At 64.1% G+C, this 180,435-nt stretch carries 159 protein-coding genes, 5 tRNA genes and 1 pseudogene; 84 read left to right on the top strand and 81 right to left on the bottom strand.

Annotated elements, in window-relative coordinates:
• The 3 genes from JNC62_RS06080 to JNC62_RS06090 form a co-directional block, all read left to right on the top strand.
• Positions 1 to 1,579, top strand: a 1,579-nt coding sequence (locus JNC62_RS06080) for an RNA degradosome polyphosphate kinase (protein ID WP_374836953.1), incomplete at its 5' end; no start/stop codon positions are given.
• Positions 1,580 to 1,590: 11 nt separating this feature from the next.
• Positions 1,591 to 3,114 carry an exopolyphosphatase gene (gene ppx / locus JNC62_RS06085; protein ID WP_374836956.1) on the top strand — a complete coding sequence of 508 codons (1,524 nt, stop codon included), beginning with the start codon at positions 1,591 to 1,593 and terminating at the stop codon, positions 3,112 to 3,114.
• A gap of 125 nt (positions 3,115 to 3,239) precedes the next feature.
• Entirely contained in the window at positions 3,240 to 4,175 is a 936-nt protein-coding gene (locus tag JNC62_RS06090; protein ID WP_374836958.1) for a calcium-binding protein, read from the top strand.
• 228 nt (positions 4,176 to 4,403) lie between these two features.
• Here the strand turns inward: JNC62_RS06090 and JNC62_RS06095 are convergent, their stop codons facing one another.
• The 4 genes from JNC62_RS06095 to JNC62_RS06110 form a co-directional block, all read right to left on the bottom strand.
• A complete protein-coding gene (locus tag JNC62_RS06095; RefSeq protein ID WP_374836959.1) occupies positions 4,404 to 5,762 on the bottom strand; it encodes an esterase-like activity of phytase family protein in 1,359 nt (452 codons plus the stop codon).
• A 200-nt stretch (positions 5,763 to 5,962) separates the two neighbouring features.
• Positions 5,963 to 6,463, bottom strand: a complete 501-nt coding sequence (locus JNC62_RS06100) for a phosphatase domain-containing putative toxin (RefSeq protein ID WP_374836961.1) — start codon at positions 6,461 to 6,463, stop codon at positions 5,963 to 5,965.
• Positions 6,464 to 6,520: 57 nt separating this feature from the next.
• Positions 6,521 to 7,666, bottom strand: a complete 1,146-nt coding sequence (gene rnd / locus JNC62_RS06105; RefSeq protein WP_374837433.1) for a ribonuclease D — start codon at positions 7,664 to 7,666, stop codon at positions 6,521 to 6,523.
• A 90-nt stretch (positions 7,667 to 7,756) separates the two neighbouring features.
• Complete coding sequence (locus JNC62_RS06110) at positions 7,757 to 7,885, bottom strand: multicopper oxidase domain-containing protein (protein WP_374837435.1); 129 nt, start codon at positions 7,883 to 7,885, stop codon at positions 7,757 to 7,759.
• Between the two features lie 165 nt (positions 7,886 to 8,050).
• Between JNC62_RS06110 and JNC62_RS06115 the strand changes: the two genes are divergently transcribed.
• Positions 8,051 to 8,470, top strand: a complete 420-nt coding sequence (locus JNC62_RS06115; RefSeq protein ID WP_374836963.1) for a DUF1801 domain-containing protein — start codon at positions 8,051 to 8,053, stop codon at positions 8,468 to 8,470.
• Positions 8,471 to 8,520: 50 nt separating this feature from the next.
• Here the strand turns inward: JNC62_RS06115 and JNC62_RS06120 are convergent, their stop codons facing one another.
• Positions 8,521 to 9,759, bottom strand: coding sequence for an MFS transporter (locus tag JNC62_RS06120; RefSeq protein WP_374836964.1), 1,239 nt, complete (start codon positions 9,757 to 9,759; stop codon positions 8,521 to 8,523).
• Positions 9,760 to 10,197: 438 nt separating this feature from the next.
• On the opposite strand from JNC62_RS06120, the gene JNC62_RS06125 reads away from it, so the two are divergent.
• The 4 genes from JNC62_RS06125 to JNC62_RS06140 all read left to right on the top strand — a co-directional run bounded on the left by JNC62_RS06125 (position 10,198) and on the right by JNC62_RS06140 (position 15,862).
• Complete coding sequence (locus tag JNC62_RS06125) at positions 10,198 to 11,190, top strand: magnesium transporter CorA family protein (protein WP_374836966.1); 993 nt, start codon at positions 10,198 to 10,200, stop codon at positions 11,188 to 11,190.
• A 290-nt stretch (positions 11,191 to 11,480) separates the two neighbouring features.
• The gene (gene aspS / locus JNC62_RS06130) at positions 11,481 to 13,271 is read left to right on the top strand and encodes an aspartate--tRNA ligase (RefSeq protein ID WP_374836968.1); all 1,791 of its coding nucleotides are present in this window, start codon (positions 11,481 to 11,483) and stop codon (positions 13,269 to 13,271) included.
• Positions 13,272 to 13,381: 110 nt separating this feature from the next.
• The gene (locus JNC62_RS06135; protein WP_374836969.1) at positions 13,382 to 13,669 is read left to right on the top strand and encodes a DUF1236 domain-containing protein; all 288 of its coding nucleotides are present in this window, start codon (positions 13,382 to 13,384) and stop codon (positions 13,667 to 13,669) included.
• Positions 13,670 to 13,711: 42 nt separating this feature from the next.
• The gene (locus JNC62_RS06140) at positions 13,712 to 15,862 is read left to right on the top strand and encodes a methyl-accepting chemotaxis protein (protein WP_374836971.1); all 2,151 of its coding nucleotides are present in this window, start codon (positions 13,712 to 13,714) and stop codon (positions 15,860 to 15,862) included.
• A gap of 173 nt (positions 15,863 to 16,035) precedes the next feature.
• On the opposite strand, the gene JNC62_RS06145 is transcribed toward JNC62_RS06140, so the two are convergent.
• Positions 16,036 to 17,223 carry an aq_1923 C-terminal domain gene (locus JNC62_RS06145; protein WP_374836973.1) on the bottom strand — a complete coding sequence of 396 codons (1,188 nt, stop codon included), beginning with the start codon at positions 17,221 to 17,223 and terminating at the stop codon, positions 16,036 to 16,038.
• Positions 17,224 to 17,437: 214 nt separating this feature from the next.
• On the opposite strand from JNC62_RS06145, the gene parC reads away from it, so the two are divergent.
• Positions 17,438 to 19,714, top strand: a complete 2,277-nt coding sequence (gene parC / locus JNC62_RS06150; protein WP_374836975.1) for a DNA topoisomerase IV subunit A — start codon at positions 17,438 to 17,440, stop codon at positions 19,712 to 19,714.
• A gap of 14 nt (positions 19,715 to 19,728) precedes the next feature.
• Here the strand turns inward: parC and JNC62_RS06155 are convergent, their stop codons facing one another.
• From JNC62_RS06155 to hemB, 6 genes are all read right to left on the bottom strand, one after another.
• Positions 19,729 to 20,121: a type II toxin-antitoxin system death-on-curing family toxin gene (locus JNC62_RS06155; protein ID WP_374836977.1), complete on the bottom strand. Its 393-nt coding sequence runs from the start codon at positions 20,119 to 20,121 to the stop codon at positions 19,729 to 19,731.
• Entirely contained in the window at positions 20,118 to 20,339 is a 222-nt protein-coding gene (locus JNC62_RS06160; protein WP_374836980.1) for an AbrB/MazE/SpoVT family DNA-binding domain-containing protein, read from the bottom strand. Before JNC62_RS06160 ends, JNC62_RS06155 begins: the two co-directional genes overlap by 4 nt.
• 60 nt (positions 20,340 to 20,399) lie before the next feature.
• Positions 20,400 to 21,317, bottom strand: a complete 918-nt coding sequence (locus JNC62_RS06165; RefSeq protein WP_374836982.1) for a DMT family transporter — start codon at positions 21,315 to 21,317, stop codon at positions 20,400 to 20,402.
• A 15-nt stretch (positions 21,318 to 21,332) separates the two neighbouring features.
• Positions 21,333 to 22,094, bottom strand: coding sequence for an arginyltransferase (locus JNC62_RS06170; RefSeq protein ID WP_374836983.1), 762 nt, complete (start codon positions 22,092 to 22,094; stop codon positions 21,333 to 21,335).
• A gap of 151 nt (positions 22,095 to 22,245) precedes the next feature.
• Positions 22,246 to 22,707, bottom strand: coding sequence for an RDD family protein (locus tag JNC62_RS06175; RefSeq protein WP_374836986.1), 462 nt, complete (start codon positions 22,705 to 22,707; stop codon positions 22,246 to 22,248).
• Positions 22,708 to 22,816: 109 nt separating this feature from the next.
• Positions 22,817 to 23,824, bottom strand: a complete 1,008-nt coding sequence (gene hemB / locus JNC62_RS06180; RefSeq protein WP_374836988.1) for a porphobilinogen synthase — start codon at positions 23,822 to 23,824, stop codon at positions 22,817 to 22,819.
• A 145-nt stretch (positions 23,825 to 23,969) separates the two neighbouring features.
• On the opposite strand from hemB, the gene JNC62_RS06185 reads away from it, so the two are divergent.
• From JNC62_RS06185 to JNC62_RS06220, 8 genes are all read left to right on the top strand, one after another.
• Complete coding sequence (locus JNC62_RS06185; protein WP_374836991.1) at positions 23,970 to 24,407, top strand: DUF6163 family protein; 438 nt, start codon at positions 23,970 to 23,972, stop codon at positions 24,405 to 24,407.
• Positions 24,408 to 24,529: 122 nt separating this feature from the next.
• Entirely contained in the window at positions 24,530 to 25,039 is a 510-nt protein-coding gene (gene ldtR / locus JNC62_RS06190) for a transcriptional regulator LdtR (protein WP_374836993.1), read from the top strand.
• A 331-nt stretch (positions 25,040 to 25,370) separates the two neighbouring features.
• The gene (locus tag JNC62_RS06195) at positions 25,371 to 26,687 is read left to right on the top strand and encodes a L,D-transpeptidase family protein (RefSeq protein ID WP_374836995.1); all 1,317 of its coding nucleotides are present in this window, start codon (positions 25,371 to 25,373) and stop codon (positions 26,685 to 26,687) included.
• Positions 26,688 to 26,882: 195 nt separating this feature from the next.
• The gene (glyA, locus tag JNC62_RS06200; protein ID WP_374836997.1) at positions 26,883 to 28,181 is read left to right on the top strand and encodes a serine hydroxymethyltransferase; all 1,299 of its coding nucleotides are present in this window, start codon (positions 26,883 to 26,885) and stop codon (positions 28,179 to 28,181) included.
• 9 nt (positions 28,182 to 28,190) lie between these two features.
• Positions 28,191 to 28,670: a transcriptional regulator NrdR gene (gene nrdR / locus JNC62_RS06205; RefSeq protein WP_310418603.1), complete on the top strand. Its 480-nt coding sequence runs from the start codon at positions 28,191 to 28,193 to the stop codon at positions 28,668 to 28,670.
• Between the two features lie 3 nt (positions 28,671 to 28,673).
• Entirely contained in the window at positions 28,674 to 29,801 is a 1,128-nt protein-coding gene (gene ribD / locus JNC62_RS06210) for a bifunctional diaminohydroxyphosphoribosylaminopyrimidine deaminase/5-amino-6-(5-phosphoribosylamino)uracil reductase RibD (protein WP_374837000.1), read from the top strand.
• Entirely contained in the window at positions 29,783 to 30,403 is a 621-nt protein-coding gene (locus tag JNC62_RS06215; protein ID WP_374837002.1) for a riboflavin synthase, read from the top strand. Before ribD ends, JNC62_RS06215 begins: the two co-directional genes overlap by 19 nt.
• Positions 30,404 to 30,679: 276 nt before the next feature.
• A complete protein-coding gene (locus tag JNC62_RS06220; protein ID WP_374837004.1) occupies positions 30,680 to 31,495 on the top strand; it encodes a Hint domain-containing protein in 816 nt (271 codons plus the stop codon).
• A gap of 58 nt (positions 31,496 to 31,553) precedes the next feature.
• Here JNC62_RS06220 and JNC62_RS06225 read toward each other — a convergent pair whose 3' ends face one another.
• Both JNC62_RS06225 and JNC62_RS06230 read right to left on the bottom strand, forming a co-directional pair.
• Positions 31,554 to 32,066 carry a GNAT family N-acetyltransferase gene (locus tag JNC62_RS06225; RefSeq protein WP_374837006.1) on the bottom strand — a complete coding sequence of 171 codons (513 nt, stop codon included), beginning with the start codon at positions 32,064 to 32,066 and terminating at the stop codon, positions 31,554 to 31,556.
• Positions 32,067 to 32,120: 54 nt separating this feature from the next.
• Positions 32,121 to 32,624, bottom strand: coding sequence for a cupin domain-containing protein (locus JNC62_RS06230; protein WP_374837008.1), 504 nt, complete (start codon positions 32,622 to 32,624; stop codon positions 32,121 to 32,123).
• A 217-nt stretch (positions 32,625 to 32,841) separates the two neighbouring features.
• Between JNC62_RS06230 and ribH the strand changes: the two genes are divergently transcribed.
• From ribH to JNC62_RS06250, 4 genes are all read left to right on the top strand, one after another.
• Positions 32,842 to 33,303, top strand: coding sequence for a 6,7-dimethyl-8-ribityllumazine synthase (ribH, locus tag JNC62_RS06235; protein WP_374837010.1), 462 nt, complete (start codon positions 32,842 to 32,844; stop codon positions 33,301 to 33,303).
• Entirely contained in the window at positions 33,300 to 33,779 is a 480-nt protein-coding gene (gene nusB, locus JNC62_RS06240) for a transcription antitermination factor NusB (protein WP_374837012.1), read from the top strand. Before ribH ends, nusB begins: the two co-directional genes overlap by 4 nt.
• Before the next feature lie 12 nt (positions 33,780 to 33,791).
• A complete protein-coding gene (locus JNC62_RS06245; protein ID WP_374837014.1) occupies positions 33,792 to 35,018 on the top strand; it encodes an MFS transporter in 1,227 nt (408 codons plus the stop codon).
• A gap of 187 nt (positions 35,019 to 35,205) precedes the next feature.
• The gene (locus JNC62_RS06250; RefSeq protein WP_374837016.1) at positions 35,206 to 37,341 is read left to right on the top strand and encodes a sodium-translocating pyrophosphatase; all 2,136 of its coding nucleotides are present in this window, start codon (positions 35,206 to 35,208) and stop codon (positions 37,339 to 37,341) included.
• A gap of 57 nt (positions 37,342 to 37,398) precedes the next feature.
• Here the strand turns inward: JNC62_RS06250 and JNC62_RS06255 are convergent, their stop codons facing one another.
• Positions 37,399 to 37,902 (bottom strand): outer membrane protein assembly factor BamE, encoded by a 504-nt coding sequence (locus JNC62_RS06255; RefSeq protein WP_374837018.1) that lies wholly within the window; start codon positions 37,900 to 37,902, stop codon positions 37,399 to 37,401.
• 72 nt (positions 37,903 to 37,974) lie between these two features.
• On the opposite strand from JNC62_RS06255, the gene JNC62_RS06260 reads away from it, so the two are divergent.
• The 9 genes from JNC62_RS06260 to JNC62_RS06300 all read left to right on the top strand — a co-directional run bounded on the left by JNC62_RS06260 (position 37,975) and on the right by JNC62_RS06300 (position 51,076).
• A complete protein-coding gene (locus tag JNC62_RS06260) occupies positions 37,975 to 38,571 on the top strand; it encodes a ubiquinol-cytochrome C chaperone family protein (RefSeq protein WP_374837019.1) in 597 nt (198 codons plus the stop codon).
• A 26-nt stretch (positions 38,572 to 38,597) separates the two neighbouring features.
• Positions 38,598 to 39,149, top strand: a complete 552-nt coding sequence (locus JNC62_RS06265; RefSeq protein ID WP_374837021.1) for a YceD family protein — start codon at positions 38,598 to 38,600, stop codon at positions 39,147 to 39,149.
• 101 nt (positions 39,150 to 39,250) lie between these two features.
• Positions 39,251 to 40,309 carry a phosphate acyltransferase PlsX gene (plsX, locus tag JNC62_RS06270; protein ID WP_374837023.1) on the top strand — a complete coding sequence of 353 codons (1,059 nt, stop codon included), beginning with the start codon at positions 39,251 to 39,253 and terminating at the stop codon, positions 40,307 to 40,309.
• An 8-nt stretch (positions 40,310 to 40,317) separates the two neighbouring features.
• Positions 40,318 to 41,289, top strand: coding sequence for a beta-ketoacyl-ACP synthase III (locus JNC62_RS06275; RefSeq protein WP_374837025.1), 972 nt, complete (start codon positions 40,318 to 40,320; stop codon positions 41,287 to 41,289).
• A 105-nt stretch (positions 41,290 to 41,394) separates the two neighbouring features.
• Entirely contained in the window at positions 41,395 to 41,733 is a 339-nt protein-coding gene (locus tag JNC62_RS06280) for an integration host factor subunit alpha (protein WP_374837027.1), read from the top strand.
• Between the two features lie 126 nt (positions 41,734 to 41,859).
• The gene (locus tag JNC62_RS06285) at positions 41,860 to 42,387 is read left to right on the top strand and encodes a MerR family transcriptional regulator (protein ID WP_310415759.1); all 528 of its coding nucleotides are present in this window, start codon (positions 41,860 to 41,862) and stop codon (positions 42,385 to 42,387) included.
• Positions 42,388 to 43,249: 862 nt separating this feature from the next.
• Entirely contained in the window at positions 43,250 to 46,792 is a 3,543-nt protein-coding gene (locus JNC62_RS06290) for a beta strand repeat-containing protein (RefSeq protein ID WP_374837029.1), read from the top strand.
• Between the two features lie 578 nt (positions 46,793 to 47,370).
• Complete coding sequence (gene mgtA / locus JNC62_RS06295) at positions 47,371 to 49,944, top strand: magnesium-translocating P-type ATPase (RefSeq protein WP_374837031.1); 2,574 nt, start codon at positions 47,371 to 47,373, stop codon at positions 49,942 to 49,944.
• A 157-nt stretch (positions 49,945 to 50,101) separates the two neighbouring features.
• Positions 50,102 to 51,076, top strand: coding sequence for an ABC transporter transmembrane domain-containing protein (locus JNC62_RS06300; RefSeq protein WP_374837032.1), 975 nt, complete (start codon positions 50,102 to 50,104; stop codon positions 51,074 to 51,076).
• A 141-nt stretch (positions 51,077 to 51,217) separates the two neighbouring features.
• Here JNC62_RS06300 and JNC62_RS06305 read toward each other — a convergent pair whose 3' ends face one another.
• Positions 51,218 to 51,997, bottom strand: a complete 780-nt coding sequence (locus JNC62_RS06305; RefSeq protein WP_374837034.1) for an NAD(P)H-dependent oxidoreductase — start codon at positions 51,995 to 51,997, stop codon at positions 51,218 to 51,220.
• A gap of 55 nt (positions 51,998 to 52,052) precedes the next feature.
• Positions 52,053 to 52,128, bottom strand: a tRNA-Lys gene (locus tag JNC62_RS06310).
• A 276-nt stretch (positions 52,129 to 52,404) separates the two neighbouring features.
• Between JNC62_RS06310 and JNC62_RS06315 the strand changes: the two genes are divergently transcribed.
• The gene (locus JNC62_RS06315) at positions 52,405 to 53,154 is read left to right on the top strand and encodes a cytochrome c biogenesis CcdA family protein (protein ID WP_374837036.1); all 750 of its coding nucleotides are present in this window, start codon (positions 52,405 to 52,407) and stop codon (positions 53,152 to 53,154) included.
• A gap of 101 nt (positions 53,155 to 53,255) precedes the next feature.
• Positions 53,256 to 54,218: an AEC family transporter gene (locus tag JNC62_RS06320; RefSeq protein ID WP_374837038.1), complete on the top strand. Its 963-nt coding sequence runs from the start codon at positions 53,256 to 53,258 to the stop codon at positions 54,216 to 54,218.
• Here the strand turns inward: JNC62_RS06320 and JNC62_RS06325 are convergent.
• Positions 54,186 to 55,391 (bottom strand): UbiH/UbiF family hydroxylase, encoded by a 1,206-nt coding sequence (locus JNC62_RS06325; RefSeq protein WP_374837040.1) that lies wholly within the window; start codon positions 55,389 to 55,391, stop codon positions 54,186 to 54,188. The two genes, JNC62_RS06320 and JNC62_RS06325, sit on opposite strands and share 33 nt — an antisense overlap.
• Positions 55,392 to 55,655: 264 nt before the next feature.
• Between JNC62_RS06325 and pcsA the strand changes: the two genes are divergently transcribed.
• From pcsA to JNC62_RS06360, 7 genes are all read left to right on the top strand, one after another.
• Entirely contained in the window at positions 55,656 to 56,381 is a 726-nt protein-coding gene (pcsA, locus tag JNC62_RS06330; protein ID WP_374837042.1) for a phosphatidylcholine synthase, read from the top strand.
• 18 nt (positions 56,382 to 56,399) lie between these two features.
• Positions 56,400 to 57,371, top strand: coding sequence for a quinone oxidoreductase family protein (locus JNC62_RS06335; RefSeq protein WP_374837043.1), 972 nt, complete (start codon positions 56,400 to 56,402; stop codon positions 57,369 to 57,371).
• Between the two features lie 42 nt (positions 57,372 to 57,413).
• The gene (locus JNC62_RS06340) at positions 57,414 to 58,988 is read left to right on the top strand and encodes an ABC transporter ATP-binding protein (protein ID WP_374837045.1); all 1,575 of its coding nucleotides are present in this window, start codon (positions 57,414 to 57,416) and stop codon (positions 58,986 to 58,988) included.
• Complete coding sequence (locus JNC62_RS06345) at positions 58,978 to 60,075, top strand: ABC transporter permease (protein ID WP_374837047.1); 1,098 nt, start codon at positions 58,978 to 58,980, stop codon at positions 60,073 to 60,075. Before JNC62_RS06340 ends, JNC62_RS06345 begins: the two co-directional genes overlap by 11 nt.
• Complete coding sequence (locus tag JNC62_RS06350; RefSeq protein WP_374837049.1) at positions 60,075 to 60,995, top strand: ABC transporter permease; 921 nt, start codon at positions 60,075 to 60,077, stop codon at positions 60,993 to 60,995. Before JNC62_RS06345 ends, JNC62_RS06350 begins: the two co-directional genes overlap by 1 nt.
• 52 nt (positions 60,996 to 61,047) lie before the next feature.
• On the top strand, positions 61,048 to 62,118 hold the full coding sequence (locus JNC62_RS06355) for a BMP family ABC transporter substrate-binding protein (RefSeq protein ID WP_374837051.1): 1,071 nt from the start codon (positions 61,048 to 61,050) through the stop codon (positions 62,116 to 62,118).
• 387 nt (positions 62,119 to 62,505) lie between these two features.
• On the top strand, positions 62,506 to 63,264 hold the full coding sequence (locus JNC62_RS06360) for a FadR/GntR family transcriptional regulator (RefSeq protein WP_374837052.1): 759 nt from the start codon (positions 62,506 to 62,508) through the stop codon (positions 63,262 to 63,264).
• Positions 63,265 to 63,350: 86 nt separating this feature from the next.
• On the opposite strand, the gene JNC62_RS06365 is transcribed toward JNC62_RS06360, so the two are convergent.
• The 9 genes from JNC62_RS06365 to JNC62_RS06405 form a co-directional block, all read right to left on the bottom strand.
• Complete coding sequence (locus JNC62_RS06365) at positions 63,351 to 63,695, bottom strand: hypothetical protein (protein WP_374837054.1); 345 nt, start codon at positions 63,693 to 63,695, stop codon at positions 63,351 to 63,353.
• Between the two features lie 167 nt (positions 63,696 to 63,862).
• Positions 63,863 to 63,997, bottom strand: a complete 135-nt coding sequence (locus JNC62_RS06370; RefSeq protein WP_374837055.1) for a hypothetical protein — start codon at positions 63,995 to 63,997, stop codon at positions 63,863 to 63,865.
• 283 nt (positions 63,998 to 64,280) lie between these two features.
• Complete coding sequence (locus JNC62_RS06375) at positions 64,281 to 64,445, bottom strand: hypothetical protein (RefSeq protein WP_374837057.1); 165 nt, start codon at positions 64,443 to 64,445, stop codon at positions 64,281 to 64,283.
• A gap of 197 nt (positions 64,446 to 64,642) precedes the next feature.
• Positions 64,643 to 64,719, bottom strand: a tRNA-Pro gene (locus JNC62_RS06380).
• A 236-nt stretch (positions 64,720 to 64,955) separates the two neighbouring features.
• Positions 64,956 to 66,110 carry a glycosyltransferase gene (locus JNC62_RS06385; RefSeq protein WP_374837059.1) on the bottom strand — a complete coding sequence of 385 codons (1,155 nt, stop codon included), beginning with the start codon at positions 66,108 to 66,110 and terminating at the stop codon, positions 64,956 to 64,958.
• Positions 66,097 to 67,296, bottom strand: coding sequence for an O-antigen ligase family protein (locus tag JNC62_RS06390; RefSeq protein WP_374837437.1), 1,200 nt, complete (start codon positions 67,294 to 67,296; stop codon positions 66,097 to 66,099). The genes JNC62_RS06385 and JNC62_RS06390 overlap by 14 nt, the downstream gene beginning before the upstream one ends.
• A 56-nt stretch (positions 67,297 to 67,352) precedes the next feature.
• A complete protein-coding gene (locus tag JNC62_RS06395) occupies positions 67,353 to 68,924 on the bottom strand; it encodes an undecaprenyl-phosphate glucose phosphotransferase (RefSeq protein WP_374837061.1) in 1,572 nt (523 codons plus the stop codon).
• A gap of 57 nt (positions 68,925 to 68,981) precedes the next feature.
• Entirely contained in the window at positions 68,982 to 70,163 is a 1,182-nt protein-coding gene (locus JNC62_RS06400; RefSeq protein ID WP_374837063.1) for a glycosyltransferase family 4 protein, read from the bottom strand.
• A gap of 5 nt (positions 70,164 to 70,168) precedes the next feature.
• Positions 70,169 to 70,747, bottom strand: coding sequence for a polysaccharide biosynthesis/export family protein (locus JNC62_RS06405; RefSeq protein WP_374837065.1), 579 nt, complete (start codon positions 70,745 to 70,747; stop codon positions 70,169 to 70,171).
• A gap of 202 nt (positions 70,748 to 70,949) precedes the next feature.
• Between JNC62_RS06405 and JNC62_RS06410 the strand changes: the two genes are divergently transcribed.
• Positions 70,950 to 73,169, top strand: coding sequence for a Wzz/FepE/Etk N-terminal domain-containing protein (locus JNC62_RS06410; protein WP_374837066.1), 2,220 nt, complete (start codon positions 70,950 to 70,952; stop codon positions 73,167 to 73,169).
• A 23-nt stretch (positions 73,170 to 73,192) separates the two neighbouring features.
• Here JNC62_RS06410 and JNC62_RS06415 read toward each other — a convergent pair whose 3' ends face one another.
• Both JNC62_RS06415 and JNC62_RS06420 read right to left on the bottom strand, forming a co-directional pair.
• Positions 73,193 to 74,467 (bottom strand): GNAT family N-acetyltransferase, encoded by a 1,275-nt coding sequence (locus JNC62_RS06415; RefSeq protein WP_374837068.1) that lies wholly within the window; start codon positions 74,465 to 74,467, stop codon positions 73,193 to 73,195.
• 187 nt (positions 74,468 to 74,654) lie between these two features.
• A complete protein-coding gene (locus tag JNC62_RS06420) occupies positions 74,655 to 74,870 on the bottom strand; it encodes a DUF2842 domain-containing protein (RefSeq protein WP_374837069.1) in 216 nt (71 codons plus the stop codon).
• Between JNC62_RS06420 and JNC62_RS06425 the strand changes: the two genes are divergently transcribed.
• Entirely contained in the window at positions 74,830 to 76,098 is a 1,269-nt protein-coding gene (locus JNC62_RS06425) for a COX15/CtaA family protein (protein WP_374837439.1), read from the top strand. The genes JNC62_RS06420 and JNC62_RS06425 overlap by 41 nt on opposite strands.
• 126 nt (positions 76,099 to 76,224) lie before the next feature.
• On the opposite strand, the gene argC is transcribed toward JNC62_RS06425, so the two are convergent.
• The 5 genes from argC to JNC62_RS06450 all read right to left on the bottom strand — a co-directional run bounded on the left by argC (position 76,225) and on the right by JNC62_RS06450 (position 80,031).
• Positions 76,225 to 77,157 carry an N-acetyl-gamma-glutamyl-phosphate reductase gene (argC, locus tag JNC62_RS06430; protein WP_374837070.1) on the bottom strand — a complete coding sequence of 311 codons (933 nt, stop codon included), beginning with the start codon at positions 77,155 to 77,157 and terminating at the stop codon, positions 76,225 to 76,227.
• Between the two features lie 150 nt (positions 77,158 to 77,307).
• Positions 77,308 to 78,261, bottom strand: a complete 954-nt coding sequence (speB, locus tag JNC62_RS06435; RefSeq protein WP_374837072.1) for an agmatinase — start codon at positions 78,259 to 78,261, stop codon at positions 77,308 to 77,310.
• Between the two features lie 164 nt (positions 78,262 to 78,425).
• Positions 78,426 to 78,899: a 30S ribosomal protein S9 gene (gene rpsI, locus JNC62_RS06440; protein ID WP_374837074.1), complete on the bottom strand. Its 474-nt coding sequence runs from the start codon at positions 78,897 to 78,899 to the stop codon at positions 78,426 to 78,428.
• A gap of 2 nt (positions 78,900 to 78,901) precedes the next feature.
• Positions 78,902 to 79,366: a 50S ribosomal protein L13 gene (gene rplM / locus JNC62_RS06445; RefSeq protein ID WP_374837076.1), complete on the bottom strand. Its 465-nt coding sequence runs from the start codon at positions 79,364 to 79,366 to the stop codon at positions 78,902 to 78,904.
• Positions 79,367 to 79,593: 227 nt separating this feature from the next.
• Entirely contained in the window at positions 79,594 to 80,031 is a 438-nt protein-coding gene (locus JNC62_RS06450; protein WP_374837078.1) for a PaaI family thioesterase, read from the bottom strand.
• Positions 80,032 to 80,195: 164 nt separating this feature from the next.
• On the opposite strand from JNC62_RS06450, the gene JNC62_RS06455 reads away from it, so the two are divergent.
• Complete coding sequence (locus JNC62_RS06455) at positions 80,196 to 81,017, top strand: enoyl-CoA hydratase (RefSeq protein WP_374837080.1); 822 nt, start codon at positions 80,196 to 80,198, stop codon at positions 81,015 to 81,017.
• 187 nt (positions 81,018 to 81,204) lie between these two features.
• On the opposite strand, the gene JNC62_RS06460 is transcribed toward JNC62_RS06455, so the two are convergent.
• Positions 81,205 to 81,783 carry a carboxymuconolactone decarboxylase family protein gene (locus tag JNC62_RS06460; protein WP_374837082.1) on the bottom strand — a complete coding sequence of 193 codons (579 nt, stop codon included), beginning with the start codon at positions 81,781 to 81,783 and terminating at the stop codon, positions 81,205 to 81,207.
• 156 nt (positions 81,784 to 81,939) lie between these two features.
• The gene (locus JNC62_RS06465; protein ID WP_374837084.1) at positions 81,940 to 82,776 is read right to left on the bottom strand and encodes an EamA family transporter; all 837 of its coding nucleotides are present in this window, start codon (positions 82,774 to 82,776) and stop codon (positions 81,940 to 81,942) included.
• 233 nt (positions 82,777 to 83,009) lie between these two features.
• Here JNC62_RS06465 and JNC62_RS06470 point away from each other — a divergent pair, with 233 nt between their 5' ends.
• From JNC62_RS06470 to JNC62_RS06485, 4 genes are all read left to right on the top strand, one after another.
• A complete protein-coding gene (locus JNC62_RS06470; RefSeq protein ID WP_374837086.1) occupies positions 83,010 to 83,447 on the top strand; it encodes a CoA-binding protein in 438 nt (145 codons plus the stop codon).
• Positions 83,448 to 83,523: 76 nt separating this feature from the next.
• Positions 83,524 to 83,952, top strand: coding sequence for a CoA-binding protein (locus JNC62_RS06475; protein WP_374837088.1), 429 nt, complete (start codon positions 83,524 to 83,526; stop codon positions 83,950 to 83,952).
• Between the two features lie 198 nt (positions 83,953 to 84,150).
• Positions 84,151 to 85,434 carry an O-acetylhomoserine aminocarboxypropyltransferase gene (locus JNC62_RS06480; RefSeq protein WP_374837090.1) on the top strand — a complete coding sequence of 428 codons (1,284 nt, stop codon included), beginning with the start codon at positions 84,151 to 84,153 and terminating at the stop codon, positions 85,432 to 85,434.
• An 86-nt stretch (positions 85,435 to 85,520) separates the two neighbouring features.
• Entirely contained in the window at positions 85,521 to 85,865 is a 345-nt protein-coding gene (locus tag JNC62_RS06485) for a cupin domain-containing protein (protein WP_374837092.1), read from the top strand.
• 77 nt (positions 85,866 to 85,942) lie between these two features.
• Here JNC62_RS06485 and JNC62_RS06490 read toward each other — a convergent pair whose 3' ends face one another.
• Both JNC62_RS06490 and ggt read right to left on the bottom strand, forming a co-directional pair.
• Positions 85,943 to 87,190, bottom strand: a complete 1,248-nt coding sequence (locus tag JNC62_RS06490; RefSeq protein WP_374837094.1) for a cytochrome P450 — start codon at positions 87,188 to 87,190, stop codon at positions 85,943 to 85,945.
• A 64-nt stretch (positions 87,191 to 87,254) separates the two neighbouring features.
• Entirely contained in the window at positions 87,255 to 89,012 is a 1,758-nt protein-coding gene (gene ggt, locus JNC62_RS06495; RefSeq protein ID WP_374837095.1) for a gamma-glutamyltransferase, read from the bottom strand.
• A gap of 291 nt (positions 89,013 to 89,303) precedes the next feature.
• Here ggt and JNC62_RS06500 point away from each other — a divergent pair, with 291 nt between their 5' ends.
• The 5 genes from JNC62_RS06500 to JNC62_RS06520 all read left to right on the top strand — a co-directional run bounded on the left by JNC62_RS06500 (position 89,304) and on the right by JNC62_RS06520 (position 97,169).
• Positions 89,304 to 89,936 (top strand): ATP-dependent Clp protease proteolytic subunit, encoded by a 633-nt coding sequence (locus JNC62_RS06500; protein ID WP_374837097.1) that lies wholly within the window; start codon positions 89,304 to 89,306, stop codon positions 89,934 to 89,936.
• A gap of 287 nt (positions 89,937 to 90,223) precedes the next feature.
• Positions 90,224 to 91,501 carry an ATP-dependent Clp protease ATP-binding subunit ClpX gene (gene clpX, locus JNC62_RS06505; RefSeq protein WP_374837098.1) on the top strand — a complete coding sequence of 426 codons (1,278 nt, stop codon included), beginning with the start codon at positions 90,224 to 90,226 and terminating at the stop codon, positions 91,499 to 91,501.
• Between the two features lie 321 nt (positions 91,502 to 91,822).
• Positions 91,823 to 94,249 (top strand): endopeptidase La, encoded by a 2,427-nt coding sequence (gene lon, locus JNC62_RS06510; protein ID WP_374837100.1) that lies wholly within the window; start codon positions 91,823 to 91,825, stop codon positions 94,247 to 94,249.
• 207 nt (positions 94,250 to 94,456) lie between these two features.
• Positions 94,457 to 94,732 carry a DNA-binding protein HupB gene (gene hupB, locus JNC62_RS06515; RefSeq protein ID WP_108001199.1) on the top strand — a complete coding sequence of 92 codons (276 nt, stop codon included), beginning with the start codon at positions 94,457 to 94,459 and terminating at the stop codon, positions 94,730 to 94,732.
• Positions 94,733 to 94,976: 244 nt separating this feature from the next.
• A complete protein-coding gene (locus JNC62_RS06520; protein ID WP_374837102.1) occupies positions 94,977 to 97,169 on the top strand; it encodes an esterase-like activity of phytase family protein in 2,193 nt (730 codons plus the stop codon).
• 87 nt (positions 97,170 to 97,256) lie between these two features.
• Here JNC62_RS06520 and JNC62_RS06525 read toward each other — a convergent pair whose 3' ends face one another.
• Entirely contained in the window at positions 97,257 to 97,739 is a 483-nt protein-coding gene (locus JNC62_RS06525) for a MarR family winged helix-turn-helix transcriptional regulator (protein ID WP_374837104.1), read from the bottom strand.
• A gap of 187 nt (positions 97,740 to 97,926) precedes the next feature.
• Here JNC62_RS06525 and JNC62_RS06530 point away from each other — a divergent pair, with 187 nt between their 5' ends.
• The 5 genes from JNC62_RS06530 to JNC62_RS06550 all read left to right on the top strand — a co-directional run bounded on the left by JNC62_RS06530 (position 97,927) and on the right by JNC62_RS06550 (position 107,428).
• Complete coding sequence (locus tag JNC62_RS06530) at positions 97,927 to 99,204, top strand: metallophosphoesterase (protein ID WP_374837106.1); 1,278 nt, start codon at positions 97,927 to 97,929, stop codon at positions 99,202 to 99,204.
• Positions 99,204 to 102,866, top strand: coding sequence for an AAA family ATPase (locus JNC62_RS06535; RefSeq protein ID WP_374837108.1), 3,663 nt, complete (start codon positions 99,204 to 99,206; stop codon positions 102,864 to 102,866). Before JNC62_RS06530 ends, JNC62_RS06535 begins: the two co-directional genes overlap by 1 nt.
• Positions 102,867 to 102,995: 129 nt before the next feature.
• Positions 102,996 to 103,445, top strand: a complete 450-nt coding sequence (locus JNC62_RS06540) for a hypothetical protein (protein WP_374837109.1) — start codon at positions 102,996 to 102,998, stop codon at positions 103,443 to 103,445.
• Positions 103,446 to 103,550: 105 nt separating this feature from the next.
• Complete coding sequence (gene secD, locus JNC62_RS06545; RefSeq protein ID WP_374837111.1) at positions 103,551 to 106,094, top strand: protein translocase subunit SecD; 2,544 nt, start codon at positions 103,551 to 103,553, stop codon at positions 106,092 to 106,094.
• Positions 106,095 to 106,351: 257 nt separating this feature from the next.
• Positions 106,352 to 107,428: a D-alanine--D-alanine ligase family protein gene (locus JNC62_RS06550; RefSeq protein ID WP_374837112.1), complete on the top strand. Its 1,077-nt coding sequence runs from the start codon at positions 106,352 to 106,354 to the stop codon at positions 107,426 to 107,428.
• A 35-nt stretch (positions 107,429 to 107,463) separates the two neighbouring features.
• Here the strand turns inward: JNC62_RS06550 and JNC62_RS06555 are convergent, their stop codons facing one another.
• The 8 genes from JNC62_RS06555 to hutI form a co-directional block, all read right to left on the bottom strand.
• Complete coding sequence (locus JNC62_RS06555) at positions 107,464 to 108,588, bottom strand: NAD(P)/FAD-dependent oxidoreductase (protein ID WP_374837114.1); 1,125 nt, start codon at positions 108,586 to 108,588, stop codon at positions 107,464 to 107,466.
• A gap of 152 nt (positions 108,589 to 108,740) precedes the next feature.
• Complete coding sequence (locus JNC62_RS06560) at positions 108,741 to 109,685, bottom strand: LysR family transcriptional regulator (RefSeq protein WP_374837116.1); 945 nt, start codon at positions 109,683 to 109,685, stop codon at positions 108,741 to 108,743.
• Between the two features lie 111 nt (positions 109,686 to 109,796).
• A complete protein-coding gene (locus JNC62_RS06565) occupies positions 109,797 to 110,573 on the bottom strand; it encodes an ABC transporter substrate-binding protein (RefSeq protein WP_374837118.1) in 777 nt (258 codons plus the stop codon).
• 152 nt (positions 110,574 to 110,725) lie between these two features.
• Positions 110,726 to 111,259, bottom strand: a complete 534-nt coding sequence (locus tag JNC62_RS06570) for a HutD/Ves family protein (RefSeq protein WP_374837120.1) — start codon at positions 111,257 to 111,259, stop codon at positions 110,726 to 110,728.
• 128 nt (positions 111,260 to 111,387) lie between these two features.
• Positions 111,388 to 113,061 carry a urocanate hydratase gene (gene hutU / locus JNC62_RS06575; protein ID WP_374837122.1) on the bottom strand — a complete coding sequence of 558 codons (1,674 nt, stop codon included), beginning with the start codon at positions 113,059 to 113,061 and terminating at the stop codon, positions 111,388 to 111,390.
• Positions 113,062 to 113,077: 16 nt separating this feature from the next.
• Positions 113,078 to 113,881, bottom strand: a complete 804-nt coding sequence (hutG, locus tag JNC62_RS06580; protein ID WP_374837124.1) for an N-formylglutamate deformylase — start codon at positions 113,879 to 113,881, stop codon at positions 113,078 to 113,080.
• 159 nt (positions 113,882 to 114,040) lie between these two features.
• Positions 114,041 to 115,576, bottom strand: coding sequence for a histidine ammonia-lyase (gene hutH / locus JNC62_RS06585; protein ID WP_374837126.1), 1,536 nt, complete (start codon positions 115,574 to 115,576; stop codon positions 114,041 to 114,043).
• Positions 115,577 to 115,620: 44 nt separating this feature from the next.
• A complete protein-coding gene (hutI, locus tag JNC62_RS06590) occupies positions 115,621 to 116,844 on the bottom strand; it encodes an imidazolonepropionase (protein ID WP_374837128.1) in 1,224 nt (407 codons plus the stop codon).
• 129 nt (positions 116,845 to 116,973) lie between these two features.
• On the opposite strand from hutI, the gene JNC62_RS06595 reads away from it, so the two are divergent.
• Together JNC62_RS06595 and hutC are read left to right on the top strand one after the other, a co-directional pair.
• Complete coding sequence (locus tag JNC62_RS06595; protein WP_374837441.1) at positions 116,974 to 118,317, top strand: formimidoylglutamate deiminase; 1,344 nt, start codon at positions 116,974 to 116,976, stop codon at positions 118,315 to 118,317.
• Positions 118,318 to 118,401: 84 nt separating this feature from the next.
• Positions 118,402 to 119,154 carry a histidine utilization transcriptional repressor HutC gene (hutC, locus tag JNC62_RS06600; protein ID WP_374837130.1) on the top strand — a complete coding sequence of 251 codons (753 nt, stop codon included), beginning with the start codon at positions 118,402 to 118,404 and terminating at the stop codon, positions 119,152 to 119,154.
• Between the two features lie 2 nt (positions 119,155 to 119,156).
• Here hutC and JNC62_RS06605 read toward each other — a convergent pair whose 3' ends face one another.
• From JNC62_RS06605 to JNC62_RS06620, 4 genes and pseudogenes are all read right to left on the bottom strand, one after another.
• Positions 119,157 to 120,452 carry a L,D-transpeptidase family protein gene (locus JNC62_RS06605; protein ID WP_374837132.1) on the bottom strand — a complete coding sequence of 432 codons (1,296 nt, stop codon included), beginning with the start codon at positions 120,450 to 120,452 and terminating at the stop codon, positions 119,157 to 119,159.
• 113 nt (positions 120,453 to 120,565) lie between these two features.
• Positions 120,566 to 121,837, bottom strand: a complete 1,272-nt coding sequence (locus tag JNC62_RS06610; RefSeq protein WP_374837134.1) for a DNA polymerase IV — start codon at positions 121,835 to 121,837, stop codon at positions 120,566 to 120,568.
• Between the two features lie 174 nt (positions 121,838 to 122,011).
• A pseudogene (locus JNC62_RS06615) lies at positions 122,012 to 122,671 on the bottom strand (hypothetical protein).
• A complete protein-coding gene (locus tag JNC62_RS06620) occupies positions 122,671 to 122,964 on the bottom strand; it encodes a DUF3572 domain-containing protein (RefSeq protein WP_374837135.1) in 294 nt (97 codons plus the stop codon). The pseudogene JNC62_RS06615 and the gene JNC62_RS06620 overlap by 1 nt, the downstream one beginning before the upstream one ends.
• Before the next feature lie 141 nt (positions 122,965 to 123,105).
• Between JNC62_RS06620 and JNC62_RS06625 the strand changes: the two genes are divergently transcribed.
• Both JNC62_RS06625 and JNC62_RS06630 read left to right on the top strand, forming a co-directional pair.
• Positions 123,106 to 123,477: a response regulator gene (locus JNC62_RS06625; RefSeq protein WP_108001214.1), complete on the top strand. Its 372-nt coding sequence runs from the start codon at positions 123,106 to 123,108 to the stop codon at positions 123,475 to 123,477.
• Positions 123,478 to 123,492: 15 nt separating this feature from the next.
• Positions 123,493 to 124,860, top strand: coding sequence for a PleD family two-component system response regulator (locus JNC62_RS06630; protein WP_374837137.1), 1,368 nt, complete (start codon positions 123,493 to 123,495; stop codon positions 124,858 to 124,860).
• 827 nt (positions 124,861 to 125,687) lie between these two features.
• Here JNC62_RS06630 and rpmG read toward each other — a convergent pair.
• The 6 genes from rpmG to topA form a co-directional block, all read right to left on the bottom strand.
• Entirely contained in the window at positions 125,688 to 125,855 is a 168-nt protein-coding gene (gene rpmG, locus JNC62_RS06635) for a 50S ribosomal protein L33 (RefSeq protein ID WP_258162352.1), read from the bottom strand.
• Between the two features lie 101 nt (positions 125,856 to 125,956).
• A complete protein-coding gene (locus JNC62_RS06640) occupies positions 125,957 to 127,141 on the bottom strand; it encodes an MFS transporter (protein ID WP_374837140.1) in 1,185 nt (394 codons plus the stop codon).
• Positions 127,142 to 127,153: 12 nt separating this feature from the next.
• A complete protein-coding gene (locus JNC62_RS06645) occupies positions 127,154 to 127,822 on the bottom strand; it encodes an NUDIX hydrolase (protein ID WP_374837142.1) in 669 nt (222 codons plus the stop codon).
• The gene (locus tag JNC62_RS06650) at positions 127,819 to 128,271 is read right to left on the bottom strand and encodes a DUF983 domain-containing protein (protein ID WP_374837144.1); all 453 of its coding nucleotides are present in this window, start codon (positions 128,269 to 128,271) and stop codon (positions 127,819 to 127,821) included. The genes JNC62_RS06645 and JNC62_RS06650 overlap by 4 nt, the downstream gene beginning before the upstream one ends.
• A gap of 106 nt (positions 128,272 to 128,377) precedes the next feature.
• Positions 128,378 to 130,732, bottom strand: a complete 2,355-nt coding sequence (rnr, locus tag JNC62_RS06655) for a ribonuclease R (RefSeq protein ID WP_374837145.1) — start codon at positions 130,730 to 130,732, stop codon at positions 128,378 to 128,380.
• Positions 130,729 to 133,425 carry a type I DNA topoisomerase gene (gene topA / locus JNC62_RS06660; protein WP_374837147.1) on the bottom strand — a complete coding sequence of 899 codons (2,697 nt, stop codon included), beginning with the start codon at positions 133,423 to 133,425 and terminating at the stop codon, positions 130,729 to 130,731. The genes rnr and topA overlap by 4 nt, the downstream gene beginning before the upstream one ends.
• Before the next feature lie 261 nt (positions 133,426 to 133,686).
• On the opposite strand from topA, the gene JNC62_RS06665 reads away from it, so the two are divergent.
• Positions 133,687 to 133,941 (top strand): hypothetical protein, encoded by a 255-nt coding sequence (locus tag JNC62_RS06665; protein ID WP_374837149.1) that lies wholly within the window; start codon positions 133,687 to 133,689, stop codon positions 133,939 to 133,941.
• Here the strand turns inward: JNC62_RS06665 and dprA are convergent.
• The 4 genes from dprA to JNC62_RS06685 form a co-directional block, all read right to left on the bottom strand.
• Positions 133,873 to 135,018 carry a DNA-processing protein DprA gene (gene dprA, locus JNC62_RS06670; RefSeq protein ID WP_374837151.1) on the bottom strand — a complete coding sequence of 382 codons (1,146 nt, stop codon included), beginning with the start codon at positions 135,016 to 135,018 and terminating at the stop codon, positions 133,873 to 133,875. The genes JNC62_RS06665 and dprA overlap by 69 nt on opposite strands.
• 14 nt (positions 135,019 to 135,032) lie before the next feature.
• Positions 135,033 to 135,647: a glycerol-3-phosphate 1-O-acyltransferase PlsY gene (gene plsY, locus JNC62_RS06675; protein WP_374837153.1), complete on the bottom strand. Its 615-nt coding sequence runs from the start codon at positions 135,645 to 135,647 to the stop codon at positions 135,033 to 135,035.
• Positions 135,648 to 135,721: 74 nt separating this feature from the next.
• Positions 135,722 to 137,014 carry a dihydroorotase gene (locus JNC62_RS06680; RefSeq protein ID WP_374837155.1) on the bottom strand — a complete coding sequence of 431 codons (1,293 nt, stop codon included), beginning with the start codon at positions 137,012 to 137,014 and terminating at the stop codon, positions 135,722 to 135,724.
• Positions 137,011 to 137,952: an aspartate carbamoyltransferase catalytic subunit gene (locus JNC62_RS06685; RefSeq protein WP_374837157.1), complete on the bottom strand. Its 942-nt coding sequence runs from the start codon at positions 137,950 to 137,952 to the stop codon at positions 137,011 to 137,013. Before JNC62_RS06685 ends, JNC62_RS06680 begins: the two co-directional genes overlap by 4 nt.
• 172 nt (positions 137,953 to 138,124) lie before the next feature.
• On the opposite strand from JNC62_RS06685, the gene JNC62_RS06690 reads away from it, so the two are divergent.
• Complete coding sequence (locus JNC62_RS06690) at positions 138,125 to 139,774, top strand: acyl-CoA dehydrogenase family protein (RefSeq protein WP_374837159.1); 1,650 nt, start codon at positions 138,125 to 138,127, stop codon at positions 139,772 to 139,774.
• Here JNC62_RS06690 and JNC62_RS06695 read toward each other — a convergent pair.
• Positions 139,759 to 140,691, bottom strand: coding sequence for an AEC family transporter (locus tag JNC62_RS06695; RefSeq protein WP_374837443.1), 933 nt, complete (start codon positions 140,689 to 140,691; stop codon positions 139,759 to 139,761). The genes JNC62_RS06690 and JNC62_RS06695 overlap by 16 nt on opposite strands.
• A 223-nt stretch (positions 140,692 to 140,914) precedes the next feature.
• On the opposite strand from JNC62_RS06695, the gene JNC62_RS06700 reads away from it, so the two are divergent.
• On the top strand, positions 140,915 to 141,073 hold the full coding sequence (locus JNC62_RS06700; RefSeq protein ID WP_374837161.1) for a hypothetical protein: 159 nt from the start codon (positions 140,915 to 140,917) through the stop codon (positions 141,071 to 141,073).
• Entirely contained in the window at positions 141,070 to 141,408 is a 339-nt protein-coding gene (locus tag JNC62_RS06705) for a DUF6105 family protein (RefSeq protein WP_374837163.1), read from the top strand. Before JNC62_RS06700 ends, JNC62_RS06705 begins: the two co-directional genes overlap by 4 nt.
• On the opposite strand, the gene ruvX is transcribed toward JNC62_RS06705, so the two are convergent.
• On the bottom strand, positions 141,366 to 141,839 hold the full coding sequence (gene ruvX, locus JNC62_RS06710; protein ID WP_374837165.1) for a Holliday junction resolvase RuvX: 474 nt from the start codon (positions 141,837 to 141,839) through the stop codon (positions 141,366 to 141,368). The two genes, JNC62_RS06705 and ruvX, sit on opposite strands and share 43 nt — an antisense overlap.
• 10 nt (positions 141,840 to 141,849) lie before the next feature.
• Entirely contained in the window at positions 141,850 to 142,155 is a 306-nt protein-coding gene (locus JNC62_RS06715) for an alkylphosphonate utilization protein (RefSeq protein WP_374837167.1), read from the bottom strand.
• Between the two features lie 190 nt (positions 142,156 to 142,345).
• Here JNC62_RS06715 and JNC62_RS06720 point away from each other — a divergent pair, with 190 nt between their 5' ends.
• The 5 genes from JNC62_RS06720 to JNC62_RS06740 all read left to right on the top strand — a co-directional run bounded on the left by JNC62_RS06720 (position 142,346) and on the right by JNC62_RS06740 (position 146,020).
• On the top strand, positions 142,346 to 143,050 hold the full coding sequence (locus JNC62_RS06720; RefSeq protein ID WP_374837169.1) for a metal-dependent hydrolase: 705 nt from the start codon (positions 142,346 to 142,348) through the stop codon (positions 143,048 to 143,050).
• A gap of 128 nt (positions 143,051 to 143,178) precedes the next feature.
• Positions 143,179 to 143,466, top strand: a complete 288-nt coding sequence (gatC, locus tag JNC62_RS06725; protein WP_374837171.1) for an Asp-tRNA(Asn)/Glu-tRNA(Gln) amidotransferase subunit GatC — start codon at positions 143,179 to 143,181, stop codon at positions 143,464 to 143,466.
• 4 nt (positions 143,467 to 143,470) lie between these two features.
• The gene (locus JNC62_RS06730; RefSeq protein WP_374837173.1) at positions 143,471 to 143,947 is read left to right on the top strand and encodes a GNAT family N-acetyltransferase; all 477 of its coding nucleotides are present in this window, start codon (positions 143,471 to 143,473) and stop codon (positions 143,945 to 143,947) included.
• Positions 143,948 to 143,966: 19 nt separating this feature from the next.
• Positions 143,967 to 145,448 (top strand): Asp-tRNA(Asn)/Glu-tRNA(Gln) amidotransferase subunit GatA, encoded by a 1,482-nt coding sequence (gatA, locus tag JNC62_RS06735; RefSeq protein ID WP_374837175.1) that lies wholly within the window; start codon positions 143,967 to 143,969, stop codon positions 145,446 to 145,448.
• Between the two features lie 59 nt (positions 145,449 to 145,507).
• The gene (locus JNC62_RS06740) at positions 145,508 to 146,020 is read left to right on the top strand and encodes a GNAT family N-acetyltransferase (protein ID WP_374837177.1); all 513 of its coding nucleotides are present in this window, start codon (positions 145,508 to 145,510) and stop codon (positions 146,018 to 146,020) included.
• Between the two features lie 36 nt (positions 146,021 to 146,056).
• Here JNC62_RS06740 and JNC62_RS06745 read toward each other — a convergent pair whose 3' ends face one another.
• Together JNC62_RS06745 and JNC62_RS06750 are read right to left on the bottom strand one after the other, a co-directional pair.
• Positions 146,057 to 146,314: a YjhX family toxin gene (locus JNC62_RS06745; RefSeq protein ID WP_374837179.1), complete on the bottom strand. Its 258-nt coding sequence runs from the start codon at positions 146,312 to 146,314 to the stop codon at positions 146,057 to 146,059.
• 196 nt (positions 146,315 to 146,510) lie between these two features.
• Positions 146,511 to 146,816 carry a DUF1294 domain-containing protein gene (locus tag JNC62_RS06750; RefSeq protein WP_374837445.1) on the bottom strand — a complete coding sequence of 102 codons (306 nt, stop codon included), beginning with the start codon at positions 146,814 to 146,816 and terminating at the stop codon, positions 146,511 to 146,513.
• Positions 146,817 to 146,971: 155 nt separating this feature from the next.
• Between JNC62_RS06750 and gatB the strand changes: the two genes are divergently transcribed.
• The 4 genes from gatB (at position 146,972) to JNC62_RS06770 (ending at position 150,047) form a co-directional block, all read left to right on the top strand.
• On the top strand, positions 146,972 to 148,474 hold the full coding sequence (gene gatB / locus JNC62_RS06755) for an Asp-tRNA(Asn)/Glu-tRNA(Gln) amidotransferase subunit GatB (RefSeq protein WP_374837181.1): 1,503 nt from the start codon (positions 146,972 to 146,974) through the stop codon (positions 148,472 to 148,474).
• 3 nt (positions 148,475 to 148,477) lie between these two features.
• On the top strand, positions 148,478 to 148,975 hold the full coding sequence (locus JNC62_RS06760) for a GNAT family N-acetyltransferase (RefSeq protein WP_374837183.1): 498 nt from the start codon (positions 148,478 to 148,480) through the stop codon (positions 148,973 to 148,975).
• 153 nt (positions 148,976 to 149,128) lie between these two features.
• Positions 149,129 to 149,524 (top strand): NADH:ubiquinone oxidoreductase subunit NDUFA12, encoded by a 396-nt coding sequence (locus JNC62_RS06765; protein WP_374837185.1) that lies wholly within the window; start codon positions 149,129 to 149,131, stop codon positions 149,522 to 149,524.
• Positions 149,525 to 149,603: 79 nt separating this feature from the next.
• Entirely contained in the window at positions 149,604 to 150,047 is a 444-nt protein-coding gene (locus tag JNC62_RS06770) for a DUF2155 domain-containing protein (RefSeq protein WP_374837187.1), read from the top strand.
• Between the two features lie 128 nt (positions 150,048 to 150,175).
• Here the strand turns inward: JNC62_RS06770 and aat are convergent, their stop codons facing one another.
• The 5 genes from aat to JNC62_RS06795 form a co-directional block, all read right to left on the bottom strand.
• Positions 150,176 to 150,790, bottom strand: a complete 615-nt coding sequence (gene aat, locus JNC62_RS06775; RefSeq protein WP_374837189.1) for a leucyl/phenylalanyl-tRNA--protein transferase — start codon at positions 150,788 to 150,790, stop codon at positions 150,176 to 150,178.
• Positions 150,791 to 150,799: 9 nt separating this feature from the next.
• Positions 150,800 to 152,143, bottom strand: a complete 1,344-nt coding sequence (accC, locus tag JNC62_RS06780; RefSeq protein ID WP_374837191.1) for an acetyl-CoA carboxylase biotin carboxylase subunit — start codon at positions 152,141 to 152,143, stop codon at positions 150,800 to 150,802.
• 10 nt (positions 152,144 to 152,153) lie between these two features.
• The gene (gene accB, locus JNC62_RS06785; protein WP_374837192.1) at positions 152,154 to 152,618 is read right to left on the bottom strand and encodes an acetyl-CoA carboxylase biotin carboxyl carrier protein; all 465 of its coding nucleotides are present in this window, start codon (positions 152,616 to 152,618) and stop codon (positions 152,154 to 152,156) included.
• 22 nt (positions 152,619 to 152,640) lie between these two features.
• A complete protein-coding gene (gene aroQ, locus JNC62_RS06790) occupies positions 152,641 to 153,078 on the bottom strand; it encodes a type II 3-dehydroquinate dehydratase (RefSeq protein ID WP_374837194.1) in 438 nt (145 codons plus the stop codon).
• Positions 153,079 to 153,283: 205 nt separating this feature from the next.
• A complete protein-coding gene (locus JNC62_RS06795; protein ID WP_374837195.1) occupies positions 153,284 to 154,048 on the bottom strand; it encodes a DsbA family protein in 765 nt (254 codons plus the stop codon).
• A gap of 230 nt (positions 154,049 to 154,278) precedes the next feature.
• Here JNC62_RS06795 and JNC62_RS06800 point away from each other — a divergent pair, with 230 nt between their 5' ends.
• Positions 154,279 to 155,430, top strand: coding sequence for a pyridoxal phosphate-dependent aminotransferase (locus JNC62_RS06800; RefSeq protein WP_374837197.1), 1,152 nt, complete (start codon positions 154,279 to 154,281; stop codon positions 155,428 to 155,430).
• Between the two features lie 80 nt (positions 155,431 to 155,510).
• Here JNC62_RS06800 and JNC62_RS06805 read toward each other — a convergent pair whose 3' ends face one another.
• On the bottom strand, positions 155,511 to 156,275 hold the full coding sequence (locus JNC62_RS06805; protein ID WP_374837199.1) for an SDR family oxidoreductase: 765 nt from the start codon (positions 156,273 to 156,275) through the stop codon (positions 155,511 to 155,513).
• Positions 156,276 to 156,408: 133 nt separating this feature from the next.
• Positions 156,409 to 159,327: an Rne/Rng family ribonuclease gene (locus JNC62_RS06810; RefSeq protein WP_374837201.1), complete on the bottom strand. Its 2,919-nt coding sequence runs from the start codon at positions 159,325 to 159,327 to the stop codon at positions 156,409 to 156,411.
• Positions 159,328 to 160,010: 683 nt separating this feature from the next.
• Between JNC62_RS06810 and JNC62_RS06815 the strand changes: the two genes are divergently transcribed.
• The 3 genes from JNC62_RS06815 (at position 160,011) to prfB (ending at position 165,400) form a co-directional block, all read left to right on the top strand.
• Positions 160,011 to 161,306, top strand: coding sequence for an N-acetylmuramoyl-L-alanine amidase (locus tag JNC62_RS06815; protein WP_374837447.1), 1,296 nt, complete (start codon positions 160,011 to 160,013; stop codon positions 161,304 to 161,306).
• A gap of 304 nt (positions 161,307 to 161,610) precedes the next feature.
• Positions 161,611 to 164,061: a penicillin-binding protein 1A gene (locus tag JNC62_RS06820; RefSeq protein ID WP_374837203.1), complete on the top strand. Its 2,451-nt coding sequence runs from the start codon at positions 161,611 to 161,613 to the stop codon at positions 164,059 to 164,061.
• 207 nt (positions 164,062 to 164,268) lie between these two features.
• Positions 164,269 to 165,400, top strand: a protein-coding gene (gene prfB, locus JNC62_RS06825) for a peptide chain release factor 2 (RefSeq protein WP_374837204.1) whose coding sequence is annotated in 2 segments (ribosomal slippage) — positions 164,269 to 164,337 and positions 164,339 to 165,400 — 1,131 coding nt in all. Because the reading frame shifts where the segments join, the coding sequence is not laid out codon by codon here.
• Between the two features lie 307 nt (positions 165,401 to 165,707).
• Here the strand turns inward: prfB and JNC62_RS06830 are convergent.
• On the bottom strand, positions 165,708 to 166,481 hold the full coding sequence (locus JNC62_RS06830; protein WP_374837206.1) for an NAD kinase: 774 nt from the start codon (positions 166,479 to 166,481) through the stop codon (positions 165,708 to 165,710).
• Between the two features lie 275 nt (positions 166,482 to 166,756).
• On the opposite strand from JNC62_RS06830, the gene JNC62_RS06835 reads away from it, so the two are divergent.
• From JNC62_RS06835 to JNC62_RS06850, 4 genes are all read left to right on the top strand, one after another.
• On the top strand, positions 166,757 to 167,230 hold the full coding sequence (locus JNC62_RS06835) for a hypothetical protein (RefSeq protein WP_374837208.1): 474 nt from the start codon (positions 166,757 to 166,759) through the stop codon (positions 167,228 to 167,230).
• 112 nt (positions 167,231 to 167,342) lie between these two features.
• A complete protein-coding gene (locus tag JNC62_RS06840) occupies positions 167,343 to 167,993 on the top strand; it encodes a response regulator (RefSeq protein WP_374837210.1) in 651 nt (216 codons plus the stop codon).
• Positions 167,990 to 169,324, top strand: a complete 1,335-nt coding sequence (locus JNC62_RS06845; RefSeq protein WP_374837212.1) for an ATP-binding protein — start codon at positions 167,990 to 167,992, stop codon at positions 169,322 to 169,324. Before JNC62_RS06840 ends, JNC62_RS06845 begins: the two co-directional genes overlap by 4 nt.
• Before the next feature lie 78 nt (positions 169,325 to 169,402).
• Complete coding sequence (locus tag JNC62_RS06850; protein WP_374837214.1) at positions 169,403 to 169,594, top strand: DUF6494 family protein; 192 nt, start codon at positions 169,403 to 169,405, stop codon at positions 169,592 to 169,594.
• A 114-nt stretch (positions 169,595 to 169,708) separates the two neighbouring features.
• On the opposite strand, the gene JNC62_RS06855 is transcribed toward JNC62_RS06850, so the two are convergent.
• From JNC62_RS06855 to JNC62_RS06875, 5 genes are all read right to left on the bottom strand, one after another.
• Positions 169,709 to 169,975: a DUF2277 domain-containing protein gene (locus JNC62_RS06855; protein ID WP_374837449.1), complete on the bottom strand. Its 267-nt coding sequence runs from the start codon at positions 169,973 to 169,975 to the stop codon at positions 169,709 to 169,711.
• Positions 169,976 to 170,327: 352 nt separating this feature from the next.
• Positions 170,328 to 174,140, bottom strand: coding sequence for a vitamin B12-dependent ribonucleotide reductase (locus JNC62_RS06860; RefSeq protein ID WP_374837216.1), 3,813 nt, complete (start codon positions 174,138 to 174,140; stop codon positions 170,328 to 170,330).
• A gap of 843 nt (positions 174,141 to 174,983) precedes the next feature.
• Complete coding sequence (gpt, locus tag JNC62_RS06865; RefSeq protein ID WP_374837218.1) at positions 174,984 to 175,481, bottom strand: xanthine phosphoribosyltransferase; 498 nt, start codon at positions 175,479 to 175,481, stop codon at positions 174,984 to 174,986.
• A 167-nt stretch (positions 175,482 to 175,648) separates the two neighbouring features.
• A complete protein-coding gene (locus tag JNC62_RS06870; protein ID WP_374837220.1) occupies positions 175,649 to 176,491 on the bottom strand; it encodes a universal stress protein in 843 nt (280 codons plus the stop codon).
• Positions 176,492 to 176,709: 218 nt separating this feature from the next.
• Positions 176,710 to 177,465, bottom strand: a complete 756-nt coding sequence (locus tag JNC62_RS06875) for a competence/damage-inducible protein A (protein WP_374837222.1) — start codon at positions 177,463 to 177,465, stop codon at positions 176,710 to 176,712.
• 173 nt (positions 177,466 to 177,638) lie between these two features.
• On the opposite strand from JNC62_RS06875, the gene wrbA reads away from it, so the two are divergent.
• Positions 177,639 to 178,238, top strand: coding sequence for an NAD(P)H:quinone oxidoreductase type IV (gene wrbA, locus JNC62_RS06880; protein ID WP_374837224.1), 600 nt, complete (start codon positions 177,639 to 177,641; stop codon positions 178,236 to 178,238).
• A 116-nt stretch (positions 178,239 to 178,354) separates the two neighbouring features.
• Here the strand turns inward: wrbA and JNC62_RS06885 are convergent, their stop codons facing one another.
• On the bottom strand, positions 178,355 to 179,548 hold the full coding sequence (locus JNC62_RS06885) for an amidohydrolase family protein (RefSeq protein WP_374837226.1): 1,194 nt from the start codon (positions 179,546 to 179,548) through the stop codon (positions 178,355 to 178,357).
• A 138-nt stretch (positions 179,549 to 179,686) separates the two neighbouring features.
• Positions 179,687 to 179,762, bottom strand: a tRNA-Val gene (locus JNC62_RS06890).
• Positions 179,763 to 180,227: 465 nt separating this feature from the next.
• Here JNC62_RS06890 and JNC62_RS06895 point away from each other — a divergent pair.
• Positions 180,228 to 180,304: transfer RNA gene (locus tag JNC62_RS06895), tRNA-Asp, on the top strand.
• A 54-nt stretch (positions 180,305 to 180,358) separates the two neighbouring features.
• Positions 180,359 to 180,435, top strand: a tRNA-Asp gene (locus tag JNC62_RS06900).

Raw genomic sequence — 180,435 nt, forward strand, 5'->3', positions numbered from 1 at the left:
TTTCATCCGGCTGCCCGATCAGAAAGGCGTGATCCGCTACACGACGCTCGAGGATGCCGTTAGCCTCTTCATCGACCGGCTCTTTCCGGGCTACGCGGTGCAGGGCACCGGCACGTTCCGCATCATCCGCGACAGCGATATCGAGGTCGAGGAAGAGGCAGAGGACCTGGTGCGCTTTTTCGAGACCGCTCTGAAGCGCCGCCGCCGTGGTTCGGTCATCCGCATCGAGATTGATTCCGACATGCCTGTGTCGCTGCGGCAGTTCGTCGTGAACGAACTCGGGGTGCCGGAAAACCGGGTGGCGGTCCTGCCCGGGCTGCTTGCGCTCAACACGCTGACGGAAATCGCCAAGGCGCCGCGCGACGACCTGCGGTTCGAGCCCTACAATGCCCGCTTCCCCGAGCGCGTCCGTGAGCACGCCGGCGATTGCTTCGCCGCCATCCGCGAAAAGGACATGGTCGTCCACCACCCCTACGAGTCCTTCGACGTGGTCGTGCAGTTCCTTCTCCAGGCCGCGCGCGATCCCGAGGTCGTGGCGATCAAGCAGACGCTCTACCGCACCTCCAACGACAGCCCGATCGTGCGCGCGCTGATCGACGCGGCGGAAGCCGGAAAGTCGGTGACGGCCCTGGTGGAGCTCAAGGCCCGCTTCGACGAGGAGGCGAACATCCGCTGGGCGCGCGATCTGGAGCGGGCGGGCGTGCAGGTCGTCTTCGGTTTCATCGAATTGAAGACGCACGCGAAGATGTCGCTCGTCGTCCGCCGCGAGGAGGGCAGACTGCGCAGCTACTGCCATCTCGGCACGGGCAACTACCACCCGGTCACCGCAAAGATCTACACCGACCTGTCCTTCTTCACCTGCGACCCCTCGATCGCCCACGACATGGCGAACATCTTCAACTTCATCACCGGCTATGGCCAGCCGGAGTCCGATATGAAGATCGCCGTTTCGCCGCACACGCTGCGCCCGCGCATGCTCCATCACATCGAGCAGGAGATCGTGCACGCCGGGGCCGGGCGGCCGGCGGCCATCTGGATGAAGATGAACTCGCTGGTGGATCCGGAGATCATCGACGCGCTCTACCGTGCCAGCCAGGCGGGGGTGGAGATCGATCTGGTGGTGCGCGGCATCTGCTGCCTGCGTCCCCAGGTGCCGGGCCTGTCGGACAATATCCGTGTCAAGTCGATCGTCGGCCGCTTCCTGGAGCATTCCCGCATCTTCTGTTTCGGCAACGGCCACGGGCTTCCCTCGGAGAAGGCGCTCGTCTATATAGGCTCCGCGGATTTGATGCCGCGCAACCTGGACCGGCGGGTCGAGACGCTGGTTCCCCTTACCAACCGCACTGTGCATGAACAGGTTCTATCGCAGATCATGCTGGGAAATCTGATCGACAACCAGCAGAGCTATGAGATCCTGCCGGACGGGACTTCGCGGCGCATGCAGGTGCCGGAGGGGACCGAGCCGTTCAATGCGCAGCACTATTTCATGACGAACCCGAGCCTTTCCGGCCGGGGCGGCGCCTTGAAGTCGAGCGCTCCGAAAGCGATCGCCGGCTGGAAGAGCCAGCGCAAACGGTAACATGGACTTGCATGGTTGAATCGGAAGCGCAGGGGCGCCTGCCGGGAATTGCCCCGGTATCGGTCGTGGATATCGGGTCGAACTCCATTCGTCTCGTGATCTACGAGGGGATGAACCGCGCGCCGTCGATACTCTTCAACGAGAAGGTCATGTGCGGCCTCGGCAAGGGGCTGGTAAAGACCGGCCGCATGGACGAGGCGAGCGTCGAACGCGCGCTTGCCGCCCTTCACCGTTTCAAGGCCCTGTCCCGCCAAGCCCGCGCCACGCGCATGTATGCGCTCGCGACCGCGGCCGCGCGCGAGGCGGAGAACGGACCGGAATTCATCGAACGGGCCGAGGCTATCCTCGAACACAAGGTGCGGGTGCTGTCCGGCGACGAGGAAGCCTATTTCTCCGCGCTCGGCATCATCAGCGGCTTCCACGATCCCGACGGCATCGTCGCCGACCTTGGCGGCGGATCGCTGGAACTGGTCGATGTCGCCGGAGAGGTGATCGGCAAGGGGATGACGCTGCCGCTTGGCGGCATCCGGCTGTCGGAGGCTGCGGCGGGCTCGGTGGCGCAGGCGCGGATCGTCGCGCGCCGGTTCCTCAAGACCGCCGGGCTGCTCAAGCGCGGCACGGGACGGACCTTCTACGCTGTCGGCGGCACGTGGCGATCGCTCGCCAAGCTGCACATGGAGATCAACAATTATCCCCTGCACATGATGCAGGGCTACGAGATCTCCTTCGACGAGGCGATGGACTTTCTGACCTATGTCGTCACGACCAAGGACACGAAGGACCCCGCTTACGCGGCGATCTCCAAGAGCCGCCGCACGCTTCTGCCCTTCGGTGCGGTGGCCATGCAGGAGGCCGTCGCGCTGATGCGCCCGGCAAAGGTCTCGTTCTCCGCTCAAGGGGTACGCGAAGGCTATCTCTACTCGCTGCTGCCGGAGAACGAGAAAACGCTCGATCCCTTGCTCACCGCGGCCGATCAGCTTGCGATCCTGCGCGCCCGTTCGCCCGAGCACGCCCGCGAGCTTGTCCACTGGACCGGCCGCATGATGCCCCTCTTCGGCATCGAGGAGAGCCAGGAGGAGGGGCGCTATCGCCAGGCCGCCTGCCTGCTTGCCGACATCAGCTGGCGGGCGCATCCGGATTATCGCGGCCTGCAGGCCCTCAACATCATCTCGCACGGCACCTTCACCGGCATCACTCATCCCGGCCGCGCCTATATCGCGCTTGCCAACTACTATCGCTTCGAAGGCCTCAATGACGACGGTGCGTCGGGGCCGCTCGCCGCGATCGCCACCCCGCGGATGCTGATGCTGGCGAAGCTGCTCGGCGGGCTGCTGCGTGTCGCCTACCTATTTTCCGCCTCGATGCCGGGGGTCGTGCGCCACCTCGCCATCCGGCGTTCGGAAACACCGGACCTCGACCTCGAGTTCGTCGTCCCCGCCGAATTCGCCGATTTCGCCGGCGAGCGCCTCGACGGGCGCCTGCAGCAGCTGGCCAAGCTCACCGGCAAGCGGATAGCGTTTCGGTACGAAGGCTGAAATCTTTTTAAAATTAAGACTTTGAGGCAGTTTTAAGGAGCTGGCGAGGATATTGTTAACAGCTCGCACCTAGGTTGCATGCCGACAGAAACCTTCTGTCACAGAACATTCTGAGGGCATGCATTATGGCAAAGATCACATTGGGCGTCCGGGGAAACACGGGCTTCGATTTCACCAAAATCGGCGCGACGAACTTCCTCGACTTCGACTACAACACCCCTCTGAAGACCACCGGTGTCACGGTCTATCAGAACATCAAAACCTACTATAGCGAGATCAAGGGAACCGGCCTCAAATATAAGGTGGTGAACGGTGAAGTCTTCGGCATGACGGCCGGCACCATCACCGGGTTGAAACATGTCGAAGGCGGCAAGACTTGGTTCTCCATCACCGACCTTAAGGTCTCCGCCAAGGCGCTCAGCGATACCATTGACATGCCCCAGGAAAAAGGTGTGACAGAGGCCCTCAAGCTTATCTTTTCAGGCAACGATACGGTCAGGGGTACGAACTATGCCGACAGGATCATCGGTCTTGCCGGCAACGACACGCTGATCGGTGGCGCAGGCGCGGACAGGCTGGACGGCGGCGCGGGCAGCGACACCGCCTCCTATGCCGGCGCGACAAAGGGCGTCGTCGCCAACCTCGCCAAGGCATCCGTCAACACCAACGATGCGAAGGGCGATACCTACGTTTCCATCGAGAACCTGACCGGTTCGAGCTATGGCGACAAGCTTACCGGCAACAACGGTGCCAACAGGATCAACGGTGGCAATGGGAATGACACGCTCAACGGCGGCGCTGGCAATGACACGCTGACCGGCGGCGCCGGGGCCGACGTTTTCGTCTTCGCCAAGGGTTATGGCAAGGACACGATCACGGACTTCCAGAACAATATCGATGACATCGACCTTCGGTCCTATGGTTTTTCGTCGGCCGGATCGGTTCTGAAAAAGGCCGAGCAGGTGGGAACGGACGTCCACGTCAAGCTCAGCAGCACCGACATCATCGTCCTCGACAATTTCAATCGAATGGATCTCGACGCGAGCGATTTCCTGCTCTGAGCGGTCGAAATCAAAGCGGGTGCGCAGCACAAGAGGGGCGGAGCCATCCGAGATCTCCGTCGTGCCGGACTTGATCCGGCATCCAGCGCGCTCAAATCCTTGAGCGCAAATGGCCCTTCCGCACCGCCGACGCTGTGCAACTGGGCCCCGGATCAAGTCCGGGGAGACGGAAGCGGGTACGAGCAATGTAAGGGGCGGCGCCGGCCGCCCCTTTCCGTTTCGGTCCGATCAGTTCGCCTTCAGCAGTTCACCGGCCTCGATCAGCACGAACTCGTTGTCGTCGGCCTTGTCGATGAAGCGGCCGGCGGAGAAGGGCAGGTTGTTGTCGTTGCCGACGACGATGTGCGTCTCGTCCACCCGGTCGACGTTCTCGATCGTCAGGAACGGCATGTCGTAGTAGCCGTCGCCGCCGCCCTGGCGCTTCTTGTTGTCTGGATCGGCGACCTTGAGGAGATCGATGTAGCCGATCTTGCGCACCGCCTTGCCGGCGTTCTCGTCGTTCATCTCGATCTTGTAGATGCGCTTCACCTTCGAGGCGACGGCGAAGCAGTCGGCTTTCGGGTCCTTCGGGTCGGCGCAGGCCTTGTCCACCGTGCCGACGCCGTTGTCGCGCTCGATCACCAGTGCGGTCGTGTCGTCCAGCATGTTGAAATCGCCGATCGCCTCGCCGCCCTCGGCCAGCGCATAGAGCCAGCTGCGGCCGGTCCAGGCCTTGCTGGCGACGTCGAGCTCGATGACGCGCAGAGCCGGACGGCCGTCGGCCTGTTCGACGGATTCGCTGTCGACCCAGAGCGGGCCTTCCAGCAGGCCGTAGAGCTTCGTGCCGTCCTTCGACAGTGCCAGGCCCTCGTAGCCGCCGGAGCGCTTGAGGTTGAAGGCGGGCATCTTCTTGGACGGATCGGCCGGCACGGCAAGCGTGGCATTGTCCGGCGAGGTGACCGGCTTGCCGTCGACTTCGGTGGCGATCACGTCGGTCAGCTTGCCGTCGAGGTCGAATTTCAGGATGTAGGGGCCGAACTCCTCGCCGATCCAGAAACCGTCCGCCACCGGCTGGATCGATTCCACGTCGAAGTCGCCGCCGGTCAGGTAGCGGCTCGCGGAACCTTCCATCACGATCGGGAAGGGCGCCTTCTTGTCCGGATCGGATAGGAACACCGTCTTGACCGGTTCGACCTTGCCGCTGTCCCAGTCAAACTTGACGTTGTGGATCATCAGCATCGCATCGGTCGAGTTCAGCTTGTTGCCGAAGCCGTTGTCCGACAGCGTCCAGAACGTGCCGTCGTCCATGGTCTTGATGCCGGAGAACCCCTGCATCGGCTGGCCGTCGAAGGGAAGCGACAGGCCGGTCGGGCGCACGCCGTCCTTGCCCGCAACGGTGCCAAGCTGCTCGACCCGCTTGCGGTCGGCGGTGGTGAACTTGCCCGAGGTCTTCAGGTAGTTGGCCGCATCGGCCGGTGCGGCGATGATCGTGTTGGCGGGCAGGATGGCATGCGCCTTCAGCTTTGCCGGAAACTCGGTATCGGCGGCAAGCGCGGTGCCGGAGAGGAGAAGGGCGAGGGCTGCGCCAGCCGGGAGCGATTTCATCATGGAAGTCACCTTGTTGTGAAAGGATCGAATACGCTCCCGATAGGCGTCGCACGTGACCGCTGCTTGACGGTTGGCTGAAGCTTTCGTGACGAGGCGCGCTTCCAAAGGCAGGATCGGATGGCCGAACGGGCGGGGAAATATCGGATATGCCGGCCGGCCCTTGTCGTTGCGGCGCGCAAGACCAGGCCGTCTGTTTGCTGTCAGCGAGCCGCCGAGACCGCCCAGCGGTATTGTCCCTCGGTCTGGACTGCGCCGGGCCGCACGGCCCGGATCCTGCGCAGCGCGATGCCCGGATCCTCGCCGCGCTCGACAAGCAGTCGAAGCGCCACCATGCCGGCGCGCCCGTGCCCGCCGTGGCAATGGGCGAGCACGGCGCCGCCGCGATCTAGAATCTCATGGAGTTCTGCGGAATACTGAGGCCACTTTGCTTCCGCCAAGCCGCCCGGACCAGCAAAGTCGCGGATCGGCAGGTGGAACCAGGCTATATCCCGTTCGGCAAGCCGTGCGCCGAGATCGCTGCACCCTCTTGCCTCCATCTCGACCCAGTCGGTCATCGAGATCACGGAATTGGCTTCCCAGTCGGCGATCGCCTGCAGGTCGGAGGCATATTCGCCCGTCCGTCCCGGAATGCGGCTCAGCCCAATACGGCCGCCGTTCGGCAGCCTGACGGTGGCTATCGTGAATTTCTCCGGCGTGGCCATAAAGACATTCTACGCCGTGGCAGCCGTCGCGTCAGCAAGGGTGAGGGAGGAAGGGCGTCAGAGCGCCACCGCCTCGATGCGCTTGTTGACGAAGCGGAGCCCCACCTTGCCGCCGATCAGGTCCAGCGCGACATTGCCGAAAAGGTCGCGGCGCCAGCCGTGCATGGCGGGGACGTCGGCTGCCTCGCCTTCCGCGGCGATCTTTTCCAGGTCGTCGCTGTTGGCGATGATCTTGGACGCGACGCCCTGCTTTTCCGACACGAGCTTCAGCAGCACCTTCAGCATCTCGCTGGCGGCGGCCACGCCTTCCGGCACTTGGCTCTGGCGGGGCAGGCGGGGCAGGTCGGCCTTCGGGATTGACAGCGCCTCCTGGATCACCGCGACAAGGGCAGAACCCGACTGCGAGCGCTCCCAGCCCTTCGGGATCGTGCGCAGCCGCCCCAGCGCCTCGGCATCCGCCGGCTGCTGCTGGGCGATCTCGTAGATGGTGTCGTCCTTGAGAATGCGCGAACGTGGCACGTTGCGGCTGCGCGCCTCGCGTTCACGCCAGGCGGCAACCTTTTGCAGAACAGCCAGTTCAATCGGTTTCTTCACGCGCAACTTCAGCCGCTTCCAGGCATCGTCCGGGTGGATGTCGTAGGTGCCGGGCGCCTCGAGAACGGCCATCTCCTCGGCCAGCCACAGCGAACGGCCCTCCTGCTCCAGCTTGCCCTTCAGGAACTGGTAGACGTCGCGCAGGTGCGTGACGTCGGCGAGCGCGTATTCGAGCTGCTTGTCGGTCAGAGGGCGACGGCTCCAGTCGGTGAAGCGCGACGACTTGTCGATCTGCACGCCTTTGGTCTTCTGCACCAGTTGGTCGTAGGAGACGCTGTCGCCGAATCCGCAGACCATGGCGGCGACCTGCGTGTCGAAGATCGGATGCGGGATCAACTTGCCGAGATTGTAGACGATTTCGAGGTCCTGGCGCGCGGCATGGAACACCTTGACGACGCTCGTATCGGCCATCAGCGCGAAAAACGGCGCAAGGTCGATCCCCTTCGCCATCGGGTCGACGATCGCTTCCGTCTCCGGTCCTGCCAACTGGATCAGGCACAATTCCGGCCAGAAGGTCGTCTCGCGCAGGAACTCGGTGTCGATCGTCAGGTAATCGGACTTGGCAAGCAGCGCGCAGACGTCGGCCAGGGCTGCGGTGGTATCGATGATTTGCATCAGTTTGCTCGGTGGAGGCTTCGTTTGACGGGATGGTTTACCCGCTCCACCATTCCGCCACAATCGAAAACTGCGTAGTCACCGTCAGGTTACCCGCACATAACCGGTCATTTCCGTCTTCTGGTGCTCGATGGCGTGGCAATGGAACACCCGGTCGCCGGCATTGCCGGCGACGAGCGCAAGGTCCGCCGCCGCGTCCGGCTGCAGCGGGATCGTGTCCGTCGTGCATAAGCCGGCTCACCGCGGAAGGTCGCCATGCGGTGGACGACGCGACAGGATCGTGCATGATGCACGAGCCGTCGCCGGCCGGCCGCTGTGAAGATGGCCAGTTCGCAAATGCCTGCTGCCCCGCCCGTCAATGTTGAGGCATGAGATCCAATGATCCCTTCGGAGCGCATTGACCAGTTGATCGCAGAACTCACCGACTGGCGTGGCAAGACATTCGCCAGCGTCCGCAAGGCCATTCTCGAGGCAGACCGGGAAATCGTCGAGGAATGGAAGTGGATGGGAAGCCCGGTGTGGTCGCGTGACGGAATGATAGCCGTGGCTGACGCCCACAAGGGAAAGGTGAAGCTCACCTTCGCCCACGGGGCGAGCCTGCAAGATCCCGACAAGCTCTTCAACGCCGGCCTCGAAGGCAACGCGCGGCGGGCGATCGACTTCTTCGAGGGGGATGCGGTCGACGAGGGCGCGCTCAAAAATCTCGTCCGGGCCGCCATCGAACACAATCAAACGAAGCTGAAAAAGAATGCCCCCGCGGCAGCTCGGGCGAAAGCGCGAAAGAGCGATGAGGCATGAAGCCATCGCTCCTTCAGTTTTCGCGACGTTAAGCCGGAGAGAAGCGGCGTCTAGCGCTCCTCGCCGTTGCGCCCTTCACCGGCGAGCTTGTTGAAGAAGGCGGAGGTGCGCAGCAGGCTGCGGAAGCGTCCGCGCCGCTGCTCCGCCGGAACGCCGGGGCGGGCGGTCATGCGCAGAAGCGTGTAACCCATGAAGATCACCATCACGGCGGCGGTGTAGGTAAACAGCGCATCGGGTCCGAAGATGTCGAGCAGCACCGAGGCGAAGAGCGGGCCGATGATCGCGCCGATCGACCAGAAGAACAGCATGCCGGCTGAGACCAGCGCGTGCTCGCCGTCGCCGGCGTGATCGTTGGCATGGGCCGAGCAGAGCGAGTAGAGCGGCATGGCAAAGGCGCCGAAGACGAAGATGCCGGCCATGTTCAGCCATTCGTCGCCGCCGGCGAAGATCGCGAGATAGAGGGCGGCGAGGGTTGCGCCGAGCGTCGCGATCAGGATGATCACGCGCCGGTCGAACTTGTCCGAATAGAGCCCGAGCGGATACTGCAGCACGACGCCGCCGATGATGCCGGCGCTCATGAAGCTGGCGATCCCCGTCACCGACAGGCCGATCTCCTGGCCGTAGATCGGCCCGAGCGAGCGAAAGGCGGCGTTCGTCAGGCCGACGACGATGCAGCCGATCGTGGCGAGCGGCGAGATGTTCCACAGTTTCTTGACGTCGAAGCGGATCGCCTCGGGCGCAATCGGGCTGGAGCGGTCGGCGAGCGAGATCGGCACCAGCGACAGCGTCAGCGCCATCGAGATGATCGCGAAGAGCTGGAAACCGCCGATGCCGACGCCGGGGATCAGATATTGCGCCGCCGTTACCGAGCCGAGGTCGACGAGGCGGTAGACGGAGAGCGTGCGCGCCCGGTTGGCATTGGTGACGCTCGCATTCAGCCAGCTTTCGACGGTTGCGAACAGGCTGGCGAAACAGAGCCCTGCCAACAGGCGCATGAAGAACCAGAAGGTTGGATCGATGATCAGCAGCATCGCGAGCGCGGAGGCCGAGGCGATCGCCGCCATGGCCGAGAACGTGCGGATGTGGCCGATTGCCCGTAATATGCGGGAAACGTAGATGCAGCCGATCGCAAAGCCGATGTTGTAGCCTGCGCCGACGACGCCGATCATCGAGGTCGAAAAGCCTTCCTGCGAGGCGCGCAACGAGATGAACGTTCCCTGCAGGCCGTTGCCGCCGATCAGGATGCCGGCGGTGACCAGGAGAGGGAGGAGGGGACGGATGTGGCTCATGGTGCCGCCGGGGAAGGGAATCGAAAATCACAGATATGTGAAGGCTATAGGCGGAACGCGGCCGGCGACAGGGCCAGAAACGACACATCCGGGGATTTTTGCGGGAAGTCGTGGCAGCGGCGCGTCACATCGCTGGCATGGCGATGGTCGATTGCCGGCGCTGACGGGTGACTTGCAGCGCCAGTATCTTGCCCGGAATGCGATCGCCTTGCCGCCCCGACCGAACGGTTCGCGATTGCCAGCAGGGGAGCCTGATTTCCCGCTTGACGGCGCATGCTTTTGAGCGCAACGAAAGTGGTGCAGTGCAAGACGCTGCAGTTTTTGAGGACATATAGATGGACCCCGACAGTCGAACATGGGCCGAGTTCTGCCGCCCCAACTGGTAGGGTCATAGCTTGATCCCGCTCCGGGCGGCGAAGGCCCAAGGAGCGAGTTATCATGCTGCAAATTTTCGTCCGCGAAGCAGATCGCGTCGTCCTGCGCGAGAACGACATTTCCATTCCCTTCGAGGCCGCGCCTCCCGCCTTGTGGTATGACCTGGTCCGGCCGTCGTCGGCCGAGTGCCGCCACGTGGAAGAAGCTCTGGGAGTTTCCGTTCCAACGCGCGACGAGATGGAAGAGATCGAGCCCTCCGCCCGTCTGTACCAGGAGAGCGGGGCGGAGATCATGACGCTCACCGCGCTCACCAACGTCGATGGAGACGGACCGGTCAAGACGCCCGTGACCTTCATTCTGAAGGGCAGGACCCTCGTCACTGTCCGATACGCGGACCCGAAGCCGTTCCGGATGTTCGCGCATCGCATCCTGCGGGCGAACGACTCGAGCTGTTCTGCCGGGGAAGATGTCATGCTCGGTCTTGTCGAGTCCATCATCGACCGGATGGCGGACGTGCTCGAGCGCACCGGCAACGAGATCGACGGCATTTCCCGCGAGGTGTTCGCGGGCAAGTCCAAGTCCTCGACGAAAATGACCAGCGATCTGCGATCCCTCATCGAGCAACTCGGCCAGAAGGGCGATTTTCTCGGCGGTGTTCGGGAGAGCCTCGTCAGCATCTCCCGGCTTGTTGCCTATCACGCCGCCGTGGAGCATCCGGCACACAAGCCGACCAAGGAAGTGCGCCAGATGGTGAAGCTGCTGCAACGTGATGCCAGCTCCCTGGGGGATCACGCCGCCTTCCTGTCCGGAAAGGTCAACTTCCTCCTCGATGCGACTTTGGGGCTGATCAACCTCGAGCAGAACCAGATCATCAAGATCTTTACGGTGGCCTCGGTGGTGTTCCTGCCGCCGACGCTGGTGGCCTCGATCTATGGCATGAACTTCGAAGTCATGCCCGAATTGAGATGGGGCGCGGGCTACCCCTGGGCCATCCTGCTCATGGCGCTCTCCGCAGCCCTGCCATTCTACTACTTCAAACGCAAAGGCTGGTTGTGAGGGCAATCACGGCAACCGGCTTTGGCCGAGCGTCTCGACTGGCCGAATGTGCGCGACCGATCTGGAAGGCGCGTGATTCATTGCACCCGGTCGGCAGCGGTGTTTCCAACACTGGCCACCGTCGCCGCTCAGATGTAGTCACGTTTGCGCCGTGATGTTCGCTCCGCGACAGCCGTGCCGCCCGCCCAAGTCTTGACAAATACGGCCGGTCATGCGCTTGTCCGCCCGATTTTGAAGACGTGTGGCTCCGCCTGCCGGAGCCGACCTCGAACGCATTCCAGGATAGAACAATGCACCGTTACCGCAGCCATACCTGCGCCGCCCTCCGCAAGTCCGACGTCGGCCAGACCGCCCGGCTTTCCGGCTGGGTCCACCGCGTCCGCGACCATGGCGGCGTGCTCTTCATCGACCTGCGCGACCACTATGGCATCACCCAGGTCGTCGCCGATCCGGACAGCCCGGCCTTCAAGATCGCCGAAGCCGTTCGCGGCGAGTGGGTGATCCGCATTGACGGCCTCGTCAAGGCGCGAACCGAGGACACGGTCAACAAGCACATGGCGACCGGCGAGATCGAGCTCTACGCCCACGAGATCGAGGTGCTGTCGGCGGCCAAGGAACTGCCGCTGCCGGTGTTCGGCGAGCCGGACTATCCGGAAGACGTGCGCCTGAAGTACCGCTTCCTCGACCTGCGCCGCGAGACGCTGCACAGGAACATCGTCAAGCGCACCCAGATTATCGCCGCCATGCGCCGCGAGATGAACAATATTGGCTTCACCGAGTACTCGACGCCGATCCTGACGGCGTCCTCGCCGGAAGGCGCACGCGACTTCCTGGTGCCGAGCCGCATCCACGAGGGCATGTTCTACGCGCTGCCGCAGGCACCGCAGCAGTACAAGCAGCTCCTGATGGTCGCCGGCTTCGACCGCTACTTCCAGATCGCCCCCTGCTTCCGCGACGAGGACCCGCGCGCCGACCGCCTGCCGGGCGAGTTCTACCAGCTCGACCTCGAGATGAGCTTCGTCGAGCAGGAAGACGTCTGGAACACGATGGAGCCGGTCATCCGCGGCATCTTCGAGGAGTTTGCCGACGGCAAGCCGGTCACGCAGAAATTCCGCCGCATCGCCTATGACGACGCGATCCGCACCTACGGCACCGACAAGCCCGACCTGCGCAACCCGATCGAGATGCAGGCCGTCACCGACCACTTCCGCGATTCCGGCTTCAAGGTCTTCGCCAACATGATCGCCTCGAACCCGAAGGTCGAGGTCTGGGCGATTCCCGCCAAGACCGGCGGTTCGCGCGCCTTCTGCGACCGGATGAACGCCTGGGCGCAGTCGACGGGCCAGCCCGGCCTCGGCTACATCTTCTGGCGCAAGGAGGGCGACAAGCTCGAGGGCGCCGGCCCGCTCGCCAAGAACATCGGCGAGGAGCGCACCGACGCGATCCGCACGCAACTCGGCCTCGATGAAGGCGACGCCTGCTTCTTCGTCGCCGGCGACCCGGCCAAGTTCTACAAGTTTGCCGGCGAGGCCCGCACGAAGGCCGGCGAGGAACTGAACCTCGTCGACCGCGATCGCTTCGAGCTCTGCTGGATCGTCGACTTCCCGTTCTACGAATGGAACGAGGACGAAAAGCGCGTCGACTTCGCCCACAACCCGTTCTCGATGCCGCAGGGCGGCCTTGAGGCGCTGGAAAAGCAGGATCCGCTGACGATCAAGGCTTACCAGTACGACATGGTCTGCAACGGCTTCGAGATCGCCTCGGGCTCGATCCGGAACCAGTCGCCGGAACTGATGGTCAAGGCCTTCGAGAAGGTCGGCCTGAGCCAGGCCGACGTGGAAGAGCGCTTCGGTGGCCTCTATCGCGCCTTCCAGTACGGCGCACCGCCGCATGGCGGCATGGCCGCCGGCATCGACCGCGTCGTCATGCTGCTCGTCGGCGCCAAGAACCTGCGCGAGATCTCGCTGTTCCCGATGAACCAGCAGGCGCAGGACCTCCTGATGGGCGCCCCGAGCCCGGCAACGCCGGCCCAGCTGCGCGAGCTGGCGCTGCGCGTCATGCCTACGCCGAAGAAGGACTGAAAGACCTTGCAGCGGGGCCGCTCCGATATCCGGGGCGGGTCCGCTGCGGCGCGTGTCGGAACCGTTTCCTTGTCCGTCCGTTCTACGACGGTGAAACAAGGAGATCGAACATGCGCAATCTTTTCATGGCATTGACCGTGGGGACCCTGAGCCTGTCGGCGTCGGCCTATGCCCAGAGCACCACCGTCGTGGTTCCGGGCGAGGTCCGGACCTATGTGCTGGAACAACAGGCGCCGTCCGTCGTCTACGAGGGGGACGTGGTCTTTGGCGAACCGATCCCCGACACCGTGGAACTCCACAGCATCCAGGGCCACGGCGACTATGCCTATGTCGTCCTCAATGACCGGCGCGTCCTCGTCAACCCGCAGACCCGAGCGGTCATCCAGGTTCTAGAATAATCGACTGGCCCGGCGTGCAATGCGCCGGGCCTCTGCCATTCCATGTCGTTCTCATCGAAGCTCAAAATTGCACACCGCGTGTTGTTGCTGGGCGTGCTCGCCGTGATCGGCATCACGCTCATCGCCGGCATTCTTCTGGTGCAGCGGCAGGTCGAAGCCGTCAACCGCGAGATCGGCTACCGGATCGCCGCCCGCGAGGCCGAGCTCGGCGGCCTGTCGGCAGATTTCCTCGCTGCCCGCCTCACCGAGAAGGATTTCCTGCTTGGTCGAGACCTGTCGGCGAAGTCGGTTTTCGACCAGGCCGGTGCGGCGGCGATGTCCAGGCTCGACCGTCTCAAGGCGGAGGCTGGCGCAGATCTCGCGGCGGAACTGCAGGAGGTTGGCGCCCGCTTCGAGGCCTACGGCGAGGCCTTCGACAACCTTGTCAGGATCAACGAGGAACTCGGGCTGCAACCGTCGCAGGGGCTGGAGGGGGCGATGCGCTCGGCCGTCCACAGCATCGAGGAGCAGTTGCAGGGCGTCGACGACGCCAGCATCATCGCCAGCATGCTGATGCTGCGGCGGCACGAGAAGGATTTCATTCTGCGCCGCGATCCGCAATACATCGACAGCCACGCTGCGGAGACGGAGACCTTCATCGGCCTGGTGCGCAAGGTCTACCGCCCCGGCGCCCAGCGCCAGCGGGTGATGGAGACGTTCGACGTCTATCGCAACGCCTTTCGCCTCTACGCGGAGACCAGCCTGCGGGAGGCGGCGGCGCGCGAGGCGATCGCCGCAGCACATGCGGAAATCCAGCCGGCAAGGGATCGGGCGTCTGCGCTTTTCGCTCGCGAGTGGTCGGAGCACGTCGCCGCAAACGAGGCGTCGGCCCGCCGAACGATCATGGTGGTTGCCGCTTTGGTCGGCCTCTGCATCGCGGCCCTGTTGGTCGCCGTCTGGTTGGTCGGTCGCTCGATCGTGCGGCCGATCGCATCGATCACGGCCTCCATGCGGACGCTCGCCGGCGGCCGGACCGAGATCGTCGTGCCAGGGCTCGACCGCCGCGACGAGATCGGCGCCATGGCCGCAGCGCTCGAGGTGTTCCGCCAGGCTGCGATCGACAACCGTCGGCTTGAGGAGCAGGCAGAGGCCGAGCGTCGCAGGGCGGAAACCGAGCGCGTCGTAATCCAGGCGACTGCGGAGGCCGAGGCACACGAACGGCTGATGCAGGCGACGCAAGGCCTGGCCACGGGGCTGCGCAGCCTCGCCCGGGGCGATCTCGATTTCCAGCTGACCGAACCATTCTCGCCGGAATTCGAGGGGCTGCGAAGCGACCTGAATCAGGCGTTGCGCCAACTCGGCGGCGCTCTTCTGGAGATTGCCACCGTCAGTCGAACGATCGATGGCGGCAGCCGCGAAATCAGGACCAGCGCCGACACGCTTTCGGCGCGAACCGAGCGGCAGGCCGCTTCGCTGGAGGAAACCGCGGCCGCCCTCGAAGAGATCACCGCCAACGTGACCAACGCCGCCGGACGGGCGCAGGAGGCACGCGACGTCGCCTCGCGCGCCAACGCCAATGCGGCGCGCACCGCCGAACTGGTCGGCGACACCGTCGGCGCGATGGAGCGCATCGAACAGTCGTCGCGGCGCATCTCCAGCATCATCGGCGTCATCGACGACATCGCCTTCCAGACGAACCTGCTGGCGCTCAATGCCGGCGTCGAGGCGGCGCGCGCAGGCGAGGCCGGCCGCGGCTTTGCCGTCGTCGCGCACGAGGTCCGCGAGCTGGCGCAGCGCTCCGCCGGCGCGGCAAAGGAAATCAAGGACCTGATCCGCAATTCGACCACCGAGGTCGAGGACGGCGTCGCCATCGTCCGCGACACCGGAAACGCGCTGGAGGCGATCGGCCAGGAGGTGAAGGCGATCCACGGCCTGATGGAAGCGATCGCTATCTCCGCGCGCGAGCAGTCGGTCGGCATCTCCGCGGTGAACGCTGCCGTCAACGAGATGGATCAGGAAACGCAGCAGAATGCCGCGATGGTCGAGGAAAACACGGCAGCGAGTGCCTTGCTTGCCGAGCAGGCCGGAAGGCTCCGCAGTCTCGTGGCGCAGTTCAGGCTACCTCCCGACGCTGCGGCCACGCCCTATGTCGCTACCGGCGCAAACCATGCCGCGCCAGTTCTCAAATTTGCTGCTGGGCGCGAGCGTCGCTGAACGGGCGCGAAGGAGTCCTTTTGCGCTCAGGGACTTGAGCGGGCTGGATGGCGGATCAGGTCCGGAATGACGGAGGTTTCGGATGCCGCGGAGATAGGAAGAGGCGTTGAAAGGATTTGCGCCAGTCTGATGGCCCGGGATCGCGCCCGGGCCATGTCATGCGTAGGCCATGACTATTCGTTTGCCGTGACCTTCACGCCCAGCACCTGCGGGATCGTGTTCGGAGCGCCCATGGCCGCGCCCATGATCATCGGGAAGGGGACCGGGCTTGCCGGGGCCGCGCTGATGGTGATCGACTTCGGGTCGTCCAGATAGGTGTTGACGGCCTGGGCGATCTGGTTCTGCAGCTCCGGCATGTTGAGCTGCGCGATCATCAGCGGCACCATGCCCTTCAGCGACTGCGCCATTTGCTCGCCGGAGACGCCCTGTTCGGCGCCGACCACGTCGAGCACCTTCTTCGTCAGCGAGGCGTCTGCGAAGCTGATGGCGGCGCTATTGAAGGTAAGCTGCTGCAGCAAGCCCATCATCGACAAGCCGAGCGCGGCGTTGGCCTCGTCCTTGTTCGGATTGGCCTGGCTCGCTTCCATCGCCTGGCGCATCGCGTTGAGGAACTCCATAGTGTAGCCGGAGATGGCGAAGGACAGATCGAGCCGGCCGACGTCGTTGAAGTCGAGCGCATACTCGTCGAGAGCGAGCTTGCCGCTGGCGAGTTCCCAACTGCCCTTGATGGTCATCTTGCCGTCGATCGACTGCATGCCGAGCTTTTCGATCGTTTCCTTGGACTTCGCATCCTCCACCTGGGTCAGGTCGGCCTTGATGTCTGAGAGCGTGGCATCGAAGGTGAGCCCGGCATCGCCGTCCATGCGCGCGACATTGGCCTGCATGCCCGACATGGAAAAGACTTCCGTGCCCTTGCTGGTGACGACGATCGGACCGGAGCTTGCCGTTTCGTACATGAGGATGGAATCGAGCGTGCCCGTTTCGACCTTTGCCGGTATGGTCAGGCCGCCAATCTGGAGGTTTGACGCGGAGATGGTCACGCCGTCCTCGGTCTTGTTGAAGTCTGCAAAGCGAACCGTCTCGACGGTGTAGCCGCCATCGCTGTCTTCCTCTACGCCTTCGAGCGTTACCTCGCCGATGTCGGCCGCCTCGCCACCGGTCGGTGTCACCTTCGTGCCCTCCAGCGTCACCGTGTCGCCATCGACAACGATGTTGCCGTAGGAAATGGTGACACTGCTTGCGGCATTCGCGGCGTTCAGTTTGTTGACCAAATCGGCGCCGTCAACGGCGAAGGCGGGAGTTGCAAACGCCGAAAGCGCGACGCCGGCGAGCATCCTGCGAAGGGTGCGGTTCTGGAGCATGTTGTCCTCTTGAATGGATGTGTAACGGCGAATACCGTCTCCGGCAGTTAAACGTGTCGGGCGCGGACTATATTCTGATCGGGTTAAGCGTCTATGCCGACGGAGTGTAAGATGCGAAAGTTCCGCAATTGTGACCTACCGGCGTCATAAGCTATCCACAACGCAATCGCCCGGTTTCCTTGCCGCGAATCGGCAGTTTCGGTAGTCAAGCCCCATGGGACAAGAGATTTTGCCGCCCTCTGGCGGAGACGATCATATCCAACCGGTTGACCTCAAGGCGGCGCTCGAGGAGCGCTATCTTGCCTATGCGTTGTCGACCATCATGCATCGGGCGTTGCCGGACGTGCGCGACGGGTTGAAACCCGTGCACCGCCGCATCGTCCACGCCATGCGCGTGCTCAGGCTCGATCCGGGCCAGGCTTACAAGAAGTGCGCCCGCATCGTCGGCGACGTGATGGGTAAATTCCACCCGCACGGCGACGCCTCGATCTACGACGCGCTGGTGCGCCTGTCGCAGGACTTTGCCATCCGCTATCCGCTGGTGGACGGGCAGGGCAACTTCGGCAACATCGACGGCGATAACGCCGCCGCGATGCGCTACACCGAAGCGCGGATGACCGAAGTCGCGACCCTCATCCTGGAAGGGCTGGACGAGGACGCGGTCGATTTCCGGCCGACCTACAACGAGGAAGACGAGGAACCGGTCGTCCTGCCGGGTTCGTTCCCGAACCTGCTCGCCAACGGCGCGTCGGGGATCGCGGTCGGCATGGCCACGTCCATTCCCCCGCACAACGCCCATGAACTGTGCGACGCCGCCCTCCACCTCATCAAGCACCCGGACGCGACGGTCGAGGATCTGATGTTCGATCCGGCCAACCCGCAGAAGGGCGGTATCGAGGGGCCGGACCTTCCGACCGGCGGTGTCATCGTCGAGAGCCGCGAAAGCATGATCGAGTCCTACCGCACCGGCCGCGGCGGATTTCGCGTGCGGGCGAAGTGGGAAACGGAGGATCTTGGCCGCGGCGGTTACCAGATCGTCGTCACCGAGATCCCCTATCAGGTGCAGAAGTCCCGCCTGATCGAGAAGATCGCCGAGTTGCTGCTGGCCCGCAAGCTGCCGCTGCTGGAGGACGTCCGCGATGAATCGGCCGAGGATGTGCGCATCGTGCTGGTGCCGAAGAGCCGCAGCGTCGATCCGACCATCCTGATGGAATCGCTGTTCAAGCTGTCCGAGCTCGAAAGCCGGATTCCGCTGAACATGAACGTGCTGTCGATGGGGCGCGTGCCCCGCGTGATGGCCCTGAACGAGGTGCTGTCGGAATGGCTGGCGCATCGCCGCGAGGTTCTGGTGCGCCGCTCGCGCCATCGGCTCGCGGCGATCGACCGGCGGCTGGAGATCCTCGGCGGCTATCTCGTCGCCTACCTCAACATCGACGAGGTCATCCGCATCATCCGCGAGGAGGACGAGCCGAAGCCCGCCTTGATGACGCGCTTCTCGCTGACCGACCTGCAGGCGGAATCCATCCTCAACATGCGCCTGCGCTCGCTGCGCAAGCTCGAGGAATTCGAGATCCGCACCGAGTTCGACGCGCTGACGAAGGAAAAGTCGGAGATCGAGGCGCTGCTCGACTCCGAGCCGAAGCAGTGGCAGACGGTCGCCTGGCAGATCGGCGAGGTGAAGAAGAAATTCGCCAAGGCAACCGACATCGGCCGGCGTCGCACCCAGTTTGCCAACGCGCCCGAGGCGGATGTCGAGGCGATCCAGCAGGCGATGATCGAGAAGGAGCCGGTGACGGTCGTCATCTCGGAAAAGGGCTGGATCCGCGCGCTCAAGGGCCACCTCGCCGACGTCTCCGGCCTCCAGTTCAAGGAGGGCGACGCGCTCAAGGTGGCGTTCCCGGCACAGACGACCGACAAGATCCTCATCGTCACGACCGGCGGCAAGGTCTACACGCTCGGCGCCGACAAGCTGCCGGGCGGGCGCGGCCATGGCGAGCCGCTGCGCATCATGGTCGACATGGAGAACGACCAGGACGTGCTGACGGCGTTCGTCCATGATCCGGCCGGTAAGGTCGTGATCGCCTCGCGGGCCGGAAACGGCTTCGTGGTGGCGGAGACCGACATGGTCGCCAACACCCGCAAGGGCAAGCAGGTGATGAACGTCGCGATGCCGGACGAGGCGAAGCTGGTCGTGCCGGTGCGCGGCGACCATGTGGCGGTCGTCGGTGAAAACCGCAAGCTTCTGGTCTTCCCGCTCGCGCAACTGCCGGAAATGTCGCGCGGCAAGGGCGTGCGGCTGCAGCGCTACAAGGACGGCGGCGTTTCCGATGTTCGCTGCTTTGCGATGGCGGAAGGGTTGTCGTGGGACGACAGTGCCGGGCGCAACTTCGTCCGCACCAGGGATGAACTGGCCGAGTGGATGGGCGATCGCGCCAGTGCCGGCCGAACCGTGCCGAAGGGTTTTCCGCGGAGTGGCAAGTTCAGCGGGTGAGGGGCTCCGGCCTTTCAGCCGGGGTGAGGGACAGTAAAGTCGCGCAGAAAGCGCGCCGCGCCCTCTTCGTCGATCTCACCGGCGGCGACGCCGAGGACCAACTCGATGACCTGAGCCTGTTCAGCCTCGATCAGGAAACCGTTCAGAACCAGGAAAGTGAACGCCGCGAGGAACCCCGTGCGCTTGTTCCCATCCGAGAATGGATGGTTGCGGACGATGCCGTACAAATATGCGGCCGCCAGCACAATGACATCTTCTTCCCCGTAAGCCGCCTTGTGCTGAGGCCGGGCAAGGGCAGCTTCGAGCGCATTCTCATCCTTCAGCCCCGGGAGGCTGCCATGCTCCAGCAATTGCTCGTGGTGCATGATTTCGACGGCTTCGCGCGTAAGCCATTTGATCGAGCTCACTTTGCGAGTTCCCGCAAGGCAACCCTGTATTTTTCCATGCCGAGGCGTGCCGCCTTAAGCTGTTCCGCCAGATCCGCGTTCTGCGGTTTCAACTGGATCTGGCCGTTGCCTTCATTCAGATCCAGCTGATCCCCGGCCTTCAGGCCAAGTCGGTCCAGGACTTCCTTCGGAATGATGATGCCTTCGGAGTTGCCGATCTTGCGAATAGTGACGTTCATGGCGGGATCCTCATGTTGTAACCGAGTTATAACATGAGGTCGCAATGTTGTGAATGGCGACTACCCTGCCGCCGCCTCCGCGGCGGCTGCTCCCCTTACGGAGGCAGCCTTCGCCTTGCTGCGCATCTGCCAGAGCGAATGGAACAGCAGGGCGGCGATCAGGATCGAGCCGCCGACCAGCGTCTGGTTCGAGGGGCGCTCCGTAAAGATGATCCACACCCAGATCGGTGCCAGCACCGTTTCCAGCAGGTAGAACATGCCGACCTCGGGGGCGGAAAGGAAACGCGGGCCGGTGGCAAGGCACCAGAAGGCGAGCGGCGCCATCACCAGCCCGTCGAAGAGGATGTAGCCGGGTTGCTCGAGTTGCAGGACGCCGTCCGGAAGCAGGAGGAGCGCGGCAAGGCCGGGAATGACCGCCGTCACCAGCGGCACGAAACCCATGTCGGCGCCGCTCTTGCGGCTGATGGTGATGGCGGTGGCCAGCAGGAAGGCCGAGCAGGTCGCCATGGCGTCGCCGAAGAAATTGCCGCTCTCGAGCCCGTCATGGACGATGAGCGCCACGCCGCCGAGCATCGCGGCCATCGTCACCAGCGTGGCTTTCGTCGGACGCTCGCCGAGAAAGATCCAGGAGAGCAGGGCGGCGAACATCGAGGTGAAGGCGAGGATGAAAACCACGTTGGCGGTCGTCGTGTTGAAGACCGACAGCATGAAGGTCAGCGAATTGATGCCGTAGAGCAGACCGACGACGAGCCCGGTCCGCCCGGGGATGAGGGCCATCGGCCGCTTCAACAGGAAGCGGATCAGCGACCAGGCCGCGATCGCCACCAGGAACGTCGACAGGCTGCGCACGGCGAGCACCGACCAGACGTCGCCTTGCGAGGACCGGATCAGAGGAATGTCGAAGGAGAGGGCAAGGCCACCGATCGCGGTGATGAGGAGCCCCTTGCGATGCAAGGAGGGGTCTTGGGCTTGTAACACGCGAAAATCCGATTCTCAGGCTGAACTTTTGCCATCATAGCGTTCCCATCCATGGGACAGCAGGTGCTCCTGCGGCAAAAACTTTACCTTGTAATCCATTTTTTGCGACCCCTTGACCCAGTAGCCGAGGTAGACATGGGGCAGCCCCAGCGCCTTGGCCCGCCGGATGTGGTCCAAAATCATGTAGGTCCCGAGCGAGCGGGGTGCGCGGTCGGGGTCGTAGAAGGAATAGACCATCGACAGCCCGTCGCCCATCCTGTCGGTCAGCGCGACGGCGATGAGTTCGCCGCGCAGGCGCTCGTCGATACCCGATCCTTCCTGGCGCAACCGATACTCGATGATCTTGGTGTGAACATGCGTATCCTCGACCATCATCGCATAGTCGAGCACCGACATGTCCGACATGCCGCCCTTCTGGTGGCGGTTGTCGAGATAGTGGCGAAACAAGGAATACTGCTCGCTCGACGGCTCGGCCGGATACTCGTAGGCGACAAGATCGGCATTGGCCGCAAGCACGCGCCGCATCGAGCGCGACGGGCGGAACTCGTTGACGAGAATGCGCACAGAAACACAGGCACGGCAGGTTTCGCATGCCGGCCGGTAGGCGATGTTCTGCGACCGGCGGAACCCGCCCTGGGTGAGCAAATCATTGAGTTCGGGCGCGCGCTCGCCGACGAGGTGGGTGAAGACCTTCCGCTCCATCTCGTGCGGCAGGTAAGGACATGGCGCCGGAGCCGTGAGATAGAACTGCGGTGCAGGGGCTGTTTGGGTGTTCATTTTTCGGCGCGCGACTCCAACCGGGCCTCACAGACAATATTAGCATGGCGCAACTGAGGAAAAGGTCAACTCCGGCAACCGGGAGGTTTGCGACCTGACGAAGGTGGAGGTGGATATCCGGGAGCTAGCCCGAGTGCGAACGTACGGCTGTTCAAAGCCTTGATGGCCGAACGACGACGGTGCCGAGCAACAGGTCGTGCAGCAGGCGGCTGCGATCGGTGAAGAGGCCGATCAGCAGAATGAAGGGCGTCAGGATTGCGTTGCCGATCCAGAAGAGCACGAGATAGACCACGGAGGTGAGGAAATCCATCGGCCGCCCGTCGACCCGCATGACGGCGAGATCCATGACATTCATGCCGACGCTCGCCTGGTTCGGCCCGCCGATCGTCAGCCCGAAATAGAGCATCGCGACGATGACGAACAGGGCCGGATACAGCATCCAGCCCAATCCGAGCGTGATGACGCCGAGGAAGAACACGACGACGGCCGCCGGCACCCAGAGCAAGGCGACGATCGCGTAGTCGATCAGGAAGGCGAAAACCCGCCGCGACAGCACCCCGCGGTAGGCGCGCCAGTCCGTGCTCGGCAGACGAACCTCGTCGAAGTTGCTCATGGAAATCCTCCTGTGTTCCTAAAGCACAGATATGGGAAATGCCGGCACGAATGCAATGTATGGCACTGCATCGCCCGGTGGGTGGCACACAGGAGTTTTCCGCGATGCGTCAGCCTTTTTTCGACAGGGCCCGGGCGACCTCGACGGCGAAATAGGTGACGATGCCGTCGCAGCCGGCGCGCTTGAAGGCGAGCAGCGTCTCCATCATCACGCGGTCGCCGTCGATCCAGCCGTTCATCGCGGCCGCCTTGATCTGGGAATACTCGCCGGACACCTGGTAGGCGAAGACCGGCAGGTCGAAGGCCTCCTTCATCCGCCAACAGATATCGAGGTAGGGCAGGCCGGGTTTGACCATCAGCATGTCAGCGCCTTCCTCGACATCGAGGGCGGCGTCGCGGATCGCCTCGGTGCCGTTGGCCGGGTCGATGTAGTAGGTCTTCTTGTCGCCCTTCAGCAGCCCGCCGGTGCCGATCGCCTCGCGATAGGGACCGTAGAAGGCGGAGGCGAACTTCGTCGCATACGACATGATGCCGACGTGCTGGTGGCCGGCATGGTCGAGCGCCTGGCGGATTACGCCGATACGCCCGTCCATCATCTCGGACGGGGCGATGATGTCCGAACCGGCATCGGCCTGGATCACCGCGGCTTTCGCGGCCTGCTCGACGGTTTCGTCGTTGACGATCTCGCCCTCGCGCAGGATTCCGTCGTGGCCATGGCTGGTGAACGGGTCGAGCGCCACGTCGGTGATGACGCCGATCGCGGGCACGTGTCTCTTCAAGGCACGCGTTGCTTCATTGATGAGGTTGTCGGCGGCCAGGCAGTTGGAACCCGTTTCATCCCGCAAACTTAATTCGATGTTCGGGAAGGTGGCCAGCGCGGGTATCCCGAGGTCGGCTGCTTCCTTCGCCGCCTCCACCAGGCGGTCGATGCTCATGCGGTTCACGCCCGGCATGGCGGCGACCGGTTCAACGACGTTGGTGCCCGGCACGATGAAGACGGGCCAGATGAGATCGTCGACCGTCAGCCGGTTCTCCTGGACGAGCCTGCGCGTCCAATCCGCCTTTCGGTTGCGGCGCATCCGCCGGTGGCCGGTGATCTGGTCGACGATGTTGCTCATGAATCTGCCCTTGCCATTGTTCCAGCGCTCATAGCACGCCTCGCGCGGCTTACCAAAATCGAAGACGCCGTGCGAATGCGGCACAAGGCCGCTTCCCGGAAAAACATTGCTGCTATGCCCGGCAGCGGGCTGCTATTGTCGGCCGATGGTTTCTGATTCTCCCAACATGCCCAGGCCGACCCTCACGGACACGCTGTTCATGCTGTTTCTGCGGCTGATGGCGGTGGTGTGCTTGTGGTTTGCGCTGCGGTATTGGGCCATGCTCACCGGTTTCTCGTTTGGCGGCGGCGGCCGCTTCGATCTCCTGCCGCCTGCCTGGAAGGCGGCCGCCACCGCGCTTGCCGTGATGTTTCCCGTGGCGGGCGTCGGGCTGTGGCTGCTTGCACCCTGGGGGGCGGTCGTCTGGGTGCTCGCCGCTGCCACCGAAATTGCCATGCACGAATTCTATCCGTCGATTTTCGGCATCAACCGGTTGCTCGTCCTGACCCATATCGCCGTGGCCATCGTGTACCTCCTGTTCCAGGTTGCGCTCGTCTTCCAGCGCCGCAAGCAAGCGCGACAGGTAAGGACTGATTTACCCTGAGACTCGGTCGGTGAAGGGTAAGGTGCTGTTAAGCCTGCGGTTTAAGTAGAATTTTAGACGCATTCGATAGGGTCTCACTCAAGGCGGGAAAAAGACACCGCCACCAAAACAGTGAGGCAAAAATGAACACGAAGCTGAAGCCGCAAGTCGCCACCGCCGATCCGCAGGAAGACGCGATCCGCAATCTCTACCTGGAATCCCTGCACCTCGTCGAGCGCCTGCACCGCCGCCTGCTCGACGTCATCAAGGACGAGTTCGACCGTGCCGGCCGTTCCGACGTCAACGCCGTCCAGGCGCTGCTCCTGTTCAACATCGGCAATTCCGAGCTGACCGCCGGAGAGCTGCGCTCGCGTGGCTACTACCTCGGCTCGAACGTGTCCTACAACGTCAAGAAGCTGGTCGACCTCGGTTTCATCAACCACCAGCGCTCGCGCGTCGACCGTCGCTCGGTCCGCATCAGCCTGACCGAGGCCGGCCAGGAGGTCGCCGAAACCGTTGCCAAGCTCTACGACCGCCACATCGGCTCGATCCAGAAGGTCGGCGGCATCGGCGAGAACGAGTTCAACGAGATGAACCGCCTGCTGCAGCGCCTCGACCGCTTCTGGAACGACTCGATCCTCTATCGTCTCTGATCCAGCAGGACCGACGCGTGCCGGCGCGGCACGCGCGAGCGACCACCTCCAGCGCCGATCAAAACCGGATGCGTTCCCTGCGCGTCCGGTTTTCTGCGGTTGGCTTCCCGAGCTATCGGCCGGACCGTCGCGCAGCGCCTGGACGGCGCCGTGGAACACGAATCGGCCATATTGCTGTGACAGCAAACCGGCCGTGGCATGCGCCAGCCGCATGACCGGTTTTCGTTTGTTAACCCTGTTCGTGATAGACATAGTCGGATATGGGCCTTGATGGCCACAGGGCCCGGACGGGCCTTGGCCGCATTGCGGCTGACAGAAAATGGTAGGATAGATGTCTCGCAAGACCGGAACTGATGCTTTTTCGCGCCGCGCCTTCCTGCGTTCCGCCGCAACCATCGGCGCTGCCGCCGTTGCAGGCTCCGCTACGGCGCAGACCGCGATCGACGACATCCTGAATGCACCGCGCCGCGGCAACTGGGACGACCAGTTCGACGCCAAGGCCTCGCGCACGGCAACCGCGGTCGTGTCGAACAGTCCGATCTTCGGACCCGATTCCACCGGCCACATCCAGCAGGCGATCTTCGACTACCAGAATATCGTCTCGGGCGGCGGCTGGCCGACGGTCAACGCCTCGCAACGGCTGGAGCTCGGCGTCAGCGATCCGGCCGTCCAGGCGCTGCGCCAACGCCTGATCATCTCCGGCGACCTGCCGCGCTCGGCCGGTATTTCCAACGCCTACGATTCCTATGTCGACGGCGCGGTGAAGCGGTTCCAGGCGCGCCACGGCCTGCCGGCCGACGGCGTTCTCGGCGAATACACGCTCAAGGCGATGAACGTGCCGGCGGACGTCCGTCTCGGCCAGTTGCAGACCAACCTCGTCCGCATCCAGGCCATGTCCGGCGACCTCGGCTATCGCTTTGTGATGGTCAATATCCCTGCTGCCTACATCGAGGCGGTCGAGAACAACCGCGTGGCGCTGCGCCACACCGCGATCGTCGGCAAATTCGACCGTCAGTCGCCGATCCTCAACTCCAAGATCTACGAGGTCATCCTCAACCCATACTGGACCGCGCCGCGTTCAATCGTCCAGAAGGACATCGTACCGCTGATGCGCAAGGATCCGACCTATCTGACGCGCAACAACATCCGCCTGATCGATGGCAACGGCAACGAGGTCGCTCCGGAGACGATCGACTGGTTCGCCGACAAGGCGCCGAACCTGATGTTCCGCCAGGATCCGGGCAAGATCAACGCGATGGCGTCGACGAAGATCAACTTCCACAACGAGCATGCCGTCTACATGCACGACACGCCGCAGCAGGGCCTCTTCAACAAGCTGATGCGCTTCGAGTCGTCGGGATGCGTGCGCGTGCAGAACGTGCGCGACCTCTGTACCTGGCTGCTGAAGGAGACGCCCGGCTGGTCGCGCGCCCAGATGGAGGCAACGATCAAGACGGGCGTCAACACGCCGATCAAGCTCGCCCAGGAGGTTCCGGTCTACTTCGTCTATATCACCGCGTGGTCGGCCAAGGATCGCGTCGTCCAGTTCCGCGACGACATTTACAAGCGTGACGGCGTGGCCGAGCTGGCGTTGCAGACGAGCTTCGGACAGGAAGGTTCGGTCGAGCAGGACGCGCTGCCGCAGTAACCACTGCTGTGTCTTTCCGGCGGGCCGTGCAACCCCAGTGGTGCGCGGCCCGTTTCGTTTCCGAGACTCCGGCGACAGTGCGTCGCTTTTATTTCACAAGCCTGTCCCAAATGGCGCATTCGGCACAGCGGATATTGCCCTTGCCATGCGAGGACGATAAACACCGTGCCACTTGACCTTAAGGAGCCCCCGAGGATGAGCCAGTCTTCCGTCACCGACGTTTTCTTCACGCGTTCCCTTGCCGAGACCGACCCGGATATCTACGGCGCGATCCAGAAGGAACTTGGTCGCCAGCGCCATGAGATCGAACTGATCGCGTCCGAAAACATCGTCTCGCGCGCCGTGCTCGAGGCCCAGGGCTCGATCATGACCAACAAGTACGCGGAAGGTTATCCGGGCAAGCGCTATTATGGCGGCTGCCAGTTCGTCGACATCGCCGAAGAACTCGCCATCGAGCGCGCGAAGAAGCTGTTCGGCGTCAACTTCGCCAACGTCCAGCCGAACTCTGGTTCGCAGATGAACCAGGCCGTGTTCCTGGCGCTGCTGCAGCCGGGCGATACCTTCATGGGGCTGGACCTCAATTCGGGCGGGCACCTGACGCACGGCTCGCCGGTCAACATGTCCGGCAAGTGGTTCAACGTCGTCTCCTACGGCGTGCGCGAAGACAATCACCTGCTCGACATGGACGATGTCGCGGAAAAGGCCCGCAAGCACAAGCCGAAGCTGATCATCGCCGGCGGCACCGCCTATTCCCGCATCTGGGACTGGAATCGCTTCCGCGAGATCGCCGACGAAGTCGGTGCCTACCTGATGGTCGACATGGCTCATATTGCTGGCCTCGTCGCTGGCGGCCAGCATCCCTCGCCGTTCCCGCATTGCCATGTGGCCACCACCACGACGCACAAGTCGCTGCGCGGTCCGCGCGGCGGCGTCATCCTGACCAACGACGAAGACATCGCCAAGAAGATCAACTCGGCCGTCTTCCCGGGGCTCCAGGGCGGGCCGCTGATGCACATCATCGCCGCCAAGGCCGTTGCCTTCGGCGAGGCGCTGCAGCCGGAATTCAAGGACTACGCGGCCCAGATCGTCAAGAACGCCAAGGCGCTTGCCGAGACGCTGATCGAAGGCGGCCTCGACATCGTCTCGGGCGGCACCGACAACCACTTGATGCTCGTCGACCTGCGCAAGAAGAACGCGACCGGCAAGCGCGCCGAGGCCGCGCTCGGCCGCGCCTACGTCACGTGCAACAAGAACGGCATCCCGTTCGACCCGGAAAAGCCGTTCGTCACCTCGGGCGTGCGCCTCGGCACACCGGCCGGCACGACCCGCGGCTTCAAGGAAGCCGAGTTCAGGGAAATCGGCAGCCTGATCGTCGAGGTGCTCGACGGATTGAAGGTCGCCAACTCCGACGAGGGCAATGCGGCCGTCGAAGCTGCGGTCCGGGAAAAGGTGGTCAAGCTGACCGACCGCTTCCCCATGTATCCCTACATGTAAGGAGAAAGCATGCGCTGCCCCTACTGCGCTTCCGAGGATAGCCAGGTGAAGGATTCCCGTCCTGCAGAGGACGGGACGGCCATCCGCCGTCGCCGCATCTGCCCGGACTGCGGCGGTCGCTTCACCACCTTCGAAAGGGTGCAGCTTCGCGAACTGATGGTGCTGAAGAAGACGGGCCGCAAGGCCCCCTTCGACCGCGACAAGTTGATGAAGTCCTTCGAGATTGCGCTGCGCAAACGGCCGGTCGACCGGGACCGGATCGAGCGCGCGGTCTCCGGCATCGTCCGACGCCTGGAGAGTTCCGGCGAAACGGAAATCTCGTCGGAGGAAATCGGCCTGCAGGTGCTTGAGGCGCTCAAGGCGCTCGATGACGTGGCCTTTGTCCGCTACGCATCGGTTTACCGCGACTTCTCGCATGTCGACGACTTCGAGAAGATCCTGTCCGAGGTCGCTGCCAAGATCGCCCGCGATCCGGGCGGCGAGGGCTGATCCATGGCGAGCGCGGCGGAAGATAAACGCTTCATGGCCGCCGCAATCCGGCTGAGCTTGCGCAACCTGGGGCGGACCGGGACCAATCCCTCCGTCGGCTGCCTTCTCGTCAAGGATGAAATCGTGCTGGCGGCCGGTGTCACGGATGTGGGCGGCCGGCCGCACGCCGAGCGCATCGCGCTGGCGGAGGCCGGCGAGGGCGCGCGCGGCGCCACGGCCTATGTAACGCTCGAACCCTGCTCGCATCACGGCAAGACGCCGCCTTGCGCAGACGCGCTGATCGCCGCCGGCGTTGCTCGCGTTGTCATTTCGGTCCTCGATCCCGATGAGCGCGTGGCGGGCAGGGGGATCGCCGCCCTCGAGGCTGCCGGGATCGAGGTGGAGACCGGGGTCCTCGAAGCCGACGGCCGCCGGGCTCTGGCCGCATACTTGATGCGGCAGGTGAACAAACGTGCATATGTGACTCTGAAGCTTGCCGTTTCTGCCGATGGACTGCTCGGTCGCCTCGGCGCCGGGCAGGTTGCCGTGACAGGCCCGGTCGCACGCGGCCAGGTGCACGTGCTGCGCGCCCAGAGCGATGCGATCCTCATCGGCATCGGCACCGCCAAGGCGGACGATCCGGAACTCACCTGCCGACTGCCCGGACTTGCGGACAGATCGCCGATCCGCATCGTGCTCGATCACGATTTGCGGCTGCCGCTCTACGGCAAGCTTGCCCTGACGGCGCGCGACGTTCCGGTGATCGACGTGGCACCGGAGCCGCCAGGTTTCGACGACGCGGATGATAGGTCGCTGTTGCGGCGTCGCGCGGCGCTGGACTCCACCGGCGTCGAGGTGCTCCAGTGCAATCCGAGCCAACTGGACAGCCTTCTTGCGGGCCTGGCCTCGCGCGGCATTTCCTCGCTTTTGGTGGAGGGGGGCGCCACTGTGGCGCGCAGCTTCCTGGATGCCGGCCTCGTTGACCGCATTCACCTTTACACGGGGCCGGCGTCGATTGGCGAAAGCGGGGTCGCATCCCCATGTGTGTCCGGCGCCATGCCGCCGGGCTTCTCGCTGCGGCGGACGATGCGCTTTGGCCCAGACCTTTTTGAAGAATACGAAAGAGACGAAGAATGTTCACCGGCATTGTAACGGACATCGGCACGATCGAGCGGGTGGAGCCTATGAACCAAGGCGTGCGGCTGCGGGTGCGGACGGCCTACGATCCGGCGACCATCGACATGGGCGCCTCCATCGCTCATTCCGGGACGTGCCTGACAGTGACCGCGCTTGCCGAACCGGGCTCCAGCGAGCGCTGGTTCGAGGTCGAGGCCTGGGAGGAGGCTTTGCGGCTGACGACGATCGGCGGTTGGCAAGCCGGTAGGCGGATCAATCTCGAGCGCTCGCTCAAGATCGGCGACGAACTTGGCGGCCACCTTGTTTCCGGTCATGTCGACGGCGTGGCGCAGATACTGTCCATCGAGCCGGAGGGCGACGCGACACGCTTCGTGTTGCGTGCGCCGGCCGGGCTGGAGCGTTTCGTTGCGGCGAAGGGCTCGGTCGCGCTCGACGGCACCTCGCTGACGGTCAATGCCGTCAAGGGCGACGTGTTCGACGTGCTGCTGATCCGGCACACGCTCGAAGTGACCACCTGGGGTGACCGAAAGGTGGGCGACTTGGTCAACTTCGAGGTCGACACCATGGCCCGGTATGCCGCACGGCTGTCGGAGTTCCCGGCCCCCAAGGTCGACTGAAGCACGTCGCAAGCGGTACGCGTGCCGCGCCCTTAGTCCGTCGGGATACGATGTTCCGACCCATTCGGTGAAGCGGGCTCGGCCCGGCTCACGTCAATGCGCTTTCCTGCGAAACCTGCCGCTCTACCGATGCTTTACCTCTGATTGCGTAGGTCGCCTACGCCACGGCAGCGGTCGAAGGTGCATATTCCCACACCGGCGCACTTGATGCAGGATCGCTGGGAGTATGTTCCGAAAGCGACACAGCGGATCGTCCAACGACGGCAGGAGAGAGCGATGACATCAGGCAACGAAAAGCCTTCCCAGCTGAATCGGGCCAGACGCCATTTCCTTGGCGCAGTCGGGGCGGCCGGCGCAAAAATCGCAGCGGTAGGCCTGTTGGCCTCGGCGTTGCTGCCCGCATCCAAAGCGCGGGCCTGGGGTGTCAATTGGGGAAAGCGGCCCCACGGCGGATCCCGTTGTTTTCTGCGCGGCACCGCGATCCTGACCACGAAGGGCGAGATTCGCGTCGAGGAGCTTTGCGTGGGCGATCTGGTCGAGACCGTCGGCGGCAAGGCGATGGCAATCCGATGGGTCGGTCGCCAGGTCTACACGCGCGCCGGGTTTGCCTGGACGGACGACGTCATGCCGATCCGCATTGCGCGCCACGCGCTCGGCGAAGGGGCCCCCCATACGGATCTCTACGTCTCGCCCTATCACGCGCTGTATGTGGATGGCCTGCTCATCCGGGCGAAGGATCTCGTCAATGGCGCATCGATCGCACCCGCCGTGCCGCCGGGATGTGAAACGATCGAATATTTCCACATCCTGCTCGACAGCCATGAAGTGGTCCTGGCCGAGGGTGCGGCCGCCGAGACCTTCCTGCCCGCGGCAGGCAATCATGAGGGGTTTGCGAATTTCGCCGAGTTCGAGCGTGCCGTTCCGGCGGCAGCGCGTGCGATGGCTTCCTTTGCGCCGACCGCCCACAATCGCGGGCGCGATCACGTCAAGGCGCTGCTGTTGCTCGTGACGCGGCCATTTGCACCACCGCACGACCCGATCATGGAAGCGCAGACGCGGCTGTCTGCCCGTGCCAGGGAGCTTGCCGGCTGACATCCGCTCGAGCGAATGTGCGCCATCTGACCGCCGCCGATCGCCTCGGCGGCGTCTTTTATCGCAGCAGCACGACGACATCCCCTTTGCAGAATGTGCGTGCCGTCTCGCGAAAACCGAGCTTTCCTGCAAGGCGCAGCGATGCGGCATTGTCGGGGTGGATGATGCAGGACAGCGTTTTACCGGGAAAGCGGTCATCGCTCCAGCCAATCAGGGCCTTGAGCGCCTCGGTCGCGTAGCCGCGCCCCTGGGCTTCGGGGTGCAGGACCCAGCCGGCCTCCAACGTGCCTTCAATCGAGGGTTCCATATCCCGGCGCATTTCCTGGAAGCCGGCTTCCCCGATGAAGCGGCCGGTCTGCTTTTCCTCGATGACAAGAAAGCCGAAGCCGAGAAGGTGCCACATGCCGGTCCAGCGCATCATGCGCACCCAGGTCTCCTGTCGCGTCGCCGGAGCGCCGGTTATGAACCGCATCACTTCCTCGTCCCTGCTCAATGCGACGCAATCGTCGAAATCCGCCAGGCGATGGCCGCGAAGGATCAGGCGCTCGGTTTCGAGGGTGGGAATTGGCATGCTCGGATCCTTCAAATGCCGCGTTGGTTTCCGTCCCGGACGTCGTGCTGACGCTCAGGCGCCCGGTTCGCCGTCCCAGTAGTCCACAGCGTCGTCCGCCCGTCCGACAAATCGGAATTGCGCGGGGCCGCCGGCCTCCGGGCGCGTCTTGGCCAGGAACTTGCCGGAGTCCGGGTATTGGCAGATCTCCGTCGCGGCCATCGTCGAGATCGACAGATATTTGAGCGGCACCGCGCCGGTGTTGATCAGGTGGTGCGCCGTTTCCGGGCCGCCGGCGGGCGCGCCGAGCACGTCGCCGGGGCCGACCGGAAACCGCTCCTTGCCGAACCGATAGGTGCCGGTTCCTTCGAGGATGATGAAGAGCTCCTCTTCGACGTGGTGATTGTGGAACGGGCAGCCGGACTTGCCCGGCGGCACCTCGCCATAGCCGATGCCGAGGTTCTTCAAGCCCAACAGTGTGCCGAAGGAGGCGTCGCGCGATTCGAAGAAGTCTCCCCGCGTCCAGTGGTCGAGTTGCAGCGATCTCGGATTGACGACTGGCTTTAGGTCTTCGGCCATGGCCCGCTTCCTTCGCGTGGTTGTGACTTCATGCCTGCGTCAAGTATGCAGGGAACGACGCAGATATCCAGTGCTGCGACCGCGGCGGAAAGCGGGCGACGCACCGGAATTGAGCGAAAATGTCCGAATCCCCTTGCCTTCGTCGCCCCGTCGTGGTTTGACCGCGGCCTCTGCCGCGACGATCCGCGTGCCTCCTCTCACAACGTTCGGGTGACCCATGGCAAATGCTGAAACCCCTCATCTTCTCATCGTCGAGGCGCGCTTCTATGACGACATGTCCGACGCGCTGCTCGATGGCGCCAAGACCGCGCTCGATGAAGCGGGCGCGACCTACGATGTCGTGACGGTGCCCGGTGCCCTGGAAATCCCGGCGGCGATCTCGATGGCGCTCGACGGCATGGACTATGGCGGAACCGAGTATGATGGTTTCGTTGCGCTCGGCATGGTCATCCGCGGCGAAACGTACCATTTTGACATCGTTGCCAACGAATCCTGCCGCGCTATCATGGATCTGACCGTCAGCGAGAGCATGCCGATCGGCAATGGCATCCTGACGGTGGAAAACGAGGCGCAGGCCTGGGCGCGCGCCCGCCGCTCGGAAGGCGACAAGGGCGGTTTTGCCGCACGTGCGGCGCTCACCATGATCAAGCTGAAGAAGAGGCTGGGCGGCGAATCGTGACCAAGGGAAGATCGGACCAGCCGGTAAAGCAGGCAAACCAGCGCGGTGCGGCCCGTCTCGCCGCCGTACAGGCACTGTACCAGATGGACGTCGGTGGCGCCGGCGTGCTGGAGATCGTCGCCGAGTACGAGGCGCATCGGCTTGGCCAGGAACTCGACGGCGACACCTATCTCAAGGCCGACGCATCCTGGTTCCGCTCGGTCGTCTCCGGCGTCGTGCGCGATCAGCGCAAGCTCGACCCCCTGATCGGCGCCGCGCTTCAGGACGACTGGGCGTTGTCGCGCCTGGACACCACCGTCCGCGCCATTCTGCGCGCCGGAACTTTCGAGATGCTGGAGCGCAAGGACGTTCCGGTCGCTGTCATCGTCACGGAATATGTCGAGATCGCCAAGGCCTTCTTCGAGGACGAGGAGCCGAAGCTCGTCAATGCCGTCCTGGACCGCATCGCCCGTCAGGTGCGCGGCGAAGCAAGGTGACCGGGTGACGCAATGACGGTGGTGGCAGACGGCTTGGAACGCGAACTCTCGTCCGCACGTCGCAACGTCTTTCTGCTGACCATGGCGCAGGCGATCCTTGCTTCCGCCGGGCCGATCGTCTTCTCCATCGGCGGCATCGCCGGCTACGAGCTGCTTGGCGAGGACAAGTCGCTGGCCACCGCGCCGCTGACCGGCTTCAACATCGGCGTTTCGCTTGGGGCGGTCCTGGTCGCCATACTGGCGCGCCTGCTGGGGCGCGCTTACGGCTTCGTCGCCGGCGCCGTGATTTCCGCCATGGGCGGACTGATGGCGGCGATTGCGCTGTTCCGCTCGGATTTCTGGATGATGGCGGCGGGCTTCCTGCTGATCGGCATATCCTCCGGGTTCGCCCAGAAGATTCGCTTTGCTGCCGCCGACGCCTCGCCCTCGTTCTACAAGCCACGGGCGATTTCCTGGATCCTTGCCGGCGGCGTGATTTCCGCCGTGCTTGGCCCGCAGCTCGTGATCCTGACCAAGGACCTGTTCGAGCCCGTCCTTTTTGCCGGCGCCTTCGTCGCCATGGTGCCGCTGTCGCTCACGGCGATCATCCTGTTTTTGCTGCTGCGGCTGCCGGACACGTCTTCGGCAAGAGCCGGGCAGCATGCCGAGCCCACCCGCCCGCTTGCCGAAATCGTTCTGAGCCAGCGGTTCCTGACGGGCATGATCTGCGGCATATCGAGCTATGCGCTGATGACCTTCATGATGACGGGCGCGCCGCTCGCCATGGTGATCGGCTGCGGCTTTTCGCAGGACCTCGCCACCCTCGGAATCCAGTGGCACGTGCTTGCGATGTTCGGTCCGAGTTTCTTCACCGGCATGCTGATCCAGCGCTTCGGCACGGAGAAGGTGGTCGCCGCCGGGCTGCTGGTGCTGATGGCCTGTGCCGCCATCGCCCACGCCGGGATAGAGCTTTGGAACTTCTGGGGCGCGCTCATACTGCTGGGCGTCGGCTGGAACTTCGGGTTCATCGGCTCCACGGCGATCGTCGCTTCGAGCTACCGGCCGCACGAGGCCGACAAGGTCCAGGGTTTTCATGACATCGTGCTCTTTGGCACAGTCGCCCTTGCCTCGTTCTCGTCGGGCAAGGTGTTCAACGCCTATGGTTGGCAGACGATCAACCTCGTCTTCTGGCCCGTCGCGGGACTGAGCCTCGCCCTCGTCCTGGCGTTGGCCTACCGCGAGCGAAACCGGCGGCGTTGACCCGCCTGCCGCAAAAATAAGCTCTTCCGGCCATTTGCGGCCTGTCGCGGCGTCTTGACGCAGGCGATTCGCCCTTGCACTCTCTCCACGTCGTCAACTGCCCGCATTGTGAGGAGGCAAGCGGGCCGCTGGCGTTTTTTATGGCCGCAGCGGAACGGAACGCGGCTTCACAGGAGGAAATAGCGAAATGACCATTTTATTGGGCGTTATCGCATGCGGGTTGCTCTCGGTGGCTTATGCCATCTGGGCGACACGGTCGGTGCTTGCCGCCGACCAGGGGAACGCCCGCATGCAGGAAATTGCAGGCTATATCCGGGAAGGGGCGCAGGCCTATCTGACCCGCCAGTACAAGACCATTGCAGTCGTCGGTGTGGTCGTCTTCATTGCCGCCTGGCTTCTTCTGTCCTCGACCGCCGCCATCGGGTTTCTGATCGGCGCCGTTCTCTCCGGTGCAGCCGGCTTCATCGGCATGCACGTCTCCGTTCGCGCCAACGTCCGCACGGCCCAGGCGGCCTCGGTCAGCCTGGCGTCGGGTCTGGAGATCGCCTTCAAGTCGGGCGCGATCACCGGCATGCTGGTCGCAGGCCTCGCGCTGCTCGGCGTCTCCATCTACTACCTGATCCTGACCCAGGTGCTCGGCCACGATCCCGCCTCGCGCGACGTCATCGACTCGCTCGTCGCCCTCGGCTTCGGTGCCTCCCTCATCTCGATCTTCGCCCGTCTCGGCGGTGGCATCTTCACCAAGGGTGCGGATGTCGGCGGCGACCTCGTCGGCAAGGTCGAGGCCGGCATCCCCGAGGACGATCCGCGCAACCCGGCCACGATCGCCGACAACGTCGGCGACAATGTCGGCGACTGCGCCGGCATGGCGGCCGACCTGTTCGAGACCTATGCGGTGTCGGTCGTGGCGACGATGGTGCTCGCGGCGATCTTCTTCGGCGGCACGCCGATCCTGGCGACGGCGATGATCTATCCGCTCGCCATCTGCGCGGCCTGCGTCATCACCTCGATCATCGGCACCTTCTTCGTCAAGCTGGGCACCAACAACTCGATCATGGGGGCGCTTTACAAGGGGCTGATCGTCACCGGCCTGCTGTCGGTCCTGGGTATCGGCGCAGCGACGTCGCTCACCGTCGGCTGGGGCTCGATCGGCACGGTCGCCGGCATGGATGTGACCGGTACCAACCTGTTCATCTGCGGTCTGCTGGGGCTGGTGGTGACGGCGCTCATCGTCGTCATAACCGAGTACTACACCGGCACGAACAAGCGCCCGGTCAACTCGATCGCCCAAGCCTCCGTCACCGGCCACGGCACGAACGTCATCCAGGGGCTCGCGGTTTCGCTGGAATCGACGGCGCTGCCGGCGATCGTCATCGTCGGCGGCATCATCGCCACCTACCAGTTGGCCGGCCTCTTCGGCACGGGGATCGCCGTAACCGCCATGCTCGGCCTTGCCGGCATGATCGTGGCGCTCGACGCCTTCGGTCCGGTCACCGACAATGCCGGCGGCATTGCCGAGATGTCCCACCTGCCGCCGGAGGTGCGCAAGTCCACCGATGCGCTCGACGCGGTCGGCAACACCACCAAGGCCGTGACCAAGGGCTATGCAATCGGCTCTGCGGGTCTCGGCGCGCTGGTGCTGTTCGCCGCCTACTCCAACGACCTGTCCTACTTTGCCGCCAACGGCGACAAGTATCCCTACTTCGCCGGCATCGGCGAGATCTCCTTCGATCTCTCCAACCCCTACGTCGTGGCGGGTCTGATCTTCGGCGGTCTGATTCCGTATCTTTTCGGCGGCATCGCGATGACGGCGGTCGGCCGCGCTGCCGGTTCGATCGTCGAGGAGGTGCGCAGGCAGTTCAAGGAAAAGCCAGGCATCATGGCGGGCACGGACAAGCCGAACTACGGTCGCGCCGTCGACCTTTTGACCAAGGCGGCGATCCGCGAGATGATCGTGCCGTCGCTGCTGCCGGTGCTGGCGCCGCTGGTCGTCTACTTCGGCGTGCTGCTGATCTCCGGCTCCAAGGCCTCCGCCTTTGCCGCGCTGGGTGCCTCGCTGCTCGGCGTCATCGTCAACGGGCTGTTCGTCGCGATTTCCATGACCTCCGGCGGTGGCGCCTGGGACAATGCGAAGAAGAGCTTCGAGGATGGCTTCGTCGACAAGGACGGTCAGCGTCACATGAAGGGCTCGGAGGCCCACAAGGCCTCCGTTACCGGTGATACCGTTGGCGATCCCTACAAGGACACGGCCGGACCCGCCGTCAACCCGGCGATCAAGATCACCAACATCGTGGCGCTGCTGTTGCTGGCCGCGCTGGCTTAGGCAGTCTGTGCGCAAAGAAAAAACCGCGAGGCGCGCCTCGCGGTTTTTTCGCGCCGGTTATTGTTGCTGTGCGCCGAGTGCGTTGCGGATGGCCGCATTCGGGTCACCGCCGCCCTTCAGCAGCTGGCCGAGGAAGGTGGTTTCCACGCCGCCGGTCGGCGTCGTGCGCGAGATCATGTCGAACGGCACGCCGTCCTGCAGCGCATAGTTCGCCAGCCGGTCGACGTTGCCATCTTTGTTGAAATAGACGGCGAGGATGCTCTGCTCGATGATCTTCGGTTTCATGAAGGCGACCGGACGCGCGCGCTTCTGCGAGATGTAATAGAAGACCTCGCTGTCAAAGGTGGCTGTCGTCGAAGGTGTTCCGAGCGAGAGCAGCACCTGCTCCCGGGACGAGCCGACAGGTGCAAGCGCCAGGGTCTGTTCATCGACGATGTAGCCCTGGTTGAGGACTTCACCCGTCTGGCAGCCGGCAAGGACGCTGGTGGAAAGGGCGAGGGCAATCGTGGCGTTGCGCAGAAAAATCATGTCAGTCCTGAAATAGCATCTCTTCAACGACAATCCCCTTGAGGCTAAGATGGCCGGCGAGCCATTGCAATTCGTGCATGCTTCGGTAAACCAGCTTCGGCTGTCATGCAACACGACACCGGCGGCTCGCTCTCCTTCAATCAGCCAAAACTGGGCGTTATGATGATTTTCGGCCTGTTCAGGAAAAAAAACGGCAACCAGCGGATCGTCGAACGCCAGTACGCCCACCTGACGGCCGCCGCTCGCCAGCCTTTTCTCTATGAGAGCCTTGACGTTCCCGACACGGTGATGGGGCGCTTCGAGATGCTGTCGGGCGTGTTGATCCTGTATTTCCGCCGAACGCGCGCCTCCGCGTCGGGGCAGGAAATCGCCCAGCAGATCGTCGACGCGTTCTTCCAGGACGTCGATCACTCGATCCGCGAACTGGGCATCAGCGACGTCGGCGTGCCGAAACGGATGAAGAAGCTCGCCGGCCGCTTCTACGGGCGACTGGAGTCCTATGCGGCCGCTCTCGGTGCCGGCGACCGTGACGCTCTTGCGCAGGCGTTGCGGCGCAATATTCACCCCGATGCGGGGGACGAGGCGCCTGATATGCAGGGACTCGCCCGCTATTTCTTCGCCGCCGAAGCGCACCTGGCGGCACTGGACGAACTGACTATCGAGACCGGAACCGCGCAACTGCCAGCCGCGGGCCCAGACTGACCGGTGCAGGTCACCGAGGAAGCACCATGAAGCACGACGAAGAGACACCATTTTCCTATCCCGTGAAGGTCGGACACATCTCAGCCAATCCGGTCGAGGTGAAGATTGCCGCCGATGCGAACGAGTGCCGCGCGCTCGCGCGCCAGTGGGACATTCGCGAGGTCCGGTCTTTTTCTGCCGACCTGCAAGTCCAGCGCTGGAAGAAGGACGGCGTTCGGGTGAAGGGCCGGGTAAGGGCCGACATCGTCCAATCCTGCGTGGTGACGCTGGAGCCGGTGGAATCGCAGATCGATGAGCCGATCGATGCCGTGTTCGTTCCCGAGGGCTCGAAGCTGGCCCTCCACCCCGTTGTCGAGGGCGGCGAAATGCTGCTCGATCCGGACGGGCCCGACAGCCCGGAGGTCTTTCAGGGGGACACGATCGACGTCGGTGTCGTCGCTGCCGAATTCGCGGCGCTGGCGATCGATCCCTATCCGCGCAAGGCGGGCGTCGTGTTTCCCGGTCACGTCGAACATACCGATGAAGATAGCGAAAGGCCGTCTCCGTTTGCAGTCTTGAAAGACTGGAAAAAGGACTGAATGGGCATCCACGGCCCGGATAATTCGGTTGTCACCCGGACGAAAAGCGGTATTTTGACCGCAATTCCGCCCAGGGGGCTGGAGAAAAGGACAAGACTCGCGTGGTCAGAATTTCCGTTGATGTCATGGGTGGCGATATCGGCCCGCAGGTCGTTATCCCTGGCATAGCCAAGGCACTCGAACGTCACCCCGACATTCGTTTTTGCCTGTTCGGCATCGAAGAACAATGCCGGCTGTTGCTTGAGCAATACCCCAAGGTCAAAGACGCCAGCACCTTCACCCACTGCGAGCTCGCCATCGGGATGGATGAGAAGCCGAGCCAGGCGCTGCGGCGCGGCCGCGGCAAGTCCTCCATGTGGATGGCGCTGGACGCGGTCGCGAAGGGGGAGGCCGACGTCGCCGTCTCGGCCGGCAACACCGGCGCGCTGATGGCCATGGCGAAATTCTGCCTGCGCATGATGGCCAATATCGAGCGCCCGGCTATCGCCGGCATCTGGCCGACGCTGCGGGGCGAGAGCATCGTGCTCGACATCGGGGCGACGATCGGCGCGGACGCCAACCAACTGTTCGACTTCGCGCTGATGGGCGGCGCCATGGCGCGCGCGCTGTTCGAGATCGATCGCCCGACGCTCGGCCTGCTCAATGTCGGTGTCGAGGAAATCAAGGGTCAGGAAGAGGTCAAGGCCGCCGGCCAGCTGATCCGCGAGGCCAATTTTGACACGATCGACTACTATGGCTTCGTCGAAGGCGACGATATCGGCCGTGGCACCGTCGACGTGGTCGTGACGGAAGGCTTCGCCGGCAATATCGCGCTGAAGTCGGCGGAAGGCACGGCCCGGCAGATCGCGGAATACCTGCGCGCGGCCATGACGCGCACCTGGCTGGCAAAGCTCGGCTACATTTTGGCCAAGAGTGCCTTCGACCGGCTGCGCGAGAAGATGGATCCGCGCAAGGTCAACGGCGGGGTGTTTCTCGGTCTGAACGGCATCGTCATCAAGAGCCACGGCGGGACGGATGCGGAAGGCTTTGCCGCGGCGGTTGATGTCGGCTACGACATGGCCCGCAACGGGCTGAAGGAAAAGATCGAGAACGACCTCAAGAGATATCATGCGGACCGACCCGTCGAAGGCGCGGCCAGCAGCATGAGCGACGGGATATAGGAAGACAGATGATCCGTTCAGTGGTTCGCGGGTTCGGGACGGCGCTCCCGAAGCGGGTGCTCACAAATCGTGAGCTCGAAAGCATGGTCGACACGTCCGACGAATGGATCGTGCAACGGACCGGCATCCGCCAGCGCTACATCGCCGGCGAAGGGGAAACGACGGCTTCGCTCGGCGAAGCGGCCGCGCGTGCGGCCTTGGACAACGCCGGCCTGACCGCCGACGACATCGACCTCATCATCGTCGCGACGTCGACGCCCGACAACACCTTTCCGGCGACCGCCGTCAACATCCAGAACCGGCTCGGCATGCACCACGGTTTTGCGTTCGACGTGCAGGCGGTCTGCTCCGGCTTCGTCTACGCCGTCACCACGGCGGACGCCTATATCCGCGGCGGGCTGGCGCGGCGGGTGCTGGTGATCGGCGCCGAAACCTTCTCGCGCATCCTCGACTGGACCGATCGCACGACCTGCGTGCTGTTTGGCGACGGCGCCGGCGCCATCGTGCTCGAGGGGCAGCAGGGCGAGGGGACGGTCGCCGACCGCGGCGTGCTCACGGCGCAACTGCGCTCCGACGGCGCCCACAAGGACAAGCTCTATGTCGACGGCGGTCCCTCCACCACCGGCACGGTGGGCCACCTGCGGATGGAGGGCCGCGAGGTCTTCAAGCATGCCGTCGGCATGATCACCGACGTGATCGTCGCCGCCTTTGATGCGACCGGGCTTTCGGTCGACGATCTCGACTGGATGGTGCCGCACCAGGCCAATCGCCGCATCATCGACGGGTCGGCGAGAAAACTCGGCATTCCGCTGGAGAAGGTCGTCGTCACCGTCGATCTGCACGGCAACACCTCGGCGGCGTCGATCCCGCTCGCTTTGGCCGCGGCTGCAAGCGATGGTCGCATCAAGCGGGGCGACCTGGTGCTGCTGGAGGCGATGGGCGGCGGGTTCACCTGGGGGGCGGTGCTGTTGCGCTGGTAGCCGAAATCGACCGCCACCGGGTTCCAACGGCGCTTGACCGGCGCGGGCAAGAGAAATAGTCTTGCCTGATAAGCAAACGCTTTCAATAAGAAACGGTGGGAGAAGATGAGCGGCAAAACCGTGACACGCGCAGATTTGGCCGAGTCAGTTTTTCGTAAGGTCGGCCTTTCCAGAACCGAATCGGCGGAACTGGTCGAAACCGTCATCGACGAGATTTGCAACGCTATCGTGCGTGGCGAAAGCGTGAAGCTGTCCTCCTTTGCGACCTTCCAGGTGCGCAACAAGAACGAGCGCATCGGCCGCAACCCCAAGACCGGGGAGGAGGTTCCGATCTCGCCCCGGCGCGTCATGACCTTCAAGGCGTCGAACGTGCTCAAGCAGCGGGTTCTCAAGGCCCACACGGCGCGCAAGGCCAAGCAGAAGCAGCAATCCTCGGCGCCATGATCGTCGCGGCCTTGGATGCCGCAAATTCTTCGCTTGAAAAAGCAGGCGCAACCCGCTGAAATGCAACGATTCGTTTGCTGGAGTTCCGGCGTGCGAGTCGACCCCGTCATTCGGTGAGGTGTACCGATGGAAAAGAGCCCCGACGCCTTCCGCACCATCAGCGAAGTGGCCGACGACCTTGACCTGCCCCAGCATGTGCTGCGGTTCTGGGAGACGCGGTTTTCGCAGATCAAGCCGATGAAGCGCGGCGGCGGACGGCGCTATTATCGCCCCGACGACGTCGAGTTGCTCAAGGGCATCCGCCATCTGCTCTATGATCACGGCTACACGATCAAGGGCGTCCAGAAACTTCTGAAAAACAACGGCAACAAGTTCGTCGCGGCGATCGCCAGCGGCGATCTGGCGACCGTCGAGGCGCTGGCCGCCGCAAGCCAGGATGAGCCGGCCGCGCCGAAAACCGCCGACGACGACCAGATCGTCGGCCGCGCCAAGGCGCCCGCCAGCCGCCGCTTCTTCTCCTTCGTCGGCGGCAGCGACGATGCGCCGGAGGTCTCGATCGGCAAGAGCAGCGTCGGCAAGGAAGACCGGGCGCTGCTGCAGGAAGCGCTCTACGACCTCTTGGAGTGCAAGCGCCTGCTCGACCAGGTGCGTTGACGCCGAAAAGGCGGCCGACGGCGACTACAGCCGCCCGAAGGGGAAGCGGGGTCGGAGCAACAATCGGCGAACGCCGCTCACGGCCGTCGGCCTGATGCGCGGGTGGCGGATCGGGCGAGCCGCGCCCCGCCAGCGCATTTCCGATGCGAGCCCCCGTGCGTCCCAGCCGCCGCACGGCCACCGCATACGGCACCCCAGCGCAATAACAGTCCTTCCGCCTGGCGCATTCCTTCCGGAAGACGCGACGCCTCTGGCCGGACGGTTCGGCCGCGCGCCGCCCGATTGGCCGGCCCGTGCCGGCCGCCCAGGCGCCCTGGGGGTGAAGGGCGGCCGCGCCGGTCCGTTCCTCGGCATCACCCGGCGGTGCACCGCGTGCACCGTCCCCTCGACGTCGGCGCGAAACCGGTCCGGCTTATCGCGTCCGCCTGCGGGTCCGCCCCCGCGGCGGCGCGGCGGCAGCTCAAGGTTAACGAATACCCCGCGCATCCCTCGAAAGCGGTGCAGTCCACAAAATTTATTTACCAACCTCACCCAAATGGGTGAGGCGGACCCGTCTTTTTGCCTGTTACCACTCTCCCTGAGCGCCGCCGGATGGCCGGCGGAGAGGACTTCGCAGCGACACGAGCGGGTGCCCGGCCGGCAGGATCGGCCCGGGCACCGCGACCGGCGATCGTCTGCACGGAGGCGGGGAGCAGGGGCAAACCAGTGACCAACGAAAAGCGGACCGCGCGGGCCAACCCCGCGCCGGACAGCGCAGATTAATCAAAACACATGAACGCGCCTCTGGACGGCGGCGGCGAGCCGGCGCGGCTCGCCCGCGTCCTGACGGCGGCAATCAACAGATATGGACGGGAGATTTGAAATGACCATTATTGGAACGCTAGGCGACGACACCCTCACCGGCACGGACGGCAACGACACGATCGACGGACGGGCCGGCGACGACATCATTCACGGTCTGGCCGGTTTCGACACGCTCCACGGCGGCGACGGCAACGACACCGTCAGCGGCGGCGCCGGTGAAGACTACATTATTGGCGGCGCTGGAAATGACTCGCTCTACGGCGAGGACGACAACGACGAGCTGTTCGGCGAGGAAGGCGACGATGCCATCGACGGCGGCGATGGGCAAGACACAGCGGGTTATGAAGGAAATTGGGCTGACTACAGCATCACCGAGATCCGCCCCGGCGTCTACAGGATAAAGGACAATCGTTCGGGCTCGCCGGAAGGTACCGACGAAGTCACCGACGTCGAGCACCTGAATTTCGGCTATGGAACCGATATCCTTGACATCGCGGATGCGGTCAACAACACGTCGCCGTCGGGCACGCCGGACGCGGAACTTGAGGGCGGCGTTGAGGACACCGATTACGAAGTCAGCACGGCGGACCTGCTGTCTGGGCTCAGCGATGTGGACGGCGACGAGCTGTCGATCACGGCGATCGCCGCCAACAACGGCGCGGAGGTCACCCTCAACGAGGCCGGCGACGGCTACACGGTGACGCCGGCCGCAAACTTCAACGGCGTCGTGACGCTGACCTACACCGTCAGCGACGGCAACGGCGGCGCGCATGAGGTGACGCAGACGATCGAGTTTGCCGCGGTCAACGACGATCCGTCGGGCACGCCGGACGCGGAACTTGAGGGCGGCGTTGAGGACACCGACTACGCCGTCAGCACGGCGGACCTGCTGTCGGGGCTCAGCGATGTGGACGGCGACGAGCTGTCGATCACGGCGATCGCCGCCAACAACGGCGCGGAGGTCACCCTCAACGAGGCCGGCGACGGCTACACGGTGACGCCGGCCGCAAACTTCAACGGCGTCGTGACGCTGACCTACACCGTCAGCGACGGCAACGGCGGCGCGCATGAGGTGACGCAGACGATCGAGTTTGCCGCGGTCAACGACGATCCGTCGGGCACGCCGGATGCGGAACTTGAAGGCGGCGTTGAGGACACCGACTACGCCGTCAGCACGGCGGACCTGCTGTCGGGGCTCAGCGATGTGGACGGCGACGAGCTGTCGATCACGGCGATCGCCGCCAATAACGGCGCGACGGTCACCCTCAACGAGGACGGCGATGGCTACACGGTGACGCCGGTTGCAAACTTCAACGGCGTCGTGACGCTGACCTACACCGTCAGCGACGGCAACGGCGGCGCGCATGAGGTGACGCAGACGATCGAGTTTGCCGCCGACAACGACGATCCGGTCGGCGGCGTGACGATCAGCGGCGAGGCGAAGGAAGACGGCGTGCTGACGGCGGACATCAGCGCGCTGGCGGACGAGGACGGCCTCGATAATGCTGAGTTCACCTACCAGTGGATGCGCGACGGGAATCCGATCGCTGACGCGACCGACGCGAGCTACACGCTTGGCCAGGCCGACGTCGGCGCGAAGATCACCGTGGTCGTCAGCTACACCGACGGTCTGGGCACGCAGGAGAGCGTCACCAGTGCGCCGACGCCGGCCATCGCCAACGTCAACGACCTGCCTTCGGGCGGCGTGACGATCAGCGGCGACGCGGCAGAAGACGGCGTGCTGACGGCGGACATCAGCGCGCTGACGGACGAGGACGGCCTTGACCCTGCCGGCGTCACCTACCAGTGGCAGCGCGACGGGGAGGACATCGACGGGGCGACCGACGAGACCTACCGGCTGACACAGGCCGACGTCGGTGCGGTGATCTCCGTGATCGTCAAATACACGGACGGGCAAGGCACCGAGGAGGAGGTCATCAGCGATGCCACCGATCCCGTCACCGACGTTCTGCATGTTCCCGTCGCGGTGAACGACGCGGACGCGGTCGTCGAATACGCGGAAGTTTCCGGCAACGTGACCGCCAACGACACCGACGCCGACGGTGATGTGCTCAAGGTCACCAGTGTCTCTGGCGCTTCCGGCACCGTTGCCGCCGGGATCGCCATCGCCGGCCGCTATGGCACGCTGACTTTGGACGCCGATGGCAACTACACCTACGTTGCCGACAACGCCGAAACGCTGGCCGCCGGCCAGAGCGGCGTCGACGTCTTTACCTACCTGGTCGACGACAATGCGGGCGGCACCACCACGGCCACGCTCACGATCACCGTCAACGGCACGAATGACGGCACCGATGGCGACGATCTGCTGCGCGGCACCAATGCCAACGAGACCTTCTCGGGCGGCAAGGGCGACGACATCATCGACGCCAGGGGCGGGAACGATGTTCTCGACGGCGGCGAGGGCGACGACATCCTCAAGGGTGGCACCGGCAACGACATCCTCAGGGGCGGGGCTGGTCTCGACGTCCTCGTGGGCGGTGACGGCGACGACACCTACGAGCTGGAGGCGGGCGACGACGTCGTCGTCGACACGACGGGGGTCGACACGATCACCTCGACCATCAGCCGGAGCCTCGCCGCCTACGCCGGAATCGAGAACCTGACCCTCTTGGGCTCGGACGCGATCAACGCCACCGGCAACAGCGGGGCCAACGTGCTGACCGGCAACGACGCTGCCAACGTGCTCAACGGCGGCGGTGGGGCGGATCGGCTCGTCGGCCTCGGCGGCAACGATACCTACATCACCGACGGCGGCGACACGATCGTCGAGGCGGCCAATGGGGGGATCGACACCGTCCAGTCCAGCGTCTCGCTGACGCTCGGCGCGAACCTCGAAAACCTCGTCCTGACCGGCAGTGCGCTGAACGGGACCGGCAACGGGCTCGCCAACGTCATCACCGGCAACGGCGGCGCGAACACGCTGAACGGCGGCGGCGGTGCGGATCGGCTCGTCGGCGGCGCCGGCAACGATACCTACATCACCGACGGCGGCGACACGATCGTCGAGGCGGCGAACGGGGGGATCGACACCGTCCAGTCCAGCGTCTCGCTGACGCTGGGCGCGAACCTCGAAAACCTGGTCCTCACCGGCAGCGGGACGTTGAAGGGGACCGGCAACGCACTCGCCAACATCATCACCGGCAACAGCGGCGCAAACGTGCTGGACGGCGGTGCGGGCGACGACAGGCTCAACGGCGGTCTTGGCAACGACACGCTCAATGGCGGCCTTGGCAAGGACACGCTCACCGGCGGCGCCGGCAAGGACGTGTTCCTGTTCAACTCGAAGCCGGCTTCGAGCAACATCGACACCATCACCGACTTCTCGGTGACGGATGACACGATCCACTTGGAGAATGGTGTGTTCACCGCGCTGACCAAGGTGGGCAAGCTTTCGGCGGCTGCGTTCACCAAGAACACCAGCGGGCTTGCGACCGACAAGGACGACCGCATCATCTACGAGACGGACACCGGCAAGCTGTTCTACGATGCGGACGGCAACGGCAAGGGGGCGGCGGTCCATTTCGCCACCCTGACGAAGAACCTCGGCCTTACGGCGGACGATTTCTTCATCATCTAAGCGACAATTGCCCCCGGCGCCAAACGGCGCGCCGGGGGCAACCTTTCGAAGGCCTTGGGGTCACCAAGGGCGTGCGCGCCCTGTCGGGCCGCGCGCATTTTGCCACCGTCGCATCGGGGCAAGCGCAAAATCAAAAAAATGACGCATGACGCCGCGGAGAGCGCCGAGCACCGGCAGGCTCGATTGCCAGCCAGTGATGAGGTCGGTCTCGCCGTTGTGACATCCGCAAGTCCTGATAACGGTTCCGGCGAAGGCCTTCCGCCTCAGGCGGCGACGGAAAATCCTGTCCAGGCGCTTGGTCGCCAACCCGCATCGCTCATGGCGTGAGCGGCCGAGGCAATGCCATTCCTCCTTGGGTTTCCCCTGGAGCATCGTGCTTCCCCTGCAGCTTCGGACCAGTTGAAACCGTTTTTTTTAGTTCCTGTCCGTCAAGGAACCGCGGTTCCGGGCTGGAATCCGGCTTGCCTGCGCATCTCGGTGTAGACATCGCCTGGACACACTTCCATGGCGGTCGCCCCGATTGATGATATGCTGCCTCAGTTGCAGGAGGTCGCGGGGACGCAAACGGAGGCGGGTTCATGGACGCCGCAGACCGCAAGGAGGGACGAGATGTCGACTCCCACATGTGGCGCCGGCCGTTGGACCAGGTCTATGCCGACCTGCGGACCCGACCCGATGGGCTCAACACGGCGGAAGCCGCGACTCGGCTTGCGGCGCAGGGGCCGAACCTCCTCGAAGAACCGGCCCGCCAGCGTCTCGTTGTCGGCCTGCTGAAGCGCTTCACCAACCCGCTTGTGCTGATCCTGCTGTTCGCCGCATCGATCGCCGCGCTTACGCACGAGCAGGCGAGCGTGTTCATTATCGGGGCGATCGTCATCCTGTCGGTGCTCATCGACTACGTGCAGGAACAACGCGCAGAGACGGCCGCCGAGGCGCTGCGCCAGCGCGTGGCGCTGAGCGTGGCGGTCCTGCGCGAGGGGCGCCCCCAGGATTTGCCTGCGGCCGCGCTGGTGCCCGGTGATGTGGTGCTGCTATCCGCCGGCAACCTCATTCCGGCGGACTGCCGGCTTCTCCGATCGGAGGATTTGTTCGTCAACGAGGCGTTGCTGACGGGGGAGCCATATCCGGTCGAGAAGGACGCCAGCGACGCACCGGCGGCGGAGGACACATCGACCCCGGCCAACGGGGTGTTCATGGGGTGCTCCGTGGTCAGCGGGACGGCGCGGGCGCTGGTCGTGGCGACCGGGCGCGCCACGCGGATCGGCGATATCGCTGGCGCGCTGCGCAAGGAGCCGCCCGCGACGGCGTTCACGCTCGGCATCCGCAGCTTCGGCATGCTGATCGTCCGGCTTACGGTGCTTCTTGTCCTGTTCGTCCTGCTGGTCAACCTGCTTCTCGACCGGCCGCTGCTCGAATCCTTCCTGTTTGCCATGGCCCTTGCCGTCGGTCTGACGCCCGAGCTCCTGCCGATGGTCATTTCGGTGACCCTTGCGCGCGGTGCCGTTCGCATGTCGCGCGAGCAAGTGATCGTGAAGCGCCTTTCCGCCATTCATGATCTCGGCAGCATGGACATCCTGTGCAGCGACAAGACCGGCACGCTCACCGAAGCCCGCATCAAGCTTGTGCGCGAGGTCGACCTCGACGGCGGCGAGAGCAAAGACGTGTTTCAGTGGGCCTATGTCAACGCCGCCTTCGAGACCGGGCTGAAGAGCCCCCTCGACGAGGCCATCATCGCGGCGGCACCGATCGACATCACCACCTGGCGGAAGATCGACGAGGTGCCGTTCGACTTCGAGCGGCGGCGCGTCTCGATCCTTGCCGAGCGCGATGGTCGCCGATTCCTGATCGTCAAGGGTGCGCCCGAAGACGTGCTCGCGCATGCGTCGAGCTACCGGCTGGCCGAAAGCGAGGCCGTCCGGCCCCTCGACGACGGCGCCCGTGCCAGGGCTCTGGCCACCCTCGATCGCCTTGGGGACGAAGGTTTCCGCCTCCTTGGCGTTGCCTGGCGCGAGGTCGAGCCGCAGCGGGACCATGCCGGCGCCACGGACGAACGCGAGCTGACCTTTGCCGGCTTCGCGGCCTTCCTCGATCCGCCGAAGGACAGCGCACGCGCGGCGCTGACGGCACTGGCCGATCTCGGCGTGTCGGTGAAGATCATCACCGGTGACAACGAACGGGTGACGCGGCATGTGTGCTCGGTGCTAGGCATTGCGATCGAAGGCATCCTCAACGGGCCGGAACTCGCGAACCTGAGCGACGAGGCGCTCTTCGCCCGCCTTCCTGCAACGACCCTCTTCTGCCGCGTTACGCCGCCCCAGAAGGCGCGGATCATCCGTGCCCTGCGCCGCCGTGGGCACGTCGTCGGCTATCTCGGCGACGGCATCAACGACGCGCCGTCGCTCCAGGCGGCCGACGTCGGCCTGTCGGTCGATGGAGCGGTCGACGTTGCCAAGGACGCGGCCGCGCTGATCCTCCTGAAGCATGATCTCAAAGTGCTGGTGGAGGGGGTGCGCGAGGGACGGCGGACGTTCGCCAACATCATGAAATACGTGATGATGGGTACGAGCTCGAATTTCGGCAACATGTTCTCCATGGCGGGCGCGGTCGTGATCCTGCCCTTCCTGCCGATGTCGCCGGTGCAGATCCTGCTCAACAACCTGCTCTACGACACCTCGGAAATCGCCATCCCGTTCGACCGCGTCGACGAGACGATGATCGCCCGCCCGCGCCACTGGGACATGGATTTCGTTCGCGATTTCATGCTGGTGCTCGGGCCGGTCAGTTCCCTGTTCGATTTCTTCACCTTCGGTCTGCTGCTGTGGGTCTTCCAGGCGGGCGAAGCATTGTTCCATGCGAGCTGGTTCGTCGAGTCGATGATGACGCAGGTGCTGGTGATCTTCGTGATCCGGACACGGGCGCGACCTTGGCGGAGCCGGCCGCATCCGCTGCTGGCCGCCTGCTCGCTCGGAATCGTGGCCCTGGCGGTCTCCCTGCCGTATACACCGCTTGCCGCCTGGTTCGGCTTCGTTCCCCTTCCACTCGACGTCCTGCTCACGCTCGCGGCGGTGACGGCGTTGTACCTGTTGCTGGCCGAGCAGGCGAAGCATTGGTTTCTTTCGCGACATAGAAAGGCATGGCGCAACGCGTCGTGAGTTTCGGAACCGTGCACAACGCAGAGCGCGCAATTTGTGCAAGACCAGGCCGCTACCATCCGGCATGTCTCGTTCCAGACAAGGCGTTCGAGACAAGCGGGGCAGATAGATCTTTGAAGAGCGGTCGCGCCGGCGAGGGGATCGGAAGGGGCCTTCGATGAACGTTCTCAAGACGGTGGCAAGCCGCATCGAGCCGATGAAATCCTGGGAGCCAATCCGCCCGCGCAGCACGCTTCGAAATTTCGTCTGGAGCGCCAGCGGTTTCCATCAGTTCTACGTCGGTGCGGTTGCCCTCGGTGTTTCCCTTTTGAACTTCGTCCCGATTGAATTGCAGCGGCGCATTATTGACGATGCGGTTGGCCACAAGGACATCAGAAAGCTGGCCGTCCTGGGCAGTTTCTACCTGGCGGTCCTGGTCACCTATTCGAGCCTGAAATTCGTGTTGATGATCTATCAGGGCTGGGTCGGAGAAAGCGCGACCAAGACGGCGCGCGATCAACTGGCCGAAGTGGCATCCCACAGACGCGGGCGACCCAGCGAGGCCGGTGGACAGACAGCCAACGTGATCGGCAACGAGATCGATTCGGTCGGCGGGTTCGTGGGCACCAGTATCTCGGAATTTGTCGTCAATGTCAGCATGACGATCGTCGTCTTCACATACATAGCCTACATGGAGCCGGTGATTGCCCTATTCAGCGCCGGCGCTCTGGTCCCTCAGTTCGTTGTCGCCAGATACTTGCAGAAGAGCCTGAACAAACTGGTCGAACGGCAGATCATGCTGGTGCGCAAGCTTGGCGATCAGGCCGTCGATCATTCTTCAAGCCAGATCGACATGCTCCATGCGGCGTTGCGGACGACAAGGACGATCTTCAGGAACCGGATCGAACTTTATCTTCTGAAGTTTGGCTTGAAGGCGCTGCTCAATATCGCCAACTCGTTCGGCTCTCTGTCGGTTCTGATCGTCGGCGGCTACCTGGTGATCAAGGGCGAGACGACGATCGGAACGGTGGTGGCCTTCATCTCCGGATTTCAACGCCTGTCAGACCCCATCGGCGACCTGCTCGATTTCTACCGAAGCTATTCGCAAACAAAGGTGCAGTATCAAATGATCGTGGCATGGATCGGCGAATGAGCACCCCAAGGCGACCCGGCGATCCGCAGGTTGACATCAGCCCGGGCGACGACGGCTTCACCATGATCGCCGCTGGCTGATGGGGTAGGGCGTCGGTGCGACGTGAAGGATTGAAAGGTTCTGCGTCCTCATGGCGCAGATCTACCTCGCCATTTCGCCATATCGCCTCACTTTTGCGATCCATTGCTTCCGCTTTGCGTCGCTCACCCCTTCCACCCCGCCGAAAAGGGATTGGCGCACAGGCCGGATACCCGCCATGTGCAGGATTCCGCGTCGAAGCGTTGCAATGCCATGGTTGAGAAACCAGAGGCGATACAGGATCGCCGGCATGCCCATCGTGACGATGATACGGGCGGAACGCCCCTTCAACAGCGCCTTCAGGCCGGTGCCGGCGTCCGCATACTCGAAAGCCACGCCCGGCCGCATCACCTGCTCGAGAAAGGCCTTCAGCAAGGCGGGCATGGTTCCCAGCCAAAGCGGAAAGATGAACACCAGGTGTTGTGACCATTGGATATCGTTGATGGCGATGCCAAGCTCTTCCGGGTATTGCCGGTTTTCGAACTGCTTTTGCGATTGCAGCATGGGAAAGTTGAATACCGCGAGATCGATGCGGCGTACCAGATGTCCGCCCCGGATCGCGCCCTCGACATAGGCATCGGCGATGGCGCCGCAAAGGTGCCGCTCACTCCTGTCGGGATGCCCATCGATTACAAGGATCCGCATTCCTAGGCCGTCCATCCATCTCTTTTGAAAATATAGGCGGATTAAAGGGAGCTCGCATTGATTCTCCGCAAAACCAGCATGCTTGAAGAACGGATCCCGCCCTGGGTCGCATTGTGTTTCTCGCCGGGATCCGCAAAAATTGCGGCGGACATTTGAGGGCCATCGATCGCTTCCGACCGGATGGAGCACAACTGGCATCAGCCTTCGGGTCCAGCCTGACGTTTCGATTCAACGCATTGAATTCGTTTGGCTTTGGTGAGCGCGCAGGGATTCGAACCCTGGACCTACTGATTAAAAGTCAGTTGCTCTACCGGCTGAGCTACGCGCTCCCAGGCGGGGGGTGCGCGCGCCCCGCGGAAGTGCGCGGACATATAGCAGGCGGCTCTTTTCGGTCAACCCGTAAAATCGCTTCGCCCGCGGCTTTTGCTGCATTTCGCCGCGGTCGCCAAAAGGTGATTGGCTCACAAGCACTTGGCCGGTTATGGAAGCAGCGTCTGTCCGGCCGTGGATCGGGATGTCCGACCTTATATCGGAGGCGTCCGGCGGGTGGGATAATCGCGGAGTGCCTGACGGCGTGCGGGCCGTGTCGTTTGCGGGGTGACTGCTTGTCTATTGCTGAAATATCGCTCCTGAGCGCGCTTCTGGCCGGAACGCTGTCCTTCCTCTCGCCCTGCGTGCTGCCGCTGGTTCCACCCTATCTCTGCTACATGGCCGGCATTTCGGTCGAGCAGTTCCGCGGCGGCACCGTCGCCTCCGACGACGGCCGGGCGCGCAAGGCAATCCTTCTGTCGGCGCTGTTCTTTACGCTCGGCTTTGCGACGGTGTTCGTCGCGCTTGGCGCCGGCGCCTCGACGATCGGCATGGTCCTGCGGCGGCACCTGGACGTGCTCGCCCAGGTCGGTGGCCTCATCATTGTCCTGATGGGGCTTCACTTCCTCGGAATTCTGCGGATCGGTTTCTTTGCCCGGGAGGCCCGCTTCCAGGGCGGCGGCAAGCCGGCCACGCTTTCGGGGGCCTATGTCATGGGCCTTGCGTTCGCCTTCGGCTGGACGCCGTGCATCGGGCCGGTCCTCGGGGCAATTCTTGGGGTGGCGGCCGCGCGCGACACCGTGGGCGAGGGGGCCATCCTGCTCGCCGTCTATTCTCTGGGCCTTGCCGTCCCGTTCTGGATCGCCGCCGGATTTTCCGGCTCGTTCATGCGCTTCCTGATGCGCTTTCGAAAGCACTTGGGCACGGTGGAGCGTGTCATGGGCGTGCTGCTCGTGTTGACCGGACTTGCGTTCATGTTCGGCTACATCAGCTCGGTCGCCATCTGGTTCCAGCAGACCTTCCCCATTCTTTCGCAAATCGGCTGACCACCGATCCCGCGATTTCCGATCGCGCCGGTTTCGCGCCGGGCGAAGTTGCGATAGAGCCGGCGCTGAACGAAGAATAGCGTCGGGGATTCGCGGGTCGCATGGCGGAAATAACGGGACTGGTGCTGCCGTTCTTCGGCATGATCCTGCTGGGCTACCTGGCCGCGAAAATCACCCGACAACCTGCCGAGGCGCTCGGCTGGCTCAACACGTTCATCATCTACATCGCGCTGCCGGCTTTGTTCTACAGGCTCGTCTCGAAGACACCGATCGAGCAGTTGACGCGCGTTGATTTCATCCTTGCCAATGTCAGCGCCACCTACCTGGTGTTTGGGCTAATCTTCGTCATCGGCTTTTATCTCCGGCGCGCCACCGTTGCCGAGGCCACGGTCCAGGGGCTTGCCGCAGCCTATGGCAACATCGGCTACATGGGGCCGGGGCTGGCGCTACTGGCATTCGGCGAGCCGGCGGCGGTGCCGGTGGCGCTGGTCTTCTGCTTCGAGAACATGCTGCATTTCACGGTGGCGCCGGCGCTCATGTCGTTCTCCGGCGGCGACAGGCGCTCGGCCGTCGCGGTCGCCTCTGACGTCGTCCGGCGAATCGTGACCCATCCGTTCATCCTCGCAACAGCGGCGGGTTTTGTCGCGGCCTTCCTCTCCTTCGAGGCGCCCGCACCGCTGCAGCGGTTGATCGATTACCTGGCGCAGGCGGCCGCACCCTGCGCGCTGTTTGCCATGGGCGTGACGCTGGCGCTGCGGCCGTTGAAGCGCGTACCGGCGGAGATCGCCTACATCGTGCCGGCAAAGCTCCTGCTCCTGCCGCTGGCGATGTATCTGGTGCTCGGCGCTTCCGGCAACTTCGATCCGGTCTGGGTTTATACTGCCGTCCTGCTTGCCGCGCTTCCGACCGCGACCAACGTCTTCGTCATCGGCCAGCAATACGGCGTCTGGCAGGAGCGCGCCTCGGCGACGATCCTGATCACGACCGTTCTGTCGGTCGCAACCGTCACGCTTCTGCTTTACCTGATCAAGTCAGGCCTGCTTCCGGCTGACCCGTTCCCTTAAGGAATCGCGGAAGGCCTTGAGCGAGCCGCCGGGTTCGACGCCCTCGCGCATCACCACGCTGCGCAGCGGCCCGAGCGCGGACAGCATGTGCAGGCCGGCCGTGCGCAGGATCTGCACGGGCAGGAAAGCCGAAAGCAGCGAGCGATTGAGCAGGTCGACGCTGGCGGTCCGGCTCTGGATATCGGCGCGCCGACGACGGTCGAACGCATCGCCGATCGTTGTGATCGGCTGGCCGGGATCGTTGAGGAGGTCGCGTAGCGCCATCACGTCGCGCAGGCTGAGGTTCAGTCCCTGGGCGCCGATCGGCGGAAAGGCGTGGGCGGCCTCGCCGAGCAGGACCACCTGGCCCTTGCCGAAGCGGTCTGCCTGCATGCCGGAGAGCGGGAAGGTTTGCGGCGAGCCTTCGACGGAGACGGCGCCGAGGATCGATTGCATGCGCTCTTCGACGGCGCGGCTGAGTTGATCAAGCGGGAGCGCGCGCTTTGCCTCCGCGTCCGCCGGCGACAGCACCCAGACGAGGCTGGAGCGGCGGCCGGGCAATGGCACCTGCGTGAAAGGGCCGCTTTCGGTGTGGAACTCGGTCGAGATGTTTGCGTGTGGCAATTCATGCGTGAAGTTGAGCACAAGCGCCGTCTGCGGATAGGTCCAGGTGTGTGCGGCTATGCCGCTCTGGCGCCGGACCTCCGATTGGCGGCCATCCGCACCGACAACAAGGTTCGCCAGGATCGCGGTCCCGTCGGTGAGGTGCAACTCAACCGCGTTGCCGGAAGAACCAAGGCGCTGGAGCGTCGTTGCGAAGCGGGTGATCGTTTCGCGCTCGGCAATGCGGCGTTCGAGATTGTTCAGGAACGGCGCGTTGGGGATGTTGTAGCCGAAGGCTGGCAGACCCACCTCGCTGGAGCGGAAGCTGACCGGCGGGGCGCGGAAGAGCCGCGACGTGCCGTCGAGGATGCGCATCGTCTCGAGGGGCGCTGCGACGTTTTCGATTTCGTCCCACAGCCCGAGTTCCTGGACGAACTCGATCGAATGGGCCATTAGCGCCGTCGTGCGGCCGTCGTGCGGGCGTGCGGCAGGGGCCACCAGCGCCACGCTTCGACCCGAATCGGCGAGGGCCAATGCCGCCAGATTGCCAGCCAGGCCGGCGCCGACGACGGCGATATCAAAGGCTTTCATGCGGTGTACTTCTTTCGACACATGCTTACCCACAGAATTGCCCGCAGGTCATTTCTGGCAAACTAAGCCTGAAATCTGGCAAAATCCATGGGTAGAAACGGCGCAGGTGCGCCGCGCGTCTGCGACGCGCCAGCCGGTTGCCCGATTTTCGCTGGAAGCCGCAGCCAATCAGTGCATATTACGGACGAAAAGCGTGCGCTGTCAGCAGGTAAGGCCGCACAATTCAGAAGGCGGGGCGCCCGGCGGGGGCAAACAAGGCAGGCGATGAAGTTTTTCAATTACCGACGCGTTCCCTATGCCGAGATCCGGGCCTTTTCCGTGCACATCCTGACGGCATCGGGCTCCTTCCTGGCCTTTCTCGGTGTCGTCGCTGCCGCCGAGCATCGCTTCGTCGACATGTTCTGGTGGTTGGGGCTGGCGCTGCTGGTCGACGGCATCGATGGGCCGATTGCCCGAAAGGTGCGGGTGAAGGAGGTCCTGCCAAACTGGTCGGGGGATACGCTCGACAACGTCATCGACTACGTGACCTACGTGCTGTTGCCCGCCTTCGCCCTCTACCAGAGCGGCATGATCGGTGAACCCTGGTCGTTCGTTGCCGCGGGCGCGATCGTCGTGTCCAGTGCCATCTACTATGCCGACATGGGCATGAAAACGGACGAGAATTTCTTCTCAGGTTTCCCAGTCGTTTGGAACATGATCGTCTTCACGCTGTTCGTCATCAAGGCGAGCGAGGTGACGGCATCGATCGTCGTCTTCGTGTCCGTCTTTCTGACATTCATGCCGATCAACTTCCTGCACCCGGTCCGGGTGCAGCGCCTGCGGCCGCTCAACCTCATCGTCTTCTTCGCTTGGGCGGCCTTTGGCGGCTACGCGCTTCTGCTGCATTTCGAGACGCCGCAATGGGTGGTCCTCGGTGTTGTTGGAACCGGGATCTATCTTTACATTATCGGCGCGGTGCTGCAGTTGTTCCCACGTCTCGGAAAACACTGATCCCTGGGGAGAAGTCAGATGACACAGGCAATCGTCATCCGGTCGCTCGGCGGTCCCGAGGTGCTGAAGGTCGAGGAGATCGAGTTGTCGCCGCCCGGGCCGGGTGAGGTCCGTATCCGCCAAGCCGCGATCGGGCTGAACTTTATCGACGTCTATTTCCGGACCGGCCTCTACAAGACCGATCTGCCGTTCATTCCCGGCAAGGAGGGGGCGGGGACCGTGACCGCCCTTGGCGAGGGGGTAACGGAGTTCGCCCTCGGAGATCGCGTCGCCTACGCCTCGGCCGATGGCGCCTATGCGGCCGAACGCAACGTTGCGATCAGCCACCTGGTCAAGGTACCGGATGAGATCTCGCTGGAGACCGCGGCGGCGATGATGCTGAAGGGCATGACGGCGCAGTACCTGCTGCTTCAGACCTTTCCGATCAAGCCGGGCCATGTGGTCCTGTTCCATGCGGCGGCCGGCGGCGTCGGCCTGATCGCCGGCCAGTGGGCGAAGGCGCTCGGAGCGACCGTCATCGGTACAGCCGGATCGAAGGCGAAGATCGACCTGGCGCTGGCGCACGGCTACGACCATGTCATCGACTACACCAAGGAAGATTTTGCCGAGCGCGTGCTGGAACTGACCGGCGGCAAGAAATGCGACGTGGTCTATGATTCCGTCGGAAAGGACACGTTCCCCAAGTCGCTGGACTGCTTGAAGCCGCGCGGAATGTGGGTGAGTTTCGGCAACTCCTCCGGCCCGGTGGACGCCTTCAGCATCGGGTTGCTGGCGCAGAAGGGCTCACTGTTTGCCACCCGCCCCACGCTCTTCCACTATGTCGCGACACGCGCCGAGCTAGACGCATGTGCAAATTCCCTCTTTGATGTTGTGCGCAGTAACAAAGTGCGTATCAATATAAATCAGACTTATCCGTTGGCGGAAGCGGGGCGCGCCCACGCGGATCTGGAAACAAGAAAAACAAGTGGAACGACGCTGCTTGTTCCCTGACGCGGTAGCGGACGGGACGAGTTGCGAGGAAAGAGGGGCATAGTGTCAGTCGCTGGAGCGTCCGCGGGCAGGCCATTGCTGGCCGTGCGCAACCTGACCAAGTTTTTCGGCACGTTTGCCGCCTGCAACGGGATCGATCTGGACATCCAGCCGGGCGAGATCCATGCGCTTCTCGGTGAGAACGGTGCCGGCAAGTCGACGCTGGTGAAGATGTTGTTCGGCGTGCTCGAGCCGACGGACGGGCAGATCCTCTGGAAGGGTCAGGCGGTTTCGATCGGGAGTCCGAGTGCTGCGCGCAGCCTTGGCATCGGCATGGTGTTTCAGCATTTTTCGCTGTTCGAGGCGCTGACGGTCGCCGAGAACATCGCGCTGTCGCTGCCCCCCAAGATCTCGCTCGCCAAGGTCGCGGAGGAGGCGGCGCGCCTGTCTCGCGTCTATGGCCTGCCGCTCGACCCGAACGCGCACGTCGCCGACCTGTCCGTCGGCGAGCGCCAGCGCATCGAGATCGTCCGCGCGCTGCTGCAGAACCCGCAACTGATCATCCTCGACGAACCGACCTCGGTGCTGACGCCGCAGGAGGCCGACCGGCTGTTCGAGACGCTCGCCAAGCTGAAGGCTGAGGGACGTTCGGTTCTCTACATCAGCCACCGGCTGGAGGAGGTGCAGCGCATCTGCGACCGCGCCACCGTGCTGCGCCATGGCAAGGTGACCGGCGATTGCGATCCGCGGAAGGAGACGCCGGCCTCGCTCGCCCGCATGATGGTCGGAAGCGACGTGGCAACGGTCACGGCGGAAGGCACGCACACCAAGGGCGACGTGCTGCTCGAGGTTGCCCATCTCAGCGTCGCGGCCCGCACGCCCTTCGCTGTCGCACTGAAAGACATCTCGCTCAAGGTGCATGGCGGCGAGGTGCTCGCGATTGCCGGCGTTGCCGGCAACGGCCAGGGCGAACTGTTCGATGCGCTGTCGGGCGAGTTTCCCGTTCGCGATGCCAACGCCGTGCGGATCCGCCAGCAGCCGGTCGGCAGGCATGGCATCACCGCCCGGCGCCTGATGGGCGCGAGCTTCGTCCCGGAAGAGCGTCACGGACATGCCGCCGTCACCGGCCTGTCACTGTCCGACAACCTCGTGCTCGCCCGCAACCAGTCCGACCGCGAAGCGTTCCTGGGGGGCGGTGTGCTTGGCATCATCAAGTCCATGGCGGTCCGGATGACATCCCGGCGGATTTCGGAGGCGATGGACGTGCGCAAGAGCGGCGACGACCCGCTCGCCGGCTCTCTTTCCGGCGGCAATCTGCAAAAATACATCGTCGGCCGCGAGCTCGACCGACAGCCCGCCGTCCTGGTCGTCAACCAGCCGACCTGGGGCGTCGATGCCGGTGCCGCAAGCCGCATCCGCCAGGCGCTCGTCGACCTCGCCAAGGCCGGGTCGGCCGTGCTCGTCATCAGCCAGGATCTCGACGAGATCTTCGAGGTGGCGACGGAGATTGCCGTCATCAGCGAGGGGCGGCTGTCGGCTTCCTATCCGGCCCGCGACATGACGCGCGAAAAGATCGGTCTTCTCATGGGCGGGATGCACGACAAGACAGAAGGCGGGGAGGCCGTCCATGCGCATTGAGCTCGAGAGGCGGCCCACGCCGTCGGTCCTCTACGCCGTTCTTTCCCCGTTTGTCGCGCTGGTGCTGACGGTGATCGCCGGCGGGATCATGTTTGCCCTGCTTGGCAAGGATCCGGTGAGCGCGCTCTACAGCTTCTTCGTCGAACCGCTGCTCGACGTCTGGTCGCTGCATGAGATCGCCATCAAGGCCGCTCCGCTGATCCTGATCGGCGTCGGTCTTTCGGTCTGCTATCGCTCCAACAACTGGAACATCGGCGCTGAAGGGCAGTTCATCATGGGCGCGATCGCCGGTGCGATCGTCCCCGTGGTCTTCCACGAATGGCATTCACCGCTGGTGCTGCCGCTGATGCTGATCTTCGGCATGGTCGGCGGCGCGCTCTATGCCGCGATCCCGGCCTTCCTCAAGGCGAACCTGAATACCAACGAGATCCTGTCGAGCCTGATGCTGGTCTATATCGCCCAGCTCTTCCTCGACTGGATCGTGCGCGGTCCATGGCGCAGCCCGGAAGCCTACAACTTCCCGATCACGCGCGACTTCGCGCCGGAAGCGGTTCTGCCGGAGATCCTGGCCTCCGGCCGCACCAACCTCGGCTTCGTCTTCGCCATCGTTGCGGCCCTGCTTGTGTGGTTCATGATGCGCTACACGCTGAAGGGCTTCGAAATCACGGTGCTCGGCCAGTCGGAGCGGGCCGGGCGCTTCGCCGGCTTCTCGTCGCGCCGGATGATCTGGTTCTCGATGCTGCTGTCGGGGGCGCTTGCGGGGCTCGCCGGCATTTCCGAGGTCAGCGGCAATATCAACAAGCTGCAGCCGATCATTTCGCCCGGCTATGGCTTCACCGCGATCATCGTCGCCTTCCTCGGCCGCCTCAACCCTCTCGGCGTCATCGTCGCCGGACTGGTTTTGGCGCTGACCTATGTGGGCGGCGAGGCGGTGCAGCTGACCCTCAGCGTCTCCGACAAGGTGACGCGCGTGTTCCAGGGGCTGTTGCTGTTCTTCGTGCTCTCGTGCGACACGCTCATTCGATACAAGATCCGGCTCGTCTTCTCCGGCAGGACGGCGGCGGCGGCACAAGGCGGGGCCGAATAATGGGAATTGTCGAAGCGATTCTGCTGACCGTCATCACCGCGGCGACGCCGCTGGTGCTGGCAGCGCTCGGCGAACTGGTGACTGAGCGTGCCGGCGTCCTCAATCTCGGCGTCGAAGGCATGATGATCATGGGCGCCGTGCTCGCCTTCGCAGCGACTAACGCCACGGGCTCTCCCTATATCGGGATTCTTGCCGGGATTGCCGGCGGGGCAGTGTTCTCGCTTCTCTTCGGTTTTCTGACGCTGACGCTGGGGGCCAACCAGGTGGCGACCGGCCTCGCGCTGACCATTCTCGGTCTTGGCGTATCCGGCCAGATCGGTGAGGCCTATGTCGGCATGTCCGGCACGAAGCTGCCGCAGATCACAGTTCCGCTGCTGTCCGACATCCCGTTCTTCGGGCCATTGCTGTTCAAGCAGGACCTGATCTTCTACATCTCGATTGCGCTCGTCGTCGGCGTGAACTGGTACCTGTTCAAGAGCCGTTCGGGGCTGAAGATCCGGGCGATCGGCGACAACCACGCCTCGGCGCACGCGCTTGGTATCGGCGTCATTCGGACCCGCTATCTCGCTGTTCTGTTCGGCGGTGCCTGCGCCGGTCTCGCCGGTGCGCAGCTGTCGCTCGTCTATACGCCGCAATGGGTGGAGAACATGACGGCGGGCCGCGGCTGGATCGCGCTTGCGCTCGTCGTATTCGCCTCCTGGCGGCCGTGGCGCGTGCTGGCCGGCGGCTATCTGTTCGGGGCTGTCTCCATCAGCCAGTTGCACGCCCAGGCGCTCGGGCTCGGGATCCCCTCGCAGTTCCTGTCGGCACTGCCCTATGCGGCCACGGTCGTCGTGCTCGTTCTGATATCGCACAATCGGCGCATGACGCTGATCAACACGCCCGCATCGCTCGGAAAGCCGTTCGTGCCTGATCGATGAACAAGAAAAAGAAACAACGGGAATACCAAATCTCAAACCTATAGGGGTCGAAATGAAAAAACTTCTGCTCGCACTTGCAACCTCGGCCGCGGTTCTCGGTTTTGCCGCTTCCGCAAGCGCCCAGGACAAGACCAAGATCTGCTTCATCTACGTCGGCTCCAAGACGGATGGCGGCTGGACACAGGCGCACGATATCGGCCGCCAGGCGCTGCAGGCCGAGTTCGGCGACAAGATCGAGACGCCGTTCCTCGAAAACGTTCCGGAAGGCCCGGATGCCGAGCGCGCCATCGAGCGCATGGCCCGTTCCGGCTGCGCGCTGGTCTTCACCACCTCGTTCGGCTTCATGGACGCGACGATCAAGGTCGCCGAGAAGTTCCCGGACGTGAAGTTCGAGCACGCGACCGGCTTCAAGTCGGCGCCGAACGTTGCCACCTACAATTCGCGCTTCTATGAAGGCCGCTATATCCAGGGCCAGATCGCCGCGAAGATGTCGCAGAAGGGCGTCGCCGGCTACATCGCGTCCTTCCCGATCCCGGAAGTGGTCATGGGCATCAACGCCTTCGTTCACGGCGCGCAGTCGGTCAACCCCGACTTCAAGGTCAAGGTCATCTGGGCCAACACCTGGTTCGACCCGGGCAAGGAAGCCGACGCTGCGAAGGCCCTGATCGACCAGGGCGTCGACATCCTGACGCAGCACACCGACACCACCGCGCCGATGCAGGTCGCCGCCGAGCGCGGCATCAAGGCCTTCGGCCAGGCCTCCGACATGATCAAGGCGGGCCCGGAGACCCAGCTGACCGCGATCGTCGACACCTGGGGCGCCTACTACATCAAGCGCACCAAGCAGCTGATGGACGGCACCTGGAAGTCGGAACAGATCTGGGACGGCCTGAAGGACGGCATCCTGACGATGGCGCCCTATACCAACATGCCGGATGATGTGAAGAAGATGGCCGAGGAGACCGAAGCCAAGATCAAGTCCGGCGAACTGCATCCCTACACCGGCCCGATCAAGAAGCAGGACGGCTCGGAGTGGCTGAAGGAAGGCGAGAAGGCCGACGACCAGACGCTGCTCGGCATGAACTTCTACATCGCCGGCGTGGACGACAAGCTGCCGCAGTAAGGTCGGTCGATAGCGGCCAACCCGGCCGCGTCAATTGACAGGAGAGACGACAGTGGCCCCTGAAGCGCGATCGCTTCGGGGGCCATTGGCTTGAGGGGACGTCTGCACTCCGCCAAAATTTGTCCGCGATTTTAGGGTGAAAAAGCAATACGGTATGGTTTTTTCCTGAGGCTGACCGGGAGTGAAGAGCGCAAGAGCGCATGCCAGCCCGGCTTTCGGGAATCGCCTTCTCGTTTTATACCTTGGCTAGTCCCCGCTGCGGTCGGGTTGGAACTGGACGTAATCACGGTGGTGGTTGGGTGTCGAGGAGTTGCCTTACCGATTTGATTGAAGCATTGCAGCACGTGCATCGAGGGATGGGCGGCGGCAGGGAGAGGATAGGATCGATTGCGCAAGGGGCTGCTCGAAACCGTCATCACAGGGGCAAACGCGCGGACCAGTCACGCGCAGGTCGTCAACGAACTGGGACGCTCCATCGTCGCTGGCGAGTTTCCGGTCGGATCGACCCTGCCGGGAGACGCTGAACTCGCCGCTCGCTTCAGGGTATCGCGGACGGTGTTGCGCGAGGCGATGAAGACGCTGGCTGCCAAGGGGCTGATCGTGCCCCGGGCGCGGGTCGGCACCCGTGTCACGCCGCGGGCGCAATGGAACCTGTTCGACAGCGACATCCTGACCTGGCAGCTTGCGAAAGGCGTCGACGAGGCTTTCCTGCTGGATCTCAGCGAGGTCCGGCTGGCTTTCGAGCCGCATGCCGCCGCTCTTGCTGCGCGGTTTGCCACGGATGCCGATATCAGCCACATGATGCGCCTCGCCATGGCGATGGGAGATCCTGAGCATACGGCGGAAACGCTGGCCATGGCCGATCTGAAATTTCACCTGAGCGTGCTCGAGGCGTCCCGCAACCCCTTCTTTCGCACGATCGGAAGCCTGATCGAGGCGGCGCTGGTCGGCGTTTTCCGGCTCAGTTCGCCGGCCCGGGATCGCAGCAAGATCGACGATGTCGCCGTCTCTCACATCCGCATTGTCGAGGAAATCCGCCGCCGCGACGAAACGGGCGCCCGTCGCGCAATGGAGAATGTCATTCGCGTGGGCCGCGAACGCGTCGTCGATGCACTGAACGATCGCAGTCAGCCGCGGGTTCCCTGACATCGGCTTCGGTCGGACGAAAACCAATCTGACGGTTCTGCTGGAACGTTCAGAACGCCGGCCGAGTGGATCTGCGCTCGCGCCGCTCAGTCGTCATTGCTGGCATTCAGGTCCTCGGGCCGCAGGCCGTCCTCGGCGTGGTGCTCGACCTGTGCCGCTCCCATCGACTGATAGAGGTTGAACAGCGCCTCGCTGGCGCGCGAGGCATAGCGGAACAACTCGGCATTTCCGGCGATGGCGGGATGGTGCAGGAGGTGCTGGTCCAGAAGGTCGAGCACGATCGAAGCCGTGTGGGTAGCCTCATGGAAGCCGGTGGTGCCCGGTGAATTGCGGGCGAGAAGCTCGGCAGTGGTGCTCTGCTTCACGCGTGCCAGTTCCTTCACCAGCTTCAGGCGTTCGTCTTCGAGTTCGGCATCGCTGCTTTCGATCATGGCTGACAGTCTTGCACAGCCTCGCCAGCCTGTCGAGCGCATGTCTGCGCAAGCGGGCCCTGCGCAGACCAAGCCCCCCCGAACTTCAGATTTGGGTCCGGCTGACGCCGATCACGATCGACAGGAACTTGTCGCGAACCCGGTGCCGACGTTCGGAGAGCCATGCTCTAGAAGCGCGGCGAGGCTTCGTCATGGTGCTGTGGACGTTGCTGCTGGCGCTGCCGCCGCATGCCGTAGGCGAGCGCGAGACCCAGCACGGCGGAACCGAGAACGATGGCCAACAATGCAAGAAAATTTTCCATGACATGCTCCTCCCTTGACAAGGATAGCATGCGTGGCCGGTGGGCGGGAAGCCGCGGGCAAGGCGCGCCTTCGGGACGAGCCGGGTTGGCCACGTCGGGATGGACGATTGCGGGCTCGCGCGCCTTGATGGGTGACCTCGGCCAAGGTTCGGGCGCACGCGAATACGAGATGCCGCGCTGCCAAAGCATGTCGCGCAAAAGTGTGCAGCGGTTTTGTGAAAACGACATGCGTAAAACAAGGACTTAAAGCGCGGGAAGCGAATCCGAAGGATCGCGACCCGCTTTAGTAGCCCCCGCTGCCTCCGCCCATGCCTCCGCCGCCGTCCGCGGATTTGCCTTCATGGCCTTGGGCCGGGGTGGTGCTGAAGGTATTGGCCCGTTCGCTTGCACAACCGGCAAGCGACAGCAGGACCAGTGCAACGGCGGCACTCAGAACGCGGTGGGTCATCTAAGCCTCCAGTGCCGCGGCAAGCGGCGAGGCGATTGTCCTCCCTTGGTGCATCGGAGACAATCCCTCGCGGGATCCGCACCGTGCGTTCTGGATCGCCCCGGCCTTGGGCCAGCGCCCACCAGAATGGCCGGCATGAGCGCATGCAGCTGACAGTCAAAAAGGATGACACCCGCGCGGGCGGGACAATTAGAAAATGGTCGGAGCGGCGGGATTCGAACCCACGACCCCTTGACCCCCAGTCAAGTGCGCTACCGGGCTGCGCTACGCTCCGAACCGTCGCAACCCCTATAGGCTCGATGCCGGGGATGCAAGGGGCAATTTCACCTATGCCAACAAATTGCGAGGATGATCCCGCTACGGGCGCGACGGACGCTGTGAGGATGGCGCTCGGCCACGGCGAGACCAAAGCGTGTCTGCCGGATAGCCGCCACTCCGCGATGAAAAGATACACGAATTCAAGAGTTCTGAAGCGTAGAAGCCGAGATGGTCACAAGTTGCGGCGGTGCCTTACGTGACAAGGCTGCGGTAGATCGCCTCGGTCTCCGTGATCATGCGGTGCAGATCGTAGTCGTTCATGCGCAAGCGCGCGGCCATGGCGTAGCGCTGCAGGCGTGAAGGCTCTGCGAGCCCGACCATCGCGCTTGCCAGCGGGTGAGGGGTGTCATCGTTGGCAACCAGAATGCCGTTGCAGCCGTGCTCAAGCACGGTCGATGCGCCGCCGACATCGGTGAGAATCAGTGGTTTTGCTGCGGCGGCCGCCTCCAGCATGACGTAGGACATCGCTTCGTAGCGGCTCGGCATGACGATCGCATCGACCGCATCGATTGCCTCCGGGCCGGTGTAACGATGTGTCAGATGAATCCGTGCGCCGGCCGGGCTTTGGTCGATCCGACTGCGCACCAGGTCCTCCAGCTCTCCGGTGCCGACCATAAGAAGATGCGCCTCCGGCAGTTTCGCTGCGGCTATCGTGAAGGCGTCAACCAGGCGTTCGGGCGCCTTCTGCGGCGACAGGCGGCCGACAAAGCCGAAGACGAAGGATTCGGCGGGAATGGCGAGCGCCTGCCGGATCGTGCCGCGCAGCCCGCCCGGCGGGGTATCCACGCCATTGACGACGATCGACAGCTTCCTGCGTGGTATGCCGATCGCGCGGGCATGGGCGTATTCGTCGGCAGAGACGCAGATCACGCGGTCGGTGAAAAATCGTCCGAGGCATGTCTCGATCGTGCCGTAGACGATCCTGCCGCCCTTGCCCAAGGTAGGATCCATCGTCCGAAACGCATGCGGGGTATAGACCCGCGGTGGATGACGGCCCGGCAGCCGGATCCGCGCGAGCGCGCCGGCTTTCGAGCTGTGGCCGTGGATGGCGTCGAACGGGCCGTGCTTCCGCATCAGGCGGCGCAGATTGGCAAAGGCGCCGAAGTCGCACAAGCCCGGCGAGCGGGCCATGTCGAGCAGGTGGATGCCGTCGAGGCCAAGCGAGGCGAGTTCGCCGACGAAGCGCTCCTCGGCGCGTCGCGGCGAATAGACCGCGTGAATCGTGTGGCCGCGCTGCTTGAGCCCGCGACATAGGTCGATGAAATGGCGCCCGGAGCCGCCGCCGCTTGGTTCGAGCACCTGCATCAGGCGCAGGGGCCGCGTCGCCCTGTCGCTATGCCGGTCCATGATCGTTTCGCTGGTTCGGCCTGAAGCGCTTGCGGTTGCGGTGCTCGAGGGCGAAACAGCCCCAGAGAATGCCGACGATGAGATAGAAGTGACGCCAGTGATCGGTGTCGATGACGAAGCCGATCGCCGTGTGACCGACAAAGGCGATGTAGGCGATCATCAGATAGGGCTGCCAGGGACGGTTCAGAAGCAGGTTGCGGAAGCCGGCCCAGAGCGTCCAGCTCACCAGCGTCAGGTAGCAGAGAAAACCCAGCCAGCCGTAGCTGGTCAGCGACTTCAGCCAGATGTTGTGCTCGTCCTCGGGGAAGATCGTGCTGAACACCATGGGGCCGATGCCGAGCGGATGTTCCATCGACATCAGGAAGCCGAGGCGGTGCCGGGCGAAGCGGCCGAGATGGCCGCCGTCGTACTCCTGTACCAGCTGGGTGCGGCTGGAAAACAGCTCGGCGATCTGCGGAACCTGCAAGGCAATGACGAGGCCGATCACCATGAGCCCGACAGCCGAAACGCTGAGCACAAGTATTTTCAGCCGGAAGGCCCCGGTGCGCTCCTTGAGCAGCATCACGAAGACCAGCGCGACCGCCGAAAACAGAAACAACGCCCAGGCCGCGCGCGAGAACGAGAGGAACAATGCGAGCGCGATGATGAGAAGCCCGACAATGTTCAGCGGTGCCCGTGTCAGCCGATTGGCGAGCAGGCCATGCATCAGATAGAGGGCGGGGGCGACGAGAAAGGGACCGAAGACGTTCGGATCCTGAAACGCGCCCTTTGCACGATCATAGAGCGTGAAGGCTTCGCTGCCGGGAAAGGCGTTGAAATAGCCGAGGATGCCGAGCGTGGCCGTGATCAGCGCGCTTGCGACCCATGCGCGAAACATCAGCTGCAGCCGCTGCGGCTTCGCCTCGATGATCGCGGCGAAGAAGACGGACGACAGTGCGAGGAACAGCGAGACGGCGACATACATCGGGCCGTCGGCCATGTCGGTCATGACCGTCAGCGACAGCATGCCGCCGATGTTGAAGGTCAAGAGCAGCGCCAGAAGCGGTGCGACGCTGCGCGAGATCCGCAGCCCGAGGATCGCCCAGACGCCGATCAGCCCCGCCATGAAGAGCTCGTAGGGCGCCGGTTCGGATATGACGAAACCGGACAGGAACACGCCGATGGTCACGAGCGCAGAGGCGATCATGCCGATGGCGGCAAGCCGCGGCCGCAGCGGCGGGGACAAGGGCAGGACCGCGGCGCTCAATACGCGTTTTCCGTATTGAGCAGCCGGATCGGCGTCAGGAGCAGGATCTTCAGGTCGAACAGCAGCGACCAGTTCTCGATGTAGTAGAGGTCGAACTCGGTGCGGTAGCGGATCTTGTCGTCATGGTCGATCTCGCCGCGCCATCCGTTGATCTGGGCCCAGCCGGTGACGCCCGGTTTCACCCGGTGTCGGGCAAAGTAGCCTTCGACGATGTCGACGTACTTGCGGTCGTGCGACTGCGCCTGGATGGCGTGCGGGCGCGGACCGACAAGCGACAGTTCGCCCTTGAGCACGTTGAAGAGCTGCGGCAGTTCGTCAATCGAGGACTTGCGCAGGAAGCGTCCGACCGGGGTCACCCGTGGGTCTCCCTTGGTGACGGCGGCCCTTGCGGTCGGATCGGACATGTTGGCGTACATCGAGCGGAATTTGTAGACCTCGATGATCTCGTTGTTGAAGCCGTGTCGCTTCTGCTTGAAGATGATCGGTCCGGGCGAGGTCAGCTTGACGGCGAGGGCTGCGCCGATGAAGACCGGCCACAGCAGCAGAAGCGCCAGCAGGCTGAAGCCGATGTCGAAGATGCGCTTTGCCACCGAATCCCAGTCGGCGATCGGCCTGTCGAAGATGTCAAGGAGCGGGACGTTGCCAACTTGCGAATAGCTGCGGGGACGGAAGCGAAGGCCATTGGAATGCGCCGCCAGGCGGATGTCGACAGGCAGCACCCAGAGCTTGCGCAACAGCGACAGGATGCGCGTCTCTGCCGAGAGCGGCAGCGAGATGATGAGCATGTCGATCCGGGCCAGCCGCGCAAATTCGACCAGCTCCGCTATCGTTCCGAGCTTCGGATAGCCGGCCACGATCGAGGGGGATCGGCGCTCGTCTCGGTCGTCGAAGATACCGCAGATGCGGATGTCGTTGTCCGGCTGGCGCTCCAGCGCGCGGATCAGCTCCTTGGCCGGTTCACCGCCGCCGGCAATCACGGCACGGCGCTCCATCGTGCCGTTCCGGGCCCAGCGGCGGATCGAGTAGGCGATCAGCTGCCGCTCCGCCACGAGATAGATAGCGCCGAACACGAACCAGAGCATGAACCAGACACGGGAGGTGTTTTCGGCGACCTTGAAAAAGAAAAGCGCGAGCGCCATCGTCGCGAACGCAATTGCCCAGGCGCCGAGCAACCGGGGCGTCATCCTCCAGGCCGCTCTTAGCGACGGGATCTGGTAGGTATCGGCCAGATGTAGCAGCAGGACGCCCAACGCCGAGCCGGCCGCGACCACGCCGATGTAGAACAGCATCATGTCCAGCGACGGGGCGACGTAGAAGCTCGTGATGCCATAGCCGATGGCAAACAGCGCCGTGAACTCCAACAGCCGCAGCAGCCCCGTGATCATGTTCGGCGAGTAATTTTCCGCGCGAAACTGCAGGGCGATTTGCTGGGCGAGCGGGTTCAGTTCGACCGTCTTGCCGCCATCCTGCTCCTCGGCCGCGACACCCGGTTCGATGGTGCGCACTTCGGAAACCTTGCGCCGGATCCGTTCCGGGTCGAAGGTGTCTGGCTTGTCAATACGGGTCATGGCATGCATCCGGCTCGATCATGCGCACCGGATAGCAGAAAGCCCCTAAGAAACCGCTTACGCGAGGTTGGGCGAGACCGTACAACCTGCCTTGCAGCCAGGGCGTGGCAGAAGTTCGCGGTAGAGCCTCATCATCGACGAAGCCATGACCGAGGCGGAAAACTTCCCCTTGAAGCAAATCGGCTCCGGCATCACCTGGGCCCGCCACTTCGGGTCGGTCACTGAGCGGGCCATCGTCGCTGCGAGCGCGTCGGCATCGGCGGGTTCGGCCAATGCGATGTTGCCGTGGCCGAGCGCTTCCGGGATACCCCCGACGCGGCTCGCGATCACCGGCACATTGGCGGCGAGCGCCTCGAGCACGATATAGGGCATGGATTCCGCCCGCGACGGGACGACGACCGCGCGCGTCATCGCAAACGCCGCGCGTGCCTTCATGGCCGGCATCATTGCGATCCGCCGCCCAAGACCGAGACGCAGCATCGTCTGTTCGTATTTCTCTTTGTCCGGCCCGTCGCCGATCATCAATGCCGAAAGCGGCCGACCAACCCGCCGCTCCGTCCTGGCGAAGGCATCGATGAAGACGTCCGGCCCCTTCAGGTCGCGGAGCATGCCGATATAGAGGAAATCGGCCGCGCCCTCCTGCGGATAAATGGTGTCGAAATCGCGGTCGCTGATGCCGTTATAGATGCGCTCGCTTCGGCAGCGGGGCTTGCCGACCTTGGCAACGTAGGTTTGGCGCTCGAAATCACAGACGAACACGAGGGCGTCGGTGAAGGATTCGAGCAGCCGCTCGGTAAGCAGCACGGCATTTCCCGTCATCGTGGCGCGGGAGTAATGCAGGCTGCCGCCATGCGGCGAATAGAGGCGGGCTACGCGATACCTGTTCACCCGCAACGCCGAGCCGATGAGCCGGGCAATGGCGCCGCCCTTGGCGCCGTGCCCGTGGAGCACATCCGGCTGCAAACTTCTTATTTCACGATAGCTGCCCCACAGCGCCCGCAGGTCGCCAGGACTGACCGAGCGGCGGATCGGCAACCGGAAGATCCCCAGCGACAGAAACGGCCGGATCTGGTCGAATAACGCCTCCTCATAGGCGCCGCCGGTGCTGCTGTCGCAGACTATACCGACTTCGTGGCCCTGCCGGGCATGGTATTCCGCGAGGTCGCGCACGTGCCGGAAAATCCCGCCGACCGGGGAGCGGAAGCAGTGGATGATGCGCAGTGGAGGCTCGCTCGCCATGGACGTCAGAACAGCCGTTCGCGGACATAGATCGTGTCGCCGGCCATGATCGGATCGGAGATCGAGACGCGGCCGGTGATGATCTTGCCGTTGATCTTGCGCGTAACGTCGACATTGGCCTGGTTCGCTCGCGGCGAGAAGCCGCCGGCGACGGCGATTGCGTTCTGCACCGTCATGCCTGCGACGTAGCTGTATTGGCCTGCTTGGCCGACTTCACCCATGATGTAGATGGCGCGATAGTTGGCCACTTCGATGGAAACGTCCGGATCGCGCAGATATCCCTGCCGCAGCTTGCCGGCGATGATGCTCTCCATCTCCTGGATGGTGTTGCCGCGCGCAGGCACGGACCCGATCAGCGGAAACGCGATGTAGCCGGCCTGGTCCACCAGGTAGGTGTTGGTGAGGTTCGCCTGATCGAACACGGTGACGCGCAACCGGTCGCCGCTGTCGAGCCGATAGGGCTGGATCGTCGCCTCCTGGAAGGCTTTCGGGGCGGGGCGATAGCCGCTGCAGCCGGCGACGATGGCCGGTGCGAGCGCTGCCGCTGCTATGATCGCGACTCTGATTGTCCTTGCGAAAGCCATTTCGCCCTTGCCTGCCGGAAGTGCCTCGTTTCGCTCATCGTTATCGATCCGTTAGGGTTAATGGCCGGTAAATTCCGCCGCGGGCGGATGGCGATTTCTCTGATAGCGGATCTGGCCGGTTGTGATTGGTGCCTGACATTAACGCTTGGGTTACCATGATTGTTTACCGTGCGCGTGAAGTTGCGTGTTCATGGAGTAGTGGATGTCTGGCGGTTACGGAGCGCAGGACGATGTCGATATCGACCTCGGCGGCCTGGTGCGGGCGATCTGGCGCCGCCGTCGGCAGGTGTTGCTGGCCACTGTCGCCGCCGCCGGCCTCGCGTTCGGTGTCGCCAGCCTGATCGCGCCGACCTATCGCAGCGAAACCCGCCTGCTGATCGAGGGGCGCGAGCCCGAGTTCACGACAAGCGCGGACCGCAGTGCCGGGCGTGAGCCGGCGGTCGACGAACTGGGCGTGGCCAGCCAGGTGCAGTTGCTGAAGTCCGCAGACCTCATCAAACAGGTCGCCCGCGACATGAAGCTCTATGAGCTGCCGGAATTCGATCCGACCGCCAACCCCTCCGCCCTGTCCGACATCCTGGTGGCATTCGGCTTGAAGAAGAATCCGCTCGACTTGCCGCCGGAAGAGCGCGTGCTGAAGGAATTCCAGGAAAAGCTGGTCGTTTACCAGGCGGAAAAATCGCGGGTCGTCGCGATCGAGTTTACCTCCCGGGATCCGATGCTCGCCGCCGCAATCCCCAACGAGATGGCTAAAGTCTACCTCTCGCTGCAGAGCGGTGCGAAGCTCGACAGCAACACGGAGGCGACGCGCTGGCTGGAGCCGGAGATCGCCAACCTGCGGGAGAAGGTGCGCGAGGCGGAGGAGAAGGTGGCGAAGTACCGCTCCAGTTCCGACCTGCTGCCCACCGGCGAGAATACCACCTTCGCCGTGAAGCAGCTGAACGACATTTCCACCGAGCTGGCGCGGGTGCGCACGGAAAAGGCGACGGCCGAGGCGAGGGCCGAAAGCGTGCGCGCGGTGCTGAAGACCGGCGGCGAGCCGGACACGCTGAGCGATGTTGTCGGTTCCCAGATGATCCAGCGGCTGAAGGAGACCGAGGCGCAACTGCAAGGCCAGATCTCCGACCTTTCGACGTCGCTGCTCGATCAGCACCCGCGTCTGAAGGGACTGCGCTCGCAACTCGCCGGGATTCGCGGCCAGATCAAGACCGAGACGACCAAGATCCTGGCGAGCCTTGAGAACGAGGCCAAGGTCGCCCGCCTGCGCGAGCAGCAGCTGGTGCAGCAACTCAACACGCTGAAGGCCGATTCGGCGCGCGCGGGCGAGGACGAGGTGGGGTTGAAGGCGCTGGAACGCGAAGCGACGGCGCAGCGGCAGCTGCTGGAGACCTATCTGGCGCGCTACCGCGAAGCGGCCTCGCGCACCGGCGCCAACGCGACGCCCGCGGATGCCCGGATCATCTCGGCGGCCGTGCCGCCGACCGAGCGGCAGTTCCCGAAGGTGCTGCCGGTCACGATCGTCGGCGGCATGGCGGGGTTCCTCCTGTCTGTCGTTGCCATCATGCTCGGAGAACTGTTCAGCGGGCGTGCGCTCAAGCCCGTTTCGCCGACCCATCAGGAACCCGAGACCAACTTCTGGGACGAACCGTTGCAAGAGGCGCGCGAAGCCCCGCGTGCCGACGTGGCGGCGGCACGGCGCGCATTGTCGGAAACGGATCTTGCTGCGCAAGCCGACGCTTCGGTCGGGCCGTCTCTGCTGGCCGCATTCGACGCAGACGTGCCCGAGGAATTGCATGGCCAGGACACGCAGCCTTCTGGCGGTGATGAAGGCGACGAGGATTTCACGGTCGCAGCGGTGGCGCGCCATCTGATCGAGACCGCTGTGCCAATAGCAATCGTCGTCTCGCCGTCCGGCGATCCCGGCTCGTCTGCCACCGTGGCGCTGGCGCGGACCATCTCGGATAGCGGGCGAAAGACCGTGCTGGTCGACCTGACCGGTTCGGCATGCCCGACCCGGCTGATGGCGGCGACGACGTGGCTACCGGGGATCACCGATCTGCTCGTCGGTGATGCGGCGTTCTCGGACATCATTCACGGCGACGAAGGGTCGAAGGCACACATCGTTGCGCGCGGCAACGCAAACATCAAACGGGCGATGCGCGGCATCGACCGGCTGTCGATGATCATCGACGCGCTGGCGGATGCCTACGACACGGTGCTCGTCGAATGTGGGGCGGCGGAGGTGGAGGGCGTCCGCCGGCTGACCCGGTCCGGCAAGGCGGAGATCATACTTTCGATCCCCGGTGCCGACGAGGACCGGCTTGTCGAGCTTATCGAAACCTTTGGCGATGCCGGATACAGCGAGATCGTGCTGATGACCGGCAGTGTGCACCCGCCCTATCCGGGGCGTCAGGCGGCCTGAGCGGTCGACTTACCCGCCTGGCCTCAGTTCAAGTCCCGGTCGCCGGGGCTCTCGCTGAGATCTGGGGTGCCCGCGCGAAGGCGTTGTACGAAGCCGTACAGTCGGGGACTCTGCTTGATGGCACGCTTGGCGCTCGCCTTGGCGCGGTGCAGCACCGCCACCGCTCTGCCTGCGGCCGTTGTCGGCCAGAGCAGGTCGTGCTGAAACGTCTCGGTGTTGCACCAGGAACGCTTGTACGCCTGATCGCCGATGCCGAAATCGAACAAGGCGACGCCCTCGCCACAGAGCTTTCTGATCATCAGGTGGAACAGGAATTCACCGGGACTGGTTTCGGGCGCCAACGTCTCATCGATCGAGCCGAACTGGCAGATGACGTGGTCGCCTTTGCGCGAAAGACCAGCGATGGCAATGATCTTGCCCTGGTCGTCACCGCTTCTGATCCGCAGCGCGTGCAGTTGCAGGGCATAGGCGTCTTTCGTTGCCGGAATGCGGGCCAGGGCGCGGAAGAAGGCCTGCGTTTCCTCGTCCCGAAACACGTTGGGCAATCCCAGGGCCTCGAAGCGCGCCGCCTTCTGCTGGAAGAACCGGTCAAGCGTGGCGCCGGCGTCGCCCGGTGTTTCGGCAATGAAGTGCTGATACCCGCCGAGTGCCTCCAGCCGGCGCTCGGATTGGCGGAACTTCTTGCGCCGTCGCTTGGCGTTCACCTGTGCAAGCGTCTGATCGAAGTCCGCAAGAAGCGGCAACTGGTAGGCCGCATTCTGATTCAACACGGCGGGAAGGCGCGAGAACGGATGCTCATGCCCGCGCCAGCGAAGCGGCATGTTCTCCAGCATGAACAGGTCGAAATGGCGGGAGAACTGCCAGCGTGCCTGGTCGAGCGCCCGGCGCAGCATCGCCGGAGTTACCAGCGACCGGAAGCTTTCCGTGTAGAGGCCGGTATTGATGTTGCTGAAACGCGAGCCGAGGAAGCGCGCCGTGCGCACCGGGCCCCGGCGCACGATTTCCAGCGGCATGATGAGCTCCGTCCGGCCCGCATGAACGCCTTCGACGATCAGCAGGCGGCTGTCGTGCGTCTGAGCCCAGGCGCGGCACCAGTCATAGCTCTGGTGCAGCGAAAGGTCGCCGCCCGTCTCCAGCCGCCGCCACGTCGCCTCGAGCGGCTCCATCCGGTTGTGCAACTGGATCGTAAACGGAATGACGGACGCACGCCGGCCGGCACCGGGGGCATAGCGCGCTAGCCTGCCGAGAACCTCCCCGTCCGCAGGCATGACCTGGAAATCAAGCTGCATTGCACGCATGTCCAGCCCCATTGCATCCCCTCACGGCTACGCTGCCGCTGCCGACCTTACGCGGGCATGATCGGTAAGTGGTTTACGTCCGCGAGCGTGGCGTGATCTGTCCGGCAAAAATCGCCGCCAGGGTTAGCGGGAGGCTAACGGTTTCACTTCGCCCGGGATCTACAGGGCCGGAGCGCTCAGCCGCTCGTCAGTCTCGCGGCTTGGACGGCTTCTCCATCCACTTGATGATCAGCATGGCTGGAAGGATCCAGAGCAGCCCGGTGAAGAAGAAGTAGAGCATGTGGACCCACCAGGGCGAGGTCGCAAGCGTCAGCGATGCCACGGTCGTCGCCACCAGTGCGTAGACGATGACGAGTATGATAATCAGGATCGTGCCGATCAGTTTGCGCAGGCGAGGGGGCATCGAAAGTTCTCATTTGTTGCGCGGGCAGCCCGGCCAAGTCGCCGCGACCGGATGCCGCAAAGGTTTCAGGCTTGTTTTGCATGGCCCGGTGATGCAAATCAACGACGATAAGACAGGAGCCGCCATGACCATCACCGCCGCCGCGACAGAACAGCAGTTGTTGAGTGACATCGATCGCAACGACCGTAATCGCCGGCTGGTGCGTCGCTGGCTTGCCGTCGTGTTGCTGACGCTGTTTGCACTCGTGCTCGTGGGCGGGGCCACGCGCCTGTCCGGTTCGGGCCTTTCGATCACGGAATGGAAACCGATCCATGGCGTCATCCCGCCGATGACCGCGGCCGAATGGCAGGAGGAGTTCGAGCTCTACAAGCGCATTCCGCAGTACTCCGAGCTCAACAGCGACATGACCGTGGAGAGCTTCAAGACGATCTTCTGGTGGGAATGGTGGCACCGGATCCTCGCCCGCTCCATCGGCCTGGTTTTTGCGCTGCCGCTGGTCTTCTTCTGGGTGACGGGACGGATCGAGCGCCGCTTGCGCTGGCCGCTGGTGGGCTTGCTGGCGCTTGGCGGATTCCAGGGCTTTATCGGCTGGTGGATGGTTTCGTCCGGGCTGACGGAACGGGTCTCGGTGAGCCAATACCGGCTGGCCACGCACCTTACGATCGCCTGCCTGATCTTCGCTGCCTGCACCTGGATCATGCGCGGGCTGTCGCCGCATAGTGACGATCGGGCGCCGACGGCGCGCTCGCGGGGGATGGCGGCGGCGATCGCCTGCATGGCCCTGATCCAGATCTACCTGGGAGCCCTCGTCGCGGGGCTTCATGCGGGACTGACCTACAACACCTGGCCGCTGATGGACGGGGCGATCGTGCCGGGCGACCTGTTCGTCCAGCAGCCGTGGTGGATCAACCTGTTCGAAAACCCCAAGACGGTTCAGTTCGTCCATCGTTGCGGCGCCTATGTGCTCTGGGCGCTGGCGCTCGTGCACATGATCGCCTCGCTGCGGGCCGCCCCCGAAACCACGCACGCCCGCCGGACCGTCCTGCTTTTCGGCCTCATCAGCCTGCAGGCGCTGATCGGCATTCTGACGCTGATCTGGCAGGTGCCGTTTGCCTGGGCGCTCGCGCACCAGGGCTGTGCCCTCATCGTCCTCGGTTTTGCCGTCGCCCACTGGCGCGGTTTCGTCGGCGCGTATCCGAAAGAGGCGCGGATCGAGGTCGGGGCGTGACAGGCTGGACGCCGCGGCGCCCGCCGCGCGGACCTGTCGCAATGCAATGAAGGAAGGGCGCCGGTCCAATCGGAACCGGCGCCCTTCTGGCTATCTGTCAAATGCCGACCGATCGCAGCCGGCCGCTCAGTTCCCGAGCATCAGATCCATATTCTGCACCGCCGCGCCCGAGGCCCCCTTGCCGAGATTGTCGAGCAGCGCCACCAGGTTGACATGCGCAGCGCCGGCGGTGCCGAAGACGTAGAGCTTCATTCGGTCGGTATTCGCCAGTTCCACCGCGTTGACCCGCGCGAGGCTCGCGCTTTCCTTCAGGTCAACGACCTCGACGATGTCCTGCCCGGCATAGTGATCGGCAAGCACCGCGTGAATGGTGCCGAGCGAGGCGCCGTCGTTGAGGTCCGCCAGATACAGCGGCACCTGCACGATCATCCCTTGCGGAAACTTGCCGACGGAGGGCGAGAAGAGGGGCGGGCGCGACAGAAGCCCGTGCACCTGCATCTCCGGCACGTGCTTGTGCTTCAGGGGCAGGCCGTAGAGGAAGTGCGGCGCATCGATGTGATCCGCGTGGTTGGCGTCTTCCATCTGCGCGATCAGCTGCTTGCCGCCGCCGGTATAGCCGGAGACCGCGTTGACGGTGATGGGGTAGTCCCCCGGCAGCACGCCGGCCTGGCGCAGCGGGCGGATCAGGCCGATCGCGCCGGTCGGATAGCAGCCGGGATTGGCGACGTAGAGGGCTCCGGCGATCCGGTCGGCTTGGCGCTTATCCATTTCGGCAAAGCCGTAGGCCCAGTCCGGATGGACGCGGTGGGCCGTGGATGTATCGATGATACGCACCCTGTTGTTGCCCGCCACCATGGCGACGGCCTCCTTGGCCGCGTCGTCCGGCAGGCAGAGGATGGCGATGTCGGCGCTGTTGAGCAGGTCCTCGCGCATCGCGGTGTTGCGGCGCTCGGCTTCCGGGATCGACAGAAGTTCGACATCGGTGCGGTCGGCCATGCGCGTGCGGATCTGCAGGCCCGTCGTGCCGTGTTCGCCATCGATGAAGATCTTCGGTTTCATGGGGGTGCCTTTCAGTCTGCCGCTGCGCGTAAGGAACTCGAGACTGCCGCCGCTATTCAGGCGTAGGCTCAAAGGCGCAGTCCGATCGCCATGGTGAGGCTATAACGCCTCCCCATGGCGCTTTCAATGCGCGAGTACTGCCGGGCGGGTCTATCGCCGTTCGGCCAGCCAGCCCGCCCGCAGGCCGAGCATGTACATCGCGATCGTCGACCCGGCGATGGCGGTAATGTCGGCGTGGTCATAGGCCGGCGCGACCTCGACGACGTCGGCACCCTTGATGTGCAGCGCACCGAGCTTTCGCAGCACCGAGAGGATCTTGGCGCTGGAGGGGCCGCCGGAAACGGGCGTGCCCGTGCCGGGGGCGTAGGCCGGATCGAGGCAGTCAATGTCGAACGTCAGGTAACAGGGGCGATCGCCGACATGGCGCACGATCGTGTCGGCGATGGCGTCGGCGGTCATCTCCTCGACCTCGTAGCCGTACATGATGCGGATGCCGCAGTCTTCCGGCGCATGGGTGCGGATGCCGATCTGGATCGAACTGTCGGGATCGATGACGCCGTCCCTGACGGCGCGGCCGACGAAGGAACCGTGGTCGATGCGACCCTTCTCGTCGCCCCATGTGTCCTGGTGGGCATCAAACTGTACCAGCGACAGCGGCCCGTGGATGGCGGCGTGGGCCTTGAGCACCGGCCAGGTGACGAAGTGGTCGCCGCCGAGCGTCAACAGATAGGCACCCGATTTGAGGATCTTCGTGGCCTCGCGCTCGATCGTGGCCGGCGTCTTCTGGTGGTTGCCGTAGTCGAGCAGGCAGTCGCCATAGTCGATCACGGCCATGTTTTCGAACAGGTCTTGCTGGAACGGGTACTGCGGGTCGTTGTCCATGATCGCCGATGCCCGGCGGATGGCCTGCGGCCCGAAGCGTGCGCCAGGGCGATTGGATGTGGCGGCATCGAAGGGAATGCCCCAGACGACGGCATCGACGTCCTTCAGGTTCTTCGTGTAGCGGCGGCGCATGAAGGAGAGGATGCCGGCATACGTCGGATCGGAAGCGGCACTCTTGAGCGTTTTCGCCGTTACCGCGTGGTCGATGGTCTTGTTGGCCAATTTGTCCTCCTGAAAAGCGCCGGGAACGTGGACAATCGGCGGACGGTTGGCAAGGGGGGCTTGCGGATTTCGTGCGCTGCAATCACCGCACGCCGACTCCACAGCCGCAAAAGAAAAAGGCGGAGCCGAAGCTCCGCCTTCCAAAAGCGTGATCCGCGAGGCGCTTAGCGCTTCGAGAACTGGAACGAACGGCGGGCCTTGGCCTTGCCGTACTTCTTGCGCTCGACGACGCGGCTGTCGCGGGTCAGGAAGCCGCCCTTCTTCAGAACCGCGCGCAGGCCCGGTTCGAAGTAGGTGAGGGCCTTGGACAGGCCGTGACGAACCGCACCGGCCTGGCCGGAAAGGCCGCCGCCAGCAACGGTGGCGTCGATGTCGAACTGGCCTTCGCGGGCCGCAGCGACGATCGGTTGCTGCAGGATCATCTGCAGGACCGGACGGGCGAAGTAGGCTTCGAACGACTTGCCGTTGACGGTGATCTTGCCGGAACCCGGCTTGACCCAGACGCGGGCGACGGCGTCCTTGCGCTTGCCGGTCGCATAGGAGCGACCCTGGGCGTCAACTTTCTTGACGTGAACCGGGGCGGACGCCGGAGCGGCTGCGACCGTGCCGAGATCCTTCAGGGAAGACAGGTCAGCCATTATCAGGCGCTCCTTACGTTCTTGCTGTTCAGCTTGGCGACGTCGAGGACGGTCGGCTGCTGTGCTTCATGCGGATGATTCGGGCCTGCGTAGACGCGAAGGTTCTTCATCTGGCGACGGCCGAGCGGGCCGCGCGGAACCATGCGCTCGACGGCCTTCTCCAGAACGCGCTCCGGGAAGCGGCCTTCGATGATCTGGCGAGCGGTGCGCTCCTTGATGCCGCCCGGATGGCCGGTGTGCCAGTAGTACGTCTTGTCAGAGTACTTCTTGCCGGTCAGCGCGACCTTCTCGGCGTTGATGACGATGACGTTGTCGCCGTCGTCGACGTGGGGCGTGTAGGTGGCCTTATGCTTGCCGCGCAGGTGGTTTGCGATGATGGAAGCGAGACGACCGACAACGAGGCCTTCGGCATCGATGAGGATCCACTTCTTTTCCACCTCGGCGGGCTTCTGTACGAAGGTTGCCATGGTAAAGCTCTTTTCATCTGGACCCAAGGCCGCAAGGCCCGGGCGTTTTTTGTTGCTTGGTTTGGCAGGCTATGAACGTGCCAAAAACGAAAGCGGCCCGAGGGACCGCGATCTGCGCCGGCTTATAGGGGATGTGCGGTTGAGCGTCAAGCGCCGCGGTTTCTGGGCATTTCAAAAAATGCCAATAAAATAAGAGCCTTAAGTTGGTGGTGTTATGGTACCACAAATTATCGCGGCGGAATTGAGTAGGTTGCGGTCGCATGGGCGACGAGATCGCCGTCAGGTCCTGCTGAAATTGCGGCCTCGATCACGGCGAGTCGCTTGCCGAGTTTCAGCAGCCGGCTGGTGCAGGTGAGGGCGCCTGGCTCCGGTTTTCTCAGGAAATTGATGTTGAGATTGGTGGTGACGGCAAGGGCGACAGGTCCGATGTGGGCCAGCACCGCGCAATAGGCCGTGACATCGGCGAGTGCGAACATCGTCGGGCCGGAAACGGTGCCGCCCGGGCGCAGATGTTTCTCCGACGGTGCCAGCCGCATCGTCACGCTGCCCGGTCCGACCGCCGTCACCTCGAAGAGCTTGCCGTCAGTGTGGATCTCGGGAAAGTCGGTCTCGAGAAAACGGTTGAGTTCGGCGACCGTCATGACCGGGGTGAGGTTGGCTTCCATGCTGGTCTCCGTTTCTTTCGATTCAGCCTTTCTTAGAGGCGCGGGGCGACCGGCTGCAATTGCCGAAAAGTCTTACTGGTGAGGAACGTGGCCAGCCGCTCTTGAAAGGCCGTTCCCCTCCGCGTACCAGGGGCCTAAAGAGGAAGCCGACACGGGAGATGGTCATGGCCGATGTGGTGCACTTGCGCAAAGAGGATGCCGGCGGACTGGTGCTGAAGGAGCAGGCAGGTGCGGTCCTTCGGCTGACCCTCAACAACCCGCCGGCCAATGTGCTGTCGATCGCGCTGATGGATGCGCTCTCCGCCGCTCTCGACGCGGCAGCGGCCGACGATACGGTGCGCGTTGTCGTTCTCGCCTCGACCGGCAGCCTTTTTTCCGCCGGCCACGATCTGAAGGAGATGACGGCGCACCGTACCGATGCCGATGGTGGCCGGGGCTTCTTCGAGAAGACCGTGCGGATGTGTGCCGACCTGATGCTGAAGATCGCCGGCCTGCCGCAGCCGGTGATCGCCGAGATCGACGGGCTTGCGACGGCAGCCGGATGCCAGATCGTCGCCACCGCCGATCTGGCAATCTGCACCGACACCTCGACCTTCTGTACCCCGGGCGTCAACATTGGCCTGTTCTGTTCCACGCCGATGGTGGCGGTGACGCGCGCGGCTCACCCCAAGCAGGCGATGGAGATGCTGCTCACCGGCGAGACGATCGACGCCTCGACCGCCAAGGACTTTGGCCTCGTCAACCGCATCGTGCCGAAGCAGTACTTGCGCCAGGTCGTCGACAAGTATTCCGCTGTGATCGCGTCGAAGTCGCCGGAAGCACTCAGAATCGGCAAGGCCGCCTATCGCGCCCAGGCCGGGCTGCCGCTGCCCGAAGCCTATGACAAGGCTGTCTCGGTCATGGTCGACAACATGCTGCGCGACGATGCGAAGGAGGGGATCGGCGCCTTCCTCGGCAAGCGGATGCCAGAGTGGAAGGGCGATTAGGTCTCTCCTAATGGTCAGGCCGTCTGGGTTGAGTGCCTCGTCGACTGGCATCACGGTCCGTCCGCGCGCGAATTGGCGGGAGGCGGTGATGCTCCGCCGGGTCTTTTACGCATGAACCGGGCAGACCTTCGTCCGCAACGAGCCGGGCTTGGGCAACGACACTTGTGGTCGTTAGGCGGAAAGAGGCCTACTTGCGACCCACTGCCATCTCTTCCCTCACGGCTGGATCACTGTCGAGAAACTCCGGCTCGACCGTTGCACCCACGGCGTCGAAGTAGCGGCTCATGAAGCTACGGAAAGATGCGGCCAGAGCGATATCGGCAATGTTGACGTCGGTGAAGCCCGCGTGTCGTAATCGCTCAATGTCCGACACGGTTATCTGCGATGCGTTGCGGCCGATCTTTTCCGCGTAGGCAAGCATCTCGACCTGTTGATCATCCAGCCCCGCGTTTCGGTAGTTCCTTCGAACTGCCAGTGCCTGCTCGCGGCCAAGCATCTCGGAAAGGCTGCGGAAGTAAACATGGCAGCAATAGCTGGAAGGAACATGCTGGGCGGTGACAAAAGTGATGAGTCGAAAGTTCAGCAAGCCGAGCGAAAAACCGTCGCGGATCTGATGTAGCAGCTTTTCGACGGGAACGATGACGTCGGGGCGCGCGGACCAGCATTGCGTGGCCTCCATCACGCGTCCCGTCGCCTTCTTCTCGGCATCGTAAAGCGCTGCTATTTCTCCCGTTGCCTCTTCAGGCTCGATGGTCTTGATGAACATAGCGGTCTCCCCTGCGGCGAGGCCCCACCATAGTAGAAACCAGAATGAAGCCTCAAGAGCGGCCAGCGTGACACGGTCCGGCGGCTAGGGGAGCGGAGAGCGACGCCGCCCTGTCGTCGTTTGGATCCTGGAGGCGAGATCCGTTGGTCCAACTTTCTACCCGAGCCGCAGCACCAGCACGCCGGCGGCGATCATCGTGCCGGCGATGTAACGCCAGATGCTGGCCTTTTCCTTGAGGATGACCACGGAGATCAGCAGGGCGAACAGGATGGCGGTCTCGCGGAGCGCGGCGACCGTTGCGACGGGAGCCTTGGTCATCGCCCAGAGGGCCAGGCCGTAGGACGCGATCGAGCCGCCGCCGCCGATCAATCCGCGTTGCCAGTTGCGGCGGACGTGGTTCACCACGACATCGGTGCCGCGCTGGTAGATGGCCCAGCTGAACAGCAGGACCGGCGGCAACAACGCCATCCACAGCGTGTAGGAAATGGCGTTGCCGGAGATGCGCGCGCCGGCGCCGTCGACGAAGGTGTAGGAGGCGATGACGCAGGCGTTGGCGAGCGCCAGCAGGAAGGCATGCCGGCCGCCATGCCGGGCTTCGAAGGCGAGCGTCAGCACGCCTGCGGAAATGATCAGGATGCCGGCGAGCGCCCCGGCCGACAGATGCTCGCCGAGCACCAGCCCGCTGGTCGATGCGACGATGAGCGGCGCCGCGCCGCGCATCAGCGGATAGACAAGGCCGATGTCGCCGGCGCGATAGGCGGCGGCGACGAGCTGGAAATAGGCAAACTGGAAAATCGCCGAGACGGCGATGAAGGGCCAGGCCTCCGGCTTCGGCAGCGGCACGAAGGGCAGGAAGGCAAGGCCGAACGCGCCGGCCCCGAGCGCGATCATCGCCGCATCCAGCGACTTGTCGCTGCCCGCCTTGACCATCGCGTTCCATACGGCATGCAGGGCAGCGCCGAGCAGGACAAGCGCAATGACGTCAATCGGCACGGAAAACCTCGGTCTGTTCGGCTGGGGATTAAGTGGCAGGCGGTCGCGGAAATCTACAGTTGCTGAAGCGGTATGCAAGGCGCTTTCGGGGTGAAATGGCTCAGTTTTGCGCGAGGCGATCGAAACGGCCTCCGCGGCAGGCGATTTCACGTTTGGGGGTGAGATGACGTATAATAAATGTTCGTAATGGATCGGGAGTGCGGCTGCGCGTCCAGCCGCAGCAGGAGGCTTCGATGAACCACGATTGCTATCCCGGCGCCTACATCTGCGACATCCTTCGATCGGTTCGCACGATTGCCGTGGTTGGCGCCTCGCCGAATCAGTCTCGGCCAAGCCATGGCGTGATGAATTTTTTGCTCGGCAAGGGGTATCACGTCATTCCGGTCAACCCCGGCCATGCCGGAAAGACGATCCTGGGCCAGACCGTCGTTGGCCACCTGGCCGACATCGACGAGCCGATCGACATGGTCGATGTGTTTCGGGCCTCGCCGCAGTTCTCAGCTGTCGTGGACGAAGTTCTGGCGCTCGATCCCAGGCCCGCGGTGATCTGGGGCGAGTATGGGGTGCGCGATGACACCGCGGCCGAGAGGGCCGAGGCCGTCGGGGTGCATGTCGTGATGGACCGCTCCCCGGTGACGGAATATCCGATGCTCGCCCGGAGCCGAGCCTGAGATTGTCCTGACGTAACGTCAATTGCGTATTGACACGCGCCGCCGGCTCCTGCTGTTTGTCAATTCAGGAGGCGGCATGAATCACGACGACTATGCGGACTACTACCTCGCGGACATCCTGCGGACGACCAGGGTCATCGCGCTCGTCGGTGCGTCTCCCAATCCGGAACGGCCGAGCAACCGCGTCATGGCCTTTCTGCTGCGCAAGGGCTATCGCGTGATCCCGGTCAATCCCGGCCAGGCGGGCAGGGAAATCCATGGCCAGAAAGTGGTCGCCCGTCTTGCCGACATTCCGGAGCCGATCGACATGGTCGACGTCTTTCGCGCGGCACCGGCTCTGTCCGGTGTCGTGGACGAGGTGCTTGCGGTAACTCCGTTGCCGAAGGTGATCTGGGGACAGTTGTCCGTGCGCGACGACGCTGCTGCCGGACCCGCGGAAGCCGCCGGCATAAGGGTCGTCATGGATCGCTGCCCCGCCATTGAGTATCCGCGGTTGATCGGCTAACGATTTCTCCGCTTGGCGTCACGGCCGATCGAACTTGCCATCACATTGCTGTTCAACGGAAAATCTTTCTTTGACCGGGCTCGGCCGGTCTGGAATAGTGCCGGGCACCGGGCCGGCCGTGCTGGTGCTCAACATTTTGAATGTGCGTATGTTTCCCGCTTTTCTGAGCGGGCGGCATGCCAAAGGGAGGTTTTCCATATGACGAAGAACAAGCCGGGTTTTGCAACGCTCGCCATCCATGCCGGTGCGGCTCCGGATCCGACGACCGGCGCGCGCGCGACCCCGATCTATCAGACGACCAGCTTCGTCTTCAACGACACCGACCATGCCGCCTCGCTCTTCGGCCTGCAGGCCTTCGGCAACATCTACACCCGCATCATGAACCCGACCCAGGCGGTGCTGGAGGAGCGGGTGGCCGCGCTCGAGGGCGGCACGGCCGCGCTGGCGGTGGCTTCGGGTCACGCCGCGCAGTTGCTCGTCTTCCATACGTTGATGCGCCCGGGCGACAACTTCGTCGCTGCCCGCCGGCTCTATGGCGGCTCGATCAACCAGTTCGGACACTCATTCGCAAACTTCGACTGGCATGTCCGTTGGGCCGACACCGACAAGCTTGAGAGCTTCGAAAGCCAGATCGACGACAAGACCAAGGCGATCTTCATCGAGAGCCTCGCCAATCCCGGCGGCACCTTCGTCGACATCGCCGCGATCGCCGCGATCGCGCACAGGCACGGCCTGCCGCTGATCGTCGACAATACGATGGCGACGCCCTATCTCGTTCGGCCGTTCGAGCACGGCGCCGACATCGTCGTCCATTCGCTGACGAAGTTTTTGGGCGGCCACGGCAATTCCATGGGCGGCATCATCGTCGACGGCGGCACCTTCGATTGGTCGGCGTCCGGCAAGTATCCGACGCTCTCCGAGCCGCGGCCGGAATATGCCGGTGTGGTTCTGCATCAGACCTTCGGCAACTTCGCGTTCGCCATCGCCTGCCGGGTGCTGGGCCTGCGCGATCTCGGCCCGGCAATCTCGCCCTTCAACGCCTTCCAGATCCTGACCGGCATCGAGACGCTGCCGCTGCGCATGCAGCGCCACTGCGACAACGCGCTCGTCGTGGCCAAGTGGCTGAAGGCGCACGACAAGGTGTCCTGGGTCAATTATTCCGGCCTGGAGAGCGATCCCAACCACGCGTTGCAGACGCGCTATTCGCCGAAGGGCGCCGGCGCCGTCTTCACTTTCGGCCTGAAGGGTGGCTACGAGTCGGGCAAGCGTTTCGTCGAGGGTCTGGAGATGCTCTCCCATCTCGCCAACATCGGCGACACGCGCTCGCTGGTGATCCATCCGGCCTCGACGACGCACCGTCAGCTCTCGCCCGAGCAGCAGACTGCGGCCGGCGCCGGCCCCGATGTGGTTCGCCTGTCGATCGGCATCGAGGACGTCGCCGACATCATCGCCGACCTCGAACAGGCGCTCGCGAAAGCATAAGGGCCGGTTTCGCCGTTGTGTACCTCTCCGAGACGATCGGTTCTCGGAGAGGACGAGCCGGCGACCTTCAATGATCGGAATCCATCATGAGCAAGACAATCGGCTTCGATATCTCGTCCATCCAACCGGAAATCGGCCGACCGGCCGAAGGCCGGCTCATTTCCGGCAATCCGGAGTTCCGTACCTGGAACCTCGAGGAGGCCGATGGCGGGATCTACTGCGGGGTTTGGGAATCGACGCCCGGCAAGTGGCGCATCCAGTACGACGAGTGGGAATATTTCAACATCCTCTCCGGCCATTCGATCGTCACGTCCGACGCCGGTGAGGTCATCGATCTGAAGGCGGGCGATCGCCTCATCCTCAGGCCCGGCTTCAAGGGAACCTGGGAAGTCGTTGAAACAACGCGAAAAGACTACGTGATCCTGCTCTAAGGCGGACGCGGTTACGTCGATCAGATCTGTCTATTCGGGAGCGCCGCACGCCGGCAAGGCGCGCGGCTTCGGGCCTTTCACCACACCAGATCGAGCCGTTCCAGCCCGTGGAAGTGATAGACGTCCTTGACCACCGGCGTTTCGGCCAGGCGCATGCCGCGCAGCCGCTGGAACAGGATCGGCAGGACGATGTTGAGCTCGAGGCGTGCCAGCGGCGCGCCGATGCAGAAGTGGATCCCGGCGCCGAAGGAGAGATTCGGGCCCTCGTCACGGTCCGGCCGGAAGGTGAGGGGATCGCTGAACTTCCTCGGGTCGAGGTTCGCCGCAGCCAGGATCAGCGCAATCTTGTCGCCGCGCCTGAAGGGGATGCCCTCGACCTCGACGTCCTCGAGCGCGTAGCGCTCGAAGATGTGCACCGGCGCGCAGATGCGCAGGGCTTCCTCCACCGTGCGCTCCGTCGCTTTTTCGTCGGCGAACATGGCTTCCGGGGAAAGCCCGCTGTCGAGGATGCTGCGCACGGCGTTGCCGATCTGGTGCACCGTCGCCTCATGGCCGGCATTCAGCAGCACGATCGTCGTCGAGATCAGTTCATCCTCGGTGAGCAACTGACCCTTGTGCTCGGTGTGGATCATGTGGCTGAGAAGATCGTCGCGCGGATTGGCGCGGCGCTCGGCAATCACCGACCGGACGTAGTCGGCAAATTCCGCCGCCGCTTTGTCGGCGGCGTGCTCGTCCGCTTCCGTGCGGCCGAACATGTACATGCGCACATAGGCATGCGACCAGTCCAGGAGCTGGGGACCCATCTCGTCGGGAATGCCGATCATGCGCGCGATCATCGTCACCGGTACGATGTCGGCGAAGGCGGACAGAAGTTCCACCTTGCCGTCCTTCTCGAAGCCGTCGATCAGTCGGTTTGTTAGCGCCGTGATCTCCGGCCGCAGCCGGTCGATCTGGCGGGAGACGAAGGCGCGGTTGACAAGGGTGCGCAGCCGCGTGTGCTCGGGCGGCTCGAGCTCCAGCAGCGACCAGGCCTCGGCGGCGTCGAAATGCTTCAGGTGCGGTAGCGGCGCGGGCATGCCGAGCTCCTCGCGGCTCGCCACGTGCAGGATCTGTCGGCCGAAACGTCGGTCGCGCAGAAGCACATTCACCTGGTCGTAGCCGGTGAAGTACCACTGTTTCTGCTCCTCCCACCAGAAGGTCGGAGAATGCGCGTGAAGCGCCGCGTAGACCGGGTTCGGATCGCGATAGAAGGCGGGATCGCGGGCGTTAAGGGAAACCCGGCGGGCGGCGGCATCGATGGAAAGGAAGGGAAACGGCTTGGTCATAAGCGAGACCTAGCCGAATTCGCGCCGACGCGGAAGGCCCCCGAAAGCAGCTCGATAACGTGTGCTACTTCCCGATCGCCACGCCCTCGCGGCGCGGGTCGGCGCTGCCCTTCAGGCCATCGGCGGTGATCTCGATCGCATGCAGCCCGGAATTCATCTCGCCGACCTTCACTTCGTATCCGAGATCCTGCAGCGGCTTCGCCAGCTTCTCCGCGTCCGTGCCCGCCTCGATCTCGAAGGTGCCGAACCGATTGAGGAGATGCGGCATCGAGACGATCTGGCCGACGTCCATGCCCCAGTCGATATAGCCGATCAGCGCCTGGGTGACATAGCCGATGATCTGGCTGCCGCCGGGTGAGCCGATCGCAAGTAGCGGCTTGCCGCCCTTCATGACGATCGTCGGCGCCATCGAGGAGCGCGGCCGCTTGCCCGGTTCGACGCGATTGGCGATCGGCACCCCGTTGTCGTGCGTCTCGAAGGAAAAGTCGGTCAGTTCGTTGTTCAGCAGGAAGCCGTTCGTCATCAGCCGCGAACCGAAGCCGTTCTCGATCGTGGTCGTCATGGAAACGACGTTGCCTTGCTTGTCGACGATAACGAAGTGACTCGTCGACGGGAGCTCGAGCGAAGTGTCCGACCCGAACAGCTGCGCGTGGTCCCACTCCGGTTCACCTGGCTTGACGGCGTCGTCGGCGAGCGCACGGTCGCCATCGAGCAGGGCGGCGCGCTTGCCGAGATATTCCTTTTCGAGAAGCCCCTTGATCGGCGTTGGCACGTAGTCCGTGTCCGCGAGATAGCGGCCGCGATCGGCAAAGGCGAGGCGCTGGGCGTCGCCGATGATCCGCCAGCCCCGCGGGCTGTTGCTGCCGAGCCCCTTGATGTCAAAGTTTTCGATCATGCCGAGCGTCTGGCCGACCGTGACGGCGCCGGAGGAGGGCGGCCCCATGCCGCAAACCTCCAGGGCACGGTAGGCAATGCAGACGGGTGACCGCACGTTGACGCGATAGGTGGAAAGGTCGTCCAGCGTCAGGACGCCCGGATTCTTCGCTGCCATCCGCACCGTGTCGACGATCGCCTCGGCGATCGGACCGGTGTAAAAGGCGTCCGCTCCGTTCCTGGCGATCGCCCGGAGCGTTGCGGCATAGTCGGGGTTCTTCAGGATCGTTCCGGCCTTGAGCGGTGCGCCGGCGGCATCGAAGAAGTAGTTCTTCGTCTTCTCGAAGGTCTTGAGCTTGTCGCCCTCCGCGGCAATCAGCGCCGCCAGGCGCGGCGAAACGGCGAACCCGGCGTCGGCGAGGGCGGCGGCGGGTTCGAGCAGCACCTTCCAGTCGAGCGCGCCATAGCGGTTGTGCGCTTCCTGCAAGAGCCTGACGGTGCCCGGCGTTCCGACCGACCGGCCGCCGACAACTGCGTCGAAGAACTTCAGCGGCTGCCCCTTGTCGTCGAGGAAGAGCTTCGGGTTTGCCTTTTGCGGCGCTGTCTCGCGTCCGTCGAGCGTCGTCAGGCGCTTCTTTCCGGCATCGTAATAGACGAGGAAGGCGCCGCCGCCGAGACCGGAGGATTGCGGCTCGACCAGCCCCAAGATCGTCTGCACCACCACCGCAGCATCGATGGCGCTGCCGCCGCGAGCGAGAATTTCCGCGCCGGATGCGGCCGCGACCGGATTGGCGGCGGCTACCATGTACGATTTGGCCGTGACGATCTTCGCCGTCGCGGTCTGTGTCGCCCGTTCCGGTGCCGTGCTATCCGAGGCCTGCTGCGACCGGGCGGGGACGCAAAAGAGCAGAACGGTGGCGATTGCGCATGCGAAAATCTTCACCGGCATAAGCTGCCTCCCTCGAAATGGCCGCATTACTATGAACGGTGGGTTCCGGGGTGGCAATCGTCAAACGCAGGGCGCCGGGATGCGGGTTCATGCTTCCTTTACGCTCATGACCCATTGCGCTGTGGAAATCGGCCACAAGGCTTCGCCGGTTAACCGCAATCTGGCATTGAGCACGGCCAAAGTTGCTGCGTGTCTTGAAGTGGGGCACCCGGAAGCTTTATGTAGGGAATATGAAAACTGTTGATTCCCGGCGCTTCGCAAGGGTTTCAGGCCACACTGAAAAGGGTTGATATGAGAAATCCCGTTGATACTGCCCTGGGCCTCGTGCCGATGGTTGTCGAGCAGACCAATCGCGGCGAGCGCTCCTACGACATCTTTTCCCGCCTCTTGAAGGAGCGCATCATCTTCCTGACCGGACCGGTCGAGGATTCCATGGCGACGCTCGTCTGCGCGCAGCTCCTGTTTCTGGAGGCGGAAAACCCGAAAAAGGAAATCGCGCTCTATATCAACTCTCCGGGCGGTGTCGTCACCTCCGGGATGGCGATCTACGACACGATGCAGTTCATCAAGCCGGCCGTGTCGACGCTCTGCATCGGCCAGGCCGCGTCGATGGGGTCGCTGCTGCTCGCCGCCGGCCACAAGGACATGCGCTTCGCCACGCCGAATTCCCGCATCATGGTTCACCAGCCGTCCGGCGGTTTCCAGGGGCAGGCGTCGGATATCGAACGCCACGCCAAGGACATCATCAAGATGAAGCGGCGCCTGAACGAAGTTTACGTCAAGCACTGCGGGCGGACCTATGAGGAAGTCGAGCAGACGCTGGACCGCGACCACTTCATGAGCGCGAACGAGGCGTTGGACTGGGGTCTGATCGACAAGGTCATCACGACGCGCGAGGCGGTCGAAGGCTCGCAAGACGGTTGATTTTCAAGGGTTTTGCGTGCGGGTGAAGGCAGTTGACGCATTTGTAATGGTCCATGGGCTTTATCCGCGCGCCAAAGACGTTAATAATGGCCGTTAATGCTATGTTGGTTTGACGTCATCTAGCATGCGGTTTGGTGGGGGATTCGTTGCTACCGGTCGGGATGTCCAGGCCGGCCAGTGCCCCAAAGAGCCTTGATGGGCCGGCGGTGCAGGTCGGACCCTCCGGGTGGGTTGAGTGGTTCGCGCAGCCTGGAACGGTTTGTGCGGCATGCCGGAAGGAAAGTGATATGAGCAAGGTCAGCGGCAGCAACGGCGGCGACTCCAAGAACACTCTCTATTGTTCATTCTGCGGCAAGAGCCAGCATGAGGTTCGCAAGCTGATTGCGGGACCGACCGTGTTCATCTGCGATGAATGCGTCGAACTGTGCATGGACATCATCCGCGAGGAGAACAAGACGTCGATGGTGAAGTCCCGCGACGGCGTGCCCACGCCGCAGGACATCATCAAGGTTCTCGACGAATACGTCATCGGCCAGCAGCAGGCTAAGCGCATCCTGTCGGTGGCGGTGCACAACCACTACAAGCGCCTGGCGCACGCCGCCAAGGGCTCGGATGTCGAGTTGGCCAAGTCGAACATCATGCTTGTCGGCCCGACCGGCTGCGGCAAGACCTACCTTGCCCAGACGCTGGCCCGCATCATCGACGTGCCCTTCACGATGGCCGACGCGACTACGCTGACCGAGGCCGGCTACGTCGGCGAGGACGTGGAAAACATCATCCTGAAGCTGCTGCAGGCGGCCGACTACAATGTCGAGCGCGCGCAGCGCGGCATCGTCTACATCGACGAAGTCGACAAGATTTCGCGCAAGTCGGACAACCCGTCGATCACCCGCGACGTGTCGGGCGAGGGCGTGCAGCAGGCGCTTCTGAAGATCATGGAAGGCACGGTCGCTTCCGTGCCGCCGCAGGGCGGCCGCAAGCACCCGCAGCAGGAATTCCTTCAGGTCGACACGACCAACATTCTGTTCATCTGCGGCGGTGCCTTTGCCGGCCTCGACAAGATCATCTCCGCCCGCGGCGAAAAGACCTCGATCGGCTTCGGTGCGCAGGTTCGCTCGCCCGAGGACCGGCGCGTCGGCGAGGTGCTGCGCGATCTCGAGCCGGAAGATCTCGTCAAGTTCGGCCTGATCCCGGAGTTCATCGGCCGTCTGCCGGTTCTGGCGACGCTGGAAGACCTCGACGAGGATGCGCTGATCCAGATCCTGTCCGAGCCGAAGAACGCGCTCGTAAAGCAGTATCAGCGGCTGTTCGAGATGGAGGACGTGGAACTGACCTTCCACGAGGACGCGCTGCGCGAGATCGCCAAGAAGGCGATCGTGCGCAAGACCGGCGCCCGCGGCCTGCGCTCGATCATGGAGAAGATCCTGCTCGACACGATGTTCGAGCTGCCGACGCTGGAGGGTGTGCGCGAGGTCGTCATTTCGGACGAGGTCGTCAAGGGTTCGGCCCGCCCGCTCTACATCTACTCGGAGCGCTCGGAGGAAAAGGCGAACGTATCCGCCTGATTTGTCGCCGCTACGGATGCGAGGCCCGCGCAACTGGGCCTTCGCATGTCATCGGCCGCATACAGGGCTGCGGGTGAGGAGCCTGCAGTTCGGCGCATCGCAGCGTGGGGGCGGCCCGTATCCTTGTGGTCGGTGCATGCAAGCCTCGCGACCGGTCCTGACCCTATCCTGGTTCACTTGAGCACGTGTCCGATGCAGCTTATCTGACGGACTTGAAAAGTAGTTAACAGTACTCCACTTGTGGGTGGAAATGGGCCGGACCAAGCGCAACAGGGCGCCCGGCATCAGCTCCCGGCAACGGGAAGTTGGAAAGGACATGACATGACGAAGAAAACGTCTGGCGCGCAAAAAACCATGGCATACCCGGTTCTGCCGCTGCGCGATATTGTGGTGTTCCCGCACATGATCGTGCCGCTGTTTGTCGGCCGCGAGAAGTCCATTCGCGCGCTGGAGGAGGTGATGGGCACGGACAAGCAGATCATGCTTGCCACCCAGATCAACGCCGGCGACGATGATCCGGAGCCCGACGCGATCTACAAGGTCGGCACGGTTGCCAACGTCTTGCAGCTTCTCAAGCTCCCCGACGGCACCGTCAAGGTGCTGGTGGAAGGCCGCGCGCGCGCCGAGATCGAAAGCTACACCGACCGCGACGAATTCTACGAGGCGATGGCGCAGCTTCTGCCCGAGCCCGAGGAGGATCCCGTCGAGATCGAGGCGCTGTCGCGCTCGGTCGTTTCCGAGTTCGAGAACTACGTAAAGCTCAACAAGAAGATTTCGCCGGAAGTCGTCGGCGCCGCCAGCCAGATCGAGGATTACTCGAAGCTTGCCGACACGGTTGCCTCGCACCTCTCCATCAAGATCGTCGAGAAGCAGGAGATGCTGGAGACGACCAGCGTCAAGCTGCGCCTTGAGAAGGCGCTCGGCTTCATGGAAGGCGAGATCTCGGTTCTTCAGGTCGAAAAGCGCATCCGTTCGCGCGTCAAGCGCCAGATGGAGAAGACCCAGCGCGAGTATTATCTGAACGAGCAGATGAAGGCGATCCAGAAGGAGCTCGGCGACGGCGAGGACGGCCGCGACGAAATGGCCGAACTGGAAGAGAAGATCGCCAAGGCCAAGCTGTCCAAGGAAGCCCGCGAGAAGGCCGATGCCGAGCTGAAGAAGCTCAGGCAGATGAGCCCGATGTCGGCGGAAGCCACCGTCGTGCGCAACTATCTCGACTGGCTGACCGGCATTCCGTGGAACAAGAAGTCGAAGATCAAGACCGACCTGAACAACGCCGAAAAGATTCTCGACGAGGATCATTTCGGCCTCGACAAGGTCAAGGAGCGCATCGTCGAGTATCTCGCCGTGCAGGCGCGTTCGGCCAAGATCAAGGGCCCGATCCTCTGCCTCGTCGGTCCTCCTGGCGTCGGCAAGACCTCGCTGGCGAAGTCGATCGCCAAGGCCACGGGGCGCGAATACGTCCGCATGGCGCTCGGTGGCGTGCGCGACGAGGCCGAGATCCGCGGCCACCGCCGCACCTACATCGGCTCGATGCCCGGCAAGGTCATCCAGTCGATGAAGAAGGCGAAGAAGTCCAACCCGCTCTTCCTGCTCGACGAGATCGACAAGATGGGCATGGACTTCCGCGGCGATCCGTCTTCGGCGCTCCTCGAGGTGCTCGACCCGGAACAGAACTCGACCTTCATGGACCATTACCTCGAGGTCGAATACGACCTGTCGAGCGTGATGTTCGTGACGACCGCGAACACGCTGAACATCCCGGCGCCGTTGATGGACCGCATGGAGGTGATCCGCATCGCCGGCTACACGGAGGAGGAAAAGCTGGAAATCGCCAAGCGGCACCTGCTGCCGAAGGCGGTCCGCGACCATGCCCTGCAGGAGAAGGAATTCTCCGTTACCGACGGGGCCCTGATGGCGGTGATCCAGCAGTACACCCGCGAGGCCGGTGTCCGTAACTTCGAGCGCGAACTGATGAAGCTCGCCCGTAAGGCGGTGACCGAGATCATCAAGGGCAAGGCCACCAAGATCGAGGTGACGGCGGACAACATCCACGACTTCCTCGGCGTGCCGCGCTTCCGCCACGGCGAAGCCGAACGCGAGGATCAGGTCGGCGTTGTCACGGGTCTCGCCTGGACCGAGGTCGGCGGCGAACTGCTGACGATTGAAGGCGTGAGCCTGCCGGGTGGCAAGGGCCGCATGACGGTGACCGGCAACCTGAAGGACGTCATGAAGGAATCGATTTCGGCGGCGGCATCCTATGTCCGCTCGCGCGCCATCGATTTCGGCATCGAGCCGCCGCGCTTCGACAAGACCGACATCCACGTGCACGTGCCGGAAGGCGCGACGCCGAAGGACGGGCCGTCGGCCGGCATCGCCATGGCGACCGCCATCGTCTCCATCATGACCGGCATCCCGGTCTCGAAGGATATCGCGATGACGGGCGAAGTGACGCTGCGTGGTCGCGTCCTTCCGATCGGCGGCCTGAAGGAGAAGCTGCTTGCGGCCCTTCGCGGCGGCATCAAGAAGGTGCTGATCCCGGAAGAGAACGCCAAGGACCTGGCGGAAATTCCGGACAACGTGAAGAACAACATGGAGATCATTCCGGTCTCGCGCATGGGCGAGGTGATCGAACATGCGCTGGTCCGCAAGCCGGAGCCGATCGAATGGGATCCGTCGATGGTTGAATCGAAGCCGGTTGCAACCGTCGAATCGACCGACGAGACCGGTGCCGCGATCGCCCATTGAGGGTAAACGACCTCTTAAAATCGGCTCGTTTGAGGGCCGAAATGCTAAAGGCCGGCCACAGTGCCGGCCTTTTCCGTTGAAAAAGCCTGTGAGAAGCCCGGATTTTCAACGTTTGTCCTTGAAACCCCGTTGCGGCGGCAAGGTCGATGCGTATTCTGCCCCCGACTTAGTATGAGTCGTTTCGAACCGTATGAAAGGGGTGGAAACATGAACAAGAACGAACTCGTCTCCGCAGTTGCTGAGAAGTCCGGCCTGTCGAAGACGGATGCGGCGTCGGCCGTCGATGCCGTATTCGAGACGATCCAGGGCGAACTGAAGAACGGCGGCGACGTCCGCCTCGTTGGTTTTGGCAATTTCTCCGTATCGCGTCGCGAAGCCTCGAAGGGCCGTAACCTTTCGACCGGCGCGGAGATCGACATTCCTGCGCGCAACGTGCCGAAGTTCTCGGCCGGCAAGGGCTTGAAGGACGCCGTAAACGGCTGATCGGATTTGCCAGACGGCAATCACGAAGACGGCCGTCCAGGCTGGTCGAGGGGTTCGGTTCAAGCCGGACCCTTTCGCATTTTCGGGATAGTCGCATCCCTATGTGGTTGTTCGACGGATCGTTCGAGATCGCTGCCGGAGGCGATAGCAGTTTAGCAGTCTAGATGGCGGCCGCTGTCATGCGGCTGTCATCCCCATCGCGCAGAACCTCATGCATCGCGTGTTCGACACATGGGGAAATTATATGACCAACCGATCACTGAGTGCGGTATTTACCGCCGTGCTTCTCGCATCTGCAGCTTTTCCGGCCGCCGCGGAACCCGTCTTCAACCGGATTGCCTCGTTCGCCGTGGCCGACAATATGCCCGACGGTGTGGATCCCAAGGCGCCGACCTCCTCGGAAATCATCACGGCAACGGCGGATGGCAACACGCTCGTCTATTCCGACAGCCCGATGCGGGCGGTCGGCTTCATCGACATCACAGACGCCAAGGCGCCGAAGGCCGCCGGCACGGTGGTCTTTGAAGGCGAGCCGACCTCGGTTGCGGTCGTCGGCGGCAAGGCGCTGGTCGCCGTCAACACCCGCGAGAGCTTCGTGAAGCCATCCGGCCTGCTGGCGACCGTCGACATCGCAACGCGCAAAACCGGGGCGACCTGTGACCTCGGCGGCCAGCCGGACTCGATCGCAATCAACAGGGACGGCACGCTTGCTGCAATCGCGATCGAGAACGAGCGCGATGAGGACCTGAATGACGGCGCGCTGCCGCAATTGCCGGCTGGCGATCTGGTCATTCTGTCGCTGAAGGACGGCGTGCCGGATTGCGCAACGGTCAAGCGCGTCGCACTGACGGGGCTTGCCGAAATCGGCGGCGATGATCCGGAGCCGGAATTCGTCTCCTTCAACGGCCAGGACGAAATCGCCCTGACCCTGCAAGAGAACAACCACATCGTCATTATCGACGCCAAGAGCGGGACGGTGAAGGGCCACTTCTCGGCCGGCGCCGTCGACCTCAAGAACATCGATACGAAGAAGGACGGCGCTATTTCCTTCACCGGAAAGAAGGACGGACAGAAGCGCGAGCCGGATGCGGTGAATTGGCTCGACGACAACCGGTTGGTCGTTGCCAACGAAGGCGACTACGAAGGCGGCAGCCGCGGCTTCACGATCTTCGACAAGACCGGCAAGGTGCTTTACGAGAGCGGCCCCTCCTTCGAGCACGCGATCGCCGCGATCGGCCACTATCCGGACAAGCGCAACTCCAAGGGTGTCGAGCCGGAGGGCCTTGAAGCGGCGACGTTCGGTGACGACAACCTTTTCTTCGTGCTCGCTGAGCGCGCCTCGATCGTCGGGGTCTACAAGGACACCGGCGCGGAGCCCGAACTGCTGCAGTTGCTGCCTTCGGGCATCGGTCCTGAGGGCGCGGTCGCCATTCCCGCACGCAACCTGTTCGTGACCGCCAACGAGACCGATCTCGTCGAGGACGGCGGCGCCCGGTCGCATGTGATGATCTACGAGCGCGCGGAAGGCGTGGCGGCCTATCCACAGATCAGGTCGGCGGACAAGGACGGTCTGCCGGTCGGTTTTGGCGCGCTGTCCGGCTTGGCTGCCGACAAGGACGAGCCCGGGAAGCTTTTTGCCGTCAGCGATTCCGTCTATTCGTCCGACCCGGCGATCTTCACCATCGACGCAACGCAGTCGCCGGCGCTGATCACCGACAAGCTCACCATCACCCGCGACGGCGCCCCGGCCCAGAAGCTCGACATCGAAGGCATTGCCAGTGACGGGGAGGGCGGTTTCTGGCTCGCCTCCGAAGGCAATGCCGACAAGCTCTTTGCAAACGCACTGCTGCGCGTGAACAAGAAAGGCGAGATCAAGAAGGAGATCGCCATCCCTGCCGAGCTTCGCGCCGGTGAGACGCGATTCGGTTTCGAGGGCATCACCAGCGTCGGCGAGGGTGACGACATGGTGCTGTGGATGGCGGTGCAGCGCGAATGGAAGGACGACGACAAGGGCTTCGTCAAACTCGTCTCGTACAAGCCTTCGACCGAAGAATGGGGTGCCGTCCGCTATCCGCTGGAGCAGGCGGGCAAGGGCTGGGTCGGCCTGTCGGAAATCACCGTCAACGGCGACTATGCCTATGTCATCGAGCGCGACAACCTGATCGGCAAGGAAGCAAAGCTGAAGAAGCTCTATCGCGTGGCTTTGTCGGACCTGAAGCCTGCCAAGCTGGGTGAGGCGCTCCCGGTCATCAAGAAGGAAGAGGTGCGGGACTTCATTCCCGATCTCAAGGCGCTGAACGGCTATGTCGTCGACAAGGTCGAAGGCTTTACGATCGACGCGGCCGGCAATGGCTATGTCGTGACCGACAACGACGGTGTCGATGGTTCCTCGGGCGAGACGCTGTTCTTCGGCATCGGCCCGATGAACGCGATGTAAGACACCCTGAAAGCAGCGAGGGCCGGGAAATTTCTTCCGGCCCTCAGTTCAGCGTCTGCGTCGATGTGCCAAGACTGCCCAAAAATTTCAGGCAGGAACCTCATGGGTTCGAAGCGTTGACCCATGGCGTTGATTGCGGGCCTGCTGCAGCTCTTCGGTCCGGGCGCTCAGGCAGCGAAGAATTTCCGCCAGTTGATCCTTCTGCTCCTCGGTCAGTGCCGTGAAGATCGCTTCAATCGTCTTGTGCTGCGGCTGCTGGGCGGCATTGATGATGGCAAGCCCGGTTTCGGTGATGGATACGATTTTGGCGCGACGATCCGTGGGATCCGGCTCACGCACCACCAGCTTGTCCCGCTCGAGGCCGTCGATGGCCTCCGTCACCGTTCGCGGCGCAAAGCCGAGCGCCGAGGCGATGTCGGTCGAGCGCTGCGGTCCCTGGCACGAAAGAAGAAGCAGGAACTTGCTGCGGGCAAGAGACACGCCCTCATCCATCATGCACTCGTTCACCAGACGGCTGACCTGATGGTAGAGCTTGAACATGCCCTGCGCGATATCGATCGTGTCATTCATGAGATCGGAATATAGGTATATTGAGGGACCATGTCAAAAGATTTGCCTCAGCGCGGGCATGTTCCGGCACAAACATTGAACAATGCGCGGAAACGTTGAAGCCGCCACCCGACATTGAGCAGCGTATAACCTGAGGATCCGCCGCTTCGAGCATTGACCGGGCGTGACCCGCGGGGGAATGTCAGGCATGCCCTTCCGCTTCGTCCACACCGCCGATCTTCATCTCGATTCGCCGATTGCCTCGCTGGCCCTGCGCAACGAAGAGCTGGCGACGCTTGTGCGCGGCGCGACCCGGCGAACGCTGGAGCGGATCGTCGACCTGTGCATTTCCGAGCAGGTCGACGCGCTGCTGATTGCGGGTGATCTCTATGACGGTTCACAGACGTCGATGGCGACCGCGCTGTTTCTCGTGGCGCAGATGCGGCGTCTGGAGGCGGCGGGGGTGCGCGTCTTCGTCATCCGCGGAAATCATGACGCGCAGTCGCAGATCACCCGTGAACTGACCTTTCCGGCGAACGTTCACGTCTTCGACGGGCGCGGCCGGACGGTGAGGGCGGGAGCGCTCGCCAACGGCCGCGAGATCCATGTGCACGGTGTCAGCTTCGGGCAGCCGCATGCACCGGCGAGCCTGCTGCCGAGCTTCAAGGCACCGCTGCCGGACGCGGTCAACATCGGCATGCTGCACACGAGCCTTGCCGGTTCGAGCCGGCACGACAACTACGCGCCCGCCGGCGTTGCCGATCTCGCGGGCCACGGTTTCGACTATTGGGCGCTCGGGCATATCCACCAGCGCGCCGTTCACTGCGAGCAGCCGATGATCGTCATGCCCGGCATCCCCCAGGGGCGCGATATCAACGAGGCCGGTGCGAAGTCCGTCACCCTCATCACGGTCGATGACGATGGCCGTTTCTCGGCCGAGGAGCATTTCCTGGCGATTGCCGCATTCGAGCGTGTTTCGATCGACATCGCCGGCGTCGAGGAGTGGACCGCGATGCTTCGCAGCGTCCGGCTCGCTCTGGAGCAAGCCAAGGCCGGAGCCCGTGCTGACCATCTCGTCTGCCGGGTTACACTTCTGGGCGCTACTCCGCTCGGCTGGCGCCTGCGCCGCGACCACGACCTGCTGGCTGGCGAACTGCAGGCGGTTGCCGAAAGCGTCGGCAACTGCTGGATCGAAGCCGTCGAGGTTGCCGTCGTTCCGCCGCAGGTGGACGACGCGCCCGCAGGTTTTGGCGCACTCGCCGAACTGGCGGCGCTCGTGGAGCGCGAAATCCTGCCATCGCATGCCTACCGGGAGGAACTGCGCGACACCCTGGCGAGCCTCATGTCACAGTTGCCGCGCGAGGTTCGCGATCTTCTCGGGGCCGACGAGGCCGCTGAAAAGGACCTGCTGACGCATGCGGCCGAGCGCGGCGTGGCGGAAATCCTGCCCCGACTGGCGGCGGTCCGCGAAGGAGACGGTGCCTGATGCGTCTCAACCGGCTGGACCTTTCCCGCTACGGCAAGTTTACCGACAAGCAGCTCGATTTCGGGGCGCCCCGATCCGGGAAGGCGGATTTTCACCTCGTCTACGGTCCGAACGAAGCTGGCAAGTCGACGCTGTTTTCCGCCTATCTCGATCTGCTCTTCGGCATCGAGCCGCAGAGCGCCTATGACTTTCTCCACCCGTATTCGACGATGCGGATCGGTGGCAATATCTCGATCGGGCCCGAGCACCATGAGATCGTCCGCCTGAAGCGACGACAGGGCTCGCTGGTCGGACCGGACGATCGAGTTCTGCCGGAGACGCTGTTTGCGCCGGTTCTCGGCGCCATGGACCGCCAGGCCTACAGGATGATGTTCTCGCTCGACGACGACAGCATCGAGCGCGGCGGCGAGGGCATCCTCAAGAGCGAGGGCGAACTTGGGGCGCTGCTGTTTTCCGCAAACTCGGGACTCTCGGACATCGGCCAAGCGCTGGAGCGGTTGAAGGCCGAAGCGGACGCATTCTTCCGTCCGCAGGCGCGCAAGCACGACCTCGCGGCGAGGAAGGCGGAGATCGAGGCACTGCGCGAGGAACGCAAGGCACTCGACGTCGCCGCCCGCGACTATGGCATGCTGACACGCGAGCTGGCGGCGTCGACCGAACGCTACGAAGCCGCGCAACTGGCACGCGCGCAGACCGATGCGGCGATCAAGGCCCTGGAGCGACGCCTTGCGGCAATGCCGCACCTCGCACGGCTGAAAGAGATTCGGGCCCGCCTTGCTGAATTCGATGGCGGAGCGGCGCCACCCAAGGAGTGGACCGGGCTCGTCGGCCAGCTCCTGCGGGACGGGGTGGAACTGTCGGCCCGCATCGATCGGCTGGCCGCCGAGCGGGAGCAGCGCCGCACGGAACTCGATGAGATCGTCTCCGATCCCGTGGTTCTCGCCGCCGAAGCGAAGATCGAATCCCTCTCCGGTTCGGCACTGGAGGCGCGCTACCGCACGGCGCAAATGGACCTGGCGGGTCGCATCGCCGAACGCGACCGTGTCGACGCCGAGATCGAGGAAAAGCGGGTCCTGCTCGGGCTGCCGGCTGGCATCGACGTGCTTTCGCTGGTGCTTGCGCCGGACAGGGCCGAGGCGCTTTCCGCGCTGCTCGCCCGCCGGTCCGGGCTGGAGGAGCGTGTCGCCGCGGCACGGCGCGAAGCCGAAGAAGCGATACGCGCCCGCGAAGCCGAGCGTGCAGCGGCGGCGACCCTTGCTGCCGCAGAGCCGCATCCGGGCGAAGATGATCGCACCATGCTGATCGGGCTGGTGCGTGCGGCCAAGCTCAACGCGCTGTCAACGCGGTTGCGCGACGCCGAGCGAGATGTGGCTGTCGCGGAAGCTGCTCTGGAGGCCAACCGGGCGCAGTTGTCGACCTGGAAGGGCGACGTCGTGGGGCTCAGGGCGCTGGACGTCCCTGGCAGGGAGGTGCTGGAAACTCTGCGGCAGGCGGCGCGGCGCCTTGGCGACGCGGCGATGAAAGCCGCTGAACAGGCGCGTGCGCTGACACAGGAACTTGCCATCCAGCGCGCGGGAATCGAACGGCTGCGCCAGAGCGGCGCACTGGTCAGCGACGATGAGGCGACCGCGTTGCGCGCGGCACGTGATGCGGCCTGGAACGAGCACCGCGCGGCATATGACGCCGTGACTGCCGATCGGTTCGAGACAGCGCTGCGAGAGAACGACCTTGCCGTCGAGCTGAGGCTCGCGCAGGCGGACCGCTTGTCGGAATTGCGCCTGACCGAGCGGGCGATGGCGGAAAACGAGGTGCGGCTGGAGGCGGTGCGCACGGATCTCCGTCGTGTCCGCGACGAGGGGGATGTGCTTGCCGGACGCATCGGGGCGATCGTTGCGCATCTGGGATGGCTGGACGCCCGGCATCGCGGCGGCGACGCAACGGGCGCGGCTTCCGTTGGCGTCCTGTCGCGCCGCCCGGCCGTCGTCGCAGCCGCATCTTTGAGCGCTGCGGCTGCACCGGTTGCAGCTGTCTGCGAGACGGATGACGACCGCGACGAGGCGGTCGACCTGGAGACGATCGCCGCCACGCTCGAGTGGTCGCACGCGAAGCTGGACGCGATCGAGGCCTGGCTCGGCCGCCGAGCCTCGGCAATCGCCGCCGCCGACCTGCTTGCAGAACGTGTTGCCGCCTTTGCCGTCGCCAGGCGCGAGGCGAGCGAACTGGCGGGGCGGCTTTCGCAGGTGCTCGGTCAGCCGGAGCCGGCGGAACCCTCCGCTGCTGCCCTGGATGAGCTTCTGGTGCGGGCGGAAGATCACGCGACCGCGCTGGGCGAAGGTCTTGCGCGACGCCGGAATGCGCTCGACGCGCTGGCGCAGGCCGAAGCGCGATGTTCCGAGCGAGAGAATGTCAAGCAAAGGGCGGAGGCGGAGATCGAGGCCTGGTCGGCGGCGTGGGAAAGGGCATGCGCGGATACCTGGCTTTCCAGTGACGGCGTCGCGATCGACGCATCGCGGGCGGGTGCGCTGTTGCCGGTCGTTCACGCCGTCTCGCGGCTTGTCGATTCGCGGCGCGATCTCGACCGCCGGATCGATGGTATGCGCCGCGACCAGGCGGACTACGGCCGCATGGCGGACGAGCTTGCCGATGCGGTGGGCGAGGGTCGGCAAGCGGATCCGCTGGCGCTGGTGCAGGCGCTGGCAAACCGTCTGCGGGCAGCCACGGAAGCGGAGGCCCGCCGCCAGCGTCTGCAGGTCGATCTCGAACGGCTCGACCAGGAGGGGCGCGAACTCGATCATCGCCTGGCAGTTCAAGAGCAGCGGACGAGGGAAATCTGCTCGGCGCTGAACTGCGAAACGCTGACGGAGGCGTCTTTCGCTCTGGATCAGTTTCGCAAGCGCGAAGACCTGCGCGAGCGAGCCGACGAGGCTGCGCATGATCTCGCTCGCAGCATGCTGACGCCGACGGCGGACGCGGCCGAAGCGGAGCTTGCGGCAACCGACGAAGCCGAAATCCTCTCCGAACTTGGCCTCCTCCGCTCGGTGCATGAGGATCAGGACCGTGAAATCCGCGAACTGCACACCGCCAGGACAAGGGCGGCGGACGCGCTGGCTGCGATCGGCGGGGACGGCAGGGTGGCCGCGCTCGAGGAAAGACGGCGCACGCTGATCATCGACCTGGCCGAGCGGGCAAAAGACTACCTCACTGCCCGGGCGGGCATCGCGGCTGCCGACGCCGCGTTGCGGCTTTATCGCGAGCGGCACCGCAGCGCGATGATGCGCCATGCCTCCGACGCGTTTCGCACGATCACGGGCGGCGAATACAGCGGTTTGTCCACGGTCATGGAAAAGGAGCAGGAGGTGCTCGTTGCCGCCGCTGCCGCGGGAGGCACGAAGCTCGCGCGCGAGCTCTCCAAGGGGACGCGCTTCCAGCTCTACCTGGCGCTGCGGGTCGCCGGCTATCACGAAGTCGCAGCCAACCGCGAAATCCTGCCCTTCATTGCCGACGACATCATGGAAACCTTTGACGACGGCCGTTCGCTGAATGCGTTCCGGTTGATGGCGGACATGTCGAGGGTCGGGCAGGTCATCTACCTCACCCACCACCAGCACTTGCGCGACATCGCGCGACAAGCCTGCCCCGAGGTGGTCATCCACGATCTTTAGCCCGGCGCCTGGCGCCGGAATTCAAGGGATCGCTTGTCCAAAACCGGGCCCGGGGTTGACTTGACGAACCGCCAATGGTTCTTGGCACGATGCTTCGCACCTTGTCCGAAGCGTCGACGGGCATAGGGTATGACGGATCAGCAGCAGAGTGTCGCAAGGGAAGGGCAACGGGGATTCCTCGGTGCGCTGCTTCTCATGCTCGCTCTGGTCGTCGGCCAGTTCGTCACCCTGGAGCGCAAGATCTCATTCCGGCCCGGTGCTGAGCCGGCGGTGGCTCGCACAGCAGCCGAGAGGGCATCCAGCCGCGGCGCGCTGCCGCGGCCGCTGTCGGCCGGCGGCGGGGCGAGCAGCAGCGACAAGTGGCTGATTTCGAGTGGCGACCGCCGTCTTGCCAAGGCCAAGTCAGCCGGCAGCGGCGGCGACCCCTCCACCGATCCGGCCTTCGTCGTTTCCGACGAATTCGTACCCGTCGCACCTCGGCCCTACGCACGGGTGGTGGTATCATTCGCCGATGCCATCCCGGCCGGCACGCCGCGGCACGATTTCGAGGGAAGGGCGCCGCCCGCGCGTCTTCTCTGAGGCCCAAGGGGCCAAAGCAGGCGCCACGGCGCCGCAGTTTCCGACTATACCGGCGCCGCAAGGCTGCATGCCCAGGGCGCCATCGCACATGAAGCGGAATATTCCATGCGCACATCCAAATGGGCCCTCGCGGCCTATCTCGCCATCATCTTCTTCGGCATTCTGACGGCCGTTCCCAACATCCTCACTCCGGCGCAACTGGAGAAGTTCGGCGGCTATCTGCCCGCCAAGCCGGTGACCCTCGGTCTCGACCTGAAGGGCGGTTCGCACCTCGTGCTCGAGGTCGATTCGGCAGCGCTGACCAAGGCGCGCATGGACGTTCTGCTGAACGACGTGCGCGGCATCCTGCGCACCGCGGGCGAGCGCGCATCGGGCGCGCGGCTGAACGGCAACACGCTCGTCATCACCCCCACCGATCAGGCGGCCTTCGACAAGGTGCTGCCGGAAGTGCGCAAGCTGGCGGCCCCTGCCGGCGCGCTCGGCTTCGGCACGACGGCTCCGGACATCGACGTCCAGACCTCGGGCAACACCATCAGCGTGACGCTGACCGAGGCCGGTCTCAACGACCGCATGACGGCCGCCGTCGACCAGAGCCTCGAGATCATCCGCCGCCGCGTCGACCAGGTCGGCGTGGCCGAACCGCTTATCCAGCGCGTCGGCGGCGACCGCATCCTCGTCCAGCTTCCGGGCCTGCAGGATCCGACGCGGCTTCGACAGTTGCTCGGCTCGACCGCGCAGATGAGCTTCCACATGCTGGACGGGTCGGTTGATCCGAACGGTGTCGCGCCGCGCGGCGTGACGATCCTTCCGGGCGCCAACGACGGCCAGAAATATGCGATCGAGGATCGCGTTGCCATCTCCGGCGATCGTCTTGCCGACGCCAAGGCCGGCTTCGACCAGCGCACCAACGAGCCGATCGTCTCGTTTACCTTCGACACGACCGGCGCGCGCCAGTTCGCCGAGATCACCAAGGCAAATGTCGGCCGTCCGTTCGCCATCGTCCTCGATGGCAAGGTGCTGACCGCACCCGTCATCCGCGAGCCGATCCTCGGCGGCCAGGGCCAGATCAGCGGCAACTTCACCCCGCAGGAAGCAACCGTGCTGTCGGCACTGCTGCGTTCGGGCGCGCTGCCGGCGCCGCTCACCATCATCGAGGAGCGCACCGTCGGTCCGAACCTCGGAAGCGATTCGATCCGCATGGGCCTGTATACTGGTCTCGCCGGGCTCGCCCTGGTCGTCGGCCTGATGGTCGGCCTCTACAGCGCCTGGGGCCTGATCGCCGTCGTCGGCCTGATCCTGCACACCGTCATGACCATCGGTACCCTCGGCCTGCTCGGCTCGACGCTGACCTTGCCCGGCATCGCCGGTATCATCCTCGGCATCGGCATGGCGGTCGACGCCAACATTCTCATCAACGCCCGTATCCGCGAGGAAACGGCGTCCGGCTCCGGCGCCATGAAGGCGCTCGACGTCGGCTTCAACAAGGCCTACGCGACCATCGTCGACGGCAACATGACGACGATGGTCGGCATGATCCTGCTCTTCATGTTCGGGAGCGGTCCGGTGCGCGGCTTCGCGATCACCATGATCATCGGGCTCGCGATCTCGATGTTCACCTCGATCACCGTCGTTCGGCTGCTGATGCGCGAGGTGGTCGTGCGCCGCAAGATGAAGACGATCCAGATCCATTCGGTCATCGGCGCGGTCCGCAGCATCCCGAGCTTCTCCTTCATGCGCGGCCGCTTCATCGCGATCGGCGTGTCGGCCGTCCTTTCGATCAGCTCGATCATCCTCTTCTTCACCCCCGGTCTGAACTACGGCATCGATTTCGTCGGCGGCATCCAGGTCGAGGCGACGTCCAAGGCGCCGATCGAGCTTGCGACCCTTCGCGATAAGATGGAGGGGCTGAACCTCGGCGAGGTGGCCTTGCAGGAATTCGGCCAGGGCACCTCGGTGCTGATCCGCGTCCAGCGGCAGCCCGGCGGAGAGGAGGCGCAGACGGCGGCGCTGAACCAGATGCGCCAGGGCGTTGCGGAGGTGATCCCGGATGCGAGCTTCGAGCGCACGGAGGTCGTCGGTCCGACCGTCAGTTCCGAGCTTGCCCGCTCCGGCTTCCTCGCCGTCGGCCTCGGCATGCTGGCGATCCTGTTCTACATCTGGTGGCGCTTCGAGTGGCACTTTGCGGTCGGCGCGATCGCGACGCTCGTCCTCGACATCACCAAGATGATCGGCTTCTTCTCGCTCCTGCAGATTGACTTCAACCTGACCGCGATTGCCGCGGTGCTGACGCTGATCGGCTACTCGGTGAACGACAAGGTGGTGGTGTACGACCGCATGCGCGAAAACCTGCGCAAGTACAAGTCGATGCCCTTCTCCGACCTGATCGACCTGTCGATCAACCAGGTGATCATGCGATGCATCTTCACCTCGGTCGCCGTCGTCGTCTGCCTGCTGCCGATGGCGATCTGGGGCGGCGACACGGTCAAGCCGTTCGCCTGGCCGATGATCTTCGGCGTCGTCGTCGCCACGTCGTCGTCGATCTACATCGGCGGGCCGATCCTGCTGTTCCTGTCCCGCTGGTGGAAGGACCGCGAGGGCGGCCGCCTTCCGACCGCTGCCGAAGGTCAGGCAGCCCTCGAGGAAAAATGAGGAGGGGCGCTCCGGCGCCCGCCTTCTCTGCCGCAAGGCCGGTCGCGGACACCGGCTTTGCCGCAGTTTATGCGTCAGGCCCTCGGGCGATCTACGTCCGCACATGCTTTGCAGCTTGAACAGTGCCAAGCGTCAGGTGGGGGGCTGACTTCGTCGTAGGCGCGACGACACCCTCGTCACCTGTCCGGTATTGCCCAAACCGCGCCGTTTTTTGCTGAATGTTGGTACAGGCATATACCAATCCAGAAGGGGTGCTCATGGCTGATTCGTCGAAACGGCTGCGTATCCTCGTGCTTTTTGGCGGGCGTTCGGCCGAGCACGACGTGTCGATACTGTCCGCCACCAACGTCATGCGGGCGCTGGAACCTGCGAAATATGACGCGGTTCCGGTATTTGTCAGCCGCGACGGGCAATGGCTGCTGAGCCGCTTCGACGGTGGCGAACTGGCAAAGCCTTCGAGTGGTACGGAAGTTTGCCTGGTCCCCGGCGGATTTGGGCGATTGATAGCGATCCCGACCGACGGCGCACCGCACGAACTGCCGAAGGTCGACATCGTGTTTCCGGTTCTGCATGGCCAGCATGGCGAGGATGGCTCGGTGCAGGGGGGCGTCGAGGTCGCCTGCGTGCCGCTCGCCGGTTGCGGCGTTCTCGGTTCGGCCACGGCCCTCGATAAGGACATCGCCAAGCGGCTGTTGAACGAGGCGGGCCTGCCGACCGCGCGGTCGGTGACGATCCGCCACGGAGCGGCGCCAACCCTTGCTGAACTGAAGGACGCGCTCGGGCTTCCGGTGTTCATCAAGCCGGCCCGACAGGGCTCCTCCGTCGGTGTCAGCAAGGTTTCCGACGAATCGGAATACGAATCGGCGCTCTCCGAAGGGTTCATCCACGACCGCAAGCTGCTGGCCGAAGAATTCGTCCGCGGACGCGAGATCGAATGCAGCGTGTTGGAGGGGGAAAATGGCGGCCTCTTCGTCTCCCGCCCCGGCGAAATCGTGCCGGCCGAAAGCCACGGCTTCTACAGCTATGACGCCAAGTACATCGATGCGGACGGTGCGGCGCTGAAGGTGCCGGCCGATTTGCCGCAAGAGATCGAGGACAGGATCCGCGACGTTGCGGCGAAGGCGTTTCAGGCGCTTGGGTGCGACGGCATGGCTCGGGTCGATTTCTTCCTGACGCCGGACATGCGTTTCCTTGTGAACGAGGTCAACACCATCCCCGGCTTCACCGACATCAGCATGTATCCGAAAGCCATGGCCGCAAGCGGCGTCAGCTATCCCGAGCTTATCGACCGACTGGTCGCGCATGGACTCGCGCGTGCCGCCCGTGTGGTCTGAGGACGGGCGCGCTTCGCGTTTGCCGTGCGGTGGTTTCAGCCAAACCGATCCGGCGAAAAGGCGTTCGGGTCAATCCTCTCGCGCGCAAAAACGTCCGGCAGCGGTTGGCCGATGATCAGACCCGCCGCGAGTTGGCCCAGCGCCGGCGAGGTCAGGATACCGTAGCCGCCCTGGCCGGCGAGCCAGAAGAAGGATGGGTTGTCCCTGGCCGGACCGACCACCGGCAACCGATCGGCCGCGAAGCTGCGCATGCCGGCCCAACTGCTGGCGATGCGGCCGATCTTCAGGTTGGTAGCCTCTTCGAGGTAGTGGGCGGCATAGGCGATGTCGAGTTCCTCCGGCTGCACGTCGGCGGGCTCGCAGGGTGTCTCATCCGCGGGGGAGGCGAGCAGCCGGCCGGCATCCGGCTTGAAGTAATAGGTCTCGTCGATCTCATTGATCTCGGGCAGCGCCGCGACATCGATGTCGGCAGGGAGGTCGACGGTGATTGCGGTGCGACGGTGGGGGACGATGCCCGCCGAGACAACGCCGCAGCGCTCGGCCACCGTGTCCGCCCAGCCGCCGCTCGCATTGACGATTATGTCGGCCGTGATTGTGCCGGTCGAGGTTTCCACTTTCCACCGCCCGTCTTCCTGGCGTGCGGCGAGCAGTTCGGTCCCCGTCACGAGTTCGGCGCCGGCGCGCCGGGCGGAGCGCGCATATCCCTGGAGCAAGGCATCGACATCGATGTCCCAATAGTCGGGATCGAAATAGGCGGCGGTCACATAGTCCGGATCGAGGAAGGGCGCGCGCTGCAGCGCCTCCTCGACGGTCAGGGCCACAACGGCCACCCCGTCTGCCTCGGCCTTGCGGCGGGCTTGCGCGATGGTCTCCTCCTTGCCGGCGGGGCCGATCCACAGGCTGCCGCGTGCCGTCAGCAGCGGGACGGTGGCGAAACCCGCCGGCGGGTTTTCCATGAAGGCGCGGCTGATGCGTGCGAGCGCGTTAACCTCGGGGGCGTTGTCGCGCAACGTGAACTCGGCGGCGGACCGGCCGGTGCTGTGATAGCCATGCGCCGTTTCACGCTCCAGCACGACAACAGTTCGCGACGGGGCCAGAAAGTGCGCCAGCGACAGGCCTGCGATCCCGCCACCGACGATAGCTACGTCATAAGTCTGCATGATCTTTCCCGTCCAGTTGGTTGCGTGCGGTCGCGACCATCTTATGGCCGATTGCCAACGCCAGCGTCGTACGGTGCGACAATCGAGCAATGTCTAGGCGAGCCGTAATCCCCGTTCAAATTTATAGCCCTGAAGACGGCTATAAATGCGGTTTATGCGCCGGGATGCCGCCAGAGGGGCACCTCGCTCATGTGGGCGAGGAAGGCCCGCTCGGCGGCATTGAGGGTCGCGCTGGGGTTGGTGATGCGGAACGTTTCCGTTTGCGGCAGGTCGCCATAGGGCGGCAACTGCCAGAGGTCGCCGGCCATTCGGGCCGGGCCGGTCAGGTGCACCGGGAGCATTCCGATGCCGGCATTGGCGACGACGAGGCGCATGACCTCCTCCACGTTGAAGGCAATCGCGCGCACCTCCTGGCCGAAGGAGCCGACCGCCCGCACGGCGGTAACCGGCCCCATGTGCGGACCGCCGAGCACGTCGGATATGAAGCTGACATAGGGCTCGCCCCGCAGTTCCTCGATGCGCACGCCTTCGACGCCGAAGAGCCGGTGGCCGCGGCCGCAATAGAGCGCATAGGTCTCGATGCAGAAGGGCGTCCTGTCGAGCCCTGCGGGGATTATCCCGTCGGAAATTCCGAGTGTGGCGATGCCGCGTTCCACCGAGCGGATGACATCGGAGGTCGTCTCCACCCGGACCCCGGCGGTGACGCGCGGATGCTGCCGGAAGAACGAGGCTAGCGCCCGGTCCCAGTCCGGGTTCAGGGCGTGGCTGACCGTGTGGATGGTGATATGGCCGGAAACCTCTTCGCCGGTCGGCTCCATCGCCTCGGGCAGGCGGACGACGGAGGTGAAGATGTCGCGGCAGAGCGCATGGAGCCGTTCGCCCGCGTCGGTGAGCTCGAACCGTCCCGGTCGCCTGTCGATCAGCTTGTAGCCGACCGTCTGTTCCAGTCGCTTCAGCGCCATGCTGACGGCGGGCTGCTGCAGGAGAAGCCGGTTTGCTGCCTTCGTGATGCTGCCTTCCTCGACCAGGACGACGAAGGTGCGCAGCAGGTTCCAGTCGAGATTGTGGGCGAAGCGTTCGAGACGGTTGATCGGCATGGCCGGACGCTAGCGCATAAGGCCGGCAATCAGAACGGTTTTTTCAAACCGTGACAAAAATGGGCCGGGGGCGCTTCCGCCGCCGGCCCCGAATACCGGGACGAGCCGGTCTCACTTCATCGTGTAGACGTCGATGGCGAAGTACTTGTCGTTAATCTTCTGGTAGGTGCCGTCGGCGCGGATGTCCTTCAGCGCCTGGTTCAGCCTTTCGCGCAGGGCGTTGTCCTCCTGGCGCACCGCGATGCCGACGCCGTCGCCGACGAACTTCTTGTCGGTGATCGGTTCGCCGATCAGCTCGCAGCAGGCCTTGCCGTCCTCGTTCTTCGTCACCCAGTCGAGCAACGGGATCATGTCGCCGACCTGAACATCGAGGCGGCCGTTGGCCATGTCAAGGTTCACCTCGTCCTGCGTCGGGTACAGCTTGATGTCGGCATCGGGATACATGGCGGTGACATAGTTGGCCTGCGTCGTGCCGGACTGGGCGCCGATCGTCTTGCCCTTCATGCCTTCATTGGTGAAATCGGTGATGTTGGCGCCCTTCGGGGCGGCATGGGTCATGGCGGCGAGATAGTAGGGATCGGTGAAGGACACCTGCTTCTTGCGTTCGTCGGTGATGAACATCGACGCGATGATCATGTCGTATTTCTTGGCCTGCAGGCCGGGAATGATGCCGTCCCAGTCCTGGGCCACGACTTCGCATTCGACCTTCATCTTGGCGCACAGCGCAAGCCCGATATCGACGTCGAAACCGCCGAGCTTTCCTGCGGAGTCCTGATAGTTGAAAGGCGGGTACGCGCCTTCCGTTCCGATCTTCAATGTTTCGGCGGAGGCGGACGCGGCAAGCAAGGTTGTGGCGGCAAATGCCAAGGCGACGAGCTTCTTCTGCATGACTATTCCCCTGTTTTCTGAGTTATTCGCAGTCGGTGCGGTGAGCCTAGCGCCGCGCCCGGCATAAACGAAATAGATAGGCATTATAGCAGATATTGTTTCGACTTATGCGCGCGCCGTTCATCCGCTGGCTGCGCGGAACCCGAAAGACATCAGGCCTGGGTCAAGCGGATGAGATAGCCTTCCACCGGCATGTCCGTCGTCAGCAGCACGACGCCCTCGATGAAGACGCAGTCGAACCGGCGCAGCTCGGCGGCGTGGCTGCCGATATCCACGCGCAGATCGCCGAGCGAAATCAACATCGTCACCCCGCCCGGGGCGTCGAAATGCCGTTGGCCCTCGAAGTGCCATCGTTCCACCCGGTGGCTCCAGCGCCCGCGTCGGCTCATGACGTTGAGATCGACGATCGGGCCCTTCACCAGCGTTGCGGTGGTCGCAATGTCGCCGGGAAAGGCAAACGGATCGTTTTTGCCGGTCAGCGTGACCGCGGGCCGCCCCTCGATTTCCAGCGTTATGCCCGCGCCTTCAACGATCGCCAGCGTGCGGTCGACATCGGGAAACAGCGAGAAGGGGCCGGCGCGCGCGACGGTCGCCATGCTCACGCGCCAGTCGAAGTCAGAAAGGCCGGCATCCGGCGGAAACACCGATATCTCCGCGGTTTCCCCGTCGCCGTTCTTCCAGCGCATCCGACGAAATTCTTCTGAGCGAACGATGTGCATGGGTTTTTCCCGAAGCAACGTCTGTGGCGGCAGTATACCGCAACAGACCCAAAGAGGGTAACTGAGGCCCGGCATGCCGGGCCTCATCAATTCGCTCAGTTGCCGAGGATGCCCGGCAGGCGAAGACCCTTTTCGCGGGCGCAGTCGAGCGCGATGTCGTAGCCGGCATCGGCGTGGCGCATGACGCCGGTGGCCGGATCGTTCCACAGCACCCGCTCGATGCGGCGGGCCGCATCGTCGGAGCCGTCGCAGCAGATGACCACGCCCGAATGCTGCGAGAAGCCCATGCCGACGCCACCGCCGTGGTGCAGCGACACCCAGGTCGCACCCGACGCGGTGTTGAGCAGGGCGTTCAGCAGCGGCCAGTCGGAAACGGCGTCCGAGCCGTCCTTCATCGCTTCCGTCTCGCGGTTCGGCGAGGCGACCGAGCCGGAGTCCAGGTGGTCGCGGCCGATGACGACCGGGGCCTTCAGCTCGCCGTTCTTGACCATCTCGTTGAAGGCGAGGCCGAGGCGGTGGCGGTCGCCGAGGCCGACCCAGCAGATGCGCGCCGGCAGGCCCTGGAAGGCGATGCGCTCGCGCGCCATTTCCAGCCAGTTGTGCAGGTGCTTGTTGTCGGGCAAAAGCTCCTTCACCTTGGCGTCGGTCTTGTAGATGTCGTCCGGGTCGCCGGACAGCGCCGCCCAGCGGAACGGACCGATGCCGCGGCAGAACAGCGGGCGGATATAGGCCGGAACGAAGCCGGGGAAGGCGAAGGCGTTTTCGAGGCCCTCGTCCTTGGCGACCTGGCGGATGTTGTTGCCGTAGTCGAAGGTCGGGATCCCCATGTCCTGAAAGGCGATCATCGCCTCGACGTGCTCGCGCATCGAGGCGCGCGCCGCCTTCTCGACCGCCTTCGGGTCGCTGACGCGCTTTTCCTTCCACTCCGCCATCGTCCAGCCCTTCGGCAGGTAGCCGTTGACCGGATCGTGCGCCGAGGTCTGGTCGGTGACCATGTCGGGACGGATGCCGCGGCGGACCATCTCCGGCAGGATCTCGGCGGTGTTGCCGAGCAGGCCGACCGACTTCGCCTCGCCGTTCTTCGTCCAGCGGGCGATCATTTCCATCGCCTCGTCCAGCGTCTCGGCCTTCTCGTCGAGGTAGCGGGTGCGCAGGCGGAAGTCGATCGAATCCGGGTTGCACTCGACGGCAAGGCAGGAGGCGCCGGCCATGACGGCGGCGAGCGGCTGGGCGCCGCCCATGCCGCCCAAGCCCCCGGTCAGCACCCACTTGCCCTTGAGGTTGCCGCCGTAGTGCTGGCGGCCGGCCTCGACGAACGTCTCGTAGGTGCCCTGAACGATGCCCTGGGTGCCGATATAGATCCACGAGCCGGCGGTCATCTGGCCGTACATGGCGAGACCCTTCCTGTCGAGCTCGTTGAAGTGGTCCCAGGTGGCCCAGTGCGGCACCAGGTTGGAGTTGGCGATCAGCACGCGCGGCGCATCCTTGTGGGTCTTGAACACGCCGACCGGCTTGCCGGACTGGACGAGCAGCGTCTCGTCCTCGTTGAGGTCCTTCAGCGTCGCGACGATGCTGTCGAAGTCCGCCCAGGTGCGGGCGGCGCGGCCGATGCCGCCGTAGACGACCAGTTCGTGCGGGTTTTCCGCGACGTTTGGGTCGAGGTTGTTCATCAGCATCCTGAGAGGCGCTTCGGTCATCCAGCTCTTGGCGTTGAGCTGGGTGCCCTGGGGGGCGCGAACGTCTCGGATGTTGTGGCGAGGATTGGTCATTGCGGGTCCCTCCGGATCAGTGTTTCAGGCCAGGCGCGATCTGTCCGATCCGCTGGAGAAGGATTTTGAGATGGGTGCGCAGTTGCTCGGCCTTGGTCGGCTCGTAAGCGAACGGCGGGGTTTCGGAGATCAGATGCGTGGATTGCGCCAGTTCCATCTGGATCGCGTGCACGCCCGTATCCGGCTTGCCGTAATGGCGGGTGGTCCAGCCGCCCTTGAAGCGGCCATTGAGGACGCTGGTATAGCCCTCGGCCTTGGCGGCGACTTCGACCGCGGCCGCCTCGATCGCCGGATGGCAGGTCTTGCCCATGTCCGTGCCGATGTTGAAGTCCGGCAGCTTGCCTTCGAACAGGAAGGGGATGTGCGAGCGGATCGAATGGCAGTCATAGAGCACGGCGACCCCATGGATCGCCTTCACCCGCGCGATCTCGGCAGCAAGTGCTGCATGATAGGGGGCATGAAAGTCCCGCAGCCGCGCGGCGATGTCGGCTTCGGTCGGTGCCTCGCCGTCCTTCCAGATCGCCTTGCCGTCGAAATCGGTCTCGGGCACCAGGCCCGTGGTGTTCTGGCCGGGATAGAGGCTTGCACCCTCGGGATCGCGGTTGGCGTCGATGACATAGCGGTGAAATGTCGCCCGCACCGTCGTCACGTTGTCGAGCAGCCCGTCATAGAGTTCGTAAATGTGCCAGTCGGTATCGGCAAGGATGCGGCCGTTGTCGTTCAGCCGCGCCCGGATCGCATCGGGGACGATCGTCCCCGTATGCGGAAAGGCGAGGATGACCGGCGAGGTGCCTTGCCGGACTTCGAAGACGTTGGACATGTCAAAAACCCCCTCTGGCCTGCCGGCCATTTCCCCCACAAGGGGGGAGAAAACGTGCGGCGAGGCTTTGCGTCCTGTCGATGCCAAGCGTAGGCCAAGAAAGCCCCTCCCCCTTGTGGGGAGGGGTTGGGGAGGGGTGTTTCGCGGGCGCGGCCATCGTCAGTCCTCCAGTGCCGGCAGGATGCCGGCGGAAACGGCGGCATTCAGCTTGCCGGAGGCGACGAGATCGCTGGCAACCTTCAGGTCGTCGGCCATGTAGCGGTCTTCCTCGATCGACGGGGAGACGGTGCGGAGCGCCGTGACGGCCTTCTGCAGCTCGGGGCTGGTCGCAAGCGGCGCGCGGCACTCGACGCCCTGGACGGCGGTCAGCGCCTCGATGCCGATGATCGCAAACAGGTTGTCGGTCATCTGCAGCAGGCGGCGGGCACCGTGGCAGGCCATCGAGACGTGGTCTTCCTGGTTGGCCGAGGTCGGGGTGGAATCGACCGATGCAGGATGCGACATCTGCTTGTTCTCGCTCATCAGCGCGGCCGAGGTGACTTCGGCGATCATGAGGCCGGAGTTGAGCCCCGGCTTCTTGGCGAGGAAGGCCGGCAGGCCGTAGGACAGCGCCGGGTCGACGAGCAGCGCGATGCGGCGCTGGGCGATGGCACCGATCTCGCAGATCGCCAGCGCAATCTGGTCGGCGGCGAAGGCTACCGGCTCGGCGTGGAAGTTGCCGCCGGAAACAACCGAATTGTCGGAGAGCACCAGCGGGTTGTCGGTGACCGCGTTGGCTTCGATCTCGAGCGTGCGGGCAACCGAGCGCAACAGATCGAGGCAGGCGCCGTCGACCTGCGGCTGGCAGCGGATGCAGTAGGGGTCCTGCACGCGCTCGTCGCTTTCGATGTGGCTCTGGCGGATGGCCGAGCCCTCGAGCAGGGTGCGGAGTGCGGCGGCGGTGTCGATCTGGCCCCGGTGGCCGCGCAGCGTATGGATGTCCGGATGGAACGGCGCCGAGGAGCCCATCGCCGCGTCCGTCGAAAGGGCGCCGGTGATCAGTGCTGCCTGCGCGGCGCGGTGAGCGCGGAACAGGCCGGCGAGCGCCAGCGCGGTCGAGGTCTGGGTGCCGTTGATCAGCGCCAGGCCTTCCTTGGCGGCGAGCGTCACCGGGGTGAGGCCGGCCCTGTCGAGTGCGCGGGCGCCGCTCATGCGCTCACCGGCGAAGAAGGCCTCGCCGTGTCCCATCATTACCGCCGACATGTGGGCGAGCGGTGCGAGGTCGCCGGAGGCGCCAACCGAGCCCTTCTCCGGGATGACCGGAATGACGCCCTTTTCGAGCATCGCCTCGATCAGGCGGACGATTTCGATGCGGACGCCGGAGGCGCCGCGGCCAAGCGAGACGAGCTTCAGCGCCATGATCAACCGGACAACGTTTTCCGGTAGGGGTGCGCCGACGCCGCAGCAATGCGACAGGATCAGGTTGCGCTGCAGGTTGGCGACGTCGGCGGCGTCGATCTTGATCGAGGCGAGTTTGCCGAAGCCGGTGTTGATGCCGTAGACCGGGGCGTTGCCGGCGGCGATCTCGGCGATGCGGGCGGCGGCCTTCTCGATGCGGGCATCGAAGGAACGATCGAGACGGGCCGGCTCACCGGTCCAGTAGATTGTGGCAAGGTCCTCGAGCGGCACGGAGCCCGGATGAAGAACGATGGTCATGTCGAAAGTCTCTCCCAGTAGCGGCGCGGACGCCGCGAAATGTGTTACCGGCCGCGACGAACGCGCCGGTAGAGCGGATTGAAGCCCATGCGGTAGACAAGCTCCGCGGGCTGGCCGATGTCCCAGAGGACGAAGTCGGCCCACTTCCCGGTTTCGAGCGTTCCCACCTCGTCAACGAGGCCGAGCGCGCGGGCGGCCTCGCGGGTGGTGCCGGCAAGGCACTCCTCGACCGTCATGCCGAACAGGGTCGCCGCCATGTTCATTGTCAGCAGGAGTGAAGTCAGAGGCGAGGTGCCGGGGTTGTTGTCGGTGGCGACGGCCATCTTCACGCCGTGCTCGCGGAAGAGCGCGATCGGCGGCTTCTTCGTCTCGCGGATGAAGTAGAACGCGCCAGGCAGGATGACGGCGACGGTTCCGGCCCTTGCCATGGCGCGCGCCCCGGCAGCGTCGGTGTATTCCAGATGGTCAGCGGACAGCGCGCCGTAGGCGGCGGCGAGTGCCGCCCCCTCCAGGTTGGAGAGCTGGTCGGCGTGCAGCTTGACTGGCAGGCCCAGATTTCTGGCGGCGTCAAAGACACGGGCGATTTCGGCGGGTGAAAAGGCGATGCCCTCGCAGAATCCGTCGACGGCGTCGGCGAGACCTTCGGCGGCGATGGCCGGCAGCATGTCGGACACCACCTTGTCGATATAGGCGGTCTTGTCGCCGTTCATCTCGGCCGGCAGCGCATGCGCGCCGAGGAAGGTCGTGCGGATCGACACGTCCCTCAATTCGCCCAGCTTCCGCGCCGCGCGCAGCGCCTTCATTTCGTTTTCCCGATCGAGCCCATAGCCGGACTTGATCTCGATCGTCGTGACGCCTTCGGCCATCAGCGCGTCGAGCCGTGGCAGGCTCTGGGCGACCAGCTCTTCTTCGCTCGCGGCCCGCAGCGCAGTGACGGAGGAGACGATGCCGCCGCCGGCCCGGGCGATTTCCTCGTAGGAGGCCCCTTCGAGGCGCATCTCGAATTCGTTGGCGCGGTTGCCCGCATGGACAAGGTGGGTGTGGCCGTCGATCAGGCCTGGCGTGATCCACCGGCCCTCGCAATCGATTGGCTCCAGGGCGCGAAGCGCGGCTGGAACGTCGGCCTCCGGACCTGCAAAGGCGATGCGTCCGTCCCGAACGGCAATCGCACCCCGCTCCACAGTCCCCATTCCAGGGCGGTTGGGGTCGAACGTCGTCAGCCGCGCATTGCGCCAGAGGCGCGCTGTCGTGTCTGTTCCCCCGTTCATTTTCGTTTCCGCACTTGCCGCCGGCATTGTTTCTCTCTTCCCTTTGTCGCTCATAATGTATATACATAAACAATCTCGGGCAAGATCGAATTTGCGGTTTGGAGCCGAGGCTGGATGAAGGGGGACACAGTGGCCGTCATTTTCGCGAAGGAGGCGCTGCTTCCGGCAGGTTGGGCGAGGGGAGTTCGCATCCGGCTTGAGGGAGAGCGCATTTCAGCGGTCGAGACAGGCGCCGCCGCCGCCGGCGGGGACGAACACCACGATGCGATCGTGCCCGGCATGGCGAACCTTCACAGCCATGCGTTCCAGCGCGCCATGGCCGGGCTGGCGGAGACGCGCGGCGCCGGCAGCGACAGTTTCTGGAGCTGGCGGGAGGTCATGTATCGTTTCGCGCTGTCCATCGCGCCGGAGCAAGTCGAGGCGGTCGCCGCCCAGCTTTACGTGGAGATGCTGGAGGCCGGCTTTACCCGTGTCGGCGAATTTCACTATCTCCATCACGACGCTGACGGCCGGCCCTATGACGACATCGGCGAGATGGCGGCGCGGATCGCTTCTGCGGCGTCAGAGACTGGGATCGGGCTGACGCTGTTGCCCGTCTTCTATGCCCATTCCGGCTTTGGCGGTGCCGCACCGGGTGAGGGGCAGCGCCGCTTCATCAACGACCGCAAGACCTACGCCAGGCTTCTGGCGCGTTGCCGTGAGCTCACGGCGCGCCTGCCGAGCGGCGTGACCGGCGTCGCGCCGCACAGCCTGCGCGCAGTGACGCCCGACGAGCTCGCCGACGTGGTGGCGATGGCGGATGGTGGGCCGATCCACATCCACATCGCCGAGCAGATGAGGGAGGTCGAGGACTGCCTTGCCTGGTCCGGCAGGCGGCCGGTCGAGTGGCTGCTGGCGAACGCGCCGGTCGATGGCCGCTGGTGCCTGGTCCACGCCACCCACATGACCGCGGCGGAAACGCGCGGCATGGCAGCGACCGGCGCCATTGCCGGCCTTTGCCCGGTCACCGAGGCCAATCTCGGCGACGGCATCTTCCCTGCCGAAGACTTCATCGCCGCCGGCGGCCGCTTCGGCGTCGGCTCCGATTCCAACGTGCTGATCGGTCTTGGCGACGAATTGCGCCAGCTCGAATATTCGCAGCGGCTGGCGCAGCGGGCCCGCAACGTGCTGGCGCTGCCTGGCGGCTCGACCGGCCGGGCGATGTTCGACGGCGCCGTCCTTGGCGGGGCGGCGGCGCTCGGGGCCGCGGGTGGCATCGCGGCAGGCAATTTGGCCGATTTCCTCAGTCTTCGCCCGCGGCACGACCTGCCGATCTCCGGCGACGCACTGCTCGATTCGTGGATCTTCGCTGGCGGTGTGCGGGTCGATTGCGTCTGGGCGCAGGGCAAGAAACAGGTCGAGAACGGACGACATCGCGCGCGGGACACGGTCGCCAGGCGCTTTTCGGCGGCAATGCGTGCACTCGTCGCGTGAGGCGGCGCAGACGGATTGATCCGTCGATCGCGCTTTCGTAGGTTGCGCGGCCGAATATCAACAGCGGGAGGCGACGTCGCCGACATGGATGAAATCGATGCGCCTGCGCCCCCTGTGCTCCGGGAGCCGTCATTGCACCGGCGCATCCTCGATGAGGTGGAAGGCAAGATCCTGTCGGGCGAATGGCCGCCGGGTTTCCGTATCCCCTTTGAACACGAGCTGACCGAGCACTACGGCTGTTCGCGCATGACGGTGAACAAAGCCATCACCGAACTCGTCAAGCGCGGGCTGATCGAGCGGCGGCGCAAGTCCGGAAGTTTCGTCACGCAGCCTCACGCCCAGTCGGCGGTCCTGGAGATCCATGACATCGAGGCGGAGGTGCGCTCCCTGGGGCTGCCGTACCGGTATGAAAGGCTGGCACGGTCAGAGCGGGCGGCAAAAGCTGGAGACCGGAAGTTGCTGGACCTGCCGGCGGGGGCGAAGCTGATCGAGCTCGTCGCACTCCACCATGCGGGTCCGCGTCCGTTCTGCCTCGAGGAGCGAATGATCAATCTGCAGGCCGTGCCCGAGGCGGTAGCGGAGGCTTTTGAAGCCGCGTCCGCCGGCCAATGGCTGCTCGGACAGGTGCCGTGGAGCGCTGCGGAACATCGCATCCGTGCCGTTGCCGCCGGACAGCGTGTCGCCGACGCGCTGCGCATCGCAACCGGCGCGGCCTGCCTGGTGATCGAACGCCGGACCTGGAGCGGTGGTGCCTATATCACCCATGTTCGATTGACCTATCCCGGCGAAAGCCATGAACTGGTCGCCGAATTCGCGCCAACGCATCCGAAGGGATGATCTCACTCGATCGTCAGGACCGAGGATTCCTCCTTCCGCGGGGTTGTCGACGGGGCAAACGGGGAGCGGAAACCGCTGGCATTGGTCAGCGTGATGAAGTCCGTCCCCTTGCCCGTTTCCGCCTCGTAGCCGGCGTCCGATATGGTGATCGAGGCACCGGCGCCGACGAGTTCGGCGACCTGCCGGCGCAGGTCCGTAGGGATGGCGATGCGGTCCAGGGCGCTGGTGATCGGATCCTTCGTGCTCGACACTTCGATCATGGCGGGATCCTTGATGCCGAACCTGCTGCGCACGCTGTAAGGCAGGTCGTTGTCCATCGTCACCCCGAGCCAGTCGATCGTCTTCCCCTCACGGTCGCGGGCGAGCAGGAAGTGTGTTCCGAGCTCGAGTTGCGGCTCCATGATGGTGATATTGCCTTCCAGGATCGGTTCGAAGTTGCTGCGCACGAAAAGCTTGCCGTTCGGGGGCAGGGCGCGGCCTGCCTTGCGGAACACCGCTTCCGCAAGGGCCGGCGTGATGGTCCCATCGACGGCCATTCCCTCCGCCGCCTGGAAGGCGCGGATCGCAGCGATCGTCAGCTCCCCATGCTTCCCGTCCGGAACGCCCGCATCGTAGCCGAGCCCGTTCAGCAAGGCCTGGACGTCCTTGAGCGTGTCGTTTTCGGTCCGGCGTGTCAGGAGGATGCGCACAGGCGCCAAAGGCGGCGTGCGCTCGACGCTTTCGGTGGTGGTGGGCTCGCCGATGGTGACCGGGACGGCGTCGGTCGAGGTCTCCGGCATTGTTGTTCGCAGCGTCGCACCCGAAAGCAGAGCCGTGTCCGTGGTGCGGTGCGCCGGATGGAACAGGGACGGGTGTTCGACGGGCCGGGGTGCGACGTCGCGGCCGGCAACGAGAACGTGGCCGCCGAGACGGGTCATCGTGAACAGTTCCCTTGCGAACTTTCCGGGGATGCGAATGCAGCCATGCGAGGCAGGGTAATCGGGCACCTGATCCGACGCATGCAGGGCGATGCCCGACCAGGTCAGCCGCTGCATGAAGGGCATCGGCGCCTCGTCATAGATGTTGGAGTAGTGCATCGGCTTCTTCTCCAGAATCGAGAAGATGCCGGTTGGCGTGATAAATCCCGGCATGCCGCTGGAGATATTGGTGCTCGCCACCATCCGGTCGCCGTCATAGACCTTCAGCGTCTGCTGGTCCCTCGAGACGATGAGCTGCAAAGGACCTTCGATCGCTGCGGCAAGCGCGGTCGTACCCATCAGGGCGAGGAGACCGATCCCGGTGGCGAGGCGCAAAAGCATGTGTCCCGTCCCTTACGCGATACTGGGGATGCCGAGGCTACAGCCTCAGCCCTTAAGGAAGCCTGTATGATCGCCGATTGTCGCTGCCGCGCAAGCAAGACTGTCGCGTGTCTTTACCCACGATCCTTGCCGAAGGTGTAGCCCGTTTCGACGCTCTTCTTGCCGAACTTGTCGCGCAGGGCGTTCATCGCTGCCTCCGCTGCGGCGCGCCGGCCGGCGGCCGGATCGACGAGATCGGGCGGATCTGCGCGCTGCGGATCGCAGAGGTCGGTAACGCCGATGCCGATCAGACGGAACTTCGTGCCATCGACCTCCTTCTTCAATAAATCCATCCCCACGCGGAAGATCCGGTCGGCGAGCATCGTCGGGTCTTCCAGCTTGCGGTTGCGCGTGCGGCTCTTGAAGTCGGCGGTCTTGAGCTTCAGGACGACCGTGTGGCCGGCGATGTCGGCCTTGCGCAGCCGGGCCGCCACCTGCTCGCTCAGCCGGCGCAGGTGGGTGACGAGATCGTCCTGGGCGGAAATGTCTTCGAAGAAGGTCGTCTCGGACGAGACGCTCTTGGCCGCGTCGTTCAGGTGGACCTCGCGGTCGTCCTGCCCGCGCGAGAGCTGGTAGAGCCGCTTGCCCATGATGCCATAGCGCCGCATCAGGTCGCTCTCCTCCATCGCCTGGAGTTGCCCGATCTCGCGGATGCCGTCGCGTTCCAGCGTTTCGGCGAACGCCTTGCCGACGCCCCAGATCAGGCGAACCGATTTCGGCCGCAGGAACTCGAGCGCCTCGCCCCGGCCGATGACGGAAAAGCCGCGCGGCTTCTGCAGGTCGGATGCGACCTTGGCGAGAAACTTGCAGTAGGAAAGGCCGACCGAGATCGTGATGCCAATCTCCCGCTCCACCCGCTGGGCGAAGCGGGCGAGCACGCGGGCCGGCGGGTCGTGGTGCAGCCGCTCGGTGCCCTTGAGCTCCAGGAAGGCCTCATCGATCGACAACGGCTGCACGAGCGGCGTCAGGTCTTGCATCATCGTCCTGACCTCGCGGCCGACACGAACGTACTTCTCCATGTCCGGCTTGACCACCACGGCCTGGGGGCAGGCCTCCAGCGCCTTGAACATCGGCATCGCCGAGCGTACGCCATGGATGCGGGCGACGTAGCAGGCGGTCGAGACGACGCCGCGTTTTCCGCCGCCGATGATCACCGGCTTGTCGACAAGCTCCGGATTGTCCCGCTTCTCGATCGAGGCATAGAAGGCGTCGCAGTCGATGTGGGCGAGCGTCAGCGCGTACAGTTCGTCGTGATAAACAAGGCGAGGGCTGCCGCACTTGTGGCAACGGCGTTGCTTCGGCGGCTGCCCGGCGAGGCAATCGCGGCAAAAACCAGGATGGCGCATCTCAGCTTGCTGCATGTTGAGAACAAAAGTTGAACATCGACAGCTTAGCTTCTAGGCTGATGAGTCTCAAGAGCCCGCGCTTGAACCCGCTGCAGCATTGGATGAGGCTTGAAGGAGGACGACGGTTGCATGGCGATTTTCCCTACGCAAGCTTGCCGGTTCAGCCATGCGTCGTCATCCCGCGCCTGCCGGAGTTGCGAAATGGCGACGGATCAGGCTGGCCGCATGGCGCCAGTCGGTCGCGCGCAGGACGTTCGCGCCGGGGTCAGGTGCCATCGCGCGGAACGCCTCGTTCGCCATCAAATGGACGAGCAGCGCCTCAGGCGCGCTTTGCTGGACCGAAGAGTGATTGAAGTGGATGTCGTCGACGAAGGCGAGCGGCAGGCTTCGGGCGCGGTGCAGGGCGTTGACCACCGGTCCCTTCGCCTCCTCCGTCGCCACCATGGGAAAGGCAAGGCCGATGCGGTCGAGCAGCCGCCGGCGCGCCGCAACATGGCGCGGCGGCATGGCGGTCAGGAACACGACATCGGCATCGCGGCCAAGTGCCTGAACGGTTTCGACGGCAAGGGCGGCCGGCGTCTGCCAGGCCTATTGCGAGGCGAAGAAATCCTCCTGCAGCGCATCGACCACCGCATCGAGTGCGGCCTCGCCGGTTGCGCTGTCGATGATGTTGCCGTGCAGCCGGAAGGAGCGTGGCAGCAGGTCGTGGCCGTGGCTCCGCAGGAAGGCGGCGAACGGCGAAAGATATTCGAGCACGACTTCGTCGATATCGCAGACGAGCAGCGGCCGGTCGCCAAGGCGTATGTGGTCGAGCGTGTAGGGCACGCCGGCCATCACCAGCCGCCATCTTGGGGGCCGCCGAGGCTGGCGTGCGCGCGCACCACTTGCTCCGGTTTCGTTCCGGTCGCCTCGCAGAAAGCCATCAGGGTCGGCTCGTGGCCCATGAGAAAATCGACGAGGCCTGCGAGGAAACCGCGGTTGGTTGCCGCGGCGCGCACGGCCGACGGGTCGACGCCGGTCAGTGCCAGGAAACGGGACAGGAGTTCCGGTTCGCCTGCCAGCCAGGCGAGCACCGCGATCGCTGTCGACTCGGCGTCCTGGGCCGATGTATCTTTTTGGCTTTGCATGGCAATTTCCCGGAAAAGTTACCTTTTGGTCAACCAAATGCCGCTATCATCACCAGGATCGTGCTGGGTGAATTCGGCGATGCGGCAACTTATATCTCTCTTGGGGCGTTGCAAAGCTGGAGTGAGGGGCAAGGACGTGTAATGCCGAAACAGGTGATGATAGTCGAGGACAACGAGCTTAACATGAAGCTCTTCCGGGACCTCATCGAGGCGTCCGGCTATACGACGATCCAGACCAGAAATGGCATGGAAGCCCTCGACCTTGCCCGCCGCTACCGCCCGGATCTGATCCTCATGGACATCCAGTTGCCCGAGGTTTCCGGCCTCGAGGTCACGAAGTGGCTGAAGGAGGATGACGAGTTGCACGTCATCCCCGTCATCGCGGTCACCGCCTTCGCGATGAAGGGCGACGAGGAGCGGATTCGCCAGGGGGGGTGCGAGGCCTACGTCTCCAAGCCCATCTCGGTGCCGAAGTTCATCGAGACGATCAAGACCTATCTGGGCGATGCCTGAGGCGGGAACGGGACGATGACAGCACGCATCCTGGTCGTCGACGACATTCCCGCCAATGTCAAGCTGCTGGAGGCGCGGCTTCTGGCCGAGTATTTCGACGTGCTGACCGCGGCGAACGGCTACGATGCGCTTGCGATCTGCGAACGCACCCAGGTCGACCTTATCCTGCTCGACGTGATGATGCCGGGCATCGACGGGTTCGAGGTGTGCGAGCGGCTCAAGGACAGTCCGCGCACGGCGCATATTCCCGTCGTGATGGTCACCGCGCTGGACCAGCCTGCCGACCGGGTGAGGGGGCTCAAGGCTGGCGCTGACGACTTCCTGACCAAGCCCGTCAACGACCTGCAACTGATGTCGCGGGTGAAAAGCCTGGTGCGGCTGAAGACGCTTACGGACGAACTGAGAGGGCGCGCGGCCACCGCTCACGCGCTTGGTGTGGAGTCGGACCTCGCCGCTGCCCTCGGCGACGAGCCGGGCTCGGTGCTGCTCGTGGATGGCCGCGGGAGTTCGCAGGAGCGGATCGTCCGCACGCTTCGGCCGATTGCCGACGTTACCTGCATGTCCGATCCGCAGGCAGCCCTGTTCGAAGCCGCCGAGAATCCGTTCGAACTCGTGATCGTCAATGCCAATTTCACCGATTACGATCCCTTGCGCCTGTGTTCGCAGTTGCGGTCGCTGGAGCGTACGCGCTACCTGCCGATTCTGCTGATCTGCGACCAGGGCAGTGACGACATGGTGGTGCGCGCCCTCGATCTTGGCGTGACGGACTACGTGATGCGCCCGATCGAGCCGAACGAGCTTGTGGCCCGCAGCCTGACCCAGATCCGCCGCAAGCGGTACAACGACCGGCTTCGCTCCAGCGTGACACAGTCGATCGAACTCGCGGTCATCGACGGCCTGACCGGCCTGCACAATCGCCGCTATCTCGACAGCCATCTGAAGCTCCTGGTGGACCGCTCGATGGCGCGTGGTCGCGAGATGTCCGTGTGCATCGCCGACATCGACCGCTTCAAGCTGATCAACGACACCTATGGCCACGACGTCGGCGACGCGGTTCTGCGCGAGTTTGCGAACCGGTTGCGGACCGCTGTGCGCGGCGCCGATCTCGCGTGCCGCTACGGCGGAGAGGAATTTGTGCTTGTCATGCCGGATACCTCGGCTGAGACGGCAGCGGCCGTCGCCGAGCGGCTGCGGATGACGATCGAACAGGAACCATTTCCGGTTCCTGGCGGTGCAGCCGCCCTGCGCGTGACGGCTTCACTCGGCATTGCGTCGCTTCTCTGTGATGATGACGGTCCGGGCGCGCTGATGAAGCGTGCGGACAGGGCGCTTTACGAAGCCAAGCGCAGCGGCCGTAACCGCGTTGTGGCCGCTGCCGCGTAGCAACTCACTCATACGCCGGCCGGCCCTTCGCCGGTGGTCGGGCGCCAGCGGGCTTCGCGATTCACCCGACGGGAGCCGTGACAGATAAATCACAGTCTCCTGGTGGAAAGTGTTTTCCACAGCTTTTATTCGCGAAACCTGATCACAGGTCAAATTTCCTGTGCGCCGCAGGCCCTCAGCGGCTGCTAACCCATGTGTTGTAGAGGGCGTCAAAAATTGTCCGCACAGGCTATTTTTAGTAATTTATATTACTGTTTGCGTTTGCTAATGTATTCAAGGTCTTCTGAACGCAGGGTGTATGGGGCCACCTTGGGTCAAGGCATATAGGACCGGCGACATGCATCTGGGGGTTGTTGATTTCGCCGAAAAATATTGTTGTAAAACATAACGTTTTCTTCGCCTGATTCCCTGTAGTGCGGGCAAACGAATTAACCATGGCTGCCGGCGGTGCGTCGGCGGTGCCTAAGATTTCGTTGATTTTTTCTCAATTCCGCGCAATTCTCTCCTCAAGGCGAGTGAGAATACTTCCTTACCGGTTACGTTACCCCATGATGCTAGGTCCGCCGCATCTCCTGGGTCGTGGGGTCGGCCGGCTGGTGACGACGTAAGCGGAATCCTCGTGCCGCGGTCTTCCTCAGCCGGCCCCCATTCGACGCCGCTTCCGAAAGGAGGCGGCGTTGTGGTTTTCACGCCGCCTCCATTCGAAAAACTCTCCCCGGGATCGCTTCCAACGCGTGGTGTCTGGTGCCGGTCGGATAAAGCGCCGGCCATAGAAAAGGGCGCGCCGCTTGCGCGGGCGCGCCCTTTTGACGACCTTGAGATCAAGATTACTTGATCTTGGTTTCCTTGAACTCGACGTGCTTGCGCACGACCGGGTCATACTTCGTCTTGGTCATCTTTTCCGTCATCGTGCGGCTGTTCTTCGTCGTGACGTAGAAGGTGCCGGTGTCGGCCGTCGACAGCAGCTTGATCTTGATGGTGGTAGCCTTGGCCATGGTCGTCCTGCCTTTACAAAAACGAAGCCGTGGACGACCAGTCCGGTTCCACGGCGTTGAACTCCAAATGTGGCGCGAAACTACAAATCGCGCCCGAAAAGTCAAGCCCGTTTTGGCCGGATCGCCATGCGCGCAAGGGAAAGTGCGACATAGAGACCGAAGAAGAACACGATAGCCCAGGCAAAGCCGTTCGTGCCCGCGACGTCGATCGCCGCGCCGATGGCCTGCGGCCCGGCGACGGTGCCGACCGCGTAGCAGAAGATGAAGGCAGCGTTCGCGGCGGCAAGGTCCGCGCCGTGCAGGCGCGAGCCGAGATGGCTCAGGCCAACGGTGTAGAGACCGGAAACGCAGCCGCCCCAGAACAGCAGCACCGTCGCCATCAACAGCCAGTTTTCCGCCAGCAGTGGCAGCGACGCGGCGCCGATCAGTCCGATCAGTGCCATGATCGACAACAGGCTGCGCCGGTCCTTCATCCGGTCGGAGAGCATGCCGAGCGGGATCTGGAAGATGAAGTTGCCGATTCCCATGACGGTGAGTAGCAGGGCCGCCTGCGATTCGCTAAAGCCAATGCGCGTCGCATAGATCGGAAACAGCGACAGGCCGCCGACTTCCACCGCGCCAAAGATGAACACCGCGGCGGTGGCCGTGGGCACGAGGAAGACGTAGCGCAGAAAATGCAGTTCAGGCTTTTCCTCGATGGTCGGGCTTTCCTTGCGGGCGATCAGGATGGGAACGGCTGCGAGCAGGATGACAAAGGCGCCGACGGCGAAGGGGCGGGGGCCGTCGCTGCCGAGCAGGGAGAAGAGGAGGGGGCCCGCGGCGAAGCCCAGCGACAGCACGGTGGCGTAGATGCCGAGCACAAGCCCGCGCCGGCGCGGCGGGGCGGCGGCGTTGATCCAGAACTCCGACAGGATGAAGATCATCGTGATCGCGCCATGAAACACGAGCCGCAACGGAAACCAGAGCCAGAAATTCTGGATGAAGTAGAAGCCGAGTGAACTGGCGGCCGCAAGCACGATCGCCGTCACCATCGTGGTCGATGTGCCGTACCGATGCGCAATCTGCGTGGTGAAGGGCGCTGCGAGCATCGAAGCGACGCCCGCCATCGCGGAATTCAGGCCGATCAGCGTGGAGGGAATGCCGCGCTTTTCCATGATGATGCTAAGCAGCGGCAGCCCAAGGCCGATCGCAATGCCGACCGCAGAGATCGCCGCGATTGCGGCGAAAAGCGAGCGCCAGTGAATGCTGTCCACCGGGGTCTTTTTGCCGGACTGCGATTTCGACATCAGCACATGGCCCTAAAGCATATCGCGAACGACTTGTCCGCGATGGTTCCGAAAGAAAGCCACCTGCGCCCCGAATGGCAGGGAGGGATCCTGCTGCAGACACCGCTTCAGTTCCTCGAGCACCTGGATGGTGATCATGGGCATATCGACGTTCAATTGCTCGAATATGTCGACCCAGCGCAAATCCTGAAGTTCGTGACTGTCCGATGCTGATGTCGGGTCGATCCCGGTTTCATCGGTGAAGAGGGCGAAGAACCGCGTGTCGAACCGACGCGGCTGGCCCGGCGGGGTGATCGCGCGGGCGAAGAAGCGCAGCATCGACAGATCGGGGAGAAAGGGCAGCGCGGCCGGTTCGCCGGAGACGCGGGTGCCGATGGTCAATCCGGCCTCTTCGTGAAGCTCGCGAAGGGCCGCAACGCCGAGCCCGTGGAGCGTCGCTTGTCCCGTTCGCGCCGATGTGTGCACGCGCAGGCGCTCGATGGCCGCGGGATGCAGCGGCGCGCTGACGGGGGTGCGCCAATCGTGGCGGTCGCGGCGACCGCCCGGAAAGACGTATAGGTCCGGCATGAAGACGTGCTTGCTGCTGCGCTTGCCGACCAGAACGCGATACCGGTCCTGCGATCGGTCGATCAGGACGACAGAGGCGGCATCCACCGGCCGCAAGGACCCAGGTTTCGTCATGCGGCCGGGTCGTGACGGGGACCCACGAGTTCATCGGCTTCGCCGCCGAAACCATGCATCCTGAGTGCCCATTGCAGGCCGATCACGCCGCCCTTGACCGGCTGCATGAGTCCCAGCGCACCGAGGAGCGTCAGGGGGGCCCAGATCGCAAGGTGCACCCATGTGGGGAACGGAAAGATGAGGTCGGTCATCATGTAGCCGGCGACAACGATATGACCGACGATGGTGATCACGAGGTAGGGCGGCAGGTCGTCGGCGCGGTGATGCACCATCTCTTCGCCGCAAACCGAACAGGCGTCGACCGGTTTCAGGAACGCCCGGAACAGGCGCCCTTCGCCGCAGGCAGGGCATCGGTTGAGCAGGCCGCGTCTGATCGACCTGCCGACCGGCCGGTCGTGTCCTGCCGAAGCGTCCGCGCCCGATGTCGTCTGTTGAAACGTCGCCTGCATATCCATGTCCTTGCTGCCGGCGCACTTTGCCGGCTCTCCCAGTGCCAATTTCGGTCGCGACCGGCGTGGCTTCAAGCCGTGGGCCTCCCCGTCGACGCCCGTAGAACTAACGTCTGCCGCGCGGCGGGCGCGTACCGGGCTGGCGCCGGGAGCCGGCGCGCTCGCGCCGACCCGCCTTGTGGAAGGAGCGCACGCCGGTCGGCATCTTGCGCCCCTCGCTCAACATATCGAACCGCAGGGCTCCGGCAAGCGGTACGGCCTCTGCGAGCCGGACCTGCACCTCGTCCCCCAACCGATAGCCGAGGCCGGTCTTTTCTCCCGACAGCGCCTGATGCGCCTCGTCGAACAGGTAGTAGTCGCGGCCGAGCGTAGATATAGGCACAAAGCCGTCGGCGCCATAGGCGGGGAGAGTGACAAATAGTCCCGCCTTCGTGACCCCCGACACCCGGCCGTCGAATGCCTCGCCGATGCGGCCGGCGAGATGATGGGCGATCAGCCGGTCCACCGTATCGCGCTCCGCCGCCATGGCGCGGCGCTCGAAGGTGGAGATTTCCGCGGCGATATCGTCCAGCGCCTCCTCTTCGCCAGTCGTCAGTCCGCCTTCGCCGAGCTTCAGCGATGCGATCAGAGCCCGGTGCACGATCAGGTCGGCGTAGCGGCGGATCGGCGAGGTGAAGTGCGCGTACTTCATCAGGTTCAGGCCGAAGTGGCCGATGTTCTCCGGGCTGTAGATGGCCTGGCTCTGCGAGCGCAGCACCATCTCGCTGACCATCTGCTCGTACGGCTTGTCGGTGGCCTTCTTCAGGATGCCGTTGAAGTGGTTCGAGCGCATGTTCCCGCCCTTGACCAGCGCGATGTCCAGTGTGGCCAGAAACTCGCGCAGGGTTTCCTGCTTGGCAAGCGAGGGCGCGTCGTGGACGCGATAGATCAGCGCCTGGCGCTTGTTCTCCAGCGTCTCGGCAGCGGCGACGTTCGCCTGGATCATCATTTCCTCGATCAGTTTATGTGCATCGAGGCGGGGCGGGACGATCACACGATCGACCGTGCCATCGTCCTTCAACAGGATCTTGCGCTCCGGCAGGTCGAGCTCGAGCGGCTGGCGACGATCGCGGCCGACCGTCAGGATGCGATAGGCGTTCCACAGCGGCTTGAGGATCGTCTCGAGGATCGGCCCGGTCTGGTCGTCCGCTGCACCGTCGATCGCGGCCTGCGCCTGTTGGTATGAGAGCTTGGCCGCACTTTTCATCATGATGCGGTGGAAGGTGTGGCTCGCCTTGCGCCCTTCCTTGGAGAAGACCATGCGCACGGCAAGTGCTGGGCGATCAACGCCCTCCTTCAGCGAGCAGAGATCATTGGAAATCCGCTCCGGCAGCATCGGCACGACGCGGTCGGGGAAATAGACGGAATTGCCGCGTTTGAGCGCTTCGCGATCGAGCGCCGAACCGGGGCGCACGTAGTAGCTCACATCGGCGATCGCCACCGTGACGATGACGCCGCCGGGGTTCTCCGGCCTGGTATCGGCCTCGGCGTAGACGGCGTCGTCATGGTCCTTGGCATCCGCCGGGTCGATCGTGATCAGCGGCAGGTCGCGCCAATCCTCGCGGTGCGACATCGTCGCCGGCCCGGCCGCGGCCGCTTCCCGGATCACGGCGTCCGGGAAGATGTAGGGAATGCCATGGGCGTGGATCGCGATCATCGAGATCGCTTTTTCCGAAGCCACCGAGCCGATGACCGACTTGATCTGCGCCCGCGGCAGTCCGTAACGACCGATGCGGACGACGTCGATTTCCACCAGGTCGCCATCCTTCGCGCCGGCCGTGAAGTCGCTGTCGACGGCCAGTTCCTCGCCGCGCCGGTCGATCGGCAGGATGCGGCCGCCGCCATCGGGCATCGGGCGGAACACACCCATGCCGGCATTCTTGCGCTTGTCGAGGATCTTGATGATCCGCGCGGTGTAGGCGGGGCCGCCGCGATCCTTGGCGGGGAAGATTTTCGCCAGCACGCGATCGCCGAGGCCAGCGACGGGAGCCTTGCCGGAGCTCTTGCCGACGGTCGATTGCCGGATTGCCACCGCCGGCGCCACACCCGCGTCCTCCAGCCACTCGGCCGGCCGGCCGATCAGATCGCCGGTAACATCGCGCGTGGTGATGTCGAGGACGGCGACCGGGGGAAGCGCGCCGGGACGGACCAGCGACTTGCGCCGCTTCTCCAGCAGGCCTTCCTCCTCAAAACTCTTCAGCAATTGCTTCAGTTCGACGCGCTTCTCGCCCTTGAGGCCGAACTCCTTGGAGATCTCGCGCTTGTAGGCCTTGTCCGGATGATCGGCGATGAACCGCAGCAGCACCTCGCGCGGCGGGATTTCACCGTGGATCAGCGGAACATCGGCGCCGGGCGGCAGGTCGCGGCCCGCGCGGCCGGGCCGTTTCGTTTGCCTCGACCGGTCGCGCGGATCATGCGTCATTCGTCTGCCTTCTTGGTTCTGCCAGCGGTCTTGGCCTTCGTCCCGGTCGCCTTTGTCGTCTTCGTCGTCTTCGGCGCCTTGGCCTTTGAGGTCTTTTCCGCCGTGGATTTCGCGGCAGTGGTCTTGGTCCTGGGCGAAGCGGACTTGGCCTTGCCCTTTGCCCCGCCGCTCTTGCCGGCCTTCTCCGAAATCAGGACCAGTGCCTCTTCGAGGGTCACCGACGCCGCGTCCTTGCCTTTCGGGAGGGTGGCGTTGACCTTGCCCCAATTGACATAAGGACCGTAGCGGCCATCGCGGACAGTGATGGCGCCGCCGTCCGGATGGTCACCCAGCGTCTTGAGGGCAGCCGGCGTTCCCCGTCCACGGGCGCCGCCGCCCTTGGTCTGCTTGTCGGCCAGAACGGAGACGGCACGATTGAGGCCGATCGAGAAGACGTCCTCCGCGCTTTCCAGGTTCGCATAGGTGCCGTCATGCAGCACGAAGGGACCATAGCGACCAAGCCCGGACGAGATCATCTTGCCGGTCTCGGGGTGCGCGCCGATGTCGCGCGGCAGGGAGAGCAGGGCGACCGCCTTCTCATGGTCGATGCTTGACGGCGTCCAGCCCTTCGGCAGGCTCGACCGCTTGGCCTCCTTGCCGTCGCCGCGTTGGACATAGGGCCCGAAGCGGCCGGAGCGCAGGGTGATCTCCTCGCCGGTGTGCGGATCCTTGCCGAGGCTCTGCGGCTCGTTGGAGGCAGCAGCCTCTGCGTCGCCGTTCGTGTCGGACGAAAGCTGGCGGGTGTAGTTGCACTCCGGATAGTTCGAGCAGCCGACGAAAGCGCCGTAACGGCCGAGTTTCAGCGACAGCTTGCCGGTGCCGCAGACCTGGCAGGCGCGGGGGTCGCCGCCGTCCTCGCGCTTGGGGAAAACAAGCGGGGCGAGGATGTCGTTGAGCGCATCCAGCACGTTGGTGACACGCAACTCCTTGGTGTCGTCGATCTGGGCGATGAAGTCCTTCCAGAAGTCCCGCAGCACGTCCTTCCAGTTCAGGTCGCCGGCCGAGATCTGGTCGAGCTTTTCCTCCAGCGAGGCGGTGAAGTCATACTCGACATAGCGCGTGAAAAAGCTCTCGAGGAAGGCGGTGACGAGCCGCCCCTTGGCTTCCGGGATCAACTTGCGCTTATCGATCGTGACGTATTCGCGATCTTCCAGCGTCTTCAGCGTCGCGGCATAGGTGGAAGGCCGGCCGATGCCGAGTTCTTCCATCTTCTTGATCAGTGACGCCTCGGAGTAGCGCGGCGGCGGCTCGGTGAAGTGCTGGCTGGCGTTGATCTTCTGCTTGGCGAGGTTCTCGCGCGCATTGATCTCCGGCAGGCGGCCGTCCTCGTCGCCGTCGTCGGATTGCTCGCCGTCCTCCTTCTGGTCGGTATAGGCGGCGATGAAGCCGTCGAAGCGGATGACGGAACCGGTGGCGCGCAGACCGGCATGCTTGCCAGCGTTGTCCGCGTCGATCTCGACGGTGGTGCGCTCGATTTCCGCCGACGCCATCTGGCTGGCGATCGCGCGCTTCCAGATCAGGTCATAGAGCCTGGCCTGGTCGGGATCGAGGGAGCGGCGGACCTGATCGGGAACACGGTTGAAGTCGGTCGGACGGATCGCCTCGTGCGCCTCCTGGGCGTTCTTGGCCTTGGTGGAGTAGAAGCGCGCCTTCTCCGGCAGGTAGCGCTCGCCGAACTGGCTGCCGATCGCCCGGCGTGCGGCATCGATCGCCTCCGGCGCCATCTGCACGCCGTCGGTACGCATGTAGGTGATCAGGCCGACGGTCTCGCCACCGATGTCGACGCCCTCGTAGAGCCTCTGCGCCACCTGCATGGTGCGCGACGCCGAGAAGCCGAGCTTGGAGGAGGCGGCCTGCTGCAGGGTGGAGGTAGTGAAGGGCGGCGCCGGGTTGCGCTTCGTCGGCTTCGCCTCGACGCTCTCGACACGGTAGCTCGCGCCTTCGAGCAGGTCCTTCAGCCGATTGGCCTCGTCCGCGTTGCCGATCGACTTCGCCTGCAGGCGCTTGCCATCGGCAGAGACGAGGCGTGCCTCGAACTCGTCGCCGCGCGGGGTCTTCAGCAGTGCCGAGATATTCCAGTACTCTTCCGAGACGAAGCGCTCGATCTCGGACTCGCGGTCGCAGACGAGCCGCAACGCGACCGACTGCACCCGGCCGGCCGAGCGGGCGCCCGGCAGCTTGCGCCAGAGCACCGGCGAGAGGTTGAAGCCGACCAGATAGTCGAGCGCGCGGCGGGCCAGGTAAGCGTCGACCAGGTCGATGTCGATGTCGCGCGGCGACTTCATCGCGTCGAGCACCGCAGCCTTGGTGATGGCATTGAAGACCACCCGCTTGACGGGCTTGTCGCCAAGCACGCGCTTCTTCTTCAGGAGATCGAGCACGTGCCAGGAGATCGCTTCGCCTTCGCGATCCGGGTCGGTGGCGAGGATCAGGCCGTCGGAGGACTTCACCGCGTCCGCGATGTCCTTCATCCGCTTGGCCGAGGCGCTGTCGACTTCCCAAGACATCTCGAAGTCCTGGTCGGGCAGCACCGATCCGTCCTTGGCCGGAAGGTCGCGGACATGGCCGAACGAGGCCAGGACCTTGTAGCCCGAACCCAGATACTTGTTGATTGTCTTGGCCTTGGCAGGCGATTCCACCACTACAACATTCATCGTCGTTCTCTAGTGCCGGCCGCCGCTCCCGGCGGAATGGCCCTGGGCTTGCGATGCGCGCCGGCGTTGTCGTCGCCTCGAAATGAACAGGGAAAGCGTCCCGGTCAAGAGGCGAGGCCAAAATAACTGGACATCGGGACTGCAACCTAAGAGGGTTGCGTTGCGTATTGCAATTTAAAATAAAGGTTGTATCGTCTTCCGTATGTGGAAGACGCGGCGACGACGCGTGATATCCGAGCGGCAGTCGAACAGGAACGCGAAATGAATTCCAAACCCAGGATCCCGCTACAGGCTGGTGGGCAGGCGCGGGAGAAGATTGCCTACATCCGTCAAATGCTTGGCGAGCTCCGCGCCGTGGCCGACGCCGAGGGAGCCGAGATGCTGCGCTATCTGATCGAAATGGCCTACGTTGAGGCTGGCGATATCCAGGCCGGTCTGCGGCCGCTGTCAATCCGGGGCGAGGGCAACCAACCCGCCGGAATGGCGGTGGAGCCGGCCGGCAAGGTCCAGTTCTAACAGCACAAGGTAGACGGTCGCGGCAGGAAGCTCGGTGTGGCGGATGATCTCGTCGATCTCGACCGGCGTCGGCCCGAGCGCGGAAACGATGCGGGCGCGGTCGCCGTCGTTGGGGGGAAGCGGGAGCTCGCTGTCATCGACCGAAGGCTCGTCCGCGCCGCTGACGGATTGGCATTGCGTCGGTCCATGCAGCGGCGCCAGTGCCTCCAGAACGTCGGATGCATTGGTCGTGACGATGGCGCCGTCCTTCAACAGGTCATTCGTGCCATGGGCGCGCGGATCGAGCGGCGAGCCGGGCACGGCAAAGACCAGTCGACCGAAGTCTGCGGCGTTGCGCGCCGTAATCAGCGAGCCGGACCGGCTGGCTGCCTCTACCACCACCAGTCCCAAACCCATGCCGGCGATCAGCCGGTTCCGGCGGGGAAAGTCCCTTGCCCGCGGCTCCCAGCCGAATGGCATCTCGCTGACCGCAAGCCCGCTTCCCGCGGTGATCTCGCCGAGCAGAGCGACGTTTTCCGGCGGGTAGGGCTGGTCGAGACCGCCCGCCATGGCCGCGATCGTGCCGGTCGCGAGGCTGGCGCGGTGCGCGGCGGTGTCGATGCCGCGGGCCAGACCGGAAACGACGGCATATCCGGCAGCCCCCAGATCCCGCGCCAGCATTCCGGCAAACTTGGCCCCGACGATCGAGGCATTGCGCGAGCCGACGATGCCGACGGCAACGTCATTGGCGATCCGAAGGTTACCCTTCATCGCCAGAAGGGGCGGGGCGCCGTCGGTCTTGCGCAGCAAGGCCGGGTAGTCGGGCTCGCCGATACCGACGAAGATCGCACCATGCCGGTGGGCCAGCTCCAGTTCACGCTCGGCGTCGGCACGGCTTGCGATCCGGATCGCGCGCGCAGCCCCGCCGCGGCGGGAAAGCTCCGGCAGCATTTCCAGGGCAGTCTCGGCGGTGCCGAAATGATTGATAAGGTCCCGGAAGGTGACGGGACCGACATTGTCGCTGCGGATCAGGCGCAGCCAGGCGATCCTCTGTTTCTCCGATAGCGCAATTCCCTGCCTGCCTGCGCCATCGGACATGTTTCCCCCCGGTTCTAGCCCTTGTCGCCGATCTTGCTCTCTGTCCCGCTCATGAGTCGCCCGATGTTGGCGCGGTGCTTCCACCAGGTGATTGCGGTCAGGACCGCGAACAGCGCCGCCACCTTCTCGTTGCCGGAAAACCACAATACAACCGGAGTTGCGGCCGTTGCAACCAGGGCGGAGAGCGAGGAATAGCGGCTGAAGTAGGCGACGATCAGCCAGATTGCCGCGAAGACCGCCAGCACGATCGGCGCAAGCCCGAGCAGGACGCCGAGATAGGTGGCGACCCCCTTGCCGCCCCTGAAGCCGAGCCACACCGGGAAGAGGTGGCCGATGAAAGCGGCGAAGCCGGCTGCGAGCCCGGCCTCCAGTCCGAAGCGGGAGGCAATCGCGGTGGCGGCCGTGCCCTTCAGGGCGTCGAGCAGCAGGGTGGCGGCGGCGAGCTTCTTGTTGCCGGTGCGAAGCACGTTGGTCGCGCCGATATTGCCGGACCCGATCTTGCGGACATCGCCGAGCCCGGCCATGCGGGTCAGGATCAGGCCAAACGGGATCGAGCCCAGCAAGTAGCCGAAGGCGAGACTCAGAAGCGTCGGCAGCGGCGCGAGCTGCCAGGTGAATAGGTCGGACACTCTACTGTTCCCCCGAGATTGCCCCTTGGACGTGTATTACTTTTTCCTGTCTGCCGGCCCGAAGTGTCGCAAGGTCACCGCACCGAATGGACGCGGTTGCCGGCAACATAGGTTTGAAGCGCCCGTCCCGTAAAGCGGGCATCCTCGAAGGGCGTGTTCTTCGAGCGCGAGACGAAACCGTCCTTGGCAGCGATCCACGGTTCGTCCAGGTCGATCAGGATGATGTCGGCGTTTGCTCCGGGCCTGAGCGTTCCGGCGTCGAGGCCGAAGATCTGGGCGGGGCGCGTCGACATCGCGTCGATCAAGCGCATCAGGCCGACATCACCGCTGTGATACAGGCGCAGGGCGGCGGCAAGCGATGTTTCCAGGCCGATCGCACCATCCGCCGCATCGGCAAACGGCAGGCGTTTGGTGTCGACGTCCTGCGGGTCGTGCGAAGAGACGATGATGTCGATCGTCCCGTCGGCGAGCGCCTCGACCATTGCCATGCGGTCGTCCTCGCCGCGCAGCGGCGGCGAGAGCTTGAAGAAGGTGCGATATTCGCCGATGTCGTTCTCGTTCAGCGTCAGGTGGTTGATCGAGATGCCGCAGGTGACGTTGGCGCCGCGCTTGCGGGCGACGCGCATCGCCTCTGCCGATCCCGGCACCGAGATCTGCGCGGCGTGGTATGCGGCGCCTGTCAGCCCGGCGAGCCGCAGGTCGCGTTCGAGCGGGATCAGTTCCGCCTCGCGCGGCGTGCCGGATAGACCGAGCCAGCTTGCAAGGAGACCCTCGTTCATCACGCCGCCAGCGCCGAGATGCTTGTCGCGGGTCTCCAGCGCGATCACCGTGTTGAAGTCACGGGCATAGGTCATCGCCCGGCGCAGCACCTGGGTGTCATGCATCGCATGGCGTCCGTTGGTGAAGCAGACGGCGCCGGCCTCGCGCAGGAGGCCGAACTCCGTCATCTCGGTTCCCGCCAGTCCCTTGGTCAGCGCTGCGGCCGGATGAACGTGGACGACCGCCTTGTCGCGCGCCGTCTTCAGCACATACTCGACCAGCGCGATGTCGTCGATCACCGGATCGGTGTCCGGCATCATGATGAAGGAGGTGATGCCGCCGACGGCGGCCGCGCGCGCGGCCGACTCGATCGTCTCGCGGTGTTCGCCTCCCGGTTCGCCGGTAAACACGCGGGCGTCGACAAGGCCGGGGGCGGCGAGGAGGCCCGAGCCGTCGACGATCTCGGCGCCTTCGGGGGCGCCCTGGTTCAGCGTTCCCTTGCCTGCCGCGGCGATCCGACCGTTTTCGATGACGATCGTGCCGGTTTCGTCGAGATTGCGGGATGGGTCAATGATGCGGACGTTCTGGATGACGGTCGGGCGGGTCATGCGCGCGGTCCCTGGTTCTGCGAGACGAGAAGGGTTTCCATGACCGCCATGCGGACGGCGACGCCCATTTCCACCTGCTGCTCGATGACGCTCTGCGGCCCGTCGGCGATCTCCGAGGCGATCTCGACGCCGCGGTTCATCGGGCCCGGATGCATGACGAGCGCATCCGGCTTGGCGGCCTTCAGTTTTTCGTCGTCGAGCCCGTAGTAACGGAAGTACTCGCGCACCGACGGGACGAAGGCGCCCGACATGCGCTCGCGCTGAAGGCGCAGCATCATCACCACGTCGGCGTCCTTCAAGCCTTCCTCCATGGAATGGTAAACCTCGGCGCCCATCTGGGCGATGCCGTTCGGAAGCAGGGTTGCCGGTGCCACAACCCGCACCCGCGCGCCCATGGCGTTGAGGAGCAGAATGTTGGAGCGGGCGACGCGCGAATGCAGCACGTCGCCGCAGATGGCGACGATGATGCGCGACAGCTTGCCCTTGGCGCGGCGGATGGTGAGCGCGTCGAGCAGCGCCTGGGTCGGATGCTCGTGCTGGCCGTCGCCGGCATTGACCACCGAGCATGAGACCTTCTGGGCGAGAAGGGCCGCGGCACCGGCAGACGAGTGGCGCACGACCAGCACGTCCGGGTGCATCGCGTTCAGCGTCATCGCCGTGTCGATCAGCGTTTCGCCCTTCTTCACCGACGAGTTGCCGACCGACATGTTCATCACGTCGGCGCCGAGCCGCTTGCCGGCGAGCTCGAACGACGACTGCGTACGCGTCGATGCCTCGAAAAAGAGGTTGATCTGGGTCAGGCCGCTAAGCGTCGAGGTTTTCTTTTCCCGCTGCCGGCTGATGTTGACGGCGGCATCGGCCTTGTCGAGCAGGTAGGTGATTTCCGGCTCGGTCAATCCCTTGATGCCGAGCAGGTGGCGATGCGGAAAGGAATCCATTGGGGTCGCCTCGACTGTCTTGAATATGCCGGGTCTATAGAGGCTCAACATCTACGCGGCAAGGCGGCACTCGGGTCTAGCGCCGGGATCGGTATGCTTTTGCCGACATTCTTTGCCGCTGGCCCCGCGCAGACCCGTTTCACAGCGCGAGCAGTTAGGTTAGAACCCCATCATGACTCAACTGACCCGGACCGAACAAACCCTTGCCGACCTGAACCAGCCGAAGCTCTGGACGGGCATCAATGCCTATCGGTCCGATCCTTTGCTGGTCGACGGGACGGCCTCGCTGCCGAAATCGCTCCGCGATGAATTCGATGCGCTCGGTCGCCATGTGACCGCGCCAGAAATGCAGGAATTGGCGCGGATGGCAAATGAATCGCCGCCGCAGCTGCGCACGCACGGTCCCCGCGGCGAGCGCCTGGATGTCGTCGATTTCCACCCGGCCTGGCACGCGCTGATGCGCCGATCCATGGCGAGCGGCCTGCATTCGTCGATCTGGGAGAACCTGCCGGAGGAACGGGGACGGGCGCATAAGGCGCGTGCGGTCCGCTTCTATCTCGCCGCTCAACTCGAATGCGGCCACCTCTGCCCGCTGACGATGACCAGCGCCTCGGTTGCCGCCATTTCGGCCTCGCCGGTCGTGCAGCGCGAATGGGGCGGGCGCATCCTGTCGCGCAAGTATGACAGCACCAATCGCCCCGCCATGCAAAAGACGGCGCTGACGATCGGCATGGGCATGACGGAGAAGCAGGGCGGCACGGACGTTCGCGCCAATACCACCACCGCCGAGCGCGTGGGCGAGGGGATCTACCGCCTCAGCGGCCACAAATGGTTCATGTCGGCGCCGATGAGCGACGCCTTCGTGATGCTGGCGCAGACGCGCGACGGCATGGGGTGTTTCCTCGTGCCGCGGTTGCTGGAGGATGGGACCGCCAACGGGCTCCGGTTCCAGCGGCTGAAGGACAAGATCGGCAACCGCTCGAATGCCTCCTCGGAGGTCGAATTCAGCGACACGTTCGGCTTTCTGCTGGGTGCGCCCGATGCGGGCGTCCGGACCATCCTCGACATGGTGACCTTGACCCGGCTCGATTGCGCGCTGGCTTCCAGCGGCATGATGCGCGCCTCGCTCGCCGAAGCCGTGCACCATACGCGGGGCCGGAAGGTTTTCGGCAAGGTTTTGATCCAGCAGCCGATCATGACACGCGTGCTGGCCGACATGGCGCTGGACGTGGCGGCGGCGACCGCGCTGTCGCTGCGCCTCGCCGAAGCCTTCGACCGCGCTCCGGTCAGCGCGGACGATGCGGCCTATGCCCGTGTCATGACGCCGGTGACGAAATACTGGTGCTGCAAGCTCGCGCCGGCGCTGATCTACGAGGCGATGGAGTGCATCGGCGGCAGCGGCTATGTCGAGGAACGACCGATCGCCCGCCACTATCGCGAGGCGCCCGTCAACGCGATCTGGGAAGGGTCGGGTAACGTGATGGCGCTCGACGTGCTGCGGGTGCTGTCGCGCGGCAAGGATCTGTTCGAGTCGGTTTTTGCCGGCATTGCCCAGGATCTGGGCCCATCGGGGCGGAAGACCGTCGAGGTGCTGCGTGCCGCCACCTCGCTTTGCGAGCGCGACGAGGGCGCGGCTCGCATGCTGGTCGAGCAATTGGCCCTGTCGGCGGCCGCTGCCGAGCTCAACCGGATCGGCGCGGGGCGTATTGCCGATGCCTTCCTCGAGACGCGCCTGGCCGCGGGCTGGCGCTCCACCTACGGGATGCTCGATTCGCGCTTCGATTCGGCTTACATCGTCGACCTTCTCTATCCGGCAGCGTAAGCCGTCAGCATCAGCACGAGCGGAATGGTGAAGAACGACGCGGCCGTCTGCAGCGTCGCGACGGCGGCATAGAGCGGTGCGTCGCCGCCCATCTGCTTGGCAAGCAGGTAACCGTTCATCGCCGTCGGCACGCTCGCTCCGAGGGCCACGGTCAGCAGCGCCTCGCCATCAATGCCCGCCAACCAGGCAGCGCCGGTCATCATCAAGGGCATCACAAGAAGCTTCAGTCCCACCGGTAGAACGGCGATCGCCCGCGGCCTCAGCGCGTCGGCTATCCTGAGACCGGCACCCACCATGACAAGGCCGAGACTGAGCGAAGATTCGGCCAAAAGGTCGATCGTTTGCATCAGCGGCGGGTAGAGCCGGATTCCGGCGAGATTGAACAGCGTGCCGAGCACCGCGGCGATGATCAGCGGGTTTGTGATGATCTTCGTCAGGAACGCGCGGATATCGCGCGCCCCGCCACCGAACCAGACGAGGATGGCGATGTTGTAGAAGTTGATCGGGATGATGATGAGCGTCATGATCAGGGCCAGCATCGCCATGCTGTCCGACCCGTAGAGCTTGCCGGCGATGGCAAGCGCCATGAAGCCGTTCCAGCGCGTTGCAGTCTGGAACACTGTGGTGAAGGACGGCGCCGAAACGCCGGCGCCACGGAAGACTGGCCAGCACAGAAGGATCGCGCCGGACATCAGCGTGACCGATCCTATCGACGTGACCGCGAGCGTGGCTGCGGCCATGCCGCCGAAATCCGCCTGCGCCAGGGTGGAAAAGAGCAGCGCCGGAAACAGGACATAGAAGCCGAGCTGTTCCAGGCCGAGCCAGAGGCCGTCGTCGATCTTCCGCCAACGCTTGAGAAGCGTGCCGAGAATGACGAGCAGGAAGACGGGCAGGGTGCTTTCGAAGATGACGAGCATTTGGCAGTGACCGGCATGAAATTTCCCGGCCGTCATTCCATGTGTCCGTCAGAAGGGCAATCCCCGAGGTCGATTTGCCGGACGCACGATCAGGTTGCGGCCCCTGCAAATGTCGCAGCCGTGTGGAAATTAACCTTAACAAAGGGTTTACGTTGCGTCGTCGCGGCCGAGGGAGGAAAGTGTCTCCGTTAAGGATTTGTTAACCATGTAAAGACGCGGCGCCATGATGAGAGCGGTACCGACACTGGCCATGACGGCCTTCTTCGCCACCTTGGCGCTCGACATCGCCGTGCCGGCTGCTGTCCTGCTCAGCTTGGCCGCCATGCGCGAAATCGGCCTGGCCTTCGGGACCATGTTCGTCACCGAGTGGAGGATGGCATGAAGTGGTTCCTGATCCTCTGGGCGGCACCGATCGCGCTGCTCGGCAGCTGGTACGGCCTGTCCTACTACGACATGAGCTTCGGCATCTTCATGCTGACCCGCGATGCCCATGATCTGGTGTTTCGCATCTACGGGCATGTGTTGGGCATCCCGCCGGAAACCATTCCGCCGCTGGTGGCTCGCGCCATCGTCGTGGACAGCCTGATTGTCTTCGCTATCATCGCCTTCCGCAGGCGCAAGCGAATCATCGCCTGGTGGAAAAGTCGCCGTCCGCCGGAAACAGCGCAGTCGGCTCAGGATTTGCCGAGCGCCGAGAGCCTGTCCAGCGCCCCCTGAAGAATGAAGGAGGCGGCGGCCGAATCGATCCGCTCTGCCCGCTTCTTGCGCGACACGTCCATCTCGATCAGCGTCCGTTCCGCCGCGACCGTCGACAGCCGCTCGTCCCAGAAGACGAAGGGAATGTCCGTCTTCTCGGCCATGGAGCGGACGAAGGCGCGCGTCGCCTGGACTCGCGGGCCGGCACTGCCGTCCATGTTGATCGGCAGGCCGATGACGAAGGCGGCGATCTTCTCTGCTTCGGCAAAGGCGAGCAGCGTTTCGGCGTCGATGCCGAACTTCACGCGTTTGAGCACTGGGCGCGGGGTGGCAAACCTGCGGCCGAGATCGGAAACGGACAGGCCGATCGTCTTGGTCCCGAGGTCCAGCCCGGCAATCGGCTGGCCGCGCTCCAGCACGGCGGCGAGTTCTTCGATGGTCATCGTTGCCATGCAGTGACGCCTACCGTTTGCGGACGAATTCCGTGCGCAGCACCAGACCCTTTATCGTCTCGTGGCGGCAGTCGATTTCCTCTGGGTTTTCAGTCAGGCGAATCGACCTGATGACCGTGCCCTGCTTGATGGTCGTATTCGTGCCCTTGACCTTCAGGTCCTTGATCAGGGTGACCGAATCGCCATCGGCAAGAGCGTTGCCGCCGGCATCGCGCGCCATCGTTTGGCTGGCGGCTGCGGCGGCGGCGACTTCGGAGGCCGGGCGCCATTCACCGGTGACGTCGTCATACACATATTCGTCGTCGCTGTTGGCCATGGTAGTCTCCATTGGTAGTCTGGACGGTAGGCCGGCTGCGTTTTCACAGGCCGCTGTACGCCAATTGGCGAGAACCCCGCCGCGACAGGTGCGAGACACCGGCGCCGCGAGGAGTTTCAAGGCAATCGAACTGCTTTAGGTGCGCCATGCTCTATGGCATAAGGCGGCGGAAGTCCAACGGGAGAATACCATGAAGATCACCTGGCTCGGCCATTCGGCCTTCCATATCGAGACGGGGAAAGCGAAAATCCTGATCGATCCGTTTTTCACCGGCAACCCGTCCTTTGACGAATCGACGCGCAGGGATGCGACCGCCGGCCTGACCCATATCCTTTTGACGCACGGGCACGGCGACCATGTCGGCGACACGGTCAAGATCGCCAAGGAAACCGGTGCGACGGTCGTGGCCAATTTCGATCTCGGCATGTGGCTCGCCCACAAGGGTGTCACCAAGCTCGAGCCCGGCAACACCGGCGGCACGATCCATCTCGGCGGCTTTTCCGCCACCTTCGTCAATGCGCTGCATTCCTCCGCCCATATCAGCGAGGATGGGGTCTCCCATTCGCTCGGCAACGCCAACGGTCTGGTCCTGCATTTCGACGACGAGCCCACGCTCTATCATATGGGCGACACGGATATCTTCTCCGACATGGCGCTGATCAACGAGTTGCACCAGCCTGAGATCGGCCTGGTGCCGATCGGCGATCGTTTCACCATGGGCGGGGCGGTGGCCGCGCTCGCCTGCCAACGCTTCTTCAAGTTCGGCACGGTCATCCCCTGCCACTACGGCTCGTTCCCTATCATCGACCAGACCGCCGACACCTTCGTCGCGGCGATGGACGAAATGAAGGGCAAGGTGGAAGTGCCGAAGGTCGGCGGCTCGATTTCGCGGTAGCCGCGCGTATGGTGGCGGCAAGTCAGGCGGAGCGCGGACCGGCTGCCGGGCCGCGCGCACATTCACCCGTTGCGCTGCCGGGGCTTGGTCATTATAGCGGATAGGAAATTTCCGACCGGAGAGTGCCGATGTCTGTTGATCTTGCCACCGTCAAGCGGGTGGCCCATCTCGCCCGTATTGCGGTCAGTGAGGACGAAGCCCAACGCATGATGGGGGAGCTGAACGGCATCCTCGGCTTCGTCGAGCAACTGAGCGAAGTGAACGTCGATGGCGTCGAGCCGATGACCTCGGTGACGCCGATGGCGATGAAGGAGCGCGACGACGTCGTGACCGACGGCAACAAGGCCGAGGACATCGTCGCCAACGCGCCGGTCTCGGACCGCAACTTCTTCCTCGTGCCGAAGGTCGTGGAGTAAGCCCTTGACCGTTTCGATCGCCGTCGAGAGCCCGTTGCAGGACGAAGTGCGCGAACTGGTCGCGGAGCTGAACGCGGCTCTGCTGGCGCTTTCGCCGCCTGAGGCCTGCTACCACCTGACGGTCGAGCAGATGGCCGAGCCGGGCGTCACCGTCTGGATCGCCCGCGAGAACGGCAGAGCGATCGGCTGCGGCGCGCTGAAGCGCCATTCGGCCGATGTCGGCGAAGTGAAACGCATGTTCACCCGGCCCGAGTGGCAGGGCAGGGGCATCGGACGCCACATTCTGTCCAAGATAATCGAGACCGCCGAAAAGGACGGGCTTGCCGAACTGGTCCTTGAGACCGGCGACCGGCATCCCGCGGCCTGGGCGGTCTACGAGAAGGCCGGCTTCACCCGCTGTGGCCCCGTGCTCGACTATCCGGACAGTCCCTATTCCGTTTTTTATCAGAAGCAGCTTGGACGCGCCTCCAGCGCTGCGTGACCGCGAAAAGATTAAAGCCATGACCGATCTGACCCGCCTGACCATTGCCGAAGCCCGCAAGAAGCTCGGCGCCAAGGAGATCACCGCCGTCGAGCTGACGGAGGCCTATCTGACCGCGATCGATGCCGCCAACGGTGCGCTGAACGCCTATGTCACCGTCACGCCGGAGAAGGCCCGCGAGATGGCAAAGGCATCGGATGCCCGCATCGCCGAAGGCAAGGCCGGCGCGCTGGAAGGCATCCCGCTCGGCATCAAGGACCTGTTCGGCACCCGCGACGTCCACACCCAGGCCTGCAGCCACATCCTCGACGGCTTCAAGCCGAAATACGAATCGACCGTAACCCAGAACCTGTGGAACGACGGCGCCGTCATGCTCGGCAAGCTGAACATGGACGAGTTCGCCATGGGCTCGTCGAATGAAAGCTCCTATTACGGCCCGGTGAAGAACCCCTGGCGCGCCAAGGATTCCAACCTCGATCTCGTGCCGGGTGGCTCCTCCGGCGGCTCAGCCGCCGCCGTAGCGGCGTTCCTCTGCGCCGGTGCAACCGCCACCGACACCGGCGGCTCGATTCGCCAGCCCGCCGCCTTCACCGGCACCGTCGGCATCAAGCCGACATACGGCCGTTGCTCGCGCTGGGGCATCGTCGCCTTCGCCTCCTCGCTGGACCAGGCGGGCCCGATCGCCCGCGACGTGCGTGACGCGGCCATCCTGCTGAAGTCGATGGCGAGCGTCGATGCGAAGGACACCACCTCCGTCGACCTGCCGGTGCCCGACTACGAGACGTCGATCGGCCAGTCGGTCAAGGGCATGAAGATCGGCATTCCGAAGGAATACCGCGTCGACGGCATGCCGGAAGAGATCGAGGCGCTCTGGCAGCAGGGCATCACATGGCTGAAGGAGGCCGGCGCCGAGATCGTCGACATCACCCTGCCGCACACGAAGTATGCGCTGCCGGCCTATTACATCGTCGCCCCGGCCGAGGCCTCGTCGAATCTCGCCCGCTACGACGGCGTGCGTTACGGCCTGCGCGTCGACGGCAAGGACATCGTCGACATGTACGAGAAGACGCGCGCCGCCGGCTTCGGCCAGGAGGTCAAGCGCCGCATCATGATCGGCACCTACGTGCTGTCGGCCGGCTACTACGATGCCTACTACCTGCGGGCCCAGAAGGTCCGCACCCTGATCAAGCGCGATTTCGAGCTGGCCTTCCAGGCCGGCGTCGACGCGATCCTGACGCCCGCGACCCCATCGTCGGCCTTCGGCATCGCCGATGAGGATCTCGCCGCCGATCCGGTCAAGATGTACCTGAACGACATCTTTACGGTGACGGTGAACATGGCCGGCCTGCCGGGCATCGCCGTGCCGGCCGGCCTCGACCACAAGGGCCTGCCGCTCGGTCTCCAGCTGATCGGCAAGCCGTTCGAGGAGGAGACCCTCTTCAAGACCGCGCACGTCATCGAACAGGCCGCCGGCCGGTTTTCGCCGCAGAAGTGGTGGTAACCGGCGCTCGCCATGCGGCGATTCGGATGCTTTTATGAGGCCGGGAGAGCACCGGCATCATGATCACCATCCGATACGCGACTGCGGACGACGTTCCAGCACTTGCCGAGATCGGCCTGCGCGCCTGGGAGCAGGCGGCGACGGGCGTCGCCGACCTCGATGCGCTCAGAGGCATTGCACGCGAGGCCTTTTTGCAGTTCCTCGCCGCGAAGTGGGTGACCGTGATCGTTGCGGAGCGCGGTGGCGTGATCGCCGGTTGGGCGGCGCGCGAAAAGATGGACGAGGAGATCACTGATCTCTGGGTCGATCCGGCACTGCAGCGACAGGGTGTAGGTGCTGCGCTCCTGGTGGCGCTCGAAGATGCGATGCGCCGATCCGGTATCGAGGCGGCCGATCTCCAGACCCATGCCCGCAACGCGCCGGCGCTCGCCTTCTTTCGCAAGCAGGGCTACGCCGTGAACTGGCTGTCGGTGACCTATTCGCCGAAGCTCGATCGGGACGTGGAATCGGTCGGGTTGCGGCGGCAACTGGTGGAGGACCGGCCGGTCGGCTATGGGCCGGGCGGATTCTGATCGCTGGGCGTGCGCGACTGAAGCCGCGCACGTCTGTCACCGGTTGTCCAGTTGTGAACGCACCAGGACCAGCCCGCGCTGGGTGATGCGGTAGGGTTTTCCGTCGTTGGATGCGATGCATCTGCGTCGCTTGAGTTTGCGGAACAGCTCAATGTTCAGGCCGCTGGCGCGCCAGCCGTCCCGCGTGACGCAATAGACGTTGATGATGGTCCGGGTTTCGTCCCGTTCGAGTTCGATCCTGCCGCCCTGGGCGAGCAGATGGAGAATGCGCTGTTCGGCGCGGGAAATATCCATGATTGTTGAAGTCCGAGAGGCGTTCTCGAAGAACGCGAAAAAAACGATCCGCCAGGCGAGGCCGGGCGGGTTGAAGCGTTTTTTCCGGCCCATGCGCGCAAGAGAATTGCGGGCAGGGCCCTCAGCGGGACTCAGACAAAGAGAACATGAAGGCTCCACTATTCCGGCCAGAACCTATGAATCCGGCGCGGGGCCGTCAAGGTATCTGCGCGACCATTTGGGTCAGCCAGCTCGGTGCCGCAATCCAGACAAGCGCCAAGACAGCATGACCGCCGATGATGAGGTTCAACAGGGACCGGAACGGCTGTTTCCGTGTCTTGTGCCGCAGCAGTCTCTGGGCGAGGACTGCCCCGAGGCTTCCGCCGACAAGGGCCAGGCCGAGGAGCGTGCTCTCCTGAATACGCCACCTGCCGGCGCGGGCAGCCTCCTTGTCCCACCAGAAGACGAGGAATGTCGTCAAGTTGACGAGCAGCAGGACGGCGAGGCTCAAGAGGACGGTCATGCCGCGAGCGTATCCGGGCTGGGTTAACATGCGGCTATCCGGATTGCGGTGCTGGTCGACGCCGTGGCACCGGCAAAGCCTTGCGCCGCCTGCCCATATGGTCTACCGACACAGATGAAAATCAGGCACCTGAAGCGACCTTCAAAGAGCTCATCATGACCATCGTCGACGTCCGTATCTCCGATCCGAAACGCTATATCCCCGGCGCCACCGGCGACTGGGAGGTCATCATCGGCATGGAGGTGCACGCACAGGTCACCAGCAATTCGAAGCTCTTTTCCGGCGCTTCGACCGCGTTCGGCAAGGCGCCGAACGCCAACGTCTCGCTCGTCGATGCCGCCATGCCCGGCATGCTGCCGGTCATCAACGAGGAGTGCGTCAAGCAGGCGATCCGCACCGGCCTCGGCTTGAAGGCGAAGATCAACCACCGCTCGATCTTCGACCGCAAGAACTACTTCTACCCGGACCTGCCGCAGGGCTACCAGATCTCGCAGTACAAGGATCCGATCGTCGGCGAGGGTAAGATCGTCATTTCCGTCGGCCCGGATCGCCAGGGCCAGTTCGAGGACGTCGAGATCGGCATCGAGCGCCTGCATCTGGAGCAGGACGCCGGCAAGTCGATGCATGACCAGCACGCCACCATGTCCTATGTCGACCTGAACCGCTCCGGCGTGGCGCTGATGGAGATCGTCTCTAAGCCGGACCTGCGCTCCTCCGACGAGGCCAAGGCCTATCTGACCAAGCTGCGCACCATCCTGCGCTACCTCGGCACCTGCGACGGCAACATGGACGAGGGCTCGATGCGCGCCGACGTCAACGTATCGGTGCGCCGTCCCGGCGAACCCTTTGGCACGCGCTGCGAGATCAAGAACGTCAACTCGATCCGCTTCGTTGGCCAGGCGATCGAATACGAGGCCCGCCGCCAGATCGGCATCCTCGAGGACGGCGGTGTGATCGACCAGGAAACCCGCCTGTTTGATCCGAACAAGGGCGAGACCCGCTCGATGCGCTCCAAGGAGGACGCGCACGACTATCGCTATTTCCCCGATCCGGACCTGCTGCCGCTCGAGTTCGACGACGCCTACGTCGAGGAGTTGAAGGCGCACCTGCCGGAACTGCCGGACGACAAGAAGGATCGCTTCGTCCGCGAGCTCGGCCTGTCCGTCTACGACGCCTCGGTGCTCGTCTCGGAAAAGGCGATCGCCGACTATTTCGAGGCGGTGGCTGCTGGCCGTGACGGCAAGATCGCCGCCAACTGGGTCATCAACGACCTTCTGGGCGCCTTGAACAAGGCCGGAAAAAGCATTGAAAACACACCGGTTTCGCCAGGTCAGCTCGGCGGGATCATCGACCTCATCAAGGACGGCACGATTTCCGGCAAGATCGCCAAGGATCTGTTCGAGATTGTCTGGAACGAGGGCGGGGTACCGGCTGAGATCGTCGAAAGCCGCGGCCTGAAGCAGGTCACCGACACCGGCGCGATCGAGAAGGCCGTCGACGAGATCATCGCCGCCAACCCGGATCAGGTGGCGAAGGTCCAGGCCAAGCCTTCGCTGGCTGGCTGGTTCGTGGGCCAGGTGATGAAGTCGACCGGCGGCAAGGCCAACCCGCAGGCCGTGCAGGCGCTGGTCAAGGCCAAGCTCGGCATCGAGGAATAGCCGGTGTTCTTCGTCCGCACGGCCTGCGAGCGCGATCTGGCGAAGGTCAGCGCGCTGCTGGGGCAGGCGTGGCACGCGACCTATGATGCCCTTTATGGCGCCGACCGGGTCAAGGAAATCACGGAGAAGTGGCATTCGGCCGAGGTCTTGAAGGTGCAGCTTGCGCGCCGCGATGCCGAATTCGTCGTCGCCGACGACGGCAAGACACTCGGCGGCATGGGCTACGCCGCGATGTCGAAGACCGAGCCGACGGTCGCCATCCTGCATCAGCTCTATGTCCTGCCGCAGTATCAGGGCCAGGGGCTCGGCCGAGACATGTTCGCCGAGCTCGAGACCTGCTTTCCCGATGCGAAGGTCATGCGGCTGGAGGTGGATCCGCAGAACGCCAAGGCGATCGGCTTCTACGAGGCGCATGGTTTTGCCAGGGTCGGGGAGACCGCCAATTGCGGCGGCGGTCATTCCGGCATCGCCGCGCTGATCTACGAAAAGACGCTCGGCTGACCGCGGCCGGCGGCAGATCGCATGTTCGTTCCGTCGCGGCAAAACCGCCCAGAAGCGGCGGGAAACGCTGGACATTCAAGGTCTGCCGCGCCATAAGCGTTTGACGATTTTCGACAACGGGCCACCGTGACGGTCCGGTCAAGGAAGTGGACAATGAGCCTTCTCAAGCAGATCTTCACCTGGTGGAATGGGCAGACCCTCGGAACGCGCTTCCATACCTGGCGCTTCGGCAAGAAGGTCGGCGAGGACCAGTTCGGCAACGTATACTACCAGGGCGGCACCGATTCCGAAGGCCGCACGCGCCGCTGGGTGATCTACAACGGCTATGCCGATGCGTCGACGATCCCGGCCGGCTGGCACGGGTGGATGCACCACCGCACCGACGTTTCTCCGGCCGAAGAGAACTACAAGCCGCGCGAGTGGCAGAAGAACCACCGCGCCAACCCGACCGGCACCTCCCAGGCCTATCGCCCGCCGGGCTCGCTTGCCGTTCCGGGCGAGCGTCCGCGCGTCACCGGCGATTACGACGCCTGGACGCCGGGCAACTGATACGCTTTCGCCACATTTGACGGTTAGCGCATACCCTGCCGGCACGAGCCGGCGGCTGGAATTTGCGGGAGATACAGGAATGGCATCGGCCAGCACGCTCAGGATCGTTTCGCGGGCTGCTACGGCAATTGCCGCCGTCGCGGCGACGGTCCTGTCCGCTGGCGGTCCGGCGCAAGCCGCCCGTATTTCCAATCCCGTCGCGGTTTTTTCCGGCCTCGACAAGATCACCGGCCGCATCACCTCATTCGATGTCTATGTCGGGGAGACGGTGCAGTTCGGCGCGCTGCAGGTCACGCCGCGCGTCTGCTACAACCGCGACGACACCGAGGCGCAGAAGGTGGATTCCTTCGTCGAGGTGGACGAGATCACGCTGGACCGAAAGATCCGCCGCATCTTCACCGGCTGGATGTTTGCCGAAAGCCCGGGCCTGAATGCCGTCGAACATCCCGTGTTCGACGTCTGGCTTACCGAGTGCAAGGCGAAATCCGACGTCCCGCCACCAGCGTCGACGAACGGCAATTAAGGCCGCCGCGATCGCTCAATGGTCGCTTCCGCCCACCAGGTTTCTTGATTTTGTGCGTGGCTTTCTACCCGAAGCCGGTCGCGCTTTCGCCAGAGACAATGCCTTGGCGACAGCGATTTCAAGCCGAATCAGAAGGGCAGGTTGGGCGAGGCCAGCGCCTTTGACAGCATGCTTTCGTAATCGGCCTTGGGTACATCGATTGCGCCGAAGGTCTTCAGGTGTTCGGTCGTGAATTGGGTGTCCAGGAGCCGGAACCCTCCCTGTTTCAGCCGATCGACAAGATAGACGAGGCAGATCTTCGAGGCGTCGTTCCGCCGGGAGAACATGCTCTCTCCGAAGAATGCCGCCCCCAGCGATACGCCGTAGAGACCGCCGACGAGCTGGCCGTCCTCCCATGCCTCGACGCTATGGGCATGACCCATTCGATGCAGGGTCGCGTAGAGCGATCTGATCTTGCTGTTGATCCAGGTGGAGGGGCGGTCGGCCGCCGCCTCAGCGCAGCCCGCCATAACCGCCTCGAACGCGGTGTCGACACGGATCTCGTAAGGGGCTTTGCGGATTTTCTTCGCCAGGCTGCGCGAGACGTGGAAGCCGTCCAGCGGGATCACGCCGCGAATGTCCGGCTCGACCCAGAACAGTTCCGGGTCGTCAGCCGAATCGGCCATCGGGAACAGGCCGATGGAATAGGCGCGCAGCAATAGTTCCGGTGTCACTTCCGGGGACCTGCCGCGCCGCCCTGCCATGTTCTGCCCCTAGACCGAAGTCTTGGCCAGATAGTTCTCCAGCCAATGGATGTCGTAGTCGCCGTTGGCGATGTCCTGATTGGCAATCAGTTCCTGAAACAATGGGAGCGTCGTCTTGATTCCGTCAATGACGAATTCGTCGAGCACGCGGCGAAGGCGCATCATGCATTCGACGCGGGTGCGTCCATGCACGATCAGCTTGCCAATCAGGCTGTCGTAGTAGGGCGGGATGCGATAGCCCTGATAGGCGCCCGAATCGACGCGGACGCCAAGCCCTCCGGGTGCATGGAAGTGCGTGATCGTACCGGGCGAGGGGACGAAGGTGCGCGGGTCCTCGGCGTTGATGCGGCACTCGATCGCGTGGCCCGAAAACTCGATCTGATCCTGGGTGACGGAAAGCCCGGCGCCGGAAGCGACGCGGATCTGTTCGTGCACCAAGTCGATGCCGGTGATCGCCTCGGTGATCGGATGCTCGACCTGCAAGCGGGTGTTCATTTCGATGAAATAGAACTCGCCGTCCTCGTAGAGGAACTCGATGGTGCCGGCGCCGCGATATTTCATCTTCTTCATCGCGTCGGCGCAGATCTGGCCGATCTTCATGCGCTGCTCGACGTTCAGGGCCGGGGAGTTGGCCTCTTCCCAGACCTTCTGGTGGCGCCGCTGCAGCGAGCAGTCGCGCTCGCCGAGATGGATCGCATTGCCCGCGCCATCGCCAACGATCTGCACTTCGATGTGCCGCGGATGGCCAAGGAACTTTTCCATGTAGACGGCGTCGTTGCCAAAGGCGGCTGCCGCTTCCGAGCGCGCCGTTGCCACGGCCATTTCCAGGTCTTCCTCGGTCCGGGCGACCTTCATGCCGCGGCCACCGCCGCCGGCGGTTGCCTTGATCAGGACCGGGAAGCCGATCTTGCGGGCGATCTCCAGCGCATTCTCCGGCTTCACCTCGCCGTCGGAACCGGGAACGACGGGGATGCCGAGTTCCTGTGCCGTCTGCTTGGCGGTGATCTTGTCGCCCATCAGGCGGATGTGCTCGGCGGTCGGGCCGATGAAGGTGATCCCGTGCGCGTCGAGGATCTCGGCGAACTTGGCATTCTCCGAAAGGAAGCCGTAACCGGGGTGGACAGCGTCGGCTCCAGTGATCTCGCAGGCAGCAACGATCTGGTGGATGTTCAGGTAGCTGTCGCGCGACGGCGGCGGGCCGATGCAGACGCTTTCGTCGGCGAGGCGCACGTGCATGGCGTCGGCATCCGCCGTCGAATGCACGGCGACCGTGGCGATGCCGAGTTCCTTGCAGGCGCGCAGCACGCGAAGCGCGATCTCGCCGCGGTTGGCTATGAGGACTTTGGAAATCATCGCTCTGGCCTTATTCGATGACGATCAGGGGTTCGCCATACTCGACCGGCGCGGCGTCGGCGACAAGGATCTCGGTGACCTTGCCGGAGCGCGGCGCCGAAATCTGGTTCATCGTCTTCATGGCTTCGATGATGAGGATCGTCTGGCCCTCCTGAACCGTCGAGCCGACTTCGACGAAGGGACGTGCGCCCGGTGCGGGAGCGAGGTAGGCGGTGCCGACCATCGGCGCGGTCACGGCATTCTTGTTGTCGCGGGCAGCGGGGGCGGCAGCCGGCGCGGCCGTTGCGACGGCTGCCGGGGCTGCAAACTGAGCAGATGGAACAGGGGCGGAGACATATTGTGGCGTGCCGGCGCGCGAGACGCGGATGCGCAGTTCGTCCTGCTCGACTTCGATCTCGGTCAGGTCCGTCTCGTTGAGGATGTTGGCGAGATCGCGGATCAGTGCCTGATCGATGCCCTGTTTCTTGTCAGCCATTGGATTTAGCCTCTTTTTTTCTTTATTTCGTGATGGATTTGAGCGCGTTCAGCGCCAGGATGTAGCTTTGCTCGCCGAAGCCGCAGATGACGCCCTTGACCGCCGGCGCGATCATGGACGTGTGGCGGAATTCCTCGCGGGCGTGCACGTTGGACAGATGCAGTTCGACGACGGGAATACGGATGGCGCGGATGGCATCGTGCAACGCGATGGAGGTATGCGTGTAGGCGCCCGCATTGATCGCGATGCCCGCGGCCGTCTCGCCTGCCTCGTGGATCCAGTCGACGAGCGTGCCCTCGTGGTTCGACTGGCGAAAATCAATGGCGAAACCGAGCTTCTCGCCCTCGGCCCGGCACAGCACCTCGATGTCGGCCAGGGTATGCCCGCCATAGATGCCGGGCTCGCGCTTGCCGAGCGCATTCAGGTTCGGGCCGTTCAGGACGAAGATTGGTGACGCCATTCGGATTTCCGCTTTCTGGATCGTGGGTTACCTATAGACCGGTGGTTCCTTGAGGGAAAGCCCAAAGGAATCGCGCCGGTCTTGTCCACAACCATCAAGGCTGAACAGCACCGGGATGGCGGAAAGATGGCGGATTGGCGCGGTCCCGCCGTTGTTCGGGACAACGGGATCACGCGCAATCTTCAGACGGGCCGCGGCGGCGGCTTCAGCAGGCCGCCTTGCCGCAGGCGCGGACGTTGGCAACCTTGTCGCGGAGTTCGTCAACGCCGACGGCACCGAAGACGGCTTCGTTCGATATCACATAGGAGGGCGTACCGGTGATGCCGAGGCTCTGCGCAAGCGAGTAGGCATCGCGAACGGCATCGTCGTGCGGCTTTTCTGCCATGGCCTTGCGGATGTCGGCTTCGCTGACGCCGAGCTTGACCGCGACTTCGATCGCGCTCTCCTCGGTGGCGCGGCTTTCGGCGCCCAGAAGCGTACGGTGGAAATCGCCGTATTTTTCCGGTGCTAGGTCGCGGAAGGCCGCGCTCACCTTGTGGGCGGCGAGTGAATCCGGACCAAGGATTGGCAGTTCCTTCAGCACGAAGCGTACGTTCTTGTCGGCTTCGAGCAGCGCATCCATGTCGGACAGCGCCCGCTTGCAGTAGCCGCAGTTGTAGTCGAAGAACTCGACGATGGTGACGTCGCCGTTCGGGTTGCCGAGCGAGATGTCGTACTTGGCGTTGAAGATCGCCTTCTGGTTTTCGGTGATCGCCGCTTCGGCCTGCTGCTGCTGCGCCAGCATCTGCTTCTGCTGCAGCGCTTCCTGCATGTCCATCAGGATTTCAGGATTGGCGAGCAGGTATTCCTTGATATAGGCGCCCATCTCTTCCTTCTGCTTTGCGTCGAGCGCAAGGGCCTGCAGGGGGAACGACACGGTGCAGGCGAGCGCGAGCGCTGCGGCAAGCGATTGGGTGGTGGTGCGAAACATGCTGTCCTCGTTACATTGCGATGGCCGTATCACATCTGGGCGGCCGAACTTCTTGCCCGCGACGGTGTCGTTCCTTGCGGAGCATTGTAACGACCTTAGGGCGAGGTGGGCGCAAACGAAACAGCAAAAGTGGCCGAAATTCGGGCCTCCCGGGATTGTGAACAGGCGTTTCTTCCGGCAAGGGGAGGCTGGGGCGAGAAAACCGAAAGCAAGCAGGGAAGTACCAAGCGATGAAGATATCCAGGCGCAGCGCAGTCGAGCCCTTTCACGCGATGGACGTGCTCGCGGATGCGACACGGCGGAGGGCGGCCGGCCATCCGGTGATCTCCATGGCCGTCGGCCAACCGGCCCATCCGGCACCGCGCGCGGCACTTGAGGCCGCAAGGGCCGCCCTTGAAGATGGCCGCATCGGCTATACCGAGGCGCTCGGTCTCGATGCCCTGCGCCAAGGCATCGCAGCGCACTATCGAACCCGCCATGGCGTCAAGATCGACGCGTCCCGCATTGCCGTGACGACCGGTTCGTCGGCGGCGTTCAACCTGGCCTTCCTGACGCTGTTCGATCCCGGCGATCGCGTGGCGATCGCACGCCCGGGCTATCCCGCCTATCGCAACATACTCGCCGCCCTCGGCATCGAGACGATCGAGATCGAGGTGAACGCCGAGAACGATTTCACCATGACGCCCGAAAGTCTCGAGGCCGCGCAGACCGTGTTTGGCAAGCTCTCGGGCGTCCTGCTGGCAAGCCCGGCGAACCCGACAGGAACCGTCACCAACCGCGCCCATCTGCAGGCGCTCGCCGACTACTGCTCCGTAAACGACATCGCCTTCATTTCCGACGAGATCTACCATGGCCTGACGTTTTCGGGGGAGGAGACGAGCGCGCTCGAACTGACCGACGACGCCGTGGTCATCAACTCCTTTTCCAAATACTACTGCATGACCGGCTGGAGGATCGGCTGGATGGTGTTGCCGGAGGCCGTCGTTCGCCCGATCGAGCGCCTGACGCAAAACCTCTACATCTCCGCCCCGGAACTCTCGCAGATCGCCGCATTGGCCGCGCTCGGTGCCAACGACGAACTCGACCTCCATCGCGAAGCCTACCGTCGCAACCGCGATCTGCTGGCAACGCGTCTGCCCGAACTGGGGTTTTCGATCGCCTCGCCGATGGACGGCGCGTTTTATGCCTATGTCGACGTCGGGCGCTTCACCAATGACAGCATGGCGTTTGCCCGACGGATGCTGGCCGAGATCAACGTTGCGGCGACGCCGGGGCATGACTTCGACCCGATCGGCGGCCACCGCACGATGCGCTTCTCCTTTGCCGGCGCCCATGAAGAGATGATCGAGGCCACCGACCGCATCGCCGCCTGGCTGAAATAGACGGCGGCGGACGGGCCGCGGGCAGCGTGTCGGCGGAATCGACAATCCCGCCGGCTGAAACGAAAACCATCCGCCAACGTTCAGGTGCGGTTGATCGACACGCCGGCGTCGACGAGCATTGCCGTACCGGTGATGAAGCTGGAGGCGTCTGAGCAGAGAAACAGCGCGGCCCGAGCGATCTCCTCCGGCTGCGCGATACGCTTGAGCGCATTCAGCCCGGCTACAAATTCGCGTGCCTCCGGCGTGTTTGCCACGTCGCGCCCCATCGGCGTATCCGTCGCACCCGGCAACAGCGCATTCACGCGAATGCCTTTCGGACCATACTCAGACGCAAGCACCTGCACGAGGCCGACGAGGCCGGACTTCGACGCGGCATAGGCCGCAAGCCCGGGAAAACCGGCCGTATAGCCGACGAAGGTCGAGGTGAAGACGATGGTGCCGCCGCCGCGCGCCTCGATGGCCGGCAACTGGTACTTGGCGGCGAGGAAGCCGCTGGTCAGGTTGACGTCGAGCACGCCCCGCCATTCCGCAATGGACAACTCGGGCAGGGGGCCGACCGGCCCGGTGGTGCCGGCATTGTTGAAGGCGATGTCGATACCGCCGAATTCCGCTTGCGCGGCTTCGACGAGCGCCTGATGATGCGCTTCCTCGCTGACATCGCCGGGCACGGTGATTACGGCGCCGCCTTCTCCACGGACATCGTCTGCGACTTCGTCGAGCCGCTCGCGCCCGCGGGCCGAGAGCACCACCTTCGCGCCCTGACGGGCAAAGAGGAGGGCGGCGGCGCGGCCTATGCCGGAGCTTGCGCCGGTGATGATGGCGACCTTGTTGTCGAGGCGGGTCATGGGTTTCTCCTTTGCTGGCTTCTGACGACCGTCGGTGTCGCAGAACCGCAATCGAGGAACCACCCGATTCCCGCCAACGAAAAAGGCCCGGACAATGCCGGGCCCCTCAATATCTCTAAATTGAGCGGACTTCTCAGAAGAAGCCGCGACGCTGCCACCAGCCGCCCTTCTTGGGCTTTTCCGGCTCGTCATCGCCCTTTTCCTGCGACGCCGATGAGGTCACGACAGGAGGCGTCGCGATGGCCGCAAGGTCGCGGTTCGCTCGCGCCGACTTGGCCTCGTCGAGCGCTGCGGCGGCTTCCTCGACTGCGGGCTCGGTGACCGCCTCTTCCTCGGGCTGACCTTCGACCTCGACCTGGGCCGTGACATCGGCCAGGGGCTCGGCAGCCTCCGCGTCGGGTTCCACCTTCGCCTTTGCCTTGCGGGTCCGACGTGCCTTGGGGGCCGGCTCAGCCTGGACCTCGGCAACGATTTCCTCTCCGGTCGGTGCGGGCTGGCCCTCTACGGCTGCTTCCGCAGCGGCATCGGCGTCTTCCAGAGCCTCGACGTCCGATGCCCGGACCTCTTCGGATTCTTCGGCCTCACCCGACGTTTCGGACGTCAGAGACGTTTCGGCTTCGTCGCCGCGGTTGCGGCGACCGCCGCGCTTGCCGCGCCGGCGGCGCTTGCGCTTTTGCTCGCCCTCGGCGGAAAGGCTCGGTGCTTCGGCGCCGGCCTCGGCGGTCGCGCCCTCGTCCTCGCCATCGCCATTGGCATCGCCTTCGACCTCGTCCTCGTCACCGGCCTGCTCGCCGCCGAACGCGGCGGTGTCGCTGCCCTCGGCTTCCTCGCGTCCACCGCGACCGCGGCGCCGGCGGCGACGCTTGCGCTTGCGGCCGTCATCGGACGATGCGAGAGGCGCGGGCGAAGCGGCGACCGTTTCGGTCTCTTCCTCGGCGAGATCCTCTTCGATGATGATATCGTCGTCCTCATCCGGCTCCGGCGCGAACGGAACGAACTGGTCGATCTTGACGGGATTTTCCACCGGCTCGCCGCGGTCGATCGCAAAATGCTGGGCGCCGACATGGGCATCCGCATCGATGACGATGTGCAGGCCGAACCGCGTCTCGTAGTCGTTGATCGTGCCGCGCTTCTGGTTCAGCAGATAGAGGGCGATGTCCGGCGTCGTCCGGACGGTGATGTTGTGCGTGGTGTTCTTGAGCAGGTATTCCTCGACGCCGCGCAGGACATGCAGCGCGACGGAAGATTGCGAGCGCACATGGCCGGTGCCATTGCAATGCGGGCAGGTCTGCGTCGTGCTCTCGAGCACGGAGGCACGGATGCGCTGCCGCGACATCTCCAGCAGGCCGAAATGGGAGATGCGGCCGACCTGGATGCGGGCGCGATCGTTTTTCAGATGATCCTTGAGACGCTTCTCGACGGCGCGGTTGTTGCGCTTCTCCTCCATGTCGATGAAGTCGATGACGACGAGGCCGGCAAGGTCGCGCAGCCGCAGCTGGCGCGCCACTTCCTCGGCTGCCTCGAGGTTCGTCTGCAGCGCCGTCTCCTCGATCGAGTGCTCGCGCGTGGAGCGGCCGGAGTTGACGTCGATCGAAACGAGCGCCTCGGTCTGGTTGATGATGATGTAGCCGCCGGACTTCAGCGTCACCTGCGGCTGCAGCATGCGGTCGAGCTGGGCCTCGATGCCAGAGCGCGAAAAGATCGGGTGGATGTCGCGGTAGGGCTGAACCACCTTGGCGTGGCTCGGCATCAGCATCTTCATGAAGCTCTTGGCTTCCTTGTAGCCTTCCTCGCCGGCCACGATGATTTCGCTGATGTCCTTGTTGTAGAGATCGCGGATCGAGCGCTTGATCAGGCTGCCTTCCTCATAGACGAGGCAGGGGGCGGTGGAGTTCAGCGTCAGCGTGCGAACGTTCTCCCACAGGCGCATCAGATACTCGAAGTCGCGCTTGACCTCGACCTTGGTGCGGTTGGCGCCGGCGGTGCGCAGGATCACGCCCATGCCCTGCGGAACCTCGAGGTCGCGGGCGATTTCCTTCAGGCGCTTGCGGTCCTGGGGGTTGGTGATCTTGCGGGAAATGCCGCCGCCACGCGCGGTGTTCGGCATGAGAACCGAATAGCGGCCCGCGAGCGAAAGATAGGTGGTCAGGGCTGCGCCCTTGTTGCCGCGCTCTTCCTTGGCGACCTGTACCAGCAGGATCTGCCGGCGCTTGATGACTTCCTGGATGCGATACTGCTTGCGCGGCTTGCGGACGATGCGATCGGGAACCTCCTCCATCGCGTCCTCGGCGCCGACGGATTCGATCTCTTCCTTCTCGTCGTGATGATCGTCGTCGTCGTCATCGTCGTCACCGCGGCGCTTGCGCACGTCTTCGGAGATCTCGTCGGTATCGACGGCCGCGGCCATGTCGCCGGACGGTGTTTTGCCTTCGCCGTCTTCGGCGGAGGAGGCCTCTTCGGTGGCCGCGGTTTCCTCTGCCGCCGCAGCTTTCTTTGCGCGCGGCTTGCGCGGCTTGCGCGCCTTCGGCTTGGCTTCCACTTCTGGTTCAACCGCGGCGGCGATGGCGTCCGCTTCGGCATCGGTCGCGGCGGAGGCTTCGACCGCTTCGACGGCAGGCTCGGCATCGCCGGCGGCTGTATCGGCCGCGACCTCGACCGTCTCCGTCTCGGCCATTGCCTCGACCGGAACGGCCACGTCAACGGTTTCCGTCGCTTTTGCTAGCGGGGCGGTTTCGACGTGCTCGATGTCTTCGTCACGACGTGCCTCTTCCGCTTCTGCGCGCAGGAGAGCCTGGCGGTCGGCAAGCGGTATCTGGTAGTAATCAGGGTGAATTTCGGCGAAGGCGAGGAAGCCGTGCCGGTTGCCGCCGTAGTCGACGAAGGCCGCCTGCAGCGATGGTTCGACCCGGGTAACCTTTGCGAGGTAAATATTCCCGCGAATCTGCTTCTTGTGCTGCGATTCGAAGTCGAACTCTTCTATGCGGTTGCCGCGTACGACAACGACGCGCGTCTCCTCTGCGTGAGACGCATCGATAAGCATTTTGTCTGCCATGTAGATTCTGCTCCTCGGCACGAGCGGAATCCACCTGGCGACCGGTCCTTTGCGGACGGTGGGCCGGAGAGGGGGAACGCTGCGCCGGATGTATGATTTCTCGTCTGACTACGGTGAGCGGGCCGCGGCCAGACCACAGCCGGTACGAGACTGTACCGGTGCCTGTTTACTTCTGACGAATACCGCAGCGACAACATCTACGTCCAAACGAGAATGCCAATGCTCTAGACCAATATGGCCCGATGAAAAAACCCGTACGGGTCGTGGTGGAAATCCACCCTGAGTTTGGTCCGGCCACCGCCGGAGTATCGCGATTCCATTTGCCCGGAAACAAGCATTGCGACGGCGGATGGAGGCCAAATGCGGCGCCAATTCCATATGGTTGGCTGCCCGTCTGCGGCTCCTATCCCGTCTGTACTTCCTTCCTGAAATTGCTTTTATGTTCAATATGTCACAATGGCAAGGAAAAAGCCGGGACCGTCACAATTATGATCCAATCACGGGGGATGCAGGCCGGCCGTTCTGGGCGGGGCTGTGGTCGGTAAGGTCTCGTTAACCGTGCCGGCGGCATGTTGGACGCTTCGCTTCTGTCCGGTTCGGATAGGCATGAACTGTCGAATCGGCGCGGAACGTCTCACGGAAGATCTGGTCGGGTGGAGGAGAGCGGGGGTTTGACGGTTGCGATGCTTCGAGGCGGCCAGGTGAGGCAAGTGGCAGGCAAGGCGTTGCGCCCGCTCACGGTCGCGGCCCTGGTGTTGGCTGCAGCTCTTGCCGGTTTTTCCAAATCGGCGGTCGCTGCCGAGCCGGTCGTGACGACGGCATCAATTCCGGTGGCGGATGCACCGCTGCTCGCATTTTCCGGCCGTGTTGCCGGAGACGATACCCGCACGCGCCTCGTCATCGACTTCGACCGGCGGCCGGATGTCTCGGTGCACTACGTCGCCAATCCCTATCGCATCCTGCTCGACCTGCCGGAAACCGTGTTCTCGCTCCCGAAGGACGACGTCGCTGCCCGCGGCGTCTTTTCCGACATTCGCTACGGCGCCATGGCGGCGGGGCGATCGCGGATCGTGCTGACGGCAAGAGATCCGGTCAGGGTCGTTGTTTCCGACGTGCGCGAGGAGGAGGCCGGCGGCAGTTATCGGCTGATCGTCGACGCGGAGGTTGTGACCGATGCCGCGTTCTCGGAACTGCTGGCCGGTCAGACTTGGAAGGACGCCGCCGCGATCCCGGCAGCGTCAGGCGGCGACCAGTTGTTGCCGGGTGCCGCCACAGGCGGCAGCGGGTCTTTCGTGGTCGCCGTCGATGCGGGGCACGGCGGCATCGACAATGGGGCGCAGGGTGCGGTGACCGGCACGAATGAAAAGGTGCTGACGCTCGCCTTTGCCCGGGAATTGACGACAGCGCTGAACAAACTGCCGTCGATGCAGGCCTTCATGACGCGCGAAAAGGACGAGTTCCTGTCCTTGCCGCAGCGGGTGCAACTGGCCCGCAGTCGCGGTGCCAATCTGCTCATTTCCGTACACGCGGACACGTTGCGCCAGAAGGACATTCGCGGCGCAACCGTCTACACGATTTCGGACAAGGCCTCCGACAGCCTTGCGGCCAACCTTGCCGAGCGGGAGAACCTCTCCGACGAGATCGCCGGCATGACGCTGGAAGGCGAGCCGGCGGAGGTCGCCGACATCCTGATCGACCTGACGCGTCGGGAGACGCAGGCCTTCTCCATCAGCCTCGCCAAGGAGGTGGTCGGCGCGTTCGAGGGGAAGGTCAACCTCATCAACAATCCGCACCGCCATGCCGGGTTCCGGGTGCTGAAGGCGCCCGACGTGCCGTCCGTTCTTCTCGAGCTGGGCTTTCTGTCGAACAAGGAGGACGAGCAATTGCTGCTCGATCCGGCCTGGCAGAAAAAGGTTGCCGAGCTGCTGGCCCAGGCCGTGCAGCGCTATCGCTCGACCGTCGTCGCCAACGGCGGTTGATCTGCTGCGGCTTGACCTCGTGCTCTCGTTCTCGCGACGCGAGGGGTTAAACTTCGTGTTACCCAAATTGATGTGCCGAAAAAGTGACAGCACATGCAATTGTGCCGTGGTCTTCCGGTAGCGTTTGTATTAAGCCCTATTTTCCTCACATTCACGGCCCTAGTCGGGTGCAACGTGAGGCGACTCGATGGGCGAATTTTCAGGTCGCCTTCGGGACGGGCGGCCCCCGGATTGCATACGTGCCTGGCGAGGCGCGCCGCTTTTGTCCCAGCCGATGAGATAATAGGGTACCGGTAACTGGCACATGTTCAGATTGATTGGATATTTTTTCGGGATTGGCACCGTGTTCTTTCTCGGTGTGGCCGCGATCGTCGCGGTCTATCTCGCAAACGTCACGAAAGATCTGCCTGATTACGAGGTGTTGAACAGCTATGCCCCGCCGGTGACGACGCGCGTGCACGCGGCCAATGGCGCGCTGATGGCAGAGTACGCGCGCGAGCGCAGGCTCTACCTGCCGATCCAGGCGATACCGGACCGGGTTAAGGCGGCGTTCCTTTCGGCCGAGGACAAGAATTTCTATAATCATCCGGGCGTCGACATCACCGGCCTGTTCCGGGCGATCGTGACCAACCTGCAGCAGATGGGCTCCGGCCGCCGCCCGGTCGGCGCGTCGACCATCACCCAGCAGGTCGCCAAGAATTTCCTGCTGTCCTCGGACCAGACGATCGACCGCAAGGTCAAGGAGGCGATCCTTTCGTTCCGCATCGAGCAGGCCTACACGAAGGATCGCATCCTCGAGCTCTATCTCAATGAGATCTTCTTCGGGATGAATTCCTATGGCATCGCCGGCGCGGCGTTGACCTATTTCGACAAATCCGTCACGGAACTGACCATTGCCGAGACGGCCTATCTGGCGGCCCTGCCGAAGGGGCCGAACAACTATCATCCGTTCCGCCGGGCCGAGGCTGCGATCGAGCGCCGCAACTGGGTGATCGACCGCATGGTCGAGAACGGCTATGTCACCAAGAGCGAGGGCGACGAAGCCAAGAAGCAGCCGCTCGGCGTCACCCCGCGCAACCGCGGCTCCTACCTCTTCGCCTCGGACTATTTCGCCGAAGAGGTGCGCCGGCAGATCATCGAGCGCTACGGGGACAACGCGCTCTATGAAGGCGGTCTGTCGGTGCGCACCTCCCTCGATCCGCGCCTCCAGGTGATCGCCCGCAAGACCCTGCAGGACGGCCTGATCAGCTATGACGAGCGCCGCGGCTTCCATGGTCCGATCAAGACGATCGAGATCGGCGGCGACTGGGGTGTCGAACTCAGCAAGGTCAGCGCCCTCAGCGACGTGCCGGAATGGAAGCTCGCCGTGGTTCTTGCGACCGATGCCAAGGGTGCCGACATCGGCCTGCAGCCGCGCAAGGAACCCTCCGGGAAGGTGGCGGAGGAACGCGTCACCGGCCGCATTCCCGCCGAGCAAATGAAATGGGCCTACCGGTCGGCCCGGGGCGACCGCAAGTCGGCCAAGTCGCCGGAAGGCGTTTTCTCTCCCGGTGACGTCGTCTATGTCGAACCCACCGAGGCGCAGGGAACCTATCGTCTGCGCCAGCCGCCAAGGGTTCAGGGCGGCCTGGTGGCGATGGATCCGCATACCGGCCGCGTGCTGGCGATGGTCGGCGGCTTTTCCTATGCGCAGTCCGAGTTCAACCGCGCCACCCAGGCGATGCGCCAGCCGGGGTCGTCCTTCAAGCCCTTCGTTTATGCCGCCGCTCTCGACAATGGCTATACGCCGGCATCCGTGATCATGGATGCGCCGATCGAGATCGTCGCCGGCGGCCAGGTCTGGCGTCCGCAGAACTACGGCGGCGGTGCGGCCGGTCCCTCGACGCTGCGGCTCGGCATCGAGAAGTCGCGTAACCTGATGACCGTGCGCCTTGCCCAGGACATGGGCATGGATCTCGTGGCCGAATACGCCGAACGCTTCGGTGTCTATGACAAGATGTATCCGGTTCTCGCCGCCTCGCTCGGATCGGGCGAGACCACTGTGCTTCGCATGGTGTCGGGCTATGCCGTCTTTGCCAACGGCGGCAAGCAGATCAAGCCGTCGCTGATCGATCGCATCCAAGACCGTTACGGCAAGACGATCTTCACGCATGAGGAGCGCACCTGCGAGGGCTGCAATGCAAGCCGTTGGGAAAACCAGGACGAGCCGAACCTGATCGACAATCGCGAGCAGGTGCTCGATCCGATGACCGCCTATCAGATCACCTCGATGATGGAGGGCGTGGTCACGCGCGGCACCGCGGCCGGCAAGATCAAGCTCGATCGCCCGGCGGCGGGCAAGACCGGTACGACCAATGATGAGAAAGACGCCTGGTTTGTCGGCTATACGCCGGATCTGGTCACCGGGCTCTATATCGGCTTCGACAACCCGGCCCCGCTGGGGCGCGGCGCGACCGGCGGCTCGCTGTCGGCGCCGCTTTTCAACACTTTCATGCAGGCGGCCACCGAGGGAACGCCCCCGAGCAAGTTCTTGATCCCTGAAGGCATGCAGATGATCGCGGTGAACCGCAAGACCGGCATGCAGGCCTACGAGGGCGAGCCGGACACGATCATGGAGGCGTTCAAGCCCGGCACGGGCCCGGCCGACGTCTTCTCCGTCATCGGCGGCGAGGAGTACATGGAGCCGGAGGAAATCCTGCGCAATTCGCCTCAGGCCAACCAGGCCGTCACCGGCGGGCAAAGCGGGCTCTTCTAGCAGTCGTTCCGGGGCGTGATAAAAAGGGCGGGCGTTCTGCGGCACTCGCCTTTACTTCTGCGCCCCTTATGACTATCTCACTACAGCGCCGCGCGTCAGGACGCGCAAAGGACGCTGTAGCACATTGCTATTGCTGCATAATTCCTGAAATCATTTCTGATTTCGGGAATGATGCAGCGGCCAACCAAACAATCGAAGCAGGCGGATATGCGCGCGGAAATCGAGAACGTAGTCGACGAAATCAAGCAGGCCATAAGCCTGCTGAGGAGGCATCTTTGACTGGGACCAGGCGATAAGACGGCTGGACTGGTTGAACAACAAGGCAGAGGATCCAACCCTCTGGAACGACGCATCGGAAGCGCAGAAGCTGATGCGTGAGCGCCAGCAGCTCGATGACGGCATCAATGGCCTTCGCGGGCTCGAGCAGCAGCTGAAGGACAATATCGAGCTCATTGAGCTCGGTGAGGAAGAGGGCGACGCCGACATCGTCAAGGATGCCGAGAACGCGCTGAAGGAACTGCGCACGGAAGCCAATCGCCGCCAGGTCGAGGCGATGCTGTCGGGCGAGGCCGACGGCAACGATACCTATGTGGAAGTACACTCCGGTGCCGGCGGCACGGAAAGCCAGGACTGGGCGAACATGCTGCTGCGCATGTACACCCGCTGGGCCGAGCGCCAGGGCTTCAAGGTCGAGCTCCTGGAAATCCACGACGGCGAAGAGGCCGGCATCAAGTCAGCCACGATCCTCGTCAAGGGTCACAATGCCTATGGCTGGATGAAGACCGAATCGGGCGTGCACCGGCTGGTGCGGATCTCGCCCTATGACAGCAACGCCCGCCGCCACACCTCGTTCTCCTCGATCTGGGTTTATCCCGTGGTCGACGACTCGATCGACATCGACGTCAATGAGAGCGATTGCCGCATCGACACTTACCGCTCGTCGGGCGCCGGCGGCCAGCACGTCAACACCACGGACTCGGCGGTGCGCATCACGCACATCCCGTCGGGCATCGTCGTCGCTTGCCAGCAGGAGCGCTCGCAGCACAAGAACCGCGCCAAGGCCTGGGACATGCTGCGCGCCCGTCTCTATGAGGCGGAGCTGAAGAAGCGCGAGGAAGCGGCGAACGCGGAAGCGTCCTCCAAGACCGATATCGGCTGGGGCCACCAGATCCGCTCCTACGTGCTGCAGCCCTACCAACTGGTGAAGGACCTGCGCACCGGCGTCGAGAGCACGGCCCCGGACGACGTGCTGAACGGCGATCTCAACGAGTTCATGGAGGCGGCGCTCGCCCATCGCGTCAACGGCGGCGCGGACGCGGCCGTGGAAGATCTCACCTGATCGGCGAAGCCTGAAACGGAGACTCTCTTCGCCTCCTGATTTCTTCGAGCGGTATCCACCGACTCCGTCATGCCGGACCTGATCCGGTATCCAGCGCGCTCAAGTCATTGAGCGCAAAGGACTTTCTTCGCCGCAGACGCGGCGCAGCTGGACCCCGGATCAAGTCCGGGGAGACGGAAGGAGGGCTGTTCGCGAAGATTGACGGTTCGTCGGCAGCCTGGTCCCTGCCGGCCTTTTCTGTCTGCAGCGGTAAAATTTGCAGAACGTGCGCGGTGCGGCCTATAAGACGCCGGCGGGCGGCGATGGCTCAATACTGAAACTGTTCGGACAGGATCCGTTCTGACCAGGAGTGGTCGGGGTCGGAGAGGATGATCGCCGTCGAATTCTCCGATTGGGTGATCGTGACCTTCGTCACCGACTTGACCTCGGTATAGTCTGCCACCGCGTTTACCGGCCGCTTTTCCGGCTCGAGAATGTCGATCTCCACGGTGACGTGGTTCGGCAGCAGCGCGCCGCGCCAGCGCCGCGGGCGGAAGGGGCTGACAGGGGTGAGCGCCAGCAGCGGGGCCTCCAGCGGCAGGATCGGCCCGTGCGCCGAGAGATTGTAGGCGGTCGAGCCGGCCGGGGTCGCCAGCAGCAAGCCGTCGCAGATCAGTTCCTCCAGCCGGGTGCGGCCGTCGACGGCCACGCGCAGCTTGGCGGCCTGGTAGGATTGGCGGAAAAGGTAGACCTCGTTGATGGCGAGCGCCTCGCGGTGGTTGCCGTCGGCGTCGATCGTTTGCATCTCCAGCGGCCGGCAGATGTTCTCCTCGGCCTTGGCCACCCGCTCCGGCAGCGCGTCGATGCTGTAGCGGTTCATCAGGAAGCCGACCGAACCCCGGTTCATGCCGTAGATCAGCTTGCCGGAATTCATCATCGCGTGCAGCGTCTGCAGCATGAAGCCGTCGCCGCCGAGTGCGACGATCACGTCCGCCTCGTCCGGTCTGGCATTACCGTATCGCGCCACCAGTTCGGCCATCGCCTCCTGCGCCTCGGGCGCCTGCGAGGCGACGAACGAAAGCGATCTGATGCTGCGTGTCATGTCGTCTGCTTTGTCCTTCTTCCAGGTCTGTCAACCGTCCGGCGCTCCTGCGGTTCGTGGATCGCAATCAGACGGAGGAGGCCTTTGTTGCATGCATTGGTGTCGAGTGCACCTCAAAACTTGTGCCGGCGCGCGCCGTGCAGGCCTTGCAAGCTCCCCTAACGTGGGCCGACGATGCGGAGCGATTGGTCGAGCGCCCTTAAGCGGCCCATAAGCTGAGCGGCGTAGACCGGCCCTGCGGCATCGAAGCGCCGCGATCGACCAGGGAGAATGTTATGAATGTCCGCAGACAATTGACCCTATCCGCAATCGTTCTCGGTATTGGCCTCGGCCTCGGGGGCGGCCCGACCTGGGCGCAGACCGCCGCGCACGATCATGGCCAGACCCAACTGGAACTGACGCTCAACGCCGGGGCAAAATGGCAAGGCGACGACAACATGATCAAGGGCATGAACGCGATCCGCGGGGCGCTCGCGGCACGGCTGCCTGCCATCGACGCCCGCACGCTGCCGGCTGAGGATTACAAGGCGCTCGCGACGGAGGCTCAGGGCCAGGTCGATTTCATGGTCGAGAACTGCAAGTTGCAACCCGAGGTGGACGAGCAGTTCCATACGGTGCTGGGGCAGATCCTCGACGGCATTTCCGCGCTGCAGGGCGAGGCCGATCCGCACGAGGGCGTGCTGTTGATCGTACAGGCGCTGGACGCGTACGGCGCCCATTTCGAGCACCCGAACTGGCAGTCGCTCTAGCTGGATTGCCCGCTGCCGCAAAGAATGCCACGTTGCGCCCGTCGGCCTCGCCGGCGGGCATGCAGAGCTTCCCTCCAAACGGTGGCAACAAGCAAGCGCGATGAGATTGTTGTTGGTCGAAGACGATGTGTTGCTGGGGCGTGGTCTGGTCGCCGGGTTCGGTCAGGCAGGCTTCGCGGTGGATTGGGTGCGCGACGGGGATGATGCCGCGGCGGCCTGGGCGGTGACGAAATATGACGCGGTGGTTCTCGATCTCGGGCTTCCCGGCATGGACGGGCTGACGCTGCTTCGAAAGCGGCGCGCCGCAGGCGACAAGACCCCGGTGCTGGTGCTGACGGCGCGCGACACCATCGCCGATCGCGTCCTGGGCCTGGATGCGGGGGGCGACGACTATCTGGTCAAGCCGTTCGATCTGGAGGAGTTGCTGGCCCGGGTGCGGGCGCTGCTGCGCCGCGCCGTCGGCGAGGCGGCTCCGGTCTTGAAGAACGGCCGGATCGCGCTCGATCCGGCGGCCCGGAGCGTGACGCTGGACGGAGCGCCGGTTGCGGTTTCGAACCGGGAGTTTGCCGTGCTGCAGAGCCTGCTGATGAATGTCGGGCGGGTCCTGAATCGCAGACAGCTGGAAGAACAGCTCTACGGTTGGGACGAGGACATCGACAGCAACGCCGTCGAGGTTCACATTCACAACCTGCGCCGCAAGCTCTTCCCGGATGTCATCCGCACGATGCGCGGCGTCGGCTATCACATCCCGGTTCGTCCATGAGTGGTTCGCTGCGCCGCCGGCTGGTGTTGTCCCTGTGCGGAAGCATGGTCGCCGCGTGGATGGCGACCGCCTACTTCACCTATTACGACACCCGGGGCCTGATCGACGAGGTTGTTGACGACCACCTCAAGCAGTCCGCGGACATGATGGTGGATTTTTTGGGTCGCTTGTCCGCAACGGCGTCGTTGCCTTCCGAAGGGTTGCTGATCGAAACCGATCGCGCGCAGCCGCTGTCCTTCCACATCCGCACCGGCCCGCCAGACGCCCATTCGCCGGTTGCAGCGGGAGACGGACAGGCCGGCTACAGCGACATCGTCAAGAATGGCGACAGTTGGCGCGTCTACAGGGCGGCCGCCGGTGCCGATACCTTCGTCGAGGTCGCTGTCCGCCAGGAGGTGCGCACGAGCTTCGCCGCCCGCGTCGCAGCCCATATCCTCCACCCGGTGTGGATCGCCGTGCCCTTGCTGGCGGTCCTGATCTGGGGTCTCGTCCGCTGGGGGCTGCAGCCGCTGGATCGGGTGACGGAGGGCGTCCGGCGCCGATCGGCGGCCGACCTGTCGCCGCTGCCACCCGAGACCGCGCCGGTCGAGGTGCTGCCGCTCGTTGATGCGATCAACGCCCTGTTTTCAAGGATCGCTGCCGCCCGCGCGCGCGACCGGCACTTTGCCGCCGACGCGGCGCATGAGCTTCGCACGCCGCTGGCAGCGATTCGCGCGCATGCGCAGGTGGCACGGCTGGCGACGACGCCGGCCCAACAGCAGCAGGCCATCGCCGACGTGCTTGTCGGGGTCGACCGGGGCACGCGCGTGGTCGAGCAGCTGCTGGCGCTGGCGAGGGTGGAGCATGACACCGCAGGCGCAGCGTCGCAGCCGGTCGATCTGGCGGCACTGATCCGAGACACCCTCGTTTCGCTGGCGCCACAGGCCGCGGCGCGTGACATCGATCTGGGCCTCGAAATTGAGCCGGGGCTCGAGGCGAACGTCCGCGGCAATGCCGACCTTCTCGGCGCAATGGTGCGCAACCTCGTCGACAACGCGCTGCGCTATATCCCCGAGGGCGGCCGGGTGACCGTCAAGCTGGCCCGCCGGGACAATGTCCTGGTCCTGCGCGTCGAGGATACAGGCCCCGGCATCGCGCCGGAACTGCGCGCACGTGCGCTCGACCGCTTTTTCCGGGTGGCCGGCAGCGGTGCCGAAGGGAGCGGACTGGGACTGTCGATCGTGGCGGCCATCGTCGAAAGCCATGGCGGCACTTTTACGCTCGGCGACCGTCCGGACGGGCAGGGGCTGTGCGCCGAAGTCACGCTGCCTGTGTGGGCGGCGGACCACTAGATCACCGGAATTGTGTCCTGTTTCCTTGGCCACGTCCTTCGCCTACAATCCCGAAATCGACCACCGAGGAGTTCCACCATGAGCGAAGACGCCTTCAACATGTCGGTCCGGAAGTTCCTGAAGGAAGTCGGCGTCACCTCGCAGCGCAAGATCGAGGAGATGGTGCGCGAAGGGCAGGTCGGCGGCAAAAAGCTGAAGCTGCGCATGACGCTGACGGCGGAGGGCACAGATTTCACCCACGTGGTCGACGGTGAAATCGACCTTCCCTAGAGCATGTCTTTCCGAACGTGGAAACCGGTTTCGGACAGAGACATTCGAAAAACAAAGAGCCAAGGCATGGTCGCGGATCTGAACGATCGCGACCTGCTTGAGGTGGCCGGCAGGTCAAGCGAACCGGGCTGCGCTTTTCGCGCGCGCCTTTGCGGCCTCTTCCTCCCGGTTGCGTGGCCGCTGCGACGTTTCCATGGAAGCGAGCAGCTCGCCGGCGCAGGCCGCGATCGACCGCACCGCGCGATCGAATGCCGCTTCATTCCGCTTCGATGGTCTCGTCGTTCCGCTCAGCTTGCGCACGAATTGCAAGGCCGCATCGTGGATTTCCTGCTCCGTCGCCGGAGGATCGAAATTGAACAGGGGCTTTATGTTTCGGCACATTGATGTGCTCCTCTCCGTCTCCCAGAAGGCCATGATGAGAAGATCTCAGTGACTCCGGGTTCGGTGAAGCGCTTTCAAAGCGAACCTCAGAGCCGAGAATATAACAGTCGCGATGCTTTCTCCAACGTCGACACAGCTTGCGGCCTTCCTGGGGCCCTACATGCAGCCGCCGTCTTTGGAGCGATAGCTTGTTCGTGGTATCCAAAGCCGAGGACAACGAGCCTCGGCATTGGTGTTTCTGAGGCTTGTTCACATGTGAGCGCGCCCCAACTACAGCCAAAGCCCGGGGATTGGTTCCCCGGGCTTTGACATATTGGTGTTGGCCACCAAACAAATCGATAGGGCCCTCAGCTCAGCTGCACCCGCTCGTGGCGCCACACGTGTCACACTTCTCGCACGTACCGTTCCGCACCATCGTAAAATTCTGGCACTCCGAGCACATGCTGCCGGTGTAACCCTGGGCGATCGAACGCATGCGGCGTTCGTTCTCCAGCTTCTTCGCATCCGCCTTGGCCGCGGCTGCGTCGGCCTGGGCCTTGTCGGAGAAGAGGGCGGTCACGCTCGGTTCGGCTTCGCTTGCAGCCTCTTCGGCGACCTGTTCGGCCAGTTCCGCGGGCTTTTCCTCGTAGTCGCGCTTGAAGGCGACGATTTCGGAGGTGGAGATCGCAAACGTCGGCTCCAGCTTGCGCGCGGCGCTGCCGGCAAAGGACGTGACGTTGCCGGACGATGTGGCCTTGGCCGGGGCGGCGGTCGAAGCCCCCTTCGGCTCGTTAAGCTGGCGCTCGCCGCCGCTGCCGGAGACGAGGGTGGGCTTGTAGCCGCGGGTCCAGCCGGTCGAGATCAGGTTGGTCTTGCCTTCCTGGATGCCCTTGCCGAGCGCGGTGTTGGAGAAGTCCGACGTGTCGACATGGGCAAGGTCGTTGCGGCCGAGATAGGACACGGCGAGCTCGCGGAACACATAGTCGAGGATCGAGGTGGCGTTCTTGATCGCGTCGTTGCCGATGACGATGCCGGCCGGCTCGAACTTGGTGAAGGTGAAGGCCTCGACATATTCCTCGAGCGGCACGCCGTATTGCAGGCCGAGCGAGATGGCGATGGCGAAGTTGTTCATCATCGCACGGAAGGCGGCACCCTCCTTGTGCATGTCGATGAAGATCTCGCCGAGGCGGCCGTCGCCGAATTCGCCGGTGCGCAGGTACACCTTGTGCCCGCCGATGATCGCCTTCTGGGTGTAGCCCTGGCGGCGGTTCGGCAGCTTTTCGCGCTCGCGGGTGACCTTTTCGATCACGCGCTCGATGATCTTCTCGGTGACGGTCACGGCGGCGGCGGCAGCCGGGGCCTGCAGCAGTTCCTCGACGGCATCCTCGTCCGCCTCGTCCTCGATCAGCGAGGCGTTGAGCGGCTGCGACAGTTTCGAGCCGTCGCGGTAGAGCGCGTTGGCCTTCAGCGCCAGCTTCCAGGAGAGCATGTAGGCCGAGCCGCAGTCCTCGACGGTCGCCTCGTTCGGCATGTTGATCGTCTTGGAGATCGCCCCCGAGATGAACGGCTGGGCGGCCGCCATCATGCGGATGTGGCTTTCGACGGAGAGGTAGCGCTTGCCGATCTTGCCGCAGGGGTTGGCGCAGTCGAATACCGGCAGGTGCTCGGCCTTCAGGAACGGTGCGCCCTCCAGCGTCATCGCGCCGCAGACGTGGATGTTGGCCGCCTCGATGTCCTTCTTCGTAAAGCCGATGTGCTCGAGCAGGTTGAAGCTCACGTCGGCGAGTTGCTCGTCGGAGACCTTCAGCGTTTCCTTGAGGAAGTCGGCGCCGAGCGTCCACTGGTTGAAGACGAACTTGATGTCGAAGGCGCTCTTCAGCGCGGCGTTGACGGCGGCGATCTTGTCGTCGGTGAAGCCCTTGGCCTTCAGCGAGCCGGGGTTGACGCCCGGCGCCTGGTTGAGGTTGCCGTGGCCGACCGCATAGGCCTCGATCTCGGCGATCTGGGCCTCGGAATAGCCGAGTGTGCGCAGCGCGTCGGGAACGGCGCGGTTGATGATCTTGAAGTAACCGCCGCCGGCGAGCTTCTTGAACTTCACCAGCGCGAAGTCGGGCTCGATGCCGGTCGTGTCGCAGTCCATGACGAGGCCGATCGTGCCGGTCGGCGCGATCACCGAGACCTGGGCGTTGCGATAGCCATGCTTCTCGCCGAGCTCGACGGCCTTGTCCCAGGCGCTCATCGCGTGGACGATCAGGTCCTGGTCCGGGCAGTCGTCATGAATGAGCGCGACCGGGTTGACCGACAGCTTCTCGTAGCCGGTCGCCTCGCCATAAGCCGCGCGGCGGTGGTTGCGCATGACGCGCAGCATGTTGTCGCGGTTCGGTGCGAAGCCCGGGAAGGTGCCGAGCTCGCCGGCCATCTCGGCCGACGTCGCATAGCAAACGCCGGTCATGATGGCGGTGAGCGCGCCGCAGATGGCGCGGCCTTCGGCCGAATCATAGGGGATGCCGGAGGACATCAAGAGGCCGCCGATGTTGGCATAGCCAAGGCCCAGCGTGCGGTACTCGTAGGAGAGCTCGGCGATCTGGCGGGACGGGAACTGCGCCATCATCACCGAGATTTCCAGCACGATCGTCCACAGGCGGACGGCGTGCTCGTAGTCGGCAATGTTGATGTTCTTCGTCGCCGCGTCCTTGAACTGCAACAGGTTCAGCGAGGCGAGGTTGCAGGCGGTATCGTCGAGGAACATGTATTCCGAGCACGGGTTGGACGCGCGGATCGGGCCGGCAGCCGGGCAGGTGTGCCAGTCGTTCATCGTGGTGTTGAAGTGCAGGCCCGGGTCGGCCGACGCCCAGGCGGCATAGGAAATCGATTCCCACAGGTCGCGCGCCTTCAGCGTCTTCATCACGCGGCCGTCCTTGCGGGCGGTCAGGTGCCAGTCGCCGTCATTCTCAACAGCGCGCAGGAAATCGTCCTTGATCGAGACGGAGTTGTTGGAGTTCTGGCCCGAAACGGTGAGGTAGGCCTCCGAATCCCAGTCCGTGTCGTAGGTCTTGAACTCGAGGTCCTTGTAGCCTTGGCGTGCGAACTGGATGACGCGCTTGATGTAGTTTTCCGGAACCTGGTTCTTCTTGGCGGCGCGGATCTCGCGCTTCAGCGCCGGGTTCTCGTTCGGGTCGAAACACTGGTCGCCATCGGCCGAGCAGTTGATGCAGGCCTTCATGATCGCCTTGAGGTGGGAAGCGACGATCTTCGAGCCGGTGACGAGGGCTGCCACCTTCTGCTCTTCCTTGACCTTCCAGTTGATGTATTCCTCGATGTCGGGGTGGTCGATGTCGACAACGACCATCTTGGCCGCGCGGCGCGTCGTGCCGCCCGACTTGATGGCCCCGGCGGCCCGGTCGCCGATCTTGAGGAAGCTCATCAGGCCGGAGGAGCGGCCGCCGCCGGACAGCTTTTCGCCTTCGCCGCGCAGGTGCGAGAAATTGGAGCCGGTGCCGGAGCCGTACTTGAACAGGCGCGCCTCGCGCACCCACAGGTCCATGATGCCGTTCTCGTTGACGAGATCGTCCTCGACCGACTGGATGAAGCAGGCGTGCGGCTGCGGATGCTCGTAGGCCGACTTGGACTTGGTCAGCTTGCCGGTGAAGGGGTCGACATAGAAGTGGCCCTGGCCGGGGCCGTCGATGCCGTAGGCCCAGTGCAGGCCGGTGTTGAACCACTGCGGGCTGTTCGGGGCGACGCGCTGGGTGGCGAGCATGTAGGCGAGCTCGTCCCTGAACGCGGCCGCGTCTTCCTCGCTATCGAAATAGCCGCCCTTCCAGCCCCAGTAGGTCCAGGTGCCGGCGAGACGGTCGAACACCTGGCGGGCGTCCGTCTCCGAGCCGTATTGCTCATCCTTCGGCAGGTCCTTCAACGCCTCGGTGTCCGGGACGGAGCGCCACAGGAAGGAGGGGACGTCGTTCTCCTCCACCTTCTTCAGGCGCGCGGGCACGCCGGCCTTGCGAAAATACTTCTGGGCCAGGATGTCGGCTGCGACCTGGCTGAACTGCGCGGGGACGTCGATGTCGGCAAGCCGGAAGACGATCGAGCCGTCCGGGTTCTTGATCTCGCTGGTGGCCTTGCGGAATTCGATCTCGGCATAGGCCGACTGGCCCTGCTTGGTGAAGCGACGTTCTATGCGCATGGTCCGTTGTCCTTCTGTCAGCGTTCCTGCGTACGTGTGCGCAGGCGCAAATGTTCCGCGCGGCCGCAATGTCTCGCAGCCAGCCCCAATGTTGTTTCAAATGTGTGCGGGAAACCCGATCTACCGGAGATCCTGTATCTTGTGTCGAAGATGGCTGCAAACACCAAATATAGCGTTAACAGCTTCTTCATGCCAGCCCTTGGGCCGCTCGGGCGATCAAGAAATCGTGCGCAGAACGCCCTGCGCTGCTGGCGGCTCATCCACCTTGACGCATGGTTACCAATCGCGATTTCCAGATTTGAGAACCGGGCGCTTAACTTTCCGATCCGGTCGCCGTTGCAACTTAAGAACCATTAACGCCATGGCACCCGATTCCGTCAAGGGGTGGTCTGTGACGGATTTGTGGACGCTACATGTTGTGTGCGATGCCTGTGGAAAATGGGGAGATCATTCAAATGCTGCAAAATCAGGCTGTTCGGGGCATAGCGTCACGGCCGGCGCGAGACAGGTGTGGATAGCCCAAGAAATAATGGGGCAAAACTAAGGGTAAATGTGGGCAGCGCAAATGGAGGGAGTTGGCAATGGAGCAGCAATGTGCGTGCCCGAATCGAACACGGATCGACCGGCGGAAAAATCACGACGATGAAAGCGGCGATGTCCCCTTGTTTGCCACCGCGCCGACGTCCGGTTGAAGGCCGTGCGCAGCCACGGCGAGACGCGCGCCGCTGACCTGCCAGCGCGTTTTCCAAAAACGATCTGCGGGCGGCTGTCCCTCGCCATGCCGCCATTTCCGCGGCGGCATCGCAGGGGCTGATGCCGAAAAGGGCAGGGGGTGTCGGGCCGTCAGCCGCGGCTGCCCTTGGCAATTGGCTCCTGGTAGGTGAAGCCCAGGTCCCAGGGGAAGTAGATCCAGGTGTCCTGGCTGACCTCGGTAATGAAGGTGTCGACCAGTGGCCGCCCCTTGGGCTTGGCATAGACGGCGGCAAAATGCGCCTTGGGCAGCATCGCGCGGACCTGAGCGGCGGTCTTGCCGGTATCGGTCAGGTCGTCGATGATCAGGATGCCTTCGCCCTCGTTCTGCAGCAGTTCCGGGGTGATGCCCTTGAGCACGTGCATTTCGCCCTGTGACACGTAGTCGTGGTAGGAGGCGACGCAAACGGTCTCGATCAGGCGGATGTTCAGCTCGCGCGAGATGATCGCCGCCGGGACAAGACCGCCGCGCGTGATGCAGACGATCGCCCGCCATTCGCGATCGTTGTCGGCAAGCCGCCAGGCAAGCGCGCGGGCGTCGCGGTGAAACTGGTCCCAGGAAACGGGAAAGGCTTTGTCGGGAAGCGACATGGCGGGCTCCTATCGCCGGGCGGCCGGCGGAAATGCGGATGATCAGTCTTTTCTAAAGCAGTTGCGCCGCGAAGGGAAACCGCGCAGTTGCCCCGCTGTCCGATGATCCACAGCGAAGAGAGCGTGCGGCCACGGTGGAAGGCAGCCGCGCCATGCTCGAAACCGGATCATCGCGACATGATCGCCGGCACGCGCAGGTCCTTCATCATTGCGCTGGTGACGCCGCCGAACAGGCGGTGCCGCAGCCAGGAATGGCTGAAGGCGCCCATGACGAGCAGATTGGCGCCGGTCTGGCTGACGCGGCGGTTGATCACGTGGGCGACGGTATCCCCGCCGGAACTGACGGAATTGACGGTCACCGTCAGGCCATGGCGGGTAAGGGCGGAGGCGATCTCGGTGCCGGAGAACGCCGCGTGCTCCGAGGCGCTGTCGCGGGCGTCGACCGTGAAGATCTCGATCTCCTTCGCCTCCTTCAGCAGCGGCAGTGCGTCGAAGACGGCACGGGCCGATTCGCGCGTGCCGTTCCAGGCGACCAGCACGCGTTCGGGCGTCTCCGGCCCGGCGACGGCCTCGGAGACGAGGCAAAGCGGCCGGCCGCTTTCATAAAGCAGGTCCTCGATGTCGGCGCGGGACGGGCCGTCGCCGGTGGGGTCCAGCTGCGCGGCCACCACCAGGTCGCTGGCCCGCGCGCTGTCGATGACGCCGCTGGCGCTGTAGCCGGCGCTGCCGGTGAAAAGCCGCCACTCGTGGGGGACGCCGGCGCGTTGGGCCAGGGTCCTGAAGGTCTTCTGGATCGTCCGCGAAACCGCCTGCGCCTGCGCCTGCTGTTCCATGATCGCGTTGGGATCGGGGAACTCCATCGGTGCGGCGATCGTGACGACGATCGGTGTCTCGGCGTGGACGCCGATCAGATGGGCGCCGTGCCGCTCGGCAATCGCGAGCGCGTGCTGTGTGACCTTTTCAGCGTCTTCCGCAACACTGAGCACGGCGGTGATGGTCTTGTAGGTCATTGCGGTCTCCATTGCGGTCGGGGTGCGCCTCGCAGAACGGAAAAGTCTTCCAGGAGGTCGGTAACGCTTTGAATTTCCGCATGATCCTTTCTCCTTTTCGCCTTTGTTTCAAGAGGCATGCGCAAACTGTTCGCCATTTGCCTTCACAACTTTGCGATGCGGACGCTGCCAGGCCGATGCAATCTGCGCCGCCGGTTGCCGGACGGCTTTGATGTCGGTCAAGTGGCGGCTTTTGCCGCCGCAATTTCGGCGATCATTGCGAGGATGTCCCTCTCGGCCGCCTCTGCCGTGGATTGTTCGCGGCTGCGGATGACGATCTCGGTCGAAAAGCGGGTTCCGTCGAACCGCGGATAGGAGCCGATCGAGGTTTCGGGATGGGCCTTCTGGATGGCGGTGAGCTGGGTGCCGATGTCGCCCTCGCCAAACGGGGAGGCGATGCTGCGGGAAAGCACCGGCGAGCCGGTCCGAAGCGTCGGCAGGAGCGCTTCCAGCATCGCGACGAAGACCTGCGGCACGCCGGCCATGACATGCACATTGCCGATGCTGAATCCGGGGGCGGTCGAGACGCTGTTTGGAATATATTTCGCGCCGATCGGCATCCGCGCCATGCGCTGGCGCGCCTCGTTGAACTCCATGCCGCGACGGGCATACATCGCCGCCATCAGTTCCATCGCGGCCGGGTCGTGCGTGCAGGGCACGCCGAACGCCCTGGCGACCGCGTCGGCGGTGATGTCGTCATGGGTGGGGCCGATGCCGCCGGAGGTGAAGACGTAGTCGTATCGGCCGCGCAAGGCGTTCAGGGCTTCCACGATCATCTCTTCCTCGTCGCCGACGATGCGGACCTCCTTGAGGTCGATGCCGGCCAGGAAGAGCGTGTCCGCCAGATGACCGATGTTGCGGTCCTTGGTGCGCCCGGACAGCAGCTCGTCGCCGATGGCGAGCATGGCAGCGGTGATGATGGTTGCGGAAGCCATTGGAGATATTCCTTATTGTCGTGCGTTCGTTCAACGCGGCGAGGCGATTGTCAATTCTGCGCGAACAGTCTGTTTCGCTGGCGGATGCTGGCTTTGTCTGGGCATGTGCTCCATCTTCGCAGTTGCAGCAACCAGCGGAAAGACCGCTAGCATTTACGGAACGAGAAAGAAGAATGGCAAAAGTACTGGTTCTTTACTACTCCGCCTACGGGCATATCGAAACCATGGCGAATGCCGTGGCTGAAGGCGCGAAGTCCGCGGGCGCCGACGTCGCTATCCGGCGGGTTCCGGAGCTGGTTCCGGAAGAGGTCGCCAAGGCCTCGCATTTCAAGCTCGACCAGGCGGCTCCCATCGCCACGATCGACGAACTGGAAGAATACGACGCCATCATTGTCGGCGCCGGCACGCGCTTCGGCACCGTGGCATCGCAGATGCGCAATTTCTGGGATCAGACCGGCGGGCTGTGGTTCAACGGCAAGCTGGTCGGCAAGATCGGCTCGGTGTTCACCTCGTCCGCGACCCAGCACGGCGGCCAGGAATCGACCCTCCTGAGCTTCATTCCGACCTTCCTGCATCACGGCATGGTCGTCGCCGGCCTGCCTTACGCCTTCCAGGGCCAGATGGGGATCGATGAAGTCAAGGGCGGCTCGCCCTATGGTGCCTCGACGATCACCGACGGCGACGGCTCGCGCCAGCCTTCCGCCGTCGAGCTCGACGCCGCCCGCTTCCAGGGCGCGCACGTGGCCAAGCTCGCTGCGAAGCTCGCTGGCTGAGGTCACACACTATATTGAGTTTGAAAGGGCGCGGTCGGTCGACCGCGCCCTTTTTCGTTTGGATGAAGCTGGCGCCGGCTGCCGCGTACACCTGCGGCTTTACCTAATCGGCGACCTCACAAGATTTTTCCGTTGGACGCCACCAGCCGGCCGCCCTTGTAGACATCGCGCGGCTTTGGCACCTCGACCACGGCCTGCGGTATGTGCGGCGCGTCGAGCACGACGAAATCGGCTCTTGCACCGGGCCGAATCCCGTAGTCCTCGATGCCGAGCGCCTTCGCCCCGGCCGCGGTGACGACGTCGAAAGCGGCCGACAGCAGGTCGTCGGTATAGAAGCCGGAGCGATAGGCGATGATCGAGGCCCGGCTGAGCATGTCGCCGTCGCCGAACGGCCACCACGAATCGCGGATGTTGTCGCTGCCGGAGAAGACGGTCACGCCTTCCCTCCTAAGAAGCGCGACCGGCGGGAAGGCGTGGTCGCCCGGCGCGTTGGTCATGATCGCGACGCCGGAGCGGGCGAGCAGGGCGCCGGTGCGTCTCGCAAGGTCTTCAGGCACGTCGCCGAGGCCATAGGCGTGGCTGATCGCCACCTTGCCGCTCATGCCGAGCGCCTGTGTCCGTGCGCAGATCTGCTCGATCTCGAAGATGCCGAGCGTTCCCATGTCGTGCAGGTGGATGTCGACGCCGACACGGCGCCGCTCGGCAATGCCGAAGACGACATCCAAGTGCCGCTCGACGTCCCGGTCGAAACTCGCCGGATCGAGCCCGCCGACCAGGTCGGCTCCCATTCCGATCGCTGCGTCCAGCAATTCCGCCGTGCCCGGATTGGAGAGGATGCCGCTTTGAGGAAAGGCGACGAGCTGGATATCGATTCGGTCGCGATACTCGTCACGCACGGCAAGAATCGTCTCCAGCGACGTCAGACCGACCGAGCCGTCGACCATCACATGGCTGCGCATGTGCGTGGCGCCGTGGGCGAGGCACAGTTCGAGCTGGTTGCGCGCCCTGACCGCCATCGGCGCCGCCTTCGCCATGTTGTCCGCCTGGAACGCCACCCGCTCGCGCACGTCGAAGCCGTTGGTGCAGGGGCGGTGCGGCTTCCATTCGTCGCCGTAGAAACTGGTGTCCAGATGGATGTGCCCCTCGACGAGGCCGGGGATCAGCAGTCGACAGTGGACGTCCACCGTCTGTCCTTCCGCTGCCCGTGCCGTCGCGCTCTCGATCGCCTGGATCGTGCCGTTTGACACACGGATGTCCACCAGCCGCCCGTCGGCCAGCCTGGCGTTGGTAAAGGTCGATACGGTTGCCATCGCACTCTCCTGATCTGCGGGGGCCTGCCGGCGCAAGGCGCGCCGCTGCAATCCACGCGCGTCGTTCACAGCAAGCGGCAGCTCTTTCCGGCCGGTCTCGGCAGGGTCTGCACACTGTCAATCTAATGGAGGAAGAAGTGGTGGGCGATGAGAGACTCGAACTCCCGACATCCTCGGTGTAAACGAGGCGCTCTACCAACTGAGCTAATCGCCCGCCGCGTTGGTGGCCGTGATCTATGCGGAACCGGATCAAACCGCAAGAGCCCTGATGATGTTTTTTGGGGATTTTTTTGCCGGCGGCTTTGGACGCGGGATCCGGGCATTGGCAATTCCGCCGGTCTGTCCCGTGGGCAAGATGGATGGCATCCGGTAGATCGAGCGGTCATCGCAGCACCGAAGGGCAGGGCGCCGCGCTCCGGGCGAGGGTGTGGATAAGTTCCCGCAGGCGCGTCCGTCTGGTACGACGTCGGCGGCTTCGCCATTGCTGCGGGCCGCTGGCGGCCTCGCGCGCAGGCGGCGTTATGGATAGCCGGGCGGGGTTTTCAACATTTCGCGCTGCGTCATCGTTTTGTCTTCAAACCCCGCTTGACACCCAAAAGGGAACCCCGTAGTTAGCCGCTCATCGAACGGCTTCGGCCGCTTCGGGAGGTGCCTCGGCATCGGGACGTTTGAAAGAAATGCGGGTGTAGCTCAGTCGGTTAGAGTGCCGGCCTGTCACGCCGGAGGTCGCGGGTTCGAGCCCCGTCACTCGCGCCATTTCACTTGTCCTGAAAGCCTGAAGGGGTATCATGGCCGAAACGGCCAACATGCGCGGGTGTAGCTCAGTCGGTTAGAGTGCCGGCCTGTCACGCCGGAGGTCGCGGGTTCGAGCCCCGTCACTCGCGCCA

The organism is Mycoplana ramosa, from assembly GCF_041930185.1.
Lineage (GTDB): Bacteria > Pseudomonadota > Alphaproteobacteria > Rhizobiales > Rhizobiaceae > Mycoplana > Mycoplana ramosa.

Bases quoted from the DNA above. Each gene is read 5' to 3' on its own strand.
- ppx (WP_374836956.1), top strand. From the start codon at position 1,591: ATGGTTGAATCGGAAGCGCAGGGGCGCCTGCCGGGAATTGCCCCGGTA.
- JNC62_RS06090 (WP_374836958.1), top strand. From the start codon at position 3,240: ATGGCAAAGATCACATTGGGCGTCCGGGGAAACACGGGCTTCGATTTC.
- JNC62_RS06095 (WP_374836959.1), bottom strand. From the start codon at position 5,762: ATGATGAAATCGCTCCCGGCTGGCGCAGCCCTCGCCCTTCTCCTCTCC.
- JNC62_RS06100 (WP_374836961.1), bottom strand. From the start codon at position 6,463: ATGGCCACGCCGGAGAAATTCACGATAGCCACCGTCAGGCTGCCGAAC.
- JNC62_RS06115 (WP_374836963.1), top strand. From the start codon at position 8,051: ATGATCCCTTCGGAGCGCATTGACCAGTTGATCGCAGAACTCACCGAC.
- JNC62_RS06120 (WP_374836964.1), bottom strand. From the start codon at position 9,759: ATGAGCCACATCCGTCCCCTCCTCCCTCTCCTGGTCACCGCCGGCATC.
- JNC62_RS06125 (WP_374836966.1), top strand. From the start codon at position 10,198: ATGCTGCAAATTTTCGTCCGCGAAGCAGATCGCGTCGTCCTGCGCGAG.
- aspS (WP_374836968.1), top strand. From the start codon at position 11,481: ATGCACCGTTACCGCAGCCATACCTGCGCCGCCCTCCGCAAGTCCGAC.
- JNC62_RS06135 (WP_374836969.1), top strand. From the start codon at position 13,382: ATGCGCAATCTTTTCATGGCATTGACCGTGGGGACCCTGAGCCTGTCG.
- JNC62_RS06140 (WP_374836971.1), top strand. From the start codon at position 13,712: ATGTCGTTCTCATCGAAGCTCAAAATTGCACACCGCGTGTTGTTGCTG.
- JNC62_RS06145 (WP_374836973.1), bottom strand. From the start codon at position 17,223: ATGCTCCAGAACCGCACCCTTCGCAGGATGCTCGCCGGCGTCGCGCTT.
- parC (WP_374836975.1), top strand. From the start codon at position 17,438: ATGGGACAAGAGATTTTGCCGCCCTCTGGCGGAGACGATCATATCCAA.
- JNC62_RS06160 (WP_374836980.1), bottom strand. From the start codon at position 20,339: ATGAACGTCACTATTCGCAAGATCGGCAACTCCGAAGGCATCATCATT.
- JNC62_RS06170 (WP_374836983.1), bottom strand. From the start codon at position 22,094: ATGAACACCCAAACAGCCCCTGCACCGCAGTTCTATCTCACGGCTCCG.
- JNC62_RS06175 (WP_374836986.1), bottom strand. From the start codon at position 22,707: ATGAGCAACTTCGACGAGGTTCGTCTGCCGAGCACGGACTGGCGCGCC.
- hemB (WP_374836988.1), bottom strand. From the start codon at position 23,824: ATGAGCAACATCGTCGACCAGATCACCGGCCACCGGCGGATGCGCCGC.
- JNC62_RS06185 (WP_374836991.1), top strand. From the start codon at position 23,970: ATGGTTTCTGATTCTCCCAACATGCCCAGGCCGACCCTCACGGACACG.
- ldtR (WP_374836993.1), top strand. From the start codon at position 24,530: ATGAACACGAAGCTGAAGCCGCAAGTCGCCACCGCCGATCCGCAGGAA.
- JNC62_RS06195 (WP_374836995.1), top strand. From the start codon at position 25,371: ATGTCTCGCAAGACCGGAACTGATGCTTTTTCGCGCCGCGCCTTCCTG.
- glyA (WP_374836997.1), top strand. From the start codon at position 26,883: ATGAGCCAGTCTTCCGTCACCGACGTTTTCTTCACGCGTTCCCTTGCC.
- nrdR (WP_310418603.1), top strand. From the start codon at position 28,191: ATGCGCTGCCCCTACTGCGCTTCCGAGGATAGCCAGGTGAAGGATTCC.
- ribD (WP_374837000.1), top strand. From the start codon at position 28,674: ATGGCGAGCGCGGCGGAAGATAAACGCTTCATGGCCGCCGCAATCCGG.
- JNC62_RS06215 (WP_374837002.1), top strand. From the start codon at position 29,783: ATGTTCACCGGCATTGTAACGGACATCGGCACGATCGAGCGGGTGGAG.
- JNC62_RS06220 (WP_374837004.1), top strand. From the start codon at position 30,680: ATGACATCAGGCAACGAAAAGCCTTCCCAGCTGAATCGGGCCAGACGC.
- JNC62_RS06225 (WP_374837006.1), bottom strand. From the start codon at position 32,066: ATGCCAATTCCCACCCTCGAAACCGAGCGCCTGATCCTTCGCGGCCAT.
- JNC62_RS06230 (WP_374837008.1), bottom strand. From the start codon at position 32,624: ATGGCCGAAGACCTAAAGCCAGTCGTCAATCCGAGATCGCTGCAACTC.
- ribH (WP_374837010.1), top strand. From the start codon at position 32,842: ATGGCAAATGCTGAAACCCCTCATCTTCTCATCGTCGAGGCGCGCTTC.
- JNC62_RS06245 (WP_374837014.1), top strand. From the start codon at position 33,792: ATGACGGTGGTGGCAGACGGCTTGGAACGCGAACTCTCGTCCGCACGT.
- JNC62_RS06250 (WP_374837016.1), top strand. From the start codon at position 35,206: ATGACCATTTTATTGGGCGTTATCGCATGCGGGTTGCTCTCGGTGGCT.
- JNC62_RS06260 (WP_374837019.1), top strand. From the start codon at position 37,975: ATGCAACACGACACCGGCGGCTCGCTCTCCTTCAATCAGCCAAAACTG.
- JNC62_RS06265 (WP_374837021.1), top strand. From the start codon at position 38,598: ATGAAGCACGACGAAGAGACACCATTTTCCTATCCCGTGAAGGTCGGA.
- JNC62_RS06275 (WP_374837025.1), top strand. From the start codon at position 40,318: ATGATCCGTTCAGTGGTTCGCGGGTTCGGGACGGCGCTCCCGAAGCGG.
- JNC62_RS06280 (WP_374837027.1), top strand. From the start codon at position 41,395: ATGAGCGGCAAAACCGTGACACGCGCAGATTTGGCCGAGTCAGTTTTT.
- JNC62_RS06285 (WP_310415759.1), top strand. From the start codon at position 41,860: ATGGAAAAGAGCCCCGACGCCTTCCGCACCATCAGCGAAGTGGCCGAC.
- JNC62_RS06290 (WP_374837029.1), top strand. From the start codon at position 43,250: ATGACCATTATTGGAACGCTAGGCGACGACACCCTCACCGGCACGGAC.
- mgtA (WP_374837031.1), top strand. From the start codon at position 47,371: ATGGACGCCGCAGACCGCAAGGAGGGACGAGATGTCGACTCCCACATG.
- JNC62_RS06300 (WP_374837032.1), top strand. From the start codon at position 50,102: ATGAACGTTCTCAAGACGGTGGCAAGCCGCATCGAGCCGATGAAATCC.
- JNC62_RS06305 (WP_374837034.1), bottom strand. From the start codon at position 51,997: ATGCCAGTTGTGCTCCATCCGGTCGGAAGCGATCGATGGCCCTCAAAT.
- JNC62_RS06320 (WP_374837038.1), top strand. From the start codon at position 53,256: ATGGCGGAAATAACGGGACTGGTGCTGCCGTTCTTCGGCATGATCCTG.
- JNC62_RS06325 (WP_374837040.1), bottom strand. From the start codon at position 55,391: ATGAAAGCCTTTGATATCGCCGTCGTCGGCGCCGGCCTGGCTGGCAAT.
- pcsA (WP_374837042.1), top strand. From the start codon at position 55,656: ATGAAGTTTTTCAATTACCGACGCGTTCCCTATGCCGAGATCCGGGCC.
- JNC62_RS06335 (WP_374837043.1), top strand. From the start codon at position 56,400: ATGACACAGGCAATCGTCATCCGGTCGCTCGGCGGTCCCGAGGTGCTG.
- JNC62_RS06345 (WP_374837047.1), top strand. From the start codon at position 58,978: ATGCGCATTGAGCTCGAGAGGCGGCCCACGCCGTCGGTCCTCTACGCC.
- JNC62_RS06350 (WP_374837049.1), top strand. From the start codon at position 60,075: ATGGGAATTGTCGAAGCGATTCTGCTGACCGTCATCACCGCGGCGACG.
- JNC62_RS06355 (WP_374837051.1), top strand. From the start codon at position 61,048: ATGAAAAAACTTCTGCTCGCACTTGCAACCTCGGCCGCGGTTCTCGGT.
- JNC62_RS06365 (WP_374837054.1), bottom strand. From the start codon at position 63,695: ATGATCGAAAGCAGCGATGCCGAACTCGAAGACGAACGCCTGAAGCTG.
- JNC62_RS06370 (WP_374837055.1), bottom strand. From the start codon at position 63,997: ATGGAAAATTTTCTTGCATTGTTGGCCATCGTTCTCGGTTCCGCCGTG.
- JNC62_RS06375 (WP_374837057.1), bottom strand. From the start codon at position 64,445: ATGACCCACCGCGTTCTGAGTGCCGCCGTTGCACTGGTCCTGCTGTCG.
- JNC62_RS06385 (WP_374837059.1), bottom strand. From the start codon at position 66,110: ATGGACCGGCATAGCGACAGGGCGACGCGGCCCCTGCGCCTGATGCAG.
- JNC62_RS06390 (WP_374837437.1), bottom strand. From the start codon at position 67,296: ATGATCGCCTCTGCGCTCGTGACCATCGGCGTGTTCCTGTCCGGTTTC.
- JNC62_RS06395 (WP_374837061.1), bottom strand. From the start codon at position 68,924: ATGACCCGTATTGACAAGCCAGACACCTTCGACCCGGAACGGATCCGG.
- JNC62_RS06400 (WP_374837063.1), bottom strand. From the start codon at position 70,163: ATGGCGAGCGAGCCTCCACTGCGCATCATCCACTGCTTCCGCTCCCCG.
- JNC62_RS06405 (WP_374837065.1), bottom strand. From the start codon at position 70,747: ATGGCTTTCGCAAGGACAATCAGAGTCGCGATCATAGCAGCGGCAGCG.
- JNC62_RS06410 (WP_374837066.1), top strand. From the start codon at position 70,950: ATGTCTGGCGGTTACGGAGCGCAGGACGATGTCGATATCGACCTCGGC.
- JNC62_RS06415 (WP_374837068.1), bottom strand. From the start codon at position 74,467: ATGCGTGCAATGCAGCTTGATTTCCAGGTCATGCCTGCGGACGGGGAG.
- JNC62_RS06420 (WP_374837069.1), bottom strand. From the start codon at position 74,870: ATGCCCCCTCGCCTGCGCAAACTGATCGGCACGATCCTGATTATCATA.
- argC (WP_374837070.1), bottom strand. From the start codon at position 77,157: ATGAAACCGAAGATCTTCATCGATGGCGAACACGGCACGACGGGCCTG.
- rpsI (WP_374837074.1), bottom strand. From the start codon at position 78,899: ATGGCTGACCTGTCTTCCCTGAAGGATCTCGGCACGGTCGCAGCCGCT.
- rplM (WP_374837076.1), bottom strand. From the start codon at position 79,366: ATGGCAACCTTCGTACAGAAGCCCGCCGAGGTGGAAAAGAAGTGGATC.
- JNC62_RS06450 (WP_374837078.1), bottom strand. From the start codon at position 80,031: ATGGAAGCCAACCTCACCCCGGTCATGACGGTCGCCGAACTCAACCGT.
- JNC62_RS06455 (WP_374837080.1), top strand. From the start codon at position 80,196: ATGGCCGATGTGGTGCACTTGCGCAAAGAGGATGCCGGCGGACTGGTG.
- JNC62_RS06460 (WP_374837082.1), bottom strand. From the start codon at position 81,783: ATGTTCATCAAGACCATCGAGCCTGAAGAGGCAACGGGAGAAATAGCA.
- JNC62_RS06470 (WP_374837086.1), top strand. From the start codon at position 83,010: ATGAACCACGATTGCTATCCCGGCGCCTACATCTGCGACATCCTTCGA.
- JNC62_RS06475 (WP_374837088.1), top strand. From the start codon at position 83,524: ATGAATCACGACGACTATGCGGACTACTACCTCGCGGACATCCTGCGG.
- JNC62_RS06480 (WP_374837090.1), top strand. From the start codon at position 84,151: ATGACGAAGAACAAGCCGGGTTTTGCAACGCTCGCCATCCATGCCGGT.
- JNC62_RS06485 (WP_374837092.1), top strand. From the start codon at position 85,521: ATGAGCAAGACAATCGGCTTCGATATCTCGTCCATCCAACCGGAAATC.
- JNC62_RS06490 (WP_374837094.1), bottom strand. From the start codon at position 87,190: ATGACCAAGCCGTTTCCCTTCCTTTCCATCGATGCCGCCGCCCGCCGG.
- ggt (WP_374837095.1), bottom strand. From the start codon at position 89,012: ATGCCGGTGAAGATTTTCGCATGCGCAATCGCCACCGTTCTGCTCTTT.
- JNC62_RS06500 (WP_374837097.1), top strand. From the start codon at position 89,304: ATGAGAAATCCCGTTGATACTGCCCTGGGCCTCGTGCCGATGGTTGTC.
- clpX (WP_374837098.1), top strand. From the start codon at position 90,224: ATGAGCAAGGTCAGCGGCAGCAACGGCGGCGACTCCAAGAACACTCTC.
- lon (WP_374837100.1), top strand. From the start codon at position 91,823: ATGACGAAGAAAACGTCTGGCGCGCAAAAAACCATGGCATACCCGGTT.
- hupB (WP_108001199.1), top strand. From the start codon at position 94,457: ATGAACAAGAACGAACTCGTCTCCGCAGTTGCTGAGAAGTCCGGCCTG.
- JNC62_RS06520 (WP_374837102.1), top strand. From the start codon at position 94,977: ATGACCAACCGATCACTGAGTGCGGTATTTACCGCCGTGCTTCTCGCA.
- JNC62_RS06525 (WP_374837104.1), bottom strand. From the start codon at position 97,739: ATGAATGACACGATCGATATCGCGCAGGGCATGTTCAAGCTCTACCAT.
- JNC62_RS06530 (WP_374837106.1), top strand. From the start codon at position 97,927: ATGCCCTTCCGCTTCGTCCACACCGCCGATCTTCATCTCGATTCGCCG.
- JNC62_RS06535 (WP_374837108.1), top strand. From the start codon at position 99,204: ATGCGTCTCAACCGGCTGGACCTTTCCCGCTACGGCAAGTTTACCGAC.
- JNC62_RS06540 (WP_374837109.1), top strand. From the start codon at position 102,996: ATGACGGATCAGCAGCAGAGTGTCGCAAGGGAAGGGCAACGGGGATTC.
- secD (WP_374837111.1), top strand. From the start codon at position 103,551: ATGCGCACATCCAAATGGGCCCTCGCGGCCTATCTCGCCATCATCTTC.
- JNC62_RS06550 (WP_374837112.1), top strand. From the start codon at position 106,352: ATGGCTGATTCGTCGAAACGGCTGCGTATCCTCGTGCTTTTTGGCGGG.
- JNC62_RS06555 (WP_374837114.1), bottom strand. From the start codon at position 108,588: ATGCAGACTTATGACGTAGCTATCGTCGGTGGCGGGATCGCAGGCCTG.
- JNC62_RS06560 (WP_374837116.1), bottom strand. From the start codon at position 109,685: ATGCCGATCAACCGTCTCGAACGCTTCGCCCACAATCTCGACTGGAAC.
- JNC62_RS06565 (WP_374837118.1), bottom strand. From the start codon at position 110,573: ATGCAGAAGAAGCTCGTCGCCTTGGCATTTGCCGCCACAACCTTGCTT.
- JNC62_RS06570 (WP_374837120.1), bottom strand. From the start codon at position 111,259: ATGCGCTGGAAGAACGGCGACGGGGAAACCGCGGAGATATCGGTGTTT.
- hutU (WP_374837122.1), bottom strand. From the start codon at position 113,061: ATGACCAATCCTCGCCACAACATCCGAGACGTTCGCGCCCCCCAGGGC.
- hutG (WP_374837124.1), bottom strand. From the start codon at position 113,881: ATGTCCAACGTCTTCGAAGTCCGGCAAGGCACCTCGCCGGTCATCCTC.
- hutH (WP_374837126.1), bottom strand. From the start codon at position 115,576: ATGACCATCGTTCTTCATCCGGGCTCCGTGCCGCTCGAGGACCTTGCC.
- hutI (WP_374837128.1), bottom strand. From the start codon at position 116,844: ATGAACGGGGGAACAGACACGACAGCGCGCCTCTGGCGCAATGCGCGG.
- hutC (WP_374837130.1), top strand. From the start codon at position 118,402: ATGGATGAAATCGATGCGCCTGCGCCCCCTGTGCTCCGGGAGCCGTCA.
- JNC62_RS06605 (WP_374837132.1), bottom strand. From the start codon at position 120,452: ATGCTTTTGCGCCTCGCCACCGGGATCGGTCTCCTCGCCCTGATGGGT.
- JNC62_RS06610 (WP_374837134.1), bottom strand. From the start codon at position 121,837: ATGCGCCATCCTGGTTTTTGCCGCGATTGCCTCGCCGGGCAGCCGCCG.
- JNC62_RS06620 (WP_374837135.1), bottom strand. From the start codon at position 122,964: ATGCAAAGCCAAAAAGATACATCGGCCCAGGACGCCGAGTCGACAGCG.
- JNC62_RS06625 (WP_108001214.1), top strand. From the start codon at position 123,106: ATGCCGAAACAGGTGATGATAGTCGAGGACAACGAGCTTAACATGAAG.
- JNC62_RS06630 (WP_374837137.1), top strand. From the start codon at position 123,493: ATGACAGCACGCATCCTGGTCGTCGACGACATTCCCGCCAATGTCAAG.
- rpmG (WP_258162352.1), bottom strand. From the start codon at position 125,855: ATGGCCAAGGCTACCACCATCAAGATCAAGCTGCTGTCGACGGCCGAC.
- JNC62_RS06640 (WP_374837140.1), bottom strand. From the start codon at position 127,141: ATGTCGAAATCGCAGTCCGGCAAAAAGACCCCGGTGGACAGCATTCAC.
- JNC62_RS06645 (WP_374837142.1), bottom strand. From the start codon at position 127,822: ATGACGAAACCTGGGTCCTTGCGGCCGGTGGATGCCGCCTCTGTCGTC.
- JNC62_RS06650 (WP_374837144.1), bottom strand. From the start codon at position 128,271: ATGCAGGCGACGTTTCAACAGACGACATCGGGCGCGGACGCTTCGGCA.
- rnr (WP_374837145.1), bottom strand. From the start codon at position 130,732: ATGACGCATGATCCGCGCGACCGGTCGAGGCAAACGAAACGGCCCGGC.
- topA (WP_374837147.1), bottom strand. From the start codon at position 133,425: ATGAATGTTGTAGTGGTGGAATCGCCTGCCAAGGCCAAGACAATCAAC.
- JNC62_RS06665 (WP_374837149.1), top strand. From the start codon at position 133,687: ATGAATTCCAAACCCAGGATCCCGCTACAGGCTGGTGGGCAGGCGCGG.
- dprA (WP_374837151.1), bottom strand. From the start codon at position 135,018: ATGTCCGATGGCGCAGGCAGGCAGGGAATTGCGCTATCGGAGAAACAG.
- JNC62_RS06680 (WP_374837155.1), bottom strand. From the start codon at position 137,014: ATGACCCGCCCGACCGTCATCCAGAACGTCCGCATCATTGACCCATCC.
- JNC62_RS06685 (WP_374837157.1), bottom strand. From the start codon at position 137,952: ATGGATTCCTTTCCGCATCGCCACCTGCTCGGCATCAAGGGATTGACC.
- JNC62_RS06690 (WP_374837159.1), top strand. From the start codon at position 138,125: ATGACTCAACTGACCCGGACCGAACAAACCCTTGCCGACCTGAACCAG.
- JNC62_RS06695 (WP_374837443.1), bottom strand. From the start codon at position 140,691: ATGCTCGTCATCTTCGAAAGCACCCTGCCCGTCTTCCTGCTCGTCATT.
- JNC62_RS06700 (WP_374837161.1), top strand. From the start codon at position 140,915: ATGATGAGAGCGGTACCGACACTGGCCATGACGGCCTTCTTCGCCACC.
- JNC62_RS06705 (WP_374837163.1), top strand. From the start codon at position 141,070: ATGAAGTGGTTCCTGATCCTCTGGGCGGCACCGATCGCGCTGCTCGGC.
- ruvX (WP_374837165.1), bottom strand. From the start codon at position 141,839: ATGGCAACGATGACCATCGAAGAACTCGCCGCCGTGCTGGAGCGCGGC.
- JNC62_RS06715 (WP_374837167.1), bottom strand. From the start codon at position 142,155: ATGGCCAACAGCGACGACGAATATGTGTATGACGACGTCACCGGTGAA.
- JNC62_RS06720 (WP_374837169.1), top strand. From the start codon at position 142,346: ATGAAGATCACCTGGCTCGGCCATTCGGCCTTCCATATCGAGACGGGG.
- gatC (WP_374837171.1), top strand. From the start codon at position 143,179: ATGTCTGTTGATCTTGCCACCGTCAAGCGGGTGGCCCATCTCGCCCGT.
- gatA (WP_374837175.1), top strand. From the start codon at position 143,967: ATGACCGATCTGACCCGCCTGACCATTGCCGAAGCCCGCAAGAAGCTC.
- JNC62_RS06740 (WP_374837177.1), top strand. From the start codon at position 145,508: ATGATCACCATCCGATACGCGACTGCGGACGACGTTCCAGCACTTGCC.
- JNC62_RS06745 (WP_374837179.1), bottom strand. From the start codon at position 146,314: ATGGATATTTCCCGCGCCGAACAGCGCATTCTCCATCTGCTCGCCCAG.
- JNC62_RS06750 (WP_374837445.1), bottom strand. From the start codon at position 146,816: ATGACCGTCCTCTTGAGCCTCGCCGTCCTGCTGCTCGTCAACTTGACG.
- gatB (WP_374837181.1), top strand. From the start codon at position 146,972: ATGACCATCGTCGACGTCCGTATCTCCGATCCGAAACGCTATATCCCC.
- JNC62_RS06765 (WP_374837185.1), top strand. From the start codon at position 149,129: ATGAGCCTTCTCAAGCAGATCTTCACCTGGTGGAATGGGCAGACCCTC.
- JNC62_RS06770 (WP_374837187.1), top strand. From the start codon at position 149,604: ATGGCATCGGCCAGCACGCTCAGGATCGTTTCGCGGGCTGCTACGGCA.
- aat (WP_374837189.1), bottom strand. From the start codon at position 150,790: ATGGCAGGGCGGCGCGGCAGGTCCCCGGAAGTGACACCGGAACTATTG.
- accC (WP_374837191.1), bottom strand. From the start codon at position 152,143: ATGATTTCCAAAGTCCTCATAGCCAACCGCGGCGAGATCGCGCTTCGC.
- accB (WP_374837192.1), bottom strand. From the start codon at position 152,618: ATGGCTGACAAGAAACAGGGCATCGATCAGGCACTGATCCGCGATCTC.
- aroQ (WP_374837194.1), bottom strand. From the start codon at position 153,078: ATGGCGTCACCAATCTTCGTCCTGAACGGCCCGAACCTGAATGCGCTC.
- JNC62_RS06795 (WP_374837195.1), bottom strand. From the start codon at position 154,048: ATGTTTCGCACCACCACCCAATCGCTTGCCGCAGCGCTCGCGCTCGCC.
- JNC62_RS06800 (WP_374837197.1), top strand. From the start codon at position 154,279: ATGAAGATATCCAGGCGCAGCGCAGTCGAGCCCTTTCACGCGATGGAC.
- JNC62_RS06805 (WP_374837199.1), bottom strand. From the start codon at position 156,275: ATGACCCGCCTCGACAACAAGGTCGCCATCATCACCGGCGCAAGCTCC.
- JNC62_RS06810 (WP_374837201.1), bottom strand. From the start codon at position 159,327: ATGGCAGACAAAATGCTTATCGATGCGTCTCACGCAGAGGAGACGCGC.
- JNC62_RS06815 (WP_374837447.1), top strand. From the start codon at position 160,011: ATGCTTCGAGGCGGCCAGGTGAGGCAAGTGGCAGGCAAGGCGTTGCGC.
- JNC62_RS06820 (WP_374837203.1), top strand. From the start codon at position 161,611: ATGTTCAGATTGATTGGATATTTTTTCGGGATTGGCACCGTGTTCTTT.
- JNC62_RS06830 (WP_374837206.1), bottom strand. From the start codon at position 166,481: ATGACACGCAGCATCAGATCGCTTTCGTTCGTCGCCTCGCAGGCGCCC.
- JNC62_RS06835 (WP_374837208.1), top strand. From the start codon at position 166,757: ATGAATGTCCGCAGACAATTGACCCTATCCGCAATCGTTCTCGGTATT.
- JNC62_RS06845 (WP_374837212.1), top strand. From the start codon at position 167,990: ATGAGTGGTTCGCTGCGCCGCCGGCTGGTGTTGTCCCTGTGCGGAAGC.
- JNC62_RS06850 (WP_374837214.1), top strand. From the start codon at position 169,403: ATGAGCGAAGACGCCTTCAACATGTCGGTCCGGAAGTTCCTGAAGGAA.
- JNC62_RS06855 (WP_374837449.1), bottom strand. From the start codon at position 169,975: ATGTGCCGAAACATAAAGCCCCTGTTCAATTTCGATCCTCCGGCGACG.
- JNC62_RS06860 (WP_374837216.1), bottom strand. From the start codon at position 174,140: ATGCGCATAGAACGTCGCTTCACCAAGCAGGGCCAGTCGGCCTATGCC.
- gpt (WP_374837218.1), bottom strand. From the start codon at position 175,481: ATGTCGCTTCCCGACAAAGCCTTTCCCGTTTCCTGGGACCAGTTTCAC.
- JNC62_RS06870 (WP_374837220.1), bottom strand. From the start codon at position 176,491: ATGACCTACAAGACCATCACCGCCGTGCTCAGTGTTGCGGAAGACGCT.
- JNC62_RS06875 (WP_374837222.1), bottom strand. From the start codon at position 177,465: ATGGCTTCCGCAACCATCATCACCGCTGCCATGCTCGCCATCGGCGAC.
- wrbA (WP_374837224.1), top strand. From the start codon at position 177,639: ATGGCAAAAGTACTGGTTCTTTACTACTCCGCCTACGGGCATATCGAA.
- JNC62_RS06885 (WP_374837226.1), bottom strand. From the start codon at position 179,548: ATGGCAACCGTATCGACCTTTACCAACGCCAGGCTGGCCGACGGGCGG.